This window comes from Sphingomonas sp. AP4-R1 (genome assembly GCF_013113735.1).
GTDB lineage: Bacteria > Pseudomonadota > Alphaproteobacteria > Sphingomonadales > Sphingomonadaceae > Sphingomonas_I.
In genome coordinates, this window is record NZ_CP053346.1 from 3,591,422 (window position 1) to 3,822,107 (window position 230,686).

At 63.7% G+C, this 230,686-nt stretch carries 179 protein-coding genes and 4 pseudogenes (2 of these 183 cut by a window edge); 88 read left to right on the top strand and 95 right to left on the bottom strand.

Annotated features, from left to right (window positions below; translation table 11 throughout):
• Together HL653_RS16525 and HL653_RS16530 are read left to right on the top strand one after the other, a co-directional pair.
• Positions 1 to 1,384, top strand: the 3' portion of a protein-coding gene (locus tag HL653_RS16525) for a TonB-dependent receptor (protein ID WP_253716978.1). The gene continues 704 nt to the left of window position 1, outside the view; 1,384 of the gene's 2,088 nt are visible here — the last part of the coding sequence; its start codon lies beyond the left edge, outside the window; the stop codon is at positions 1,382 to 1,384.
• On the top strand, positions 1,384 to 2,478 hold the full coding sequence (locus HL653_RS16530; RefSeq protein WP_171745488.1) for a PepSY domain-containing protein: 1,095 nt from the start codon (positions 1,384 to 1,386) through the stop codon (positions 2,476 to 2,478). The genes HL653_RS16525 and HL653_RS16530 overlap by 1 nt, the downstream gene beginning before the upstream one ends.
• A 47-nt stretch (positions 2,479 to 2,525) precedes the next feature.
• Here HL653_RS16530 and HL653_RS16535 read toward each other — a convergent pair whose 3' ends face one another.
• From HL653_RS16535 to HL653_RS16550, 4 genes are all read right to left on the bottom strand, one after another.
• Positions 2,526 to 3,965 carry an NAD-dependent succinate-semialdehyde dehydrogenase gene (locus HL653_RS16535; RefSeq protein ID WP_171745489.1) on the bottom strand — a complete coding sequence of 480 codons (1,440 nt, stop codon included), beginning with the start codon at positions 3,963 to 3,965 and terminating at the stop codon, positions 2,526 to 2,528.
• A gap of 127 nt (positions 3,966 to 4,092) precedes the next feature.
• The gene (locus HL653_RS16540; protein WP_171745490.1) at positions 4,093 to 4,572 is read right to left on the bottom strand and encodes a hypothetical protein; all 480 of its coding nucleotides are present in this window, start codon (positions 4,570 to 4,572) and stop codon (positions 4,093 to 4,095) included.
• Between the two features lie 24 nt (positions 4,573 to 4,596).
• Positions 4,597 to 6,672: a catalase gene (locus HL653_RS16545; protein WP_171745491.1), complete on the bottom strand. Its 2,076-nt coding sequence runs from the start codon at positions 6,670 to 6,672 to the stop codon at positions 4,597 to 4,599.
• A 107-nt stretch (positions 6,673 to 6,779) separates the two neighbouring features.
• Entirely contained in the window at positions 6,780 to 7,181 is a 402-nt protein-coding gene (locus HL653_RS16550) for a thioesterase family protein (RefSeq protein ID WP_253716980.1), read from the bottom strand.
• Between the two features lie 193 nt (positions 7,182 to 7,374).
• Here HL653_RS16550 and HL653_RS16555 point away from each other — a divergent pair, with 193 nt between their 5' ends.
• Both HL653_RS16555 and HL653_RS16560 read left to right on the top strand, forming a co-directional pair.
• Entirely contained in the window at positions 7,375 to 8,337 is a 963-nt protein-coding gene (locus tag HL653_RS16555) for a cation diffusion facilitator family transporter (RefSeq protein WP_171745493.1), read from the top strand.
• Between the two features lie 113 nt (positions 8,338 to 8,450).
• Complete coding sequence (locus HL653_RS16560; RefSeq protein ID WP_171745494.1) at positions 8,451 to 9,755, top strand: sodium:proton antiporter; 1,305 nt, start codon at positions 8,451 to 8,453, stop codon at positions 9,753 to 9,755.
• A gap of 21 nt (positions 9,756 to 9,776) precedes the next feature.
• On the opposite strand, the gene ligD (HL653_RS16565) is transcribed toward HL653_RS16560, so the two are convergent.
• A complete protein-coding gene (gene ligD, locus HL653_RS16565; protein WP_171747048.1) occupies positions 9,777 to 12,290 on the bottom strand; it encodes a DNA ligase D in 2,514 nt (837 codons plus the stop codon).
• Entirely contained in the window at positions 12,290 to 13,195 is a 906-nt protein-coding gene (locus HL653_RS16570; RefSeq protein WP_171747049.1) for a Ku protein, read from the bottom strand. The genes ligD (HL653_RS16565) and HL653_RS16570 overlap by 1 nt, the downstream gene beginning before the upstream one ends.
• Positions 13,196 to 13,428: 233 nt before the next feature.
• Here HL653_RS16570 and HL653_RS16575 point away from each other — a divergent pair, with 233 nt between their 5' ends.
• Positions 13,429 to 16,533 (top strand): glycoside hydrolase family 2 TIM barrel-domain containing protein, encoded by a 3,105-nt coding sequence (locus HL653_RS16575; RefSeq protein WP_171745495.1) that lies wholly within the window; start codon positions 13,429 to 13,431, stop codon positions 16,531 to 16,533.
• Between the two features lie 66 nt (positions 16,534 to 16,599).
• Here HL653_RS16575 and HL653_RS16580 read toward each other — a convergent pair whose 3' ends face one another.
• From HL653_RS16580 to HL653_RS16605, 6 genes are all read right to left on the bottom strand, one after another.
• Positions 16,600 to 17,193 carry an alpha/beta hydrolase gene (locus tag HL653_RS16580; protein ID WP_171745496.1) on the bottom strand — a complete coding sequence of 198 codons (594 nt, stop codon included), beginning with the start codon at positions 17,191 to 17,193 and terminating at the stop codon, positions 16,600 to 16,602.
• On the bottom strand, positions 17,190 to 18,173 hold the full coding sequence (locus HL653_RS16585; RefSeq protein WP_171745497.1) for a glutathione S-transferase family protein: 984 nt from the start codon (positions 18,171 to 18,173) through the stop codon (positions 17,190 to 17,192). Before HL653_RS16585 ends, HL653_RS16580 begins: the two co-directional genes overlap by 4 nt.
• A gap of 4 nt (positions 18,174 to 18,177) precedes the next feature.
• A complete protein-coding gene (locus HL653_RS16590) occupies positions 18,178 to 18,738 on the bottom strand; it encodes a YceI family protein (RefSeq protein WP_171745498.1) in 561 nt (186 codons plus the stop codon).
• 18 nt (positions 18,739 to 18,756) lie between these two features.
• On the bottom strand, positions 18,757 to 19,362 hold the full coding sequence (locus HL653_RS16595; protein WP_171745499.1) for a cytochrome b: 606 nt from the start codon (positions 19,360 to 19,362) through the stop codon (positions 18,757 to 18,759).
• A 56-nt stretch (positions 19,363 to 19,418) separates the two neighbouring features.
• Positions 19,419 to 20,021 carry a YceI family protein gene (locus HL653_RS16600; RefSeq protein WP_171745500.1) on the bottom strand — a complete coding sequence of 201 codons (603 nt, stop codon included), beginning with the start codon at positions 20,019 to 20,021 and terminating at the stop codon, positions 19,419 to 19,421.
• 154 nt (positions 20,022 to 20,175) lie between these two features.
• A complete protein-coding gene (locus HL653_RS16605; protein WP_171745501.1) occupies positions 20,176 to 21,084 on the bottom strand; it encodes a LysR family transcriptional regulator in 909 nt (302 codons plus the stop codon).
• A 93-nt stretch (positions 21,085 to 21,177) separates the two neighbouring features.
• Here HL653_RS16605 and HL653_RS16610 point away from each other — a divergent pair, with 93 nt between their 5' ends.
• Positions 21,178 to 21,966: a class III extradiol ring-cleavage dioxygenase gene (locus tag HL653_RS16610; protein WP_216599885.1), complete on the top strand. Its 789-nt coding sequence runs from the start codon at positions 21,178 to 21,180 to the stop codon at positions 21,964 to 21,966.
• Positions 21,967 to 21,984: 18 nt separating this feature from the next.
• Here HL653_RS16610 and HL653_RS16615 read toward each other — a convergent pair whose 3' ends face one another.
• Positions 21,985 to 23,601 (bottom strand): L-lactate permease, encoded by a 1,617-nt coding sequence (locus tag HL653_RS16615; RefSeq protein ID WP_171745503.1) that lies wholly within the window; start codon positions 23,599 to 23,601, stop codon positions 21,985 to 21,987.
• Between the two features lie 408 nt (positions 23,602 to 24,009).
• On the opposite strand from HL653_RS16615, the gene HL653_RS16620 reads away from it, so the two are divergent.
• Positions 24,010 to 24,969 carry a cupin domain-containing protein gene (locus HL653_RS16620; protein WP_171745504.1) on the top strand — a complete coding sequence of 320 codons (960 nt, stop codon included), beginning with the start codon at positions 24,010 to 24,012 and terminating at the stop codon, positions 24,967 to 24,969.
• 99 nt (positions 24,970 to 25,068) lie between these two features.
• Here HL653_RS16620 and HL653_RS16625 read toward each other — a convergent pair whose 3' ends face one another.
• On the bottom strand, positions 25,069 to 25,992 hold the full coding sequence (locus tag HL653_RS16625; RefSeq protein WP_171745505.1) for a LysR family transcriptional regulator: 924 nt from the start codon (positions 25,990 to 25,992) through the stop codon (positions 25,069 to 25,071).
• Positions 25,993 to 26,170: 178 nt separating this feature from the next.
• Here HL653_RS16625 and HL653_RS16630 point away from each other — a divergent pair, with 178 nt between their 5' ends.
• Positions 26,171 to 26,827, top strand: a complete 657-nt coding sequence (locus HL653_RS16630) for a YitT family protein (RefSeq protein ID WP_171745506.1) — start codon at positions 26,171 to 26,173, stop codon at positions 26,825 to 26,827.
• A gap of 17 nt (positions 26,828 to 26,844) precedes the next feature.
• Here HL653_RS16630 and HL653_RS16635 read toward each other — a convergent pair whose 3' ends face one another.
• Positions 26,845 to 27,747 (bottom strand): LysR family transcriptional regulator, encoded by a 903-nt coding sequence (locus HL653_RS16635; RefSeq protein ID WP_171745507.1) that lies wholly within the window; start codon positions 27,745 to 27,747, stop codon positions 26,845 to 26,847.
• 91 nt (positions 27,748 to 27,838) lie between these two features.
• Between HL653_RS16635 and HL653_RS16640 the strand changes: the two genes are divergently transcribed.
• From HL653_RS16640 to mmsB, 5 genes and pseudogenes are all read left to right on the top strand, one after another.
• Positions 27,839 to 29,335, top strand: coding sequence for a CoA-acylating methylmalonate-semialdehyde dehydrogenase (locus HL653_RS16640; RefSeq protein WP_171745508.1), 1,497 nt, complete (start codon positions 27,839 to 27,841; stop codon positions 29,333 to 29,335).
• Between the two features lie 25 nt (positions 29,336 to 29,360).
• A complete protein-coding gene (locus HL653_RS16645; RefSeq protein WP_171745509.1) occupies positions 29,361 to 30,503 on the top strand; it encodes an acyl-CoA dehydrogenase family protein in 1,143 nt (380 codons plus the stop codon).
• Complete coding sequence (locus HL653_RS16650) at positions 30,500 to 31,540, top strand: enoyl-CoA hydratase/isomerase family protein (protein WP_171745510.1); 1,041 nt, start codon at positions 30,500 to 30,502, stop codon at positions 31,538 to 31,540. The genes HL653_RS16645 and HL653_RS16650 overlap by 4 nt, the downstream gene beginning before the upstream one ends.
• 18 nt (positions 31,541 to 31,558) lie before the next feature.
• Positions 31,559 to 31,723 (top strand): annotated as a pseudogene (locus tag HL653_RS16655) (enoyl-CoA hydratase); the annotation flags it as partial.
• Between the two features lie 44 nt (positions 31,724 to 31,767).
• Entirely contained in the window at positions 31,768 to 32,655 is an 888-nt protein-coding gene (gene mmsB / locus HL653_RS16660; protein WP_171745511.1) for a 3-hydroxyisobutyrate dehydrogenase, read from the top strand.
• Between the two features lie 102 nt (positions 32,656 to 32,757).
• Here the strand turns inward: mmsB and HL653_RS16665 are convergent, their stop codons facing one another.
• Complete coding sequence (locus HL653_RS16665) at positions 32,758 to 35,307, bottom strand: HWE histidine kinase domain-containing protein (protein ID WP_171745512.1); 2,550 nt, start codon at positions 35,305 to 35,307, stop codon at positions 32,758 to 32,760.
• A gap of 447 nt (positions 35,308 to 35,754) precedes the next feature.
• On the opposite strand from HL653_RS16665, the gene HL653_RS16670 reads away from it, so the two are divergent.
• Both HL653_RS16670 and HL653_RS16675 read left to right on the top strand, forming a co-directional pair.
• A complete protein-coding gene (locus HL653_RS16670) occupies positions 35,755 to 41,046 on the top strand; it encodes an autotransporter domain-containing protein (protein ID WP_171745513.1) in 5,292 nt (1,763 codons plus the stop codon).
• Between the two features lie 446 nt (positions 41,047 to 41,492).
• A complete protein-coding gene (locus tag HL653_RS16675) occupies positions 41,493 to 41,951 on the top strand; it encodes a hypothetical protein (RefSeq protein WP_171745514.1) in 459 nt (152 codons plus the stop codon).
• Between the two features lie 474 nt (positions 41,952 to 42,425).
• Here HL653_RS16675 and HL653_RS16680 read toward each other — a convergent pair whose 3' ends face one another.
• The gene (locus HL653_RS16680; protein WP_171745515.1) at positions 42,426 to 42,692 is read right to left on the bottom strand and encodes a hypothetical protein; all 267 of its coding nucleotides are present in this window, start codon (positions 42,690 to 42,692) and stop codon (positions 42,426 to 42,428) included.
• 242 nt (positions 42,693 to 42,934) lie between these two features.
• Between HL653_RS16680 and HL653_RS16685 the strand changes: the two genes are divergently transcribed.
• The 3 genes from HL653_RS16685 (at position 42,935) to HL653_RS16690 (ending at position 45,728) form a co-directional block, all read left to right on the top strand.
• Positions 42,935 to 44,047 carry a diguanylate cyclase gene (locus HL653_RS16685; RefSeq protein WP_171745516.1) on the top strand — a complete coding sequence of 371 codons (1,113 nt, stop codon included), beginning with the start codon at positions 42,935 to 42,937 and terminating at the stop codon, positions 44,045 to 44,047.
• Between the two features lie 135 nt (positions 44,048 to 44,182).
• Complete coding sequence (locus HL653_RS24495; RefSeq protein WP_301337930.1) at positions 44,183 to 44,311, top strand: hypothetical protein; 129 nt, start codon at positions 44,183 to 44,185, stop codon at positions 44,309 to 44,311.
• 112 nt (positions 44,312 to 44,423) lie between these two features.
• On the top strand, positions 44,424 to 45,728 hold the full coding sequence (locus HL653_RS16690) for a sodium:proton antiporter (protein WP_171745517.1): 1,305 nt from the start codon (positions 44,424 to 44,426) through the stop codon (positions 45,726 to 45,728).
• Positions 45,729 to 45,749: 21 nt separating this feature from the next.
• Here HL653_RS16690 and ligD (HL653_RS16695) read toward each other — a convergent pair whose 3' ends face one another.
• Together ligD (HL653_RS16695) and HL653_RS16700 are read right to left on the bottom strand one after the other, a co-directional pair.
• Positions 45,750 to 48,263, bottom strand: a complete 2,514-nt coding sequence (ligD, locus tag HL653_RS16695; RefSeq protein WP_171747050.1) for a DNA ligase D — start codon at positions 48,261 to 48,263, stop codon at positions 45,750 to 45,752.
• On the bottom strand, positions 48,263 to 49,168 hold the full coding sequence (locus HL653_RS16700; RefSeq protein ID WP_171745518.1) for a Ku protein: 906 nt from the start codon (positions 49,166 to 49,168) through the stop codon (positions 48,263 to 48,265). The genes ligD (HL653_RS16695) and HL653_RS16700 overlap by 1 nt, the downstream gene beginning before the upstream one ends.
• 505 nt (positions 49,169 to 49,673) lie before the next feature.
• Here HL653_RS16700 and HL653_RS16705 point away from each other — a divergent pair.
• Positions 49,674 to 49,904, top strand: a complete 231-nt coding sequence (locus tag HL653_RS16705; protein ID WP_171745519.1) for a hypothetical protein — start codon at positions 49,674 to 49,676, stop codon at positions 49,902 to 49,904.
• A 74-nt stretch (positions 49,905 to 49,978) separates the two neighbouring features.
• On the opposite strand, the gene HL653_RS16710 is transcribed toward HL653_RS16705, so the two are convergent.
• From HL653_RS16710 to glgB, 6 genes are all read right to left on the bottom strand, one after another.
• A complete protein-coding gene (locus HL653_RS16710; protein WP_171745520.1) occupies positions 49,979 to 50,140 on the bottom strand; it encodes a hypothetical protein in 162 nt (53 codons plus the stop codon).
• Between the two features lie 216 nt (positions 50,141 to 50,356).
• Complete coding sequence (treY, locus tag HL653_RS16715) at positions 50,357 to 52,813, bottom strand: malto-oligosyltrehalose synthase (protein WP_171745521.1); 2,457 nt, start codon at positions 52,811 to 52,813, stop codon at positions 50,357 to 50,359.
• Complete coding sequence (gene malQ, locus HL653_RS16720; RefSeq protein ID WP_171745522.1) at positions 52,810 to 54,744, bottom strand: 4-alpha-glucanotransferase; 1,935 nt, start codon at positions 54,742 to 54,744, stop codon at positions 52,810 to 52,812. Before malQ ends, treY begins: the two co-directional genes overlap by 4 nt.
• Positions 54,741 to 56,450, bottom strand: a complete 1,710-nt coding sequence (gene treZ / locus HL653_RS16725; protein WP_171745523.1) for a malto-oligosyltrehalose trehalohydrolase — start codon at positions 56,448 to 56,450, stop codon at positions 54,741 to 54,743. The genes malQ and treZ overlap by 4 nt, the downstream gene beginning before the upstream one ends.
• On the bottom strand, positions 56,447 to 58,552 hold the full coding sequence (gene glgX, locus HL653_RS16730; RefSeq protein WP_171745524.1) for a glycogen debranching protein GlgX: 2,106 nt from the start codon (positions 58,550 to 58,552) through the stop codon (positions 56,447 to 56,449). Before glgX ends, treZ begins: the two co-directional genes overlap by 4 nt.
• Positions 58,549 to 60,702 (bottom strand): 1,4-alpha-glucan branching protein GlgB, encoded by a 2,154-nt coding sequence (gene glgB / locus HL653_RS16735; RefSeq protein WP_171745525.1) that lies wholly within the window; start codon positions 60,700 to 60,702, stop codon positions 58,549 to 58,551. Before glgB ends, glgX begins: the two co-directional genes overlap by 4 nt.
• A 177-nt stretch (positions 60,703 to 60,879) precedes the next feature.
• Here glgB and glgC point away from each other — a divergent pair, with 177 nt between their 5' ends.
• Both glgC and glgA read left to right on the top strand, forming a co-directional pair.
• A complete protein-coding gene (glgC, locus tag HL653_RS16740) occupies positions 60,880 to 62,103 on the top strand; it encodes a glucose-1-phosphate adenylyltransferase (RefSeq protein WP_216600041.1) in 1,224 nt (407 codons plus the stop codon).
• Positions 62,103 to 63,560: a glycogen synthase GlgA gene (gene glgA / locus HL653_RS16745; protein WP_216599886.1), complete on the top strand. Its 1,458-nt coding sequence runs from the start codon at positions 62,103 to 62,105 to the stop codon at positions 63,558 to 63,560. The genes glgC and glgA overlap by 1 nt, the downstream gene beginning before the upstream one ends.
• On the opposite strand, the gene HL653_RS24685 is transcribed toward glgA, so the two are convergent.
• Entirely contained in the window at positions 63,557 to 63,955 is a 399-nt protein-coding gene (locus tag HL653_RS24685) for a DUF2934 domain-containing protein (RefSeq protein ID WP_216599887.1), read from the bottom strand. The genes glgA and HL653_RS24685 overlap by 4 nt on opposite strands.
• 516 nt (positions 63,956 to 64,471) lie before the next feature.
• On the opposite strand from HL653_RS24685, the gene HL653_RS16755 reads away from it, so the two are divergent.
• The 3 genes from HL653_RS16755 (at position 64,472) to HL653_RS16765 (ending at position 65,823) form a co-directional block, all read left to right on the top strand.
• Positions 64,472 to 64,771 (top strand): hypothetical protein, encoded by a 300-nt coding sequence (locus tag HL653_RS16755; RefSeq protein ID WP_171745527.1) that lies wholly within the window; start codon positions 64,472 to 64,474, stop codon positions 64,769 to 64,771.
• A 241-nt stretch (positions 64,772 to 65,012) separates the two neighbouring features.
• Complete coding sequence (locus tag HL653_RS16760) at positions 65,013 to 65,192, top strand: hypothetical protein (protein WP_171745528.1); 180 nt, start codon at positions 65,013 to 65,015, stop codon at positions 65,190 to 65,192.
• Between the two features lie 160 nt (positions 65,193 to 65,352).
• On the top strand, positions 65,353 to 65,823 hold the full coding sequence (locus tag HL653_RS16765) for a hypothetical protein (RefSeq protein ID WP_171745529.1): 471 nt from the start codon (positions 65,353 to 65,355) through the stop codon (positions 65,821 to 65,823).
• Between the two features lie 86 nt (positions 65,824 to 65,909).
• On the opposite strand, the gene HL653_RS16770 is transcribed toward HL653_RS16765, so the two are convergent.
• Positions 65,910 to 66,050, bottom strand: coding sequence for a hypothetical protein (locus HL653_RS16770; RefSeq protein WP_171745530.1), 141 nt, complete (start codon positions 66,048 to 66,050; stop codon positions 65,910 to 65,912).
• Between the two features lie 354 nt (positions 66,051 to 66,404).
• On the opposite strand from HL653_RS16770, the gene HL653_RS16775 reads away from it, so the two are divergent.
• Complete coding sequence (locus HL653_RS16775) at positions 66,405 to 66,887, top strand: DUF3429 domain-containing protein (protein WP_171745531.1); 483 nt, start codon at positions 66,405 to 66,407, stop codon at positions 66,885 to 66,887.
• Positions 66,888 to 67,106: 219 nt separating this feature from the next.
• On the opposite strand, the gene HL653_RS16780 is transcribed toward HL653_RS16775, so the two are convergent.
• Positions 67,107 to 67,589 (bottom strand): DUF4142 domain-containing protein, encoded by a 483-nt coding sequence (locus HL653_RS16780; protein ID WP_171745532.1) that lies wholly within the window; start codon positions 67,587 to 67,589, stop codon positions 67,107 to 67,109.
• Positions 67,590 to 67,879: 290 nt separating this feature from the next.
• Positions 67,880 to 68,134, bottom strand: a complete 255-nt coding sequence (locus HL653_RS16785) for a hypothetical protein (protein ID WP_171745533.1) — start codon at positions 68,132 to 68,134, stop codon at positions 67,880 to 67,882.
• A 339-nt stretch (positions 68,135 to 68,473) separates the two neighbouring features.
• On the opposite strand from HL653_RS16785, the gene HL653_RS16790 reads away from it, so the two are divergent.
• The gene (locus HL653_RS16790; RefSeq protein ID WP_171745534.1) at positions 68,474 to 68,917 is read left to right on the top strand and encodes a DMT family transporter; all 444 of its coding nucleotides are present in this window, start codon (positions 68,474 to 68,476) and stop codon (positions 68,915 to 68,917) included.
• Positions 68,918 to 69,032: 115 nt separating this feature from the next.
• Here HL653_RS16790 and HL653_RS16795 read toward each other — a convergent pair whose 3' ends face one another.
• The gene (locus tag HL653_RS16795; protein ID WP_171745535.1) at positions 69,033 to 69,821 is read right to left on the bottom strand and encodes a hypothetical protein; all 789 of its coding nucleotides are present in this window, start codon (positions 69,819 to 69,821) and stop codon (positions 69,033 to 69,035) included.
• A 515-nt stretch (positions 69,822 to 70,336) separates the two neighbouring features.
• Between HL653_RS16795 and HL653_RS16800 the strand changes: the two genes are divergently transcribed.
• The 3 genes from HL653_RS16800 to HL653_RS16810 all read left to right on the top strand — a co-directional run bounded on the left by HL653_RS16800 (position 70,337) and on the right by HL653_RS16810 (position 73,884).
• On the top strand, positions 70,337 to 71,260 hold the full coding sequence (locus HL653_RS16800) for an arginase family protein (RefSeq protein WP_171745536.1): 924 nt from the start codon (positions 70,337 to 70,339) through the stop codon (positions 71,258 to 71,260).
• 297 nt (positions 71,261 to 71,557) lie between these two features.
• Positions 71,558 to 72,250, top strand: coding sequence for a CAP domain-containing protein (locus tag HL653_RS16805; protein WP_171745537.1), 693 nt, complete (start codon positions 71,558 to 71,560; stop codon positions 72,248 to 72,250).
• Between the two features lie 491 nt (positions 72,251 to 72,741).
• Positions 72,742 to 73,884, top strand: coding sequence for a PHB depolymerase family esterase (locus tag HL653_RS16810; protein ID WP_171745538.1), 1,143 nt, complete (start codon positions 72,742 to 72,744; stop codon positions 73,882 to 73,884).
• Between the two features lie 476 nt (positions 73,885 to 74,360).
• Here HL653_RS16810 and HL653_RS16815 read toward each other — a convergent pair whose 3' ends face one another.
• On the bottom strand, positions 74,361 to 75,572 hold the full coding sequence (locus tag HL653_RS16815) for a DUF2252 family protein (protein WP_367613564.1): 1,212 nt from the start codon (positions 75,570 to 75,572) through the stop codon (positions 74,361 to 74,363).
• 33 nt (positions 75,573 to 75,605) lie between these two features.
• On the bottom strand, positions 75,606 to 77,894 hold the full coding sequence (locus HL653_RS16820; protein WP_171745539.1) for an FdhF/YdeP family oxidoreductase: 2,289 nt from the start codon (positions 77,892 to 77,894) through the stop codon (positions 75,606 to 75,608).
• Between the two features lie 115 nt (positions 77,895 to 78,009).
• Between HL653_RS16820 and HL653_RS16825 the strand changes: the two genes are divergently transcribed.
• Positions 78,010 to 79,089: a catalase family protein gene (locus HL653_RS16825; protein WP_171745540.1), complete on the top strand. Its 1,080-nt coding sequence runs from the start codon at positions 78,010 to 78,012 to the stop codon at positions 79,087 to 79,089.
• A 405-nt stretch (positions 79,090 to 79,494) separates the two neighbouring features.
• Entirely contained in the window at positions 79,495 to 80,697 is a 1,203-nt protein-coding gene (locus HL653_RS16830) for an MFS transporter (RefSeq protein ID WP_171745541.1), read from the top strand.
• 7 nt (positions 80,698 to 80,704) lie between these two features.
• Here HL653_RS16830 and HL653_RS16835 read toward each other — a convergent pair whose 3' ends face one another.
• From HL653_RS16835 to HL653_RS16845, 3 genes are all read right to left on the bottom strand, one after another.
• Positions 80,705 to 81,409 carry a RibD family protein gene (locus HL653_RS16835; RefSeq protein ID WP_171745542.1) on the bottom strand — a complete coding sequence of 235 codons (705 nt, stop codon included), beginning with the start codon at positions 81,407 to 81,409 and terminating at the stop codon, positions 80,705 to 80,707.
• Between the two features lie 142 nt (positions 81,410 to 81,551).
• Positions 81,552 to 82,019, bottom strand: coding sequence for a BLUF domain-containing protein (locus HL653_RS16840; RefSeq protein ID WP_171745543.1), 468 nt, complete (start codon positions 82,017 to 82,019; stop codon positions 81,552 to 81,554).
• A 431-nt stretch (positions 82,020 to 82,450) separates the two neighbouring features.
• Positions 82,451 to 83,452 carry an aldo/keto reductase gene (locus HL653_RS16845; RefSeq protein WP_171745544.1) on the bottom strand — a complete coding sequence of 334 codons (1,002 nt, stop codon included), beginning with the start codon at positions 83,450 to 83,452 and terminating at the stop codon, positions 82,451 to 82,453.
• Between the two features lie 212 nt (positions 83,453 to 83,664).
• On the opposite strand from HL653_RS16845, the gene HL653_RS16850 reads away from it, so the two are divergent.
• From HL653_RS16850 to HL653_RS16870, 5 genes are all read left to right on the top strand, one after another.
• Complete coding sequence (locus HL653_RS16850) at positions 83,665 to 84,303, top strand: YbhB/YbcL family Raf kinase inhibitor-like protein (protein WP_171745545.1); 639 nt, start codon at positions 83,665 to 83,667, stop codon at positions 84,301 to 84,303.
• A 196-nt stretch (positions 84,304 to 84,499) separates the two neighbouring features.
• Complete coding sequence (locus HL653_RS16855) at positions 84,500 to 86,713, top strand: methyl-accepting chemotaxis protein (protein WP_171745546.1); 2,214 nt, start codon at positions 84,500 to 84,502, stop codon at positions 86,711 to 86,713.
• A 258-nt stretch (positions 86,714 to 86,971) separates the two neighbouring features.
• Positions 86,972 to 89,725: a type II toxin-antitoxin system ParD family antitoxin gene (locus HL653_RS16860; protein WP_171745547.1), complete on the top strand. Its 2,754-nt coding sequence runs from the start codon at positions 86,972 to 86,974 to the stop codon at positions 89,723 to 89,725.
• Between the two features lie 1,242 nt (positions 89,726 to 90,967).
• Positions 90,968 to 92,275, top strand: a complete 1,308-nt coding sequence (locus tag HL653_RS16865) for a Gfo/Idh/MocA family protein (protein ID WP_216599888.1) — start codon at positions 90,968 to 90,970, stop codon at positions 92,273 to 92,275.
• Positions 92,276 to 92,364: 89 nt separating this feature from the next.
• Positions 92,365 to 94,122, top strand: coding sequence for a glycoside hydrolase family 15 protein (locus HL653_RS16870; protein WP_171747054.1), 1,758 nt, complete (start codon positions 92,365 to 92,367; stop codon positions 94,120 to 94,122).
• 285 nt (positions 94,123 to 94,407) lie between these two features.
• On the opposite strand, the gene HL653_RS16875 is transcribed toward HL653_RS16870, so the two are convergent.
• The 4 genes from HL653_RS16875 to HL653_RS16890 are packed head-to-tail and all read right to left on the bottom strand — an operon-like array spanning position 94,408 to position 97,823.
• Positions 94,408 to 95,229, bottom strand: coding sequence for an alpha/beta fold hydrolase (locus tag HL653_RS16875; protein ID WP_367613565.1), 822 nt, complete (start codon positions 95,227 to 95,229; stop codon positions 94,408 to 94,410).
• Between the two features lie 32 nt (positions 95,230 to 95,261).
• A complete protein-coding gene (locus tag HL653_RS16880; protein WP_171745548.1) occupies positions 95,262 to 96,044 on the bottom strand; it encodes an SDR family oxidoreductase in 783 nt (260 codons plus the stop codon).
• A gap of 13 nt (positions 96,045 to 96,057) precedes the next feature.
• Positions 96,058 to 97,245, bottom strand: coding sequence for a zinc-dependent alcohol dehydrogenase (locus tag HL653_RS16885; protein ID WP_171745549.1), 1,188 nt, complete (start codon positions 97,243 to 97,245; stop codon positions 96,058 to 96,060).
• A complete protein-coding gene (locus tag HL653_RS16890; RefSeq protein ID WP_171747056.1) occupies positions 97,245 to 97,823 on the bottom strand; it encodes an SRPBCC family protein in 579 nt (192 codons plus the stop codon). Before HL653_RS16890 ends, HL653_RS16885 begins: the two co-directional genes overlap by 1 nt.
• 449 nt (positions 97,824 to 98,272) lie before the next feature.
• Between HL653_RS16890 and HL653_RS16895 the strand changes: the two genes are divergently transcribed.
• Positions 98,273 to 99,376 (top strand): NAD(P)-dependent alcohol dehydrogenase, encoded by a 1,104-nt coding sequence (locus HL653_RS16895; protein WP_171745550.1) that lies wholly within the window; start codon positions 98,273 to 98,275, stop codon positions 99,374 to 99,376.
• A 195-nt stretch (positions 99,377 to 99,571) separates the two neighbouring features.
• Here the strand turns inward: HL653_RS16895 and HL653_RS16900 are convergent, their stop codons facing one another.
• Together HL653_RS16900 and HL653_RS16905 are read right to left on the bottom strand one after the other, a co-directional pair.
• Positions 99,572 to 99,814, bottom strand: a complete 243-nt coding sequence (locus HL653_RS16900) for a hypothetical protein (protein ID WP_171745551.1) — start codon at positions 99,812 to 99,814, stop codon at positions 99,572 to 99,574.
• A 15-nt stretch (positions 99,815 to 99,829) separates the two neighbouring features.
• Positions 99,830 to 100,735, bottom strand: a complete 906-nt coding sequence (locus HL653_RS16905) for an exonuclease domain-containing protein (RefSeq protein ID WP_171745552.1) — start codon at positions 100,733 to 100,735, stop codon at positions 99,830 to 99,832.
• 388 nt (positions 100,736 to 101,123) lie between these two features.
• On the opposite strand from HL653_RS16905, the gene rpoD reads away from it, so the two are divergent.
• Positions 101,124 to 103,118 (top strand): RNA polymerase sigma factor RpoD, encoded by a 1,995-nt coding sequence (rpoD, locus tag HL653_RS16910; protein WP_253716982.1) that lies wholly within the window; start codon positions 101,124 to 101,126, stop codon positions 103,116 to 103,118.
• A gap of 91 nt (positions 103,119 to 103,209) precedes the next feature.
• Here the strand turns inward: rpoD and HL653_RS16915 are convergent, their stop codons facing one another.
• The 3 genes from HL653_RS16915 to HL653_RS16925 are packed head-to-tail and all read right to left on the bottom strand — an operon-like array spanning position 103,210 to position 107,368.
• Entirely contained in the window at positions 103,210 to 104,274 is a 1,065-nt protein-coding gene (locus tag HL653_RS16915) for a lipocalin-like domain-containing protein (protein WP_171745554.1), read from the bottom strand.
• A complete protein-coding gene (locus HL653_RS16920; RefSeq protein ID WP_171745555.1) occupies positions 104,274 to 106,772 on the bottom strand; it encodes an FtsX-like permease family protein in 2,499 nt (832 codons plus the stop codon). Before HL653_RS16920 ends, HL653_RS16915 begins: the two co-directional genes overlap by 1 nt.
• A gap of 2 nt (positions 106,773 to 106,774) precedes the next feature.
• Positions 106,775 to 107,368: an ABC transporter ATP-binding protein gene (locus HL653_RS16925; protein ID WP_253716984.1), complete on the bottom strand. Its 594-nt coding sequence runs from the start codon at positions 107,366 to 107,368 to the stop codon at positions 106,775 to 106,777.
• A 310-nt stretch (positions 107,369 to 107,678) separates the two neighbouring features.
• Between HL653_RS16925 and HL653_RS16930 the strand changes: the two genes are divergently transcribed.
• Both HL653_RS16930 and HL653_RS16935 read left to right on the top strand, forming a co-directional pair.
• Positions 107,679 to 107,864: a type II toxin-antitoxin system VapB family antitoxin gene (locus HL653_RS16930; RefSeq protein WP_171745557.1), complete on the top strand. Its 186-nt coding sequence runs from the start codon at positions 107,679 to 107,681 to the stop codon at positions 107,862 to 107,864.
• 2 nt (positions 107,865 to 107,866) lie between these two features.
• On the top strand, positions 107,867 to 108,238 hold the full coding sequence (locus tag HL653_RS16935) for a type II toxin-antitoxin system VapC family toxin (RefSeq protein WP_171745558.1): 372 nt from the start codon (positions 107,867 to 107,869) through the stop codon (positions 108,236 to 108,238).
• Here the strand turns inward: HL653_RS16935 and HL653_RS24500 are convergent.
• From HL653_RS24500 to treA, 16 genes are all read right to left on the bottom strand, one after another.
• Positions 108,205 to 108,315, bottom strand: coding sequence for a hypothetical protein (locus tag HL653_RS24500; RefSeq protein WP_216599889.1), 111 nt, complete (start codon positions 108,313 to 108,315; stop codon positions 108,205 to 108,207). The two genes, HL653_RS16935 and HL653_RS24500, sit on opposite strands and share 34 nt — an antisense overlap.
• A gap of 145 nt (positions 108,316 to 108,460) precedes the next feature.
• Entirely contained in the window at positions 108,461 to 109,456 is a 996-nt protein-coding gene (locus HL653_RS16945; RefSeq protein ID WP_171745559.1) for a LacI family DNA-binding transcriptional regulator, read from the bottom strand.
• 16 nt (positions 109,457 to 109,472) lie between these two features.
• Positions 109,473 to 110,606 (bottom strand): L-dopachrome tautomerase-related protein, encoded by a 1,134-nt coding sequence (locus HL653_RS16950; protein WP_171745560.1) that lies wholly within the window; start codon positions 110,604 to 110,606, stop codon positions 109,473 to 109,475.
• Positions 110,607 to 110,610: 4 nt separating this feature from the next.
• Positions 110,611 to 111,675, bottom strand: coding sequence for an aldo/keto reductase (locus HL653_RS16955; RefSeq protein ID WP_171745561.1), 1,065 nt, complete (start codon positions 111,673 to 111,675; stop codon positions 110,611 to 110,613).
• 44 nt (positions 111,676 to 111,719) lie between these two features.
• A complete protein-coding gene (locus tag HL653_RS16960) occupies positions 111,720 to 113,066 on the bottom strand; it encodes an amidohydrolase family protein (protein WP_171745562.1) in 1,347 nt (448 codons plus the stop codon).
• 181 nt (positions 113,067 to 113,247) lie between these two features.
• A complete protein-coding gene (locus tag HL653_RS16965; protein ID WP_171745563.1) occupies positions 113,248 to 114,498 on the bottom strand; it encodes an NRAMP family divalent metal transporter in 1,251 nt (416 codons plus the stop codon).
• 156 nt (positions 114,499 to 114,654) lie between these two features.
• Positions 114,655 to 117,012, bottom strand: coding sequence for a membrane-bound PQQ-dependent dehydrogenase, glucose/quinate/shikimate family (locus HL653_RS16970; protein ID WP_171745564.1), 2,358 nt, complete (start codon positions 117,010 to 117,012; stop codon positions 114,655 to 114,657).
• Positions 117,013 to 117,310: 298 nt separating this feature from the next.
• Positions 117,311 to 117,958: a YoaK family protein gene (locus HL653_RS16975; RefSeq protein ID WP_171745565.1), complete on the bottom strand. Its 648-nt coding sequence runs from the start codon at positions 117,956 to 117,958 to the stop codon at positions 117,311 to 117,313.
• Between the two features lie 199 nt (positions 117,959 to 118,157).
• Positions 118,158 to 119,333, bottom strand: a complete 1,176-nt coding sequence (locus tag HL653_RS16980; protein ID WP_171745566.1) for a serine hydrolase — start codon at positions 119,331 to 119,333, stop codon at positions 118,158 to 118,160.
• 20 nt (positions 119,334 to 119,353) lie between these two features.
• A complete protein-coding gene (locus tag HL653_RS16985) occupies positions 119,354 to 123,190 on the bottom strand; it encodes a LamG domain-containing protein (RefSeq protein ID WP_171745567.1) in 3,837 nt (1,278 codons plus the stop codon).
• A gap of 52 nt (positions 123,191 to 123,242) precedes the next feature.
• A complete protein-coding gene (locus HL653_RS16990; RefSeq protein ID WP_171745568.1) occupies positions 123,243 to 126,191 on the bottom strand; it encodes a TonB-dependent receptor in 2,949 nt (982 codons plus the stop codon).
• A gap of 479 nt (positions 126,192 to 126,670) precedes the next feature.
• Positions 126,671 to 128,074, bottom strand: coding sequence for a glycoside hydrolase family 28 protein (locus tag HL653_RS16995; RefSeq protein ID WP_171745569.1), 1,404 nt, complete (start codon positions 128,072 to 128,074; stop codon positions 126,671 to 126,673).
• 7 nt (positions 128,075 to 128,081) lie between these two features.
• A complete protein-coding gene (locus tag HL653_RS17000) occupies positions 128,082 to 130,157 on the bottom strand; it encodes an acetylxylan esterase (protein WP_171745570.1) in 2,076 nt (691 codons plus the stop codon).
• A 258-nt stretch (positions 130,158 to 130,415) separates the two neighbouring features.
• Positions 130,416 to 132,044: an alpha-D-glucose phosphate-specific phosphoglucomutase gene (locus HL653_RS17005; RefSeq protein ID WP_171745571.1), complete on the bottom strand. Its 1,629-nt coding sequence runs from the start codon at positions 132,042 to 132,044 to the stop codon at positions 130,416 to 130,418.
• Positions 132,045 to 132,260: 216 nt separating this feature from the next.
• A complete protein-coding gene (locus HL653_RS17010; protein WP_171745572.1) occupies positions 132,261 to 133,592 on the bottom strand; it encodes a M24 family metallopeptidase in 1,332 nt (443 codons plus the stop codon).
• 385 nt (positions 133,593 to 133,977) lie between these two features.
• Positions 133,978 to 135,687, bottom strand: a complete 1,710-nt coding sequence (gene treA / locus HL653_RS17015; RefSeq protein ID WP_253716986.1) for an alpha,alpha-trehalase TreA — start codon at positions 135,685 to 135,687, stop codon at positions 133,978 to 133,980.
• Between the two features lie 312 nt (positions 135,688 to 135,999).
• Here treA and HL653_RS17020 point away from each other — a divergent pair, with 312 nt between their 5' ends.
• Both HL653_RS17020 and HL653_RS17025 read left to right on the top strand, forming a co-directional pair.
• Positions 136,000 to 137,127, top strand: coding sequence for an epoxide hydrolase family protein (locus HL653_RS17020; protein ID WP_171745573.1), 1,128 nt, complete (start codon positions 136,000 to 136,002; stop codon positions 137,125 to 137,127).
• On the top strand, positions 137,124 to 138,026 hold the full coding sequence (locus HL653_RS17025) for an alpha/beta fold hydrolase (protein ID WP_171745574.1): 903 nt from the start codon (positions 137,124 to 137,126) through the stop codon (positions 138,024 to 138,026). Before HL653_RS17020 ends, HL653_RS17025 begins: the two co-directional genes overlap by 4 nt.
• Before the next feature lie 556 nt (positions 138,027 to 138,582).
• Here the strand turns inward: HL653_RS17025 and HL653_RS17030 are convergent.
• The 3 genes from HL653_RS17030 to HL653_RS17040 form a co-directional block, all read right to left on the bottom strand.
• On the bottom strand, positions 138,583 to 139,458 hold the full coding sequence (locus HL653_RS17030) for an SDR family oxidoreductase (protein ID WP_171745575.1): 876 nt from the start codon (positions 139,456 to 139,458) through the stop codon (positions 138,583 to 138,585).
• Between the two features lie 98 nt (positions 139,459 to 139,556).
• Entirely contained in the window at positions 139,557 to 139,841 is a 285-nt protein-coding gene (locus HL653_RS17035; protein ID WP_171745576.1) for a DUF3175 domain-containing protein, read from the bottom strand.
• 377 nt (positions 139,842 to 140,218) lie between these two features.
• On the bottom strand, positions 140,219 to 140,452 hold the full coding sequence (locus tag HL653_RS17040) for a hypothetical protein (protein WP_171745577.1): 234 nt from the start codon (positions 140,450 to 140,452) through the stop codon (positions 140,219 to 140,221).
• Between the two features lie 587 nt (positions 140,453 to 141,039).
• Here HL653_RS17040 and HL653_RS17045 point away from each other — a divergent pair.
• From HL653_RS17045 to HL653_RS17070, 6 genes are all read left to right on the top strand, one after another.
• Positions 141,040 to 143,115 (top strand): catalase, encoded by a 2,076-nt coding sequence (locus HL653_RS17045; protein WP_253716988.1) that lies wholly within the window; start codon positions 141,040 to 141,042, stop codon positions 143,113 to 143,115.
• 49 nt (positions 143,116 to 143,164) lie between these two features.
• On the top strand, positions 143,165 to 143,944 hold the full coding sequence (locus HL653_RS17050) for a transglutaminase family protein (RefSeq protein ID WP_171745579.1): 780 nt from the start codon (positions 143,165 to 143,167) through the stop codon (positions 143,942 to 143,944).
• Entirely contained in the window at positions 143,941 to 145,626 is a 1,686-nt protein-coding gene (locus tag HL653_RS17055; RefSeq protein WP_171745580.1) for an FAD/NAD(P)-binding protein, read from the top strand. The genes HL653_RS17050 and HL653_RS17055 overlap by 4 nt, the downstream gene beginning before the upstream one ends.
• Positions 145,623 to 146,123: a DUF1543 domain-containing protein gene (locus tag HL653_RS17060; RefSeq protein WP_171745581.1), complete on the top strand. Its 501-nt coding sequence runs from the start codon at positions 145,623 to 145,625 to the stop codon at positions 146,121 to 146,123. The genes HL653_RS17055 and HL653_RS17060 overlap by 4 nt, the downstream gene beginning before the upstream one ends.
• A 194-nt stretch (positions 146,124 to 146,317) precedes the next feature.
• Positions 146,318 to 147,268, top strand: a complete 951-nt coding sequence (locus HL653_RS17065) for an NADP-dependent oxidoreductase (RefSeq protein ID WP_171745582.1) — start codon at positions 146,318 to 146,320, stop codon at positions 147,266 to 147,268.
• Positions 147,269 to 147,280: 12 nt separating this feature from the next.
• Positions 147,281 to 147,868 (top strand): flavin reductase family protein, encoded by a 588-nt coding sequence (locus HL653_RS17070; protein WP_171745583.1) that lies wholly within the window; start codon positions 147,281 to 147,283, stop codon positions 147,866 to 147,868.
• 217 nt (positions 147,869 to 148,085) lie between these two features.
• Here the strand turns inward: HL653_RS17070 and HL653_RS17075 are convergent, their stop codons facing one another.
• From HL653_RS17075 to HL653_RS17085, 3 genes are read right to left on the bottom strand one after another with little or no spacing between them, the layout of a single operon-like run.
• Positions 148,086 to 150,413 (bottom strand): xanthine dehydrogenase family protein molybdopterin-binding subunit, encoded by a 2,328-nt coding sequence (locus HL653_RS17075; RefSeq protein WP_171745584.1) that lies wholly within the window; start codon positions 150,411 to 150,413, stop codon positions 148,086 to 148,088.
• Positions 150,410 to 151,396, bottom strand: a complete 987-nt coding sequence (locus HL653_RS17080; RefSeq protein ID WP_171745585.1) for a xanthine dehydrogenase family protein subunit M — start codon at positions 151,394 to 151,396, stop codon at positions 150,410 to 150,412. Before HL653_RS17080 ends, HL653_RS17075 begins: the two co-directional genes overlap by 4 nt.
• Entirely contained in the window at positions 151,393 to 151,938 is a 546-nt protein-coding gene (locus tag HL653_RS17085; protein ID WP_171745586.1) for a 2Fe-2S iron-sulfur cluster-binding protein, read from the bottom strand. Before HL653_RS17085 ends, HL653_RS17080 begins: the two co-directional genes overlap by 4 nt.
• Positions 151,939 to 152,145: 207 nt before the next feature.
• Here HL653_RS17085 and HL653_RS24315 point away from each other — a divergent pair, with 207 nt between their 5' ends.
• Complete coding sequence (locus tag HL653_RS24315) at positions 152,146 to 152,586, top strand: pyridoxamine 5'-phosphate oxidase family protein (RefSeq protein WP_253718122.1); 441 nt, start codon at positions 152,146 to 152,148, stop codon at positions 152,584 to 152,586.
• A 154-nt stretch (positions 152,587 to 152,740) separates the two neighbouring features.
• On the top strand, positions 152,741 to 153,730 hold the full coding sequence (locus HL653_RS17095) for a cation diffusion facilitator family transporter (protein WP_171745588.1): 990 nt from the start codon (positions 152,741 to 152,743) through the stop codon (positions 153,728 to 153,730).
• 324 nt (positions 153,731 to 154,054) lie between these two features.
• On the opposite strand, the gene HL653_RS17100 is transcribed toward HL653_RS17095, so the two are convergent.
• Together HL653_RS17100 and HL653_RS17105 are read right to left on the bottom strand one after the other, a co-directional pair.
• Entirely contained in the window at positions 154,055 to 155,458 is a 1,404-nt protein-coding gene (locus tag HL653_RS17100) for a S1 family peptidase (protein WP_216599890.1), read from the bottom strand.
• On the bottom strand, positions 155,428 to 156,258 hold the full coding sequence (locus HL653_RS17105; protein WP_171745589.1) for an aldo/keto reductase: 831 nt from the start codon (positions 156,256 to 156,258) through the stop codon (positions 155,428 to 155,430). Before HL653_RS17105 ends, HL653_RS17100 begins: the two co-directional genes overlap by 31 nt.
• Positions 156,259 to 156,385: 127 nt before the next feature.
• Between HL653_RS17105 and HL653_RS17110 the strand changes: the two genes are divergently transcribed.
• From HL653_RS17110 to HL653_RS17120, 3 genes are all read left to right on the top strand, one after another.
• The gene (locus HL653_RS17110) at positions 156,386 to 158,704 is read left to right on the top strand and encodes a GH92 family glycosyl hydrolase (protein ID WP_171745590.1); all 2,319 of its coding nucleotides are present in this window, start codon (positions 156,386 to 156,388) and stop codon (positions 158,702 to 158,704) included.
• Between the two features lie 446 nt (positions 158,705 to 159,150).
• Positions 159,151 to 159,717 (top strand): transcriptional regulator, encoded by a 567-nt coding sequence (locus HL653_RS17115; protein ID WP_253718123.1) that lies wholly within the window; start codon positions 159,151 to 159,153, stop codon positions 159,715 to 159,717.
• Positions 159,718 to 160,291: 574 nt separating this feature from the next.
• Entirely contained in the window at positions 160,292 to 160,522 is a 231-nt protein-coding gene (locus HL653_RS17120; protein WP_171745591.1) for a hypothetical protein, read from the top strand.
• 91 nt (positions 160,523 to 160,613) lie between these two features.
• Here the strand turns inward: HL653_RS17120 and HL653_RS17125 are convergent, their stop codons facing one another.
• The 3 genes from HL653_RS17125 to HL653_RS17135 form a co-directional block, all read right to left on the bottom strand.
• Complete coding sequence (locus tag HL653_RS17125) at positions 160,614 to 161,153, bottom strand: hypothetical protein (RefSeq protein WP_171745592.1); 540 nt, start codon at positions 161,151 to 161,153, stop codon at positions 160,614 to 160,616.
• A 446-nt stretch (positions 161,154 to 161,599) separates the two neighbouring features.
• The gene (locus HL653_RS17130; protein ID WP_253716990.1) at positions 161,600 to 161,974 is read right to left on the bottom strand and encodes a hypothetical protein; all 375 of its coding nucleotides are present in this window, start codon (positions 161,972 to 161,974) and stop codon (positions 161,600 to 161,602) included.
• 48 nt (positions 161,975 to 162,022) lie between these two features.
• The gene (locus HL653_RS17135) at positions 162,023 to 163,984 is read right to left on the bottom strand and encodes an AsmA family protein (protein WP_253716992.1); all 1,962 of its coding nucleotides are present in this window, start codon (positions 163,982 to 163,984) and stop codon (positions 162,023 to 162,025) included.
• 450 nt (positions 163,985 to 164,434) lie between these two features.
• Here HL653_RS17135 and HL653_RS17140 point away from each other — a divergent pair, with 450 nt between their 5' ends.
• Entirely contained in the window at positions 164,435 to 164,857 is a 423-nt protein-coding gene (locus HL653_RS17140) for a DUF1810 domain-containing protein (protein WP_171745594.1), read from the top strand.
• A 98-nt stretch (positions 164,858 to 164,955) separates the two neighbouring features.
• Here HL653_RS17140 and HL653_RS17145 read toward each other — a convergent pair whose 3' ends face one another.
• Positions 164,956 to 165,627 carry an alpha/beta hydrolase gene (locus tag HL653_RS17145; RefSeq protein ID WP_171745595.1) on the bottom strand — a complete coding sequence of 224 codons (672 nt, stop codon included), beginning with the start codon at positions 165,625 to 165,627 and terminating at the stop codon, positions 164,956 to 164,958.
• A gap of 11 nt (positions 165,628 to 165,638) precedes the next feature.
• Positions 165,639 to 166,718 carry an AI-2E family transporter gene (locus HL653_RS17150; protein ID WP_171745596.1) on the bottom strand — a complete coding sequence of 360 codons (1,080 nt, stop codon included), beginning with the start codon at positions 166,716 to 166,718 and terminating at the stop codon, positions 165,639 to 165,641.
• A gap of 552 nt (positions 166,719 to 167,270) precedes the next feature.
• Between HL653_RS17150 and HL653_RS17155 the strand changes: the two genes are divergently transcribed.
• Positions 167,271 to 168,722, top strand: a complete 1,452-nt coding sequence (locus HL653_RS17155) for a CHAD domain-containing protein (RefSeq protein WP_171745597.1) — start codon at positions 167,271 to 167,273, stop codon at positions 168,720 to 168,722.
• 64 nt (positions 168,723 to 168,786) lie between these two features.
• Here HL653_RS17155 and HL653_RS17160 read toward each other — a convergent pair whose 3' ends face one another.
• Both HL653_RS17160 and HL653_RS17165 read right to left on the bottom strand, forming a co-directional pair.
• On the bottom strand, positions 168,787 to 169,014 hold the full coding sequence (locus HL653_RS17160; protein WP_171747060.1) for a DUF3072 domain-containing protein: 228 nt from the start codon (positions 169,012 to 169,014) through the stop codon (positions 168,787 to 168,789).
• A 263-nt stretch (positions 169,015 to 169,277) separates the two neighbouring features.
• Positions 169,278 to 169,553 (bottom strand): HU family DNA-binding protein, encoded by a 276-nt coding sequence (locus tag HL653_RS17165; protein ID WP_171745598.1) that lies wholly within the window; start codon positions 169,551 to 169,553, stop codon positions 169,278 to 169,280.
• A gap of 532 nt (positions 169,554 to 170,085) precedes the next feature.
• On the opposite strand from HL653_RS17165, the gene HL653_RS17170 reads away from it, so the two are divergent.
• Positions 170,086 to 170,838, top strand: a complete 753-nt coding sequence (locus HL653_RS17170; RefSeq protein WP_171745599.1) for an autoinducer binding domain-containing protein — start codon at positions 170,086 to 170,088, stop codon at positions 170,836 to 170,838.
• Positions 170,839 to 170,858: 20 nt separating this feature from the next.
• On the opposite strand, the gene HL653_RS17175 is transcribed toward HL653_RS17170, so the two are convergent.
• Complete coding sequence (locus HL653_RS17175) at positions 170,859 to 171,299, bottom strand: hypothetical protein (RefSeq protein ID WP_171745600.1); 441 nt, start codon at positions 171,297 to 171,299, stop codon at positions 170,859 to 170,861.
• Positions 171,300 to 171,453: 154 nt separating this feature from the next.
• Here HL653_RS17175 and HL653_RS17180 point away from each other — a divergent pair, with 154 nt between their 5' ends.
• Entirely contained in the window at positions 171,454 to 171,879 is a 426-nt protein-coding gene (locus HL653_RS17180) for a hypothetical protein (RefSeq protein WP_171745601.1), read from the top strand.
• On the opposite strand, the gene HL653_RS17185 is transcribed toward HL653_RS17180, so the two are convergent.
• The 3 genes from HL653_RS17185 to HL653_RS17195 are packed head-to-tail and all read right to left on the bottom strand — an operon-like array spanning position 171,876 to position 177,631.
• A complete protein-coding gene (locus HL653_RS17185) occupies positions 171,876 to 175,601 on the bottom strand; it encodes a conjugal transfer protein TraG N-terminal domain-containing protein (RefSeq protein WP_171745602.1) in 3,726 nt (1,241 codons plus the stop codon). The two genes, HL653_RS17180 and HL653_RS17185, sit on opposite strands and share 4 nt — an antisense overlap.
• 1 nt (position 175,602) lies before the next feature.
• Positions 175,603 to 177,030 carry a conjugal transfer protein TraH gene (locus HL653_RS17190; protein ID WP_171745603.1) on the bottom strand — a complete coding sequence of 476 codons (1,428 nt, stop codon included), beginning with the start codon at positions 177,028 to 177,030 and terminating at the stop codon, positions 175,603 to 175,605.
• Between the two features lie 49 nt (positions 177,031 to 177,079).
• Positions 177,080 to 177,631, bottom strand: a complete 552-nt coding sequence (locus HL653_RS17195) for a hypothetical protein (RefSeq protein WP_171747061.1) — start codon at positions 177,629 to 177,631, stop codon at positions 177,080 to 177,082.
• Between the two features lie 546 nt (positions 177,632 to 178,177).
• On the opposite strand from HL653_RS17195, the gene HL653_RS17200 reads away from it, so the two are divergent.
• Complete coding sequence (locus HL653_RS17200; protein WP_171745604.1) at positions 178,178 to 178,429, top strand: AbrB/MazE/SpoVT family DNA-binding domain-containing protein; 252 nt, start codon at positions 178,178 to 178,180, stop codon at positions 178,427 to 178,429.
• On the top strand, positions 178,426 to 178,824 hold the full coding sequence (locus HL653_RS17205; protein WP_171745605.1) for a type II toxin-antitoxin system VapC family toxin: 399 nt from the start codon (positions 178,426 to 178,428) through the stop codon (positions 178,822 to 178,824). The genes HL653_RS17200 and HL653_RS17205 overlap by 4 nt, the downstream gene beginning before the upstream one ends.
• A 56-nt stretch (positions 178,825 to 178,880) precedes the next feature.
• Here HL653_RS17205 and traF read toward each other — a convergent pair.
• A pseudogene (gene traF / locus HL653_RS17210) lies at positions 178,881 to 179,252 on the bottom strand (conjugal transfer protein TraF); the annotation flags it as partial.
• Between traF and HL653_RS17215 the strand changes: the two are divergent.
• The 3 genes and pseudogenes from HL653_RS17215 to HL653_RS17225 all read left to right on the top strand — a co-directional run.
• Positions 179,247 to 179,846, top strand: a pseudogene (locus tag HL653_RS17215) (xanthine dehydrogenase family protein subunit M); the annotation flags it as partial. The pseudogenes traF and HL653_RS17215 sit on opposite strands and share 6 nt — an antisense overlap.
• Before the next feature lie 2 nt (positions 179,847 to 179,848).
• Positions 179,849 to 182,083 carry a xanthine dehydrogenase family protein molybdopterin-binding subunit gene (locus HL653_RS17220; RefSeq protein ID WP_171745606.1) on the top strand — a complete coding sequence of 745 codons (2,235 nt, stop codon included), beginning with the start codon at positions 179,849 to 179,851 and terminating at the stop codon, positions 182,081 to 182,083.
• Between the two features lie 165 nt (positions 182,084 to 182,248).
• Positions 182,249 to 182,512 (top strand): DksA/TraR family C4-type zinc finger protein, encoded by a 264-nt coding sequence (locus HL653_RS17225; protein ID WP_171745607.1) that lies wholly within the window; start codon positions 182,249 to 182,251, stop codon positions 182,510 to 182,512.
• Positions 182,513 to 182,838: 326 nt separating this feature from the next.
• On the opposite strand, the gene HL653_RS17230 is transcribed toward HL653_RS17225, so the two are convergent.
• The 3 genes from HL653_RS17230 to HL653_RS17240 form a co-directional block, all read right to left on the bottom strand.
• Entirely contained in the window at positions 182,839 to 183,987 is a 1,149-nt protein-coding gene (locus HL653_RS17230) for a PAS domain-containing sensor histidine kinase (protein ID WP_216599891.1), read from the bottom strand.
• Entirely contained in the window at positions 183,980 to 184,744 is a 765-nt protein-coding gene (locus tag HL653_RS17235) for an alpha/beta fold hydrolase (RefSeq protein ID WP_253716994.1), read from the bottom strand. The genes HL653_RS17230 and HL653_RS17235 overlap by 8 nt, the downstream gene beginning before the upstream one ends.
• A 187-nt stretch (positions 184,745 to 184,931) precedes the next feature.
• Positions 184,932 to 185,471, bottom strand: coding sequence for a hemerythrin domain-containing protein (locus HL653_RS17240; protein ID WP_171745609.1), 540 nt, complete (start codon positions 185,469 to 185,471; stop codon positions 184,932 to 184,934).
• A 509-nt stretch (positions 185,472 to 185,980) separates the two neighbouring features.
• On the opposite strand from HL653_RS17240, the gene HL653_RS17245 reads away from it, so the two are divergent.
• The 8 genes from HL653_RS17245 (at position 185,981) to HL653_RS17280 (ending at position 198,114) form a co-directional block, all read left to right on the top strand.
• On the top strand, positions 185,981 to 187,003 hold the full coding sequence (locus tag HL653_RS17245; protein WP_171745610.1) for an IS110 family transposase: 1,023 nt from the start codon (positions 185,981 to 185,983) through the stop codon (positions 187,001 to 187,003).
• Between the two features lie 560 nt (positions 187,004 to 187,563).
• Positions 187,564 to 189,810, top strand: coding sequence for a PQQ-binding-like beta-propeller repeat protein (locus tag HL653_RS17250; protein WP_171745611.1), 2,247 nt, complete (start codon positions 187,564 to 187,566; stop codon positions 189,808 to 189,810).
• Positions 189,811 to 189,833: 23 nt separating this feature from the next.
• The gene (locus HL653_RS17255; RefSeq protein WP_171745612.1) at positions 189,834 to 190,730 is read left to right on the top strand and encodes a ThuA domain-containing protein; all 897 of its coding nucleotides are present in this window, start codon (positions 189,834 to 189,836) and stop codon (positions 190,728 to 190,730) included.
• 188 nt (positions 190,731 to 190,918) lie between these two features.
• A complete protein-coding gene (locus HL653_RS17260; RefSeq protein ID WP_171745613.1) occupies positions 190,919 to 193,789 on the top strand; it encodes a TonB-dependent siderophore receptor in 2,871 nt (956 codons plus the stop codon).
• Between the two features lie 187 nt (positions 193,790 to 193,976).
• The gene (locus HL653_RS17265; protein WP_171745614.1) at positions 193,977 to 194,936 is read left to right on the top strand and encodes an AraC family transcriptional regulator; all 960 of its coding nucleotides are present in this window, start codon (positions 193,977 to 193,979) and stop codon (positions 194,934 to 194,936) included.
• Between the two features lie 123 nt (positions 194,937 to 195,059).
• The gene (locus HL653_RS17270) at positions 195,060 to 195,743 is read left to right on the top strand and encodes a hypothetical protein (RefSeq protein ID WP_171745615.1); all 684 of its coding nucleotides are present in this window, start codon (positions 195,060 to 195,062) and stop codon (positions 195,741 to 195,743) included.
• Entirely contained in the window at positions 195,740 to 197,041 is a 1,302-nt protein-coding gene (locus HL653_RS17275; RefSeq protein ID WP_216599892.1) for an MFS transporter, read from the top strand. Before HL653_RS17270 ends, HL653_RS17275 begins: the two co-directional genes overlap by 4 nt.
• A gap of 206 nt (positions 197,042 to 197,247) precedes the next feature.
• Positions 197,248 to 198,114 (top strand): S9 family peptidase, encoded by an 867-nt coding sequence (locus HL653_RS17280; protein ID WP_171745616.1) that lies wholly within the window; start codon positions 197,248 to 197,250, stop codon positions 198,112 to 198,114.
• A 297-nt stretch (positions 198,115 to 198,411) separates the two neighbouring features.
• Here HL653_RS17280 and HL653_RS17285 read toward each other — a convergent pair whose 3' ends face one another.
• Entirely contained in the window at positions 198,412 to 199,218 is an 807-nt protein-coding gene (locus HL653_RS17285) for a helix-turn-helix domain-containing protein (RefSeq protein WP_253718124.1), read from the bottom strand.
• A gap of 152 nt (positions 199,219 to 199,370) precedes the next feature.
• Here HL653_RS17285 and HL653_RS17290 point away from each other — a divergent pair, with 152 nt between their 5' ends.
• Together HL653_RS17290 and HL653_RS17295 are read left to right on the top strand one after the other, a co-directional pair.
• Positions 199,371 to 200,066, top strand: a complete 696-nt coding sequence (locus HL653_RS17290) for an O-methyltransferase (protein ID WP_171745618.1) — start codon at positions 199,371 to 199,373, stop codon at positions 200,064 to 200,066.
• Positions 200,066 to 200,812, top strand: a complete 747-nt coding sequence (locus tag HL653_RS17295) for a siderophore-interacting protein (protein WP_171745619.1) — start codon at positions 200,066 to 200,068, stop codon at positions 200,810 to 200,812. The genes HL653_RS17290 and HL653_RS17295 overlap by 1 nt, the downstream gene beginning before the upstream one ends.
• A gap of 341 nt (positions 200,813 to 201,153) precedes the next feature.
• Here the strand turns inward: HL653_RS17295 and HL653_RS17300 are convergent, their stop codons facing one another.
• Positions 201,154 to 202,068: an oxidoreductase gene (locus HL653_RS17300; RefSeq protein WP_171745620.1), complete on the bottom strand. Its 915-nt coding sequence runs from the start codon at positions 202,066 to 202,068 to the stop codon at positions 201,154 to 201,156.
• A gap of 72 nt (positions 202,069 to 202,140) precedes the next feature.
• Here HL653_RS17300 and HL653_RS24320 point away from each other — a divergent pair.
• Together HL653_RS24320 and HL653_RS24325 are read left to right on the top strand one after the other, a co-directional pair.
• Positions 202,141 to 202,290, top strand: a pseudogene (locus tag HL653_RS24320) (TetR family transcriptional regulator); the annotation flags it as partial.
• 81 nt (positions 202,291 to 202,371) lie between these two features.
• The gene (locus tag HL653_RS24325) at positions 202,372 to 202,740 is read left to right on the top strand and encodes a hypothetical protein (RefSeq protein WP_253718125.1); all 369 of its coding nucleotides are present in this window, start codon (positions 202,372 to 202,374) and stop codon (positions 202,738 to 202,740) included.
• A 300-nt stretch (positions 202,741 to 203,040) separates the two neighbouring features.
• Here the strand turns inward: HL653_RS24325 and HL653_RS17310 are convergent, their stop codons facing one another.
• From HL653_RS17310 to HL653_RS17325, 4 genes are all read right to left on the bottom strand, one after another.
• Positions 203,041 to 203,538, bottom strand: coding sequence for a class I SAM-dependent methyltransferase (locus HL653_RS17310; protein ID WP_253716996.1), 498 nt, complete (start codon positions 203,536 to 203,538; stop codon positions 203,041 to 203,043).
• Positions 203,539 to 203,650: 112 nt separating this feature from the next.
• On the bottom strand, positions 203,651 to 203,959 hold the full coding sequence (locus tag HL653_RS17315; RefSeq protein WP_253716997.1) for a nuclear transport factor 2 family protein: 309 nt from the start codon (positions 203,957 to 203,959) through the stop codon (positions 203,651 to 203,653).
• A 29-nt stretch (positions 203,960 to 203,988) separates the two neighbouring features.
• Positions 203,989 to 204,741 (bottom strand): SDR family NAD(P)-dependent oxidoreductase, encoded by a 753-nt coding sequence (locus HL653_RS17320; RefSeq protein WP_171745622.1) that lies wholly within the window; start codon positions 204,739 to 204,741, stop codon positions 203,989 to 203,991.
• A gap of 52 nt (positions 204,742 to 204,793) precedes the next feature.
• Positions 204,794 to 205,528 carry an SDR family NAD(P)-dependent oxidoreductase gene (locus tag HL653_RS17325; protein ID WP_171745623.1) on the bottom strand — a complete coding sequence of 245 codons (735 nt, stop codon included), beginning with the start codon at positions 205,526 to 205,528 and terminating at the stop codon, positions 204,794 to 204,796.
• Positions 205,529 to 205,759: 231 nt separating this feature from the next.
• On the opposite strand from HL653_RS17325, the gene HL653_RS17330 reads away from it, so the two are divergent.
• The 9 genes from HL653_RS17330 (at position 205,760) to HL653_RS17370 (ending at position 215,450) form a co-directional block, all read left to right on the top strand.
• The gene (locus HL653_RS17330; protein ID WP_171745624.1) at positions 205,760 to 206,656 is read left to right on the top strand and encodes a LysR family transcriptional regulator; all 897 of its coding nucleotides are present in this window, start codon (positions 205,760 to 205,762) and stop codon (positions 206,654 to 206,656) included.
• Positions 206,657 to 207,077: 421 nt separating this feature from the next.
• Positions 207,078 to 207,380, top strand: coding sequence for an enolase C-terminal domain-like protein (locus tag HL653_RS17335; protein ID WP_301337974.1), 303 nt, complete (start codon positions 207,078 to 207,080; stop codon positions 207,378 to 207,380).
• 101 nt (positions 207,381 to 207,481) lie between these two features.
• Entirely contained in the window at positions 207,482 to 209,098 is a 1,617-nt protein-coding gene (locus HL653_RS17340; RefSeq protein ID WP_253718127.1) for a glycoside hydrolase family 28 protein, read from the top strand.
• A gap of 625 nt (positions 209,099 to 209,723) precedes the next feature.
• Complete coding sequence (locus HL653_RS17345; RefSeq protein WP_253716998.1) at positions 209,724 to 210,695, top strand: DJ-1/PfpI family protein; 972 nt, start codon at positions 209,724 to 209,726, stop codon at positions 210,693 to 210,695.
• Positions 210,652 to 211,722 carry a GlxA family transcriptional regulator gene (locus tag HL653_RS17350; protein ID WP_253716999.1) on the top strand — a complete coding sequence of 357 codons (1,071 nt, stop codon included), beginning with the start codon at positions 210,652 to 210,654 and terminating at the stop codon, positions 211,720 to 211,722. Before HL653_RS17345 ends, HL653_RS17350 begins: the two co-directional genes overlap by 44 nt.
• Before the next feature lie 432 nt (positions 211,723 to 212,154).
• Positions 212,155 to 212,967 carry an alpha/beta fold hydrolase gene (locus HL653_RS17355; protein WP_216599893.1) on the top strand — a complete coding sequence of 271 codons (813 nt, stop codon included), beginning with the start codon at positions 212,155 to 212,157 and terminating at the stop codon, positions 212,965 to 212,967.
• A complete protein-coding gene (locus HL653_RS17360; RefSeq protein ID WP_253717000.1) occupies positions 212,964 to 213,953 on the top strand; it encodes an MBL fold metallo-hydrolase in 990 nt (329 codons plus the stop codon). The genes HL653_RS17355 and HL653_RS17360 overlap by 4 nt, the downstream gene beginning before the upstream one ends.
• 13 nt (positions 213,954 to 213,966) lie before the next feature.
• Positions 213,967 to 214,830: an alpha/beta fold hydrolase gene (locus HL653_RS17365; RefSeq protein WP_171745626.1), complete on the top strand. Its 864-nt coding sequence runs from the start codon at positions 213,967 to 213,969 to the stop codon at positions 214,828 to 214,830.
• A 56-nt stretch (positions 214,831 to 214,886) separates the two neighbouring features.
• Complete coding sequence (locus HL653_RS17370; RefSeq protein WP_171745627.1) at positions 214,887 to 215,450, top strand: carboxymuconolactone decarboxylase family protein; 564 nt, start codon at positions 214,887 to 214,889, stop codon at positions 215,448 to 215,450.
• Positions 215,451 to 216,003: 553 nt separating this feature from the next.
• Here HL653_RS17370 and HL653_RS17375 read toward each other — a convergent pair.
• Together HL653_RS17375 and HL653_RS17380 are read right to left on the bottom strand one after the other, a co-directional pair.
• The gene (locus HL653_RS17375; protein ID WP_171745628.1) at positions 216,004 to 220,245 is read right to left on the bottom strand and encodes a hypothetical protein; all 4,242 of its coding nucleotides are present in this window, start codon (positions 220,243 to 220,245) and stop codon (positions 216,004 to 216,006) included.
• Positions 220,246 to 220,255: 10 nt separating this feature from the next.
• On the bottom strand, positions 220,256 to 223,270 hold the full coding sequence (locus tag HL653_RS17380) for a hypothetical protein (protein ID WP_171745629.1): 3,015 nt from the start codon (positions 223,268 to 223,270) through the stop codon (positions 220,256 to 220,258).
• Positions 223,271 to 223,725: 455 nt separating this feature from the next.
• Between HL653_RS17380 and HL653_RS17385 the strand changes: the two genes are divergently transcribed.
• Positions 223,726 to 224,748, top strand: a complete 1,023-nt coding sequence (locus tag HL653_RS17385; protein WP_171745610.1) for an IS110 family transposase — start codon at positions 223,726 to 223,728, stop codon at positions 224,746 to 224,748.
• A 381-nt stretch (positions 224,749 to 225,129) separates the two neighbouring features.
• Here HL653_RS17385 and HL653_RS17390 read toward each other — a convergent pair whose 3' ends face one another.
• Positions 225,130 to 226,023, bottom strand: coding sequence for an AraC family transcriptional regulator (locus HL653_RS17390; RefSeq protein WP_171745630.1), 894 nt, complete (start codon positions 226,021 to 226,023; stop codon positions 225,130 to 225,132).
• Positions 226,024 to 226,158: 135 nt separating this feature from the next.
• Here HL653_RS17390 and HL653_RS17395 point away from each other — a divergent pair, with 135 nt between their 5' ends.
• Genes HL653_RS17395 through HL653_RS17410 form a run of 4 tightly spaced genes read left to right on the top strand, consistent with a single transcriptional unit; the run spans position 226,159 to position 228,893 of the window.
• Positions 226,159 to 226,902, top strand: coding sequence for an SDR family NAD(P)-dependent oxidoreductase (locus HL653_RS17395; protein ID WP_171745631.1), 744 nt, complete (start codon positions 226,159 to 226,161; stop codon positions 226,900 to 226,902).
• Between the two features lie 14 nt (positions 226,903 to 226,916).
• Positions 226,917 to 227,312, top strand: coding sequence for a VOC family protein (locus tag HL653_RS17400; RefSeq protein WP_171745632.1), 396 nt, complete (start codon positions 226,917 to 226,919; stop codon positions 227,310 to 227,312).
• Position 227,313: 1 nt separating this feature from the next.
• On the top strand, positions 227,314 to 228,303 hold the full coding sequence (locus HL653_RS17405) for a trans-acting enoyl reductase family protein (RefSeq protein WP_171745633.1): 990 nt from the start codon (positions 227,314 to 227,316) through the stop codon (positions 228,301 to 228,303).
• 20 nt (positions 228,304 to 228,323) lie between these two features.
• Complete coding sequence (locus HL653_RS17410; protein ID WP_171745634.1) at positions 228,324 to 228,893, top strand: DNA-3-methyladenine glycosylase I; 570 nt, start codon at positions 228,324 to 228,326, stop codon at positions 228,891 to 228,893.
• Here the strand turns inward: HL653_RS17410 and HL653_RS17415 are convergent.
• From HL653_RS17415 to HL653_RS17425, 3 genes are all read right to left on the bottom strand, one after another.
• Positions 228,890 to 229,618: an SDR family NAD(P)-dependent oxidoreductase gene (locus HL653_RS17415; RefSeq protein ID WP_253717001.1), complete on the bottom strand. Its 729-nt coding sequence runs from the start codon at positions 229,616 to 229,618 to the stop codon at positions 228,890 to 228,892. The genes HL653_RS17410 and HL653_RS17415 overlap by 4 nt on opposite strands.
• Positions 229,619 to 229,710: 92 nt before the next feature.
• On the bottom strand, positions 229,711 to 230,187 hold the full coding sequence (locus tag HL653_RS17420) for a nuclear transport factor 2 family protein (protein ID WP_171745636.1): 477 nt from the start codon (positions 230,185 to 230,187) through the stop codon (positions 229,711 to 229,713).
• A gap of 115 nt (positions 230,188 to 230,302) precedes the next feature.
• Positions 230,303 to 230,686, bottom strand: partial view of a LysR family transcriptional regulator gene (locus HL653_RS17425; protein WP_171745637.1) — the 3' end only. The gene runs 525 nt beyond the window's last position; 384 of the gene's 909 nt are visible here — the last part of the coding sequence; its start codon lies beyond the right edge, outside the window; its stop codon occupies positions 230,303 to 230,305.

Here is a 230,686-nt window from a genome sequence, read left to right on the forward strand (position 1 = left end):
CACGCGCTTCGAAGTGCTGGCGAGCCGCTACAAGATCGAGAGCAACGGCCATTATGTCGGCGTGAACGGCAACCGCACGCTCGGCATCCCGGCCAGCAGCCAGCGCGGCGAGACGCCGGGAACGCCCGCGTCCGGGCTGACGCAACTGGTCTCCGCCTCGCTGGTCGACAAGGATCTGGGCGGCGGCACCTTCTCGCTGATGGGCTTCTACAATCGCACGCGGAACATCTTCAGCGGCGGCATCCTGGCGACGTTCCAGGACGCGCGGATCGCGCCGGTCGGCACGTTGTTCGACCAATCGCAGAACAAGTCGCGCAAGCTGGGCGCCAAGATCAATTACGAGCGCAAGATCCCCGGCATTCCCGATCTGACCGGCACGGTCGGGTTCGACGCCTTGTTCGATCGCACCGCCCAGTCGCTGATCCAGACCCGGCGTTCGTGGGTGCCGCAGACCGACTTCCGCAGCCTGGCTCCGTTCGGCCAGCTGAACTGGGGGCTGTTTCACGGTCTCGTCCGCCTCGCCGGCGGGATGCGCTATGAGAATGTCCAGCTCGACGTGCCGGATTATACGACGCTGGCGACGTCCGGTTCGCGCGCCGTCACGGGCGGCAAGCCGTCCTTTCATCGCGCCTTGTGGAACGGGGGCGTCGTCCTCGAGCCGCTGCACGGCATCCGCGTCTATGGCAGCTATGCGGAAGGCTTCACGATCGCCGATATCGGCCGCGTGCTGCGCGGCATCTCGCAGGCGAACGTCCGCATCGACAGCTTCCTGAACCTCACGCCCGTCATCTCGAACAATCGCGAGGTGGGCGTCGAGATCAAGCGCGGGCCGATCGAGGCGAGCACCAGCTATTACTGGTCGTCGAGCGATTTCGGCGAGGTCCTCGTGCGGGGCGCCGACGGCTTCTACAGCACCACCCGCCAGCCGATCAGCCTGCAGGGCCTCGACATCGACGTGACGACGCAGACGCCCGTGAAGGGGCTGAAGCTGGGCATCGGCTACAACCACATCATCGGGCGCACCGACACCAACAGCGACGGGCGGCTGGATGCCGATCTGGACGGCGGCAACATCTCGCCCGATCGCGTCAACCTGACGGCCGATTACAAGAGCGGGCCCTTCACCGCGCAGCTGCGCGGGCGCTTCTATCTGTCGCGCGAATTCGTGGGCCAGCCCGTCGCCAACAATTTCGCGGGCTATGCGCTGCTGGACGCCTCTGTCGGTTACCAGCTTCCGGTCGGCCAGGTGAGCCTGAGCGTCCAGAACGTGACCAATGCCGACTACATCACCTACCTGACCGACACGCAGGGACCCGCGGACAATGCGCGCTTCTATTCGGGGCGCGGCCGGAATTTCACGCTGACCTGGGCCTATCGCTTCTGATGCGCTGGATCGATCTCGCGCATCGCTGGCTCGGCGGGCTGATCGGCCTGCTGCTCGCCGCGATCGGCCTTTCGGGCGCCGTGCTGCTCCACAAGGACGCGTGGACGGCGGTGAGCCACAAGGGCGATGCGGTCGTGCGCGATGCCGATCGCGTCGCGGCGATGGTCGCGCGGACGATGGCCGATCCGGTCGGGCGGCCGCGCATGATCACCTTCGCCGCGCCGGGCTTCGGGGTGGATCGGCTCGCCTATGAGAAAGGGGCGGGGGCCTATGCGGATCAGGATGGCGGCATCCTCTCGCGCTGGGATAACCAGTGGTCGCGGCCGGAAATGTGGCTGGTCGACTTCCACGAACATCTTCTGTCCGGCGAGAGCGGAGAGACGATCGTGGGCGTGGCGGGGCTGGCCGGGCTGGTCTTCGTGGTGACGGGGACGATCCTGTGGTGGCGCACGCGGCGGACGTTCGAGTTCCGGCTGCTGCCGAAGCGGCTCAGCCGCCCCGCCATCGTCCGCCATCATCGCGATCTCGGCATTCTGGTCGCGCCCCTGCTGCTGCTGTCGTTCGTGACGGGCACGATCCTCATCTTCCGTCCCCTGTCGTCGGTGCTGCTGGGGCCGGGGGCGACCGCCGCGATCGTGTCCGCCGCAAAGGGGCCGCCCGCGCCCTCGGGAGATGTCGGGCCGGATGTCGACTGGCGCGGGATGATCCGCACGGCGCATACGCGGTTTCCGGAGGCGGATTTCCGCAGCCTCTCTTTGCCGCGCAAGACGAACGGGCTGATCGTGATCCGCATGAAGCAGCCCTGGGAGTGGCTGCCGAACGGGCGGACGACCTTGTGGTTCGCGGCGGGCGACGGGCATCTCCTCGCGGCGCGCGATCCCGCCGATGCGCCGGCGCAGGTGGGCGCGTACAATAGGCTGTTTCCGCTTCACGCCGGGAAGGTCGGCGGTCTGGCCTATCGCCTGGTGATGACGCTGTCCGGGCTGGGCCTCGCGCTGCTGGGCAGCCTGACGGTCTGGTCGTTCTGGTTCAAGCGGAAGGCGCCGCCCAAGCGCGCGCAGCCCAACGCGCGGATGGTCGATCCGGTGCGGTGAGCCCGTGGCGTGCGGAGCTCCGGCGCGGGCCGAGGCTCCGCTTCCGGTTAGATGTTCGCGACCACCACGGCCCGCGTGTTGAGGTAGCTGTCGAGCGCCTCCGGTCCGCCTTCGGTGCCGTAGCCGGAATCCTTGATCCCGCCGAACGGCAGTTCGGCCGAACCGGCGGCGGGCGTGTTGATCCACATCATGCCGACCTCGACGCGGCGGGCCAGCAGATCGGCATTCGCCAGCGAGCGGGTGAAGGCATAGCCGGCGAGGCCGAAGGAGAGGCGATTGGCCTCGTCGATCGCCTCCTCCAGCCGATCGAAGCCGCGAATGCCGGCGACGGGGCCGAACGGCTCGTCGTTGAACAAGCGGGCCTCCAGCGGCACGTCCGCCAGCACCGTCGGCTGCCAGAAATTGCCGACCTCGCCGATGCGCTGCCCGCCGGCCAGCACGCGCGCGCCCTTGTCGACGGCGTCCCGCTGAAACTCCGCCATCGCGGCGAGGCGGCGCGGATTGGCGAGGGGGCCCATCTGCGTGCCCTCGGCCAGCCCGTCGCCCACCTTCAGGCCATTGGCCAGCTCCGCCATCGCCTGACCGAATTCCTGTTCCACGCTGCGGTGGACGAGGAAGCGGGTCGGCGAGATGCAGACCTGACCCGCATTGCGGAACTTCGACCCGCCGAGGCTGCGGACGGCGAGCGGAACGTCCGCATCCTCGCAGATGATGACGGGGGCATGGCCGCCCAATTCCATCGAGACGCGCTTCATATACTGGCCGGCGAGGCCGGCGAGCAGCTTGCCGACCGGCGTCGATCCGGTGAAGGTGATCTTCCGGATGATCGGGCTGCGGATCAGATAGTCCGAGATTTCGGCGGGATCGCCGAAGACCAGACCCAGCACGCCTTCCGGCAGCCCCGCATCCTGAAACGCGCGGATCAGCGCCGCCGGGCTGGCCGGCGTCTCCTCCGGCGCCTTGACGATCAGCGAGCAGCCGCTGGCGAGCCCGGCGGCGATCTTCCGGACCACCTGGTTGATCGGGAAATTCCACGGGGTGAACGCCGCCACCGGGCCGACCGGATCCTTCACCACCATCTGCCGCACCGCCAGATTGGCGCGATGCGGGACGAGCCGGCCATAGATGCGGAAGCCCTCTTCGGCGAACCATTCGATGATGTCGGCGGCGGCCATCGCCTCGCCCTTCGCCTCGGCGAGCGGCTTGCCCTGCTCCTGCGTCATCAGCGCCGCGATCGCCTCGGCCCGCTCGCGCATCAGCCCGGCGGCCTTGCGCATGATCCGGCTGCGCTGCGCCGCCGTCATGTCCCGCCAGATCGCGAAGCCGCTCTGCGCGGCGTCCAGCGCCCGATCCAGATCGGCGGGGCCGGCGTGGGCGACCCGGCCGATCTCCTGCCCGGTGGCGGGATTGCGGACGGGCAGCGAGCGCCCGTCCGCCGCATCCTCCCACGTGCCGGCGATGAACAGGCGGGTGTCGGGATAGGTCATGCGCGGATCTGCCTCTGCGGTCGGGGGATGGCGGATCGTCGCAGCAAAAGCGGAGGGACGCCAGCAGCGGGCACCGGGGAAGGGGCGGACTGTGGGCGGGATCCGGCGATCGTCGGCAACGCGAGGCTCATTGGCGTTTCGCCTTCGGTTTCGCGTGGCCGAGCCGCCGCGCATTGCCGGTCGCGGTGCGATGGATGGGGGCGAGCGCGCCCCGGCCGAGCTTGGCTCCGGCCGTCATGGCGCCGAGCGCATAGTCGGCCGTCTGGTTCGCCAGCACGGACGCCTCGGACAGGGTCGGCACCTTGCCCGACAGCATCATCAGCCCGACGCGCTGCATCTGGACGGTCCACGCGCCATGCATCGCCATCGCGTCGCGGGTGATCGCGCTGGCGCTGCGCCCGAACGCCTCCACCTTCTCCGGCACCATCCGCGCGAACTCGGCGAGATCGGCCTGCATCGGCGAGCCCATCGCATCGCGCATCTTGCCGCTCCGCGCACTGATCACGGCGCTGGACGCCTGCACGGTCTCCAGCCCGCGCAGCCAAGTGGACTGCATATCGAGGCCGGCCGCGACCATGCGCGACCAGCTTGTGAAGGGATCAAGCATGGGGATCTCCGATGATCGCGATGTTCAAGCGAGGGTCCGCAGCGAAGGCTCGCGCGCGTAGAAGCGTCGGCCGGCCGCCTTGACGAACGCGCCGTCCAGCCCCGTCACGCCGTCGTCCGGGACGATGCCGGCCTTGTCGAGCAGGGGGCGGGCCGCGTCGCTGGCGCCGATCGCCTTGAGGTGCGCGAAGGCGTTCATCGCGAACTCGATCGCGGCGCCTTCCTTCAGCAACGCCTCGCAGCCTTCGTCCGACAGGAGGATGGCGACCGCATCGAAGATCTGGCTGGGCGAACCCGCGAGTTGGCCGTCGGCCTTGTGCTGCGATCCATCGGACAGCTTCGCACCGCCCACCTTGGGCGCGACGACCACCGGCTTGCCCTTCGCCTTCTCGACGGACGAGACGAGCGAGGCCAGTTCGGCGGCGTCGGTGCCGTCGGCGATCAGGATGCCGACCGAGCGGCCTTCGAGCGTGGCCTTCATATTCTTGTGGATCGACAGCGCATCGGACGGCGCCATGTCGACGGGCTCCTTCGCGGGCGGCGCCTTCTTGGGCAGCGGGATACCGAGGCCGGCGGCGACGCGCGCGGCGAGATCCTCGTCCACATTGCGCAGGTTCGCCACCATGCGCGGCGGGACCTGATCGAGCAGGCCGACCTTCGACAGCTCGAATACGAAGGAGGAGGCGATATGCGCCTGTTCGCTCTCGGTCTGCGAGCGATAGAAGAGCCGCGCCTGGCTGTAATGATCGGCGAATGTCTCCGAGCGGATCCGCAGCTTTTCGCCCTGTTCGTCTGGACCGGAGGGGGCGTCGGTCGTGGCGAAGCCTTGCGCGGGGCTCTCGCGCGGGCCGCCTTCCTCGCCATGCGCGGCGAGGCTGTTGGGCTCGTAATTGGCGCGGCCCTTGGGCACCATCGTCTGCATCAAGCCGTCGCGCTGGAAGTTGCCGAACGGGCAGCGCGGCGTGTTGATCGGGATCTGGTGGAAGTTGGTCGTGCCGAGGCGCGACTTCTGCGTGTCGAGATAGCTGAACAGCCGCCCCTGCAGCAGCGGATCGTTCGAAAAGTCGATGCCGGGCACGATGTTGCTCGGCAGGAAGGCGACCTGCTCGGTCTCGGCGAAGAAATTGTCGACGTTGCGGTTGAGCGTCAGCGTGCCGATCAGGCGGACGGGCACGTCGTCTTCCGGGATCAGCTTGGTCGCGTCCAGCACGTCATAGGGTTGGGCGTCGGCGAAGGCCTGATCGAAGACCTGGATGCCGAGATCCCATTGCGGGAAGGCGCCGGTGTCGATCGCCTCGAACAGATCGCGGCGATGATAGTCATTGTCGGCGGCCTGGAGCTTCAGAGCCTCGTCCCAGATCGTGGACTGAATGCCGAGGCGCGGCTTCCAGTGAAACTTGACGAAGCTGGCCTTGCCCTTGGCGTTGACCAGCTTGAACGTGTGGACGCCGAACCCCTCCATCGTCCGCAGCGAGCGGGGCAGGGTGCGATCCGACATCGCCCACATCAGCATGTGGGTGGTCTCGGGCATCAGCGAGGCCCAGTCCCAGAAGGTGTCGTGCGCGCTGCCCGCCTGCGGATAGCCGCGATCCGCCTCCATCTTCACGGCATGGACCAGATCCGGAAACTTGATCGCATCCTGGATGAAGAAGACCGGGATATTGTTGCCGACCAGATCCCAATTGCCTTCGCGCGTATAGAATTTCACCGCGAAGCCACGCACGTCGCGCGGCGTATCGACCGAGCCCGCACCACCGGCGACGGTGGAGAAACGGACGAACACCTCGGTCTTCTCGCCCTTCGTGAAGACCGCCGCCTTCGACAGATCCGAGATGTCGTCGGTCGCCTCGAACACGCCGTGCGCGCCGGAGCCGCGCGCGTGGACGATGCGCTCGGGGATACGCTCATGATCGAAGTGGAAGATCTTCTCGCGAAGGACGAAGTCCTCCAGCAATGTCGGCCCACGCGCGCCGGCCCTGAGGCTGTTCTGATTGTCGCTGACCGGAACGCCGTGATTGGTGGTGAGGACGGGAGCCTCGCCTTCGGCGTGCTGGTGGGTTTCGCCGCCGTTTCCGGCGTTACGGATGTCGTTGCTGGCCAATGAAAATCCCCTCGTCGCCGCTCATTCGGCAAATCGGGGTGGATAACGCGCCAGCGGACCGGAATGTCCTGCCGACGGGCATGGGCCGCAAGATTATCCCGTGTCCGTCATCCCGACTGCGCCGCGAAATGGCTGACGATATCGTCGCCCACGCGCGCCGGGCGGAACGTCACCGCATCGAGGCAGCACCAGCGCGACTTGACCTCCGCCAGCACCTCGTCACCCCGGCTGATGACCGTTCCGTAGAAGGCGCTCTCGCGGCGGACCTGTTCGAGCGTGGCGGTGGCGACGATGGCATCGTTGAGGAAGGCGGGCCGGCGATAGGTGATCTCGTGCTTCAGCGCGATCCAGACATGCGCCATGACGGCGTCGGCCGGCGCGAAACGCTGCCAGTGGGCGATCACGGCGCCCTGCACCCACGTCAGATAGATGGCGTTGTTGACATGGCCCATGAAGTCGATGTCCGTGGGGACAACGGCGACGATATGGGCATGGCTGGGACCAATCATGGCACAGCTTACCATTGCAGGGCCGGTGGGAGATACCGCCAGGTCATAAATCGGTAAGATCGTGACGGCTTTCCGACGTCGCGGACGATGCGGTCCTGCCTGTCGGACCAGAATTGCGCATATTGTCCCGGGAAGGCGCCGCCCCTTCCTCACGGGAACACCCTGTCACCCCGGCGGTTCGAGTTCCCATTCCATGAGCAGTCGGACCGGCCACATCCGCGAGAATATCGTTCTCTACGGCGCGCTCTTCGCCAACGTGGCGATCGCGGTCGCGAAATTCATCGCTGCGGGATTTACCGGCTCGTCGTCCATGGTCAGCGAGGGCGTCCACTCGCTCGTCGACAGCGGCAACCAGATCCTTCTGCTCTACGGCCAGGCGCGCGCCAAACGGGCGCCCGATGCCAGCCACCCGTTCGGATATGGCCGCGAACTGTATTTCTGGGCGTTCGTCGTCGCGATCCTGATCTTCGCCGTGGGCGCGGGCGTCTCGATCTACGAGGGCTGGATCCACATTGCCGAGCCGGCGCCCCTGCGGGATCCGACCGCGAACTATATCGTCCTCGCGGTCGCCGCCTGTCTGGAAGGCACGTCCTGGGGGATCGCCGTCCGGGCGTTCAACCACGAGCGCGGCGCGAAGAGCTGGTGGCAGTCGATCCGACGATCCAAGGATCCGGCCGGCTTCATCGTGCTGTTCGAGGACAGCGCCGCGCTGATCGGGCTGGCCCTGGCCGGGGTTGGCGTGTGGGCGAGCCACAGGCTGGGCGATCCCCGGATCGACGGCGTGGCCTCGATCGCGATCGGGATCATTCTGGCCGCCGTCGCCGCGCTGCTGGCCCGCGAAGCCAAGGGGCTGCTGATCGGCGAAAGCGCGGATCCCGAGATCGTCGGCAAGATCTGGCGCATTCTCGACGGGCATCCGGCGATCACCGCCGTCAATCACGTCCGCACGATCCACACCGCGCCCGACGCGGTGTTCGTGGCCGTGAGCGCCGACTTCGCCGACGATCTCTCCATGGGCGATGCCGAGACGCTGATCGAGGAGATGGAGACGCGCATGAAGGCGGCCGTGCCGGAGCTGACCTCGATCTACATCCGCCCGGAGAAACGGGAGTTCGCGGTGCACCAGTCACGCCCCCACGATCTGGACGGGGGCTGAGCGGGGCCTTTTCGAGCCGCTCCTCCCGGCGCACAGCCGCACACCGCCCGCCTCGACGGTCCCGCAATCGGACGGGCCGATGAACGCACGGCGCGCTCGCTGGTTTGCCCTGCATGCCCCCATTGTTCGCCTGGCCACCCGAACCCTATATTCTGGCGCTGCTCGGCGTCGGTCTGCTGATCGCCCTCGTGGCCTGGCTGCCGCTGGCGCTCAGGAACCTGCCGCTGTCGCTGCCGATCGTCTGCATCGCCATCGGCGCGCTGCTCGGACGATATGCGCCGACGCCCGTGGTGCCGCTGCCCGGCGAATATCCCAGGTTCGTCGAACATTTCACCGAGTTCGTGGTGCTGGTCGCCCTGGTGGGGGCGGGCCTGAAGATCGATCGCATCTTCGGCTGGAAACGTTGGGCGGTGACGTGGCGGCTGCTGGGCCCCACGATGCTGCTGACGATCGCGTCGGTCACCGCCATCGGGGTCGGGCTGCTGGGGCTGCCTCTACCGCTCGCGTTGCTGCTCGGCGGCGCGATGGCCCCGACCGATCCCGTGCTGGCGGCCGAGGTGCAGGTGGGGCCGCCCACATCGGGCGAGGATGACGAGGTGCGCTTCGGCCTCACGTCCGAGGCCGGGCTGAATGACGGACTGGCCTTCCCGTTCGTGCATCTGGCGATCGCGCTGGCGGCGGCGGCCGCCAGCGGCGGGCCCTGGGTGACCGGATGGGTGCTGCACAGCGTGATCTGGGAAACGGCGGCGGGCATCGCGATCGGCTGGATCATCGGATGGCTGTTCGGATGGATCACCTTCCACATCCCGGCCGACAGCAAGCTCGCCCAGACGGGCGACGGCGTGATCGCCATTTCGGCGACGCTGATCGTTTACGCGCTCTGTGAGCTGGCGGGCTGTTACGGCTTTCTCGGCGTGTTCGTCGCCGCGCTCGCGATCCGGCATGCGCATCGGAGCCACGCATTCCAGCGCGAGATGCACGACTTCACCGAGCAGATCGAGCGCATCGCCATGATGGCGGGGCTGCTGCTGTTCGGTGGCGCGCTGGTGAACGGGCTGCTCGCGCCGCTCGGCTGGCGGGAGGTGCTGGCGGCGATCCTGATCCTGTTCGCGGTGCGCCCGATCGCCGCGATGATCGGTCTGCTGGGCTTCAAGGCGCATCGCAGCGAGAAGCTGATGCTGGCCTTCTTCGGTATCCGCGGGGTCGGCTCATTCTATTATCTCGCTTATGGCCTCAACCATATGGAGGCCGGCGACCAGAGCGGGCTCTGGGCGCTGCTGAGCCTGGTCGTGCTCATATCGATCCTTCTGCACGGCCTCACCGTCACGCCGGCGATGCGGTCGCTCGACAGGCGCCATGGCCGCGATCCGATCCCGGGCGACAGCGCGCATGGCGGGGCGTCGCGGCAGCCGTCCTGACCGATCGCCCTGACGGCGTCGTCAGAGGTCCGGCAGCGATTGCTCCGCGCGGTGCCAGTCTTTCAGAGCGGGCGATGCCGCCCTTTCCAGCAGGAGCTCGACATCGCGGATCGAATAGGGTCGCGCATCCTGGAGCGAGGCCAGTTCGTCCCAGCTGATCGGCGCTGCGACCGTCGGGCGCTCCCGCGCCCTGACCGAATAAGGCAGCACCGCCGTCGCGCCGCGCTCGTTCCGTAGCCAGTCGAGGAAGATCCGGCCCTTGCGATCGGCCTTGCGCATGTTGGCCGTGAAGATCGCCGGCTGCGCCTGCGCCAGCGCGCGCGAAAAGCGGCTGGCGAAATCCTTGACCTCCGGCCAGCCGGCCTTCCGATCCAGCGGCACGATCACATGGACGCCCTTGCCACCGGAGGCCATCGCGAAACTCCGCAGGCCCAACTCGGTGAGATGGTCGCGCAGCAGCAGCGCGGCATCGCGCACGGCGGCGAAATCCAGTCCCTCGTCGGGATCGAGATCGAACACCATGCGATCGGGATGCTCGACGTCGCTGGCGGGGGCGCCCCAGCCGTGAAATTCGATCGTGCCCATCTGAACGCAGGTGAGCATCGCCGCGCCGCTGTCGACGACCAGATATTCCTCCTCGCCGCCCTTCTTTTCGCGGATCGCGACGGTGGGAACCCTGCCACCGAAACTGCCGCTGTCATGCTTCTGGAAGAAGCAATGCTTGCCGCGCCCCTGCGGGCAGCGGACGAGGCTGACGGGGCGATCGGCCAGCCAATGCAGCATCGGCGGGGCGATGGCGGCATAATAAGCGGCGAGATCGCCCTTGGTGGCGCCGCTGTCGGGAAAGACGATGCGTTCGGGGTGCGAGATGGCGATGCCGAACTGTGCCGCGTCTTTCTTCGGCCTTTGGGCGGGAACGGGCCTGTCCCGCGTCACCTCCTCGGCCGGCTTGTCCTCGCGCAGGCCGAGAAAGCTGGCGTGGCGCAGCACCTTCTCCGCCGTATATTCGGCGAAGGCGACCTCCGCGACCAGCCTGGGCGTCACCCAATGCGCGCCGCGCGCGGCCGCTTTCGGCACGTCGGCGGGGGCCATCTTGCGGGCGAGCGGCTTCAGCCGGGCGAGCAGCCTGTCGCGGGTGGCGGCATCGAAGCCGGTGCCGACCTTGCCGGCATAACGCAGCCCGCCATCCTCCTGCACGCCGACCAGCAGCGATCGCAGGTCGCGCCCGGCCTTGCCGCTTTCCAGATAGCCGAGGATCACGAACTCCTGCCGGCGCGTGCATTTGACCTTGAGCCACTGGCGCGTGCGCCGGCCGCGATAGGGCGCGTCGGCCGCCTTGGAGACGATCCCCTCATAGCCGTCGCCGCACAGCCGATCGAACAGCGCCTCGCCGCCTTTCTCGACATGCTCGGTATAATGGATCGGAGGCGCGACGCCGTCGAGCAGCGCGGAGAGACGCGCCTTGCGCTCGATCTGGCCGAGATCCCGCAGATCCTCGCCGCCTTCCTCCAGAAGATCGAACGCGAAATAATGGAGGTCGCCACCGTCCTGCAGCGCGGCCTGCAGGACGGAGAAGCTCGGCCGGCCGTCCTTGTCGAGCGCGATCACCTCGCCGTCGATCAGCGCGCCGTGCGGGGCGAGTGTCGCGGCGGCGGCGACGATCGGGGCGAAGCGATCCGACCAGTCGAGGCCGGTGCGCGTATAGGCTTTGGCCGCGCCATCGCCGCAGGCCAGCAAGGTGCGATAGCCGTCGAGCTTCACCTCGTGGATCCAGCCGCTGCCGCCGGGAACCGTATCGGCGAGGGTGGCGAGCTGGACCGGCTGGAAGCCGGGGGGCTTGCGCGGGGTGGCGGAGCGGCGGGGGCGGGGCGCTTTGGGTGGCGGCTTGCCCGGCGCATTGGCGGCGCCCTTGTCCGCCTTCGCCTTGGCCGTGTCGGAATGCCAGACCGGATCGCCGCCCCGGGCGATCTCGGCCATGCTGCGTCCGCTCTCGACCGAGGTGAGCCCGGTTTCGACCAGATCGCCCGAGGCGCCGGCATGGGCATCCGCCACTTTGCGTAAGAGCCAGTTCTCGCGTTTCTCGCCCGGCCGGGGCTTCATCCGCACCAGCAGCCACTCGCCCTGCATCCGCCGCCCGTGGAGCAGGACGTGGACATGGCCCTGCTCGATCGTCTTCGCGGGATCCTTGCCGCCGACGGGTTCCCATGTGCCGACGTCCCACAGCATCACCGTGCCGCCGCCATATTCGCCTTTGGGGATCGTGCCCTCGAAGCCGGCATAGGACAAAGGGTGATCCTCGGTGCGGACGGCGAGCCTCTTGTCGTCGGGATCGAGGGAGGGGCCGCGCGTCACCGCCCAGCTTTTGAGCACGCCCTCCATCTCCAGCCGGAAATCCCAGTGGAGGCGGGTGGCGTCATGCTTCTGGACGATGAAGAGATGGCCGTCGCCCGCATCGGCGCGGGCGCCCTTCGGCTCGCGGGTGCGCTTGAAATCGCGCTTGGCATTGTAGGCGGCGAGCGGATCGGCGCGCGCCATCATGCGCTCTTGCGGGTGCGCGCGGCGGGCTTCTTCGCCGGTGGCTTCTTCGGGGCGGCCTTGGCAGGTGCGGACTTGGCGGGCGCGGCCTTCTTCGCGGCCGTGCCGGCGGCGGGCTTGTCGAGCGACTTCCTGAGCGCGGCCATCAGATCGATCACGTTCGATCCGCCTTTGGCCGGGCGATCATCGTCCGCATCGAGGCTGACCTTGCCCGATTTCGACTTGCGCTTGCGCGCGATCAGATCGCGCAGCGCATCGACATAGCGATCGTGAAATTCCGAGGCGTCGAACTTGCCCGATTTCTTCTCGATCAGCGTCGTGGCGAGATCGAGCAGATCCTCGTCCGGCTTCACATCGGGGATGTCGCGGAAATAGCTCGCCGCCTTGTTCACCTCGTCGGCGTAGCGCAAAGTCTCCAGCACCAGCCCGCGCCCGCACGGCTTCAGGCTGACCACATACTCCCGGCCGCGCAGCGCCAGTTGGCCGAGCCCCACCTTGCGCGTCTTGCGGAGCGCCTCGCGCAGCACGACGAACGCTTCCTCGGCCAGATCGTCGGCCGGCACGACATAATATGGCTTGTCATAATAGATGGCGTCGACCTCGTGGGCGTCGACGAACTGGGTCAGTTCCAGCGTCTTCTTGCTCTCCAGCTTGACGCCTTCGATCTCCTTCTCGTCGAGCAGGACGAACTCGCCCTTCTCATATTCGAAGCCCTTCATGATCTCTTCGGGATCGACCGGGCCGATGCCGTCCACCACCTTCTCGTAATGGATGCGCTTGCCGGACGGCTCGTGGATCTGGCGGAACGAGACGGTCGCGCCGCTCCGGGTGGCGGAATAGATCTCGACCGGGATCGAAACCAGCGCGAGCCGGATCTGGCCTTGCCAATAAGCGCGCGCGGGCATGTCGAGGTCTCCGGTTGGACCGCGCATCAAAGCGGGGAAGGCGGGCGTGGTTCCATCGGTGCCGCTGGCCTCCGCGAGCAGCGGCCGCCCCGAGGCGCCGTTCGACGACCCGCCCCGGCCGTCAGGCCGCCAGGCCGCCTCGCATCGCGATCCGCCCGCGATGCCAGCCGGGCCAAGACAATCCCGATATTGCGCGTTAGATGTCATACAAATCTGGGCGAGGGTTTGGCTTGATGCGGTATGGATTGCGTGCGGGGTTCGCGGTGGCTCTGTGCACGTCGGGGGCGGTCGCGGGGACGGTGCCGCAGACGCAGCGGATCATGCTCACGGGCCACGGCCCCGCCGATGCCGTGCCGTGGGACTTCCGGATCGATGGCGGCATGCAGGCCGGCAAGGCGACGCGCATCGCCGTGCCGTCCAACTGGCAGCAGCAGGGCTTCGGCCATTATCAATATGGCTATGACAAGGGGCCGCGCTCCGACGGTGACCACGGCGTCTACAGCCGCCGCATCGCGATCCCGGCCGACTGGAAGGGGCGGGTGATCCGGATCGTGTTCGATGCGGTGATGACCGACACGCTGGTCAGGATCAACGGAAAGAGCGCCGGCCCGGTCCATCAGGGCGGCTTCAACCGCTTCAGCTACGATATTTCCGACCTCGTCAAACCGGGCGAGGAGGCGCTGATCGAAGTCGACGTCAGCGAGGTTTCCGCAGCACGGGACACCGAGATCGCCGAGCGCCACGGCGATTATTGGGCGTTCAGCGGCATCTATCGGCCGGCGTGGCTGGAGGCGGCGCCGGCCCAGTCGATCGCCACCGCCGCCATCGATGCGCGCGCCGACGGCCATATCGCCGCCGATGTGGTGCTGGCCGCTCCGCAAGGGGGCCGGGTGGGCGAACAGACCGTCACCCGGATCGAGGGGCAGGTGGTGACGCTGGACGACAAGCCCGTCGGCGCGCCTTTTTCCACCACGATCCCGGCGGGCGGCACCGGCCGGCTGCGCGTGGAAGGACAGGTTGCCGATCCGGACTTGTGGACGGCGGAAACACCCCGTCTCTATGCGCTCGATCTCACGCTCTACAATGGCGAGACGGCGGTCCACCGGATGCGCCAGCGTTTCGGCTTTCGCACCTTCGAGGTGCGACCGGAGGGGTTGTTCCTGAACGGACGGCGCATCCTGCTGAAGGGCGTCAATCGCCACAGTTTCCGCGCGGAAACGGGCCGCGCGCTGGATCGCGCCGACGCCTATGCGGATGTGCGCGAGCTGAAATCGCTGAACATGAACGCCGTCCGGATGTCCCATTACTCGCCGGAAGACTCTTTCCTGAAGGCGGCGGACGAACTCGGCCTGTACGTGCTGGACGAACTCAGCGGCTGGCAGCACGCGCATGATCTGGAGGTCGGGCGCAAGCTGGTGCGCGAACTGGTCGAACGCGACGTCAACCACCCCTCGATCCTGTTCTGGGACAATGGCAACGAGGGCGGCTGGAACCGCGCACTGGATGGCGACTTCGCGCTCTACGATCCGCAGCGTCGCGTCGTGCTGCATCCGTGGGAATGGCATGGCGGCATCGATACCAAACATTATCCCCGCTACGACGATCTGGCCCACCGGCTGCAGGGGCCGGCCCTCGTCATGCCGACGGAGTTTCTCCACGGGCTATATGACGGCGGGGGAGGCGCGGGCCTGGACGATTACTGGCGCGCCATCTCGACCTCGCCGCGCGGCGCAGGCGGCTTCATCTGGAATTTCGCGGACGAAGGCGTCGCCCGGACGGACCAGGGCGGGCGGATCGATGTCGCCGCGACGCTGGCGCCGGACGGCATCGTCGGCCCCCGCCACGAATGGGAGCCCAGCGCCTTCACGGTCAAGGATGTCTGGTCGCCCGTCCAGATCGTCACCCCCCGGCTGGATCGCCGCTTCGCCGGAGCGCTCACCGTCGCCAACCATTATGATTTCACCGCGCTCGACACGGTGGGCTTCACCTATTCCTGGGTGCGTTTCGCAGGCCCCTATGATCGGGACACGACGCCGCGCACGATCGCCTCGGGCAGCGTGGAGAGCCCGGCCATCGCCCCCCACGCGGAGGGCGCGTTACGCGTGCCGCTCGCGGCGGGCTGGGCTAAGGCCGATGCGCTGACGATCACGGCGAAGCGCGGCGATGCGCCGCTCTGGCAATGGACCTGGCCCGTCGAAAAGGATGGGGAGGCGCCCAAGACCGCGACCGGTCCGGCGCCGCATCTGGAACGGCAGGGCGCCCTGATCCGCTTGACGGCCGGCGGCGTGACCGCCCGCTTCGATGCGACGACCGGGCTGCTGGCGGGGATGGGGCGCGGCGGGCGCGACCTGTCGTTCCGTAACGGGCCCCGCCTCGTCGCGATGAAGGCGGAGGATCCCGCGCAGAAGCCGCTCTGGAGCGAGGCGACGGCGGCGGGCGACGGCATTTATCGTCTGCCGAAGGCGGTCTTCGCCGACCGGGCGGAGATCGACATCGGCCTGACGCCCGACGACAGTTGGGGTGGCTTCGGGCTGGACATCTCCGCCGACGGGGAGAACTGGCGGACGGTCTATTCCGGCGAGCGGACCGACCGGGACGGCAAGCTCTACACCTTCCCGGCCCAGAACGTCGCCTTCGTGCGCCTGACGGGGATTCATGCCGTTCATCGCACCCCGACCATCGTCTCGGTTCGCATCGGCGCGGAGCCCGACCGGTTTCCCGCCGCGCCGGGGGCCGCGACGATCACGACCGGCGAGGGCATCGACCCCGTCACGAAGCAGGCGATCGCGTGGGTCGAGGCGCAGGGCGCGGGCGGATTGGATCGGGCGCGCTGGACGATGCGGCCCGACGGGACGGTGACGCTCGATTATTCCTATTCGCTGACCGGCTCCTATCTGTACCACGGGATCGGCTTCGATCAGCCGCCCGCGCAGGTGAGATCGGTCCGGGCGCTCGCCTCGGGGCCGAGGCCGGTGTGGAAAAACCGGGAGCGCGGCAATGAACTGGGTGTCGACGACATCGCGCTGGACCGTCCCGGATCCGCCCAGCGCCCCGCCGATGCCGGCTATTTCGCGGACCTGCACTGGGCGCGCTTCGATACGGCGTCCGGCCCCTGGGATGTCCGCACCGACGATGCGAACACGTTCCTCCAGATCGGTGCGCACATGGCGGACACGCCCGATACGTCGCCGGCCTTTCCGGCCAGCGATATCGGCTTTCTGAAAGCCATCCCGGCGATCGGCGCGAAATTCCAGCCGCCGGGCGCGACCGGACCAGCGGGACAGCCGACGGCGGCATCGGGGCACTATTCGGGACGCCTGCTGTTCCATCTCCGCTGACCGCGAGACGGTTTCGGCAGATGGGGATGCATGCGCACAAGGCGGACAGGGTCGTCCGCCGGGCGTTCAACCTGCGAGAAAGTCTCCGGCGATCCGGATTCCCTCGGCCGAGATCATGTGGCCGCCGCCTTGCTCGATGTGGAGCGAGACGGGGGCGCCGGCCGCGCGCAGCGCCGCCTCGGCAGCCCTGGCTTCCGCCACGGGCATGACCGGATCGGCGGTGCCGTGGATCAGGCAGATGCGGGCGGAGCCGGGCGCAATCGGCAGCGGCGAGGCGAGCCGACCGGAGAAGGCCACCACCGCGCCGACGGGCCATCTGCCGGAGGCGATGGCGTCCAGCGCCATGATGCTTCCCTGCGAGAAACCGACGAAGGCCACCTTGTCGAGCCGATCGGCGAACCCCTCGCGCTCCAGGATGTCCGACACCAAAGCATCGAAGGCGCCCCGTGCGGCGACGATCCGCGCCGCACGATTGTCCGGGGTGACGCCGGCCACGCTGAACCACTGGCGCCCGCCACTTCCCTGATCGAAGGGAAAGGGGGCGTCGGGCGCGACGAAGGCGGTGTCGGGCAGCCTCTCCCGCCACAGGCCGCCAAGGCCGGCGAGATCGCCGCCCCGGCTGCCGACGCCGTGAAGGAACAGGACGAGCCGGCGGCTCATGCGGCACCTCCCGTGAGGGAAACGGGATCGAGACCGGGCAGATCCGGGCCGATCGGCACGATCCCGGTAGGATTCAGCGCCTTGATCGAATAATAGCCGCGCTTGATGTGATCGATGCTCACCGTCTCGCGGATGCCGGGCACGGCGAGCATCCCGCCGAGATAGCGGCTGAGCGCGGGATAGTCCGCGATCCGGCGCAGATTGCATTTGAACAGGCCGTGATAGGCCGCATCGAACCGCACCAGCGTGACGAACAGGCGGATATCCGTTTCGGTCAGGCGATCGCCGAACAGGAATGCGCGGCCATCGGCCAGCCGGGCCTCCAGCGCATCGAGCATCGAGAACACGTCGCGGAAGGCTTCGTCATAGGCGATCTGCGTGGTCGCGAAGCCGGTGCGATAGACGCCGTTGTTGAGCCGGGGATAGATCGCATCGTTCAGCGCGTCGATCGCATCGCGCAGATCGGCGGGATAGAGGTCCACCGTGTCGTCCGCCAGCGGGCCGAAGCCGCTGTTCAGCATCCGCACGATATCGGCGGATTCGTTGCTGACGATCGTGTCGGTCTTCCTGTCCCACAGCACGGGCACGGTGGCGCGGCCGGTGTAAGCCGGATCCGCGCGCGTATAGAGCTGGTGCGCGTAGGCCAGGCCGTGGAGATGATCGGGCGTGGCGCCGCGATCATCGCCGAAGCGCCAGCCCTCGTCGGTCAGCGCCGGTTCGACCACGGACACCGAGATGGCGCCGTCCAGCCCCTTCAGGCGGCGGGCGATCAAAGTCCGCGATGCCCACGGGCAGATGAGCGCGACGTACAGATGATAGCGGCCTGCCTCCGCCGCGAAGCCGCCCGTGCCCGTCGGGCCGGGGCTGCCGTCCGGCGTCACCCAGTTGCGAAAGCCCGAAATCTGGCGGACGAAGCCGCCTTTCTCGTCCGTGGCTTGTACCGGCTGCCAGTCGGCGGTCCATTTTCCGTTCACCAGCATGGGATCACCGCGTCGCGTTGACGACGAGATCGACGCGCACGTTGGCGGCCACCGCCTCCGTGCCGGCGAACTGGCCCTGGCCGACGCCGAACCAGCGGCGATCGAGGGTGAGGCTGCCCCGCATCCGCGCCTGCCGGCCATCGACGGCGAGCTGGAAGGGCAGGCTGACCGGACGGGTGGTGTTGCGGATCGTCAGCGTGCCGTTGGCGACATAGCGATTGGGGCCGATGGCATTGAACTGGCTGGCCTTGAAGGTGGCGCGGGGGAAGGCCTTTGCGCTGAACCAGTCCTCCCCGGGCAGGGATTCGTCACGCGTGGCATCGCCGGTGGCGGCAGAACCGGTGTCGATCACCGCCACCACGCTCGATCCCGCGAGATTGGCGGGATCGAAGGCGATGCGGGTGTCGAACCGGCGGAACGATCCGGGGATCGCCTGCCCGTTCATCGATGCGACGAAGCCGATCTTCGACGTCGCCTTGTCGAGTGTCCAGTTGGGCGCCGGGGCGGCGACGGCCGGCGCGGAGAGCAGAGCCGTCGCGAACAGGACGGGCACGAGGGAGCGCATGAGGGGGAACTCCTGATGTCAGCGCGGATCGGCGGAGAGGAACGGGATCATCCGCCCGAGCACGCCATCGCGGGTGAGAAACTGGTGCTTGAGCGCGGCCAGCACATGCAGCGCGATCAGGGCCGCGCCGCCGAAAGCCAGAGCGAGGTGGATATTGGTCGCCGCCCTGTCGACGCCGGCCTTCGGCCCGGACGGCAGATCGTGCAGGACCGCGATGTGGGGCCAGGGGATGTGGTGCCACAGCAGGGTAGGGATGTTGAGCGGGCTGACCGAGACGAGCGCCCAGCCGGTGAGCGGCATCCCGATCATCATGAGATAGAAGATGCCGTGCGTGGCGTGCGCGGCGAACCGCTCGACACCGGACATGCCGGCCGGCAAAGGCGGCGAACGATGGGTCAGGCGCCAGCCCAGCCGCGCGAGGCTGAGGACCAGCACGGTGATGCCGATCGACTTGTGCAACTGGAACGCATCGAACTGGGCGAGGCCGGACAATGAGCCCATGCGCCAGCCCACGACCAGGTTCGCCAGGATGAAGCCCGCGATCAGCCAGTGGAGGAGGATGGCGACCGCCGAATAACGGCTGCGGCCGGGAGTGGGCGCGACGGGCGCCGGGGCAACGGGCATGGGGCCGGGGCTCCGTGAGGGCGCCGCACCCCGTTTGCGGGATGCGGCGGTTTCGCTCAGTTGGACTTTTCGAACGCCGCGCTGATCTTCAGGCGGACCTCGTCGCTGACGGCGGGCACATATTTGCTCACGCCGAACTCGGAGCGCTTCAGCGTGCCGGTGGCGGTGAAGCCGACGGTATAGGCCTTGCTCATCATGTTCACGCCGGCGCCGCCGAAGGTGGCGTCGAGCGTAAGCGGCTTCGTCACGCCGTGCAGGGTGATGGTGCCCGAGATGCGCGCGGTGCGCGGGCCGGTCTGCACCACCGTCTGCGAGACGAAGCGGATCGCCGGATATTGCGCGGCGTCGAACCAGTCGGCGCTCTTCAGTTCCCCGTCCAGCGTGGCGTTCGTGGTCGAGATGCCGGCGACGGGCAGCGACACGTCCAGCTTCGTGTTGGCGATCGCCTTCGGATCCAGCACGAGCGTGCCGGTCGCGCCGGGGATCACGCCGAAGAAATCATTGAAACCGAAGTGGTTGACGGTGAATTCGGCGAGCGTGTGGTGCGTCTCCACCTTGTAGGTGCCGGCCTCGACAGCCTGCGGCGCGACCGGGGCGGCGACGGCAAGCGCGGGGAGGGAGGCGGCCAGCATCAGGGCCGCGAGCGGAATCGACTTCATGGGAAAGCTCCTGGTTCGGGGAGGCGGCCATCGTGGATGGCGGCGCCGTGCGGACATGGCCGTCCGGCCCGTCGCACCCCGATGTAGCCTTGCGCCCGTCAGGCGATAATCCCATCCTTCGGCGAATGTCTTTCAACCAGAGGTAGGGAATATCCTACCAGCATCCTGAGATGGTCGGCATCTGCTCGGCCAGAAAATCGATCCACGCGCGCGTCTTGGCGGCGGGGCGGCGCGTGGGATGGGTGACGGCGTGGACAGCGCCAAGGCCGATCGGCGGCAGATCCAGCTCCAGTTCCACCAGTTCGCCGGCGGCGATGGCGGCCGCCGTCATGAAGCGGGGCGCGTAGGCGATGCCCAGCCCGGCACGCGCCGCCTGGACGAGCGCTTCGCCATTATTGGCGTTGAGCGTGCCGCGGATCGGCACCCGGGTGCCACCATCGACGCCGAAACCCCATATGCTGTCTCCCACGAGCGGCGCCAGCGTGTAGCCCAGGCAATTATGATGGCCGAGATCGTGGATCGAGACGGGCTTTCCCCGCCGCTCGAGATAATCGGGCGCGGCGCACAACGTCATCCGCACCTGCGCGAGCTTGCGCGCGATCAGCGTGGAATCGGGCAGCCGCCCGATCCGGATCGCGACGTCCCAGCGCTCCTCCAGCAGATCGACAAAGCGATCGTTCAGGCCCAGCTCGATCGAGACGCCGGGTTGCCGCCGCGCGAATTCGGCGATCAGCGGCGCCAGATGCATCACGCCGAACGTGACGGGCGCGTTCACCCGCAACAGCCCCTCGATCACCACGGATCGCGCCGACACCTCATTTTCCGCTTCGCGCAGATCGGCGAGGATGCGGCCGGCCTTCTCGAGATATTCGGTGCCCGCCTCGGTGAGGGACAGGCGGCGGGTGGTGCGATGGACGAGCGTGGCGCCCAGCCGCTCCTCCAGGTGCCCCAGATGCTTGGCGGCCATCGCCGGAGACATGCCCATGCTGCGCGCGGCGGCGGACAGGCTGCCGAGCCGCATCGAAAGGACGAACACCTCTATCCCGGTCAGACGATCCGACATCACTTCCTACCGTTGGTTGAAAAGCTTTGCACAAAATTGATGATTATCATTAAATCTGGCAGTGCGCATATGTCGTCGCGAAAGGATCATCCGATGCGCCAGCCAACCCTGTATATCCCCCATGGCGGCGGGCCATGCTTCTTCATGGAGGACCCGCAGGGCGTGTGGACCGGCATGGAGGCTTTCCTGCGCGGCATCGGCCCGACGCTGCCGGCGAGGCCGGAGGCCATTCTGATCGTGTCCGGCCATTGGGAGACGCGCGGGCGCTTCTCCTTCACTTCCGGCCCGCGGCCGGGGCTGATCTACGATTATGGGGGCTTCCCGGCGCACACCTATGCGTTGCGCTACGACGTGCCCGGATCGCCCGCGCTGGCACAGGACGCGGCCGCCCTGCTGAACGCGGCGGGGCTGACGGCGGATCTGGATGCCGATCGAGGGCTGGATCACGGCGTGTTCGTGCCGCTGAAGGTGGCATTTCCGGAGGCGGATATTCCGGTGGTGGAGATGTCGCTGGATCGCAGCCTCGATCCGAAGCTCCATCTCGCAGCCGGACGCGCGCTGGCATCGCTGCGCGATCGCGGCGTGCTGATCGTGGGCGCAGGCATGAGCTTCCACAACATGCGTGGCTATGGCGATCCGCGCTTCACGCGGCCGTCCGACGATTTCGACGCCTGGCTGGCCGAGACGGTGACCGACGCACCCGCCGCCCGCGAGGCGCGGCTGATCGAATGGGAGGCCGGGCCCGCCGCGCGCCTGTCCCACCCGCGCGAGGAGCATCTGCTGCCGCTGCTGGTCGCGGCGGGGGCGGCGGACGGCGCCGGCGAACGCATCTATGGCGAGCATGTGCTCGGCACCGCGATCTCCGGCTTCCGCTTCGACTGAGGGCGGCCCGGCGCTGCGTCAGCCGGGGATGATCCCCGGAAACCAATATTGCTGCGCCACGACGAGCAGCCCGAGGAGCGAGGTCAGGATGATGCTGTGCGGGAAGGTGCGGGCGAGGATCCGCCCTTCCTGCCCGCGCAGATCGGTGACGACGGTGCCGGTGGAGATGTTCTGCGGCGAAATCATCTTGCCCATCACGCCGCCGGACGAGTTGGTCGCCGCCATCAGGATCGGGTTCAGGCCCAGCTTGTGGGCGGCGACGACCTGGAGATTGCCGAACAGGGCGTTGCCGGACGTGTCGCTGCCCGACAGCGACACGGCCAGCCAGCCGAGGAAGGCGGAGAGGAACGGAAACAGAGCCCCGCTCGATGCGACGGCGACACCGAGCGTATAGGCCATGCCCGAATAGTTCATGAGATAGGCGAGGGCGATGATCAGTGTCGTCGTCAGAGCCGGTAGCCTGACCTGCCGGGCCGAACGGCCGACCGCGCCCAGAAACTCCGCCGGGCTCTGTCGGGAGATGATCGCCGTGAGGATCGCCGCCGCCAGGATCGCGGTGCCGGTCGCCAGCGGCTGGAAATCCCAGACCGCCGCATAGGGCTTGTCGTAAACGGTGATGAAGATCGCATTGTCGAGGCCCGGCCACTTCACCTTCATGCTGCCCAGCAGATTGAACTTTAGGTGGATCCACACCATCACGACCAGCGACAGGACGAGCCACGGCAGCCAGCCCTGAAGCGGTGCCCGACGATCCTGCGCGGAAAGCCGTGCGGACTCCTGCAATGCGGCCGGAATGACCAGCTTGAAGTGCGGATCGGGGGCGGGGCGCCAGACCTTGCTGAACGCCAGCGTGATGAGCAGCGACGCCAGCGAGGACAGCACATCCGTCAGCGCATAACCGAGATAGTTGGCGCTGAGGAACTGGACGAGGCCGAACGACAGCCCGGCGACGAGCAGGATCGGCCAGACGCCGCGCACCGCGCGCAGCCCGCCATAGACGCCGATCACGTAGAAGGGCAGCAGGACGGCGAGAAACGGCACCTGCCGCCCCATCATCGCGCCCAGCACATGATCGGGCAGTTGCGTCACAGCGGACAGCGTCGTGACCGGCGCGCCGAGGGCGCCGAAGGCCACTGGCGCGGTGTTGAACATCAGCGTGTAGACCAGCGCGTCCAGCGCGGGAAATCCGAGGCCGATCAGCAGGGCGCTGGTGATCGCGATGGGCGTCCCGAAACCCGCGACCCCTTCCAGCAGGCAGCCGAAGGAAAAGCCCACGACGACCAGCACGACGCGCCGGTCATCCGGCAGGTGGCGGATCAGCCAATGCCGCAGCGCCTCGAACTGGCCGGATGCGACGGACAGATTGTACAGGATCAGGGCGTTGAAGACGATCCACATCACCGGCCACAGCGCGAATGCGGCACCGGCGGCGGCGCTGTCCAGCGCCAGCCCGACCGGCAATCGCCAGATCGAGATGGCGAGGATCAGGCCCACCAGCAGGCCCACGCCCGACGCCTGCCATGCCGGCCGCCGCGCGACGCCGAGCAAGAGCAGAACGGCAACGATCGGAAGCGCCGCGACGGCGGACGATAGGCCGATATTGCCGCCGATCGGCGTCACGAGCTGATGAAACATGAAGGCGCGATCCCCGATATGGATACCGCCTTATAATGGTTTTAAAGGGTGGACTGTTGTCAACGTGCGCAGGGAATTCGCCGGAAATCCGCGAAGTCTGCGATCTGAGCGAACGATTGCGGATTCTTGCACGCGGTTTTGCGGGCAACCGTGACATTCCCGTCAACAATAAGCGGCGCGCACTCCACCGGAGTGCCGAATTTCCGAAATCCTTGAGAGTAATTCCACCGGATCCGCGAATATCGATCGCCCGATCTCACGCATGAAGGCGGTGTACAGGGATGGAATGTGCTTTCATGCCCCTTTGTGCAACATACCTTTGCCGAATGGGTGCTTAATCGAAGCTGCGCGAGTATCGATAATTCGCATTCCTTGTCGATATAAACGGCCTGAATACGGAGCGGTGTGATGACCATTTTGGAGATCGAGGCGCCGGAAATCCTGGACGATGCCGTCCCGGCCAGTTCGGACGACGGCGATCGGGCGCTGTTCTATGAATATAGCACGGCGGCCGATCCGATCCGGCCGAGCCTGACGCCGCGCATTCCCTATCATTTCTTTCCGCCGTCTCTTTATGCCGATGGACCGAGCCGGATCCTGCCGCTGGACATCAGCGCGGAACTGAAGACGGAGGGGCCCGCCACCGGCCCCGGCCTGTGCGCGAACTTCATCCGCATCGTGCAGGGAGATACCGTCCAGGCGGCGCCGCTCGCCACCTCGATGGTCTTCTATGTGCTGAAGGGCGCGGGCCGCGCGTTTCAGGGGGCGACCGAGCTGGCGTTCGGCGAAGGCGACTTCTTCACGCTGCCCGGTACGCAAGGCTTCGCGCTGACGGCGTCCGAGGATGCGGCGCTCTATTATGTGAACGATGCGCCGCTGCTGCGCTATCTGGGCGTCGCACCCTCGGCGGCGCGGTTCGAGCCGACGATCTACAAGGCGGCGCGCGCCAATGAAGAGCTCGCGAAGGCGGCGGCGGATCCGGGTGCGGCGCTTCGCAGCCGGATCAGCGTGCTGCTCGGCAACACCGCCTTCCCGCTCACGCGCACCGTGACCCATGTGCTGTGGGCGATGTATGGCATGATCGGGCCGGACACGATGCAGAAGCCGCATCGCCATCAGTCGATCGCGCTCGACCTGATCGTCGATTGCGCCCCCGGCTGCTACACGCTCGTCGGCCGCGACCTCGACGAGAATGGCGACATCCGCAATCCGGTGAAGGTGGATTGGGAGCCCGGCTGCGCGTTCATCACGCCGCCCGGTTACTGGCATGCCCATTTCAACAGCTCGGATCGACCGGCGCGCCTGATCCCGATCCAGGATGCGGGCCTGCAGACCTATCTGCGCTCGCTCGACATCCGCTTCGCCTGATCCCGTGCGCCCCCGCCTGGTCGTCGAGATCGGGCGGGGTGCGCGGCAGACGCGGGGCGACAGGGCTTTCCGGGCACGACGAGGCTTTCCGGATCGCCGTCAGCGCCAGCCATTTTCCTCTGCGAGATGCCGGGCGACGAAATCGAGAAACGCCCGCACTTTCGGAGAGACGACCTTCTTGGGCGGATAGACGCCCCAGATGGACGACGGCTCTCCCGCGGACAGATCCCAGAGCCATTCGGGAAGCAGCGCGACCAATTCGCCCCGACCGATCGCCTCCGCCACCGCCCAGCGCGGCAGCAGCGCGATGCCCATGCCGTCGATCGCCGCGCGCAGCAGGGCATCGCTCTCGTTGATGCGAAGCCGCCCGCTGACGGGCACCGCGCGCGGCTCGCCCTGAGGCGCATCCGCGCGGCGACAATACCAGCCCGTGCCGGGCTGGGATGCGGAGATCAGGCATTCCGCACGCACCAAATCGTCGGGCTCGCGGATCGCGCCCAGGCGATCGAGATAGGCCGGGCTCGCCACCGGCACGCGCTCATGCGGGGCCAGCCGCCTGCCGACGAGCGAGGAGTCGCCGAGAACGCCGATGCGGATCGCCACGTCGAGACCGGCTTCGATCAGATCCACGACACGATCCTCCAGCACCAGATCCATGCGAATGTCGGGATAGAGCGCGAGGAAGGCGGGCAGATGCGGGATGATGTGGTGCCGCCCGAAACCGGCCGGCATGGTCACGCGCAGAAGCCCCTGCGGGCGCGAATTCAGATCCTTGGTGAACTGCCGCGCATCGTCGAGATCGGCCAGGATGCTGACGGCGCGCCCGTAAAGCGCGGTCCCCGCCTCGGTGAGATGCAGCCGGCGTGTCGACCGATTGAGCAGGGCGGCGCCGACGTCGGCCTCCAGCGCGCTGACATAGCGGGATATGGTCGAGACCTTGGCCTCCTGCTCCTCGGCGGCGCGGGAAAAACTGCCGAGTTCGACCGCGCGAACGAACGCTTTCAGGGCCGTGAAATAATCCATCGGCCGATTTTGTCGGCCTGACGGGACGGGGATGTCAATGCGTGCGGACGGCTACGCCCCCTTTCCGGAACGGCGGCGGGCGGAGATGGCCGGCTGATCGGATCGGCCGGCCATCGTCGTTCGAGCCGGCACTCCCGCAGCCCGCGACGGCGCCTCATTTCCAAGGACGTATCCGGAAATGCCTATCCTCCCCTTCGCGAGGCCCGCCGGCGTGGACTGGCGCCTCGTGTTCGAAGACATTTATGGGCTGATCGTCGCGGCGATCATGCTGGCGACCGGGGCCTATCTTCTTTGCGTCGGCCATATCACGACGGGCGGAACCGTGGGGCTTTCGCTGCTGCTCGCGGGCCTGGCCGCCATCTCCTACGGCATGCTGTTCGCGGCGATGAACGTGCCGCTGTTCGTGCTGGGATGGCGCTGGATGGGAACGATGTTCACCGCCAAATCCCTGGCGGTGACGGCGATGACGGCCGGGCTGATGACGGCGATGCCGCAACTGCTGGTCGTCTCCAATCTGAATCCCATTCTCTCCGCGCTGGCCGGCGGCACGCTCGTCGGCATGGGGGCGCTGGCGGCCCCGCGCCACGGCGCGGGGGCAGGGGGGACGCTGGTCATCGTCCTCTGGCTGCAGAAGCATTATCGGGTGAACGCGGGGCTCGCGCAGCTTTGCTTCGATCTCCTGATCATCCTGTTGGGCGCGATCCTGCTCGATCCCGTCTCCGCCGCCTGGTCGGCGGCGGGCGTCATCGCGACGGATGCGATGATCATCACCTGGCACCGCACGCCCGCGCAGCACGCAGGATCAAAGGCGGTGGGACTGGATGCCACGCGTTAGCGGACCGGTCCGATGTCTCAGCGCTCCGAGCGCGGCGATCCGGCGGGTGTCACAGGCATCAGTTTCGCCCTGTTGATGCCGATCGTTTCCGCCAGCCAATCGGTGAAGATCCGCACATGCGGCCTTTGCCGCACATCGAGATGGATCGAGAGCCAGAACGATCGGTTGATCACGATCTCGGGCAGGACCGCGACGAGGGACGGATCCGCGTTACCGATGAAGCAGGGGAGGACGCCGATGCCGGCCCCGGCGGCGATGAACCGATATTGCGCGTTGATGCTGTTGGACCGCAAGGCCGCATGAAGGCCCGATCCGATCTCGTCCAGATAATCCAGTTCGGGCGCATAGATCAGATCCGGTATGTAGCCGATGAGGCTTTCCCGCTGCAGCGCCGCGATGTCCGCGATCCGGGTGCCGTCTCCGACGAGCGCGCGGCTGGCGAAGAGTTGCAGCGCATAATCCGTCAGTTTGCGCGTCGCGAGAGGGCCTCGGCGCGGCTTGGCGAGAAGGATCGCGATGTCCGTCTCGCGTCGCGACGGATTCAGGAAGCCGCTGGTCGCAACCAGTTCGACCTCGATCGTGGGATGCGTGCGCGCGAAATCCGCCAGATGATGCGCCATGAACCACGTTCCGAACCCTTCGGACACGCTGACGCGGACGAGACTGGGCTGATGTGTCTGGCCGAGGACCTCCGCCGAGGCGGCTTCCATGGCGGCGGCCTTGCGCGCGATCTGCCGTCCCGCAGCCGTGAGCCGGGGGCCGCTGCTGAGCCGCTCGACAAGCGTCTGGCCCATATCGCGTTCCAGCCTCTGGATACGCCGGCTGATCGTCGTGGGATCGGCTTTCAGCTCCGCCGCGGCCTTCGCGATGAGACCGTGCCGGGCGACCGCCAACAAAACCCGCAGGTCGTCCCATTGCATGAAGCTGCAATAATGCAGTCAGTGACTGCGTGTCCAGCAGTTGCGCACGCCCCGCACTGCTGCCACCTCCGGATGTGAGGAGAGCGAAGACATGCGCCAGATCGATCACCTTATCGCCAGCCCGAGCGGGGAAAGCGCGTTTCGCTTTTCCGATGTATTCGATCCCAATACCGGCAAGGTGCAGGCGCGCGTCGCACTCGGCGGGGCATCCGATCTCGAACGGGCGGTCGGTGCCGCGCTCAAGGCTCAGCCGGGCTGGGCGGCGACCAACCCGCAGCGTCGCGCCCGCGTGATGTTCAATTTCAAGCAGCTCATCGAGAAGAACATGGACGAGCTGGCGCTGCTGCTCTCGTCCGAGCATGGCAAGGTCGTCGCGGATGCCAAGGGCGACATCCAGCGCGGGCTCGAGGTGATCGAGTTCGCCTGCGGCATCCCGCATGTGCTGAAGGGCGAATATACGCAGGGGGCGGGGCCGGGCATCGATGTCTATTCGATGCGCCAGCCGCTCGGCATCGTCTCCGGCATCACTCCGTTCAACTTTCCGGGCATGATCCCGATGTGGATGTTCGGCATCGCCATCGCGGTCGGCAACGCCTTCATCCTCAAGCCGTCCGAGCGTGATCCTTCCGTCCCGGTGCGTCTGGCCGAACTGATGCTGGAGGCCGGCGCGCCCGAGGGCATCCTGCAGGTCGTCCACGGCGACAAGGAGATGGTGGACGCGATCCTCGACCATCCCGAGATCAAGGCGGTCAGCTTCGTCGGATCGTCCGATATCGCGCACTATGTCTATCAGCGCGGTGTCGCTGCCGGGAAGCGCGTGCAGGCGATGGGCGGCGCCAAGAATCACGGGATCGTGATGCCCGATGCGGATCTGGATCAGGTGGTCGCGGATCTTTCGGGTGCCGCCTTCGGCTCGGCCGGCGAACGCTGCATGGCGCTGCCGGTGGTGGTGCCGGTGGGCGAGAAGACGGCCGTCGCCCTGCGCGAGAAGCTGATCCCGGCGATCGCCGCGCTGCGCGTCGGCGTCTCCACCGATCCCGAGGCGCATTATGGCCCGGTCGTGACCGCCGCGCACAAGGCGAAGATCGAGAATTACATCCAGATGGGCGTCGATGAGGGCGCCGAACTCGTCATCGACGGGCGTGGCTTCACGCTGCAGGGCCACGAGGAGGGCTTCTTCGTCGGGCCCACCCTGTTCGACAAGGTCACGCCCGCGATGCGGACCTATCAGGAAGAGATATTCGGGCCGGTGCTGCAGATCGTCCGCGCCGAGAGCTTCGAGGATGCGGTTCGGCTGCCGAGCGAGCATCCATATGGCAATGGCGTCGCCATCTTCACGCGCAATGGCCACGCCGCGCGCGAATTCGCCGCGCGCGTGAATGTCGGCATGGTCGGCATCAACGTGCCGATCCCGGTGCCCGTGGCCTATCACACGTTCGGCGGATGGAAGCGTTCGGCGTTCGGCGACACCAACCAGCACGGCATGGAGGGCGTGAAATTCTTCACCAAGGTGAAGACGATCACGCAACGCTGGCCCGATGGCGGCGGAACCGGCGAAAGCGCGTTCATCATCCCGACGATGGGGTGACGAAGACGAAGGCAGGGTATCGATCATGAGCCAGTTCGATCTGACCGAGGATCAGAGCGCCATTCAGGAGATGGCGCGCCGTTTCACCGCGGAGGCCATCACGCCGTTCGCGGCGGAATGGGACGAGACACACCATTTCCCGCGCGAGGTGGTGAAGGCGTCGGCCGATCTCGGCTTTGGCGGCATCTACGTGTCCGAGGAATCGGGCGGGGTCGGGCTCGGACGGCTGGAGGCGGCCCTCATCATGGAAGCGATGGCCTATGGCTGTCCTTCCACCAGCGCCTTCATCTCGATCCACAATATGGGCGCGTGGATGATCGATCGCTTCGGCACCCAGGCGGTAAAGGACGCATATCTCCCAAGGCTCGTGGCCTGCGAGATGCTCGCCAGCTATTGCCTGACCGAACCCTCTTCCGGATCCGACGCCGCCGCGCTCAAGACGAAGGCGGTCCTCGACGGCGACCATTATGTCGTGACGGGATCCAAGCAGTTCATCTCGGGCGGCGGCGAGAATGAGCTGTACGTCACGATGGTCCGCACCGGCGAAGACGGCCCGAAGGGGATCACCTGTCTCGCGATCGAGAAGGATATGCCGGGCGTCTCGTTCGGAGCGCAGGAGCGCAAGCTCGGCTGGAATTCGCAACCGACCGCGCAACTGATCCTCGACGGGGTGCGGGTGCCGGTCGAGAACCGGATCGGCGGGGAAGGGGAAGGCTTCCGCATCGCGATGACCGGGCTGGACGGCGGGCGTCTCAATATAGGAGCCTGTTCGCTGGGGGGCGCGCAGCGCGCGCTGGACGAAGCGATCGCCTATACGAAGGATCGCAAGCAGTTCGGCCGGAGCATCGCCGAATTCCAGGCGACGCAATTCAAGCTCGCGGACATGGAGATCGATCTGCAGGCCGCGCGGATTCTCCTCTACGCAGCCGCGGTGAAGGTCACGGAGAATGCGCCCGACAAGACCAAATTCGCGGCGATGGCCAAGAAGCTGGCGACCGAAACCGGCTGGTCCGTCGTCGATCGGGCGCTGCAGATGTTCGGTGGCTACGGCTATCTGAAGGATTATCCGATCGAGAAATTGCTCCGCGATCTGCGCGTCCACCGCATCCTCGAAGGGACCAATGAAGTCATGCAGATGATCGTCGGCCGGGATCTGGTCCGCCCATGAGCGACGTCCTGATCGAGGTTGTGGGCCGGGTCGGACGCGTCCGGCTCAATCGCCCCAAGGCGATCCATGCGCTGAACACGGGGATGTGCGAGGCCATGCTCGCCGCGCTCGATGCGTGGGCCGTGGATCCGGCGATCGAGGCCGTGATGATCGATCACGCCGAAGGTCGCGGCTTCTGCGCGGGGGGCGACATTCGCGCGCTGGCCGAAAGCGGCGCCGGCGATGGCCGGGCCGCGCGGGACTTCTTCCATGTCGAATATCGGCTGAACCATCGACTGTTCACCTATGACAAGCCGATCGTGGCGTTCATGGACGGGATCACGATGGGCGGCGGCGTCGGCATCAGCCAGCCGGCCGCCTATCGCGTCGCGACCGAGCAGACGCGCTATGCCATGCCGGAGACCGGCATCGGCCTGTTTCCGGATGTCGGCGGCGGCTGGTATCTCTCGCGGCTGCCGGGACGGATCGGCCAGTATCTGGCGTTGACCGGCGCGCGGATCGACGGAGCCGACTGTGTCGCGCTGGGGCTGGCGACCCATTATCTGCCGGCGGCGGCGCTCGACCCGGTGAAGGCGCGGATCATCGCCGATCCGGGCGCGATCGAGGTGGCGCTGGTGGCGCATTCCGTGCCCGCGCCGCAAGCCGCCATCCTCGCGCTGCGCGAGCCGATCGACCGCCTGTTCGCCGCCGACGATCTGGAAGCGGTGCTGGCCGCGCTGGAGGCGGATGGTGGCGACTGGGCGACGGCGCAGCGTGCCGTGCTCGCCGCCAAATCGCCCCAGGCGATGAAGGTCAGCCTGCGACTTCTGCGCGAGGGCGCGGCCATGCCGGACTTCGCATCGGAGATGCGGCAGGAATATGCGGTCGCGTCGCGCGTCGTGCAGCGCCACGATTTCGTGGAGGGCGTGCGCGCGCTGATCGTGGACAAGGACAATGCGCCCCGCTGGGATCCGCCGACGGCGGAGCAGGTGGACGAGGCGCTGATCGCCGGGATCTTCGCACCTTTGCCCGTCGGCGAGGCCTGGACACCCGCCTGAAGCCGCCTGGGAGATGCCATGAGCTACGAAACCATCCTCGTCGAGCAGCGCGACGCCGTGACGTTGGTCTCGCTCGACCGGTCGCAGGCGGCCAATGCGTTGAACGCTCAGGTACTGCCGGACTTCACCGCCACCTTCGCCGCTTGTGATGCGGATCCGGGCCGGCGCTGCGCCGTGCCGACCAGCCGCTGAGCGTCGGCCCACATCATAAAAACACGGAGGATCTCATGGCGACAGTCGCTTTCATCGGGCTCGGCAATATGGGGGGCGGCATGGCCGCCAACCTCGCCAAGGCGGGACACGAGGTACGCGCGTTCGATCTCTCGGCCGATGCGCTGGAGCGCGCACGGGACGCCGGCTGCACGCCTTGCGCCGACGCGGCTTCGGCCGTGGCCGGCGCCGATGCGATCGTGACGATGTTGCCGGCCGGCCGGCATGTCGAACAGACCTATCGGGACAGCGTCTTCGGCGTGGCATCGCCGGGCGCGCTGCTGATCGATTGCTCCACCATCGACGTCGATACCGCGAAGCGCGTGGCTATCGCCGCCGAAGCGCAGGGGCTCGTTGCGGTGGATGCGCCGGTGTCCGGCGGGATCGCGGCCGCGGCGGCCAGCACGCTGACGTTCATGGTCGGCGGCAACGACGAGGGCTTCCGCCGCGCGGGGGCTTTCCTGTCGAGCATGGGCAAGGCCGTCATCCATGCCGGTGCGAGCGGGGCGGGGCAGGCCGCCAAGGTCTGCAACAACATGATCCTCGGCGCGACAATGGCGGTCACGTGCGAAGCCTTCGCGCTGGCGGAGAAGCTGGGGCTCGATGCGCAGGCCTTTTACGACATCGCGTCGGTCAGCTCGGGCCAGAGCTGGTCGATCACCAGCTATTGCCCGGTTCGCGGCGTGGGGCCCGTCACCCCGGCCGATCGGGAGTATCAGGGCGGGTTCGCGGCGGCGCTGATGCTCAAGGATCTGCGGCTGGCGAAGGAGGCGGCGGCCTCCGCCCATGCGGACATTCCCGTCGGCGCGCGCGCGGCGGAGATCTACGAGGCGTTCGTCGCCAGCAACGATGGCGCCTTGGATTTCTCGGCGATCATAAGGCCCCTCCTCGAGAGAAACGGATGATGCCCCGGTAAACGGGCCGCTGAATCGAACCGGTGCCGTACCGCGGCGCGGGGCGGCGACGTCGCCAACGTGCGTCTCAATCCAAGTGGCGGCCGGGATCGATCAGGGGAACATCTCGTCAATACCGCGTGCGAGATTATGTGTCGTGTAGGGCTTCTGCACGACGCTGGTCGATCGGTGATCCATCGGCAGATTGGCCTGCTCGCCATAGCCCGACGCGAAGAAATAGGGCGTCCCGAGCTCCTTCAGGCGATCGGCCACTCCGAAGCTCGTCTGGTCGCCAAGGTTGATGTCCAGGATCGCGTAATCGACACGCTGCTGGTCGAGGATCGCGTGTGCCGCCTCCGGGGTCGAAGCGGTGATCACCGAGGCACCGAACCGCTCCAGAATGTCCTCGGCGTCCAGAGCGATGATGAGGCTATCCTCGACGAGCAAGACCGACTTCCGTCCGAAATGGGAGGGATCGATCACTTGCTGGCTGGAGACGCCGGGGCGAGACATGCGGATTTCGGGGCCGGTGAAGGTTTTGGGCTCGGATACGTGCCGCGAGGGGATGCAGAACTCCGCCCGAACGCCATCGACGGCGTAATCGATCTTCGCCTTTCCCCCCAGATCATAGGGCACGGAGCGGTTGACGATCGTGGTGCCGAAACCCTTCCGCTTTGGCGGCGTGACCGGAGGGCCCCCGACCTCCTGCCATGTGATGATGAGATCGCCATTCGATGCGCGCGACCAATCGATATGGACCTCGCCATCGCCGGAAAGACTGCCATATTTCGTCGAGTTCGTGACCAGCTCGTGGATCACAAGTGCCATCGAGGAATAAGCCTGCGGGTTCAGCAGGACCGGATCGCCCCTCGATATGATCGCGCTCTCTCGCGATGCTGCGAATGCCGCCGCCTCGGCATCGATCAGCGCCTGCAGGGGGGCCGGGCCCCAATGATCGTCAGTGATCTGGTTGTGGGCGCGGGCGAGGGCATGGATGCGGCCGTCGACGAGCCTCACGAAATCCTTCACCTCGGGACTATCCGGCTGCGACTGGCGGATCAGGCCACGAATGACACCGAGAATATTGCGGACGCGATGGTTCAGTTCCGCGATCAGCATCTCCTGCCGCGCCGTCGATTGGCGTCGCTCGGCCGCAGCTTCGTCAGCCAACCGGAGCACCACTTCGATCAAGGTCGCTCTGAGCGTTTCCGCCACCCGGATCTCGGACATGGTGAACGGCTCCGCTCGACCGGTGACGTTCTCCTGCCATTCCGCGAAGCTCTCGCGCGGCGTCAACCGGGGCCCGTTAGGGCCGTATTCGAGAGTTTTGTGGGGATCGCCCGCCCAGCGCACCGATTGCTTGATCTCGGCCCGGAACAGGATCACGTAATCGCGCGGCGAGCGGGAAATCGGGATAGCCAGCATCCCTGCCGCCTTATCGGCGAAGCGACCCGCGTCTTCGATCAGCCCGCCGATATGATCGGTCGTGAATACCCGGCCCGCAGCCAGCCCGTTGAGTGCACGGACGATCCTTCGGAAATCCTCGGTCGGCGGCGTAACCCCGGAGAAGGCGTAATTGCCGTTGATCCATACGCCCACGCCGGTCGCCGGGATCGCGCCTGTGAGGATGTCTCCCAGCCAGTCGGGATCGTTGAGCAGGGTTTCGTCCGAAGCGACCGCGCCCAGAAGCTGATCGGAAATATCGCGCGCGCGGCGCTCGTAATCGACGATCTGACGGCGCTCGCGACTTTCGAGGCGCATCGAAAACATCTCCGCGAACTGCTCGCATACCGAGCGGCGCTCGAAGGTGGGCGATCGTGGCGAATAGTTATGGCAGGCGAACAGCCCCCACAATTCGCCATCAACGATGATCGAAATGGACAGCGACGCGGCGACGCCCATGTTCTTGAGATACTCGATATGGATCGGCGAAACGGATCTCAGGATCGAGAGCGAGAGATCGAGTTGATGGCCGGCGGCGTCGATCTGCGGGACGATCGCGATGGGCTCCGACGCCACATCCCGGATCACCCTCACAAGGTTCCGCTTGTAGAGTGCGCGTGCCTGCCGGGGTATGTCGCTGGCCGGATAGTGCAGCCCCATGAAGCTGCCGATTCCGGTCTTGCAGGCTTCGGCGACGACTTCGCCGTCTCCACTGGCTGCGAACTTATAGACCATCACCCGGTCGTAACCGAGCAGCGAGCGCACCTGACGGGCACCTTCACGATAGAAAGACGGAAGATCCTTGGCGCGATCGAGCCGCGACATCATCGCCCGAACGGAAATCGAGCCTTCGTCGCCGGGCGCTCCGGCTTCGGCCTCGATCACGATCTGACCACCGGAATAGTGGATTGCGACATCGTAAGGCTGGCCGGACGTGCCGATCTGTCGCCCGAACAACCGTTCCACCATGTCGGGTTCCGACAGGTATGAGAGCCGGTTCCTGAGATCGTGCAGCAGCTTGGCCGGCACGTAGTCCGCGAGCGGCGAGCCGATCAGGTCCTCCGGATCGAAGCCCAGCAGATTGCGGATGTTTTTGGAGACGCGCGCGATCAGCCAGTCGCGGGTGACTGCGATCAGATAACCGGCCGGCTGGATGGCCCCGAGGAGATGGATGGGTTCACGATCGCAGTTGGTAAGATCGACCTTATCAAAATCTGCCACGTCGTTCCCTGTCGTCAGTCGGCCCACGCTGGGTCGTTACACCGCTGGAGAACGTCGCGACCGCGATTGGGTTTCCAAAGCGCTAGCCTCCCGAAAATCGACCTGCGCTATACCTGCGATAAAAAGGGGAGGGTCAACCGCAGAAACGCAAAGTGGTTCTACGGACGGAAGCTACTATCGCAGACGGCGTCATCGACATCATCCATCGGAGCCTCTGTGGGAGTAGTCGAGCGGGAAATTACGGACCAGTTGCCGATCCATAGGCGTGAAGGGCTGTCCTATATGAGCCATGGGATCGTCAGCGGCATTCCGAAGCGACCAACTTGAAGATCGTTCGACACCCCGTTCGGCGCTCGTAATCGGGCCGCCGGGCTTGCCAATCTGGTTCATCGAAGGGAAAGGTGCGCTGCCGGGCTACGATCTACGTAGCACCGGATGGGGGCATAGATGGGTATCGCAGGTTACCGAATTTCTTTGAGATCGACGTCCGCTGTTTGTCTTTACCCCAGCATATTAGCCATCGCCACTGCACTAGCGATGCCGGCTGCCAGCCAATGCGTTCCGGATCCCGTCTCCGCCAATGCCACAGTGACGTGCAGCGGTGCGGACACAGACGGCATCGTCATCAGCGTTCCGGCGACCGTCGTTGTCGGGAGCGGCGCATCGGTAGCGAACGGCGTGAGCCGGGATGCCGCAATCTCACTCGCGTCCTCTACATCTGGCGCAACGGTCGTTACGCTTACGAACAACGGCAGCATCTCGTCTTCGGCCGGGGCCGCGATGGCGACGCAAGGCGACCCGACACGGATCGGCCTGGTCGCCCTCACAAATGCTGCGGGCGCAAGCATCATCGGTGTAAATGGCGCGATCAATACCGTGGTCGGTCGGCTAACCAATGCGGGCACGATTGACGGCGGCGCGGGCAGCGCCCTGACCTTCCCCTCATCCGCTGGGGCAATCATATTTCCGGCTTCGCTGAGCAATTCGGGTTCGATCCTGTCCCGCTCGACCGCCGCGACGATCGACTATCCGTTCTCGCCACCGCAATTGTTCACCAACAGCGGAACGATCGCCAACAGCGGCACCGGGCTGGCAATCGACGGCCACGATCAGTCGCTGAACGTCGTGAATGCGGCGGGAGGCGTGATCAGTTCGGCGGGGCCGACCGCGATCAGCGACAGCTTTCAACTGACCCTGACCAACGCGGGGACAATCAACGGCGGTATCGTTGCCACTGGGGCATTTCCGAACCGGATCGACACCACCGCCGGCGTGATCAACGGAGCGATCACCTTCGGCAACGGCAACGACAGGCTGATCGCCACGATCGGAACCTCATCACTGGTGGGCAACGTTTCCGGCCCGATCAACGGCGGCGGCGGGACGGACCTGCTGGAACTGATCGTCGCGACCGACCGGACGATTACCGACACAACTCTGCCTACCAATTTCGAGATACTCCAGCTGGATGTCACGAATGGCGCCAAGCTGACCTTGTCCGCACCGCCGCCATCCGGCGGATATTATGTGCGCGGCACCGGCACAGTCATCGTCGGCACGGACATGACGACGACAGGCCCGGCAATCAGTCCGAGCTATGTGCAGGAGAATCGGGGTCTCGAGACGCTCAATTTCGTGAACGACCGGACGATTATCGCGACATTGCCGACGTCGTACAGCGCAGCCGTCAGCGTGCAAAGTGCGGGAACGGTCACTAATACGGGTACGATCACCGGGCTGAACGGTGTCGGTTTGTCCGTCACGAACGCGACCTCAAATACGTTCACATCGAACAGCGGATCCATTACGGGATCGGCGACCGGCGTTACTGTAAGTGGCCGCTTCGAGAATACGGGGCTGGTGCAATCCACCGCGGGGGTTGCGGTGAGCAACGATCTGGGCGGTGGCGTGGTGCGTGGGCTGACGTCCACAAACAGCGGCACCGTGCAGGGCGTGACGACTGGCTGGTCCGCCAGCAGTATCGTCATAGTGAACAGCGGGACGATCTCCGCAAGTGCCGGGACCGGGGTCGCCCTGACGGGCACGACGCTCGACAATCGGTCGGGAGGCGTAATCTCCGGCAGCCAGGCTGCCATCCAGGGCGACAGCTTCTTCGGCAGCTATGTCGCCAACGCCGGGACGATCAACGGCAACGTGAACCTGGGAACGGTCGGTTCCTCGACAGGTGCGCAGAGCATCTTCATCGATCGCGGCGGTGTGGTGAACGGCAACGTGACGTTTGGCGGCGGCAACGATACGTTCGTCACCGATCTTGCGCGGGCAGCGGTCGGTGTCACCGGCACGATCGACGGCGGTGGCGGCTTCGATACGTTTCGATACCGAACCGCCGTCAACGCGCAGACGCAGATCACGCCCCGGGCCGGGTTCGAGGGAGTCGGCTACGAAGTCGCAAATGGCGCGACGCTGCAGCTTGGTGCCAGCAACACCGTCACCACGCCCATCACGCTTTCGGGCACCGGCAGCATCACCATCAATGCCGACCTGACGGGCAGCAGTCGTGCGCTGCTCGATGCCACAGTTACGAGTCTACCCAACTATTCGGGGCTCGGCGATGATGTGCAGGGCAACAACCTGATCGTGACGAGCAGGGGCAATCTGACCTTCACGGCACCGGCCTCCGGACAGACATCCGCTCTTGCCGTAGTCATGGGGCCGACCGCGCTGGGGTATGCCGCGCCAGCCGTCACTTCCAATTTCGAGAATGCGGGGACGATCGATACCGGCATCGCTGGAATGACGGCGATCCGCGGCTGGAACGTCGTCACAAATTCCGGCACGATCATCCTGCATGGCGGCGCGGCCGTGGCAAATGCCAACATGTTCGTGAACAGCGGAACGGTCCGTCAGGCAAGCGACGCGCCAGCGTCGGGCGGCGTCGGCTCGGTCACGCAGGTGGTCAATAGCGGCTCGATCACGACGGACCGCACGGCGATCGCTCTCTTGAGTGGCATCTACCTGGGAAACTCGCAGCTTAAGCCTGCTCTTACCAATTCGGGCATTGTTACGAGCAAGAATGATGTTGCGGTGACCGCGAGCGACACCCTCATGTTCGACAACCGCGCGGGTGGCATTATCACCGGGACCAGTGCCGTGCTTGCCAGAGGGACCAACAATACCCTCACCAACGCCGGCTCGATCACGGGCACGTCAGGCGCAGCGATCATCGCCAATGGTGGGACACATCTCGATAATAGCGGCACGATCGTGGGCACCGGCGGCGTTGCGGTTCAATTCACGTCAGCCAACAACACAGTAACGCTGCGTACCGGATCCACCGTCACAGGCGCGATCGTGGCCGGCGACCGTGCCGATTCCGCTATACTTGCGGGCACCACGGCGATCGCGACGAGCGACCAGACAGTCGCCGCTTTTTCCGGCTTCGGCTCGCTCTCCGTGCAAAGCGGTTACTGGACCGGGACCGCCGCCAGCACGTTCAACAGGATAACGATCGCAGGAGGCGCGACCCTGGACGATCGCAACGGCGCGACCGGCCTTGCGATCAGCGCGGGCTCGATCGTCGACAACGGCACGCTCGTCGTCCGCAGCGATGCGACGTCTGCGGGATCCACCTTCGGTGCGAGTGTCGTGACCGGCAGCGGCAACGTGCTGCTGACCGGCGCGGGCAAGGCGATGCTGGATGGAACGAACAGCATCCGGACGACCGGCATCACGACGATAGATGGCGGCACCACCGCGATCCTCACCGGGACGCAGGATGGCACGCTGGTAACAGGAACCACCGGCACGTTGCAGATTGGCACGGGCGGAACCGTGGGCAGCTTCACGGGCAACCTCGTCGATAACGGTATGCTCGTCGTCAATCGGTCCGATGATTACACCATGACCGGAGGGCTGAGCGGAACCGGGACGATCACCAAGCTGGGCGCCGGCACGCTGACCTTCGGCGACGGCTACACCTTTACCGGAACCACCAACATCCTGGGCGGATCGATCAGGCTGGCCGGCCTGGTGGCGCCGAGTACCGAACTCGACGTGCGTGGAAACGGCCGGCTGGATCTGTCCGGCACGCGCCAGATCGTCGCCGAGCTTGCGGGCGGCAGCGGTGCAGCGGTCGTGAACATTGCCGGCGGCTCGCTCACCGTGAACCAGGCCACGACCTCGACGTTCGCGGGCAGCATCACCGGGGACGGATCCTTCGCGAAGGCGGGCGGCGGGCGGCTGATACTATCCGGCGTCAACAGCTATACCGGACCGACCACTGTTTCGGGCGGAACACTCTCCGTGAACGGCAGCATCGTCTCGGCGGCGACCGTTGCCGGCGGCGGGACGCTCGGCGGCAACGGCACGGTCGGATCGGTGACGGTGGGAGCAGGGGGCATCATCGCACCCGGCAACTCGATCGGTACGCTCACCGTCGCTGGCAACATCGCTTTCGCTGCAGGCGGCATCTATCAAGTCGAAGCCAATGCAGCGGGACAAGCCGATCGTATCGCCGCGACGGGCACCGCAGCACTGGCGGGCGCCGTCCAGGTCCTGCCGACGGCCGGCAATTACGGCGTCCTCACCAACTATGTAATCCTCAGCGCCGCAGGGGGCATTTCGGGCACCTTCTCCAGCGTCACCAGCAGTCTCGCCTTCCTCACCCCCTTGCTGAGCTACGGCGCCAATGCGGTGACATTGACGCTGACGCGTAACGATATCCGCTTCGCCAGCATTGCGACCGATGCGAATACGGCAGCCGTCGGCGCGGCGATCGAGGCGCGCGGACTGAGCGATCCGCTCTACAATCAGGTACTCGGCCAGAGCGTGGCGGGGGCACAGGCGGCGTTCACATCGCTTTCCGGAGAGATTCACGCCAGCCTTCCGACAAGCCTGCTCGCCGAAGGGCTGGAAGTCGGCCGCCTGGTGCGCGGCCATGCCGCAACCAGCGGCGACGGCATCAGTATCTGGGGTGAGGGCATGTACGGCCTGGCCGAAAGCGCATCACGCCTCGGCGTTGCCGCGACCCGGACCGATCGACGTGGGGGCATGATGGGCATCGATGTCGGACGGGAGGGACTGCGAGCCGGCCTCGCCGCAGGCGCGCTGACGAGCGATCTCGGCGTGCAGGGACGCGCCAGCCATGCCGATATAGATAGCAAGATCGTTGCCGCCTATGCGGGTTTCGTTCGCGACGCGCTGACGATCGCCGGCGGCATCAGCTATAGCTGGCATGACGTCGACACGCGCCGCACGGCGAGCGCGGGCGCGGCGGGGGGGATGCAGAATGCGAAATACCACGCGAACACAACGCAGTTTTTTGGCGACGTTTCGTACGCGCTGACCCACGGCGCTGTGACGTTCGCCCCGTTTGTCGGCTATGCGCATCTGCGCACTCGCCGCAATGCCTTCGCGGAGACAGGTTCGGTAGCGGCGCTCGTCGTCTCCCGCTCGACGCGCAGTCTCGACGTCGTAGAGGGTGGCTTGCGGCTCGACGGCACCGCCCGGATCGGCCTTACGACAGTGTTGCCGCATCTGGCCGTGTCTTACCAGCACATCTGGGGCAATACGCTCGGTATTGAACATGCCGCCTTTGCTGGTGCTGGCCCCGGTTTCACGGTCGTCGGCGCGCGGACTGGCACGGATGCACTGCGCATCGAGGGCGGAGCCGATATTGTCGCCGGGCGACGCTTCCGGCTGGGTGGCGGCGCCTTTGGCCAGACCTCGGGCGCATTAGGCGAATACGGCGCAAAGATGAGGGCGAGCTTCACGTTCTGAACAACGGCTTGGCGAGCTCGAGTCAAATGGGCAAATTGTTCAAGCTTGAGAGAATCAGTCTCGGACCGATGATGTGTCTGATCCGCATCGTCCAAATGCCGTTAATCTGCTGAATGTCTATGCCGCGAAGTTGGCTAATTTCGTTCACTCGGGCCCCTGTGTAGGCACACAGCCAAGGTATCCAGCGTCGGGCAAGTATGTGCCCTTTAGCCATTCGGGCACTCGCCGGCTTCAACGTGGCCGCGAGTATTTTGAGGGCTTCCGCGTCGGTAAAGTCGAGGTTCCGCAGCTTTACCTTCGTTGGAACTTTGACGACCACGCGCGCCGCCACGTTCGCGTTTAGTCGCCTCTTCTGAACAGCCCATTTTAAGAGGGACTGAACGGGCCCGACCTACTTCCCTTTTACAGTCAAGGGATCGCCCAGAACGAAGAAACGCAACCCGATCGTGCCGGCGATTCCTGAATTGAAGCCCATGCTGGATCAGTGGGCCAAGGACGGCGCGGTGATCGTAAAGTCTCGGAAGACGGCTTGGCGAAACATCCGGCGCCTCCTGAACCTCCCACCCGAGGCTGAGGCGAAGACCTTCCGATACACCGTCGTAACGATCCTCAGGAACGAATATCGCATCGACGGCGAGCAAATCGAAACGTTGCTCGGGCACACCGTCCTAAAGTCGGTTTCGGCGCGCTACGCCAAGTACGATCCGAGCCATCTTGCTGACGCAACGGTCGCGCTGTCCAGCGTATTCCGCCGTGTCGCCCAAGCTGCGTATGGTTGGGGCGCTGTCCATCTGTTGGCCAGCGAGCCGAAGGGGCGGACGGTAGTTGTCCTGCGATCGCAGTTAAGTGACTGCAATCACTTAGGTTCTAATGGTGCCGCTTACAGGACTCGCATTCGTCTCTGATCACATTGAAACAGAACGCTATTCTTGAGGTGTGCCCCAGCGTGGCCCCAATCGTGGCCCCACCGAAATTTAGGACTCGCACCCGTTCCGAAATCACGAATCTTGACCCAAAAATCGGCGCGATTCGACTCGAAATTGCAGGGGTGGTCCTTGCCCCGTGAGGGGCTCATTCAAGGCCGATGATGGCATCTGAAAATCGCTCGGCGATGACTGGGCTTCGCGGACCATCTTTTACGCTGGGTTCTCGCGCAACTCGCCTCCATCTCTGATGGTGAAGCGCATCCTCGCGTCACAAGATCGCAATGTGGAGCAAAGATGCGATCGTCAGGGGGGATCGTTACAATCCGTAAGTCGTTCTTCTTTTAAGTTTGCCGGCAATGATCGGCGAATGTCGGAGAGACGATCGTGCCCGATGTCGAATATCGTATCATGCGACGGACTGACGGCTGGGCGGTTGATATGAACGGCAGGGTGCTAACCTTCGCAACGCTGCAGCTTGCTCTCGAAAATGTTGATATCGCCGCTCGAACCGAGCGCCTCTTGGGACGAAAGACGAATGTCCTCGTCGAAGAGGAGGATGGCACACTCGTTCGTCTTGCCCACACGCGATAATGGCCAGATCTGCCCTGTCTCGGTATCCGGTCGCCCGCGTGGTTCCCGGTTGGCATCAAGCAAGTCGTTCAGTTTGGCAAGAATGGCTTGCGCGTCGCGCTCTACGGCGAGGGGGATAAATACTGTCATCCGCCAAGGCCCAATCGCCGCCGTCCCGCGGCTGCAAGGGCATTTCCCTGCAATCTCCGGGCTGAAAAACGCTTGAAATATTCGATGCCTAGTTGAGCCACGCTCGTACTCGTAATGGGAGGACAGGGCGTGTTTGCGGGGCGGTATTTGCCCGGTCTCATCGGTGAACTATTTGTCAAACCGACGGTGATAGCGGCCTCACTATCATGATACCCGTACCTGGCATTGAGTAGATGATAGGAATGTTACCTGACCTGGCGACGCTGCGCCTGTGCAGCATGCTCAGCAGCATCGCATTTGCCGCGATGTTCTTTGCTTTCTGGGCTGTCGGTCGACGGCAATCTTTCCTGCTCCATTGGGCGGCGAGTTCGGCGCTTTACGCCCTCGTTTTGGAATTGTTCGCGCGGATCGCTCCTCACTCTGTCCTCATGCCCCTCATATTCGGTCTGCTGGCTGCCACGGACGTGCTGATCATGACAGGTGTCCGGTCATTCCACCGCAGCTTGTATGATCGCGGATACGAGATGGGCGTGATGGCAGTCGCGCTCATTGTTCCCATGCTGGCGGTGTTCCATCCCCTCACCAATCTTCTTCCCGTTGGTCTCGCTCCGGATCTGGCGCTTGCAGGGCTGGCGACATCCAAGGCGTTGGTTGGCTCTTGCCTTAGTTTCGCCCGGGGCAAGGACATGCTGCTGGGGCAGCGTTTCGCCGGCATCGCGATGTTGGGTTATGTCCCGACCTATATCATCGCAGCTGTAGCGGGGCATTATGGGCTCGGACATCTGCATCTGGCCGCCGTATTGCCGATGCTCGCTGATCAACTGCTGCTGGCAGCCCTCAACATCGCCCTCATGGCAATGCCGGCCGAGCGAGCGACGGCCAAATTGCGCGACAAGGCCTTGCGCGACCCGCTGACGGGTGTCCGAAATCGGGCATGGCTAGAGCATTACCGAGGCGAGCGTTCGGAGGTCGATGCCGCCGTGATCTTGGTCGATATCGACCATTTTAAACGGATCAACGATCATTTTGGACATGCGGCCGGCGACAAGGTGCTCACAAACTTTGCCACGCGTGCCAATGAAGTGCTCGAAGCCGAACGCGGAGTTCTTGCAAGGCTTGGAGGAGATGAGTTTATCGCGATCGTTCCCGATGCGGACGTGCAACGGGCAGCCAGGATCGCCGAGGATTTGTTGAATTCAATGAGGGTATGGTCTCCCGGCGTCCCCATGGCGACTGCGAGCCTGGGAGTAGCGGTTCCCAACGCTGGGGACGACCTGTCTGGCGTTATGGCACGCGCGGATCGCAACCTGTACAATGCCAAAGCAGCGGGCAGGGGCCGTGTTGCCGTTGACTGACACAGACGGGCGGAGGACAATCAAGCCGCCCCACCGCGAAGGCGTTTCCGAGGGCGGTATTTTAAGCGCTCAATGATCTCCACCCCGTAGTCTATTTCGTCCTCGTTTTCCTCACTCTCCATGGGCGGCGCGGAGATGCTGATCGAGGAGATGGAGACGCGCATGAAGGCGGCCGTGCCGGAGCTGACCTCGATCTACATCCGCCCGGAGAAACGGGAGTTCGCGGTGCACCAGTCACGCCCCCACGATCTGGACGGGGGCTGAGCGGGGCCCTTTCGAGCCGCTCCCACGGCGCAAAGCCGCACATCGCTCGCCTCGGCGGTCTCGCAATCGGACGGGCCGATGAACGCACGGCGCGCTCGCTGGTTTGCCCTGCATGCCCCCATTGTTCGTCTGGCCACCCGAACCCTATATTCTGGCGTTGCTCGGCGTCGGTCTGCTGATCGCCCTCGTGGCCTGGCTGCCGCTGGCGCTCAGGAACCTGCCGCTGTCGCTGCCGATCGTCTGCATCGCCATCGGCGCGCTGCTCGGACGATATGCGCCGACGCCCGTGGTGCCGCTGCCCGGCGAATATCCCAGGTTCGTCGAACATTTCACCGAGTTCGTGGTGCTGGTCGCCCTGGTGGGGGCGGGCCTGAAGATCGATCGCATCTTCGGCTGGAAACGTTGGGCGGTGACGTGGCGGCTGCTGGGCCCCACGATGCTGCTGACGATCGCGTCGGTCACCGCCATCGGGGTCGGGCTGCTGGGGCTGCCTCTACCGCTCGCGTTGCTGCTCGGCGGCGCGATGGCCCCGACCGATCCCGTGCTGGCGGCCGAGGTGCAGGTGGGGCCGCCCACATCGGGCGAGGATGACGAGGTGCGCTTCGGCCTCACGTCCGAGGCCGGGCTGAATGACGGACTGGCCTTCCCGTTCGTGCATCTGGCGATCGCGCTGGCGGCGGCGGCCGCCAGCGGCGGGCCGTGGGTGACCGAATGGGTACTGCACAGCGTGATCTGGGAAACGGCGGCGGGCATCGCGATCGGCTGGATCATCGGATGGCTGTTCGGATGGATCACCTTCCACATTCCGGCCGACAGCAAGCTCGCCCAGACGGGCGACGGCGTGATCGCCATTTCGGCGACTCTGATCGTTTACGCGCTCTGCGAACTGGCGGGCTGTTACGGCTTTCTCGGCGTGTTCGTCGCCGCGCTCGCGATCCGGCACGCGCATCGAAGCCACGCATTCCAGCGCGAGATGCACGACTTTACCGAGCAGATCGAGCGCATCGCCATGATGGCGGGGCTGCTGCTGTTCGGCGGCGCGCTGGTGAACGGGCTGCTTTCGCCGCTCGGCTGGCGGGAGGTGCTGGCGGCGATCCTGATCCTGTTCGCGGTGCGCCCGATCGCCGCGATGATCGGGCTGCTGGGCTTCAAGGCGCATCGCAGCGAGAAGCTGATGCTGGCCTTCTTCGGCATCCGCGGGGTCGGCTCATTCTATTATCTCGCTTATGGCCTCAACCACATGAAGGCCGGCGACCAGAGCGGGCTCTGGGCGCTGCTGAGCCTGGTCGTGCTGATATCGATCCTTCTGCACGGCCTCACCGTCACGCCGGCGATGCGGTCGCTCGACAGGCGCCATGGCCGCGATCCGGCTGCGGACGACGGGGCACATGACGGGGCCTCGCGGCATCCGTCCTGACCGATCGCCCTGACGGCGTCGTCAAAGGTCCGGCAGCGATTGCTCCGCGCGGTGCCAGTCTTCCAGAGCGGGCGATTTCGCCCTTTCCAGCAGGACATCGACATCGCGGATCGAATAGGGTTTCGCATCCTGCAGGGAGGCCAACTCCTCCCAGCTGATCGGCGCCGCGATCGTCGGACGCTCCCGTGCCCTGACCGAATAAGGCAGCACCGCCGTCGCTCCGCGCTCGTTCCGCAGCCAGTCGAGGAAGATCCGGCCCTTGCGATCGGCCTTGCGCATGTTGGCCGTGAAGATCGCCGGCTGCGCCTGCGCCAGCGCGCGCGAAAAGCGGCTGGCGAAATCCTTGACCTCCGGCCAGCCGGCCTTCCGATCCAGCGGCACGATCACATGGACGCCCTTGCCACCGGAAGCCATCGCGAAACTCCGCAGCCCCAGCTCGGTGAGATGATCGCGCAGCAGCAGCGCGGCATCGCGCACGGCGGCGAAATCCAGCCCCTCGTCGGGATCGAGATCGAACACCATGCGATCGGGATGCTCGACGTCGCTGGCGGGGGCGCCCCAGCCGTGAAATTCGATCGTGCCCATCTGGACGCAGGTGAGCATCGCCGCGCCACTGTCGACGACCAGATACTCCTCCTCGCCGCCCTTCTTTTCGCGGATCGCGACGGTGGAAACCTTGCCGCCGAAACTGCCGCTGTCATGCTTCTGGAAGAAGCAATGCTTGCCGCGCCCCTGCGGGCAGCGGACGAGGCTGACGGGGCGATCGGCCAGCCAGCGCAGCATCGGCGGGGCGATGGCGGCATAATAAGCGGCGAGATCGCCCTTGGTGGCGCCGCTGTCGGGAAAGACGATGCGTTCGGGATGCGAGATGGCGATGCCGAACGGTTTGTTGTCCCTCGCAGCGCTTTTGGTGGGGACGGGAGTTTCCAGCGTCACATCGTTCGCGGGCTTGTCCTCGCGCAGGCCCAAGAAGCTGGCGTGGCGCAGCACCTTCTCCGCCGTAAATTCGGCGAAGGCGACCTCTGCGACCAGCCTGGGCGCCACCCAATGCGCGCCGCGCGCGGCCGCCTTGGGCACGTCTGCGGGGGCCGTCTTGCGGGCGAGCGGCTTCAGCCGGGCGAGCAGCCTGTCACGGGTGGCGGCATCGAAGCCGGTGCCGACCTTGCCGGCATAACGCAGCGCGCCATTCTCCTGCACGCCGACCAGCAGCGATCGCAGGTCGCGCCCGGCCTTGCCGCTTTCCAGATAGCCGAGGATCACGAACTCCTGCCGGCGCGTGCATTTGATCTTGAGCCACTGGCGCGTGCGCCGGCCGCGATAGGCCGCGTCGGCCGCCTTGGAGACGATCCCCTCATAGCCGTCTCGGCACAGCCGATCGAACAGCGCCTCGCCGCCTTTCTCGACATGCTCGGTATAGTGGATCGGGGGCGCGACACCCTCCAGCAGCGCGGAGAGACGCGCCTTGCGCTCGATCTGGCCGAGATCGCGCAGATCCTCGCCGCCTTCCTCCAGGAGGTCGAACGCGAAATAATGGAGGTCACCGCCGTCCTGCAACGCGGCCTGCAGGGCGGAGAAGCTCGGCCGCCCGTCCTCGTCGAGCGCGATCACCTCGCCGTCGATCAGCGCGCCTTGCGGGGCTAGCGTCGCGGCGGCAGCGACGATCGGGGCGAAGCGATCCGACCAGTCGAGGCCGGTGCGCGTATAGGCTTTGGCCGCGCCATCGCCGCAGGCCAGCAAGGTGCGATAGCCGTCGAGCTTCACCTCGTGGATCCAGCCGCTACCGCCGGGAACCGTATCGGTGAGGGTGGCGAGCTGGACCGGCTGGAAGCGGGGGGGCTTGCGCGGGGTGGCGGAGCGGCGGGGGCGGGGTACCTTGAGCGGAGCCTTACCCGGCGCATTGGCGGCGCCCTTGTCCGCCTTCGCCTTGGCCGTGTCGGAATGCCAGACCGGATCACCGCCCCGGGCGATCTCGGCCATGCTGCGTCCGCTCTCGACCGAGGTGAGCCCGGTTTCGACCAGATCGCCCGAGGCGCCGGCATGGGCATCCGCCACTTTGCGCAGCAGCCAGTTCTCGCGTTTCTCGCCCGGCCGGGGCTTCATCCGCACTAGCAGCCACTCGCCTTGCATCCGCCGCCCATGGAGCAGGACGTGGACATGGCCCTTCTCGATCGTCTTCGCGGGATCCTTGCCGCCGACTGGTTCCCATGTGCCGACGTCCCACAGCATCACCGTGCCGCCGCCATATTCGCCTTTGGGGATCGTGCCCTCGAAGCCGGCATAGGACAAAGGATGATCCTCGGTGCGGACGGCGAGCCTCTTGTCGTCGGGATCGGGGGAGGGGCCGCGCGTCACCGCCCAGCTTTTGAGCACGCCCTCCATCTCCAGCCGGAAATCCCAGTGTAGGCGGGTGGCGTCATGCTTCTGGACGATGAAGAGATGGCCGTCGCCCGCATCGGCGGGGGCGCCCTTCGGCTCCTTGGTGCGCTTGAAATCGCGCTTGGCATTGTAGGCGGCGAGCGGATCGGCGCGCGCCATCATGCGCTCTTGCGGGTGCGGGGGGCGGGCTTCTTCACCGGAGGCTTCTTCGGCGCGGCCTTGGCGGGTGCGGATTTGGCGGACGCGGGCTTCTTCGCGGCCGTGCCGGCGGCGGGCTTGTCGAGCGACTTCCTGAGCGCGGCCATCAGATCGATCACGTTCGATCCGCCTTTGGCTGGGCGATCATCGTCCGTATCGAGGCTGACCTTGCCCGATTTCGACTTACGCTTGCGCGCGATCAGATCGCGCAGCGCATCGACATAGCGATCGTGAAATTCCGAGGCGTCGAACTTGCCCGATTTCTTCTCGATCAGCGTCGTGGCGAGATCGAGCAGATCCTCGTCCGGCTTCACATCGGGGATGTCGCGGAAATAGCTCGCCGCCTTGTTCACCTCGTCGGCGTAGCGCAGCGTCTCCAGCACCAGCCCACGCCCGCACGGCTTCAGGCTCACCACATATTCGCGGCCGCGCAGCGCCAGCTGGCCCAGCCCCACCTTGCGCGTCTTGCGGAGCGCCTCGCGCAGCACGACGAACGCTTCCTCGGCCAGATCGTCGGCCGGAACGACATAATAAGGCTTGTCGTAATAGATGGCGTCGACCTCGTGGGCGTCGACGAACTGAGTCAGCTCCAGCGTCTTCTTGCTCTCCAGCTTGACGCCTTCGATCTCCTTCTCGTCGAGCAGGACAAACTCGCCCTTCTCATATTCGAAGCCCTTCATGATCTCTTCGGGATCGACCGGGCCGATCCCGTCCACCACCTTCTCGTAATGAATGCGCTTGCCGGAGGGCTCGTGGATCTGGCGGAACGAGACGGTCGCGCCGCTCCTTGTGGCGGAATAGATCTCGACCGGGATCGAAACCAGCGCGAGCCGGATCTGGCCTTGCCAATAAGCGCGCGCGGGCATGGGAAGTCTCCAAAAGCGATGCCTATCAATTCGGAGCCGAACGGCCGGTTCCACGCGGATTACCTATGGGATTTTTTGAGATTGCTCGCCTTGGCCGTCGGCACGGAGGTCAAGATCAGACACTGCGCTGTCAGTCGCTTCTTGCAGGGAGACGCCGCAAATCCGTGATCTGGCGAGGATAGAGTAAAATCGTCCCCATACCGTTCGGGCGCTTCGCGATCGAACGGCGCAATGTGGTGGAAAGCGAAGTGTCACGCGAACGGAGGCTGCTCGCAAAGGTCTTGGGCGATGGAGCGATCGAAGAAGCACAGCTCATTAGAAAAGATTTAACCGCTACATCTCGCGCGCTTGAAGAGAGGCTGCAGCACAGCTCGAATGAACGACATCGGGAGCCTCCGTGCGGGTCAACGGGCCTTCGGGCGCTGATAGGGGGGATGGATGAGACGATCACCCGAGCTGACGATCTAGTAGCTTTCCAGATCTTGGAAATGTATAATCATTCCCGATGCTTACTGCCGCCGAGATACATGCCCTGCTGGTCGAGACCCTCGTGGCGGGTTCAGGCGGATGCGCGCGCGAATGGCAGCGTGCCATTGGGAAGGTCCGCGTCCGCCCCATCGCGTTCAACGTTATCACAAACTGGCGCATCTGGCCGGCTGGCAATCCAGCGCAAAATCGGGCGATCAGGGCCGCTGCAGCAGTGATCAGGCAGCATCATCCCTATGCGTCGATCTGAACGCAGCGCCATATCTGTCCAAATCGGATCTCGTGCACAGGACGTTGGACAGACCAGGGGCTGCCCCTTGCCGGTTATTGCCGACTGACCTTTTCCGCATCCCGTTCCGCCGGACTGTTCAGGTGGCCCGGGCTACGTGCAGTGTAGGCCAGGATGGCAACCGCAATCGCCGCTGCGACAGTGAGAAAAATGATCATGTTCCGCAAAGGTCGTTTCTCGGTCTTCTTATCTGGCATGGTTGCTCCTTCTCGAACGTTTAACAACGTCCGAACCGCAGCGTCTGTGCCATCGTTCCATCACTAATCTGTTCGGCTAGGGCGCGGACCGTAAGCTCGTTCTGTGTGGCAGGATTTACGTCGTTTCGGTTCATGACAAATCCCACTCGACCACCGAGCTTGGCTCCAACAAAATTGTGCTACCGCGTCGCTGAACCGGTCCGAGGATCTCGCAGCTCATGGGTGATCGACGAAAAAGGCAACGGGGGACGATCGCAACAGGGGGGCTACACGAACCCATTGAGCCGCGTCCTCGTCTTTGCCGTCGGACAGGGAAATCTCTGTCGCACCCAACCACTCGGACGAGATGGACAGGTTGTTTTCGTCGCCGATACCGGAAGCGCATTGCAAGGGAGCCAGAGCAAAGAGCGTTGCAGTTCCGCTTCTACGCCTGACCGCGATGATATTGTCTTTTCGGTCACCTCTAACTTCAAGCAGTTCGGCCGGCGCCGAAAACACATCCGGCACTGCGCGCCGGAGCGCGGCCAGGCCGGAGATGAGAGCCTGTTTGATATGCCCGTCTCGCCAGTGAGCCGCCAGATTAAGGCGATCGTCCCACTTGGCGACATCACGACGCGCTAGGTAATCGACCGGACGACGATTATCGGGATCGACAAGACTGAGATCCCAGTAATCACATCCTTGATAACAGTCGGGAACGCCGGGAAGCACGTATTTCAGGAGGGTCTGTGTCAACCCATTGATGGCTCCTGCTGCCTCGATGCCCGCGACAAAAGTCTGAATAGAGTTGCGCGGACCATCATGAGCCAGGAGCGCTCGGACATACGTCGCACAATGTTCTTCATATACCTCGTCGGGCGCCGTCCATGAGGACCGGAGTTTGGCTTCCCTTACCGATTTCCGTGACCATGCCGCGACACGATCGGAAAGTGCATGAACCTCATCTGGATCATAAGGAAACGCCCCCACGATGGTCTGGAGGATCATAAGCCGATCGCCGGGATCGACCGATCGACCGAGGTCGCGTTCCTCCATATGCGCGACAAAGCTTTCCCATTGTTTCGGGATCTCGCTGAGAACTGCGAGACGAGCACGCACATCCTCACCGCGCTTATGGTCGTGGGTCGCCGTCGTCAGCATCGCAAATGGGAAATCCTTCGCACGCCCGGTGACGCGCCCCACGAAGGTCGCTGCATCTTGCGAGAAGCGCGCGGGATCAAATCCGACGTCATTGCGCGACAAAAGGCGTCCGTAACGATAGAAAGCGGTATCCTCGATGGCTTTCGCTGCAAGCGGAGCGCTTAGCTGTTCAAAGCGACGCGCTGCATCGGCAAAAAGGGGGCCCCTTTTTGCGTCTAGGATCCAGTTTACCAAGAGATCGATCATCTCGGCTTCCCCCGACGCGGCGGTGTGCCGGGCGAGGGCCGCGGCTCGCTGCAGCCGTTCGCACCCGTCTTGAGAGGTCCCCGCATAGGTTCGGTACGCGTCGAAGTTGAGCAGCAGGCCTCGCAAGGCCCGTCTGATCATGCCTTCGCTGATATCGCGGCATTGAATGTCCGCGCGGGCGATCTGATGAAATGCCGCGACGACTGCCGACAATTGCGCCGGAAAGGTGCGTTCGAGTGTTTCTGCGCGCGCGAGCTGTTCTTCGTCGTGGAACGAGGCCGACCGTCCTGTCTGACGGGACCAATAGCCTGTGAGCGCTGGTTCTCCGGTCGGATCGTGCAGAAGCGCCGAAACCTCATTCATGAAGTCATAGCCACTGGTGCCATCCGTGCCCCAGCATTTCGGCAAACGTTCGTCCGACGCGAGGATCTTTTCCACCACGAGATAGCCAGGCTTGGAGCGACCATCGCACAGGGCTGAACTCAAGCGGCGGAGATAGGACGCGGGATCAGCCAGACCATCGACGTGGTCGACGCGGACGCCATCGATCAGGCCCTCGCGAAAGAGACGAAATGGCAATTCGTGGAGCGTGTCGAAGACGACAGGATCCTCAACCCGCAGGCCGGCCAGTTCGGTGATGTCGAAAAATCGTCGCCAGTTGATCTCGTCGGCCGCTGTGCGCCACCAAGCCAGGCGATAATGCTGGCGTTCCAGCAGCGCGTGCAGGCCCGCAGTCGTGCCGCACTCCAAGGCAGCCCCAATACGATCCTCCGCCCGGATCGGAAATCGGTGGGTGTCGTGGACAACGATCGCACTGCTGTCGTCTGCAAGCGCAAGCGCGCCAGACGTGAGTGCTTCGCCATAAGGAACTCCCAGAAAAGGAGCTAGAAGCTTACCGTGAAGAGCGGGATCAGATGCCGCCCAGTTGATGTCAAAGTAGCGCGCAAAGGCGCTCGCCGAGCCTTTCTCAAGGACATCCATCCACCATGTATTGTCGGCTCCACCGACCGCCATGTGATTGGGCACGATATCGAGGATGATCCCGATGCCGCGGGCCCGCAAAGCCGCCGCCATCGCTCGGAAACCGTCTTCCCCGCCAAGCTCGGGATTGATCGCAGTGGGGTCCACCACATCATATCCATGGGTCGAGCCCTTGCGCGCTTTGGCGATCGGCGATGCATACAGGTGGCTGATGCCAAGATCCGCCAGATATCCGCTCAGGGCGGCCGCCTGATCGAAGCGGAAGCCCGCATGGAATTGGATGCGATAGGTCGCGCGCGGGATCATGTTTCCCTTTCCTCGGCGATACGGGCAACACGGCCGGCAACATCCTGGCGTGCGAATAGCGCCTCGGCGGAAGCCGGAAGGCGACGTCGCCAGTTGGGATGCTCGTTCACAGTGCCGGGTAGGTTCGGCGCCTCGTCGAGACCGACAAGGTCTTCGATGGGGACGATCGCGAGTGCGCTGGCCGCCTTGGCGACCAGTCCGATTGCCGCGTCTACCGCCGGGGCGGGGGTCTCGGCCGCGGGTTCAGGGCCCTGGGCGACGCCCGCGGCGCAACAGGCTTGCCAGAGGCGCGTGCGATCCAAGGCGCGGTCCGAACGCTCCGCGATCCGTTCGCCGGCAGCGCCGAGCGTTTCCCGCCACATAATATCCCGACCCTTCCACCAGCCGGCGACAGGCGGCAGGTCATGGGTGCTCGTCATGGCGACCGACGCGACGTCCCAGTTGCGAGGAGGACGAAAGTCCCCACCTTTGTCGCGTTCAAACGGCAGCACACGCATTCCAAGAAGGCCGCGTTCCGCCTGCATTTCTCGCAGGCCAGGCGGGACGACCCCCAAATCTTCACCAATGACGATCGTGGCATTGCGCTCGGATTCCAGCGCGATCAGGCGCAAAAGGTCGGCTTCGGGCTGGCAGAGATAAGCGCCGTCCAAAGGCGAGGCGCCGTTCGGCACGAGCCATAGTCGCCGCAAACCCAGCGCATGATCTATTCGTACACCACCAGCGTACCGCATCGCGCCACGCAACAGATCGAGAAAAGGACGATATGCTTTGGCGCGAAGGGCCGCGGGGGAGAAACTGGTGATGCCCCAGTTCTGGCCGGCCGCCTGAAAGGCATCGGGCGGGGCGCCGATGCTGATACCCAGCATAAGTTCGTCACCGCGTGCCCATGCATGACTGCCACCGGCATCAATGCCGACCGCAATATCGCCGACGAGGCCAATACGCATGCCGGCCGCAGCCTGAGCTGCTTCGGCCATCCCTGCTTCGGCGCGCCATTGCAGGAACATGTGAAAGTCGATGGCCTCAGCCTGTTCTCTGGCAAAGGCCGCGACGGCGGAAGAACCCGGCTGGCGAAATTCCGCGGGCCATGCCTGCCAACCTCGCGCCCCGATACTGGTGAAGAAATGGGCGTAGAGCGCATCGAACAAGGCGTGCTGCGTCAGAGCGTTGTCAGCATGAGCAACATAATCGAGAAAGGCAGGATCCGAGCCGGCGCGCGCATAAGCCTGACGAAATGCGGTGAGTTTGGCAGCCACTGCGGCGGGCCAGTCGATGAGGTCTCCAGTCGAAGGCAGCGGCGGGACGCCGCCGGGATCTCCATACCAGGGATTAAGAAACGACCGGCTGGAGGGAGAATAAGGGCTATAGCGACCTGGGTCGGTGGTGAAGAGCGCATGAACCGGGCTCAGCATGACCGCGTCCGCGCCGACGCGCGTCGCATGGACGGCGAAGTCGGCAAGTGCACGAAAGTCTCCGAACGCTCCGTCGCCCACCAGAGAATAAATCTGGACGGACAGGCCCCAGGGGCGCGGGCCTGCGGTGGGAACCGACTGGCCGCGCTGCGGAGCGACGATGACGGGCAGCACACCACCTGCCCAATCCAGCTCGTGATATCCCGTTTCGGTAACAACCGGAGCATCATCCAGATCGAGATCCAGGGTCCTACCATCTTCAAAATGGAGCAGACCCCGACCTGAAAGGCCGACGAGCCGCGCTCCGGCGTCGATTATCCGACAATGATCGGACGCCTCGGTCTCAAGCCGGATAATGCTGTCGTCGCATTGACCGGCGCTTTCACAGCCGAAGCCGAGGCCCGACAGGATCGCACGCAAATTCCCGATCGAGACGCGCCGGGCCCCGCCCGTCGCATCCTCCCAATCGACCAGAATGCCGGCAGCCTTTGCCAGACGGAGGACGGCAGCGTCGCTCATTCCGCGATCCAGGCGCCGCAGCTTGCCGGTGCGAGCATTGCTCCTGCGACCGGGGAGCCGATCATTTCCAGCAACATGCCTTCGATTGGCGGCGCTGCGACCGCCACATCGTCCAGATTGATTGCCACGGTCAGGATGATTTGACCCAGCCGCCAACGCGCGAGTACCGCCTTCCTGCCGATCGCCTCGGCGCCGAGGGCATGGGCGTCATCAAGATGGGGCACGATCCGGTCCCGGCGGATCTTGAGCAGCCGCGCATAGAGACCTCGCCATTCGTCTGCATCCGGGCCGGGCAGGGGACGGGACAATTCGAAGGTCGCGAGCGCGTTGGGATCAGGGATGCGGTCGCGGGCATCCGGATCAGCGAAGGCGGGAAATGTCGCGAACTCGCCGCGCCGTCCCTCGCGCACCGCATCGGCCAGGGCGTCATGGAAGTCGGTAAAAAACAGGAACGGCGAGCGCGATCCCGTCTCATCGCCCATGAAGGTCAAAGGTATCTGCGGGCAGAGCAAAAGCAGACCGGTGGCCGCTCTCAGTTTCTCCGGCGCGGCCAGTACCGTCAATCTCTCACCAAGCGCGCGATTGCCGACCTGATCGTGGTTCTGAAGGAACGTGACGAAACAGGCCGGCGGCAGATGGCCGCTCGGAGTGCCGCGTGCCTTGCCCTGTTGGTCGGGCTGCCCTTGATGCACGAAACCTTCTGCCAGGCACCGCGCCAGTTTCTCCGCTGGCTGATCGGCGAACCCGCCATAATAGCCATGATGTTCATCGGTCAGCAGAACATGGACGACATTGTGAAAGTCATCGTTCCACTGCGCGTCATAGTTGCGCTCCAGCCTTGCAGCGTCGTTATTTTCATTCTCGAGAACCAGATGAATGTGGCGATCTGGAAAAGTCGATCGGATCTCGCTCGACAGGCGATCCAGAAAAACATTGTCGGCAATCGCGTGAACGGCATCGAGCCGCAGCCCGTCAAATCGATAGTCCTCCAGCCACATCAGAGCATTGTCGATGAAGAAGCGGGCGACCGGCTCCTTTTGGAAATCAATCGCGCCGCCCCACGGCGTATGAACATCGGGCTTGAAGAAGCCGGGTGCGTAAAGGGAGATGTAATTCCCATCCGGTCCGAAATGGTTGTAGACCACATCGAGCAGCACGCTCAGGCCCGAGCCATGAGCTTTGTCAATGAACTCGCGCAGATCGTCCGGGGTACCATAGGCCGGCGCCGGTGCGTAGGGCAGCACGCCATCATAGCCCCAGTTGCGGGCACCCGCGGTCGCCGCCAAAGGCATCAATTCAAGTGTCGTGAAACCCGTCGCGGCGAGGTGGGGAAGACCCGCAGCCAGATCTGCATATCCGCCCGCCGCCCCGACATGGACCTCCTGGATGACGCTTTCACGCCATGGGCGCCCTCGCCAGCCCTTATGCTTCCAGTCATAGGCAGAGCTTGTGACAATGCTCCAGCCATGAACGTCATTGGCCTGGGCGCGCGAGGCGGGATCGGGCACAATCTGTCCGTCGGGTAGCCGGAAGCGATACCGGATACCGGCGCCGACCTGTGCCTCGATCACGAACCAGCCGTCGGGCAGACGCGCCATGTCGCGTTCGGTTTGCCCGTCTATCTCCAGCGTAAGACGATCTAGCGCGGGGGCCCAGATCGCGAAGCGCGTGCGATCCGGCGCGATGGGTTCGGCCCCCCATTTCATTCCTCGATCGGTCCGCTTGAATAGATCAGAATGGCCGTGCGATCGCGAACCTCGATGGTCTTGTCCGTCAGATCCCGCTCGCCGATCCCAGTGTCGGAACTGTCGACCAGCAGGCGGCGATGTTCGTGCGGTTCCGGCAAGGAAAACTCGATTGTCGCCTGGCTGCCATTCATCAGCATGGTGATCGCTTCGAATGTGCCATCGGCGGCGAGGCAGGCTCGGCGCATGACGAGCGCCTTGCCCTCAGGATTCTGCCAGTCTTCGGGTGAGAGGCGCTGACCGCGTTCGTCGAACCAGTCGATATTTTTGATGCCGGGTGCAAGTTCCTCGCCGTAAAGAAACGCGCTGGATCGCACGAGTGGATAATGCTTCCGGATCAGGATCAGTCGCCGGACGAAATGTATCAGGCTGTTTCCCTCTTCGCTTTCTGCCTGTTGCCAGTCGAGCCAGCTGATTTCGTTGTCCTGTGCATAAGCATTGTTATTGCCGTGCTGGGTCCGACCGAATTCGTCGCCAGCCAGCAACATCGGTGTACCGAGAGAACCCAGGACGGTGATGAGCATCGATCGGCGAACGCGCTCGCGGACCGCATTGATTTCTGGATCTTCGGTCGGTCCCTCATGACCCCAGTTGCATGAAAGATTGTCTGAATGACCGTCGCGATTATCCTCTCCATTGGCCTCGTTGTGGCGCTGTTCATATTGCACGATGTCTGTCAGCGTCTGGCCGTCGTGACTGGCAACGTAGTTCACGCTAGCCCACGGGCGGCGGGCGCGGCGATCGAAAAGGTCGCCGGAGCCGGAGATACGCGCTGCAAATTCCGGCCGTATGCCGGCATCGCCACGCCAGAACCGTCGGGTGCTGTCGCGGAATTTGTCGTTCCATTCGGCAAATCCCGGCGGGTGATTGCCGAGTTGATAGCCGCCAGGACCGATATCCCAAGGCTCTGAGATCAGCTTCAGGCGACCCAGCACGGGATCCTGGCGCAAGACATCAAAAAACGAGGCGCCAGGGTCGAATGCGCCATCGCCGGTCCGCCCGAGCGTGGCTCCAAGATCGAAGCGGAAGCCGTCGATGCGGTAGCTTTCGGCCCAGTACCGAAGCGAGTCCGTGACCATCTGGAGTACGCGCGGCTGATCGAGATTGAACGTGTTGCCGGTGCCCGTGTCGTTGACGCAGTAGCGCGGATTGTCTTTCTGCAACCGGTAATAGGTGGCGTTATCAAGGCCGCGGAACGACATGGTCTGGCCAAGTTCGCTGCCTTCGGCCGTGTGATTGTAGACGACATCCAGGATGACCTCGATGCCGGCTGCGTGAAGACGACGAACTGCCAGGCGGAGGTCGTTTGCGTGTCCGGCGTGCATGTACCGCATCTCCGGGGCAAAGAAGGCCAGAGTGTTGTAGCCCCAATAATTGACGAGGTTTTTCTCCTTCAGGAACCGATCCTGCACGAAGCCATGAACCGGCATCAGTTCGATCGCGGTAATGCCGAGACGCTGGAGATGCGCGATCACGGCTGGGTGACTAAGCGCGCGGTAGGTTCCCCGCTCGGCTTGTGGAACCGCGTCCATCAACTGGGTCAGGCCCTTTACATGAGCCTCATAGATGATCGTCTCGGACCAGGGCGTGTTCGGTCGGCGATCATTGTCCCAGTCGAACGCGTTGGAGATAACGACTGATTTCGGCATGTACGGCGCGCTGTCGCGCCGGTCGAAGCTCAGGTCGGCCCGGCCGGAATTGACGCGATAGCCGTGAAGCGCGTCGTGCCAGCGCACGTGACCGAAGGTGCGGCGCGTATAGGGGTCGAGCAGCAGCTTGTTAGGATTGAAACGATGACCTTCCTCGGGGGAATAGCGGCCGTGGGCTCGGAAGCCGTAGAGTAAACCGGGCCGCGCATCCGGAAGATAGCCGTGCCAGATCTCGTCGGTCCATTCCGGCAATTCGAGACGCGCGACCTCATGCCGGCCATTCTCGTCAAAGAGGCAGAGCTCGATCTTTTCTGCGTGGGCAGAAAAGACAGCGAAGTTGACACCGAGACCATCGAACGTGGCGCCGAGAGGATAGGGGGCGCCACTCTCAAGGCGATCGGGGATACGGCTCAAATGACGGATCCTTCGTGGGCGAAAATGATGGTGGAGAGCGGAGGCAGGGCCAGTTCCAGGGAATGGCCCCGTCCGTGGCTTGAGATGCCTGCTGCGACGAGGGACGTGTCATGGGGCAGGCCGCTGCCTGCATAACGCGCGTCGTCGGAGTTGAAGATTTCGGTCCATCGCCCGGGTTCATCCACGCCTACTCGGTAATGGTGGCGCGGCACCGGCGTCATGTTGATCACGCAAAGCAGTGGCCGGTCACCGTGCGCTGTGCTCCGGCGGAAAACGAATACGCTGTTATCGGCGTCGTCGCCCACGACCCAGGCGAAGCCGTGCGCATCAGCATCACCCTGATGAAGAGAAGGTTCAGCGCGATACAGGGTATTGAGATCGCGCACCAAAGCCTGCACGCCGGCATGATCGGCTTGCACCAGCGCTTCCCAGTCTAGCTGGCCATCATGGTTCCACTCAGCCCACTGGGCGATCTCACCACCCATAAACATCAGCTTTTTGCCCGGATGCGCCCACATGAAAGCCAGATAAGCGCGCAGGTTCGCGAACTTCTGCCAGCGGTCACCCGGCATCTTGGCGATCAACGACTTCTTGCCGTGGACGACCTCGTCATGGCTGAGCGGCAGTATGAAGCGCTCGGAGAAGGCGTAAACAAGTCCGAACGTCATGTCGTTATGGTGCCAGCGGCGATGAACGGCCTCATGCTCCACATAGCGGAGCGTGTCGTTCATCCAGCCCATATTCCATTTGTAGGTAAAGCCGAGCCCACCATCTGTCGGGCGGGCCGTCACACCAGGGAAGGCCGTCGATTCCTCGGCGATCGTGATAGCGCCCGGCGCTCGCTCGGCCACCACCATGTTCATGCGTCGCAGGAAATCGATCGCTTCAAGATTTTCGCGGCCGCCCTGACGATTGGGCACCCATTCACCCGCTTTTCGGCTGTAGTCACGGTACAGCATCGAGGCGACGGCATCGACGCGCAGTCCATCGATATGAAAGTGTTCGAGCCACCAGCAGGCCGAGGCGATCAGCATCCCCGCCACCTCCCGCCGCCCGAGATTGTAGATGAGTGTATTCCAGTCGGGGTGGTAGCCCTCGCGGGGATCCTGATGCTCGTAAAGTGCGGTGCCGTCGAACATGGCGAGACCATGAGCGTCCGACGGAAAATGTGCGGGAACCCAGTCGAGGATCACGCCAATCCCGGCAGAATGGCAGCGATCCACGAAACGCGCGAACTGCTTGGCCGAACCGTATCGGGCCGACGGCGCGAACTGCGAGAGCGGCTGATAGCCCCATGACCCGCCAAAGGGATGTTCCATGATCGGCATCAGCTCGACATGAGTGAAGCCCATATCGACCAGATAAGGGATGAGCTGGTCGCCGAGTTGATCCCAATCGTGATCGCCTCCGTCCCATGGCCGCCGCCAGGAGGAAGCATGGACCTCATAGATCGAGATCGGTGCCTCGGCATGCTGACGATCACCGCGCGTGCGCATCCACTCGGTATCGGTCCAGTCGAAGGCGGGGGAGGGGGCAACGATTGAAGCCGTCGCTGGCGGGCATTCGGTCGCGCGAGCGAGTGGATCGGCCTTTTCTCGCGTCACGCCGTCGGCACCCACCACGGCAAATTTATAGCGTGTGCCCGCATCGATGCCGGGCACGAACAATTCCCAGATGCCGCCTTCATGTCTTAGGCGCATCGGCAACCGCCGGGCGTCCCAGCTCACAAAGTCGCCGATCAGGCTAACTTGGCGGGCATTTGGCGCCCAGACGCTGAAAGCCGTTCCGGTCACGCCTTCGTGCGTGCAAGGATTGGCCCCCAGGCGCAGCGGCAGATCCCAGTGAGCGCCTTCTTGCATCAGGTGGAGGTCAAGTTCGCCCAATACGGCGCCATAGGCGTAAGGATCACTCGCCTCGGTCAGGATGTCGCCCGGCCATCGAATGCGAAGACGATAGGGGGCAGCACCTGCGTATTCGCCGACGAAAAGGCCAGCCGGCTCCGCCGCCGCCAATTCGAATGTGTCGTCGTCCGCGACCAGAGTGACACCGAGCGCGCCCGGCTGAAAGGTCCGGACGACGCCCTCATGAAGGCCGAGAAAGGAAAAAGGATCGTGCAGCCAGTCGATCGATCGAGACTTCGTCCGCCGCACCCCATTCCCCTTTCAGTTGCTGTCTCCGAACGCCGGATAACCCTCTAAGTGCCAAGGCGGCTCACCTTATTTTGTCAGGGAACCGGAAGCCCGCAAAGTCATTCAGAAAAAAACGAATTTTAAGGATGTTGGATGCCGCCGAGTGCGACGTTGCGGGGCCTGATCACGCGTCAGGCGATGGCTCTTGTCCTGGCCGGTGGCCGAGGCAGCCGCCTGATGGAGTTAACCGATGCACGCGCGAAGCCCGCGGTCTTTTTTGGCGGAAAGACGCGCATCATAGATTTTGCGTTGTCCAACGCGCTCAATTCCGGCATCCCGCGTATCGGCGTTGCCACGCAATACAAAGCCCATAGCTTAATTCGGCATCTGCAGCACGGGTGGAGCTTCTTTCGCCCTGAGCGCAACGAGAGTTTTGACATATTACCGGCCAGCCAGCGTGTCTCCGAGCATAGCTGGTACGTAGGAACGGCTGATGCCGTCTATCAAAATCTCGATATCATCGAGAGTTATGCTCCGAAGTATATTCTTATATTGGCTGGAGACCATGTCTATAAGCAGGACTACGGGGTTATGTTGGAGGAGCATTGCGACAGCGGTGCCAGCGTAACAGTGGGTTGTGTCGAGGTGCCGCGCAGCGAGGCCAGTGGTTTTGGCGTCATGCACGTCGACGCGGAAGATCGCATCCTCCATTTTCTCGAAAAACCTGCAGATCCTCCGTCGATGCCGGGCAACCCCGACGTGGCTTTAGCGAGCATGGGCATCTATGTTTTTGAAACGGCGTTTCTGGCCGATATCCTGCGAGAGGATGCGGCCGATCCCAATTCATCCCATGATTTCGGCAAGGACATCGTCCCAAAGCTGGTCAACGACGGTAATGCCCGTGCTCATCACCTGAGCAAATCGGGGCTTCGGTCAGGGCCGCACTCCGAGCCATATTGGCGCGACGTTGGGACACTTGATGCCTTCTTCAATGCCAATATCGACCTAACGACGACTGTCCCCGATCTCGATCTGTTCGACCGCGAATGGCCGATATGGACGTATTCGGAGATGACGGCGCCGGCCAAGTTTGTGCACGATGAAGATGGGCGGCGAGGGGAAGCGGTCTCTTCTTTGGTATCGGGAGACTGCATCGTGTCGGGAGCGTCGCTCCGAAGCTCGCTTCTGTTTACCGGCGTGCGGGTGAACAGTTATTCCGCCATCGAGAACGCGGTCCTGATGCCTCGTGTGAAAGTCGGGCGATCCGTCAGGTTGACGAACGTCATCGTCGATAGTCGTGTTGAGATTCCGGCCGGCCTTGTGGTGGGCGAGGATCCGGACGAAGATGCCCGCCGCTTTCGCCGAACCGAGAATGGGATCTGCTTGATTACCGAAAAAATGATCGCGGCACTGCGCGACTGATGCCGCTGTCCCTGCTGTCGATCGCATCCGAAGTCTTTCCGCTGGTAAAAACCGGCGGCCTTGCCGATGTGGCCGGCGCACTCCCAGCCGCTCTCGCGGCGGAGGGCGTGCAGGTTCTGACCTTCATACCCGGTTACCCTGCAGTCTTGTCAGCTGTGGGCGAAGCCGCGATCGTGGCAGAATATCCGGCTCTCATGGGGGGGGCGGCAGTGGTCCGACGGGCCCACGCTTATGGCCTCGACCTTCTCGTCCTCGACGCCCCGCATCTGTTTGCTCGCGACGGAAATCCTTACCTTGGGCCGGATGGCAAGGACTGGCCGGACAATGCGTTGCGGTTCGGTGCTTTTTCGCGGGTCGCTGCCGACCTTGCCGGAGGACGACGCGGCAATCTTGCTGTCGACGTCGTTCAAGCGCACGATTGGCAAGCGGCGTTGACTGGCGCCTACCTGCACTATGACCCTCCCGAGCGTCGCCCGGCGGTTGTCACCACGATCCACAATCTCGCGTTTCAAGGGATCTTTCCTGCCTATTTACTGGGGCCGCTCGGCTTGCCGGCAGATGCGTTCTCAGTCGACGCGTTGGAATATTATGGCTCGATCAGTTTTTTGAAAGCGGGCGTGGTTTTTGCGGATAGGATTACGACAGTGTCGCCATCCTATGCGGCTGAGATCATGACACCCGAAGGCGGGATGGGCTTCGAAGGTTTGTTGGCCGGGCGCTCGAGCGACGTTTCGGGTATTCTTAACGGCATCGATCCCGACATTTGGGATCCTGCTCGCGACCCGCATCTTGCCGTTCCTTATTCCGCTGCGGATCTGGCCATGCGCGCAGGGAATAAGCGTGCCTTGCAATCCGATCTCGGGCTTGATCCAGTGCCCAATGCTTTTCTGATCGGCTCCGTGGGAAGACTTACAGAGCAAAAAGGCATGGATATGCTGGCAGCCGTGCTCCCAAATCTGATCGCACGAGGCGCACAATTGGCTTTGTTGGGAAGCGGCGATCTTCTTCTCGAAAAGGCCTTCGGGGCGCTCGCAGACCATTATCCGGGCCGCGTTGGAGCTCGCATCGGCTATGACGAAAGCCTGGCGCACAGGATCGAGGCCGGCTGCGACGCTTTCGTCATGCCATCGCGTTTCGAGCCCTGCGGTCTTACGCAAATGTATGCGCTTCGCTATGGCGCTGTCCCGATTGTTTCGCGCGTAGGCGGGCTCGCCGATACTGTCATCGACGCCAATCCTTACGCTCTTGAGCAGGGGGTAGCGACAGGATTTCAGTTTGCGGCCGGATCACAAGGCGCCCTGGCCGGTGCGCTCGAACGGGCCATGTCTCTTCATGCAGAAGAGCCTGAGAACTGGGCGCAGCTCCAACGAAATGGAATGGCGACCGACAGCTCCTGGAGCGTGGCCGCCAAACAATATGCGAACCTGTTCCGCGCGCTCGTGGCGAAGCGAGCCTAGGACGTCTTCGTAGACGCCCTGGGCTTTCTCGTCTGCGAGCGTTGCGTCTTCTCTTTGCTGGACGCAAGGACGGTCGGCGCTGTTGTTCCAACAGCCGCCGGGGAGGCCTTTGGCTGTCGCTTACGTGTTCCCTTCGCGGTCGGCGTCTGCTTTTTCGGGGCTGGAGCGACCGAGGCGGCCGGGGTCTCTCTGGCGTCGGAGACCGTATCCGCCACTTTCTTGACCGCGCGCCGGACCTTTCTTGTTACCGATGCGACTGCGTCGCCAGCCGTGGTCGCAATCTCGCGGAGCGCGTCCTGCCAATGCTGTTCATGCCGACCGTGAGGTCGGCCCTCTGCCTCCCAGATCTGATAGGCGCGCTCGCGTATTTTTTGATCCTGTTTGCTATCGCTCATATGTCTCGTCCAATTCCTTGGCTGCACAGATGCACCGCGTTTTCCCGCTCGCACAGCAACATCGCTACTTCTGCCCGGATGTCAAAGGATTGGACGTGTCGGAGGTTCCGAACTGCTGTTTGGGAGACCATGTTTCGTCATTCGCGATAAGCGTGAGAGGTCGTGCCGACCATTGTTCCGAGCCGACTATGCTGTCGCCATTTCCCGGTTGCTCCCGTCCACGCCGGTACCACCGATTTCGAGAAGGCCATGGCACGATCGATAGCATGGCTCGGAGAGGCAGGTCCGGTGCGTGAGGTCCTAAGGGCGGCCAATAGCTGTTTGCACCCGTACGATCGTGGCCACGTTTCGGGTCGTCAGACCGAGATCGCGTAGGTGGGTCCCGCCGACAAGAACGATCGGGAACGTGACGCGTTTGAGAGAGCCGGGTGCGGCCGGCACGTCAGTTTCAATGACAAAATCTGGTCGTCGGGGCGCGGACCCCGCACGCAATCCACCCGGCTAATGGAGGCAGATATGAGCAACGAATATCTGAAAGACCCGCAGTTGAAGACGGCGGCGCCCGGCAATCCGAAATTGGTTCCACCGCAATCGGAAGAAAAGCGTTTCGTATCCGAGAGTCCGGATGCCGGAGAGGATAATCGCGGCCGGCGACCGGGGATGACGGAGGCGGGTGATGTCACTGGAAGCGGATCCGGCGCGGGCGGTGGAGGCTCGCCAGAAGACATTGATAGCGACAGCACGGGTGGAGGCGGGAAGTTTGAGATGCCAAAATCTTCTTCGGCTGGGAGCGACGCAGAGAATAGCAATTCGTGATCTCGCGAGTAGGTTGACGCAGACTGCTGTGATTCTCGCTGAACAGATTTGGTTTCAGGCCGTCCGGCTCTGTGCCTATTCAGGCAAGAGACCATATCAGCCAACCGTGAGCGTTATGGGATGGCAGATCTATGCCACCGAATACAAGGCGCATAAGCCGACGCCTTTCATCTTTTAGGACAGGATGGGAACAGGCATCGGGCATGCACGTTGAGTAATGATTAGATAAGAGGAGCTCGTTATGAGTGTTGATGGCAAGATCAAGGAGGCAGCTGGCTTCGTCAAGGAAGAGGCTTTCGAACATGGCAAATCGCCCGAGAGCAAGGCTAAGGCTCAAGAGGGGCGTGATTTGCGCAACGAGGGGCGTGTCGAAGACGGCAAGGCTCCCAAGACAACCGAGCCGGGCACCGGGGCCAAATAACAAGGCTCGCAATGGAACAAGGCGCCGCCCTGATGGGGCGGCGTTTTTGCATGTGTCAGTGCTTTCAACTTTGCATCATGCCGCGTCATCAACGGTGCCGGGTCGAAACAGGCGGTAGGCGCGATCCCGCGAAACGCGTCGATTGCTGTCGAAGATGATCGTGGCAGGTTTGCTGGCGTCACGCGATCCGCGTCAGCAGATCGGCGAGTCTGGTGTGAGCCGGCGCGTGTCCCTCCGCGCTGTAGGCAGCGCGAAGCGCGAGACTGACGGGATGGGTAAGCGTGTGGGTGCCAGCGGCACCTTCCTCCCGACGCAAAATCGGGGACTCCGTTCCGTGAGCGCAAATTTCCTCATCATCATGGTCGATCCGCGACTGTGCGGCATGAAAGCCGTCGAGCCAGAACATGTGAAGATCTCGCTCAGAACTCCCGAAATCATCGGCCGGATCGATCTTCAGGGAACAGCCGGCCCGCCAGCCCTTGTCAAACGCAGCGATGACCCGTTCCATTCCGGCATCATGATCCACGGCCAAACCTCAACGCCAACCAACTGGCCTTATTATAACACTCACGGTGAAGCGGTCTATTTCCGAGATGTAATACGGCCTTTCCATGCAGGCGATGCACGATGAAGCAGACAGTCGCGCGCTAGCGCGTCCGCGCAATTGCGAAGGACGGCACTGACCAGTTTTCCCGCGGATGAGAGGCTCGCGAGCAATCAGCTCCAGACCTTCAAGATGATCGCGAAGGCGACGATTACCAGCAGAAGTCCTATCGAAAGAACGTAACGGGTGACATGGTTGGTCGAGCCGGCCCGCGCTTCGGTCTTTGACAGGTGGATCGGATCTTGATCGCTCATGCGACCTCCGGGGGGTTTCAGGTGCCAGCGTTCAACGGGCGCTCCCGCGCGATGTTCCTGAGGTTCACGCGGTGGCAGCGGCTTGTTGTTCCGCGGCGGCAGCGCGCCGGCCTGTTGGGTTGAACATTAAGGCGTCCGAAAAATCGGAAAGGTGTCCGTTTGGCATGGCCAGCGGAAGCGAGGCGCCGCAGCTGCCAGCCGGTCGTACGTCCGGCGTGGCGGAGCTCGACATTATAACGATATGGGCCAGTAAAGGATTTCAGACGCGAAGCGCATGAGCGGGCTGATCCGGCGTACATTCCGCATCTCGCGATGGTACGGAAACACGATGGAGAGCGAACCGTTGATCAGGCGATGAGCTCCTCCGACACCCACCGGGACCACCCCGTACCGCGCGATGCGCTGCTTTTCGGCTATGGTTCGATGATACCTTTTCTAGCAGCCGCTACAGCAGCCTGGACGCTTCCGGCGCCATGGCCCGCTTATTTCGTCGTCATGTCCATCATATGGGGGGCACTCCTCCTGAGTTTCGTGGCCGGTGTGAGGCGAGGCTATGGGTTCGGGAATCCCGGCGCGTGGGCGAAGACCGAAATCGTCTCGGTGGTCGCCTATGTCTTGCCGGCACTGACTGCTTTGACGCTGGTCAGTCTCGGATCGATTGCCTCCGCTTTGTTCACGCTCATCATTGGCTTTGCGCTGGTGATAGCGTGTGACCGCCGCGCGGCCCGATGCGGCAATGCGCCCGCTTACTTTTTAAGATTACGCGGTCCGCAAATGTCGTTGGCGATCGTGTCCCTAATCGCATTGGTCGTGCGTGTATTAGAGGTAGCGCGCTGAGGCGCTATGATCTTCAAGGAAGCTGGTACCCGGACGACAGGCTGATGTTCCGCAAGCCGGAAACACGCGGTCCGGCGGCGCGCAGCCGTCGATTGCGCTCCCACTCTCCAGCAAAGATGCTTGCAACCGGATAAGCCGTTCGGGCGACGTTGACGAGCTGCAGGCGGAACTGCACTGTTTGTCGCCGGCGGCCCGGCAGGTCCGCCGGCGAACAATGCGTCACATTTTGCTGACCGCAGACAAGTGCATCTGGACGATCGGCGTGATCTCCACCGCGGCTGCCTTGAGATGGGCGGCAGAACCACCGGCCGCATAGGCCTTCATCAGAGCCAAAGCGTCCTCGTGCGCCGCTTTCTGTTGCTTGACGTACAGATCATCCTTGGTCTTGCCGGCAGGCACGGCCTTGAGGGCCGTGATATCGGCGCGCTGCTTGAGCGTCAGCGCGGGCGTTTTGGGCGCGAGTCCGTCGGCTTTTGCGGCCGCCACGACCAGCTTGGTACTCTTGGTATGAGCGGTCACCATCGATGCCGCAAATTTCGCAATGGCCGGGTTTTTCGACCCGGTCATCAGCTTGGCGGAATCGATTTCGAATGCATCGGACGCCCCCGCGGTCTCCACGAATTCGGCGGGAGCGGGGGTGGCCGCATACAATGCAGGTGCCATGGTGGTCAGTGCAGCGGCGGTGAACAGGAAAGCTTTCATAACCATCCTCTGATTTGGGTGTGGTGAAAACGCGGCCGCGGGGCCAAAGGTTCATCTCAACAGATGTCGAGAAAGACATCGGAGACTTGCCCACATCGTGCATGCGTCATCGGTTTGTGGACGTCTGGCAGTACTGAATTTGCTCGCCAGGTCTGTGAGCTCGAAGCAGTTATGCTTCGGCTCCGGCATCTATTTTCCAGTTTCGGTGATCCGACGTCGCGAGTAGCGCGGTAGTAGAGTTGCGACACAATCCTCTCGTGAGATTGCCAGGCTGGCCGGGGGGGGGGCGGCTAACGAGGAATTCGCAGGCGAGGCGGCGCAACGCCGCTGTCGGCTTCCATGAGCTCGCTTTCGATCCGCGCTGCAACGCGTTCGACTTCGAGGGCTTCCAATCGCGCCGCGGTCGCGTCGTCCGGGCGAAGGCCAAGCGCCATCTCCCGATATCTTTCGGCCATGCGGCGCAGGCGCTCGATCTCTCGTCGTCGGATTGCTCGTTCCGGCATGATACGAAACTCCCACCTCTGGGGCGAGATCGCATTAACCATGTGTTAGTTCCGAGCGACTTGCAATTTTGTGAGCAATCGCAGCAACATAGGGGGCAAATCGGGGCGCGTCACAGTCGCAAATTTGGCCAAAATCTTAGATTTTTTCGCGATGAACCTCATGCGCCCTTTTTTTCGCGTCGCCGTTGATGACCGCGCCTACCGGGTGGATAGTCATCTCGCCCGGGGGGTGCTGCCGGGTCGCCGAGACAAATTGGGGGAGTTGACCTTTGATCGCAGTCGGACGTGCCCAATAGTGTCGGGTGCCCGCCGATCGTGCGGCGCCTGACGCGCAATCCAGGATAGAGCGGACCTCTCCGCATAGTCTGGCGTTCGGCGTCGATGCGGATCATCTTCATCATCATTGCTCTGAGCGCTGGCATCGCCAGCGCTCTTCAGTCCGGGGCGAACCAAACATTGAAGAAGGCGCTGGATGCGCCATTATGGGCTGCGGCGCTTGTCGCGCTCGTGACGGCCGCGACGTCAATCACGGTCGTTCTGGCGTCCGGGGAACGACTTCCGGCCGCAGGCGCAGCGGCGGCCGCACCCTGGTGGGCATGGGCTGGCGGATTTCTGGGAGTCGGCTTCGTCCTTGGGACGGTTTTTGCGGCACCCAAGCTCGGGGCAGGCCTGTTCATGGCGTCGATCGTGACCGCCGAGTTGATCACAGGTCTTCTGCTCGACCATTTCGGCCTGTTGGGCTTCGACATGCATCCGATCGGGTGGGGCAGGATCATCGGCGCCGCGCTAATGATCATCGGCCTGTCGCTGATAGCGATCTTTTAGCCACCCACATCCTCACACGGGAGACAGGCTGTATGCTTGCAGCAAAACTGTCCCATCGCCCGGTCGGTGCCCTGGCAAGCTTGCTCTGGCGGCCCCGACGTCCCACTTTTCCTGCTCAACCGGACTGCAGGCGGTCTTCCGCCTCGTCCCGCAGTTTCCCGGCATATCCTGCGGTTGCAGCGGCGATAAAAGCGCCGATTATCATCGACAATGCCGTGAAGAAGCTCACTGTCGAGGACAGTTTGCGCACCTTGTCCGCCGTCGTTCGAAGGGAGACGATCGCATCGTCGACCCGACGTGTGGCCTCTGATTGGGAAACTCCGGTCTGCCGAGCCACCACCTGAACCACATAAGCTTTGTCGATCTGCGTCGGCGCGTCTTCGCGTCCAAGGATGCGAGCAAGTTCGGCCGAGACAGCGTTATTTATGGGAGCAGACCCGTTCGTTCGAAGCATGGTGTCGGCGACATAGCTTGCGGTGTTCACTGACGAAGCGCTTCCTGCGGCAGAAGCCGTCGCTCCCATGGCCACTGCCACAAGGAGCAAGGTCGCGACCGCCCAGGCAATCAGGCCATGTGCGGTGTCGCGAAAGAAGACTTCGCTCGTGTGCAGCCCAACCCAACGCGTGCGCAGGCGGCCGGTGATGTAGCCGCCCAATGCGGACGACAGCCACTGCATCACAATCATCCAGATGCCGATGCCAATGGCGAAGCTCGTCGCAGAAGGCCCTGCTCCGGGCCAAGGAGATGCTGTCGCGAAGCCCAGGCCAGATCCCAGCGCGAAAAGGATCAGGGTCGTCGCGATTGCGACTGCGGTCCCCGCAAATATCGCTCCCCACGATACAACAGAGGCCGATGGCGCGTTGCTGTGTTCGACCGGACCAGCGCGGTCAATGATGGTAGCCATGCGACCTCCTGTCAGTGCCAGAGCAGAAGCAGGAGCAGGATAACCGGAATAGGTACGCCAAGCAGCCAAAGGAGAATGGGCATCGATCCCTCCTGATACGGGTCCGTTTTTAGATTCTTGTGAGAACGAGCATGGTTAGTGCCAGTTCCTGAGCATCGGGATGAGCGACGAGCGCGATGGGCACGCATTCTGGCGGGGCACCGAGGATCCTCGAATTGGCGCCGTACCGAATGATCGTCGAAGACAGAGAGTGTGTCAGGTCGGTCGATCGGCCGCTCCGGGCGAATTCCGTCGCAGCCGGCACGATTTTCAATGGATGCGGGGGCATCGAGGGCTGCTCTCCGGCGCAAATGGCGCATCTCCTGTGACAGGACGCCGGAACCGATCGCGAGGTGATCGCCTCGGAGGTTTGGGCGAAATGGTCGTCTGTGAGAACCCTGATTTCGCGGAGCGATACGTGTCGCGGTGATCTTTTTGCGAAGTGGGGAATTTCTTGCCCACGGGAGAACTATCCGATGCCCAGCCCCACTATGTTTGCGTCCTTTGCGGAAGCGCGCCTCGACGATCTCGCCCAAGCCAAAGTGGTCGTCTTCGGAGCGTCGGAGGCCTCGCCTTACAGACAGGGCGTGCGGAGCCATTCTGCCGACGCTCCCGCCGCGCTGCGCAAAGCGGCAGGACGATTTGCGGGTTCACTCGGCCAGTTCGATTTTGACCTTGGCGCGACGATGTTTCCCAACAAGGACGATCGTCGGGGTTGTCTTGATATTGGTGATGTTCCGACCAATCCATGGGATTCCGAAGGAAACCGGCAACGGATCACGTCGGCCACGCGAACGATCTTGCAGGCCGGCGCAGTCCCTGTCGTTCTTGGCGGTGACGATTCCGTTCCCATTCCTGTCTTAGCCGGATTCGAAGGCCGGAAGATCACCGTCCTGCAGGTCGATGCACATGTCGATTGGGCCGACGAGATACTCGGCAATCCGCTCGGCTATGGATCCACCATGCGGCGCGCAGCTGAATATCCGTGGGTCGAGCATATGGTTCAGGTGGGCATTCGCGGACTTGGTTCGGGCGAATCCTGGCAGCACGACGACGCACGTCGCTGGGGGTCCCGAATAATCTCCAGCTACGAATATCACGACGCCGGGCCAGATGCGGTTCTGAGCGGCATCGAGCCGGGTGCCGACGTGTTTCTCTCGATCGACTGTGACGGTATCGATCCCGCTGTGCTTCCTGCCGTCAACATGCCGACGCCAGGCGGCCTGACCTATGAGGACATGATCAGGATCCTGCGCGGTGTAAGCGCAAAGGCACGCATTTGCGGACTGGCGCTTGTGGAATATGTCCCAGACCGTGACGACCATCATCAATCGTCCGGGGTGGTGGCGGCCCGAATAGCAACGGTAGCAGCGGGACTGGTGTTGGCCCAGAGCGCATGAGCGTACCCGCAGCGCTTCGGGAAACGGGCGCAAATATCGTCGAGAATAAGGGGGCGGCGCCTCCAGCGTGTGTCGTGCGCTTTTCCTCAGCACGCCCCAAATCTCTCCTGCCCCGGGGCAGAGCCCCCCGAGGCTCCCTGAGCCGCCGTCAGCGATGTAACAATGGGGCGAAGTGGTAGGAACCAGCGGTCAGGCCGAAGGGGGCGGCTGAGCATCCGCTTAAGCACCTGATAATGGTCCCGCTTTATAAGAGGCTCAGGCGTGCTCTCCCGTCTGCGTGCAACCTCGAGGCAAAACATGGCGTCTGTTCGTCAGCTGGTCAGCGTAACGAGTGGGGTGCTTGGCGCTATCCTCGTCACGACTTCGGCGCCCGCCGCGCCGGTCGCAAATGAGCCGACCCTGATGGAAACACGCGTGCTCGCCGCGCTGAACGATGCCCGGTTGAACCCCCAGGCCTATATCGCCGACCTCGCAGCCTATCGAAAGCGCTTCAAGAACAAGCTGGTGACCATGCCAGGAAGTCGGGTGAAATACCTGACTCGGGAGGGTACGGTGCCGATCGACGAGGCGGTCGAGTTCCTCAATTCAGAAGAGAGCCGCTCACAACTTCGGGCGGGTTCGATACTGGCGGCCGCTGCGGCAGATCACGTCGCTGAGCAGGGCCGCTCCGGGCACACGGGTCATATCGGCTCCAATGGATCAGGGCCGGCTGATCGCACATCGCGTCGGGGTGGCGGCAGGTTGGTCGCCGAAGTCATCACGTACGGGGCCTTCGATGCCGCGGACGTTGTTCGACAACTCATCGTCGACGACGGTGTGCCGGATCGGGGACATCGATCCGCAATCTTCGCCGATCGCTTGCGCTATGCTGGCGTCGCATGCGGCTATCATCCGAAATTTCGGACGATGTGCGTGATAGACATGGCGGAGACGCCGGACGGGACCTCCCGCTCGCTGCGCCCGAGCCGCCTGGCCTCGATCGCAGGATAGATTTCTAGCAGATCATTCGACTACCGACCCGACTACAGGGCAGAGGTTTCGTCCAGTCCGGCAACGGCTCGCCGCCCGGCGCTGACGTGTCCCGCTTATGCCGCATCGAAGCCGCACAGCCGGCCAGCGCTGCCATGAGGGCTGCGGACAGGATGAAACGCCACATGGTCAGGTAACGCGGGGGCGCGACAATGTGCCTCCGCTGGCTTCAATTTTCGGTAAGCAGGAACCTCATCTCGCTTCAATGTCACGTGTCGGGAAGGCGCGCTACTCCAGCAGAGAGCCGGGCCCGAATCCTCAAGCACAGGCTGTCCCATGTCGGTTTTGAGGATGGCGGGTAAGTAGAGAGCACGATCGCTCACCCGCGCCGCGCCCTGGCCGTGGCCCATCGACCAAAAGCGATCGCCGAAGCTTGCAGACGGGAGAGGTAGGTCCATATTGTGCAGTGCAGCATGTTCGCTGCAGGTGTTGGTAAGAGACGGAGAACGCAAATGCTGCCGTTCGACGAAGCACTCGCAAAAATGCCCACCGGGCGACGAGCGGTCAAAGATCGCTTGGTCGACATGACCGTCTTTGGGAGGAACCCTGGCAATCTGCATGGGCGCATCTATCGCCCGGCTGACGTCACCGGCCCCTTACCGCTTGTCGTTGTTCTCCATGGATGCACGCAGACAGCCGCAGGCTATGATTATGGGGCGGGTTGGTCCGCCCTGGCGGACGAATTGGGTTTCATGGTGCTGTTCCCGGAGCAGAAGCGCGCGAACAACCCCAATCTTTGCTTCAACTGGTTCCAGCCTGCCGACATACGCCGGGACGAGGGCGAGGCCCTTTCGATCAACCAGATGATCAGCAGCCTTGTGGATGGACAACAGGTCGACCCGAGCCGCGTGTTCATTACGGGACTGTCAGCCGGCGGGGCGATGGCCTCGGTTATGCTGGCTACTTATCCGGAGCTGTTCGCCGGCGGCGCCATCATCGCAGGCTTGCCTTACGGTGCGGCGAGCGGCGTGCCGCAGGCGCTGGAGCGGATGAACGGCAAAGGGCTTCCCGGTGCGGAGCAATTGGGAGAGCTGGTTCGAGGCGCGTCGACGTACGCCGGCGTCTGGCCGGCTATTTCGGTCTGGCACGGTGACGGGGATAGAACAGTCAGTAAAAAGAACGCGGACGCGATCGTCGACCAATGGCTCGCCGTCCACCGGCTGACGGGGCAATCCGCGTCTGAGCACCGCCATCCGGGGTTTGTCCATCGCGTCTGGCGAGATGGGGAGCGGGTGGCCGTCGAGCAGCATATGGTGATCGGGATGGGGCACGGAACGCCACTTGCGACGAGCGGTGCCGAGGCGTGCGGGGCTGCTGGCCCGTTCATGTTGAATGTCGGGATTTCGTCCACCCGGCGCATCGCGGACGCGTGGGGGCTTGGTCAGCCTCATTCGGCCAAGCAGTCGGACGCGGGGGATCAGTCGCGGCAGCCCCTTAAAAGCGAACCGGCCGTCCTTCCGGAGCCGCCGGTGCCCGCTCTTCGGATCGTGCGTCCCAGTCGATTGTCTCCGGATTATGCCCGACCCACCGGCCGCGGCCACAATGTCGGGCGCATGATCGAGGATGCTTTGCGCGCAGCGGGACTGTTGCGCTAACCAACCAGTCGTTTGGATCGTCCATGCCAGATGTCGTTTTCGAAACCCACTGGGGCGCGGCCAGCGACCTATGAGGCCGGGATCTGCCAAAGTCCGGTCTGCCGTACCTGGACCGAGAGGGAGCGTTCGCAGACAGAAACGTCTTGCGCATCCAGGCGCCATTTCCGCGTTGGAGGCCGCGCATCTCGTTCGTTCGCGAACCGTGAGCCAAGGTCGGCGTCGCCCACCGCATTCTGTCAGCCGAGGGTGTCGGGGTCTCGGCATTGTGCCGCCGCGCGACGTCGACTGCACAGGGCGCAACACTTTTTGATCAAAGAGCATTTGCGCCGTGTCATGTTGCGGTGCAAAAAGGACGTGCCTTTCAGGCATCCTCTCCTAGACTTCAGGGCCGCTCCTTCGGAATGTGGCCCTTTTTTTCGTGTTGGACGGTCCGTGTTTCATTCAATCGGGCACAGCTGAGCGACAGGAAGAGATGCTCAGGCAGCGTCAGACAACGCGAACTTCCGACAATGCTCTAGATATGCTGCTTCATGGAGCCCAATCTGTTCTACCACCGAGTGCCAGAGCCAGGACGGTGCCTCGATCGTGCCGCCGCGCCGTTCCGTCAGGGCGTCCAGCCAGAACTCTCGGGTCTGGACGTTCATTTGGCGGGCATGGGCATGGCCGACGATATAGGCCAGATGACGCGCCGCTTTCTTCGCTTCACTGCTCGAAAATTGCTCTAGCTCGATTTTCAGGTCCTGGGGAAGCAATTCGCGGACAAAAACCGGCCTGCCGAGCAAATGGTCCGCGATCATGCGCGAGCCAAGATTGGGCGCCAGCGCCTCGGCTCCGGTCACCACACGCAGGCCGTTGTCCGTCGGCATGCACACCTTCGCAGCGGTGGGCGCGACCGAGCGGACGGCTTCCTTGATGTCGAATAACGCATATTCCTCGGGTTTGCGCTTCGTCCCGCCAATGGCCACCAACACAGCGTAGCGAAGATTGCCGAGCGAGCTGCATCCCTTCACCCAATAAGCGGCATCGATCACCGTTACGCGATCTCGCGCCCGACGACCATCCAACTGTCGAACCAAAGCCTGGATTGGCCCGCTTTCGAACAACGCCTCGATCGTCTTTCGCTCTTCGGGATCCAGCGGCCAGAATTTCTTGCCCAGAGGAATGGCTGGCTTTTCATCTGCGATCCGCTCCTGGGCAAGGTGCTTCCAGCGCCGACCGAGAGCGCGCCGTTTCACCGCGCGGACGACGTTCGGTTCAATATCTTCGCTGTCTTCATGCCGTCCAAGGGCATGCTCATAACCCTCGACCATTTGTTCGATCATCTGCGCTGTCGTGACGCCGGGGAGCGCCGCACCTCTCGCAGCCGTCGCCAGGCTCAGTCCTAGCCGGATTAGATCGAACGCGGGGTTGCTGATCACCGTTTGGTCCAGATCACGGATCTGGATCTCGATATTTCCATCGCAGTCCGCAATGGGTCCCAGATTGCCGATATGGCAGTCGCCGCAGATCCAGACCGGAGGCACTTTCGGCAATTTCCCGGCCAGCTTCGAGCCGGCAAGCCATCGATAGAATTGCTCTGTATTGCCTCGGACATAGGCGTGGGTGGACGCAGCCATCTTGAGTGCGCGGATGCCAAGCAGGCGGGTTTGACGATCGTAAATCTCGTGCACTCTGTCCAATCCGGTCACCCGAGGAATTCATGAGGAGGAACGATGTGCAGTTCAGAAGGCAATCCGTACAGGTACTGACTTGGCTGCGGGAACGTGGCTCTGCTCAGCGTGATGCTCGACGGGAATCAACACGTTGCATTCGGGATAATAGGCACCGAGACAGCCGCGCGGGATGTCGTAGCACGTCACGATCAGGCCCTCCTTCCGGCGAACCCGTCCGTCTCCCGCATCGCTCTCGAGCGCAACGTGTTGTCCCTCGGAGAGCCCGGCCTGTGCCATGTCTTCCGCATTCATGAACAGAACGTCGCGCGTTCCCTTCACGCCGCGAAAGCGATCATGATAGCCATAAATCGTGGTGTTGAACTGATCGTTCGATCGCAAGGTGACGAGCCGATACCGGCCGGGCAAGTCTGCGAACCCGGTTGCCGATAGCCCGCTGGGCACCAGGAATTCGGCCTTCTTCGTTGGCGTCTGCCAGATCCGTTCGCTCGCCTTGTTTCCCTTCCAAAATCCACCCGGCGTGAACAGACGTTCGTTGAAGTCCTGGAAGACCTCAGGATAGGTCTGCTCGATCGCATCGCGGATGCGCGAATAATCTGCGACCCACACGTCCCAGTCGACCTTAGGGTTGAGGGGCAGGATCTGCTTGGCAAGCTCCGCGACGATCGCGGGCTCCGAGAGCAAGTGCGGACTGGCCGGTGTCGCCTTGCCACGAGATCCGTGGATGCAGCTGGTGGAATCCTCGACCGAAACGGCCTGCGGCCCCGTGGCTTGCACGTCCTCCTCGATGCGGCCGAGACAGGGCAGCAGATAAGTCGCTTTGCCGGGAAACAGGTGGTTGCGATTGAGCTTGGTGGCAATTTGAACCGAAAGGTCGAGGTTCGTCCACGATGCCTCCATCGGGCCGGTCTCTGGAACCGCGCGCAGGAAATTGCCGCCAAGTGCCACAAACGCCTTTACCGACCCGTCAATCACGCCCCGGCAGCTTTCCACGGTGTCGAGACCCTTCGCACGGGGCGCGGTAAAGCCATATTGTGCTTCCAGCTTCTCGACGGGCACCAGTTCGGTCTTTTCGGTGATGCCGACTGTGCGTTGACCCTGAACGTTGCTGTGGCCCCGCACCGGTGTGGGGCCGGCGCCGGCCTTGCCGATATTCCCGCGCATGAGCAGCAGATTGACGACCATGCGGACGTTCTCGACGCCTTTGACATGCTGCGTCAGCCCCATGCCATAGACGATCATAACGGCCTTCGATCGGGCATAGACGCGGGCAGCGTCTTCGAGATCACGCTTCGCAAGGCCGGACTGGTGCTCGATATCCTCCCAAGACGCCGAGCGGATCGCTGCCGCCAGCTCAGGGAAACCCGTCGTATGCTGACCAATGAAGTCGTGATCGAGCACCGGCGGTTCGCGTGCATCGCGCGCGGCATCGTCCCATTCAACCAGATATTTGGCGATCCCCATCATTGCGGCGAGATCGCCGCCCGCCTTGACCTGATGATATTGGGTCGAAATTGCAGTCTCCCCGAGCGTCGTCATCTCGATGGGATTCTGAGGATCGGTAAAGCGTTCCAGCCCGCGTTCCTTCAGCGGATTGAATGTTATGATTTCGACACCGCGCTTTCGGCATGCGCGCAGATCATGGAGCATGCGGGGGGCGTTGGATCCGACATTCTGCCCGAAGAACAAGATAGCGTCGCAGTGCTGGAAGTCTTCCAGCCGGGTTGTGCCGACCGGCACACCAATCGCGGCCTTCAGTCCGACCGACGTCGATTCATGGCACATGTTCGAGCTGTCCGGCAGATTCTGATTGCCGAACATGCGCGCCATCAGGGCGTACATGTACGATGCCTCCAGGCTCGCGCGTCCCGACGAATAGAAGACGACTGATTTGGGATCCAGCGACCTCAGCACAGCGCCAATGCCTTCGAACGCCTCCTCCCAGCTGCATGCCTGGTAGCGGTCGCTTGCCTCGTCGTACCGAAGAGGATGGGTGAGCCGACCATGCTGCTCCAGCTCATAGTCGCTCCAGCGGCGCAGATCCGAAAGACTGTGCTCGGCGAAGAAGTCCGGAGTGCTACGAAGCGTCGTCAGTTCCCACGCCGTGGCCTTCGCGCCTTCCTCGCAAAATTCAAACGGATGGTGATCGGCAGGCTTGGGCCAGGCGCAACTCACGCACATGAACCCGTCGGGTTTGTTCTGCCGCCCAAGTTCGCGCAGCGTCTCCGGTTTGATCTTCTCGCGCGGCAGGATCTCGGCCAGTGAACGGACGGATCCCCATCCTCCCGCCGGGCCGGTGAAGGGCGCGATCACAGGTTTGTCAGAGTCCTGCTTTGACATCGCCTTCTCCAGCTAACCTACATCAATTACACGATTATTCTAACGCTGATCGTGCCATGCCGGAACGGCGCAGCAGGGCGATGGTTCATCACGAAACCGTCAATGGAGTCTTGTCATGTCGATCCCCGTCCGCTTCGCACCCGATGTAGAGAAACCGGCTCCCGACGAGGCTGAGACGATTGCAGGACTGAACGAGCAGTTTCGGATCATTCTGGACAAGACGTCCCAGGACTATGGTCACGCGGTGCGCTCCGTTCATGCAAAGGGGCATGGGCTCGCCCGCGGCCGCATCCGTGTTCATGACGGATTGCCGAGAGAACTGGCACAGGGTCTGTTTGCGGACGCCGGCGAATATGACGCCATTCTGCGGTTTTCGACGAATGCCGGCGACATACTCGATGACTCGATTACGCTTCCACGCGGCGTGGCCCTCAAGGTCATGGGCGTGCGCGGTGAACGTCTCCCCGACGCCGAGGGAGAAACACAGGACTTCATCCTTGTGAACGGGCCCGCCTTCGCCGCTCCTGATCCCAAGGCGTTTCTTGCCAATCTCAAGATGTTGGCAAGGACGACCGATAAGGCCGAGGGCGCAAAAAAAATGCTCTCGGCTTTTCTCAGGACGGCAGAGGCTGCGCTCGAAGCCGTCGGCGGCAGTTCGACCCTGCTCAACACGCTCGGGGGTGCCAAACCTTATCACCCGCTCGGTCAGACCTATTTCAGCCAGACTCCGTTTCGCTACGGAGAGTATATCGCGAAGTTTCAGCTGGTGCCGGTGTCCGGCATACGAGATTTCAAGGACGAGACCATCAATGCGTCGGGTCGACCCGACGCGATCCGGGAAGCGATGAACGAACTGCTCGTCGAGCAGGGCGGTACCTGGGATTTGCGGGTGCAGCTTAACACCGATCTCAAAGCCATGCCCATTGAGGATGCGTCCGTCGTCTGGAGCGAGGAGGATAGCCCTTTCGTGACGGTAGCGACCATTTCCGTGCCGGCCCAGATTGCGTGGGAACATCCCGAGAGCGAGCGGACCGAAGATGCCTTGGCGTTCAGTCCTTGGCATGGCCTGGCCGCGCACCAGCCACTCGGCGGGGTCAATCGTGCACGCAAGACCGCCTACGAGTTCTCTGCGAGCTATCGGGGCAGTTTCAACGGCTGCCCGGTGCATGAACCCGCAGGCCTGTCCGACCTTTGATTAGGTTTGGTCCGCCGATCTGCCGCGGTGGCAACTGATCCCGATCGCAGCGGTTGGGGGCAGCGCCGTTCCCGGGCACGCACCCGAGCTGTTCCCGGGCACTGCAATCCCCGACAGCGGATGTGGTGCCGATGATGCGATCCAAATCTGGTCCGCTCGCGCAGATTGAATGCGGGAGCGGGCTGGCCGCGGCGCCCGCTCACATCGCTGATACTTGCCCGCTCAACCTCCAGCGTCGACCATCGGGGGGCGTGCTGAGCCAAGCGGTTGACGTTCGGCCGAGCCCATCGTAGTCGGCGGCACAGACGAGAGGGTGCTTCGCGCCTCTTGCGTAAGCGTTAACGTCAACCAACGCACGATATCGCGGCTGTCTCGAATGAGCAGCCGCGCGTGCAGGATCCTGACGTGGACTCTCTTTCCCAATATGATCGGCCTTCGATCCGGCTTCTTATCGGTATAGTCCTGATCGGAGCGAACCTTCGCGCGCCGATTACGAGCGTGGGCCCGGTCCTGGCGGACATCCAGAGCGACCTCGGCCTCGGCGGGACGACCGCAGGCGTGCTGAATGCGCTGCCGCTGCTGATCTTTGCCCTGCTCTCGCTTATCGCGCCCGCGCTCGGCCGGCGGTATGGGCTCGAGCGGGTACTCGGTGGGTCGGTCCTCGCCATTTTCGTCGGCACCGTTCTTCGTTCTGCCCAGATAGCAGGCGCAATCTGGGCAGGCACGGCGTTGCTCAGCGCTGGTATCGCCTTCGGTAACGTCTTGCTGCCGGCTCTGGTCAAGCGCGATCATTCAACACGAGCGGCGGGGCTCATCGGCCTCTACGCAGCGGCGATGGCGGCCTTTGCGGGTCTCGCGGCGGGGCTGGCAGTTCCGATCGCGAGGATCCCCGGGGCGGACTGGCGCTGGTCTATCGGCGCTTGGGGGGGACTGGCGCTCGGGACGCTCTTGGTCTGGGCGCCGCAATTGCGGCGCCGGCAGACTCATCTCCATCCCGTCGCAGCCGGCGATCCCTTAGCGGTATCACCTTGGCGCCATCCGATCGGTTGGCAGGTGTCGTTGTTCTTCGCGTTCCACTCGCTCATTTTTTACGCGATCGTCGACTGGTTCGCCTCCTATGCGACCAGCCGGGGAGTAGCGGCGACATCTGCCGGCATCATGCTCCTGGTCTACCAGGTCGTCGCGGTTTCGACGAACCTGGGCACGGCCTCTCTCATTCGCCGTTTCCGCGATCAGGCCGGGATCGGATTCTGCTGCGGACTGATGCTTTTGATCGGCACCAGTGGGTTATTGCTCGCGCCGCGCGGTTCGCTGCTTTGGCTGGCGATCGCCGGCCTCGGAGCTGGCGTCGCAATGGTGACCAGCCTGTCGCTGTTCGGGTTACGCACCCATGACCATCATCAGGCAGCGGCGCTGTCCTCCATGGCTCAGTTCATTGGTTATATAGGCGCGGCCACGGGACCTCTGCTGATCGGCGTGCTGCACGACGCAACCGGCGGCTGGACCAGCCCCCTGGCGCTCCTGATCGGAGCAGCCGGATGCGTCATGATTTTTGCCACACGCGCCGGGCGGAACGGCAGAATCCCGGGAGACCGGTCCACGGCATGACCGAGCGCTACTCTTCGGCGGAGGTCACCCTGTAGCGCAGCCACACCGCACCTGAATCGAGACGGTCGCATGCAAGCAGAGACAGCTGCACCTTGCCTTTTAGCCCTTCGCCGCCTGTTTCAATGACCGAACGGCTCGACGAGCCGTCCACCGCGGGAGTGAGAAGGAGATAGATTTCATCAACCACCCCGGCGGCAAGGAAGGAACCGTTGATGCCACCGCCACCTTCGAGAAGCAGGGTTTCGATACCCATTTCCCGTTTGAGGATCTGCAGCAGCGGCGCAAGTGTCATGCCGGCATGCTCGGCGACGATGTACGAGATTCCATCATCGATGAGCTCGGCAAGATGAGCGTCGGCGACGTCCGGGCCCAGCAGAACGATGATCGGATCGCCACCCACGTCTGGCGCGGCGAAATGCAGTTTGCCGGACCGGTCGAGCGCGATAGCGAATGGACCCTTGGCTCCGACCAGATGGCAGGGACGCGGCGGCGGAGATCCGGCAGCCCTCGGATGCGGCATGCCTTTGGCTATCTCCGCCATGGTGGTCCGACCGACGATCCACGCGTCGGCGCCCAATTCATCGTGCAATGCTTCATACGCCGCGCTCCAGTCTTCGGGCGTCCCGTCTGGGCTATGGGTGTAGCGACTGGGGTGCAGCCGCCCGTCCAGCGACGAGGTCATCAGGCAAATGATACGCGGGCGATCGGTCACGCCATCCGTCTCCAAGGTGATTGAGCAGGGCAGCGAGAACGCGCGAATTCGCTGTTAGGCGCCTGGCGGCGGCGGACTCGTGCATTCGAGGGCCAATACGCGCATGGTGTCTGCCGTCGATTATAAAGGAGCGGCCAGGCTGCTACCGGCCCAGCGCGGCGAATCCCACGAGGAGGGCTTTGACGCTGACGTCTTGGATGTCGCGGGCGGCCTCTGCGACCTCACGCACGAAGTCCTTGGAATAATATCCGTCGCCAACCCTTCGGAACTGCATCGACCAGGTGCCGAAGCAGCGTCGATCGGTCGCAACATTCTCCGCCACCTTTATGTCCACGTGGCGCGGGTCATGCACGATGCGCTTCATCGTTGCTTCGACATGAAACGGGCTGCCCTCCAAAACCTGTATGAAGCGGCGACCATCCGACAGAAGTATTCCGCTGATGGCAGTGATCCGATTCCGGGTACCCGCCTGCATGGCGATCGAACTCACCACGTCGTCAGAGAGCGACTTGGCAGCCGTACTAAGATAGACAATGCGGCGCAGATTTAAGGTCATGTCGACGTAACCGTCGACATGTCGACGCGCTTCCTCACTTTTGGCATTCTCCATAAAAATCTGAGGCTGTGGCCCGACCATCACAACGCAGATTAAGTCTGAACATGTCCATGCTCGGCAAAGGAGCGGCGGTCGTCCATGCTACCAGTCGCAAGGGCATGAAGACACGTCTGTAGTGCCCCGGGAACAAGTGATCTTTATGCCCATTGGCTCACTGGAGAGCCCGTTTATTCGGTTGAGCCGAGATAACCCGTGATCGGCGGGCGCTGCGTGCTTCACTTTCGCTTCCTTCGCCTCTGAATTTTGGGTTTCTTCTCCAAGACGTGACACCCGCTCTCTTTCAGACGCGCGACGCCGATCACGCCACGCCACCAAGCGCTTCCCCGACGTAGAGCCAGACGGTGTTCATGGTGAATGACGCGAGCATGTCAAACCTCGCAGAAGATCGCGCCTCGCTCGGAAAGATTGCACTCGATCCCCGCTCGTCAAGACGGCAGCGCCGCATCTGGATGGACCAAATCCTGAGCGCGTAAATTCTCCCAAAATTCGACCGGGATATTCGCGCTGAGTGCGGCATGGTCAGCAAGAACATGATCTGCGTTCGCCGTGCCGACGATCAGAGATGACACAACGTCCGGCGCCCGACTGAATTGAAGCGCAGCCGCGACGAGGTCGACGCCATGCTGGTCGGCGATCGCGCGCAGCTTGGCGAGCTTCTCACGCTTGTCATATGGTATCAGCGTGTTCCCCTCACCATAGTTGAAGCGGTGTGCGCCGCCGATAAACCCGGCATTGAGCGCGGAGCCGACCACGAAACTCACACCTTTCGCCCGGGCAGCGGGGAAAATCTCTTCAACAGCATTGTCGTGATCGATCAACGAATATTGGCTGGCGAGAAGATGGACATCGCTATCAGCTGTCTTCAGGCACCTCATGATGGGCTGCGGACAATTCACGCCCATGCCCCACGCGTCGATCACACCTTCCTCGCGCAGGCGTGTCAGCGTCGGAAACGCCCCTTTCTCGGCAGTGGGCCACAGCGCGTCCCAGTTGTCCGGCAGGAAGCCATTGTCAGGAGACAGGTCGTGCACGAAGACAATGTCCAGGCGATCGAGGCCGAGCCGCTGTAAGCTGTCCTCGATGGAGCGCAGGACGCCGTCAGCACTGTAATCGAAATGCGGTGTGTTGGGAGATGTCGTGAACGGGAAGTATTTCTTGGCGTCGTTGTCACGGCTGGCGTGTAGCAGTTTACCGACCTTGGACGAGATGATGAACTCGCCGCGGGGTTTGCGCGACAGGAATCGGCCGAAGCGCCGCTCAGCGAGGCCGAGCCCATACCAAGGCGACACGTCGAAATAGCGGACGCCCGCGTCCCAGGCGGCGGCGAGCGTCGCTTCGGCCTGCTCGTCGGTCGCGAAGCGAAATTCATTGCCGTGGGCGACCCCGCCGAGGCCGAAATCATGGGCGGGTCGATAACGCGTCGTCATGGGCAGGCCTTTCGAGTGGGAACAGAAAGAACCCCGCAGGTCGCGATGGGCTGCATCCGAAACTGTGGAGCCTCAACCCAGCGGCTAATTATACGAACAGGCATGGGGACGCTTTGTGCTCGCGCCCTTGGCGGGGCCCGCAGGCGGTGACCGGCGTCATTTCGCTTTGAACGATCCGGGACTTTGCGCGCTTTGCAGGTGAGGAGACGACGATGCTCGAACATGTTCCGGCATGGCTCGGCCACATTTTGCGCAACCGGCGGGCCGGTCACGAAAAGCTGGTCGCGGCAGATCCCCACATTCGACTTGGAGCCGATACGTTCGAGCTTTCCAGCCCGGCCTTCGGGGACGGTGCGCGCCTGCCTGTCCGGTTCACTGCCGATGGGGAGGGCGTTTCCCCGCCTCTCGTTTGGACAGGTGTACCGGAGGGCGCGGCTTCGCTGGCGCTGATCGTCGAGGATCCCGACGCGCCGACGTCGCAGCCGCTGGTGCACGCGATAATATGGAACATTCCTGCGAGCGAGCGACGCTTGTCCGAAGGCGCGATTGTGGCAGATGGGGAGGGTGGTCGGCGACGCGACGTCGGTCGCAACAGCTTTCTGCGCGAAGGGTGGCTTCCACCGGACCCGCCGACGGGGCACGGCGAGCACGACTATGTTTTCCAGCTCTTCGCGCTCCGCGACATTCCGCTCCTCGGCCCAAGCCCGGGTAGGGGTGAATTTGTGGAGGCAATTGCTGGTCGTGTACTGGCTGCGGCCATCTTTGTCGGCACTTATTCCCGCAATGAACCGACTGAGATCGAGACAGCAGACGCCTCAGCGATGGTGTCCGGTCGGATCGTCGCCCCCTGAGACTACGGATCTGGCAAAAGTTCCGCGTCCGGTACAAAGGTCTACGCGACCCTCAGGTCGTCGATGATCAGCGTTAACCGTCCTCCACCGATATTCTCTTTTACTTAGATTGGTTTACCCATTTCACGGCCGCGCCCTTAAGAGCTAATTTACGATATGTGAATATCGCGCCCGGTCTGGGTTTGGGGGCTGTGCGATGGCGCGTGCAATCAATTTTTCGGCGGTTCCGCGTGGCATTGCCGGACGCATCGTCATTGCGATGGGTGCGATCGGCAGCCTGATCTTCGCGACCGCCGCGACTTTCTCCTATCACAGCACGAACGAAGCCATTCGTGGCGAAATCGCGGTCTCGCTCGTGACGGCTGCACGAGCTCAGGCGCGGGCGGCGAGCCTGTGGTTCGAGGGGCGACGGCAGCTTGTCGAAAGCGCGAACGAAGACGTTCTTCTTCAACCGTCCGGACAATCCCCGGAAGATGTGTTCAAACATCAGACCCTGCTGAACAGCTTCACGGGCGTCTATTATGGAGATGCCCTCACCGGCGCGTTTCACAATTATCCTCATCTCCGACCGCTGTCTCCAGGCTACGACCCGCGCAACCGTCCATGGTTCAGGAAGGCGGTTTCGGAGCATCGAACAGTCCTGACCGAACCGTATCGCGACGATTCGCTCGAAGAGGACGTGGTTACGATTGCCACCCCGCTGATCCGAGGCCGGACGATCGTTGGCGTGACCGGTGCGGACTTCTCGATCAAAAGTCTGGTCGCGATGCTCGAGGCCGATAAGCCACATGGTTCCCAAGTTTTCCTTGTCGACCGCTCCGGTAAGATCATGGTTCACAGTGACAAGCGGGTCGTTGGACATCCGGTCGCCGACCTGTTCGATGGTGACAAACCCGTGCTTTCTGAGCACCTCACGGAAGTGACCCAATCCGGCCACCGGAGGTTCGTCACTTTCGCGTCGATCCCCGGAAAAGCAGGGGAGGGCTGGCGGATCGGACTTTCGCTCGACGAGAATGTGGCGATGGCGGGATTAAACCGGTCGGTTCGTTTCAACGCCGGTTTCAGCGCGATCGAGATACTCGCCTCGCTGCTTCTGATCTGGCTCATGCTCGCGCGCTATCTCCTGCGCCCGCTCAACACGATCATCGCGGCTATGAACGGACTTGTGGAAGGATCGAATGCCTCCCTCGCTCCGGAACTGAAGGCGCGCGCCGACGAGGTGGGCGAGCTTGCTCGCGCATTCACGGTGTTCCGTGCCGATCGCGCGCGCGTCGAAGAGCTTACCGGAGCAGAAGTAGCCCGGCTTGGCAAAGAGGCCCTTGCCAGGAAGGTGATGATGGCCAACCTGCAGCATTCGTTCGGCCGGGTCGTGAATGCAGCGGTCGCTGGCGACTTCAGCGCGCGCGTGGGACGAACGTTTCCCGACCCCGAAATGAATGAATTGGCGCGCTCCATCGATGATCTTGTCGAGACGATGGACACCGGCCTGCGAGAGACCGGCGAGGTCCTTGGGGCCATCGCCAGCACGGACCTCAGCCGGCGTGTGAAGGGTGACTATCAGGGCGCCTTTGCCAAGCTGCAATCCGCCACGAACACCGTGGCTGACCGCTTGGGAGAAATATTGGGTGAACTTCATCGTACGTCGCGCCAGTTGAAGGAGGCTACCGGCTCCCTTCGGACAGAGGCCAGCGAGCTTTCGCGCAGAACGGTGGAGGAGACAGCCTCGCTTCGGACGGCGTCCGACGCCATTGACCGCCTGTCGAAGGTGGTGGCCGAGAATGCCAGTCATGCCGAGGTCGCAAGCGAGCGCGGACGGCAGGCGGCAACCTCCGTGATCTCGGGTCAGCATGTGATCGCCGAGGCGCGGGTAGCCATGGAGAAAATGGAGGCATCCTCCTCCTCCATTTCGAGCGTGATGAATACGATCGACGGAATCGCGTCGCGCACATCTCTGCTGGCTCTCAATGCATCCATTGAGGCCGCGCGGGCGGGCCAGGCCGGACTCGGATTCGCCGTGGTCGCGTCCGAAGTGAAAGCACTTGCCAATCGCGCTGCTGACGCCTCTCGGGAAGCCCGGATGCTTATTGAGCAGACGCGCAGCGAGCTTGCCAATGGCTCTGTGATGATGACCGAGGTCACTGAAAATCTGGAATCGATGCACGCTGCGGTTGAAGACAATGCCGCACGACTGGACGTGATCGCGCGGGCAAACCGCGAGCAGGCGGCAAGCATCGGGGAATTGAACGATCGCCTTCACCGGATCGAAAGATCAACTGCCGACAATAACTCTCTCGCGGGGCAGCTTCAGAATACTGTGGATGAAACCACAATCAGGGCGGGCGAGCTCGATCGTATCGTTGAAACCTTTACTCTGAACGACGTGACGGGAAAAATGCGCGCGGCCGCATGAGCGCACGGCGACGACGGGAGGCGGCGGGCTGACCTCTGTCTCCACGTTTATTGTTCATGCCGAAGGCCGGAAGGGGGGCTGCGCGTGATCGGGGCCACGTCGCGTTGACCCGCTGCAAGAGGGGGCTGCAGCACTGCTCAAACATCAACGCCAGGCAGGTGGAGGGAGCCGATCTGCACATAACTTCGTTTTGACAATAAGCGAAGTTGTTGCATCTGCCATTTGTTGACACAGGCGCCTCATCGCCTAAAATTCCGCATGCCCATTCGCCAGTCGCGCAACGTGTCGCTCACGCCCGAGCTCGATCAGTTTATCGAGAGCAGGCTCGCCGCTGGCGAGTATGGCAATGCCAGTGAGGTCGTCCGCACCGCGATCAAGCTGCTGCGAGATCGGGAAGCGCCTGCCGTGCCGGATGGCCCCTGGCTGCATGGCAACGGAGAATGCGCCGATCTGATCCGAGCTTATGAATGGGCCCGTTCCCCGCTCGGCGATCCCGCCCGCTGGTCTCCAGAGCTGCGCGCGACCGTCACCAACATCGTCAACTCGCCCGTGCCCAAAGTGCTCATGTGGGGCCCCGAGCACGTCATGATCTACAATGATAGCTACAGCGTTATCGCGGGCGGTTATCATCCGAAAGCGCTGGGAGGCACCGTATCCGGAATCTGGCCTGAGATCTGGGACTTCAATCGCGTCATCCTCGAGGCCGGTTTCAGGGGCGAGGTGTTTTCGCATCGGGACCAGCCCATGGTGGTTCGGCGCAATGGCCTGGACGAAGCGGTTACCTTCGACTTGTTTTATTCGCCCATCCGAGAAGCCGGCGGCCGGGTCGGCGGCGTGATGTGCACGGTCATCGAGAATACCGAGAAGGTGGAGGCCCAGCGCATGCTGGCGCGGAGCGAAGCCGAACTGCGCAGCATTACGGACGCCTTGCCCGTCCTCATCGCATTCATAGACCGGGACCATGTCTATCGGTTCGCGAACAGCTTCTATGAGGACTGGCTCGGCCTGAAGCCTGCCGATGTCGTCGATCGCCATGTGCGGGACGTTTTCGGCGAAGCTTTCTTCGAAAGCCGTCAGCCAATGATGACGCGCGCGCTGGCCGGAGAAACGATCCACTCAGACACGGTGCTGCCTTACCGGGACGGTGACGAGCGGGCAGCCGACGTCCGTTATATTCCGCGGATCGAAGCCGATGGATCGGTCAGCGGCTTCCACGTTCTCGCCTTCGACGTCTCGGAGCGTGTCGAACGGGAAAAGGCGCTCAATCGCCATATAGAGCATCGGGAGCGGGCCGAAGCACAGTTGCGCGTACTGAACGAGACGCTCGAAGCGCGCGTGATCCAGGAGATCGGCGATCGTCGGCAGGCCGAGGCAGAACTCGCCCAGGCGCAAAAAATGGAGACGATCGGCAAGCTCACGGGCGGTGTCGCCCATGACTTCAACAATCTGCTGCAGGTCGTCTCGGGCAACCTCCAGATGCTGGTCAAGGACGTGTCTGGCAACGACCGCGCCGAGCGCCGGATCGCCAATGCGATGGCGGGCGTTTCCAGAGGCGCCAAGCTTGCCGCCCAGCTGCTGGCGTTCGGCCGCCGACAGGCGCTGGAGCCCAAGGTGGTCAACGCGACCCGCTTCGTCCGCGACATGGACGACATGTTGCGCCGGGCGATCGGAGAAGGAATCGAAGTCGAGACGGTCGTCGGCGGTGGCCTCTGGAACACCTTCATCGATCCGATCCAGATCGAGAATGCGCTGCTCAACCTCGCGATCAACGCGCGCGACGCCATGGAGGGCCAGGGCAAGCTCACGATCGAACTCGGCAATGCGAGCCTCGATGACGATTATGCGCGCCAGCATTCCGAGGTGGCTGCGGGCCAATATGTGATGCTCGCCGTGACCGATACCGGCTGCGGAATGCCGCCTGAGATTATCGAGAAAGTGTTCGAACCGTTCTTTTCGACCAAAGGCGAGGGCAAGGGATCGGGGCTTGGCCTTTCGATGGTCTACGGCTTCGTCAAGCAGTCCGGCGGGCACGTCAAAATCTATTCGGAAGTCGGCGAGGGGACGACGATCAAGCTCTATCTGCCGCGTGCCGATGCGCCGGAAGATATCGAGATCGATGTCGAGAGTGGTCCTACGGCCGGTGGCAGCGAAACCGTTCTCGTCGTCGAGGATGATGACGAGGTCCGGGCGACCGTGGTCGAGATGCTGAGCGAGCTCGGCTACCGCGTCCTCAAGGCGGTCGACGCCAGCAGTGCGCTGAGTGTGATCGAAAGCGGTATCCCGATCGACATCCTGTTCACGGACGTCGTGATGCCCGGTCGCCTCAAGAGCCCCGAACTCGCCCGGATGGCGCGCGAACGGCTGCCCGATCTCACCGTGCTCTTCACGTCCGGTTATACGGAGAATTCGATCGTGCATGGGGGCAAGCTGGATGCCGGAGTCGAACTGCTCTCAAAGCCCTATTCGCGCGAGGCTCTCGCCCGCAAATTTCGGCATGTCCTGGCCAACCAGCAGCAGTGCAACAAGGCTCGTCGTGAGCAGGGGAAGCTAGGAACAGAGCCGCAGACACTTTGTGCCGAAACGCAGAAGCTCAATGTGCTGGTGGTCGAGGATGATGAGCTGATCCGTTCGGTGACCTCCGAAATGCTGGCGGAGATGATGACGGTAGTGACGGCGCCGAGTGCTGAAGACGCCGTGACCGCGTTGCAGACTGTACCGATCGACGTGCTCATTACAGACGTAAATTTGCCCGGACAGTCCGGGCCCGAGCTTGCCGAGCGTGCCCGAACCCTCCGGCCCGGGATTGGCATCGTCTTCGCAACAGGCGATAACGACGTCATGTTCGGAAGGGACGATCCGACCGTCGTAATTCTTCACAAACCCTTCGATGCGACCGCCCTCGTCAGGGCGATCAGTCTCTCAGCCATGAAGAAGGTCTCGACCGTCACGGATCAAGCCAACGGTGGTCAGGGAGAGCCGGCAATCGACAAAGATTGCGTTAAGGGTGAATGAGGCTAGCCGGAGCGCAGCAACTGAATTTCGGGCAACGGAGCGCAAGGATCGGATGTCGCACGAACGTTGATCGCCTGAACGATTATGCGATCGTTATGTCAGACGACACGCCCCCCCCCTGAGAGTGTTCAGACTATCTCAGTCGAATCCTGAATCGTATTGGCACGAACACGAGAGCTGTTTCGTTCATTCGCTTTAACCGAGGAGCGATGATGTCGGACAATAAATCTTCAAAGCGCCCCACTCGCAATCTTATCATTTATCTCGTTTTCGCTGCGATCCTCGCAATCGGCCTCCTCGCGCTGGCGACCCGCGGCCCGGGGAGCATAGCTGTTCCTCATCAAGACGACACTCCAAAGTCGGAAACGGATTAACTGACGGCTCGCTGGGAAGGGCGGGGGCGGCCGGAGGGCTCACAAAGGCAAACCAATCGACCGCCAACACCCTGAACCCGCTGGGTACGAACTGGCGCCGGACGGCTGCCTCGCTCACCCAAGAGGACACGGACATACGTCGGTTGCATCAACCACACACATTGTCATGTCTTCGCAGGGTCATGTCTCCGCGAGATCTTAGTGTCGAGAGCGGATCGGTCCCGTTCCGTGCGCCCCGCTGAAAAGCCCTCCATCCACGACAATTGTTGAAGGTCATCGCAAATATCAAATGGGCAATGCCACCATTGCCCGGTAGGCGCACGCCCGCATGCGTAGCCAGCTTTATAGGCTGTCGCCGCCTGCTGTTCGTTCCATCTCGGCATCACGCCTAAGCGGATCAGCCAATTTTCAGTTCATCGCTTCGTCGTTTTTATATGGCAATTGATCTATTATGATGAATAGATTCGACTGTTTCATTCATATGATGAGTTGGTATCATTTAATGTTATATCATTGGTCTTAATTGAAATATAATGTAGATAGATCAAGTAATGGTCATAAAATATATATTAGTGCATTTCACGTTTGTAATGTTTATACATGTTGTAATTGATTTGGCTGTAACTAATTTCGTGTATAAAATGATATGGAAAATACGGTGACATCGTTATCGAGGTGTTGACCAATATATGGTCTGACATGATATTCATGGACAACCTGCCGTCGAATGATGGCGCCTGGCCGGCAAGCGCGTGGGCAGACGCTGCGTTCGAGACCTCTGTCATTAGGCCATCGCATATCGAGGTGAATGCGCCGGGAGAGGCCGTTGGGCATCCCGGCGGGCCCTGAGCACAATCGGACCTCATCGATGGTGCAGTGTGATGTTCAAGCGGGGCAAAGCTCAGCTTGGATTGCCTTCGGCGCGGCATCGAAAAGTGGGAGGGGAGAGCTGTTCATCAGTTTGACGGGGCTGCCCGCCGGGCTTCTCAGGCCGGCCGTGAAACCGGACTACTGGCTGCGTCGTTCCCCTTACATCCCCTTCGAAAAAACAGGAGCTTGCATGTTCGGACGCAAGAACAAGGTGCGCTATGCCGTGGTCGGCGGCGGCCAGATTTCGCAGCAGGCGTTCATGCCCGGCATATCCCGGACCGACAATTCTGAACTGGCCGCTCTTGTGACCGGCGATCCTGTCAAGGCGGACGAGCTTGCGAGCAAGTACAAGATCAAGGCCTGGTCTTACGACGAATATGCTACCCTTCTGCGTTCCGGCGAGATTGATGCAGTGTACGTGGCAACGCCAAACGCGCTGCATACGCCCTATGTCCTCGCTGCCTTGGAGGCTGGCATTCACGTATTGCTGGAGAAGCCGGCCACGGCCAGCCTCGCGGATGCTGAGCAGATCATGGACATGCAGAAGACCTCGGGCGCGAAGCTGATGATCGCGTATCGGCTGCATCACGAGCCGGGTACGGTAGAGATGGTCACGCGCGCGCAAAAAGGTGACTTCGGAGACCTGCGTTTCTTCACCGCCACCTTTGCCCAGAACGTCGCCGAAGAGAATTCGCGCGGTCATAATGGCTATTGGGGCGGGCCGGTCCCAGACATGGGGACCTATCCGCTGAACGCCGTCCGCAATCTGTTCGGCCTGGAGCCGACCGCCGTCCACGCGATTGGCACGACGACATCTGGTCGCAGTTTCAATTTCCATGACACGGTCGCGGTCACGCTCCAATTCCCGGGTGAACGGATTGCGCAGTTCACCGTAAGCTATGCGACGGCGCCTGCGGAGCGTTTCACGCTTGTCGGCACGAAGGCGACGATAGACGCATCGCCGTGCTTCATGTTCGGCCCCGCGATCGGCATTTCCTACGTCGAGACGACCGCCGACGGCAGCGAAACGCATACATTCGATCCGGTCGAGCAATTCGGCAACGAAACCCAGTATTTCTCCGACTGCATCCTCCATGATCGCCAGCCGGAGGCCGATGCGGAAGAGGGCTTTCTCGATATGCGCGTCCTGGCAGCCGTCGAGCAGTCGCTGGACACGGGCAGGGTCGTGGCGCTGGAGCCCAGGCACCGCAGCCGCGGTATCGAGGCTGACCAGGCTCTCCATCTGAAACCTGCGAAGGAGCCAGGCGAGAACCAGCTGATCAGCGTCGTGCCGCAGTCCGCCTGATCGTGCCTTCCTTGTTGGACAAAGCGCGCGCGGTCATCTCCGACCGCGTGACGGCTCCCCTGTCATCGAACAGGCATACCGATGGATGCCTGCCTCTTGAGGATTACGGCGCGCTCGGTGACGGGCGGACCGTCGCTCTGTCCGGCTCGGACGGCTCGATCGATTGGCTGTGCGTGCCCAATCTGGACTCACCGCCGTTGTTCGACCGGCTTCTCGACCCCGACGACGGGGGCCGCTTCTCGATGACGCCCTCGGAGCCGTTTGACGTCGAGCGACGGTATCGACCCGACAGTAACGTGCTCGAGACGGTTTTCACGACGGCCTCAGGGCGAGCCAAGATCACCGAGTCGATCAACAGCGGTACGGCGGGTCGGCTTCCCTGGGTGGAGCTCGCGCGCCGTGTCGATGGTCTCGACGGAACCGTTCGGTTCAGACTCGAGATGCGCCCCGGCCGGCGGGCGCACACGGCGAGCCCCTATCAGTCGCGCATTGGTGGACATTCGATCTTCCACGTCGGCGACGTGCTAGGGCTGTTTCTTCATTCGGCCGGCGTCGATGTTGAGCGGCGTGACGATGGCGTGTTCGGCGCTGTGAGCATCAGGCAGGGCCAGCGCGAGGTGGTCGCGATTATCGCGGGGCAGGGAGAGCCCCTCGTCGTCCCAGGCATCGATGAGATCGATGAGCGGATTGATCTCTCCGACGACGAGTGGCGTGCTTGGGCCGAGCGGGTTTCATATCGCGGGGACAGGAGATCGGAATTCATCCGCAGCGTGCTTGCCCTGAAGCTGTTGCTCTACTCACCTTCCGGCGCGATCGCGGCCGCGGCGACAACTTCGCTGCCGGAACACATCGGCGAGGCGAAAAATTACGACTATCGCTACGCCTGGGTCCGAGACGCCGGCTACACGATCAAGGCATTTCTTGCCGCCGGAGCCCAGCCGGAGGCGAAGGCCGCCTTCACATGGCTGCTGAAGCGTCTCGATCAGCACGGTTCCAGGGTCTGCTACACGCTCGGCGGCGATCTCGTGCCCGGCGTCACCGAGATCGACGTATCCGGCTACCGAGGGTCTCGGCCGGTTCGCCGCGGCAATTCCGCCACCGCGCAGCGCCAGCACGGTGTCTACGGCGACATTTTCGAAACCGCAGCGCGCTTCGTCGACTGCGGCAACATCCTTGATCCCTCGAGCGCCGAGACGCTCTCACACCTTGCGGATGAATGCGCTGATAGCTGGCGCCAGAAGGATTCCGGTATCTGGGAGCTTGCGGAAGAACAGCATTACACCATGTCGAAGGTAAGCTGCTGGCAGGCCCTCGCCCGGGCTGTCGATCTCGCCGACCAGGGACAGCTTCCGACGACATGTCGGGAGCGTTGGGCGCGTGAACGCGACCGGATCGCCAACTGGATCGGCGACAATTGCTGGTCCGTAGAGCGCAATTCCTTCGTGCTCCACCCTGGCACCGATCGCCTCGATGCGTCGCTGGCGCTCATGGTCCGCTTCGGGTTCGACGGGCGAGACCGCTTGCAAAGCACGATCGACGCGATCGACCAAGAGCTTGGCGTCGGCTCGTGGCACTACCGCTATAGCGGTTCGGCCGACGAGGAAGGGTGCTTCCTGGCCTGCACCTTTTGGATGATCGAGGCACGCCTGCTCCTCGGACAGCGGGGGCAGGCGGAGGCGATGCTCGCTGCGCTGGACGACACGCTCCGGCGCGGAGTCGGTATCCTGTCCGAAATGGTCGATCCGCGAACCGGTGCCTTTCTCGGCAACTTGCCACAAGGCCTGTCGCATCTCGCGCATGTCATGGCGCTCGATAGCCTCGCGACCCGTGACGAATGCTCAAATTGATAGCGGCACTTAACCTTGGTCACTCTCGGCGAAGAGCGACTTCAACGCGAGTTCAGCGCGTCCGCGAACCCGTGCGAGCTGACGTCAGGAGTGCATGCATCGCCATTGCGTCGCCTGGACCGGCAGGTTCGCCATGTTCGAGCAGAGTGACGAGCCAGAAGAGGTGCGGTGGATGCCGCCGGTGTCATGTCCGAGCAGGCACTCCGAGCACCAAAATATCCGCTGGGTGGCGGGTTCATCGTCGACGCAGAGAACTCGCTCCCGGCGCCGACGGCCCGCGTTCGACTAGGCGATGAACTGTATCAGATTCTGGATCAGGCGTTCGGGGGCGGTGGCGAATAAGCCATGCGGTTCGCCGTCATATTCGACGAGTGTTGCGCCCGGAATCGCTTCGGCGGCTGCACGACCGGATGCGTCGATGGGAACGACCTTGTCAGACGTTCCATGAATGATGAGTGTCGGAACAGTAAAAGCGGAAAGATCGGGACGGAAGTCGGTCTTGCCAAAGGCATCAATACAGTTGAGCGTTGCCTTCGGGCTTGCCATAACAGCGAGAATGAATGTCCAGTCCATCAATTCCTTGCTGACCGGACTGGATACCAACCCGACGCCGTAAAACTGTTTGGCAAAACTTCCCAGAAAGGCAAACCTGTCCTTGCGGATCTGTGCCTTCATGTCATCTAAGACGCTCTGGTCGACGCCGTTGGGATTGTCGTCGCTTTTCAGGAGGTAAGGGACCACGGAAGATACGAGCGCGACCTTGGCGATGCGGGCTGCACCATGACGAGAGAGGTAGCGCGCGATCTCGCCGCCTCCCATGGAAAAACCGACGAGCGTCACTCCCGAAACGTCCAGAGCTTCGAGAACGGCGGCCAGATCGTCGGCGAACGTATCATAGTCATAGCCGAGCAGCGGGTGACCGGACTGTCCAAACCCGCGACGATCATAGGTGATCACGCGGTAGCCGGATTCCAGCAACGCCAGCGTCTGATATTCGAACATGTCGCCGGTCAGGGGCCAGCCGTGGATGAGCACGACCGGACGGCCGGTCCCGGCATCCTTGACGTGCAGCTTCGTCCCATCTCTCGCGTCGATAAACGCCATCATCCGTCTCCTGTGGGTTTGCGAACTGAATAGGATCAGCCGTCGGCCGAACCCGGCTCCGCCATTTTGCGGTGCTGTTCCGCCAGGATCGCGCCTGGCGTGACGTTGGCGAGAACGCCTTGCACCTTGGTCTTCCATCCGGAAAAGATCGACGCCTTGCCGGCCATGACCGCCTCCCAACCATCGCGCGCAACGTCTGCGGGATCACTCTTGTCGGGATCGATGCCCACCGATGTATCGAGCATGTCGCCGCGCGCGAAGAATTCGGTGTCGACCGGGCCGGGCATCAGTGTCGTCAGGGTGACGCCCTCGCTGTCCTTGATCTCGTTGCGGAGAGCCTCGGTGAAGCTGTCCACGAACGCCTTCGTGCCATTGTAGACGGCCTGGAACGCGCCGGGGATATAGCCCGCGACCGAGCCAGTCACGAGCACTTTGCCCTCGTTGCGCGCCACCATCGCCGGCAGCACCTTCTGGATCAGATAGAGCGTGCCAGTGATGTTCGTGTCGATCACGTGCCGCCAGTCGGAGACCTGCTGCTCGAGAAACGCATGACCGAGGCCGTGACCGGCATTGGCGCACAGCAGATCGATCTGGCGCGTGCCGACCGCTTCGAGGAGCGCGTCGACACCATCGGTCGTCGCAAGGTCGGCTTCGATCGACACGACCGTGGTCCCAAACTGCTCGAAATCCTGAGCCGCCGCATTGATCAGCGGTTCGTCGGCGACAACCAGAATGTCATAGCCGTCCTTCGCCGCCAACGTTGCCAGCTCGAAGCCAATGCCGGTCGAGGCACCGGTAATGATTGCGAATTTGCTCAAGGGATCTCTCCGTTCAGGCAGCGGCCCCGAGGCCGGGCTTCAGCACGACCTTGGTCACCTCGTTCTGATTGTCGTGGAACATCTGGTAGCCCTTCGGGGCCTCCTCGAGATCCATGCGGTGCGAGATCAGGAAGGTCGTGTCGATCTTGCCTTCCAGGATCGCGTTGAGCAGCGCCGGCATATAATGCTGGACATGCGTCTGGCCGGTCTTGAGCGTCAGCCCCTTCTCCATGAAGGCACCGAGCGGGAACTTGTCGACAAAGCCGCCATACACGGCCGGCATCGAGACGCGGCCGCCCTTGCGGCATGCGATGATGGCCTGACGGATCGAGTGCGGGCGATCCGTGCCTAGCATCAGCGTCTTCTTGACCTGATCCAGCACGTTATCGACGAAGAAGCCGTGTGCTTCGAGGCCGACCGCGTCGATCACCGCATCGGGACCGATCCCGCCGGACATCAGCATCAGCGCCTCGTAGGTCGCGGTCTCCTCAAAGTTGATCGTCTCCGCGCCGAACTTCTTGGCCAGCTCCAGCCGGTGAGGGAAATGGTCGATCGCGATGACGCGTTCGGCACCCATCAGGAAGGCGGACTGGACCGCGAACAGTCCGACCGGCCCACAGCCCCAGACCGCGACCGTGTCGCCGGGCTCGATCTGCGCGTTCTCCGCCGCCATCCAGCCGGTGGGGAGGATGTCGGACAGGAACAGCACCTTTTCGTCCTCGATCCCGTCCGGGATCACGATCGGGCCCGTGTCGCTGAAGGGCACCCGGACATATTCCGCCTGGCCGCCGGCATAGCCGCCGGTCATGTGGCTGTAGCCGAACAGCCCACTCATCGGCTGGCCGTAAAGCTCCTGCGCGATGTCCTGATTGTCGGCGGGGAGCGCATTGTCGCAGGCCGAATATTGATGCTTGCCGCAATGGTAACAGCTGCCGCACGCCATCGTGAACGGCACGACAACACGCTGCCCCTTCTCGAGCGTGGATTTGGGGCCGACCTCGACGACCTCGCCCATGAACTCGTGGCCGAGGATATCGCCGGCCTGCATCGTCGGAATGTAGCCGTCATACAGGTGGAGGTCGGAGCCGCAGATCGCGGTCGCTGTGATCTTGATGATCGCGTCGCGCGGGTTGAGGATCTCGGGATCATCGACGGTGTCGACGCGGACATCGTGCTTCCCGTGCCAGGTGAGCGCACGCATCAGGCCTTCTCCTTCTCGAGCTGCGCCTTGGTGCGCGACGAGGTGGCGATCTCGCCAGTCTCCATCAGCTGCTTGAAGCGTCGCAGATCGCGACGCGCCTGGATGGCGGGCTCGCGCTGGAACATCTTGGCGATCAGCTTGCCAATCGTGCCAGCCGGCGGATCATAGGCGATCGTCGCTGTAACGACGGTGCCGCGTGTTCCGGCATCGCGGAATTCGATCCGGCCGCTGTTGGCGATGTCGGCGCCGTCCTCGGATGCCCACGCCAGCAGTTCGTTGGGCCGATCCTCTGTGATCCGAGTATCCCACTCGACGGTTTTGCCGCCGGGCGCCTTGACCACCCAATGCGAGCGATCGCCGTCCGAGGTGATCGAAACCACATTGTCCATGAAGGTAGGCAGGTTCGAAAGGTCCCGCCAGTAAGAATAGAGTTCGTCGGCTGGACGGTTGATCGTCACGGCGCGCGCACTAAGCGCATTGCCCTTTCCTTCGATCACGCTGTCAGTGAAGTCGGCGGCGGCGCCGGACTGCTTCGAAGTCGCTAGAGGGGCATCGTCGGTGTGGGCTGTCCCGGCCATCATTCTCTCCGATCGGTCGAGTTTTGCCCAATCCCCAGACGCCCCAACGGTTCCGATCGTTACTCCGCCGAAATGCTGCTTTTTCCAATACTTAACGTCGATCATGCTGGAACAGAGTTGGCCCGCTGCGGTTTTGAAGCGAGATCCAAAATCGCGCCCCGGAGCCCGCAATGTCCGTATTCGCACCGGCCGCCCTGAGCATAATGTCGGATGTGCAGTCGGGATCAGACCTGGCGGTAGCACCCAGCCGCACGAATGGTTCTGATGCATCCACGGACCGATATTCCAATGATAACCCCGTAGCGCTTGCAGTGATCCTGCCGATGGGAAGCGCATCCTTTGCAAGCGCGTGACCAACGCCATCTGTAGCCGTCTCGACCGGTGCGTCGAGCGGCTGTCCGGACCCGCATGATCGGGTCGTTCCATCATCTCAAGCGAGGAGCATCATCATGACGATCAAAGCGATGGGCTATGCCGCGCAGCATAGCTTCAGCAGGCTGAAGCCGATGGCATTCGAGCGGGAAGAGGCCGGTCCCGGAGAAGTCGAGATCGAGGTGCTCTATTGCGGGGTCTGCCACTCCGACATCCACCAATGTGAGAATGACTGGGCGAACACCGTTTATCCCTGCATGCCAGGTCACGAGGTTATCGGTCGCGTCACCCGCATCGGCGCGGGCGTCACGGCGCATGCGATCGGCGATCTCGTCGGCGTAGGCTGCATGATCGACAGTTGCCGGTCATGCGAGCCATGCCATGCGCATGAGGAGCAATATTGCGAAGGCCCGAACAGCTGGCTTGCGACGTATAACGGCCCCATGGTGCCTGCCGCGCAGGCGCCCGACGGGGGCAACATGTATGGCCGTGATAACACGTTCGGAGGATATTCGAACGTGGTGGTGGTCAAACAGGATTTCGTCCTGAAGATTCCGACATCGTTACCGATCGAAGCCGCGGCCCCGATCCTCTGCGCAGGAGTCACCACCTTTTCGCCCATGAAATATTGGGGTGTGAAGGCGGGCGACACGGTCGGTGTCGTCGGTTTTGGCGGACTGGGCGACATGGCGCTGAAGATCGCAAAGGCGCTCGGAGCCGAGGTTACCATCTTTACCACGACTGAGGAGAAGGTTGGCGAAGCCCAGAAGCTTGGCGCAATAGGCGTTCTGGAGAGCGATTCCGATACCCTGAAGTCGCTGGAGCGGAAATTCGACTTCATCCTCTCGACCGTCCCCGAAAAGCACAAGTCGGACCCCTTCATCCCGCTGCTTAAGCGGGACGGTACGTTCGTTGCGGTCGGAGAGATTGGGCCAATGCCGGGCTACAACAATCAGGAGGTGGTGATGCACCGCCGCGTGCTGTCCGGATCGCTGATCGGAAGCATCGCGGAAACGCAGGAAATTTTGGACTTCTGCGCTGAAAAGGGAATTTTCCCCGACGTCGAGGTGATCGCGATCCAGGACGTCAATAAGGCCTACAAAAAAGTGAAAAGCGGCGACGTGCGCTTCCGCTACGTCATCGACATGGCCAGTCTCAAGCAGGAAATGGCGGACGCCTGAGCCAGCCTATTCCTGCACCACCGATTAAGAGCAGGAGGCAGGATGGCGACCGTCGAGACGGACGACCTGTCGATACGTTGTGAGGAGACGGGCCTGGAGACAGGCGACGTCGCCCTGCTCCTGCATGGTTGGCCTGAGGATGCATCGACGTGGGATGGTATGGCGAACTTTTTTTTGGGGGGGGCGGTTGCAGGGTCATCGTCCTTCGCTGCGTGGGTTCGGGCAGTCGGTCGTCCGGGCATTGCATGAGGCCTGCGGATCCGTCTTGTGCAGGCGGGTCCGTGCCGCCTTCTCACGCCTGAGCGCTTTCCGGATATGACACAGTTGGCCGGAGCTCAATCCGAGCCGCTTGCCGATCTCCCGGTAGTCGCGCCCCTCCGCACGCATGGATCGGGCCTGTTCAAGGTTCAGCGTGGCCTGTGCTACGATGCTCAGCATCAGCACTCGACCGGCTCAGCGCGGTTCGGCGTCGAGCGGCGTTGAATATCCGCCTAGGCGGTGGGCCAGTTCGTCTTCGAGGATGATGTCGATCACCGAACCGGACCGACGCAGTTCTTCTGCGCGCCTGTAGGCCGGACTCGCATGATAGAAGCGGCCGAAAGGCTGCTCATTACTGACGACAAGCAAGGTCGTCGTAATGCCGACCGAGGCAACCACCCGGGCACCGGCTTTCGCCAAGCGGTATGCCAACGGCCCATCTCGCCTGCTCCCCAGGATCGCGATACGGTGTCCGCTAAGCGGCCCATCCGCAGCAGGCTTCGGCGCGGGCGCGGAGCGTGGGGTGGCGGGGGCCAGCCAGCCGACGAGGTCGATGCCGGTATGCTCCATTGCGCGCACGATCACCATTCCCGCGGCGCGCGCATCGCTCAGCGCGTCATGATGCCTGTGTCGGACGCCCAGATATTTGCTGAGCACGTTGAGCCGGTGGCTGGGGAGGTCGGGCCACGCTCGTTTGGCGACCCGGACGCTGTCGAGCCATGTCGTCTCAATCGAAGAGCGATCGTGGACGCGGCAGGCTGCCGCAAGCGCGCCCTTGTCGAAATAGGAATGTGCTACCGTGATCCGCCGCGTGAGGTGCTCGCTTACGGTCGCGTGGATCTGCGCAAAGCTCGGCTGCCCGACGACATGATCGCAGCTGATGCCATGGATCCGGGTATTGAATGACGAGAATTCGTCGAGTGGATCGACCAGCGTCTCATATTCGAAAATCTCGACGCCATTCCTGAAGCCCACGATTCCGATCTGGCAGATGCTGCTCACGCGCGAGCAGGCGGTCTCGACGTCCACCACGACGAAATCGGGTTGTGTGGCGTCAGCCAGCGGATCGGATGAGGGGGGCGGTGCAAGAGCCGGGCGCATCGTCATTGCTTCGGAACATAACACGACCATCGGATCTTTGCGATGATAGCGCTTCGGTGGGCCTCACCAAGCGTGGCCATGCAGTGACGCCGCTCTCTTCTCTCTTCGGCGACACCAAACGACGGAACAGGATCGTGGCGGGGCAATCTCGTCGCATGTCCGGCTCAAAGCCAGACGATGTCATTGAAATGGCTTTGCCAAAGCCATAACTGGACGATGCGCCGGCAGGCGCTCTCCCCTTCGTCATCGAAAGGCCCGAAATCGCGCGCGGAGGCTATCCGCGATCGCGGATTTTGCGTCTTCCGACGGGATGATTTCTTAAGTTGATTCCGCCAGGGGGCGTTCCCCGGCACCCAGATCAGGATGTGAATACCATATGGCGAGGACGATGGCGGTGGTGATGACGCGCGACACGGTGGCAGATGACGCCCCGGTGATCGACCTCAACGAAGCCAGTGTCAGGTCCCTGATCATGCGTGCCAAGGCGCGGGGTTATGTCACCCATGACGAACTGGCTAAGGCACTCCCTCAAGATGAGATGTCCTCTGGCCAGATCGAGGATGTGATGGCGGCGCTCAGCGAAATGGGCGTGACCGTGGTCGAGGGCGAGGATCGTAGCGACGAGGGCGACGTCCAGGAGCCCGAGATCGATGGCGAGGCTGTCGGGCCTTCGTCAGATGGATCTGCGCTATTTGCGCAGACGCCGGCGAAGGAAGTGGCCGATCGCACGAGCGATCCCGTGCGGATGTACCTGCGCGAGATGGGCGCGGCCGAACATCTGACCCGCGAGGGCGAGGCTGCCGTCGCCAAGCGGATCGAAGCCGGCCAGGACATGATGATCCGGGGCCTATGCGAGAGTGCGCTGACGTTCACCCAGATCATCGACTGGTCGACCCGGATCAACGACGGCACGGCCCGACTGCGCGATATTCTCGATCTCGATGCGATGATCTCGAAGACCACCGCGGTTGGTCAGGGCGACGATGACGATGCGATCGCTTTCGACGAGCCGGACGCCGGGCGGATGCCGCGCGACGAGGACAAAAGCGAGGAGGCGTCGTCCGACGGTCCACAACCCGAAGGTGATGCATCGCAGTCGACCGATGATGACGAAGACAACACGCTCAATCTTGCCGAGATGGAAGAGCAGTTGACGCCGCGCGCGCTGGAGCGGTTCGCGGCAATCACCGAGCTTTACCGGGGTTTCGCGCCGCTCCAGGCCGACCGTGCGGTCGCGATGGGGCGGGGGGCGAGGCTCTCCGACGAGCAGGAGGCAAGCTACCAGCAGCTGCGCGAGAATCTCACGGCAGAGATCGAGAGCGTCAAACTCCACGGCGCGAAGATCGCCGAGCTGATTGACCAGCTGTACGCTTTCAATCGCCGGCTAACGGCGCTGGGAGGCCAGATGTTGCGTATGGCCGAACGCCACAAGATCTCCCGCGCCGACTTTCTCGACCGTTATATCGGTCACGAAGCGGAGGCTGGCTGGCTGGAACGCGTCGCTCCGACCGACAAGAAGTGGGCCGCTTTCGCCGCTGCCGAAGCGATCGGCGTCGAACGTACGCGCGTCGAGATTAGCGAGATCGTGCAGGCAAGTGGTATGGCGCTCGGCGAGTTTCGCCGGATCGTGAACATAGTTCAGAAAGGCGAGCGAGAGGCGCGCATCGCCAAGAAGGAAATGGTCGAGGCGAATCTCCGCCTGGTTATCTCGATCGCAAAAAAATATGCGAACCGTGGGCTGCAATTCCTTGATCTTATTCAGGAAGGCAATATCGGCCTGATGAAGGCGGTCGACAAGTTCGAGTATCGCCGCGGCTACAAGTTCTCGACCTACGCCACCTGGTGGATCCGACAGGCGATCACGCGCTCGATCGCGGACCAGGCGCGCACGATCCGTGTGCCCGTGCACATGATCGAGACCATCAACAAGGTCGTCCGCACCTCCCGGCAATTTCTTCACGAACGGGGCAGGGAGGCGACGCCAGAGGAACTGGCGGAGCGCCTCTCAATGCCGCTCGCCAAGATCCGTAGCGTGATGAAGATCGCCAAGGAGCCTGTGTCCCTCGATTCCCCCGTCGGCGAGGAGGAAGACAGCAAGCTCGGTGACTTCATCGAGGACAAGGATGCGGTCATCCCGGTGAATGCCGCCATCCGGTCGAACATGCGAGAAACCGTCACTCAGGCGCTCGCCGCGCTCAGTCCGCGCGAGGAGCGCGTGCTGCGCATGCGGTTCGGGATCGGCATGGACACCGATCACACTCTGGAAGAGGTCGGACAGCAGTTTGGCGTGACCCGCGAGCGTATCCGTCAGATCGAGGCCAAAGCGCTCCGGAAACTGAGTCATCCTGCGCGGGCGAGGAAGATCCGGAGCTTCCTGGACTGATCTTGGCTGCGGGCCGTCCAAGACGGATGCATGTCGCATCATTATGCCGTCGTCATGAGCCGTGGGATGCCGACCTTCGAACGGTGCGTCATCACAGATGGAGGCGGCCGGCATATCCTGTCAGCTCGAGATAGCCCCGCCCACCGGGCACTGTCACGGCGCCTTCCCAGTAGACGGGACTGCCGGCTTTGCGTCCATCGAGTTCCTGATCGGGGAAGAGCGGCCGGAGCGGCAGGGGGCGGACCCCGCTAGGGAGCTTGATGCGGAGTATCGGATCGACCGGGTAGGTGGTGCCGGTGCGCGGCGACCACCAGCGATGGCGCGGCACGAACACCACGTCTGCTGGGGTGAGCATCGTCACTCTGCCATCAGGAGCGCGCCACGAGCCTCCGGCCCAAAGGGACGAGCCGTCAGCGCGGCGGATGCTAAACGCCATGAGCGCGGCTCCGTCGTCGAAATTGAGCCCGGTCCAGTCCCAGCCGACGCCACCGACGGGAATATAGCTTGATGACCATTCCCGATCGAGCCACGCCGTACCCGTCACGGCTTCGGTCCGGCCGCCCTGGCTCGCTGATCCCGAGACGGCGAGGTGGGGCAAACTGTAGTAACGGCTCGCCGAACGAGGATCCGGTCCCTTGCGGCTGTATCCATCTTCGCCTTCGAGAAGGGCGGGCTGGTCGGGACGGAAGACGACATCCAGTGCGAAGCCGTCGCCGACGACATGCGCCGAGAAGCGTCCATCCGGCAGGCGGCGCATGGTCCAGTCGTCGATCCTGACATCCATGTCCTTTACCGAGGCACTGGCGAGACCCAGCCCCTCGCGGGCGATCCGTTCGCCGATGAGAAGGTGGCCGATCGCCGGATCGGACAAAGCAGCATGGGCAAACAGGATTTGGCGGGGCGCAAACGCGCTCCGGCTGTCCGTGCCGAGGCCGGTGGCCGTGCGGAAGAACGTGATCTGGAAGCCGCGATGCCTGCCGCCTTTCCCGTCGAGCCAGCCGGTCACGTACCACCATTCCGTACGGAAATCGGGATGCGCGCCATGATCGCGCGGAAAGGTCATCGCGACCCCCGGCCGCACTTCGGCGAATTGCGGCCCCGCCGGCGAAGCCGCGAGCAGGGGGATCGCGGAAAGAAGCGCGAGAGCACGGCGCATCACCAATCCTCCCGGACCGCACGCACCGCATCCGCCGAGGCCGCCCGGCGGCCGGCGAGCATCGCGGTGAGAGCCGAGGATATCACCAGCGCCAAGCCGACCCCGGCAAGTAATCCGAACGGCAACCGCGTCGCCATCGTCCAGTTGAACGACTGCGGGTTCACGACATGGATGAGGATCTGGGCGAGCCCGCAGCCCAGCACGATACCGGCGACGCCACCGACCAGCCCGAGCAGCGCTCCCTCCAGTCCAAGCATTGCGGTGATCTGCTGCCGGGTGACACCGAGATGGCGCAGCATGCCGAACTCGCGGGTTCGCGCGATCGTCTGCGCAGAGGTTGTCGCCGCGACCCCGGCAAGACCGACCAGCACCGCGATCAACTCGAGACCGTAGGTGATCAAAAAGCTGCGGTCGAAGATGGCCAGCGCGCGCGTCTTGAGCGCGTGGGTGGGCACGATCTGCACAATATCAGCGACGGTTGAGGGGAGCGCCCGGCGAAGCGCCGCCATGGTGTTCATGACGTTCGCTCCTGGCGCAAGATCGATCGCGGCTTCCCCACGCGCTTTGTCTCCGGTCAGTCGATCGTAAGCGGACCCATTGATGGTGATCGCACCTGACTGCCTGGCGTAATCGCGATAGACCGCCGTCACGAAGGCGGGCACCGCGCGCCTCCCCAGCGGCAGCATGATGGTCGATCCCGGTGACAGGCCGTAGAGCCGTGCTGCCGGCTCCGAGACACGGACCGCAAGAGCGCCGGGCGGCAGCGCGACCACATGTCCGATGGCGGGCGGCATCGCGCCGTCTCGGATGAACAGCAGGATCGGCGGCTTGTTCGGCGCGAGTGCGATGCCATGCTGGGCCCCGAAGTCGATGCGTCGGACGCCGGGCACATGGGCCAGCCGCTGCTGCGCCGCGCGGTCGAAGGGCACGCCGCCATCCGCGCTGAGGTAGAGGTCCGCCGAGAGGATCTGATCGAGCCAGTCATCGACTGAGCCCCGAAAGCTCGCCACCATGACCGCCATCGCGATCATCAGTCCTACGCTCGCGACGATACCCGACAGGGCAACTGCTGCCTGCGAAGGTGCGCCCCACAAGCGCCCGAGTGCGAGCTGCACGACCGGAGATTTCGAACTTTTGCGCGCAAGCGGGGCGAGGAGGGCGCGCGCGAGCCAGGGCATGGCGGCGATCCCCGCCGCCAGAAGAAGACCCACCGCACCGTAGCCGAACAGCGACACACCCCGCACAGCCGGCAGAAGCGCGAACATGATGCCAATAACCGCAAGCACGATGGCCGGGAGGATTGCGGGGCGTCGACGCGGGTCGACGGCATCGCCGACCATCTTGAGCGACACCGTTGGCGTGATCCGGGCCGCTTGTATCGCGGGCAGCAGGCTGCCGATCAAGGCGGCGGCCAGACCGAGCCCGGCGAAGGTCAGCGCAGCGGTAGGCGAGAACAGGAGTGGTGGTTGTCCTTCCCCACCGAAATAGCCGCTGCCGAGATCGCCGCCGACCAGCCGAAGCACTGCCGCTGCAAGGCCGTAGCCGAGGAGGATGCCGGCGATGGCCCCGGCCGCGCCAAGAATGATGCCCTCGACCATTACCTGTTTCAGGATCAGCCGGCGCGGGGCGCCCAGCACCCGCAGCAGCGCGAAATGCGGCCTGCGCCGGGCGATCGACAGCGCTTGCGCCGAATAGACCAGAAACGCGCCGGTCAGCAGCGCGACCAGCGCGAGCATGTCCAGATTGACCCGGTAGGCGCGCGACAGTGCATCGGTGCGGTCGCCGTCCTCCGTTGCTCCGGCGAGTACCGCGTCGGCGGGCAGGATGGCGGCGAGGCTGCCATGGACACGGGCTGCATCCATGCCGTGGGCGAGTTTGACATCGATCCGGTCGATCCGCCCCAGCCGTCCGAAACGATCCTGAGCGGCTGCGATGTCGATGACGCCGAGCGCGCGGTCGCCCGCGCCGGGAACGGCGCCGGCAATACGAAAGCGCTGCGCTTCGCCATTGATGACGATCCATGCGGTGTCACCGACATGGTGGCCCATCATTGCCGCACGGGAGAGAAACATCGAGTTCGGGTCGAAGACGGCGACCGGATCACCCCGATTTGGTCGGGGCAGAAGGACAGGGGTCACGATGCCGGCGCGCAGCACATCGATGCCCAGCAGGTCGATCGCCTTCTTGCCCATGCGTGCATGCCGTCTCACGATCGGACTTGCGGCTGCTATGCCAGCGGTCTTGGCGACGATGGGATAGAGGCGTTCGTCGAACCCGCGTTCACTGGCGGCCTCGATCCGCAGGTCGGCGCCGCCGTTGACCGTGGCGAGGCCGCGCGTGAAACGGTCGAGTGCCGAGGCGTTGACCAGATGGACGGCGAAGCCGAGCGCGACGCCCACCGCGATGGCGACCATGGCGGTGACGATACGTATCGGATGGGCGCGCCATTCCCCGACGATCATCCAGCGCGGCACGGTCGCCCACCGGTCGAACGCCATGATCACGCGTCCACGAGGCCGGCGGCGGTGAGGCGCAGGATCCGATCGGCGCTGGCGGCCGCGATGTCCGAGTGGGTGACCAGCAATCCGGCGGCACCCGCCTCGCGCAGTTGACCGATGAGAAGGGCCAGAACCCGCGCCGCCGTCTCCGGGTCGAGATTGCCCGTCGGCTCGTCCGCAAGGATCAGCGCGGGGCGATGGACAAGCGCGCGGGCGATCGCGACCCGCTGTAGTTCGCCGCCCGAGAGCTCGCTCGGATAGGCATCCTCCCGCCCGGAGAGACCCACGGCCCCCAGGATGTTGGTGGCGCGCGCGCGGGTCTCGGATTGTGTCGTCCTCAGCAGCGCGAGCGGCAGTCCGACATTCTGGGCGAGCGTGAGATGGGGCAGAATGTGGAAGGCCTGGAAGACGAAACCGATCCGTTCCCGACGCAAGGCGGCGCGCGCATCTTCGTCCAGCGTCGCGAGATCGGTCCCCTCCAGCAGCACGGACCCCATTTCGGGCATATCGAGCCCCGCGATCAGATTGAGCAAGGTTGATTTGCCAGCCCCTGATTCGCCCATGATGGCGACAAGTTCGCCCGCTTTCAGGCGCATCGTGAGGTCATCGAAGAGGATCCGACCACCCGGAACGGACTTGCGCAGACCGCGTATCTCAAGGAGGGGCGTTGAAGGCATGGGCTCAATTAGGCCCAAGCCCTATCAGCAGGAAGCGTTCCTTCTCTTCCTGTGCCTTGACCCCGCGCTATTGATGCAGATCTGTTCAGATTCCGAACTATCTATCCCGCTTCCGGCGTCTGGACGGCATTTCGGCGGATCTGTCGGTAGAGGATAGGGACATTCGGTCAGCATTGAAAATCGCACCGTTTGATGCGATATTTCGTGCCGTGATAAGGAGGGCAGTGTTTTGCGAACGACCATCGCGCTTGATGACGAACTCGTTTCCAAAGCGCAGGCTTTTACCGGTCTCATGGAAAAGAGCTCTCTGGTTCGGGAGGCATTGAAGGCGTTGATCGAGCGCGAAAGCGCGCTGCGCCTTGCTCGCCTTGGAGGCTCAGAACCTGAGGTCACTGCTCCTCCGCGCCGACGCTAAGCATGATATTAGTCGATACGTCGGTCTGGGTTGATCACCTCCGTCACGGCGATCAAACACTATCGAATCTGCTTCAGGCTCGTCAGATTATGGTGCATCCCTTTGTTATCGGCGAACTGGCGCTGGGTAGCCTGCGCCAGCGGGAGGTGGTTCTTGGGGCGCTTCGGAACCTTCCTCACTCGCTCGTTGCAAGTGACGGGGAAGCTCAAATCGTCATCGAACGGCATAAACTCTATGGCTCAGGTATTGGTTATGTCGATGTGCACCTTATCGCGGCAACGTTCCTGACTGCCGACGTGAAATTGTGGACGCGGGACAAACGCCTGCGTGAGATTTCTATTCAGCTCGAAAGAGACGCCAGCCTTGATAATTGAGACGGCGAGGTGCTGTCGCTGTTGATGTACTGGTCGATCAGATACTCGTTGGCGGCGTGGATCTCGACCCCGTCCATGCCCGCTGCAATGGCGTGGCGCGCGGCCTAGGCACAATCGGGGACGATCTGCCGAATGCCCTCGACCGACAACGCCTGCGGCGCGGAATGTCGGCCCAAGTGTCATTTGCGGGCTGCTCAATGATGAAGGTTTTGCCGGGCCTCGTCATGAATGCCGGGGATGTCGCGTGGTACCGCCTTCGATCAGCCGGAAAGCCGTGCGTTGTGGCGTGATGGGCGCCGCGGGGCGATCCAATAGCCGCACGGCTTCTTCCGCCATATCGTCAACATCCTGATCGATCGTCGTCAGCCTGTAAGCCGGCCACCGGGCGGCGGGGATATTGTCGAAGCCGATCACCTGCAGATCGCCGGGTATGTCGCATCCGCCCTCGATCCGGAGCGCGTCGATCAGCCCTATCGCGGTGAGATCGTTCACGCAGAACAGCGCGTCGGGCAGTTCTGGCTCGGTGAGCAGCGCACGGCCGGCGGCATATCCGCCATCATGATCGAGATTGCCGGTAAAGCATCGGATCGTGCCAGATCCTATCTGGGCCACTGCCGATGCGAAGCCGGCCTGCCGCGCGCGCGACGCGACGCTGTCTGCCCCAACATAGGCAAATCGCCGTGCGCCGCCCTTGGCCATCGTTTCCGCAGCCAGGCGGCCGGCGCCTTCATTGTCGATCTCGACCACCCGGACATAGTCCGTCGTGATGCCGGAATTAAGGGTAACGACGGGGATGCGGTGTGCGGAAATCGCGTCCGCGGCCTCCTGCGAGAGGATCGACAGCGCGCTGACCACGCCGTCGATGCGATAGCCGACCAGTTCGCCGATGACCGCGTCCAGCGCTCGATCGCTTTCGGCCTGCACCAACATGATACGCTTGCCCGCTGCCGTCAGTGCCCGGCCGAACGCCTCCAGCGTGGCGGCATGATGCGGATTGTAGCCACCGCCTACCACCAGCGCGACGATGCCCGATCGCCCTTGCACCATCATGCGTGGAAGCAGATTGGGCTGATAGCCGAGCGCGGCGGCCGCCTCGGCAACCTTGCGGCGCATATCGGGCGAGATGCTCGCGCCCGCGGTGAACGCACGCGATACGGCCGATTGCGAGACGCCGGCCAGTCGGGCCACGTCATGCGATGTCACCGGCCGGTCGTTCATATCCTCTCCGATATCCTCAACCCGGCGGCCTTATGGCCATCCGCGCGACGAGGAAGGGCGGCTTGCGCAGATCCTGCCCACCGTTGAGGCGTGGCAGCCGGGTCCATTGGCCCAGCGTCACATAGACATAGCGATCGTCCGCGAAGATGCCATCCGGCCAGACGAAGCGCGGATCGCGCGCGACGAGATCGAAGCTGCCGTCGAGATTGCGGCGGAAAATCGCGTCCTGCTCGCCGGCTGTGGTGTAGAGGCGCCCCCATGCGTCGGTCGCCAGTCCGTCGGCCGAACCTTTTTCGCCCTCGTCCGTCACGGCTCCGGCCAACGCGGCGTCATCCGCCGAGAAATCGGCCAGCAGTGCGGTCGGCAGGCTGTAGAGCCGGTGGCTGCTGAGAGGCGCATAATAGAGCCGGCTGTTGTCCTTGCTCAGCGCCACCCCGTCCACCCCGCCGCCGGGAAATGAAGGGCGATGCGGATCGGCACGCAATGGCCGGCCGCCGAGGAAGGTGAGGAAGCCAGGATCGGCCTTTACCGAGCGATCCTCGCTTAGCACGCGCCGCTGTCGCCCGGTTGCGACATCGACCACGACGAGCGCGGGATGCCCGTCGAACGAGGAATCGGAGATGAAGGCGGTGCCCTGCGCGCCGTGAGTGAGGTCGATCCGCAGATCGTTGAGATGGCTGCCCGGCAACAGGGCATCGTTCACGATGATGCGCGCGAAGACGCGGTTCGTCACCGGATCGATCCCGATGAGCTTCGCGCCGCCGGGCGGGATCGGCTGGCCCTGCACCTTGCCGTCGTCGATCACCCACAGGCGCCCGTGACTGTCGACGGTAAGGCCATGCGGAGAGATCAGGCGTTTGGCCGGATCTCCCGACATGGCTTCCGCCCAGTCGGCGGACGGGTAGGGACGCAGTCGTCCGTCTTTCCACTCGGCCAGGACCGGGCCGGGATGATCCCCGTCATGCTTGGGGAAGCCCAGGAACATCCGGCCCGCCACCACGGCGATACCCGAGGGATCGGGTGACGGGATGCTGGCCACGATCTCGATATCGCCCGCCGCAGCGAAGCCGGGATCGCGATTGTCCACGACCGGCGCTGCCGCCGCAACGGGAATGGCGGCCAGCGCGAGCAGAACGGCGGCGATCCGCATCCGGTCAGCCCTTGTGCGGCCCGATGAGCGCGAGATCGGCCGGCGACAGCCGATCCGAGGCGCTGTCGAGCTGGTGCCAATATGGGTAGAGCAAAGGCGGGCGGCTGACCTGCTCCAGTTTCGCGAACTCTTCGTCGCTCAGCACCAGTTCGGCGGCCTTCAGATTGTCCGTAAGCTGTGCGTCGGTGCGGGCACCGATCACGAGGCTCGTCACGCTCGGCCGTGCGAGCAGCCAGGCAAGCGCAAGCTGAGCGGGCGTCGTCCCGTCGTCGCGCGCTTCGGCCAGCGACACCAGCACCTCGACGATATCGTACAGCGCCTCGACATCGCGCACCGGCGGCTCGTTCCACTGGGCGGCCTTGCGCGTGCCCTCCGGCTCGGGCTTGCCGCGCCGATATTTGCCCGAGAGCAGCCCGCCCGCCATCGGCGACCAGATCACCGTGCCGACGCCCTGATCCACGCCGATCGGCAGCAGCTCGTATTCGGCCTCGCGCGCCTGCAGCGTATAATGAATCTGCTGGGCGATCGGCCGGATCAACCCCTCGCGCTCGGCGGTGGCGATCATCTTCATCACGTGCCAGCCGGAGAAGTTGGAGACTCCGAGATAACCGATCTTGCCGGATCGGGTGAGCATGTCGAAGGCCGACAGCATCTCTTCGACCGGCGTCAGGCCGTCCCATTCGTGGCACCAGTAGATATCGATATGATCGGTCTGCAGGCGGCGCAGGCTGTCCTCGCAGGCGCGGACGATGTGATGACGCGAGAGGCCGCGCTCATTCGGGCCCTTCGTGCCGGTCGGGAAGCGGACCTTGGTGCCGAGGATCAGCTTCTCGCGACGGCCATCGGTCAGCGCCTCGCCGATAATCTCCTCGGACATGCCCGCCGAATAGATGTCGGCGGTGTCGATGCTGTTCACGCCCGCCTCGATGCACATGTCGATCTGGCGCTGCGCGCCGGCCATGTCGGTATCGCCGGTCTTGGCGAAGGCGCCCTGGCCACCGAACGTCATCGTGCCGAGCGTGAGCGTGGAGATTTTGAGCCCGGAGCGGCCGAGCAGGCGATAGTCCATGACGTATCCTTGGATTTAGGGGAGGAGAAAGATCGTGCCGTGGCTCAGCGCGCGGGCGCCAGGGGCAGGGACCCTGGCACGGCGCTGCCATTGGCCCAGGTCTCGACGATCCGGTCCATCGCGCCAATGTCACGCGACGGATCGCCCTGCACAATCAGCAGATCGGCACGCTTGCCGGGGGCGATCGTGCCACGATCGCTGAGATTCATCAGCGCGGCCGCATCGCGTGTCGCCATGGTGATCGCGCGCATCGGGGTGAGGCCGGCCTGAACGCTCAACATCAGTTCGCGATGCTCGGCCAGCCCGGCGACACGCACCGGCGTGGCGCCGCTGTCCGTCCCGAAGCCGACCTTCACGCCGGCATCGACCAGCGTCTTCAGATTGGCTTCGTTCATCGTCAGCGACGCGCGGGCCGGCGCCATCTGGGGCGTCGCGAGCGTCTTCTCGCGCCAGGCGGCATCGTCGATCTGGGCGGCCAGTTCGGGCGAGAGGGCGGCGCGGGTGAAGGGCGTTTTCGTCCAGGGCTGCTGCTCGGCCCAGGCGACCGTCGCATCGTCTAAAGCCAGCGTAGCGATATACCAAACGCCCTTTTGCTTCAGCGTCGCGACGAATTCGGGCGGCACCGGCGTGTCGCGCACGCCATGCGCGATGATGTCGGCGCCGGCGGCGACCACGCCCTCCGCATCGGACAGATCGTGGATGTGCGCGGCGACCCGCAGGCCGAGCTTGTGGCTCTCGTCGATCACGGTGCGATAGATATCGGGGCTCATCTTGACGGGCACCGAACCGCCGAAATCGTCCACCCAGATCTTCACCAGATCGGTGCCGGCAGCCGCCATCTTGCGAACGTCGGCGCGTGCCTCGTCGGGCGTGGCCAGACGATAAAGCTGGTCGGGGCCGACCTTCACCATCGTCTGCGGCGGCGCGCCGTTGGCGACACCGATCCCCTGGTCCACGCCGAACAAGTCTGCGGGCAGCTTGCCCTGATGCGCCTCCTTCCGGAGCGGATCGAACAACGGGCCGTTGTTGCCGAGTGCCACGACCGTGGTGATGCCGTAGCGCCGATACTGGCTCAGTTCCCGCGTGATCGTCTCGCGCGTGTAGTTGGCGGCGCCGGCCGTCTTGCCCCTGATCTGGCCGACATGGCTGTGATCAGAGATGAGGCCTGGCAGGATCGTGTCTCCGCTGCGGTCGAGGATGCGGGCGCCTTTGGTCGAGATCTGTCGCCCGGCAGCGACGATCCTTCCCTGATTGATCAGCACCGTGCCGTCCTCGATCGGGGCAGCGCCCGTTCCGTCGATAATGCGGACATGGCTCAGTGCGATCGGCTGCGCAGCTACAGGGCTGGTTGCGGCCGCCAGCAGCAACAGGCTCGAGATTCGGATCATCATTTTTCCTCCGCCAATGCCCGAATGATCGGACACGTTAGGAGTTGCATCGCGATGCAAAAAAATGGGGGTGGAGGTCGGGATGACTGGAGAAACGGGACGGATATTTGGTCGACAGTGCAAGGTAGTGAGTCAGCGCTGCGGCGACCGATATGTCGGTTCGCAGCCTAGGCCATCACGGCGCTCAATCCGGGAAAACGATCGTCGCAATTGCGGCAACCGTCATGACCGCTGTCGCGATCCAGCCAAAGATCTTGAGCATAGGCGACGCGACGAACTCACCCATGATCTTGCGGCGCGATACAACCAGCATGAGCCCGGCCAGAACCGGGACGGCCGCGACTCCGTTCGCGACCGCACTCCAGAACAGCGCTTTCATCGGGCTGATCGGCAGCCAGTCGACGACAATCCCGACCAGTATTCCGAAGGCGATCACGGCATAGAAGAGCTTGGCTTGGTGCGGTTTGCATTCGAGGCTCGCCGGATAGCCGCCAACGCCACACACCGCATAAGCGGAGGATCCGGCAAGCACCGGCACCGCGAGCAACCCGGTGCCGATGATGCCGAGGCTAAAGATGCCGAAGGCGAGATTGCCCGCGACCGGTTGCAGCGCTTTGGCGGCATCGGCGGCGCTTTGGATGTCCTGCTTTCCGGCAGCGTGAAGCGTCGCTGCCGTCCCGAGCATGATCGCCAAGGCGACAATATTCGAGACCGCCATGCCGCCGAACGTGTCCCAGCGCATGCGCTGAAGAGCGTCCTCGGCCTGATCGCGCGCTTTTCGGAGCGGTTTGCGCGCGACGACCTGATCGAGCTCCTCGACCTCCTGAGCGGCCTGCCAGAAAAAGAGGAAAGGGCTGATCGTCGTGCCAAGGATGGCCACGACGGTGATGATTTCCTGCTGTCGGGTGATGCGGGGAATGAAAAGACCCGTGGCGGCGGCGGTCCAGTCGACCTTCACGAGAAAGACGAGCGCGACATAGGCCAGCAGGACCAGGGTTAGCCATTTGAGAATATTCGCGTACCGGCGATAGGGAATAGTCAGTTGCAGGCCGAGCGTTACGAGCGCGAACCCGATCGTGAAGACATGATGGCCCCGCCCGACGACGAGGGCGGAGGCCTCACCCATCGCAGCGAGATCGGCGCCGATGTTGATCGTGTTCGCGAGCAGCAGAAGCAATACAAGCCCGTAGACCAGCCAGCGCGGCATGACCTCCTTGAGATGCCCGGCGAGATCGTTGCCCGTGACGCGCCCGATCCGTGCGCTCGCGAGCTGGACCGCCACCATCAACGGGTAGGCGAACAGCATCGTCCACAGCAGGCCGGTCCCGAACTGGGCGCCGGCTTGGGAATAGGTGGCGATACCACTTGGATCGTCATCCGCGGCACCCGTGACGAGACCCGGCCCAAGCCGTTTCAATTCGTCGAGCCAACCCATCGCCACGGGTCTCAGCGGTCCTGCGCAAGAAGCATCATATCGACCTCTTGGTGGCGATAAGCGCTTGAGAACCCAGCGCGTTCCATTGCGTGCAAGCGGTCCTGACCATCATGCGGAAACGCAGCGTCGACATGCCAGCGGGCACGTCGCTTGCGATCAGCTTGATCGAGGGAGTGCAAAGGCGAGCGTATAGTCTCCATAACGGGTCCCGAGTGCGCCGTGGCCGCCGGCCGTGATGACCACATATTGCCGACCGTCTGCACCACGATATGTCATCGGGGTCGCCTGCGCGCCTGCGGGCAGGCGGGCCTTCCAGACGATCCTGCCGGTGTGCAGATCGAAAGCACGCAGATATTGATCGGTCGTGGCGCCGATGAAGGCCAGACCGCCGGCGGTGATGATCGAGCCGCCGAGATTGGGCACGCCCGTCTTCAGCGGCAGGCCGAGGTGCGAGCCGAACAGGCCGGTGTCGCGCGCCGTGCCCAGTGTCTCGCGCCACAGCACTTTGCGCGTCTTCAGGTCGATCGCGGTGATATGACCCCACGGCGGCGCGACGCAGGGTGCGCCGAAAATGCCGACCCAGGCCTTCACCACGGCGGTGTAGGGCGTGTTATACTGGGTCTGGAGCTGGGCCTGTTTGGCATTCTCGCCGCCCTGCTTCTGCTTCATCAGCGCCGCCTCGCGCGGGTCGCCACGCGGCATCAGATACAGCTTGAACGGCATCTCCATCGTATTGACGGTCATGATGCCGCGCACAGGATCGATCGCGGCGCCGCCCCAGTCGGTGACGCCATCGAAGGCGGGGTGGCCGATGATCGGCTTCAGGCCCATCGGCTGATAGATGCCGGTGCCCTGCGCGCGGCGGATATCGATGCGGCACATCAGTTGATCGATCGGCGTGGCGCCCCACGTCGCGACCTCAGTGGGGGCGGGCGGGGTCATCGAGGGCATGCCGACCGAGAATGGCTGGGTCGGCGAGACGCGAAGGCCTGGAGTCGCTCCGTCCGTGCGCACGCGACGCTCCTCGATCGCGGCAAGCGGGGCGCCGGTGAGGCGGTTCAGGAAATAGACCTGTCCCATCTTGGTTGTCTGGATCAGCGCGGGGATCGTGCGGCCGTCGACATGATAGTCGAACAAGGAGGGGCCGATCGGGAGATCCATGTCCCACATGTCGCGATGGACGAGCTGGCGCATCCAGCGCAGCTTGCCGGTGGCGATCTCCAGCGCCACGATCGCCGTGCCGAAGCGATCGTCGAATGGACGACGCAGGCCGATATAATAATCGGGGGAGGCATTGCCGGTGCCCAGATAGACGAGACCGTTTGCGGGATCGGCGGTAATCGCGCCCCACACGTTGGGCGTGCCGCGAGTGTAGGTCTGGCCCGGCGGCAGGGGCGCGATCGCATCCTGCGAGCGGCCCACGTCCCATGCCCAGATCGGCGTGCCAGAGACGGGATCATAAGCGCGCACCACGCCGCTCGGTATGTCGCGGTTGACGTTGTCGGTGATGCGCTCGCCCAGAATCAGGCGGCCATTGGCGACGACCGGCGGCGACGTGCCGATCTGGTCCGCCGCGCGGCTAACGCCCATGTTTGCGCGCAGATCGATTGCGCCGTTCGTACCGAAGCTCGGGCAGATCCGGCCAGTATCGGCATCGAGCGCGACCAGGCGAGCGTTGAACGTGGAGGCGAAGATGCGGTGCGGGCATGGCGTACCGGCCGGCGCCTCGTAATACGCGACACCTCGGCAGACGAGATAGGCCTGGCCTTCGCGGCTGGCGGTCTCGCGCCAGCTCCAGCGCGTCTTGCCGGTGGTGGCGTCGATGGCCTGGACAACCGAGTGCGGCGTGCAGGTGTAGAGCGTGTCGCCAATGTGGATCGGCGTGGATTCAGAATGATATTCGCGTTTGTGCTCGGTCGCCTCGGCAGGATCCGGCAGGTCGCCGGTGCGCTGTGTCCAGGCCAATTGCAGCTTGCCGACATTGGCGGGGGTGATGTCGGTCAGCGCCGAATAGCGGCGGCCGGCGAGCGTGCCGCCATAGTCTTGCCAGTCTCCGTCTGTGTCGGCGGCCGGCGGTGCGGGGATAGGGGCTGCGGCGGGCTGCGCCACAAGGCTGTGATCGCGAAACAGCATTCCTCCGCCGAGCAGCACGGCGATGCCTACCGCCGCGGCCGGAGCGAACCGCGCTCCGCGGCGTGAAGACCTTCTGTTGCCGGCGAAGATCAGAACGAGAAGCAGCAGCACGGTGGGCGCAACGACGCGAGGGATGAGCTGGAGGCCATCCGTGCCGACCTCCCACAAGGCCCACAGGACGGTGCCGATCCAGATCGCGACGAACAGCGCGCGGCCTCGGGAATCACCTCGACCGATCAGCGCGCCGCTGCCAACCATCGCGACGCCAGTGATCACATAATAAAGAGACCCACCAAGCGCGGCGAGAACGCCGCCCGCAACCGCGAAATACCCTCCCAGAACTGCTATCGACCAACCCAGGATGATCTGTGCGACGCGCATGCTGCTATTCTCTTTCTGATATGTAGCGTGCAACGCGCAAAGGGCAGGATCGCTGCCATGAAAGCGATGGATTGTGTCCGCGGAGATCCAACGCCCTATCGGCTTCTCTGCGAAGATGTCTCAGAGTCGGCAGCCGGACCTTACCGCCGACCCACCGACGGACGATGCGTTCGGGGCGCTTGGCATGAACCGTCTCACCGCGCAGCATATCGGTATGAAGGGACGGTTTCAGCGCCCCTGCCACCCACTAAGGTCTCGATAACGGGTCTTGCAGAGGGGGGGATGTGCCTAGGGAAGGTCAATCCTCGAGCGTGGGCCCGAGCGCCGTCGCGCCTATCAGCAACAAAGCAGCCGCAGCTGCAGCCACCCACAACGCCTGCATATCGAGGAGATGGAAGCACCCAGCACCGGTCGCTGCCCCGACGACCAGCCCGAGCCATAGCAGCAGATAAGGTATCCAGGCGAAGCGAGGACCGCCGGCAAGCGCAGCTGCGAGATGCTGGCCAAACTTGACGAGCGTTCCTGTCATGTACGTGACCCCGACGCTCACTTCACCGTCCCGCTGAAACACCCCATTTGCCGAGCCCATTGCACAGGCCATCAGCAATGTCGCAAAAAGTAGGCCGTTTCCGAATGTGATCGCAGCTGCAGCCAGCGCGAGCTTTAGCGTCACAAGCCCTAAAACGCCCTGCTTGCGCCACCGACCCGATAGCCGTCCCACCGTCGTGCCCGTCATCACTCCGGCAACGAACGCGACGATCAGCGCACACGCGAGGAGGCTGCCTGGCACATCGCTCGCGATGTCTACCGCCAGCCGGGTCGAGTTCCCGCTCATGAAAGATACGAAGAAACCGCCCAGTTTCAGAAAGCCGAGGGCATCGACGAAGCCGGCCAGCATGGCGAGACCATATGCCAGGAGACGGTGATGCTTTTCGTAACGGCGCATGCACCCTTCATAGGGCGGCGTTCCAGAAAGAGGAGCTCATCCATCAAGCCCGCTTAAGGTGCGGCTGCATGGTAAGAAAAGACAAATCTGAGGTCCGGTTCAGCTCGCGCCGAACAATGGGATAGGACGACACTGTTTCTGATGCACCGGGTGGAGGCGCGCTCATCGTGACATAACGGCGGAACGCACATCTGCCGCTCTATCGTCTGGCCCTGGCACCCGTCGCGATCGCGGCGGCCGCCGCCTGGTAGGCGATGCGCATGCCCGAATTGTCGGGATTGGGCAGTTCGGCCCGTTGCAACATCAGAACATACACCGCGCCGACCCGGGGATCGTCCCAACTGGCCGTGCCGAAGGCGCCGCCATGGCCGAAGGTCCCGGGCGAAAGGCTTGCGTTCGCCTCCAGTCTTGCCGGATCCTCGACGATGCTGAATGTGAGGCCCCACGGCATGCCAGGTCGCGCCTCCAACGTGCCAGTCTGCTTGCGGGTCAGCTCGGCGATCGTCTCCGGCTTGAGGATGTGCACGCCGCCGGCGGCACCACCGTTCAGCAGCATCTGGTACAAGCGGGCAATGTCGCCGGCGGTGGAGAACAGGCCGGCGCCGATCAGGGGCGGGCGCGCGTGATCGGTCGGCTGCGTGCCGTAGAGATAGGGAATGGTGATCGGCTGGAGGCTGCCGTCCTCGGCCTTGCGATAGCTGCGAGCGTAGCGCCGCAGCTGAGCATCGGTCAGCCAGAAGCTGGTGTCCTTCATTCCCAGTGGCACGAAGATCTCCTTCGCCAGGAACCGGTCGAGCGGCATGCCGCCCGCAATCTCGATGATCCGCCCGAGTACGTCGATGCCGAGGGTCGAGTAGGACCAGCGTTCGCCTACCGCGAAGCGCAGCGGCGTGCGGGCGGCCATCACCGCCGTGTCGGCCAGCGTCTGGTGCGGCGGACGTTGCATCTGCTCGCCGAGCCCTCCGGTGTGGGTCATCAGTTCGCGTATCGTCAGCGGTGCGCCTGCAGGATTGCGGATCGCCTCGAACTCGGGGATGTATTTCGCGACGGGATCGTCGAAGCCGATCAGATCGCGATCGCGGAGGATCCCGAGGGCAATGCCGGCGACCGGCTTCGTCATGGACGCGATCCAGAAGATGTCGTCGGTCTGCATCGGCCGGCGGGTCGCGAGATCGGATTTTCCGACGGCGGTGAGAGCCAGAACCCGATCCTTCGTCGCTACCAGCGCCACCGCACCAGCTATCTGGCGATCGTCGACGAACGGTTGGAGCGCATGGTCAAGCGAGACATCGGCGGGCGTCAGTCCTTTTGCGGCGAGCGGGCCGGCGAGCGCCAGCACCGCCGTCGCGAGGATCGGGAACAGGCGGGTGATCATGAGCTGGTTACTCCGCGACATCAGGGCATGCCTTTGGCGATCGTCTGGCCAAGCGTGGCCCGATCATTGTCGCTCGAAGTCTGGGTCGGCGTGCCATCGAGCGCCAGTGATACCGTCAACCGCCCGTGTGACGCGGCGCGCGGCACGGCGAAGCTGATGCGGGCGACCTTGGGGATCAGGTCGTCCGGTGCTGCGAGGGCGGGGAAGCGGGCGGTGGCGATCACCGCACCGTCGTCGCCGGTCAGCGTCGCGGTCCCGGCCGGCGTTGGCTTCGCGCCGAGGCTGTGAACCGTCGCCGTCAGCCGGTTGCCGGACAGGACCAGATCATCGCCCGAAAGGCCGATGTCGGGGCGAGTGCGCGGTTCCTCGCCGACCTTGGCCAGCCGGAAGTCTAACACCATCGTTTGGCGGGAAGGCAGCGTAAGCGGGATCGCGGCGCCTTCTTCCAGTCGGATCGAGGTCGGAGCCGTTGGAGCTTCGGCGTTATCGTCGCCATCGACATCGGTGCCGGTTGTCATCGTCCAGTCGCCGGCCACGAGCTGATCGCCGATCATCGTCGCCGAGACCGGCCGATCGGTGAGATTGTAGGCGATCACCTTGAACTGGTGAGGATCGCCCGATGGAATGAGGATGGCGACATCCTCTGCGGCGACGTCCTGCCCGAACCGCCAGCGGACGAGGTTGCCGGGATAATAAGCGTTGCGGCGATGGGCGACGCCGCCGAGGCGGGTCCGCTGGAGCATCTCGTTCGGCACGCTGACCCGGTCCGACCACAGATGGCCCTCGGTCAGCAAATGCATGCGCTGGCTGTCGAACTCGATCTCGGACCCGAACAGATCGGCCAGGATCGCTTTGTCGCCGGTCTGCTGCCAGCGAACGAAGCGAGCGAAATCGGCGTCGGTGCTGCCGCCCAGATTGCGGTCGTTGTCGGCGCCAGCGGGTTTTGCCGAGCCGTCTGCGATCGCGCGCGCCAGCGGCGGCCCTTCAGGCAGGCGGGCGAGTAGGTCGGCATTGAGGCGGGAAAGGCCGGCGAGATTCTTCTGGATACGATCGGCATCGATCGGGCGGAGATATTTCGCGTCACCGGTCCACCCATAGGCTGCCCAGAAGACATTCGCGGCGCTCACCACACCCTTGCCACGAGCGATGTCGGTCGCCCATTCGATGTCGGCCGGGAAGCTCCAGCTGCCGTCTTGCTTTTTTGTGCCATGTGCCAGCCAGTCGTCCAGCACCGGCAGGAGTGCCGCCTTGACTGCCGGTGCGCCGTTATAGTCGGCAAGCAGCAGGCCGGGATGAGTGATGAGCAGGCTGTAGGGATGCTGCCAGCCCCAGACGCCTTCGCGCACGGTATCGGTGCCGCTATAGTAACTGGACACGATGTGGTGGTGCCCGGCCGGATTCACGGCGATCAGGCGCGGATAGTTGCGCCCGACTTCCATCGCACGCTCCAACGCGGTTGGGTCACCCCGGCTGATCTGCACCGACTGGGCGACCGAGTTGATCCCTTCTTCATAACTGTGCAGTTCGTCGGCGCGGATGCGGCTGAGCCCGTTCGACCACATGCCGTTCGCGTAGGTGGCGTCCAGCACGCGGCGCTGGGAGGCGGCGAGGCGCTTGGGCTCCACGCCCATCAGCGCCAGCGGCACCCACTGGTTGACGAGATCGGTATCGTCGGAGAGGCCACCGCCGAATTCACCGTCGGCGATCTGGCGGTTGTCGATCCACCAGTCGACGAACTTCCGATAGAGCTTCAGATCTTCGCTTTGCCGGAATGCCCAGAGAGGGATGCCGGACGGTGGCGCCGGCTGGACAAACGGAGCGTAAGGCTGGTTGGGATTCTTCTCGACCCAGTATGAGCGCGCGATGGCATTGCCGGGGGCGACGCGCAGCACGTCGGATATGTCGCGTTCGAACCGATCCCAGACCGGATAAGCGCGCGTATTCGGCTGCTCTTCGACGAGAAAAGCCAAATTGTCGCGGGCCTGTTCGAAGCGGTCGGCGATATGCTCGACCTTTGCGGCCGCAGTCGGCTTGTAGAGCGCGCGCACGCGCATCCCGTTGAGACTGGCCGCATCAAAGTCGCCGCCAGCCGCCGCGACGTCGATCCGCAAAGACGCATTCGGTGGCAGGATGCGATCGCGCGTATCGAGCCACACCGTGCGCGCTTCCCCGGGCTTCACGGACACGTTGATGTCGATCAGGTCGCGGTCTGGCCAGGTCGGATCCTTGACGCGGATGTTGAGTGGCAGGAGGCCGGCATGCGTCGGCTTTATGGCGAGTGCTGGCAGTTGGAGGGCGATGCCGTCGAGGCCGACGTCCATATTCTCGGCGCCATAGGCGAAGCGGCCGGCGGTGCCGCCGTCGTGCGCGTCGCGGAAATCGCCGGGTATGAGGAGATGGACCAGCGGCAGCGCCGTCTCATTGGCAGATGCGATACGCGTGCGCGGAGCTCCGGTCGGCAGGGCAACGGCGACCGTCCGTTCGTCCGCGGGATAGCGGCCGGCGATACCCGCCCGGAGTGTATCGAGGGCGGGGTAAGCCGCGGGATCAGCGCTGGCATCGACCACATAATCGAGGATGAACGGATCGTCCGGAACGGCGCCCGGCGTCACCCAATAGGCGCCGATCTCTTCGATCGGAGTTTCCTGCGCGACATTGTCGAAGCGGAGCATTCCGCCCCGTCGCTGTCGCGGCAGTGGATTTGACGTGCGCTCCTGCCCGGCCGGGCGTCGGAACAGTAAGTCGCCCCCATTGCTCAGCGTGCCAGAGGCCGGGCCGTTGATCTCGATCCGGTTCCAAGGCTCGTCCGGCAGGGTCAGCCGGTAACTTTTACCGCCGGTCGCATAGACGTTCCAGTCAGGCAGTTCGAAATAATCATGGCGGCCGGGTAGGCGGGACCGGTTGTAGACGCCTGGCCAGGTCGTTTCGCGGATACCGTCCGCCCCTCGGAACATCCGTTCCTTCTCGTCGCGCGTGTCGGTGAATTCGACGCGGCGGATCCGCGTGACCGGATCGGCGAGATAAGCGGGCGCGGTCAGGTTCCACCCGTAGCGCAGCCACCACTCGTCGCGGGTCGCGGCATCGACCGTAGAGCGGGTGACGGCACCGGACACCGCGACTTCCTGCGCTGTGGCAAGCGATGCGACCTGCGCATCGTCGAGCATATGATCGTGGATGCGGATCTCGTCGATATCGCCCGACCGCCGGTAATTATACTGGCTCTGCACCTGATGCGGCGAGATGATGCGCTGGAACGGGCCGAATGCGAACAAGCCGCCGTCATAGACGGCCTTACGCTCGGCATGAGCGACCAGCTTGCCGTCGAGCCACAGCTTCACGCCGGTAGTTTCGTCCCACGCAAAGGCGACATGGACCCAGGTCTTGGGCGAAGGGATGGCCGTCAGCTTGGCTGAAACGCGGGTGCGGGCAAGGCCGGTGTCGGTGACGAAGGCGTCGAAGCCGTGGCCGTTCCAGTCGATCCGGGCCCAGGCCATGTCCCAGCTCGTCCCGTCGCTGGCACCAATGCGGAAGACGGGGAAGGGCGTCGTGCCCAGCGGCGTGCGCGGGCGGAAAAAGAAGGAAAGGGTGCCGCGTTGGGCAAAGACATTGCCCGGAGCGGGCCAGGCGAGGGTCAGATCGTCTGCGAGCGACAGAGCGGCGCCTTGCCATCCGTCGGGAACGGTCTTCGCTCCCTCTGCGAAAATCGGCGCCGCCCTGCCACCAGCATGTTCGGCGACGAGGCCGTGGTCGCCGGAGAGCGAGAAAAGAAGACCGTCAGGGCGCGCGGTCTGAGCGGTGGCCGCCGCCGCGAGGCAGGTCGATGCGATCAGGGCCAGGCGGCGAACGACAATGCTCATGCAATCCTCACGGTGAGGGAGGCCGGGGAGGCGCGCGGTCTCCCCGGCCGGATCAGAATTTCACGCCGGCGCCGAAATAGAATTGGCGACCGGTATGCGTGTTGATGAAGGGACTGTTGCGGCTGGAATCCTGATATTGATCTACCGCCGCATCGGTGAGGTTCAGGCCCTGAACGGTCAGCTTCAGCCACTTGTTGACCTGATAACTGGCATTCGCGTCGATCGTGGTGATCTTGCTCTGCCCGTTCACGTCGTTGCCGGTGTTGCCGCCGGGCACGCTGACCAGGAACCCGCCGCGATAAGCGATCGAGCCGCGGATCGAGAATTTGCCGTCGTCGAAATAGACGGTGGCGTTAGCGGCATTCTTCGACAGGCCGACGAGTGCGGCTGTCGTCGTCGTGACGGGCACGCCGCCGGCGCTGGTCAGGATATAGGTGATCTTCGATGTCACGTGCGTGTAGTTGGCGAGCACGCCGAAATGGTTGAGCCAGTCGGGCAGAAAGTTCAGCGGCAAGGCCGTCTGGCCGTTGATCTCGAAACCCTTGAGTGGGCCGCCCGGCGTGTTGAACGGCCGGCGCGAGGTGAAGATGTCTGTCACCACGGTGGTCGAATTGTTCAGCAGTGCCGGATCGAGGCCCAGTTGGTTGAACGGCAGATCCTGCTGCAGGGTTTGAATGTAGGTGCTGATCTTCTTGTAGAAATAGGCGACGGACAACAGTGAATCCCGGGTCGGATACCATTCGACCGCAAGATCCAGCGTCTTGGCCTTAATCGGATCGAGCTCGGTATTGCCGACCGTCACGCTGCGGGCGCCGGTGACCGTGATCGAACCACCGGGCGTCAGATTGCCCAGATCCGGCCGCGCGATCACCTTGGAGGCGCCGAGACGGAAGATCAGCGAATTGATCGGCGAATAGGCCAGATTCAGGGATGGCAGCCAGTTATGATATTTGCGATCCGCATCGACGAGGACCGGTGCGGTTCCCACTAGCTGATAGCCGTTCGAGGACTGGTTGGTTTCGACATAGCGGACGCCGATGTCGCCGCGCAGCGGGAAGTTGATCAGCTTGTCTCCGTCGAACTCGACCTGACCGTAAGCAGCCTTGTCCTTTTCGGTAACGGCGCGGATGTTGCCGCGCGCGCTGGCATTGTCGACGCTGTTCTGCGCGAACGTGCCCGTATTCGAGAAGATGTCGAACACCTGGATGAATTTGTTCACGTCCGGTGTGACCCAGGAAGTGGGCGTCGGCGAGGGGACGTCATAGCCTTTACCAAAGCCGGTCAGGACTCGCGTCAGATCGGCCACCGTCTTGCCTGCGGGCAAAGCGGGTACGATCAGCGTGTTGACGGCGCGACTGGTCCCGAAGCTGTCGAACGAGAACTTCTTGTAGGACCCTCCGACCTTCAGGTGGAGGCCCTCAACCAGCTTCATGTCGCTTGAAAGCGTAGCGGTCTTGAACGTGTTCGATGTGCGGTTGGTGCTGAGGCGGACCTCCGACGTGCCGTTGATAAACCCGAAATTGGCAGGGTTCGTCACGTCGAACCCGTAATCCAGGATCGGATGACGGCTGTCGGCACGGTAATCCCAGCTGTAATTCTGGCTGTTGGGCCGATCGACCGTCAGCGTCGTGTCGACGGGCACGTTCAGGACCGACTTCGAATAGCCGACCGAACCATTTACGGTCCACCAGCTGGCGATATCCTGTTTGCCGCTCAGCGTGTACTGTTGGAACTTGGTCGTGAAGTCCGTGTAGCGCGTCTCCGAGCGGATATCGACATTGTCGAACACGCCGTAGACGAGATCGCCCGCGCCGTTGACTTCGGCCTGGCGAACCGCCGTCTGTGGCTTGCCGTTATTGGACAGGGCGCGGCTGAACGAGAAGGCCTCGATGAAATTCTCTTCCCGCGTCGCATGATAGTTGGAGTAAAGTGCATCGAAGGTGATCAGCGTGTGACTGGTCGGCTGCCACTGGATCGAGCCGGTCAGGCCCAGGCGTTTTTGGTCGTGGGTCAGGCGTCCATAGCGGGGCAGGCGCGGAGCATGGACATTATTGCCGTTCCCAGCCGTGACCGTGTTGTACGCGGCAACATTTTCCGGCGTATTGGCCGGGCGCGGCACGCCGGTGGAGCAAGCCGTCGCGGTCGTCCCGGTCGAGGCGGACAGCGGCGGATTGGCGGTCGCATAGCCCACGGGCGAGCAATAGCCGCCGTTCGTCGCGGTGGTGTCGAAGCCGACCGAACCCGCGCCATCCTCATATTTGCGGCTGCGCGAATAAGCACCTGAAACAAGGATGCCGACCGTATCGTTGAACAATTTGGTGGTGAACAGTCCGGCGAGACGCGGATCGACGGCACCGCGCAGATCGTTGTAATTGCCCTGCGCGGAGGCGGCGACGGTCGTCTTCTTATAATCCAGCGGGTGCGCGGTCTGAAGATCGACCGTTGCTCCGAGTGACCCCTCGTCGACTTCGGCCGACTGGGTTTTGCGAACCGTAATGGCACTGAACAGTTCGGACGCGAAGACATTGAAGTCGAAGCCGCGACCACGGTTGGCGCCGCCCGAACTGTCTGTGGACGTTGTCGTGCTCAAGGCCTCCATGCCATTGATGCGGATGCGGGTGAACTGGGCGCCAAGGCCGCGCACGGTGATGTTGCGGCCTTCGCCGGCGTCGCGGCCGATCGAGACACCGGGAACGCGCTGGATCGATTCTGCGAGATTATTATCCGGGAATTTGGCGATATCCTCCGCCTTGATAACGTCGATCGCACCAAGCGACTCTCTCTTGGCGTTGATGGCGGAGGCGAGGCTGGCGCGGAAACCCGTCACCACGATATCGGCAACATTATCGGCGGTCTGTCCGCCGCTCAGCGTCGCTCCCGTCGGGTTGCTCGTCCCACCGCCAGCCGATGTCGGTGCGGCCGGTGGCGCGGTCTGTGCCGCGGCGATGCTGGCGATGCCGGTCGAGCAGCACAGTGCCAATTTGACAATGATCGAACGCATAAACCCCTCCTGTTCATGTTTTCTGGCATGTTGGTTCGTTTGGATCTGGTGGAAGGCCGGGACACGGCACATGTTGTCGAGATCGATCGCGCTTCGTCGGCGCGGGAGCATGGGTCGTGTTGGGCGGATGCGTCGCCCGGCAGTCGATTTCTTATGGATGAGTTGACGTTTCGACCAAGAGTCCGGACTCGTTCACCGGTCTGACAAGGGCGTCATGTCCGGCGCTGCCAAACTGCGTCGCTTTGAACGGCCTGTCGTTGCCGAGCCGTGCTGTGTGACACTGATCGTCTGGCGGCATGGCCCGCGCTGTCGATAAAGCCCCATGGCCATCGCTCTCCCAGTCTACAGACCCGGCTCATCTTTTTAGACGCGAGCACGATCTCTGCTTGGCGACGGTGCTACCGGTGTCATCTTGCCCGTGCAAGAAATTTGGAACGATGTGATACAATGTGGAAATCATGCGGCAAAAATGCATCGCTTCAGTTCAGCGGGGAAGTCACGCCCAGCCGATAGGGTTGGACTGACGCCGGGACCGGGACCGGGGCAGGCGCGGGCGGTGCGGGCAGTGCGGTTGCGTCCCCGAGGCCGCGGCCGGTGACATTCACGATAGCAAGCCGCGGGCCCGTGGCGATCGCCACGTCGATGCCCCCCAATATCGCCCCCCGGATATTGGCGAGCCGAATACCTTGACCAGCGGTGCCGTGTACGTCGCGCAGGACGAAGCCATCGAGCGGCTTGTCGGGGTGGATGTGGGTTCCCTCGACAAGGACCGGTACGTCCGTGACGCGTATCCGCTCGAACGCAAGATTGCGGACGGTGGGAATGCCTTCGACGCCGGGCACGGGGAACGGATCCTGCTTCCCGCTGTCGAGAAAATTGAGGCGCAGAAAGCCGTCTCGGGTGCCGGCCACGTCGATGTCGCGAACCGCGATGTCCTCGATGAAGGCGCCGCGCCCGGGTCTGCTCTTGATATAGATTGCGAACGTGTAGGCGGCGAGAAAATGGCACCGTTCGACCAGCACGCGCCGGACGCCGGCCGAGGTCTCGCTCCCGATGCCGATACAGGCCCAGCGCCGGTCCCGGAAGGTGCAGTCGGTAATCGACACGTCCTCGGTGGGTCGCGCGATCATATTGCCTTCGAGACCGCGGCCGGATTTCAAAGAGATGCAGTCATCGGCTGTGTCGAAATCGCAATGGTCGATCACAACGCGGCGGCATGAATCGACGTCGATCCCGTCCGCGCCGCCGTGTACGGTCAAATTGCGGAACTGGACATCCTCGCAATAGACCGGGTGAATTGACCACATGTCATTTTGCTGCGTGGCGAGATCGCTCACGACAAGGCCGCTCACCGAGATGAACTCGAGCAAGGCCGGATGGCGCAGGCCCGATGGAGCGACGCGACCGGGAATGGCCGGGGATCCCTGGATGCGGCCTTTGCCGGTGAGGCATATGTTGCGCGCCTCCTGGGCCCAGACCAATGCCGTATGGCCGGGCACCCAGCGTCCCTCCCAGCGAACCTGCACCACCGGATAGTCGGCTACATCCGGGGAGCCTTGCAGGACGGCGCCGTCCTCGACCCGCAATGTCGTGTGCGAGCCGACCCGGATCGCGCCGGTGAGGAAGGTCCCGCCAGCAAGAACGACTTCGCCGCCGCCGAGCACCGCGCAGCGGTCCAGCGCCCGCTGGATCGCGACTGTATCCTTGGTGGTGCCATCGACCTTTGCGCCGAAGTCGCGTGGATCGAGGCGAACGCCGGTCGTGGGGGCAGGAAACAGGGCAGGCATCGCGGGACGACCCGGAGGGCGTCGTGTTTCGGCGAGGGCTGCGCCCGCTGCGAGCAGAGCGGGCGCGGCGAGCACAGCGCGGCGATCGATGGGCATCGGCTTCCTATCGGACGGGTGATGAAGCGGGCGGTGGGGACGGGTCGCGATCGGCTCGCAGGATGACGTGGACGTCGGCCGGAACGATTGCCCGCCAGTCGCCGCTCTTCAGCGGTTCACCCACGACGTTGATCGGGTTGACCAGCGTCAGCCGATTGCCGAGCACAGCCATCAGGTCCGGCAGGTCATAACGGGCAAGGACGCCAGGCAGATTGATCTCGGCAGCGTCGCGGCTGATCGGGTGTTCGGCGATGTCGCGGTAGCGCACCTGGCTGCGCTCGGCGATCACCCGGGCGACGCGATCGTCCAGCACGCCGACATGCAATGCCACCGGGCCCAGCGCGCCAGTACCTTGCACGCTGAGCGCCGTGCGATCGACTTCGGGCCGCGTCGCCAGCCAGTTGAGCGCGGCCAGGGCATCGTCGGCGCGCATGCCAACCGGCGTCTTGCCGACCAGGAGCGCGCGCAGTGAGAGCAAGGTCCAGTCGCCGGTCAGGGGTGATTTCTGTTCTTCGCTGCCACCGGTGCCGCGGGCTTCGATCGCCAGCACGTTCCAGCCGGCACGCGCCCAGACATCGATGCCTCCGCCGGCCGCCGCGATGGTCGCCAGCGGTGCTGCGGAGAGCAGCAGCACCGTCGGTCGTGGCCCCGCTCGATCGGTGCGCGCATACCATCCGTCGACACGAAGACCTCTTCCAGCATCGAAATGGATCGCCGCGAGGGTATAGCCTTCCCGCTGCGTTGCCTCTCCCAGCACCATCTCCGGCGGCGGCGCGGCCGCTGTGACCGTCGTGCGGGCGACGTCACGGATCGCACTGCGCAGCCGGGTCAGCCGTACGGTTTCGGTTTCGCCAGCGATGGCGACGGGACGGGGCGCTTCGGCGGCGATCAGCTCGGCAAGCGGACGGCCGCCGGCCGCGGTACCGGGCGTCACGGCGGGATAGACGAGCAGCGTCGTCGGGTCGCCGATCGGCTCCTCCACAAATGCGCGCTCGGCGGGATCGTTCTTCAGCCAGCGGGTGAAGAAGGCGACGATCCGCGCGGAGACGGGCCGCAATGCGCCGTGACGGCCCGGCCCCTCAATCATCGCGATGTGGTCCGCCGCATCCATGGCCGCGTAGAAATGGCGCGCCTCGGCGAACGCGGCGCGAGCGCCTGCGATCGGGAACATGTCCTCCGTGGTGGACACGATCGCGAGTGGCCGCGGCGCGATCGCCTCGATCCAGTCGGGCAGGTCGAGCCCGCGCTCAAGAAAGAAAGGTATCGACTGCTCGGCATCTTGTACGCCAGGGCCGCCCCGCGCCAGCAAATGCGTCATGTCATTGACGTAACAGGCGATCGCCGCCGCCTGGATCCGCGGATCCAGGGCCGCGACATAGGCGGTCGCAGTGCCGCCGCCCGAACAGCCGAAGGCACCGATCCGGCCCTTGTCCACATCCCGACGGGCGGAGAGATAGTCGATGCCGCGCATCGCATCGGCTAGGAAAAAGCGCGAGACATGGCCGCCGGTCGGCAAGGCCTGGGCAAAGGCCATCGAGTGCTCGCCGGTCGGACGGCCGACCTTTGACGCGCCGATCGCAGGATCATAGAACTGGATGCGTTCCCCCTCGCCGACGATGTCGATCGACAGAACCATAAAGCCCGCGCGGGCAAGGTTCACCGCGAGATCATGATCTCCCACCTTGCCATCCAGACCATGGCCGGGTTGGATCAGAATTGCGGGGAATGGCCCGTTGCCGTTGGGGCGGTACAGGTCGGCGGTGACGCGGTAGCCGGGCAGACTCTCATACCAAACGGCCTGGACGGTATAGCCATCACGGCGCTCGCTGTGCGTGATCCGGGCGCGAACAGGGCCGCCGACCGGCTCGGGGCGGATCAGTTCGGCGAGCGTCGTCCGCACATCGGTTTGACGGGCCCGTGCTTGTTCGGGCGAGGTTATGGCAGCCATCGTCGCTGCACGTTCGGTCGTGCGCTCTTGGGCCAATGCTGTCAGATAGGTAATGAGCCTGTCCCGAGCGGCAGGCTGCGCTTCGGTCGGAAGAGCGAGAAAGGCTGCCAGCGCGGTGCCTGCGATCGTCCGCATCGGGAACTGCTTTGGCACAAATCTCTCCCGACGGGTGTCCGCCTATCGACCGGACTCTGCGTGCCGGTTCTGACAGAGAAGGTGCTACCGGTGTCATTCGCGGCCGGCAAGCCCGGTCGCGCGCCCGATGGTTCGCCAAGTGGGATCGATAGTGAGCAAGCCGCGTGGGCGGTAGATTCAACCGGCAAGCAGCGCGGCGCTCCGGCAAATCTGATGATTCATCCGGACCCGATCAGCCGAGCATATGGCGCTATCTGATCAGGTGATGACGGTGGGCGCCGCGCGGCCAGTATGGCGGGTGATGCCTGCCAGTTCGTCCGCCGCCGCGACCAGAGCGCCAAGCGCCTCTGCGGTGTCGGCATCGAGAATGCCATCCGTCCTCTCATAGCGCTCGAGATAGACGCGCAGGGTAGCACCGCTTGTTCCCGTTCCGGACAGGCGAAACACGATCCGGGCCCCGCCCTCGAACCGGAGCCGTAGGCCCTGGCCCCGGCTGAGCGAGCCGTCGACCGGATCCGAATATTCGAACTCATCTGCGGACTCGACTGCCAGCCCGCTGGCGACGCGACCGGGAAGGGCGGACATCGCGACGCGCAGCTCCGCCATCAGCGTCTCTGCAGCGGCGCTGTCGAGTCCCTCATAATCGTGCCGCGCATAATAATTCCGGCCGAAACGCGCCCAATGATCGGCCATGATCGCAGCGACGCTTTCGCGGCGGACAGCGAGGATATTGAGCCACAGCAGCACAGCCCACAGTCCGTCCTTCTCGCGGACGTGATCGGAGCCGGTGCCAGCGCTCTCCTCACCACAGATGGTGGCCATGCCGGCATCCAACAGGTTGCCAAAGAATTTCCAGCCGGTCGGCGTTTCATGGAGCGGTAGGCCCAGAGCATGGGCGACCTGATCGGCGGCACCGCTCGTCGGCATCGAGCGGGCGATGCCCTTCAGGCCCCGCGCATAGGCGGGGGCAAGATGGGCATTGGCGGCGAGCGCGGCGAGCGAATCCGAGGGAGTCACGAAGATCGCACGGCCGAGGATCAGGTTGCGATCGCCGTCCCCATCGGAGGCGGCACCGAAATCGGGCGCGTCCGCGCCGAACATCCGCGCGAACAGCTCATGGGCGTGGACCATGTTGGGATCGGGATGATGGCCGCCGAAATCGGGCAACGGCGCGCCGTTCACCACCGTGCCGCCTGGTGCGCCAAGGCGTCGCTCCAGGATTTCGTGCGCATAGGGTCCGGTGACGGCGTGCATCGCATCGAAGCTGAGCCGGAAGCCGCCTGCGATCAGCGCGCGGATCGCGTCGAAATCGAACAGGTCTTCCATCAGCTCCGCATAATCGGCGACCGGGTCGATGACCTCGACGACCATGTCGGCCACCTGCGTTTCGCCAAGCCGGTCGAGATCGACGTCGGGCGCCTCGACGATGTGATAGCGGTCGATCTGCGTTGATCGGGCATAGATGGCGTCGGTGATCTTCTCGGGCGCCGGGCCGCCATTGGCGATATTATATTTGATGCCGAAATCCTCGTCCGGCCCGCCTGGATTGTGGCTGGCAGAGAGGATCAGGCCGCCGAACGCCTGATATTTGCGGATCACGTGACTGGCCGCCGGCGTCGAGAGGATGCCGCCGAGCCCGACCAGCACCCGACCGAAGCCGTTGGCCGCCGCCATCCGGATCGTGATCTGGATCACCTCCCGATTGAGGTAGCGTCCGTCGCCGCCTAGCACCAACGTCTGCCCGGCAAAGCCATCGAGCACGTCGAACACCGACTGCACGAAGTTCTCGGTATAATTCGGTTGCTGGAAGATCCGTACCTTCTTGCGCAGGCCGGAGGTGCCGGGCTTCTGGTCTGCAAAGGGGGTGGTGGCAATGGTGAGGGTCATGAGCACCATAGTGGCAGACCGGGATGACAGGTAAAGTCGCCCCAGAGATGGAGCGAGCAATTCAGCCGCTGCTTCGAACCGTTTCAAAGCACCTCATGGAGCGATGCGTGAACGGCGAAAACCGGCAGCTTCGGTTGCGCGAGCCGTGGCCAGGCTCCGTCGACCGTCTGCTCTTGGATCTTCTTTTCAGCGCATTTCGCGGCCCCGGGAGCGCGGTTACTGTTTCCCGATGAGATAGAAATCGACTTGGCGGCCGTCGATATAGTGCACGCGGTTGCCGTCGAAGACGGCGTTTTCCTCCGTCTTGAAGGCGATCTCCTGGCCGTCCCATTCGGGCACCTTCCGTGTCGCGCTCAGCTCGATCGACCAGGCCGTGTTTGGGTGGATGGGCATTGCTCCGCGCGGGTCTGCGGATTGATTGTCCCAGAAGCCGATGGACGGTCCCGCGCCGTGGCCGTGATAGCCGATCGGATGCGAGTAGATGGTTGGGCGCAGGCCGTCGGCGGTCGCCCTTGCTCTGGCCGCTGCCAATACGTCGTTGCCTGTCGCGCCCGTTTGGAAGCTTGTGGTGACCGCATCCTGGACACGGTTGCTGGCATTCAGCCCCGTGCGCAGCCCCACGGGTGCCTCGGTTTCACCATCGTTGAGCACATAGGCGTTCTCCTGCGTGTCGGTGTTGAGCCGAAGATAGGTGATGCCGAAGTCCGTCCAAAGGAGATCGCCCTTCCGGATCACGCTATCGCCCGCCAGTGGCGCGGCATTGCCCCGGCGGCTGATGGCGACGGAAGGATGGAACCACGTCTGCAATCCGAGGTCGGTTATTTTCTGACGCATCCACCAGACGACGTCGTCCGTGGTCGTCTTGCCCGGCGTGATCACCGCTGACGACAGCGCCTCGCTGATGATCGCATGAGCCAGTTGCTCGATCGTCGGATAGAGCGCCATCTCCTCCGGTGTGCGTGTCTCCAGCCAGCGGATTGGCAGCACCTCGTCGCGAACGAGCGTCTTCGAAAGCTCCGGTCCCAGCGCCTCGGTGAGTTCTTCCCAGGCCGAAAGGGTCGTACCGTCGGCATAAGCGGAGAGACGGGACGAGTTGATTGCGATCCTGCGCGGGGCGCGTTCGCGGATGATCTCGGCCAAACGAGCCCACTGGTCGGGCTGGCGGGCGGGATCCCAGACGGGGACGAAGAGGCCGCCCAGACCGTAGCGGCTGACAGTCAATCGCTCGACGCCGCGGCCTGGCCCGCGATCGTGGAAAATCAGGATCGTGCGACGGCGCGCCGCAAGGCTTTCGGCGTCGAGCATCGTCCGGACGACCGGGTCCTCGAAATTCTCGCGTGCGACCAGCACCCACATATCGATGCCGCGCTCGCGCATGATAGCTGGCACCACAGTGTCGAGCCGTGCCTTCAGAATGCGGTTTTCGACCACCGCGCGTTCCCGCATGCCGAGGACCGGCGGGTAGGCCGCGCGCGCCATGCCCTGCGCCGCGGCCGGCTGGGGGAGCGCAAGGAGGCAGGCGAGGAGATAGCGAGACCAGTCCGGCATGCGTCACCGTCGCAGTTACTGTGATCGGCTGCAACATGCCGACATCGCTGCGGCGGTATTCGTGAGATCTCGACCGTCTCGCTGACCACAGGTGGCTCAATCAGCGCCGTCGGATGCAGAAGGCGCCTGGCGACCTGAGCATCAAATCGCCGGTGACGGGGCTGGCCGTACTGACGGCAGCCCTGCCGCCGCCGCCGGCCGTGCGGTCGCCGAGAGAATGGGTTGTGGTGCGTTCAGGCCAAACAGGAGGTTCCTGGTCGCTGGACGTGGTGTGGACATCGATCGGCTGATGCCCTTGTGCATTCCAGCCACTCCCGACGGGCCCAATATTATTCTCGAGCACGCTGACACGGCGGGAAAAGATCGGGCCCCGGCGTCCATGAATTCAGTGCAACAAGGCTGGATATCGATCGAGGAGTGCGCTTGTTACGCCGTTGGTCCATCCAAATCCGTCCTGTGTGGGATATTCGCCGCCGCCGCCCGGCGTTTGCTCTTCGATATTGTATTTCTCCAACATCTTGCCGGTATTGCCATAGGTGATCGCGACGGTCCCGATCCACCTCCGGGCGATATCATGTGCCAACGAGGCCTGGCCTGATCTTTCGAGCCCGTCGATGGCGATCCACTGCAGGGGAGCCCATCCGTTGGGGGCATCCCATTGCTGCCCAGTGTGCAGTGGCGTGGTGCGAAGGCCACCAGGTGCGAGCAATATCCTACGCACCGTAGCGCTCACCGCCTCGGCTTGGATGGCCGAGGCTGCTCCCACGAAGAGCGGGTATAGGGTCGCGGCGGAGACGCGGGAGGTTGGCTTGCCCGCATTGCGGTCCCAGTCGGCGAAGCGGCCCTCGGTTTTGACCCAAAGATAGCGATCAATCGCCTTGTGCCGCATCTCGGCGAGCTTCGTGAAACGGGCCGCGTCAGCCATGTCCCCGGCAGCAGCGCTCCGCCGGGCGATCGCGTTTTCCATGAGGAGCATAAGACTGTTCAGGTCCACAGGGACAATGTCCGTGGTCCGGATGGAGGAAAGATTTTGCGGATCGGTCAACCAGCGGCTGCTGAAATCCCAACCGCTCTCAGCGCCTGCGCGTAGGTCACGATAAAGCGTTTCAGGGGCTCTGGATGCATCTGCTGCGGCGGTCGCAAGATCCTCAGCATAAGATTCCTCACGGGGCAGGGGGCGATCATCCCAATAGCGGTTCAACAGGCTTCCATCGGGCATGCGGACGACGCGGTCGCAGACCCCGCTCGCATCGAGACAGGCCGCACCTTTCATCCAATAGGCATGTTCGCGCTTCAGAGCGGCCAAGCGCCGGGCAGCGAGCACCGGGTCATCAATTTTTGAAAGGTCCAGCATCGCCGCATAGAAGGGAGGCTGTGCGCGACCGAGATAATAGGTCCGCATGCCGTTGGGAATGTGGCCGTAGCGTTCGATCGCGTCCGTAAAATCGGCGAGCATCGATTCCACGAGCGACTGCTGCCCATCGACGGCGAGACCCAGCATCGTGAAATAGCTGTCCCAGTAATAGATTTCACGGAAGCGCCCGCCAGGGATCACATAAGGCGCGCTCATCGGCAGCGCGGAGCTTCCGACCGGGATCACGTCGGGTTGCCGCACGAGGCTCGGCCACAGCGCTCGGATGTGACGACGCAGGTCAGCCGGGCTTCGGTCGTTTATGCCTGGCACGGAAAAATTGGCGAGCACGAAGGCCCGCAGTGCGTCGGCCGACGGTGGGGGCGAACGTCGATAGTCGGCCAAAATCGCGTCGGGCGCGCGCTTGGGCTCCGCATCCACAAATGTCTTGCCGTCCGGAAAGATGCGCCCGGTTTGTACAGCGACGAACAACGGCCCGTAGAGATCCTGCGGCGACGGCTGCTGTGCTGCAATCGGAACGACGAGTGCCGACGCGGCAGCGAGCGCTGCGAGCAAAGAGCGATGCATCCTCATGTCGTTACCCTTTTTCTCGGCTTCGGCAGTGTCATTCCCCGATGCCGCTCGAAAAAGCCGGCGACAAGCTGATATGCCTTCGTCAGAGCATTCATGCGCTTGGACATGAGCTGCGCTCACCGACGAACCGATGGCCGGAACGAGCGTCATGTGGCGGCGGCCGAACGACGGCGGTGGATGTCCGCTTCGGGCCTTGGCGGTCGAAACCGCTGTCCGTCACCCGCCGTCAATCTCTGACAATATCCCGGGACAACATTTGAGGCTGCGTTCCGGTGAGCACTCCTAAACCCATATCCGCAGGCGCTGAGCGAGGCGATGTCAAAGCTCTCTCCAAGAGCCTGGCTGAAAGATCCGCACCAGCTTTGGTGCGCATGCGCGTCTCCGATAGCGAACCGATCGTCTGGGTGGGTCGTTAAGGCCAGGGGCCGGAGCGGCGGCTGATCAACGAGGAAAGAGAACGGGATGGCGGAGCGGTTCCAGATATCTGTGCCCGAAACACGCCTTGTGGAAATCCGGGACAGGGTCCGCACCTACGACTGGAGCCGTCTGCCCGACGTCGGCGGGTGGCAGGCAGGCGTCGGCAAGGCCGATCTGAGGCGACTAGCGGACTATTGGGCCGAGCGTTTCGACTGGCGGGCGATAGAGAGCCGCTTGAACGCGCTGCCGCATTACCTGACTGATGTGGAGGGCGAGCGCATCCACTTCATCCATGCCCGCGGAGACGGATCGAAGCCGCCGCTGCTGCTGCTTCACGGCTGGCCCGGTTCCTTCATCGAGTTCGAAGCCCTGATCGGACCGTTGACGGAAGACGGGCACGACGTGGTCGTGCCGTCATTGCCCGGCTTTGCATTCTCCAGACCGATCACGGGTATCATCGGACCTCGCAGGGCTGGGCAGATCATGCATTCGCTGATGGGCCAGTTGTTTGGCGATGCGCGCTTCATCGTGCAAGGCGGCGACTGGGGAGCCCATATCGCGAGTTGGATGGCGCACATGTTCCCCGATGCGCTGCTCGGCTTCCACAGCAACATGGTCAGCATCTTCGCAGAGGACGCCGAGCCTTCGACGCCGGACCATATCGACCTCCTATCGCGCCGTGACGTGATCGTCGAACGGGAGACGGGTTACAACCATGAGCAGGAAACGCGACCGCAGACGCTGGGCGTGGCGATGGCGGACAGTCCTGTGGGCGCTGCGGGCTGGATTCTGGAAAAATTTGGCATGTGGGCGGATCTCCCACAGCGTGCCGACGGCAGCCCGGACCTCTGGGCGCGCTTCACCGAAGAGCAACTCCTGACCAACATCATGCTCTACGTCGGCCCGTCGTCCGAGGTGACCGCGACATGGATCTATCGCGGCAAGCGGCTGGAGAAATCCAGCGTCTTCCCGGCCGGTACGCGAGTCACCGTGCCAATGGGGATAGCAGCCTTTCCCGATCCCGTGTTCCTCCCGACGCCGCTCTCGTTCGCCGAACAGACCTACAATGTCGTCCATTATACCGTGATGCCTGCGGGCGGCCATTTCGCAGCCTTCGAGGAACCGGAGCTCATGCTTGCGGATCTTCGGGCATTCATCACGACCGTGACGTGAGGTTCGCGAATACCAGATCGCTGCGGATCGCCTATCTGGAGGATGGACCGGCAGACGGATGGCCTGTCATCCTTTCGCATGGCTTTCCCTATGACGTGCATGCCTTCGGGCAGGTCGTGCCGACCCTGATAGATGCTGGCGCCCGCGTCATCCGTCCTTATTGCCGCGGCTTCGGCCCGACATGCTTCCTGTCCGGCGACGTGCCGCGAAGCGGACAGCAGGCCGCAAGGGGCCTCGATATCCTCCAACTGACAGATGCGCTCGCGCTCGATCGCCCGATCCTGGGCGGGTTCGACTGGGGCGGCAACGCATCCTGTGTAGCCGCCGCGCTCTGGCCTGAACGCTTTTCCGGACTCGTTTCCTATGCCGGCTACGACGTCATCGACGTGGCTGGCCAGCGTGCGCCCATCGATCCCGGTCTTGAGCGCATATGCTGGTATCAACACCTCTTCCAGACGGAACGTGGACGCGCCGGTCTGGCGGCTGACAGACGTGGGATCGCTGCCTTGCTCTGGCGCGAATGGTCGCCGTCATGGAGTTTTGACGACACCGCCTTCGAACGGTCTGCCAAGGCGTTCGACAACCCCGATTTCGTCGATGTCGTCATCCACTGCTATCGCTGGATGCTCGCCACCATAGAAGGCGATCCATCGCTGCAGGAAGTCGAGGATAGGCTCGCCGGGCGGCCAGCTATTGTCATTCCTGCCGTCACGCTCGACGGCATGCGCGATCCGCTCAAACCTGGCGGGACGGCCGAACAGTCCACGATGTTCGTGGGCCCCCACGAACACCGGACGGTGGATTGCGGTCACGCTCTGCCACAAGAGGCTCCTCAGGCATTCGCCAATGCGCTCCTGCGCGTAAGAGCGCTCTCGGGCGGCAAGTCGTTCAGCTGTTAGCCGTTTTATTTCAGGAAGCCGACAGCCTTCGTGTCGCAGAAATTCGGTCGCCCGGCTCTCAGCCGGGTCGCCAAAACCGGACCCGCACCCTTTCTCGATATAAGGACCCCCCGCCTGAAGACCCACCACCCGACAGCCGCCGCCTGACCACTTGCCGCGCCCCTGCTGGCGCAAAGCCCGCTGAGCACGTTCATGGGCGTACAGGCCCATCCGCCTATTCGTTCGAGATCGCCGAAGCCGACACGGAACGCGATCTGATCACGCGTTGAGTTTGAACGTGCGATGCGCCGCACGGTCGCCGCCGCACTTCCTTCGTGTCGGCGGCGACGCGGACCTTCACAGCGTTCGCGATTTCTGATCCTCGTGAAGATGGCTGTCGTCACCATCCTTTTCCGTGCTGCTCTCATCCTCGCCGCCTGTCGTTTTCGGCGGGACCGGCGACTGATCCGACACGTTCGCCTCGTCGGTTCGTTCGCCGTTTTTCTCTCGTTGCATCATTGCTCGTCTCCTGAATGATCCGCTCTGAGCGCCGCGGCGCTGACAAACTCTTCCGAGGTCAGATCACGCCGGTCCCGCCATTCGCGCCGAATACGCTGCCGGTCGTGAAGCTCGTGCCACTTTCTGCCAGTGCGACATAAAGAGATGCGAGTTCGGCAGGCTGGCCGGCACGGCCGAGCGGGGTATCCTGGCCGAACTCGCCGAGCTTGCCGGGTAGCTGGCCGCCCGCGACCTGCAGCGGCGTCCAGACCGGACCCGGTGCCACCGCATTCACACGGATGCCCTTGGAGCCGAGCTGCTTGGCAAGGCCTTTCGTGAAGATCAGGATCGCGCCCTTGGTCGTTGCGTAATCCAGCAGTTCCTCGCCGGGATCGACCGAGTTCACCGACGCTGTGTTGATGAAGCAGCTCCCCGCCTTCATCCGAGGAATGGCGGCCTTCGAGATGTGGAACATCGCATACACGTTGGTCTTCATCGTGCGATCGAACTGCTCTGCACTGATCTCGGCGATCGAGGCCTTCGACTGCTGGTAGGCGGCATTGTTGACGACAAGATCAAGTCCGCCCAGCGCCGTGTCGGCCTTCGCGACAAGCTCGCCGCAGAACGCGGCATCGGTCAGGTCGCCCGGGATCAGTTCGATCTTGTGCCCCTCTGCCCGCAGTAGCCTGGCCACATCCTGCGCATCCGGTTCTTCGGTGGGATAATAGTTGATCGCGATCGCGGCGCCCTCGCGCGCGAACGCAATGACAGCCGCACGTCCGATCCCGGAATCGCCGCCAGTGACGAGCGCCTTGCGCCCGGCCAGTCGGCCCGATCCGCGATAGCTCCTCTCGCCGCAGTCCGGCACTGGCTTCATGTCGCGTTGGAGCGCCGGCCAGGGCTGTTTCTGCTCGGAGAAGGGTTTGGTTGGATAACGCGTCGTCGGATCGGCCATCGGATGTGTTCCTTGCGCAAAGGCCGGGGCGGCGAGGCCGACACCAGCAATGGCAGCTCCCTGCAGGACGGCGCGACGGGTCGTTGCCTCCGGCCCGCTCACGCCACCTGCTCCCTGCCGAACACGCGGCGTAACTCGTTCTTCGCGCGCTCCAGCTTGTGCTGTTCCGTCTTCGACAGACTGTCGCCGGCGCGGTTGATGTAGAAAGTGAGCATGCCCATCGCCGATTGCAGTGGGGTTCCCTTGCGCCGCTTGCTGCGTTCTGCGGATCGCTTCAGCGACAGTGCGATCTCGTGCGGATCGTCATTCGTGAACACGTCTCGTTCCAGATCGAGCGCGTCAGAATGATCGGTGACCTCTTGGGACCATTTGCGATCGGGCATCTCAGATCCTCCTTTTTCAACAGGTGGGCATGATAGCGTTCGAGGCAGCGGGCTGGGCAGGTCGGCGGATCGGTTAGCCACCGCGACCCAGCGCCCGACTGTCACGGATGTTCCGTTCGTTTCCGTCACGAAACCGAATGAATTCAGAACGATCACGTGGATCTAATGTTGCAGCCTCGGTGGCGATCGCGCGACCTGGGGCGACGTCGGATGAATCTCGACTGGGCTGAGGGAGGCCGCGTGCCACGGCCAGACTGACCACAGGCTGGTTTGGGTCTTCGCTCCGACCTGTATGGCCGCCGAAGCCCTCAATCAGAGGAGGCGGACTGAACCAGCGTTTGCCTTGCCCCCCATGCCCGCGTGAAAATACTCAGGTTTCACTCATCAGACGTTTTAAAGCCAGTTTTCAGCCAGTCTGACGCTGAGATAAATGCACCGCTGGTGGGTAGAACAATTCCAACCGGTCGTTCTCGATCCCAGATCTCGATCTTGAAAGCATGGTCCAGTCTTGCCGCCTCGTCTGCAGCTGACTGATCATCTGGGCCGTGAAAATGTTCGGATCGTTTGATACGTCCTTCTGCGTCGAGGAAGTAGAGTCGATACGCCGCCACGCCTATCACCTTTCCGCAGGATCGCAGGCATGGGTAGCGCGCAACAGAGTGTTAAGTTCCGAGAGGGCAAGCCTCACCCGTCGGTCGCCAAAACCTCTCTAATATTGAAACGGTTACTCGTCAGGCTCGAACCCACTCGCCAGTAGAACCGGCTGACCCTCATCATCATCGTCTCGCCTGCTGGCAGTCGGGAGGATGGGGCCTCGAAAACATTCAGGCGATCTCACCCGTCGTAGCCGGAATGCGCGGGGAGCCCAGACGAGCACTCCAGGGGCTGGAATGGCGCGAGCGGCGCATGAATGGCCGATGTGGGTTTGACAGCCACAAGCCGCACCACCTGAGTTGCCGGCCGACACATGCCGAGGCATTGCCGCTGATCTGCGGCATTCAGCAGCGTTCTGGCTCTCGGGGGCACGGCCACACAAACGCACCCGTAGAGAAGGCACGCGTGGACACCGTCCCATATCCAAATGCGAGACGCGCGGAGGACGAAGAATCTCGTTCTACGCACATCTCTTCCGGACATTCTGGTTAAATGGAGCGTTATCCCTCCATCTGCCGCACCATCGGCGACGAGGGGATTTTCATTGGCTAGCAAGGACATCCGGAGCGCCGGCAACGGCGGCGAGACCCACCAGCACGCCGAGGGTGAGGCACCGATCCTGACCACGAACCACGGCGTTCCGGTCAGCGACAACCAGAACAGTCTGAAGGCCGGCGCACGCGGGCCGACCCTGCTGGAGGATTTCGTCCTCCGCGAGAAGATCTTCCACTTTGACCATGAGCGCATCCCCGAGCGGATTGTCCATGCGCGCGGCTCCGGCGCCCACGGCGTGTTCGAGGCGACCGACGACATCTCCGATCTGTCGAAGGCGGCGGTTTTCGCCAAGGGCGAGAAGACTGAGGTGTTCGTCCGCTTCTCCACTGTCGCCGGAGGAGCAGGCTCCGTGGACACACCGCGCGATGTCCGCGGCTTTGCGGTCAAATTCTACACCCGCGAAGGCAATTGGGATCTGGTCGGCAACAACATCCCGGTCTTCTTCATCCAGGACGCGATCAAGTTCCCCGATCTCGTCCACGCCGTGAAGATGGAGGCCGATCGCGGCTATCCGCAGGCGGGCAGCGCGCACGACACTTTCTGGGACTGGGCTTCGCTGATGCCCGAGACCACCCACATGCTGATGTGGGCGATGTCGGACCGGACCCTGCCGCGCTCGCTGCGCATGATGGAAGGCTTCGGCGTCCATACCTTCAAGCTGGTCAACACCAAGGGCAAAGCCAGCTTCGTCAAATTCCACTGGAAGCCGCGCCTCGGCATCCAGTCGACGATCTGGGACGAGGCGCTCAAGCTGCAGGCCGCCGACAACGACTATCACCGCCGCGACCTGTTCGAGGCGATCGACACCGGCGCTTTCCCGCAGTGGGATCTGGGCATCCAGGTCTTCGATCAGGCGTTCGCCGACGCGCAGCCCTATGATGTGCTGGACGCGACCAAACTGATCCCCGAGGACGACGTGCCCGTCCGCCTGATCGGCACGTTGACGCTGAACCGCAACGTCGACAATTTCTTTGCCGAAACCGAGCAGGTCGCCTTCCTGCCAAGTAACATCGTGCCCGGCATCGACTTCTCGAACGACCCGCTGCTGCAAGGCCGGCTGTTCAGCTATCTCGACACCCAGAAGTCGCGCCTCGGCTCGACCAACTTCCACCAGATCCCGATCAACACGCCCCGTTGCCCGTTCGGCAATTTCCAGCGCGACGGGATGATGCAGACGATGGTCCCCAAAGGCCGCGCCAATTACGAGCCCAACAGCCTCGCTGCGCATGGCGAGGAAGGCGGTCCGCGTGAGAGCCCCACGCAGGGCTTCGCCACGACCGACGCTCCCTCCGGTCCCGACGAACAGGGCGAGAAGTTGCGGATCCGCGCGGAAACGTTTGCCGATCATTATAGTCAGGCACGGCTCTTCTATCGCTCGCAGAGCGAGAGCGAGCAGGCGCATATCGCCTCCTCCTTCGTGTTCGAACTGTCGAAGGTCGGCCTGCTCGATCAGGTGCCGCCGCGTATGGTGGCGAACCTACGTAACGTCGATGAGGATCTCGCTGCGCGTGTCGCCGCTGGTCTCGGCATCCCGCTGCCGAAGAAGGCGCCGCCCGCCAAGGAGCCGGTCGACATGGCGCCTTCGGACGCGCTGTCGATCCACAAGAACATGAAGGCGACGCTGGAAGGCCGTTCGGTCGGCATCCTGATCGCGGACGGCACCGATGCCGCCGAACTGGCGTCGCTCGTCTCCTCCGTCGAGAAAGCGAAGGGCAAGCCGGTGATCGTGGCGCCCAAGGTCGGTGGCACGAAGCTGTCCGACGGGTCGCAGATGAAGGCAGACGGACAGCTGGCAGGTTCGCCGAGCCAGATCTTTGATGCTGTCGCGATCATTCTGTCCGAGGAAGGATGCGAGGCCATGCTGAAGGAAGGCGCCGCTGCCGAATTCGTGATGAACGCCTTCGGACATCTCAAGGCGATCGGCGCGAGCGAAGCTGCCCAGCCCTTGCTCGAGAAAGCGGGAGTGGTTCCGGACGCCGGCGTCACCATGCTCGACGGCGCATTCCTGAAGGCGGCCGGGCAGCGCTTCTACGAGCGTGAGCCTTCGCTGCGGACCCTCGCATGAAGATCGTCTGCCCAGGTGCGGACGGCGCAAGACCGAGGACGCGGCGCCGATGACGCTCGAGATCGATGTCCGTCTCGATTACTGGTTCGAGCATCCGACAGACGTGTTGCTCCAGATCGAGGCGGCGGTCATCCCAGAGCAGGTGATCGAGGCGGCACATCTCGATATCTCCCCGACCGCGCATTTTGCGCGGGTGGCGTCCCAGGATATGATCGGGGAGCGTATCTGGCTGCGCGTAGAGGGGCAGCTGCTGGTCGAGTATCGCGCGACGGTTCGTATCGAGCGCGATCTTGAAGACTGTCTTCATCTGCCGATGGTCCCGCCGCATCAGCTTCCGGGCGAGACCGTCCAATATCTGATGGCGTCGCGTTATTGCCCGTCCGACCAGTTTCAGCCCTTCGTCGACGCGGAATTCGGCGGGATCGCCGGTGGCGCTAAGGTGATCGCGATGCGGAACTGGATCGCAGGGCATGTCTCCTACGTGCCGGGTGCCAGCGACGCCGACACGACCGCGCTCGATACGTTCGTAAAGCGCCAGGGCATCTGCCGCGATTACGCGCACCTCATGATCGTGCTCGCACGCGCCGCCGGTATTCCCGCGCGGATCGCCAGCGTCTATGCGCTTGGCGTCGAACCGCCTGACTTCCATGCGGTGGCCGAGGTGTTTCTGGGTGGGGCATGGCATCTGGTCGATGCGACTGGCATGGCCAAGGAGCGCGACATGGCGAAAATCGGCATCGGCCGGGATGCGGCCGACATAGCCTTCCTCACCGCCTTCGGAAGCGCCGAAATGAAGAGCCAGTCGGTCCTGGTCCAGCCGGCCCGATGAGTTCGCGGACCCTGCGACCGCCTTGCCCGTCGATCGCGTTCGTGGGGGCAGGGCCGACCACGATCTACACGCTGTGCGCGCTCCTCAACGCACTGGCCAAGCCCCTCGAGATCGTGATCTACGAGGATCAGCCGCGCGCCGGTCTCGGCACGCCCTATCGGCCGGGCTGGAACGACCCGGCGATGCTGTCGAACATCGCCAGCGTCGAGATCCCACCCATCGAGGAGACGCTGATCGCTTGGCTCGAGCGCCAGCCCCGCGCCCGGCTCGTCAGGCTCGGCATCGATCCCGACGAGATCGACGACCATGCTTTCTATCCGCGCGTCGCGTTGGGCGAATATTTTCTCGACCAGTTCAACGGGCTGATCGCCCGCGCGCGTGAGCAGGGCGCACGCGTAGAAATCGCCACCTACTGCCGCGTTACCGATATCGCGGCGGAGGCGCGGGGATTGCGGCTGAGCGTCACCCCGAAGATCGGGTCGCCGTCTGAACGCCTGTTCGATCAGGTGGTGATCGCGACCGGCCACCAATGGCCCGAGGAGCCCGAAGTGCGGCCCGGCTATTTCCTGAGCCCGTGGCCCGCCACCGCCCTGCAACGCATCCCCGCGACCCGGATCGGCATTCGCGGCAGTTCGCTCACCGCCATAGATGCGGCCGTCGCGATCGCCGTCGCACATGGATCCTTCCTCGAGACGGATAGCGAGACGGTCGACTATCGCATCAATCCTGGCAACGAGGCGCTGTCGATCACGATGATGTCGCGCAAAGGCCTGCTTCCCGAAGCCGATTTCTATCATCCCGTACCCTACGAGCCGCTGGCGATCTGCACGCCCGAGGCCATGACGCGCCTGATCGGGGGGGCGTGCCCGACCTTGCTCGATACCGCCTACGATCTGTTCAGACAGGAGCTGGCTCGGGCCGACCCGGACTATGCTGCACATATCGGCCTCGCCGACTTGCCTCTGGAGAATTTCGCCGAACGCTACTTCGCGGATCGGGCTGCGGTCGATGCCTTTGACTGGGCGGTCAGCAATCTCGCCGAGGCCCGCGCGAACCACCAAAGCGAGACGACCGTGCCATGGCGCTATGCGATTCTGCGCATGCATGAGGTCATCGCGTTGATCGTCCCGCATCTCGATGTGGATGCGCTCGACAGGTTCAACCGCTATCTGAAACCCATCTTCATCGACGAATATGCGACCGTCCCGCATCTTTCGATCGAGCGATTGCTCGCGCTCCATCGGGCAGGCCGGCTCAGCGTCATGGCGCTGGGGCAAAACCATCGGGTCAACACGCATGGCGAGGCGCCAGGCGCCATCGTCACGATCGACGACAAGACGCAGCACTTCCCCGTTTTCGTCGACGCGACTGGACAACGCCCCCTCGCGGCAGAGAAGTTTCCGTTCCAGACGCTCCTCGATCAGGCGGTCGTCTGTGACGCCGATCAGGGCGATTCCAAGGGGCCGAGGGGCATCACGGTGGATGCACAATTCCATCCGGTTTCGGACAATCCCGCCGCCGTGCGTCTATTCTGTCTCAGCATTCCTTTCATCCTCGATCGCCATCCTTTCATTCAGGGGATTACGAGCTCGCATGAGATGGGAGGGATCGTCGGTACGGCTCTGGCGCAGGCCGTCGCGGACGGTGCGGATGCGCGAACAGCGGGGGGAGCGGCGTCATGAAGCTGTTCGCAATCTACATCGGCGGCGAGCATCCGAGCGCCAACATAGAGATACACGACGTGCGCTTCGTCGTGGCGTCGTCGATCAAGGAAACCCATGATCGATTGCGCGATGACTGGTGGGGAACGCCGGGCACGCTTCATATCGATTGCTGGGCCGAAATCGATCATGTCGACGGCTATGATGTGGCGTTAAAGCCCGAGCGATCGACGGGGCGAGAGAAACTTTGGTTCGTCAATCTCGGCGGGTATGACGGCAAGGGTTTCGCGGAGCAGCACAAGAACATGTTCGTGGTCGCAGCATCGGCGGCGGAGGCGAAGGCGGCGGCCTTGCGAACAATCGAGGGCTGGACCGACGCGCATCGGGATGATCTGTTCGAGGCCGAGAAGGCATTCGCGCTCGACGGAATGTTGGGCGAGCGCCTGCACATCCATCTGACGCCCCGCCAGGACGCTCGGCCACCGCGGTTCACCTGCCGCTACACCCCGCTCAAATGATCACTGGCTGCAGATAAGGCCAAAAGCGTCCTCCATCGGTGACGCCGTCCCGGGCAATGGTGTGGCGTCAGCTGAGATGCGCGTGAGGCGAACGAACCGGCGATCGCGGCCAGTCCCGGATCGTCGCGGCTACCCGTCCGTTCGAGCATCTTGGGCGTGCGGCCATCGCACCTCCTGGCGCGAGGACAAGGGTAATGGCAACGAATAAGGCGGTTCGATTGAGCTGGTTCGGCGGGCTGGAAGCACTGCAGATTGACCCAGTTGCTATCCCCCAGGTCCAGGATGACGAAGTCCTCGTCAGGGTTGCCGCTGCCAGTATCAATCCGGTCGATTACAAGACCCGGGACGGAAAATTCCCGCCGGTCACCGAAGACAAGCTTCCCCTCATCCTTGGTCGTGATCTCGCTGGCACGATCGAGGCACTTGGCACGCGCGCCCATTCCATGCTGAGCAAAGGCGACCCGATTTTCGCGCATATCGGCTTCGACCGAGGCGCGCAGAGCGAATTCGTGATCGTGAAGGCCGTCGAACTCGTGGCTGCACCGACGTCGATCGACCTTGTTCATGCGGGAGCGGTGCCGCTGGCCGGCATGACGGCGTGGCAGGGGCTGTTCGATCATGGCGGCCTCGTCGAAGGGCAGCGCGTCCTGATCCACGGCGGCGCCGGCGGCGTCGGACATCTGGCGATCCAGTTTGCAAAGGCAAAAGGGGCGACGGTGTTCGCCACCGCGGGCGTCGCCGATCTCGACTTCGTGCGCGACCTGGGTGCGGATACGGCGATCGATTATAAGAACGAACGGTTCGAGGAGGTGGCGACCCAGATAGACGTCGTCTTCGATCTGGTCGGCGGCGCTGTGCAGGATCGCTCCTGGTCGGTTCTACGAGAAGGTGGCATTCAGGTCTCGACCCTTGCGCCGCCAGACCCAGACCGGGCTGCCGAGCATAAGGTGCGAGCCGCGCCGCACTGGATGGCCGAACCTAACGCTGCCCAGCTCGGCGAGATCGCCGCCTTGATCGATGCCGGGAAAGTGAAGGTCGTGGTGTCCGACACATTTGCCCTGGATCGTGTCCGGGACGCCTATGAACGGGCCGAAAGCGGTCACGTGCGCGGAAAGGTCGTACTGACGTTCGAGGCAGCCGGCTAGCCGAGGCGATCCATGTCGAAGGCCATGAAAAATCTACCGGTTCGACAGGCGCGCGCCTATCTCGAGCCCGGGCCGATCGTCCTTGTCAGCAGCGCCTTTGACGGTGTTCGCAACGTCATGACCATGGGCTGGCACACGATCATGGAATTCTCGCCGTCGTTATTGGGATGCGTGATCTCCCGCAGCAATTTCAGCTTCGATCTCATCCGCAGAAGCGGCGAATGCGTGATCAATCTGCCTACCGCGGAGATGATCGATCTCGTGGTCTCCGTCGGCAATTCCTCCGGTCGGGACGTCGACAAGTTCGAGCATCTTGAGATTGCTGTCGGCGAGGCCAATTTGGTGGGCGCGCCGGTCCTCAGCGCTTGTTTCGGGCAGTTCGAGTGCAGGGTCGCGGATGACGCTCTGGTCGATCGCTATAACTTCTTCGTGATGGAAATCGTGGCGGCCCGCATTGCCGTTCGACCGAGACATCCGACGACGCTCCATTACACTGGCGATGGCGTGTTCTTGTGGTCCGGCAAGGTCGTCAGCCGGCGGGCTGATTTCCGCCCGGCACTGCTCGGCAACGGTCGCGGTGTTGATGGCACCAGGCAATGAAGGAGGGTTTGCACGCGATGCGCGTCGAAGCCGTCCGCATCGTTCCGCAAAGGCGCGTCGGCGGTGATTAGGTTTGCAGGCTCATGTCCACGACGATAGCCGGAGCTTCTGTCTGGAGCACCTTCGTTCGTCGAAGGGCGACGAGCAGCAGGGTGTTGCGCACAGTGCGACGCAGCCACTGATCATCAATATCGCAGAGCCGCTTCGGCGCGGCGTTTCACAATAGTTTGTCGAGCGTGATAGGCAGATCGCGTATGCGCTTGCCGGTCGCGTTGTAGATCGCGTTCGCTACCGCAGCGCCGACACCTGTAATCCCTATTTCCCCGATCCCGCGCGCACCCATCGGAGCATGCGGATCCGGGATATCGGTCCACATGACCTCGATTTCCGGCACGTCCATGTGCACCGGCACATGATAGTCGGCGAGACTGGGGTTCATGATCCGGCCGTTGCGCTCGTCGAATTGGGTCTCCTCCATGAGTGCGAGGCCGAGGCCCATGATCATGCCGCCCTTGAACTGGCTGGCCGCCGTCTTGGGATTCAGGATCCTGCCGCAATCGAACGAGCCGAGCAGTCGACGAACCCTCAATTCCGCCGTCACGGCGTTCACCGCAACCTCGCAGAAAATCGCACCGTGCGAGTGCATCGACCAGTGTTGGGTCTCGATCGGGGCAGGGGCCTCGCCGACGACTGCCACCTCGTCCCGCCGTCCTCTTGCCAGGATCGAGGCGTAGCTCTCGTGTCGGTTCGGGTCGTCGAGCTTGGCAAGACCGCCGTTCACGCCGCCAACCTCGTCCACCGAAAGCCCCGCCAACGGTGAATCGTTTCCGGCAAGCTGAAGCAGCTTTTCGACCAGCTTGCGCTGGGCGGCGATGATCGAGATACCGATGGAGGCCGTCTGCTGCGACCCGCCGGCCAATACGACGCCGGGTTGGAAGCTGTCCCCGTAGCGGAAGTCCACCTGATCGAGCGGCAGGCCGAACCGGTCGGCGACGACCTGGGTATGGGCGGTCATCGTCCCCATGCCCATCTCATGCGCGGCGATCTCGACGGTCACGCCGTTGGACCTCAGCGTGATCCGCGCCGCCCCGCCCGGCATGCGGTGATAGGGATAGGTGGCGGTCGCCGTGCCCATGCCGATCAGCCATTCGCCGTCACGGCGCGTTCCAGGCGCCTGCCGCGCGGACCAGCCGAAGCGGTCCGCACCATCACGGTACGATGTCTCCACATCGCGCTGTGACGCGGGAGCTCCAGTCACCGGATCCTTCTCCGGCTCATTTTTCAGGCGAAGCTCGATCGGGTCCATGTCCATCGCCACGGCCAGCTCATCGATCGCGCTTTCCAGCGCAAACGTGCCCACCGCCTCTCCGGGCGCCCGCATGAAGGTGTTGGCCAGCATGTTGAGGCGTACCGTCTCGACGTCGAGCTTCAGCGTGTCGCTGGCATAGACGCTCATCGTCGGCAGGATGAAGGGCTCGGGAAATTCGTTGTGCGGCGTCATCGCGGTGGTGCCCGTATGAATGATGGCCGCGAAACCCCCATCATTCCTCGCGCCGATGGCGACGCGTTGCTCGGTCAGCGACCGGCCACCAACGACACGGTAGACGCCTTCGCGCGACAGCGTGAGGCGGACAGGTCTCTGGACCATTCGCGCGGCTGCGGCTGCAAGAACCTGGTGCCACCACAGGCCCTTGCTGCCGAAGCCACCACCCACGAACGGCGATGTGACGTGAACTTGGCTTTCCGTCATGCCGAACACCTGCGCCAGGCTCCACGCGGTGTTGCTGACCATCTGTGTCGCATCGTGCAGCCGTAGCGCATCGCCGTCCCACGCCACCGTACAGGCATGCAGCTCGATCGGATTGTGGTTGTGCCGCGGCGTCGTGTAGGTCGCGTCGACCCGGTGCGCCGCCTCCGCCAGCGCCTTGCCCGTATCGCCGAATTCGAGCTTCAGCGGCTGGCCCATGAAAAGCCCTGTTTCGGTACCCGCCGCCTTTGCCGCCATGAAATCCGTCACCGGCTTTTCTTCGACATAATCAACGCGGATCAGCGACTTGGCATGGTCGGCCTGCTCTTGCGTTTCAGCCAGCACCAGAGCTACCGGCTCGCCGTTCCAGCTGATGCGATCGTCCTGCATCACAGGCAGATCGATGCCACCGGCAGCCTTGGGGGCCGACATGAACAGCGGCACCGGCGCCATGCGCGGTGCATTGCGGTGGCTCATCACCAGCGCCACGCCGGGCGCTCCCTCCGCCTCGGCGGTATCGATCGCAGCAATGCGTCCCTTGGCGATCGTGCTGAACAGGACGGCTGCGTAGAGCATACCGTCCATGGGAAATTCCGCCGCGAACGGCGCTGCCCCACGTACCTTCAGTGGGCCATCCAGCCGCGAGAGCGGGCGACCAATATGGCCGTGCTGCTCGCGGATCAGAGGATCAGGCCTGCCGCCGGGAATGAAGGCGTCCGGCGCAAGCTGGATCGCTTTGCCGACAACTGCGCCGACAAGTCCTTGGACCGCCTCCTTGGCGCTATCGACAATGCTCATGCGCTTGCTCCGGCCAGTTCGGACAGGACGGCCGTCGCCGTTCTCGACGCCAGTGCGACCTTGAACCCGTTGTCCTTCAAAGGCCGGGCGTCCGAAAGCTCGACCTCGACCGCGGCCGTGAAGGCGGCTTGCGTCGCAGGTCTCCCCCTCAGCGCTTCCTCGGCTTTCAGGGCCCGCCATGGCTTGTGCGCCATGCCTCCGAAGGCCAGCCGCACGTCTTTCACCTGGCCGTCAGCCACGTCGAGTGCCGCAGCTACAGAGACCAGCGCAAAAGCATAGCTCGAACGATCCCGGACCTTGCGATAGGTCGACCTGGCTGCCAGGGGCAGGGGAGGGATCTCGATCGCGGTGATCAGCCACCCTGGCTCGAGCGCGGTTTCAACGTCGGGTCGATCGCCGGGAAGACGGTGGAATTCCCCGAACGGAATTGTCCTGTCGCCCGTCGGCGTCACGACATGCACGATCGCATCCAAGGCCGCGAGTGCTACGCACATATCCGAAGGATGGGTGGCGACGCAGGTATCGGAGGCGCCCAGGACCGCATGCATGCGATTGAAGCCGTCGATGGCGTCGCATCCCTGTCCCGGACTACGCTTGTTGCAGCGCGATCCTTCGTTGTCGTAGAAATAGGCGCAGCGGGTCCGCTGGAGGAGATTGCCGCCGCTTGTGGCCATGTTGCGGATCTGCGCGCTGGCGCCGGCGAGGACGGCGCGTGCGAGCACCGGATAATGCTCCCGCACTCCCCTATGGGCAGCCACCGCACTGTTGCGCGTGGCCGCGCCGATCATCAGGCCGCCGCCAGGAAGATTCTCGATGGTATTCGACAGTCCCGTCACGTCGACCAGTGCGGAAGGATTCTCGACGGTTTCGCGCATGAGGTCGACGAGGTTGGTGCCGCCGCCCAAAAACCGCGATCCGCCCGAAGCGGCGAGGCTCAAGGCCTCTTCGGGGCGAATGGCTCTCGCATAGGTGAACGGGGTCATGCCGCCGTCTCCTCGCTCACAAGAACGGGGGTCACGTCTGCGCCGCCCTGCCCAAACACCTCGGTGATGGCTGCCACGATGCCGTTATGCGCTCCGCAGCGGCACAGATTGCCGCTCATCCGTTCGCGCAGCTCATCATGCGTCAGATCCATCGTTGTCGCGAGCAGATCGCCGGTGACGTGGCTCGGGATCCCCCGTGCGATCTCCGCTGCCATGCCGATCGCCGAGCAGATCTGTCCGGGCGTGCAATAGCCGCATTGGAAGCCGTCATGTTCGATGAACGCCGCCTGCAATGGATGCAGTTCGCCGCCCTGCGCCAGCCCCTCGATCGAGACGATCTCCCGCCCGTCATATTGGGCCGCCAGCGCGAGGCACGAAAGGATGCGCTCGCCATCGACCAGCACCGTGCAGGCGCCGCATGCGCCCTGGTTGCAACCCTTCTTGGTGCCGGACAGATGCAGATGCTCGCGCAACAGATCGAGGAGCGAAACCCTTGGGTCGGCGGGCACGTCGATCGGCGAGCCATTGATCGTGATGGACATGGAGCCTCCCGCAGCGCTGTCGGTATAGGCAGCATCAACGATCGTCCTCCGTGCCAGTTGCGCGCCGTCGATGCCGGGCTTTCAAACGGCTGGGACCAGATCAACCGGCGCCGCGGAAACCTTACAAGCCTGCGTTGTTATGGTGTCCAAACTACGGAGGTCGTGACGGTGGATCAGCAGCAGTTGAAAAAGGATCTCTGGAAGCGGATGTCGGGCAGCCCGTTCCTGATGATCGGTCTCACCGCTGGCGGTCAGCATAGCGAACCGCTTACCGCGCAGCTGGACGAAGATCAGGTCGACACGCTCCATTTCTTTGTCGGCCGGGGCAATCGGCTCGCGTCCGGCGGGAAGGCGATGGCTCAGTTCGTGTCCAAAGGACATGATTACTTCGCCTGCCTCTCGGGCACGATATCCATATCCAATGACCCGGCCATGATCGACAAGCTGTGGTCGAAGCAGGTCGAAGCCTGGTTCCCGGGTGGAAAGTCAGATCCCGATCTTGCCCTGCTGAAATTCGACATTGAAAGTGCCGAACTGTGGGAGGCCGATATGAGCCTGGCGGGCAAGCTGAAGATGATTTTCGGTGGCCGGATTGACCCCGAGGACGAAGGGAGCCATGCGGTCGTCAGGACGACGGCGCCGGATTGACGGGCGTTCTAACGTCACGGTGCGACACGCCCCGTTAGCGGCGCAGACGGGGCCCATTATCGTATCGGCGACGGGTCCCTTTGCGAAAAGGCGACGGTTCCGCGGAGAAAGTGGCTCGCTCGACGGAGGCGAGCGATCCAGAAGGAGTCAGGTGATGAGCGATAAGGTTTCGCACATCCGCGAAAACATCGTTCTCTATGGCGCCTTGCTCGCGAACGTCGGGATCGCGATCGCCAAGTTCGTCGCTGCAGCGCTGACCGGCTCCTCCTCGATGCTGAGCGAAGGTGTTCACTCGCTCGTCGACAGCGGAAACCAGATCCTGCTCCTCTACGGACAGGCCAAGGCGGCACGTCCATCCGATGCAGCGCACCCGTTCGGTTATGGACGCGAGCTCTACTTCTGGGCTTTCGTCGTTGCGATACTCATCTTCGCAGTCGGCGCCGGTGTTTCGATCTACGAGGGGTGGATCCACATTGCCCGTCCCGAGCCGCTGCGCGATCCGACCGCCAATTATATCGTCCTGGGAATCGCGGTCGCGCTGGAGGGCACGTCCTGGGCAATCGCGGTGCGTGCGTTCAACGGGAAGCGGGGCTCGAGCAGCTGGTGGCAGTCCATCCGCCGCTCGAAGGATCCGGCGGGGTTCATTGTGTTGTTCGAAGACAGCGCCGCGCTCGTCGGGCTTGTCTTCGCCGGCCTCGGCGTATGGAGCAGCCACAGGCTCGGTGACGCTCGAATAGACGGGATCGCGTCGATCGCGATCGGCTTGGTCCTGGCAACGGTCGCCGTCCTGCTCGCGAGGGAAGCGAAGGGGCTTCTCATTGGCGAAAGCGCGGAGCCCGATCTCGTCGAGAGGGTGTGGCACATTCTCGACGCGCAACCCGGAGTTACTGCGGTCAACCACGTTCGGACCATTCACACTGCGCCAGACGCCGTTTTCGTCGCCATCAGCGCCGAGTTCGAGGATGCGCTTCCGATGGGGCAGGCGGAGATGCTGATCGAGGGCATCGAGGCGCAGATGAAGGCCGCAATGCCCGAGTTGACCTCGATCTACATTCGGCCGGAAAAGAAAGAGCACGCCGTATGTCAACTCCGGCCAAGCGGCCGGAACGCGGCAGTTCCCGCACCTGATCTATCCTCGGCATGATCGCGCCTACGCCGGCTCTGCGCCCTGAGGATGACGTCGAGACGACATGAATCGAGGCGGGTGACGCAGCGCCCGTTCGAGCGACCGGTCAGGTGTGCAGGTTGAAGGCTGACGGACACGGCGTGCTGAACGTCCTCATGCACTTGTCGACACCGCGTGAGGGATGGATCAACAACAGGAGGCGACCGCCACGATCGAGAGGGTCAGCATGGATGCGGCATGGTGGCCCAAACCTGTCTGGCAGATACGCATGATCCTTTCCGACTGGCGCGCAGCATCGGGCTCCCGAAATCCACGTCCGTGCTGCCCAATCATGCGTATCGGCTAGCGCGCTGTTCCGGTCCCTGGAACGGCGCGTCCGTCGACGGAGGCGCGCGCGGCCGCGAGAGCGGCATGGAGCAACGACCAGCCTTCCGGCAGGTAGTCTGTCGACATGTAATAATAGAGCCGGCAGATTCCGTTCGTGGCGCTGTCACCTTTGACCAGCCCGAAGGCGACGGTCCCGAGGAAGACCGGGCCGCCGCTGTCGCCACCTCCGCATTTCGGCCCGGTGACGGCGACCCAGGTTGCCGGGCAGGGGCCGGCGCAAAGGTCGCCGGGCGGCGCATAATCGACGAGTTGGACGAGCGCGCAGCTGTAGCCGGTCCGCTCTCCCCGATGACAGACGAAATCGCCGGCCCGCATACTCGATCGGTTGCGCCAGGTGATGAGGGGACGCGTGCGCGCAGCCGTGTCTGCGTGGAAAACAGGAGCCAGTGATAGTCCGGCGGAATGGATCTGGACGTCCTGATAGCGCGCGCCCCACGCGCCGATCATCGTCAGCGGGGTTTGGGTGCCGTCAGGGGCAATGAAGCTGAGTTGATCGGGGCAATGGGCCGCCGTGGAAAGGGCGGTCTGCGTCCCGTCGGTTACGACAAAGCCTGCGGTGCAGAGGAATTGCCGTGTCTCGGGCGCCTGGCGACCGACGAGACGACCGCCGCCCTCGACCGACAGATCGGTGTCAAAGTCTCCCCAGGTCCGCACCTCGACCGGCACGCCAGCGATTGCGCCTAGACGCTCCGACGTCGCCGTCCGATCGTCATCGCCATCGAGAGCACCGGAGCGGGCCACGACCAGAAGCCGACCGGACTGGGGATCGACGCCCATTCCCGGCGGAGATGGGAGCGCCGCACGAAGGTCGGCCTGATGCGCCTCGATCGCGGCAAGGATCGCGGCGCGGGTCGCCAATGCCCCGCTGCGCAGGATGATCGGTACGCCAAACGGGGCGAGCGAGACCTGCGTGTCGGGTGCAGCTTCGCCGGTCACCACGATCACGATCTGGAAAGTAGGGCGATGCTCGATGACGATACCAGCCAGCCGATCACGATAACCGTCGGCAAGGCGATCGATGAGCGGAACGCTCGCTTCTTGTGCTTCCAGCCTTCGCAGTGCTTCTGACAGGGGCACATTGAACATGCGGGCATATTCGGCCGCGTCCGCCACCATCGCCTCGGATGACGTCTCGACGGGCGCAGTCGTGGATTCAAAGTGCTCCGGCGACGATTCGACCGCCGGGGCTGGCGGCGACTGCGCGCCAGCGCGTGATGTGAAGCCAGGCCACGCGACGAGAAACACGATGATCCCGAAAAGGATCGCAAAGCGGGAAACGGCTCTGACAAAGCCGGCTTTGGTGGGCGTTTGCTGAATATGCACGTCGCTCAGAGAATTTCGAGCGCCACGGGTCCCCAAGGACGCGGAAAGAGGTCATCCAAGAGACGCAGATCGTCGTCCGACAGGATGAGCTCTGCTGCGGCGTGGTTTTCGCGGACATGCTCACTGGTGGACGCTTTGGGGATCGCGATCACATTGTCCTGGGCAAGCAACCAGGCGAGCGCGATCTGCGCCGGGGTCGCGTCCCGGGATGCTGCCAATCTTGCAAGCTCTCGATGGGCCAGCAGACGCCCCTGTTCGATCGGGCTGTAGGCCATGACAGGCTGATTTTGCTCTCGCAGCCACGGTATCAGATCATGTTCCGACCCTCGACGGGTGAGATTGTAGAGGATCTGATCGGTCTGGCATTGCGTGCCGCCGGCAGCGGCGAGCTCCTCCATGTCATCCGTGTCGAGATTGCTCACGCCCCAGCGGAGAATCTTGCCAGCCTTGACGAGGTGCTCCATCGCATCGACCGTTTCCGCCAACGGCACGCGGCCGCGCCAATGGAGCAGATAGAGGTCGAGGCGATCCGTCCCGAGGCGCCGTAGGCTTGCTTCGCAGGCCAGCGGCAGGGTTTGAGCAGATGCGTTCTGAGGATAGGCCTTGCTGACAAGGAAGACCTGGTCGCGCCGCTGCCGGATGGCTTCTCCGACAAGCTCCTCCGAGGCGCCATCAGCATACATCTCGGCGGTGTCGATCAGCGTGAGGCCAAGGTCTATGCCTTCCTGCAGCGCTGCTATTTCCTGGGCCCGTCTTTTGGCACGCTCCGCCATCATCCAGGTGCCCTGTCCAAGCGCGGGCACCTTGGCGCCATCGGGAAATCGGATCATCTTCATTTCGGGGAAACGCTCAGTTGCGCTGTCCGGCCCAATCTCCGAGTGCTTCTCTCTCGCAGCCTAGTGTCCACGACCTTTTCCATTCAACAGGCTCACATCCTCGCGATCAGGCGTCTAAGCTTAGAGGATGCATAAGCTTTTTCTCTCCCTGGTTTTTCTCTCCGCCCCGGCCACCGGGCAGGGATCGACGGCTCCGATAGATGTTGTCGATCCGCGCATCGGGACGGGGGGGGAAGGGCATACCTTCCCGGGCGCAACCGCGCCGTTCGGCATGGTCCAGTTGTCTCCCGACACCGACACGGGCTGCGAGATACGGTCCTGTTACGGGCATACGGCAGGCTATCGTTATGACGATCCGACCATCCAGGGGTTCAGTCACACGCATTTCTCAGGTGCCGGCCATTCCGACCTGGGCGACGTGCTGCTCATGCCGCAGGCGGGGCCACACGTCCGGCTCGATCCTGGTGACCCGAAGCAGCCCGGCTCCGGCTATCGATCGCGCTTCGATCACGAGCAGGAAACGGCACGCCCAGGCTATTATGCGGTCAATCTGCTGGACAGCGGCATCCGGGCGGAACTGACGGCGGGTAACCGGATCGGTGTCCATCGCTACACATTTCCTGCGGGACAAGCGGCACATCTCATACTCGACCTGCGCTCCTCGCTCTACAATTATCCAGGCAAGATCCTCTGGTCCGGGCTGCACCTTCGATCCGGCGGCGTCCTGACAGGCTTCCGTGAGACGCGTGGTTGGGCGCCCGGACGCAAGCTCTACTTCGCGATGCGTTTCTCCGCGCCGATGACCACTCATGCGTTCGTCGATCGCGACACGGCTGTCACCTACAAGGGCTTCCAGGGTCCCGGCCGCGGCAGCGATGATGTGGCAGAGAAGCTCGGTCGCGCGCTCGAGGCGACATTGGACTTTGGCACGTTGGCGAGCCCACTGGAGGTGAAGGTGGCGCTGTCCGGGGTGGACGAGGCAGGCGCGGTCGCTAACCTCGATGCGGAGCCCGGCGATTTCGATGCGATCCGCGCACGGACGGCAGAGGCTTGGTCGAAAGCGCTCGGTGCGGTGGAGATCAAGGCGCCCGCGCCGATGCGGACCAACGTCTACACAGCTCTCTATCACGCCCTTCTCGCGCCCACCGTGTGGAGTGATGCGGACGGCCGCTATCGCGGGCCGGATGATCAGGTTCATGAAGCGAAGGGCTTCACATTCCGCTCGACCTTTTCGCTCTGGGATACGTTCCGTGCAGAGCATCCGCTCCTGACTCTGATCCAGCCCGAACAGACGACGGTCGATGTCGTCCGCTCGCTTGTCGAAAGCCGGCAGTACAGTCCTTATGGCATCCTTCCGGTGTGGCAGTTTGCTGGCCGGGAGACGTGGACGATGATCGGCTATCATGCCGCCCCGGTCATCGCGGATGCGTGGCTCAAGGGTATCCGGGACTTCGATGCCGATGCTGCACTCGATGCGATGGTCGCGAGCGCGACCTACGCACCCTATGGCGGCCTCGGCGACTATATGAAGCTTGGCTATGTCCCGATCGATCGCGAGCCGGAAGCGGCCTCGAAGACCGTCGAATATGCCTATGACGACTGGGCGATCGCGCGGATGGCGCGGGCCATGGGCAAGCAGGAGATTGCCGACCGTTTTGAGAAGCGGGCCCGAAACTGGCGGAACAGTTTCGATCCCAAGACCGGCTGGTTGCGTGCGCGGCTCTCAACCGGTGCTTTTCGCACCCCGTTCGATCCCACCGCCATCAATTACGGCTCGGATTATACCGAGGGCAATGCCTGGCAATATAGCTGGTTCGTACCGCAGGATCAGGCGGGGCTGTTCACGGTGCTCGGCGGCGATGCGAAGGTCGTGGCCAAGCTGGACGCGATGTTCGAGTTCGACACGTCAAAGCTCGATTACAGCCATGCCGAGGACATTGCGGGCCTGATTGGACAATATATCCATGGCAATGAGCCGAGCCATCACGTCGCTTACCTCTACGTCTTTGCCGGCGCGCCGTGGCGGACGCAGGAGCGGCTCGCGCAGATCGTCTCGTCCCAATATAAACCGACGCCGGACGGCCTGGCCGGTAATGACGACCTCGGTCAGATGTCGGCCTGGCTCGTTTTCACAGCGCTGGGTTTTTACCCCGTGGCGCCGGGGTCGAACGAATATGTGATCGGGCGCCCCTTCGTGGATCGAGCTGTGCTGAACCTTCCGAACGGCCAGCACTTCTCGATCTTGGCCGACGGACTCTCTGATACGAACCGCTATGTGCGTGCGGTCACATTGAACGGCGTGACGCTGGATCGAGCCTTCCTGAAAGACGTCGACATCAGGGCCGGCGGCGAGCTTCGGTTCACAATGAGCACCGTCCCCAACAAGTTGTGGGCGACTAGCAAGGCGGCACGGCCCTTCTCCATGACAAAAACGGGCAGGCGCTGATCGGAAGACTGAGCCGGAAGAAACCGGACACGATCCCATCCCGGGCGCGCGCAGGGCTGATACGCGCGGTCATCTTGATCGGCCGGTTTTCCACCCACCGCCAATCCCCCGGTGATCCTCTCGGTCCCGCCACACGCCTTGCAATCATGGCGGGCCAGTTTGCTCGACCCGCCGCGGACGCGACATACGTCTCCCCGGTTCCCGGGGTGCGAGGTGCTGCATCATCTCCGGTGCGCGTATTGTCCGTCATAGTCGATCACCTGCCCTGGTCGCGGTTCGTTCCGCCGATGCTGGCCGTGCCACCCGGTGCGACGGAATTCTCGAGCAGCGACATTTCGGAGCGTATCGTCGATCCATCCATCGCCAGACAGACTGGTTAAGCGGCAGCATGATGCGAGCGAGAAACTGTTGGGGGGATGTTCGCGGATGACGGATATCCTCCTTTGGTGCAGACGGTTCGAATGAAAGTCTTTCTTGATTTCGAAGCGTCCTCGCTCGCCGATCGCAGCCATCCTATTGAAGTTGCGTGGGTGTTCCAGAACGGCCGACAGGAGGCTCACCTTATCGCGCCCGCACCTCATTGGACCGACTGGGATGATCAGGCCGAGGCAATTCACGGGATCAGCCGCGAGATGCTCGCCGCACAGGGCGATCCCCACGACGAGGTCGCGCGCCGCATGGTGGAGGTGCTGGACGGGCACCAACTGTTCGCCAGCGCGCCTTCGTGGGATGGCAAGTGGCTGAGCGCGCTGCTCCGGTCCGCCGGCATCCCGCGCCATGCATTGCGGTTGCGCGACACGGACGAGGCGCTGCGCGAGGCAGCCAGTGAAATCCTGTCACCGGCCTTCAGCGGTCCGCGTCTCGCCACCGAGGTTCACAATATCGTCACCAGGGCCGCTGCCGTCAAAGCCGGGGCATCCTCTCACCGCGCGCTGCCCGATGCACTCGACGAATATCAGAAGTGGCTGCGGACACGGGAGGCGGCGCGGGCGGTTTTCAGCGCGTTGTCGTGAGAAGAACAACAACTAGGTCGATAGCCCCAGCGGCTTAGCGTCATGAGCCTGATCTTCTCTGAACGAGTGAGCCGACCGGCCTAAAGGCTTCAATCATAACGGTTGTTGCCCGTTGGGAGGGATCTCTCGCGGGGCGCGGGCGCGTGAAGGCGGCGGCGCCGGCACATTGTCGATCAAGGTCGATATCTGGGCCGGATACGGTCGGCCGCCATCCGGGCTTCGGATTGAAATCCAGTCCGCGCGACATTCTGCGAACTGGGAGACTTTCGGGAAAACGAAGGCGGGCGTCCCTTGGTCCCGCCTTCGATCCAACAGGGGGTTGAATTCGAAAACAATATCCGAAACGGACCATAATGGTCAATGTCGCATCGGGCCTGTGGACGGCGGTCGAGACGTCTACCTCTTGATGGGTTGAAGGTCCGTCGCGGAAAAAACCTCGCCGCCATCTATATGAGGGCGCGATTCATGGGGCACGGGGGCGGTTATGAGATGATCGCAAAGGAAGCGATCCTGATCCCTCGCGTTCGGAACATGCCCTATGTTAGCGCGGTTTATGAACGACAGGAGATCCATCATGACGGAAATCACACCTGTCGCAAAGAAGCCCGGCAAGATCTTGAAGGACCACCACGCCGAGGATGAAAAGGCTCTCGAGCGCCATCCGTCCAGTGCCGATGACAAGCTCGATCTCGAACTCGACGAGAGTTTTCCCGCCTCGGATCCGCCTTCCAGCACCGAACCGAAAAAGGGCTCCGATCGAGTTGAGAGGCCAAACGCGTCGAATGCCGACGATCTTGAGCGATAGTCGCGGTGTGCGAGGAGCCCAGACCGGGAGTTGTCAAATTGCCATCGCTCTTCGCGACCATTGCATGAAAAAAGCCCTGTGAGCGTCCGGGTCAGGCGATGTGAACGAGGGTCCATAATATCGCCAGCATCACGATCGGACCGACCAGTTGATAGACAATTGCCTTCGTCCTGCTGCCATAAATTTGCTCGCCGCAGCTAACAGAGATCCGTGATTTGCGATTGTAGCCGAGCAGAAGAGCGGCAGTCACGCTCGCGACCAGCGAGGCCTGAAGAAAACCGGTCCGACCGATCCAGTGCCAGACCGGATCGTTGAGCGGCCTCACCGAAAACAATAGTCCAGAGGTCAACACAGCCACCCCGGCCATGGCACCCGCAGACTTGATCGCCACATACCCAAAAGGGGGTGGGGAGATCGTGCGGCTGCCGATCACAGCATCGATCCCGCAGGCCGCCCAGATCAGCGCCCATTCGAGCGACGCGATGAGCACCAGCAGGAGGAGCAGGGTCGCGGTCAGAAAGGTCGCGATGAGCGGGGTGCCAAACTGGTCGTCCCAATAACCCAGTGCCCGACCCAGCTGCGCCAACGGCGCCTGAAGTAGCGTCGTGAACGGCAGGCCCATGAGCGTCATCGTTCCCAGCCAAAGGCCGGCGGCTGCCCACATCGCGCTTCGGCCCGAGCGCGACCCGCCATTTCGCAGATGTGCCTCGTAGAGATCGGGTGTCAACCAGAGCGGGACCGTCAATAATGCGAGCCCCTGCCGGGCGCCGGAGCCTGCGAGCCCATCCGCGAGCCACGGGTAAGGCTCACGGAAGAAGGCGGCGGTCCACCTAAACCAGGTCGCGCTGCTGTTGCTTGCCACTCGCCAGATATTGTTGAGGAGGGTGGCTTCGTCAAACCGTCGGTTGGCGGACGGCCCGTTCAGTTGCCTCTCGCGTGCGGTGAAGCGCCGACAGCCTCAGCCCACGCCTCAGCATCCTGCACATCCCAAAGATGGGCGAGATGGACGATCCAACACTCTGCCAAATCCTCTGTTAGGGCGATCAGAGCCGTTCGTCCTGCACGTCGCCGTCGCCCTTACGCGGTCTGCACCTCGAAAGAAAACCAGGTACCCTCGGCATGATCATAGAGCTGTACCCGTTGCTCGCTCACCGTCGCGGAGAAATGGCCTGCAGACCCTCTGTCATACCCGCGCGCCGCATCGCCGTCGATCTCGATATGCACGGAGGTTCCCTCGCGCGCGTCATGGAGATCGGGAAGGCTGCCCCCGAACCTGGCATCACGATCGCCGTCATACCCTTGCAGATGCTCACCCAACGCCTCCGCCGCAATCCGGAGGTGGCGCGCTGCCGTATGATCATAAAGGCCGGCCACCTTTTTGCGTATCACGAAGGCGTGGGCAGAGGCTACGACGATGGCGCGAATATGGGGCTGCATGCTGCCGCCTGACATCCCCGTCGCCAGGGATCAAGCCCCGTATTCGACGCGATCGCCAGCAGCTCATCTTCCCTTTGCGCCTTTGACCGTGCGCTGCGCGCCGGAGCGCGCACCCGCCAGAACAGGGCCGCAGGATATCGATTTCGCATCGCCCGGATCCACGAATGCCAGCAAGGCAGCGGGTGGCGCCAGAGCTGCAAGGCCAAGGCCGATGCCGACCCGACCGAACAATTGAGGGCTGAGCGGCCGGATGGTCGGGGCTGCGAAATAGCCGCCGATACCGACGGGAGACTGACCGGAGAACAGACTGAATTTCTTCGCATCCGCGCGGATGCCGATGTCGATCTTTTCATTCCGGAATGACAGGCTGCCACGACCGGCAATCACATTCTTGCTCGTGTCGATCAGGATCGGATCGGCGGTCGCGATGCCGTCTTGCACCGTGAAGGCAATCAGGCCGCAGTTGATGGACACGGGCTTCTTCAGCTCGTTCTGCAGCATGCGCTGGACGAACACGCCCAGATCCAGCTCGACCAGCTGGACATTGCGCATCCAGAAGGTGCCTCCAGGCACGATGAAGGCGATGCGTCCTTGCGCGGTGGCGAGACTGTCCCGCACGCTATCACCAATCCCGACCAGCTTCGCGCGGCCCTTCACCGTGCCCGTCGTGCCCGCCTCGATCGCCCCGAAGCCCGCGAGCAATTGGCCGACCGGGGTCGGCAGAAGCCGGATGTCATAGGTCGTGCGTGCCGGTCTGGCGCGGGCGTCGATCGTCACGTCCGAAGTCACCCGGCCTCGCGCCATCGTGAACGTCAGCGGATTCATCTTCAGCAGCCGATCGTCGAGGGACAGAGTGAGATCGATGTCCGACAGCGGCACGTTGCGGGACCGCACCGCATCGACATGCCATCGCAGCTTGGCATCGAAGGCTCGCAAGGCTTCAATCCGAAGCTGTGCATCCGGGAGCAGTCGAGGCGTACCCTTCACGCGGGTGACAGCGCCCGCCGCGCCTTTGGCGGCAATCACGTCCGGATTGTAGCCGATGAACGGTGCGGCATCGACAATATCGAGTCTGCGGGTGGTGAGCGCTGCCTCCACGCGAACGCGCGGCTCGATGTTATGGACCGTGAAGGCGCCGGCGAGGTCGCTGTCTCCGAAGCGACCCTGCATTCCCGTGAAACGATATTGATCCTCATGCAGGACCAGCCGGGAGGCCAGGGCGTAGCCGCGCGTATCCGGTACCACGACGCCGATGATCTCGAGCAGACGGGCAAGATTGTGACCGCGGGCAGACAGCTGCAACGGCACATCCTCCAGTTCGGCAAGGCTCGGCAGCGTACCACGCATATCGACGACATTGCCCGCCGCCGTGGCGTGCAGGATCAATCGGTTGCGCCCGCGCTGCACGGTGCGATTGGGAGACAGAAGCGCCCCCGAAACCATGAAAGGTGTGGCCCGGATCGTTCCATTCCCTGCGAACCGGATCGCCGATCCGATCCGCGCGCCTTCCGACCTGATGGTCTCAAATCGCAGATCGGTCAGTAGCCTCAGCCTCGGATCGCGGTAACGCAACGTCGTCTCGGTCAGCCGGGCCTCGTCGATGACGGGCAATGTCAGCGGTCGGCCGTTTTTCTTGTCGCTGAAACTCCAACTGTTTCGACGATGCGCTTTGTCCCATTCGAGATCGATCGCCGCACCCGTCAGATCGAGCGAGTGAAAGCTCCATTTCTTGCGAAGGAGGCTGAACGGAGCTGCACGGGCCTCGATCCGCCGGGCGCTGAAGAGAAAGGGCTTCGTCGCATAGTTCGGATTCGCGATCGTAAGCCCGTCAACAACCAGTTTCAGCGCGAACGGGTCGAAGTAGAGCTGGAAGTCACCGCGCACCCGCACCTGGCGGTGGAGCTGCGATCCCGCGATACGCTCGAACGGGCCGCGCAGGAAACGCCCCTTCGTCACGAACAGGATCATCCATAAGGTCGCCAGGATCAAAAGAAGCCCGGCCACCATCCACAAGAGCCGACGCAACCATAACGTCCTGCGCATGCGTGACGGATGAGCGATCGATTGCGTAATATCCAAAAGGCCCTTCCAAATCCGCCGGCGGGACAATGAACGGGGGGTGGCCCTGTTTGTGCCGTGAGCCACACGTCAATCCGCTCCGAGCGCCGCGCTGCACATGTCCGTCCGGAATTCCGGCCGAGACGCCAGAACGGCCCGTTTCGAGCAGCGCACGGGCTTCGTGCACGCTGATGGGTCGAAACCGCGCAAACCAGCCCGACCTCAGAGTGACCAACGACAAGCGCGGCACCCCGGCCCCCAAGAGAGAGGCGCTTCTCTCTGCATGGGCTCCGACGCTGCGCCGCCCTCCCTCTGGCCTTACTCTAAACCGGGACGCCGGCCGAAAGGCCCGCGCGAGCTGCCCGCTGCCCGCGCCCGATATTTGCTGACGCGCCGCTCTGCGCTTATTCCTGCTGCATGTCCGATACCTTCGATCTGGACCGCTACGTCGTCGCCCAGAAGTCTGTCTATCCGGAGGTCCTCGCGGAAATTCGGGCGGGCAGGAAGCGTACGCACTGGATGTGGTTTATCTTCCCGCAGATCGCCGGACTGGGGTCCAGTGAGATGGCGCGCCATTACGCAATCGCGTCGTTGGAGGAGGCCCGCGCCTATCTCATCCATCCGCTTCTGGGGCCTCGGCTCATCGAATGCGTGGGCGCCCTTCAGGGCCTGGCCACAGCGGATGCGGCTTCGGTTTTTGGGCCGATAGATGCGATGAAGCTGCGATCCTCTCTCAGTCTGTTCACGGCGGCAGGCGGGCCACCCATCTTCCAAGCCGCCTTGGTTCGCTGGTTCGGCACCCCAGATCCGGCGACCCTTGAGAGACTGCGTGTGGTGTAGTCGGCGGCGGGCCAGGAATAAGCGGACCGCTCTTGATGACGGTCGCGGCCGCCTCATCCGATCGGGACATGTCCAGCAGACGATGCTCTTCCAACGTCTCAGGAAATGGCAGGCGTCGCTCCCGACGAGGCGAGCACGCGGCGCGCAAAGTCCGCTGCGGCCGAGAGGCCGTCCTGGGCCACCGAGTGGCCGAGACCGGGCGAGACATGCGTTTCGACCCTGACGTCGACCGCCGCCAGAGTGCGTGACGCCATCTCCATCGACCGGAACGGCACGACCTGATCCTCCGTCCCGTGCACGAGCAGAACCGGCGGCCGGCTGCGCATGTCAGCGGCCAACCGCTCCGGCGCCACGAGCATACCGGAAATTCCGATGATGCCTGCGATCGGCTGCTCCCTGCGCAGACCGACGTGAAGCGCCATCATCGAGCCCTGACTGAAACCGATGAGCAAAAGCCGATCGTCGGGAAGCTGCGCCTGTGCGAGTTCGTGCGTGATGAACATGTCCAGCCCGGAGGCTGCTGCGTCCGCCCCGGACGCACGCTCCACGGGCGAGAAACTCTCGATCGGCCACCACTGACGGGCGTTTGCCATGTGCGGGATCTGCGATGGCGCCTCAGGCGCCACGAAGCCGGCGTCGGGCAGAAACGGCTGGACCAGAGCGGCCAACGAGATGAGGTCGTCGCCATTCGAGCCATATCCATGCAGGAGGATAACCAGCGCATTCGGTTTCCCTCCGGAAGCAGGGGAGAGGCGAGGGCCGTCCAGCAAGCGATGTCCTTTCACGGTTGGTCGTGGAGCGACATAGGCTTTGCGCGTTGCTCGGCCAGAATCTGCCAGCCCGTGATGAACAGAGCGGCTGTCAGCGGGCCGACCACGATTCCGCTCAGGCCCACGAGTTCGATGCCGCCAAGTGTCGTCACGAGGACGAGCCAATCGGGGATCCCCGTGTCGCGACCGACAAGGATCGGCCGAAGAATGTTATCGGCCAGACCGATGATCATCACGCCGGAGCCGATCACGATCGCCGCCTGCCAGATTGCGCCGGTTGCAAACAAATAGACCGCGACCGGGGCCCAGATGATCGCCGGACCGACCGCCGGAAGAAGGGCTGCGATCGTCATCAACATGCCCCACAGTAGAGCGGCCGGAAGCCCGACGATCCAGAAGGTCGCTGCGCCAAGCGCCCCCTGGACGAGTGCCACGACACCCGATCCCTTGACCGTGGCGCGCGTGACGGAAACAAATCGCTCCGTCAGGCGCCGCGAAACATCGTGTTCGAGCGGTAGCGCCTTTTCCAGAGCGGGGCCGATGCGATCGCCATCCCGCAGGAGGAAAAAGGCCACGTACAGACCGACACCAAAGGCGAGGAGAAATCCCGCCGCATTGGCTCCGATCAGGAACGCGCGGCGGGCAAGCATGCTCGCGCTCTCGCTCAGCGCCTGCGAGATCCTGGTCTGCGCGCGCTCAAGGCTTCCGAAGCCGGTACTGTCGAGCAACGCTTGCAGACGGACGGGAAGAGCGCCGTGGACGCGTTCGAAATAAAGCGAGAAATCGATCTGGCCGCTCCGGAGCTGCGTGTAGACGCCTGCCGCCTGATCCACCACGAGGCTCCCGATCACAACAGCCGGTATGACCACGGCCACGGAGATAATGAGCAAGGTTACGGCAGCCGCGATGTTGCGGCGGGTCGGCCATCTGCGCAGGAGCCGCTGAAAGAGTGGCTGGAACAGGAGGGCAGCCAAGGCCGCCCAGAGCAGCGCGCCTGCAAAACTCGACACAATCATGGCCAGCGCGACGGTGATGAGCGTCAGGAAAACGATCAGGCCGCCGCTCTCAATCCTCCCCGAACGGATAGCCATATCGTCTCGATCTCCCTTGTTCGCCGAAGATGCGCCAACGTCCGAGCATGACGGGCCGCCTCACGAAAGGCCCACGCCCTGTTTGCCGTGGCAGCGCCAGCAGCAATGGTACAGCCCCTCGGGCCGGCGATCCGATTGTCTCTTGCCCTTCGGCTCGATGATCAATGTCGTCATCGACGGGGCCTGCCGATGCCGCCATGCTGGCTCGGGGAGGGACAAGACGGTCGCAATGCGAGACGGCGGAGAGGGGACCAGGCCCGCGCCATAAAAGGAGCGGGTCCTTGAACCACCCGAACCTGGACTGGCCGGGCGCGGGGGTCACGTGGCCGGGAGATCCGCGGACCGGCGCGCCATTACCAACCGGCAGTTCCGGGGCGGACACGAAGCCCGGACCCGCACACGCTGCTGCACTGTCACGTCACCGGACTCTTCCGGCGTCTACAAGGCCCGTCTGGTCTCCTGTCAGGGCGATGTCCGTGCCGGTCTTTGCCGAGGGGTGCAGCCGATCCGTCTCAGACGGGTTGTCATCGAGCACTGTCGAGCGAGGCGCGAATGCCGATTGAAATTGAATTGAAGCTGGAGGTGACCTCCGAGGCCGCCACGGCGATTGGAGCATCGGATCTTCTTCGGGACGAACCTTCCTTGCGTTCGCAGCGCGCGCTCTATTTCGACACGCCGGCTCGCGACCTGGCGAAAGCCGGTATGTCGCTCCGGATCCGCCAGGAAAATGACACACGCATCCAGACCGTCAAGGCGAGCGGCGGCACGACGGCCGGGCTGTTCGCTCGTTCCGAATGGGAGCAGGAAGTCGACACCGATGTTCCCATCCTGGATGACACGACCCCGATACGGTCCGTGCTCGGCCGCGAAGCCGACGATATCGCTCCGATCTTTCAGGTAGCGATCGAGCGCCGGTCCTGGACCGTGGAAGAAGGGGGCTCCGTCGTCGAGCTTGTGATCGATCGCGGCCGGGTGGAAGCGGGCGATCGTACCGCCCGCATCGTCGAGATCGAACTTGAGCTCAAATCGGGCACGCCGGCAGCGCTCTTCGCGGTGGCGCACCGCTTGGATGCGATCGCACCGGTTCGTCTGGGCGTGTTGACCAAATCGGAACGCGGCTATCGATTGTCGGACGCCCCACGTGCCGCCATCAAGGCCGGGCATCTGACGCTCAGACACGACATGACGTCGGCCGAGGCCTTCCAGACCATCGTCCACGCTTGCATCCGGCATTTCCGATTGAATGAGGCGCTGCTGGTCCAGTCGCGCGAGGCGGATGCATTGCATCAGTCGCGGGTCGCGCTTCGCAGGCTGCGATCGGGCTTTTCGATCTTCAAGCCGATCCTGGCAGACCCAGAGGGCCGCCGGCTCCAGGAAGAGCTTCGATGGCTCGCCGGGGAACTAGGGAGTGCGCGCAATCTCGACGTCTTGCTCGAGCGCACCGAGCCAGGCGAACTGCGCGACCGGATCGCCGGCGCGCGCGAGCGTAGCTACGATCATGTGCAGGCTACGCTGGCCCACCGCCGCGCGCGCGCTGTGATGCTGGACCTGGCGGAGTGGACCGCCGACGGTGCGTGGCTGGACGTGGCCGACACCGCTTCCGATCGCACACGGCCCGTCCAGGATTTCGCATCGCGCGCGCTCGATCGTTTCCGCAAGAAGGTGAAGAAAGACGGACGTGACCTGAGCTACGCCGACGACCATGCACGGCATGAGGTGAGAAAGGACTCGAAGAAGCTACGCTATGCTGCTGAGTTTTTTCGATCTCTTTTCGATCGGAAAAACGAACGACGGCGCTACAAGGCTTTCATCGCTGCGCTTGAGAATCTTCAAGAACAGCTCGGCGCGCTCAACGACCTGGCAACAGCGCCAGAGGTGTTGAACGGCCTCGGCCTGACTGACCACATCGACGTCGTGTCCGCGGCCGCGCGACAAAAATCGGCCATGATCGAGGCGGCCGCGGAGGCCTATGAAAATCTGGTCGATACCAAGCGCTTCTGGTGATGGGGAGCAGACCCCGGCGCGCGAGCCCGGGGGCGCGCAGGGGTTTGTCGCTGGCGTTCGGACATCAGGTGCGCCCAAGCTGTTCCTTGAGGGCATCGATCCGGATGGAGGCGTCAGCCTTGCTAAGATCTTCCGGCGGCAATTCTGTTCCTGCTTCCTCGCTGAGCGTCGTAAGATAGGAAGCCTGCGCGCCGGTCATCGGCTCATCTCCCGAGACCCACTCCACCGGATCCTTCTCGGTATTCGATCCGGGATGCTCGTCGAGTTTGGGATTGTGCATCGGATTTGACATCATCTCTTCCTCGTTCTTCATTTGTTCTGAACGAAGAAGCGACGGCCATGGTTCCCGGACACGTCGGCGGTCTCGCATCGTCACACCGGGCATCATCTCGGGCCGACGCAAGAAGGCAGAAGATGCCAACGACGCCGTTGCCGCTGGGCCAAGGGCGACGGATGCTCCGGTGGCGAGGCTGAAGAAGAGACGGCCGATCACGACCGTGAACAGCGTGTCATTGTCGGCGCCGCGCTTTCGACACGACGCCGACGGGCATCCGATCAGCCGTTCAGACGGTCCTTGATCGCCTTGGCTGGTGTGAAGCCCAGCTTTTTCGACGCTGCGATGGTGATCGCAGCACCGGTCGCCGGATTACGACCCTGCCGCTCGGGCTGGTCCTTGACCTTGAACTTGCCGAAACCGGCGAGCGAAACCTCGTCGCCCTTGGCGGCCGCTTCGCCAATCGCTGCAAATATGGCGTCGACGATCTTCTTCGCATCCGTCTTCGGAATGCCCTGGCTGGCTGCCACGGCGTCTGCGATGTCGGCGTTGTTCATTCCTGCTACCTTCTTTCTTTAAAGCCATCAGCCAAACGGGGCGGAAGAGGCGGGTTGTGCCTCACTGCCCCGTTCATCCAGCCATAGTCGTTCCGCCGGCAGAGCAAAGCCCCCGATCCGGTCATAGCTGCCCCGCGCGGCGGTTCGGGCGAAGCGGATGCGGCGCCCGGCAGCCGACGCGAGCCGGGCCCCGCGCTGACAACCTTTGGGGCAGCGTTCCATTATTCAAATGGGCGGTGGAAGACAAAATGCCATGACGGGCGGCATGGATCTCCGTCGCCGCGTTTCGGAAAGCGTGGCTCTATCCTTGATCTTTGGTCGATCTCTCCGGCCCACCGTCATGTCTCTCACGTGCAACCCGGAGGTGAGTGCGCGAAAATTGCCGAGAATGTTACAGAAATATTGCAATTTTCAGCAAAGGACGCTCTACGTTGCGTAGATCAAGCGTAACCGCCGTCCGGCGTGAGAGGATTGTCGGCTCCCAGCGTGGAGAAAGGCACTGAGCGCCGTCGCGCTCGCCGAGGACACGCCAATGATCTATTTGGCCAAGTTGGAGCGGCTCCTCGCGGCATTCCGAGATGCCGTCACCGAGCATGCGCTGTACGAAGCGCTTCTTGCCGCGACGTCGGAGCTGGGCTTCTCCCAGTTCGCGATGGGACATCATGTCGACCTGTCTCGACCCGCGGCCGACGCCATCCGTTTGACATCCTACGATGCGGACTGGATCGAGCATGTTGTCGAACGGGGATACTTTGTCGACGACCCGATTCATCTTGCGAGCACGAGAATGCCGCACGGCTTCATGTGGAGCGATGTGAAGGACATTGTCGAGCTGACCGCGCGGCATAAGCAGATACTGGCGGAGGCACTGGGTTTCGGGCTCGTCAGCGGCTTTACCATCCCGGTGCATATTCCCGGCGAATATCATGGCACATGCACATTTGCGGCATCCTCCGACGATCGTCCCAGCGACACCGCCTTATGGGCAGCGCAGCTTTGCGGCACCTTCGCGTTCGATGCAGCCCGGCGGATCATGCGATTGCGGGGGAATTCGGAAAACATGCCGGTTCCCGGGCTCACTCCCCGTCAAATGGATGCGCTCGTCCTGGTGGGGCGTGGAAAGAATGATGGCGAAATAGCTGAATTGCTGGGTGTTAGCCGATCTACCGCGCACGAGCATGTCGAGGGGGTGAGACGGGCGTACGGCAATGCACAGCGACCGCATCTCATCGCGCGCGCATTGTTCGACGGGCAGGTCAGCTTCACCGATCTGCTGCGGCGATGATCGCATGAAGCTGCGCTTCGCTACCCGGATTGCGGCACCTCGCCGCCGGACCGAAACGCCCGGGTCAGTACCACTCGCGCGGCAGCCGGGTAATCCGCAGGATGCACGCCGTCACGGGAGGCAAGTGCCGCCAGATCAATGGTGCGGTCGCCATGCCGGCTGGCAGCGCGATAGACGCTCCAGGCGCGAGGGCGGGAGCGGGGGTAGATCCAGCTTATCTGGCCGGCACGCAGCCTTTGCCTCAGCCGCACAATGTCGCGATCGAAAGCAGGGCCTGTCGCGTCATTCGAGCCGGCGGACACGATGACAAGATCATAGTGCTTCGCCGGCACGAGGGCGCTGATGTCGCTCGTCGTCGCCCCCACCCGAGCCCGGACATCGCAACCGCTCGGCCACAGGATGGTGATCGCAGCCGCGATCCCAAGAGCGATGCTATCTCCGAGGATCAGACACGATGACATAGGCGGACCGCGCGGAGCGGAAGAGGAAAGAGGGTGGGAAAAGGGGGTAGCCAATAGGGTGGGTGGTCGGCGACGAATGTGCGGGGCGGTGTGCGAGGGGCAGTGCCGTTGCGCCGCCTGATCTTATAGGATCGCAAAGGGAAGGGCCCCGGCAATGGACACGGTTGATGGAGCACCCGACGCGGCGACCGAGGCCAATAGTCTGGCCGGCGAGCGACCCCGCATATCCCGATCGATCTGGCATCCCTGGTACGCCAAGGCCTGGTGGATCGGTGTAGCCCTCTATTGGGCCGGCAAGCTCGGATCGTGGTTCAGTCCCGGTCTCGACACTTTTTATGCCAGTGCTGCAGCGGGCTATCTGAACGTCGTCTTTCTTCCATTCACGCCGTTGATCGTCCTTGGGCTCGGCTATGTGGGCGCCTGGATGGACCACTATCGATGGAAATGGGTGAGCGAGCCACGCGAGGAATTGGCTCCCAGGCGATCGGTTGGTGGTTATATTGACCCATTGGCAGATCCGCTGGATCCTAGATCGCCAAAATATTGGCACCGGCACAACCACAATCGAGCTCGGCACTAGCGCCGCTCCTTAAATTCGCTGTCGCCATCGAATGGGCCGTTCGCGAGGTCGTTAGAAAACCTGCCGGAAGCCAATACTGACCTTTGCTCAATCGAAGTAATGGGGCTGGTGACGTCGGCAGTTCCACGTCCAGAATCCGCGTCATTGAGGTAGCGGTTACGCAGTCCTCGAGTACCAATAATTTGTTCTGCAAGTTCTTTTGTAAAAATGGAGGTCGGATTGCTCGATCGGGCAGCAGCGCGTTCGGCATTGGAGATAACTGCACGAACGTCGTAATTGACGATATCTAGAGCGCTGGAGGTGCTTTCACTGGTCGCCCCACGATCAGACGTAACGATACTAAACGAGCCGCCAGCGCCGCCCCTAGCTCCGAACTGGCCTTGGCTTGCCCCTTTGGAAAAACCCCCGCGCCGAGCGTCTGCCGAGACAGTCGCCGAAATATCCGTTCCAACTGAGTTGGTGTCGTCAGCGCTGCGAGTGAGTGTCCTCGACCAGCCCGTCTGAACCATGATCGCCTGTACATCACGCTGAAGCGTGTCCGCGACCTGCGGTTTCAAGCGCCAACGACCCTTGCGGTCCATTTCAAAACCGCCCCTGAGCCAGTTTGCCATCTCGGCCTGTCCATCGGCCCCGCCACCAAGAAAATGCTCGATCGTGTCCGGACCAGCTTGTTTGCCGGCCTCGAACCTCGTGCTCGTGTCGCTGCGCGCCGACCGCTCGAAGCCGGTGCTGCTCGAGACGAGCAGGTCGTCATGTGCGAAGCTGAAGCGGGCCGTGCCGCCGTTCGCAATCGCTCCAAGCTGGCTCTCGTTGATCAGACCCGCCCGCCACATCTGTGCAGCGCTCCGCGGGTTCAAATTGAGATGGAAGTCGCCGTCCTGGTCCATCGCGATCTGGCGCTTTGACAATGTGACGCCCGCATTTCGCAACAGGCCCTGTGCCCGGGTCAGCCGCTCGCTTCCCACGACCTGCGACAGGCGATCATTCCGGGCACGATCGGCGATCCCGGTCGCACCACCCTCGGCGATGTCCACCTGGTTTCCGGCGGTGGACCGCAGCGCGCCGATAAACGCATCAAGGTGTGCGGCCTCGCGAACCGACGTTCCCGCCGCGCGCGCACCGTGCGCAAAACCGGCTTCGTTCGACTCCTGTCGCTGCTCGCGGATCCGCGCCGCTTGACGCACGCCGTCGTGCTCGATTTCGCGCTGTGCATCGAGCTTTCCGGCCCGGTCCGCGAGATCATAGCCTGCGGTCTCGCGCGTGCGGCCGTAGATGGTCGTCCGTTCGCGCGCTGCTTCTGCCGTAACTCCGTCGGCGGTCCCGATCTGAGTTGCGGCGTTAAACGTTTCGAGCGCTCGCATGACGCGCGCCTCATCGCGGCCCGTCGCGCGGCCAAGCTGAGAGATGGCGGTGGATCGGGCTTCTCCGGAAAGCGCGTTGATGAAGGCGATCCGGCGGCTGGTTTCGCCGACAGATAGACCCAGCATCGCGGCAGCATCGCGCTGACCCGCATTGCCGCCGGTTCGATGGGCCTGTTCCGTGGCGACATTCCCGCGCTCGACAGAAGCGATCGCATCGCCCGCATGATCCCGGCGCCCGGCCATCGCACCCGCCTGAACCTGTGCCGCAGTCAGGTCGTTTGCGAGCATGCCATTCTGGTCGAAGGCGTTGGCGATGAGCTTGGCAAATGTGGGATCGGCAGACGCATCCGCGATGACACCACTGGCCTTCAGCTGGGCATCGTCCTCGCTATAGCCGGCGCGTTCGAAATAGCGCGCTACCCCGTCCATCATCATGCCGTAAGCCCGAGTGTCGCCGAAGGCGCGCCACTGTATCAGGTTCTGCGAGAAGGACGCGAAGGCGCGCTCGCCGGACGGGCCGTTCCCGAAATAGCGGGTGCCAAGCGACCGCAATGCGTCCTTCTCCGCAAATTGGTGAAGGGCGGACGTCGTCGCATTCGCCCGGATCGCATCGCGCGTCGCGGGATGCGAGAGATCGCCATTGGTCAGCGCCGGCGCCAGGCCGCCCAGTTCGCGCGCAGCGTCTATACCGCCCATGCCAAAGGCAGGGACGCCGGGAACGGCGCTCGCGCGCTCGGACAGATAGCCGTCGGCAGCTCCAAAGCCCCGGTTACGCGCGAAGCTGCTGCGCTCACCGAAATCGCCGAAACTGCTGGCCGCGGCTCTGCGCGCGAACGTCCCGACAGCGGACCCTTGGGCCTCCAGTGCCGAGGCATATCCCTCACCGGTGGCAAGAGGGGCTGCGGCCTCGCTTGCCTGGCCGCTGACGCCGAGTGCGCCGCCCGTGACTGCGGAAAAGATGTTGCCGGAAAAGCGGAAGACGGTGAACACGAATGCACCGGCGAGACCGGCTGCAGCCGTTCGGAAGCTACCGAAAATGGCGAGCGCTTTCTGGGCAGAAGAGGGGGCCAGAAGCCAGGCATTGGCCGCAACCGCGTTCGCCCGCATCTCGCTCAGCGCGCCCATCGCCCGGCCAAGCGTCAGTTGATAGATGCCCGCGTCGATCACGCCCCAGAGCGCCACGAACACGAACAGGCCCAGCGCAAAGCCCGCGACCCGCAGATTGATGGGCGTCAGGATGAACAGCAACGCCACTGGCACCATGAAGAGCATGATCCCGAAGACGACTGCCCGAATGGTCGGAAGCCATTCGTTGGCGACCGACATCGTTGCCAGACCCGAGGAGAGGACTGCCCGATTGGCCATGACGCGCGCTGCGGATGCCGGACTGTCCTCGAACAGGACATCGCCGACACTGTTGCCAAGCAGGATGTTGCCCATGAGCGCTTGTAGCGACAGGGGCGTGCCCATCATCGTCTGGCCGATCTCGCCGATCTGCGCCCGGCAGCGCGTCAGTTGAACGGCCTGTGTCACGTCGAACCCGGACCGTCGGCAAACCTGGCTGCTATATGCATCGAACAAGACCGGGTCGGACAGACGCTCGGAGATGTGCGACCATGCGTCCGCGCAACTGACGGTCGTGCCGCCTTTGTCGGCTGCAGTGTAGACCGTCGAGAAAGTGGCGGGGCCGGACATCGCGGCGAATGCCGCCGGCAGGTCGGTCGCCGTGCGAAACAGGCGGTCGTCATCGACGCCATAAGCCGCGGATACGCGTGCGACCGGATAACATTGCCGGACATAGTCCTTGATCGTCGCATCCAGGAACGTGTCGGTCATGGGGCCGCGCGGCGCGACCGCATTGAAGAAGAGGTCGAACATGTGGCCGCCCGCGCCAAACTCGACCTTGGACGTCGGATCGAGCAAATTGTCGTCGATCGTTTCGACCAACGCACGCTCGACCAGATTGGTCGTGCCCGCGACAAGCACGAGGAGGTTCGGAACGTCGCCAACGGCCTGATAGGCATTCCGGACCTTGTCGTAGACATGGACGGTGCCGGTGGTGGTGATCATGCCGACGAACAGTCCGACGCCGACGAGCATCTGGAAGCCGAACGCGACCAATCCCATGGCCTGGCCACGGATGCTGGCGAGCAAGGCACCCAGCGAGATGCCGACGACCGCGATGATGACGACCAATGTCTCGTAGCGCGGATCTGCAAAGATCATCGCGACGAGCCGAAACGCGTCCACCGTCTCGGAAAAGCCATTGTAGGTATAAAAGCTCGCGTCGATGGCGGAAGCCGGGCGCGCCAGGGCAAAGCCAAATATCGGAACGACAGCACGGAGCAGGCGCGACGTCATCTCAATGTTCCCGGTTCGCGGCAGCCCCCGCGGCGTCGCGGGCGTCCCGGTCACGCTGGCGGAGCAACCCCGAATAGCTGGCCGACAGGTTGGCCGAGCCGAGTGCTGCCAGATACGATTGACGCATCTGGGCGCGCTGACGCAGCACTTCCTCGCGCAGAATGCGAAGTTGCTCGATGCCCTTCGTCAGAATTCGGGTCTGGCAGATATTCGCATTGGCAGCGTCGCTGGCTCCCGCCGTGGTCGCCCCGCGCTCGGCATTGCTCAGCGCGAAGTCGATCGACCGGTTGAGGTCGTCCAGCATCTGATAGGCCAGCGTCAGCGCGACCAGCTCATCCGTATCCGCAATGACCGAAGACGAAACGCCCTCGCGTACGCCCCATTCGAGCATCCGATAGACGGGCAGGGTACCCACATTGGCGACGAACTGCTTTTCGTCCCCCGTCAGCGCAACCCGTGTCCGGATCTTCGTGGCGATCGTCTCCATGCGGGCGCGCGCGAGCGCCAGCGCGCCGCTGCCCCCGTCATTCGTGCAGTCCGACCCGCTGCCGGGGACGGAGAGCGCGCGCCGCTGAACGCGCCCGCTCAGAAAGTCGTCGGCTGACTCCGTATCCTGGCGGGGGCAGGCGGGAATAGCGGAGAAGAGGGGCACCCTGTCGGCCTCGTTCCACCGCATGTAGACATCGCCGACCCTGGCCCGCATCACATCGGCCCAGTCGCCCGCACCGACGCGCGAGGCGGCATGCGCGAGCAGCGACCCGGTCCGGAAGATATCCGTCACCTCGGACGGGCAGTTGGCGAGCGCGTCCTTCAGATCCTCTGTCGGATTGTTGTTGTTCGCCTGGATCCGCTCGCGGCTCTGCTGAAAGCTCTTCGAGAAGCCGGCGCGCACCGATTTATATCCGGTCATCTCCTCGATGATGCCCGACATATTGTCGTCACCCTTGGCGATCTGGACCATTCTATTAGCGAGACGACAGTCATTGACCTGAATGGAGTTCAGGAAGTTGGTGGCGGCCTCCATCTTCGAGACGATGTTTCCCATTTTTTCGTCGAGGGTTTCGAGCAGATATTGGAAGGCGACGGCAGGAGCCGCCTGAAGGATGCTTTCCAGCTTCTGGACGAGATAGTCCGGGTCGAGAAACGACATGCCACCCAGAAACATGTCGATGCCGCCGCAGCCGGCTTTCACCTTCGGTAGCGTCAGGCTCATCAGATAGTCGTTATGGACGTCCACCCGACCGGACATTCCTCCGGCGGTGAGATAACCCCTTGTCTGGTCTTCGAAGCTGCCCGGTGATGTGTAGGTCGCGCTGTCGAACCAGCTTTCCGCCCAGCCTTGCGACCAGGCCGGCGCGCTGCCGGCGATGCTCAGAGCGAGCGTAAGTCCGCCTTGGAGGAACGTCAGGCGTGGCGATCGAAAAACCATGGCGGATACCCTTGGAGCAGGAGAAGCCAGGAAGGAGAGCCCGCCATGCTCACCTCCGGGATGACGGCGGCGGTGGGGCGGACACGCCCACGATGCCGGTATATTTCGCCATGGCGCGGACGCCGACGGCGGCGCGCACGCCGGTCATCATCTTGAACGCCAGGTAGATGTTCCGCGCCACGTTGGCCGCATGATCGGTGCCGATCGCGACCGGGACCGCGCGGTTCGGGTCTTCGATCGCGCGTGCCCATGCAAGTGGGTGGCCAACCCAGGGAAGGCCAAACCGGCCCGACCGGAGCATCGCTTCGTCCGGCGTGATCAGAGCGATGCGCAGTCCATATGTCGTCCGCATCATCTGTAATCGTGACCACAGGTCTCCGCAGGGAACACAGCCCGGAGCGGTGCTCATTTCGACGATGAAGATGGGGGCACTCTTGCGCAGTGTGTCCGCAAAGTCCGGCGGAAAGTCACGCGTGACGGGGACGCGGCCGAGCGAAGCCCGCAGTTCGCTTCCATCGCTTACGGGGTGCATGGCGGATCGGGGGACTGCGCCGGTCGAAGGGACGGCGCTTCGATCCTTTGCGCTCGCAGACGTCGCCATGATCGGGAGGATCGCCGCCCACGACAAGAGGCGCGTGTGTTTCAGCACGAGGAAACGCCCCACATGCGCGCTTTCGCCGTCTCAGGGGATTGAGGGAAACGCGGGGAGGAAAATCTGATGCTGACTATCGGTGCGGACGGCTCGGTGATCTTGCCTGCTCTGGCGCTCCGACACCTCGGCACCAGCCCGGGCAGTCGCCTCGACATCGTCGCTTCGCCGCTCGGAGAATTGCGGCTGCGTCCGTCGCCTGGTGCCTCGCTGACGCCGTGGTCACCGCCATGTTGTGCAGATGGTGGCCAGCCCTCGGTGAGCGGACCCGCGGCGGGTCCTGTGCGACCCATATTCATGGGTGTAGCCCCATGTACGGGGCGGAGCATTGCGCGGATGCCTGGACCACAGCGAACAGCCGTGGATGGTGGCACCGCCGGGATCCAGGCTGCGTGGTTCCATCGCCTGCCCACCTCACCCTTGTTCCGATCTGGCCAAATCGGCTTGAACGTAAGGATGATCTGCCTTACTTTGTGGGGGTATAGAAGGACCTCTCCGATGACGACCCTGACGGTGACCGCGAAAGGCCAGATCACGCTCCGAAAGGATTTGCTGCGCCATCTCGGCGTCCATCCGGGATCGAAGATCGCGATTGAGAAGCTGCCCGACGGGCGGATCGAAGTACGCGCAGAAGAGCCGCGCGGTGCCATCTCGGCTGTCTTCGGCGCCCTGAAGCGGGAGGGCCAGGCGCCTATCTCGATCGAAGACATGAATGAGGCGATCTCCAGGGGGTGGGCGGGCGAGTTGTGAAGATCACCGTCGACACCAACATCCTCGTTCGCGCGATCATCGCAGATGACGCGGAGCAGGCGCGACTGGCGCAGGATGCCCTGGAACGTGCGACGCTGATCGCCCTGCCGGTCACGTGCCTGGTGGAGTTCTGCTGGGTCACGCAGCGCGTCTATAAGCTCGGCAGATCCGAGACCGCCGCCGCGATCCGCTCTCTGATCGCGGCGGACAAAGTCGCCGCCGACAGAGGCGCGGTCGAGGCCGGGCTCGCGCTGTTCGAGGCAGGCGGCGACTTTGCCGACGGTGTCATCGCTCATTCCGGGAAATGGCTCGGCGGCGAGACCTTCATGAGCTTTGACCGGCAAGCGGTCCGATTGCTGGCCCTGCAGGGGGAAAGCACTATCATCCCGAGCTGACCCAGTTCGTGCCATGGGGCCGGCCCCGGCAGACCCGATGCGTTGGGAGGCTGTCGTCATTGCCCCGGCCCGTCCATCGCCGGCTGGCTCAGGTCGGTGACGCCCTCGGCGTAGTTGCCTGGACCGGTGGCGGCAACGGGGCCCAAGCCCAGGGCGTCGAAGAAGCCGCCATCCTCCCCGGCGCCCGTCATGAACTGTTCGGGTCGAATGTCTCCGCGCAGGAGCCGAACAGCCTGATAGGTTGTCTGGGCGAGGTTGGGATAGGCCTCGACCCCGCTGGCGACGATCATATGCTGCGGGCTGCCGCGTCGGATGATCATGGTCGTCGGCGTGACATGGATTCCGTAGCGGTCGCCGAGGCCTGAGCGCTGGTCGAGATCGATCAGCGTGACCTGCCAGCCCATTTCCTCCTGGAACCGCTGTGCAACAAGCGCGCGCCGGGAAGCGGCTGCGACGCGATCGGCGGCATCAACCGTATCCTCGCCGTGCTCGGCACCAGCGATCACTGCATCGCCACCCATCCCAGTGACATGGCGGTGGCGATGCGGGCGCTCAACGCGACGATCGTAACCCTCAAGGCGGATGGTGACCGACGGCGCATCTCGATTCACGACTTCTACAGATTGCCCGGCGACACGCCTCACATCGAGACCGTGCTCGAGCGCGGCGAGCTGATCACGCACATATCCCTGCCGAAGCCGCCCGTCGGCAGGCAGGCGTACCGCAAGGTGCGTGATCGCGCGTCCTACGCCTTCGCCCTCGTCTCCGTCGCCGCCGTCATCGGTCTGGAGGATGGCAGGATCGCCAGTACCTCGCTTGCCTTTGGCGGGCTGGGTCCGATGCCGTGGAGGGATCCCGGCGTTGAGGCAGTGCTGGTCGGACAGGTCCCGAGTAGGGACGTCTTCGCTGCCGCCGCCGACGCGCTGCTCGCCGAAGCTAAAGGCCACGGCTCCAACGATTTCAAGATACCTCTGGCACGCCGCACGCTGATCGCGGTTCTGCGCGATCTGACGGGAGCATGAGCATGTTCGGTTTCGGCAACACCAAGAGTCTGACGATGGACAAGCCCCATCCGTTCAGCCTGCTCGACACAGGAGTTCAGGGCGCCATCAGCCAACCCTTCGACCGCGTCGACGGCCCGAAAAAGGTCTCCGGCGCTGCGACTTACGCGGCAGAGTTTGCCTTCGATAGTCTCGCCTACGGCTTTCTCGTGAGCGCAAGGATCGGGGCTGGCAAGGTCGTTTCCATCGACGCGGACGTGGTTCGATCCCTTCCTGGCGTGATCGACGTGGTCTGGGACTTCGATCGCTTCATTCGCGTCGCGGGACAGGGCGGAGACACCAAAGCGCCAACCCAGCGCGTCCAGGAGATCGCCTTCACCGGCGAAATCATCGCAATCGTAATCGCGGAGAGCTACGAGGCGGCGCGAGACGCAGCGCTCCAGCTTCCCGTCACTTACGAGCGTGGTGAGGGCGTCTTCGACAGCGAGGTCAACCGGGGGGAGGCCTACACGCCCCCCGACGCCGTGACGCCGGGTCATTTCTCGCAGGGCGACGTCGACAAGGCCATGACCCAGGCGCCGATCACGATCGACGTGACTTACACGACGCCAAGTCAGAACTCTGCTGCGATGGAACCGCATGCTTCGACGGCGGTCTGGGATGGGGACGGCTCGCTGACGCTGTACGGCGCTTACCAGATGCCCACATCGGATGCGTCGCAGCTTGCGAAGGCCCTCGGACTGTCGGTGAAGAAGGTTCGCATCATCTCGCGATATATCGGTGGCGGCTTCGGTTCGAAGCTCGGCATCGCGCCGGAGAGCGTTGCGGCAGCGATCGCAGCCAGGCAAATCGGGCGACCGGTAAAGGCGGTGATGGCGCGCCAGCAGGTATTCGAGGCGACCGTGCGGCGCTCCAATACGGAGCAGCGACTGCGCCTCGCAGCGAACAGCAATGGCCGGCTGACCGCGATCGGGCAGGAGAGCTTCGTATCGAACCTGCCCGGCGAGGACTATTTTGAGCCCGTCGGCATCGGCACTCACATGATCTATGCGGGCGAGAACCGACTGATCAGCCATCTACAGATCCCGCTCAATCTCGTCCTGTCGGGATCGATGCGCGCGCCGGGCGAGGCGGTGGGCATGATCGGTCTCGAATGCGCGATGGACGAGCTGGCCGAAAAGCTCGGCATGGACCCAATCGAGCTTCGCAAGGTGAACGACACGTCGGTCGATCCGGAGAAGGGCGTCCCATTCTCTTCGCGTAGCCTGACAACAGCCCTCGACGATGGCGCAAAGCGCTTTGGGTGGAGCGACCGCGCCAGGCCCGGCGAACGGCGCGACGGCGAGTGGCTCATCGGGCTTGGCATGGCCTCGGCGGTTCGCGGCAACATGCTGATGGAGTCCGCAGCGAAGGTCGAGATCCACTCGGACGGTTCTGCCACCGTAGCCTCGGCGATGACCGACATTGGCACCGGCAGCTATACGATCCTCGCGCAGATCGCCTCGGAGATTCTGGGCATCCCCGTCGATCGCATCAAGGTGAAACTCGGCGACACCAATGCGCCACCGGCGGCGGGCTCGGGAGGCTCGTGGGGAGCCGGCTCGTCGGGCTCCGCCGTCTACCTTGCCTGCGAGATGCTCAAGGACAAGCTCGCCAAGGCAATGGGCGTGGATGTCGAGATTTTGACCTTGAAGGACGGCGTCGCGATCGGTGCCAACAGGTCGGTACCGATCAGCGAACTGGTCGGCGAAGGACTTGACGCGATCGGGCACATCAAGCCGGGCAAGCAGGAGAAGGAGACAACCCAAGCCTCCTTCGGAGCCCACTTTGTCGAGGTCGGCGTGAACGTCGTCACCGGTGAGATCCGGGTCCGCCGGATGCTCGGCGTGTTCGCCGCCGGACGTGTCCTCAACGCGAAGACGGCTCGCTCGCAATGCCTTGGCGGGATGACGTTCGGGATCGGCGCGGCCCTCACCGAGGAACTCTACCACGACACCCGGAACGGTAAGCTCGTGAATCGGGATCTCGCGGAGTATCATGTCCCGGCAAACGCCGACGTGCCCCAGCTCGAGGTGCATTTCCTCGCTGAGCGCGACGTCCACGCGAACCCGATCCACGCGAAGGGCATTGGCGAGCTTGGTATCTCAGGTGCGGCGGCCGCTGTCGCGAACGCCGTCTACAACGCGACGGGCATCCGTGTGCGGGAGTTCCCGATCACGCTCGACAAGCTCTTGCCCGGCTTGCCTGACATTCAATGACGGTTGGCCGCGTCCAGATCACACCGCGAGGTGGGAGCCGGCGACATCGCGAGCCGACATGCTTTTGTCCCTGCATACGTCGCGGGCTGCCCCTTTGAGCATGATCATGCTTCATACGTGAACCACTCGCTCTCGACGCGGCGCCTCTCTTGAATAGTTGGAACTATGGCAAACGGATGGGCACCTGATGGGGCCGTGCAGGATCAGATCGACGACACCGTCAGGGATGCGGTCTCGGCAGCGCGTGCCCGGATGCCGGTCGGCGAAGGGACGGAAGGGTGCGATGATTGTGGTGAGCCGATATCGTCCGCGAGGCGAGATGCAGTGCCCAGTGTTCGCACCTGCATCGCGTGCCAGAGCGAGCGGGACCGGACGCGCACCGTCTCAGGTATCAATCGTCGCGGGAGTAAGGACAGTCAGCTTCGTTGATCGCGCCGGCAGGGATAGGATGGCAGCCTCGCATATCGAACGGTATCACTCCGTCCGGCGGGCTCTTCCAGGGAGCTATCCGAGGGCTCCCGGCCACTTGATGAGTGATCGCTCCGCCGTGCATCGAGTGTCGGCCCTCATACTCTTGGCCATGATCTCCGATGCCCGGCGGTGGTGCTTAGGGGCCTCGCTGGCACCGGAGTCAGCCGGAACCCATAGCTCGTACTCGCGTATGCCTGTTCGCCGTGCGACCCTCCTGGCCGAGTGTTTCGAAAGCCGCTCGACAGGCCTGCATTCGCCGCCGACTTCGAGGCGACGATCGCGGTCTAGATCTCGATTTGCGGCGATGTTGTCATCGGCATTGAAAAGGTGAAGCGCGTCTCTTGAGCGTTTGATTGTGCCCGCAATATGCCGCCATGCGCTTTAGCGATCTCAGAGGCGATGTGCAGCCCAAGGCCCAAGCCGACGTTATGCATATGGCCATTTCCACGGAAAAATGGCTGGAACAGCCGCGCCATCACTGCGTCCTCGATAGGTTGCCCACCATTGGCGACCGAGATTTCGAGAAGGTCTTCGCGGGTTGCCGCATCGACGCGGATCGGTTCCGACTTGGCGCCATGCGTCAACGCGTTGCCCAGCAGGTTCGACAGCAGTTGGCCCAGACGCACACGGTCGCAATCGACCGGCTCGGCAATGGCGAAGCGGACCTCGATCGCGCGATCGGGATTAACCGACGTGAGTTCCGCGACCACTTGTTCCAGCACTGGTGTGAGCGGCGCCTGCTGGTCACGAGACAACGCAATGCCACCGCCCAGCCGCCCGCGCGCGAAGTCTAGGACATTGTCGACGAGTTCGGACGCACGGATCACGCTGCCCTGCATCAGAGTCAGGATCCGCTGTCCACGCGTGCTGATCGTCTCGCGCTCCGTCAATAACCGCACGCCGCTACTGATCGACGCCAGCGGATTGCGCAGATCGTGGCCCAGAACCGCGATAAACTGCTCGCGTAGTTCTGACGCTTGGCGCTCAATCGCGGCGGCGCGCTGCGACGCGTCGTTTGCGTCGACGAGTGCGCGCTCATATCGCCGGCGCTCGATCGCGCGAAAAATCGTCAGCCGTGTGAAGATCAGGTCGCCGGCAGCATCGCGGCGCTCGGCGGCATTGACGAGGCATTGCACCTTCGACCCGTCGCGCGCGCGAAAATCCATTGCGACCTCATCTATGAAGCCCTGCAGCCGCAGCAACGGCGAGACGTTAGTTTCATAGAAGATCCGCGCCGGTACGCTGATGACGTCCTGAAGCCGCCGCCCGATCAGTGCGCCATGATCGTAACCCGTCCAGCTCGAAATCCGCTGGTTGGCAAGCGCGATCGTTCCGTCGGCCGCGACCGACAGATAGCCGCATGGCGCGGTGTCGTAGAGATCCTTAAAATCCTCCTGCGGTGCACAGGAACCGGAATGCGGCGGTTCAGACAAAGGCGCGCATCGCGGCGATGACGTCTTTCGGCGCGCTGAGGTTGGGGCAGTGGCCGGTCGCATCGAGAACGACCAGTTCACTGCCGGCGATATGATCTCGGACGTAGTTGCCGACTTCCTGCGGCGCGATCGCGTCCTCGCGGCATTGCAGGATCAGCGTCGGAACAGAGACCTTCGCAAGGTCGGCACGATTGTCGGAAGTGAAGGTCACCCGCGCAAACTGCTTCGCGATTGCAGGGTCCGTGCGGCAAAAACTGTTCGTCAGTTCTTCACCGAGTTCCGGGCGATCAGGGTTGGCCATGATGACCGGGGCCATCATCGCCGACCAGCCGAGATGATTGTCGGCCAGTGCCTCCAGAAGCTCCTCGATATCGCCGGGCGCGAACCCGCCGCGATAGGCGCCGTCGTCGATATAGCGGGGCGACGGACTGACCAGCACGAGCTTCGAGAACAGCGCCTGATCGGCGATCGAGGCAAGCAGGCCGATCATCGCACTGACCGAATGGCCAACAAACACGGCGCCGTTCAGATCGAGAGCGCGGCCGATCTCGACAAGGTCGTCGGCATACCCCTGCAGGGTATCATATTTGACGACGTCATAGGCCGAGAGGTCGGAGCCACCGGCCCCTACATGATCGAACAGGACGGTTCGGAATTCTGGCTCGAAGGCGGGCTGAACGAGCCGCCACATATTCTGGTCGCATCCGAAGCCATGCGCGAAAACAATCGTCTGGGCGCCGTGCCCGGTCACCTTCACATTGTTCCGCTGCACTACCGACACGCCGACATCTCCGTGCCGCCCGTCGGCATAGTCATGCCTGCGTAGGCCGATTGCGTCTGTAGCGCGACGCAATTTTTAGCGGAAAGCAGTCTAGCGCCCGAACGTAAAGGCCGCCCCTCGCGGCACGGCCTTATGTCAGCGGTTCGAAAGCTTATCGCCTATGTCAGGCGTCCGCGCCAACATAGCGCGACCATTCCTCCTGATAGCGCTGCGTGATCTTTGCTTGATCCGCTGCCGGCGCCTTTTCCGATAGCTCGATGAACCACGTTCCCTCTTCCTGGTACATGTGATGCGCGACCGCGCCGCGGATATGCTCGAGTTTGTCGTCGAAATCCTGGCTCATGGGTTCGAGTTTCTCGAGCATGGCCATCTGCATCTTAACCATCACCTGCTCGTTATAACCCATCGTGGCATGGCCCTTTTCGCCTGCCTCGCCGAGCCCGGGATAGATCACGGCTTCCTCGGCGATCGCATGACCTGTCAGAATCACGCCAAGATGTTTGAGCGCGGCGGTGCGCGACGCTGCATCTCGCGCCGCCCTGGTCGTGGCAAATGCGTCCTCGAGCAGCAGATGGTGATCGAGGATCATGGCGAACCATCCGCCCGGCTCCGCCACCGCCTGCGCGTTGGCACGTGCTTCCAGCCGTGCCTCATCGCTTTCCGGCGGGGTGACGGCAGCGATCACTTGGTCGAACACGGACATGAGGTTCTCCTGTTTGCGAAAAACTATTGTTTTTCAAACATTAGAACCGACGCCCTCAATGCAATGTTCCGCTCTTCAGACCGCTGTGTCAGGTATATCTTGCTAACTTGCGGCAAGATTCTCCCTGCATAGGCTCGGGCGGGCATTTGAAGGGTGGGCAACCACGCCGAGCTTCGATCCAATGGCGATCCGGTGAAGATTAGCTCAGTGCGTGTCGGGCATCTCCTTGCTTTGGCGCGCCTGAAGGCGTCGCGCGGCAAAGATCGCGAATTTTGGATTCTTGTTGGAAGTTGCCGTTTAGCCTTTGTAGCAGGAACGATGGGCAAGTCCCTCTCCAAGCCGTTTCGAGCGGTCGGCTTGAAGCCTCGTTAGCGGGCGCCCGATCACCTTAACGGATGACCGGTTTCGGGAAGCGGAATGGGCGGCATGAATGGCCGGGATTGATGACGTGGACGGCTCTCCAACCCTCCCGCAGAATGATCTGCGGAGAGCCGGAAGGGAGAGCCACGATGGGGAACGTCACGACGATAGGTCTCGATCTCGCGAAGAACGTATTCCAGGTGCACGGGGTCGACGCGGAGGGTGTTGCGGTGGTTCGCCAGCGCCTGACCCGTGGCCGCATGCTAAAGTTCTTCGCCAAGCTGCCGCCGTGCCTGGTTGGCATCGAGGCCTGCGCAACCTCGCATTACTGGGCACGCGAGCTGGTGGCGCTCGGGCATGACGTGAAACTCATGCCGGCGCAGTACGTGAAGCCGTACGTCAAGCGCAGCAAGAACGATGCAGCCGATGCCGAGGCGATCTGCGAGGCGGTGACCCGGCCGACGATGCGCTTTGTCGGCATCAAGTCGCCTGAGCAGCAGAGCGCGATGATGCTCCATCGTGTCCGCCTGATCCTGAACCGCCAACGGACGCAGCTGTCGAACGCGATGCGGGCGCATCTGGCCGAGTTCGGGGTTGCGGCGCCGATCGGCAGGAACGGCATCGAGCAGCTCCTCGACGTGATCGCCGATCCTGCCGACGAGCGGGTGCCGTCCGATGCGCGGTTTTGCCTGGAGATGCTGGCGGCTCAGCTGCGCATTGTGAAAGAGCAGATCCTGGAAAACGACCGCCGCATCTTGGCGAGCGCACGCGAGACCGAGCTTGGCCGTCGGCTGATGGAGATACCCGGCGTGGGGCCGCTGCTCGCCAGCGCCATCGTCGCCACCGTTCCCGATCCTGCGATCTTCCGCTCAGGCCGCAACCTCGCCGCGTGGATCGGCCTGGTGCCGCGGCAGAATTCCAGCGGCGGCAAGGAGCGGCTCGGCGGCATCACCAAGGCCGGCCATCAGTACCTGCGCCAGATGCTGATCGTCGGCGCCATGGCGGTGGTGCGCTTTGCCGAACGTAACGGCGCCAAGCGGCCGTGGCTTGTTCAGCTGCTCGCCCGCCGCAAGACCAAGGTCGCCGCGGTTGCGCTCGCCAACAAGAACGCGCGCATGATCTGGGCGATGATGGCCAGCGGTGAGCGGTATCGTGAGCCGCTGGTGGCATAAGGAACACGGCGCGGGCGACCGCGCCTGACGAGGTTGGAAAGGGCGATCAGGAGCTAATGCAACAAGCCGGTTGAACCGCCGGATCGGGAAAACCCACTATGACCCAAGCACCTCGAGTGCGCGGGATTGATCGGGACCCGAGACGCGCGAATGGCATTACGGCCAGCGGCACTATGCGCCGCACCAACAGGTCGGACACATGGCCGCACCAACCAGCAACGCTAGGCGAATGCTCGTACTTGCCAACGGAGGGCCGTCCACACATGGGTCATCGCGAGACCTACGGCTGACCGACCAGCAATGCCGCCGCTGGCAGTGCAGTTGTTACGCGGCGAGTAGTGAGATTTTGCAGCGCTAGCTTCGTCTAACCGGTTGGGCTGGACACCGACTGATAGAACGGCCCCGACGCACTCGTGCACGGACAGCATAGCTTTTCGTGCAATCGTGGCACTGCCGCCTCCAGCCCGCCGGGTTTAGGGTCGTGCTAATCGAGCGGGGCTGCAATCACCCGCCGGAAGGGGAGCGGAATGGCGGGGCACGGGGAAAAAGGGCGTCGATGGGTGCGGTGGGCCGTCGCGTCCGCATTGTCTACCGTCGCGACCGCGTGGGCCGTCATCGCGCAGCCAGCGGATCCGCTTCCTGCGGGCCCTGGCCATGATCTGGTCACCACCACCTGCGCGCAATGCCATGCGATCGGAACCGCGATCGCCAAGCGCCGCTCGCCCGAGGATTGGGCGGGGATCATTCAGCGTATGATCGGACTGGGGGCGCCGCTGGATGCAGACCAGGCCAAGGTGGCGCAAACCTATCTGGTCGCCCATTTTGCTCCACAGGCCCGTTCTTCCGACGCTGTTTCCGCGCCGCGTTCGGCCGCGACACAGCAGGCGGCGATAACCTATCCGCGCCCGTCCGGCCCGAGCCAGTGGCCGGCTTATGGCGGCGGGGACGCGAATATGAATTTCTCGCCACTGGCGCAGATCGCCCCGAAGAATGTCGCTCGCCTCAAGCAGGCGTGGGTTTTCCATTATGGCGCCGGCCAGCATGATCAGGGCGATCAGGGGTTGGATGCCCGCTTCGAGGTGACGCCGCTCCTGATCGGCGGGGTCATGTATATCTCGACGCCGACCAATCCGCTGAAACCCGACCTGAAATCCACGATCACTGCGTTGGAACCGGAGACGGGCAAGGTCATCTGGAAATATGAGGCGCCGGCCAACATCCACGGGCGTGGCATCGCTTATTGGCCGGGCGATGCGAAGACTGCGCCGCGCATCCTGTTCGGCACGGATGGGGGCTATGTGATGGCGGTCGACGTTACCACCGGCCGGCCGGCGCGCGGCTTCGGTCGGGGCGGAAGGATCGACGCCTATATCGGCGTCGCGTCCGAAATGGTGGGCGAGACGCGGCGGGATACCTACACGATCCCCAACCCCGTATCGATCTACAAGGACCTTTTCATCACGGCGGCTCGCCCCGGCGAGGCTGGTCCGCCCGGTCCGCTGGGCGATATCCGCGCATGGGATGTCCATACGGGCCGGCTCGTCTGGACCTTCCACGTCGTGCCGCAGCCAGGCGAGCCCGGGCACGAGACCTATACGGGGGACGAATGGCGCAACGTGAGCGGCGCCAATGTCTGGTCGACCATGTCGCTGGATGCCGAGAACGGCATTCTTTACGCGCCGACGGGCGATCTCAACGCCGACGCGCGCGGCCCCAATCTCTATGCCAATACGCTGCTCGCGCTGGACGCGGCGACGGGCAAGCTGCGCTGGCATCGCCAGATCACGCATCACGACATCTGGGACTGGGATTCGCCCACGCCCGCGATGCTGTTCGATCTGGATCGCGAGGGCAAAAAGATCCCGGCCGTGGCGATCACTGGCAAGCACGGCCTGTTCTTCATGTTCGAGCGGCTGACTGGCGCGCCGCTCAACGGCTTCGAGGAGAAGCCGACGCCGCAACCGTCGGCTCCCTCCGACGAAGTGTGGCCCACCCAGCCTTTCCCGACCGCGCCCGGCCCGGTCGCGCGCACGCAGATGACGCGCGACGAGGTGGCCGATCTCCTCCCCGGCATGAAGAATTTCTGCCAATCCTATTGGGACGAGAACAAGGTTGTCAGCGCGCCGCTCTATGCGCCGCGCCAGAGCCCCGATCACGCCACCATCACCTATCCAGGGCCCACTGGCGGGCCGAACTGGGGAGGGGGATCGTACAATCCCGATCTGGGCCTTTACTTCATCAACGTGCAGAATCGCGCCGTCTATCGGCCTAAGGCGGAGGCGGGTTCGGGGCTGGGGATGAGCATGCATGCGGCCGTGCCCGACGCGGGGCAGGAGGCCGGCCCCGCCGCGCCATACGCGCCCCGCCCGCCACGTGGCCGCGGCACGCCCGCCTTCAGCTTCAAGGCGCCCGACGGCACCTATCTCTCCTGCGGCGCGACGCCATGGGGAGAGCTGGTCGCGGTCGATGTCGTCCACCAGCGCATCGCGTGGCGAAGCCCGCTCGGCACCACGCCCTCGCTGGGGGCGAAGGGGCTCATGACGGGCGCGGCCAATCTGGGCGGCAGCATGGCCACCAAATCCGGACTGGTCTTCATCGGCGCGTCGAACGACCGGAAATTTCACGCTTATGACGGCCGCACCGGGAAATTGCTGTGGCAGGCCGATCTGGAGGCGAGCGCACATGCGACGCCGATCAGCTTCATGGGCAAGGACGGCAGGCAATATGTCGTCGTAGCGGCTGCCGGCGGCACGGCGGTCGGTGGGCGGGAAATGTCCGATACGCTCGTCGCCTATCGCCTGCCATGATTCGCACGAACAGGAGGAAGGCGATGCGCCCGCTGACGATCTTCGCATGGGCGGCCGTGGCCGCTTTCCCGGCCATCGCGCAGACGCCTCCCGCGCCGCCACCGTCGGGCGGGACGCCACCGCCGGGCATGGGCGATCCCTGGGTGGGCAGGAAGAAGCTGCTCGTGATCGCGGACGTGCAAACCGGCTTCCAGCACGACAGCATCAATCATGCGATGGGTGTGATCGAGCAGCTGGGGCGCGAAAGCGGCGCCTATATCAGCGTGCTGCGCACGGACAGCCAGCTCATCACCGACCTGCCGATCAAGGGGCAGGGGACGCGTTATTCCGGGCGGCCGATCAACGCGCATTCGCTGAGCTATTTCGATGCCGTCTTCTTCCTCGGGTCCGGCGTGGGATCGCTCACGGATCAGCAGAAGGCAGATCTTTTGAACTTCGTGAAGCAGGGCAAAGGCTTCATCGCCGGTCACGCCGCGACGGTCGCTTATTATGAATGGCCGGCTTTCACCGATCTGATCGGCGGCTTCATGGACAGTGAATATCGTGTCGAGACGATGAAGCTGCTGAACGACGATCCAAAATTTCCGGGAGCCTCCGCTTTCCCGAAGGCATTCACGCTGCGCGACCAGTTTCCGGTCATGAAAGCGCCCTTTTCCAGCAAGGACGTACATGTGATCCTGCGGCTCGATCCGCGCGCGCTGACCCCGGACCAATTATCGCGCCGTCCCGACGGGGACATACCGCTGATGTGGGCCAAGCCTTACGGGCAGGGTCGGGTGGTGAACCTCACCATCGGCCATCAGGAGGAGGTATGGGATGATCCCCGCTTCCGCAAACTGGCTCTGGGGGCGATCCGCTGGGCGCTGGGTGGCGTTCCCGCTGATGTTGCGCTCGCGAACAGTTCTGCCCCTGCCAAATAAAGATCGACCCGGTTTGCCAAAGGACGTGCATTTTCAGCACATGCTATTGATCCTGTTCAGCTAGCGGAAAGGATTGGAAGCTCCGTTAGACATTCTTCCAGCTTCACATGATCCAAGATCGACCCGTTCCGCACTGCGGAATTTCCCCGTTCAACGATCCGAAAGTGAAGCAAAGGGGAGCCTGAATCATGATCGACATGGCCAAGGTCGCGCGTGCGCGCGGCATTCTGTTCGCCACATTGGCCGTCACCTGCTCGACGGCTGCGCTGGCCCAGGCGGCACAATATCCCGTTACCGGCGCCGCCAGCGCAGAGACGGCAGCGGGAGACGCGGCCGCCGCCGCCTCTCCGTTGCCGGCGGCTACTCCTGCACCGGACGAGGCCGCCGGAGCGCCGGGCCAGAAGCAGATCGAGGAGATCATCGTCACCGGCACCGCGATCCGTGGTGTCGCGCCAGTCGGCTCCGCGACGCTCAATATCGGCCGTGCCGCCATATTGGAGACGGGTGCGCGATCCGCTGGCGATATCATCGCCCAGCTGCCGCAAGGATCGAATATCGGCACCAGCCAGAACAGCACCGGCGGCCGCCAGCAAGGCGTGAACCTCCGCGGCCTGGGCAATAACGCGACGTTGCTGTTGTTCGACGGCCATCGCTGGGTGCCGCAGGGGGTGATCAACCAAGTCTCGGACCCCTCGGTCATCCCCTTCGCTGCGATCGATCGGGTCGAGGTCGTGACGGACGGCGCCTCCGCTATTTACGGATCGGACGCCGTCGCGGGCGTGGTGAACTATATCCTGCGTCGCGACTATGAAGGCGCGGAACTGACCGGGCGCTTCACACACACGCTTTACGACCAGTATCAGGCGGAGGGCGTCGCCGGACACAAATGGTCGACCGGCGGCTTCATGGTCGGCTTCTCTTTCTCCCGCCAGAACCGGGTGAAGCAGAATGCGCGCGATTATCTGCGCTATGATCTGCGGCCTTATGGCGGCAACGATAATCGCTTCATCGGCACCACCGTCTATCCCGGCCAGACGCCGGCACTGATTATCGGATCGACCGTCTACGGTCTGCCCGCGACCAATGGTGCGGTGCCGACGGCCGCGCAGGTGTTGCCGCTCGCGAACCAGCCGACCCTGTACGATCCGGCCGATCTCTACGATTATTTCGCCCAGCGCCTGCAATATTCGGGGCTGCTGCGTTTCCACCAAGACATTGGCGACCATATCGAGCTGCTCTATACCGCGAGCTATAATCGCCGCGAAAACACCGCCCGCGCGCAAGAAGCGCTGCAGAATCTTTCGATCACCGTGGCGCCTTCTAGCCCTTATTATATCCGCGGCCTGCCCAATCCGACGGCGAACCAGACGCTCGTATATAATATTGGCCTGAATTTTCCGGGCGTTCCGCTCGACCAGAAGAATTATGAGGAGACGTTCAACAACACGCTGGATCTGCGTGCGGATCTGGGCCGCAATTTCCAGTTGAAAAGCTATGCCAGCTGGGGCGTTTCCACCGGCTGCAACGTCTGCCAGCCACAGGCGAACACGACGATCGCGGCCATCATTACGCGGGATCGGGTCGCATCCTTCAATCCTTATCTGACCGGGCCCCAGGATGGCGCTCTGCCGCTGATCGCCGCCTTCCTGCAGGAAGGGCGCATCCGCCAGTTCGATACCGTGTCCAAGATCGACGGTCCGCTGTTCGATCTGCCGGCAGGATCGGTCCGCATCGCGGCGGGCGGCGAATACACCAGCTACGCCTTCAGCCTGACCGCGCAGAACAAGCTGAACCTCAACAACGCCTATCAGATCTCGCGCCAGACGAGCAGCAAGCGCGGCGTATGGTCGGGCTTCGGCGAAGTGTTCGTTCCTGTCTTCGGGCCGGAGAATGCGATACCGTTCGTCCAGCGCTTCGATATCAGCGCTGCGGTGCGCTATGATCGCTATTCCGACGCGGGCAGCACCACCAACCCGAAGTTCGGCATCACCTGGAAGCCGATCCCCGATCTCACGCTGCGGGGCAGCTGGGGCACATCCTTCCGCGCGCCGACCCTGATCGAATCCAACCCCGCCACCGTCGGCCAGACCAACCGTGCCTACGTGGCGAACGGTGCGGGCGATCCCGCCATTGCGGTGACGCTCCCGGCGACCGGACAGAGCGCCGTACTCTCGCGTACGGGCAATACGGCGGGGCTGCGGCCGGAATCGGCGCATGTCTGGTCGCTCGGCGCCGATCTGACACCGCGCTTCGCGCCGACGCTGAAGCTCGGCATCACCTATTACAACGTCAATTATAAGGATCGGATCGAGAATCTGCCGAACCAGACGCTCGCCATATCCAGCGCGGCCAACCGCGATCTCTATCGCGACTATTTCATCGTCGCGCCGCAGCCGACGACCTGCGTGAACGGCAATTACGCCACCTATAATCCGGCCTATCTGCCCTTCCTCAACGATCGCAATGCCGTCTTCACGCCCAGCACGATCAACGATTGCACGCTGACCGGGATCATCAACGGCGGCCGCCAGAATCTGGGCAACGTCAAGCAGAGCGGGCTCGATTTCACGGCGAACTACACGCTGCAGACCGATCTCGGAAAGTTCACGATCGGCGGAAATTACTCGAAGATCCTAAACCTCAAGAAGAATCTGACCTCGACCGGCCCGCTGTTCGACGCGCTGGATACCTATGGCTTCCAGGTCAGCAATCGCGGGCGTGGCAATATCGGCTATTCGCGCGGCGGCTTCACCGCCAACGTCTACGCCAATTACATCGGCTCCTATCTCAACAATGCGACGATCACGGTGGCCGGCGTGAAGCTGCCGGATAGCAAGGTGCCGGCTTGGACGACCTTCGACCTGAGCCTTTCCTATCGGATGCCAGATGATGCGTCGGGCGTGCTGGAGGGCACGCGCTTCAGCCTCAACGTCCAGAATTTCACCGACAAGGCGCCGCCGATCGTGCTGGTCGGGACGGTGGGCACGACCGGTGTGGATACCAACAACCACAACATATTCGGTCGGATCTGGACGTTCGAGATCACCAAGAAATTCTGACCCGATCCTCTCCCGGATCGATCACTTCCCCGGCCGTCGTGCCGGGGATTTTTTTGCGTGTCGCGCGGCCGCGTTGCAATTGGCGATGGCTGTCGTAAACATGAACCAGACGGTACATCGAGCGGCCCGCAACGACGGGACCGGCGCCAGCCACGGCGCCCCGCCGGAGCCGTGGCGAGGAGGATGTATGCTAGAGGCGCGGTTCTGGTCCACCGAGGGCGCGCAGGGTGATCGGGTCGATTACTGGCGCAACGCCATCTGCGAGGCGATCTTCGAACTCGATTTCGATTCCACCGCGAGCGCGATGGACGCGCGGCTCAGTCAGTTCGAAATCGGGGCGGTCAAGCTCAGTACCGTTTCGATCAGTGCGGCCCATGAAGTGATCCGGTCGCGCGAAGCGATCGCGCGCAACAATCTGCCGCGCTTCAACCTCAATTATATCCGTCGCGGCAGTTGGACGGTCGAGCATTGCGGGCATGATATCGCGCTGTCGCCCGGCGAACTGGTCCTGCTCGACAATCGTCAGCCCTATCGCGTGCGATCCAGCGAGGGGGCGGATCATGTCTGCGTTCACCTGCCGATCGAATGGCTGCGCTGCTGGATTCCGCAGCCTGAAGATGCGGTGGCCCGCCCGATCCGGATCGGCACGCCCTGGCGCGCGGTGCTGGCGGCGGCACTGGACGATGCGCCGCTGATCGCGGACGCAGCGCCGGGCAACGATAATCTTTGCGCGGACCAGATTGCGGGCGCGCTGGCGCTGGCCGTCGGCCCGGCGCGCAGCATGAACACGACGCATACGCGGCTCATCTATCTGCGGATCCAGCGCGCCATGTGCGACATGTTCCACGATCATGATCTGGATGCGGGCCGGGTCGCGGCCGCGCTCGGCATCTCGCCGCGCTATCTGCACAAGATCCTGGCGCGGGAGCAAACGACCTACGGGCGGGAGCTGATCCGCATCCGGCTGGAGCGGGCCTCGACGATGCTGCGCGATCGGCGCTTCGATGCGCTGTCGGTCGCGGATGTCGGCTGGCGCTGCGGCTTCTGCGACGCGAGCCATTTTTCGAAGCGTTTCCGCGATGCCTATGGCGTTACACCGGGCGCGTTTCGTGCGGCGCTTCAGGGGATGCCCGCCTCGGCCCACTGATCGTGCGGAAGGGCACTCCCATGAAAATGTGCACGCAGGACCAGCGGCGTGCGGGCGGTCCCTCCTTATTGTTCATCCCGGAAGCTGCCGTCCGCGCGGCTCGAAAAGGGAAGGATGGGGTGCATGGCGCTCGCTGGGGAGGCATTCGTCATCATGTGGCATGATATTAGCGAGGAAGGTGATGCCGAATATAATCAATGGCATACACGCCAGCACATGCCCGAACGGATCGATCTGCCGGGTTTCCTGCGTTCGCGTCGCGGCGTGAACCGCGCGCTCGATCGGCAACGCTATTTCACGCTTTATGAGGGAGATTCCCTCGAAACCTTCCTTTCGCCCGAATATGCGCGAAGCCTGAATTTTCCCACGGAATGGACGACGCGGGTGGCGCCGAGCTTCCGCAACTTCCTCCGGACCGCCTGCAGCGTGACGAATACGGGCGGGCAGGGCATTGGTGGCGGGATCGCCACGCTGCGGGCGTCATTGCCCGAGGGCGTGACCGAGGCGGAAACGCTGGAGCGGCTGGCGCCGATCATCGAGGAGATCGCCGCGCTGCCCTCGGTTACCGCCGTCCATGTAGGCTGCGACCGCACGGCGTTCGCGGGCGGAGCGACCAGAGAGACGGAACTGCGCCCGGCGATGAGCGAGCCACGGTTCGACCTTGTGGTGGTGGTAGAGGGGATTGGTCTGGCAGAGCTGGCGGCGGACGAGCCCGCGATGATGGCGGCCGTTACGCGCAGCCGGTGCCGTGACGTCATCGCCCAGAGCTACGACGTCGCCTATATTCTCGCCCGGCCCGGCCTGTGACCGCGCGAGCCGCCCCGGCTGTCTCGGCCGATCCGCGCCGCGCGACGAAGGCGCGTTACGGTGTGCTCGCGCTGATCGCGATCGCGACGATGATCAACTATCTGGACCGGACCTTGCTGAGCGTCGCGGCGCCGCAGATGGCGAAGGATCTCGCGCTGGCGCCGGCTACGCTTGGCATCGTCTTCTCGGCTTTCTCCTGGAGCTATGCCGCCGCCCAGATTCCGGGCGGGCTGGTGCTGGACAGGCTGGGGACGCGCGTCACCTATTTCCTGTCGGTCACGATCTGGTCGACGCTCACGGCGCTGCAGGGGGCGGTGACGGGCCTCGGTACTCTGCTCGCCACGCGGCTTGGCCTCGGCATTGCAGAGGCGCCGTGCTTCCCGGCCAACAGCCGCGTGCTGGTGACCTGGTTCCCCCGCGCCGAGCGGGCACGCGCCAACAGTGTCTATTCGGTCGGCATGTATTTCGGCATCGCTTTCATGAGCCCACTCCTGTTCTGGATCACGGCCACGTTTGGCTGGCGCGTGCTGTTCGTGAGCGTGGGGGCGATCGGCGTGCTGTTCGGCTTCGCCTGGTGGCGGCTCTATCGCGAACCGGGCGAGCATCCGACCGTTAACGCCGCCGAGCTGGATCTGATCGAGCGGGATGGGGGCATGACGGCACCGCCTGCCAAGGTGGCGTTCAGCTGGGCGAACATCTCTGCGTTGATGGGGCGTCGGCAGATCCTCGGCGCCTCGATCGGCCAGTTTGCCACCAATTCGACGCTTGTCTTCTTCCTCACCTGGTTTCCCACCTATCTCGCTGTGGAGCGCAAGATGGCGTGGATCAGCGTGGGCTTCTATGCAGTGCTACCCTTCATCGCCGCATCGGTTGGCGTGCTGATCGGCGGCCAACTTTCGGACTGGCTCGTGCGGCGGACAGGATCTCTCACGATCGGACGGAAGCTGCCTGTCGTCGCCGGGCTTTTTCTGTCCTCGACGATCGTGTCGGCCATCTTTCTGAAGAGCGATGCCGCCGTGATCTTCGTGATGTCGGTAGCCTTCTTCGGGCAGGGAATCTCCAATCTCGGCTGGACGCTCATTTCCGAAGTCGCGCCCGTGAACATGATCGGGCTCACCGGCGGTCTCTTCAATCTGTGCACCAATCTGGCGGGGATCGTGACGCCGATCGTGATCGGAATCGCGGTGCAGCAGACGGGCTCCTTCTTCGGGGGGCTCGTCTATATCGGTGCGATGGCTGCGCTGGGCGTGCTGTCCTACATCTTTATCGTTGGCCCGATCGAGAGGCTCGAACTGTGATGAGCGAAACCGGGAACTCGGCTGTGGGAATATGCGCGCGTGGCCTTGCAGCGGCGCTGGCCTTGTCGCTGCTCACGCCAGCATTTGCCGAGCCACCGCCTGTTCTGGGGCAGGACAAGGACGAGACCGGAAAACCTCTGCCGTTCGGGCGCCCGGCATATCGGCCTCCCTCCACCCCTCTCGGCACCGGCCCGTTCAGGGCCGTGATGACCGAGGATCCGGGGCTGCCGGATCACACGCTTTATTATCCGAAGGATCTGGCAAAGGCTGGTAAGTTGCCGATCGTCACATGGGGCAACGGCGCCTGCATCAACGCCGGCAATCGCTTCCGTATCTTTCTCACGGAAATGGCGAGCCACGGATATCTGATCATCTCGGGTGGCCCGATCGCAGCGGCGAAATATGAAGTGGGGCCTCAGGAGAATCCGCCAGTGCCGGCTCCCGGATCGCCGCCGGCCCCGCCGCCATCGCCCCCGCTGCCCGCAGATCCGAAGCCAGGCGACGCAATAGGGCGCAACACGGTGCCGCAGCTGATCGCCGCGATCGATTGGGCAGTGGCTGAGAACGAGCGGCCCGGGTCGAAATTATATCATCGGCTGGATGTGCAGGCGATCGGCGTCGCGGGCCAATCCTGCGGTGGCTCCCTGGCCGCACAGGTGTCAGCCGATCCCCGGATCAAGGCGACCATCCTCTTTTCGGGGACTCCACGCCTTGGCCCCACCGCGCCTGCTCCGGGTCGACTGCCCGCACCCGACCCGAAAGCGGTGCTGGATGCCATTCACGCGCCCACGCTGATCCTGGCAGGCGATGCGGAGCATGACATCGCCCATGCCCCAAGTTTGGAGGCGGCCGCCTATCTGAAGCGCGTGCCGGTCTTCGCAGCATGGCAGAGCGGTCTTACGCACATCGGCACTTACGGTGCGGCCCATGGCGGGCAGCTCGCCCGGTTGGGCTGGCAGTGGTTCGATTGGCGCTTGAAGGGGGATGGAAGAGCCGCCGCCGTGTTCCGTGGGCAAAATTGCGTGCTCTGCGTTGAGAGCGGCTGGCACATAACCAAAGGTAGGATTGACTGAAGCGCTGGCTGGCATTCGCGAAGACGTCGTGCCGCTCAAGATTATCGGAATGTTTTCGGCTACGGAGTACGCCGCGACGATGTCTTTTCTCATACCGGGGCGGGCCACGCCATCATCGATGTGAATTCGGCTTGGACTGTGCCGAACGTATGCTCGCATCTCAGCTAATAGCGGTAACCGCCCCCTGACCGTGTTCGCAATGCGCCGTCAAACCTGCGGCCGGATAGACATTAACTAACGTCCGGTTTCGGGAAATGGTCGAGAGGCGTTGAGAGTCTGCTTCTGGGTCTTTTCGGGTCAATGCCGTCCAAGATGCCGCTCCGACATGTAGCGGCCGGGGGACGTTCCCAGCACCTTCCGAAACATGGTCACAAAACTCGGCACGCTCTCGTAGCCGAGTGAAGCGGCGACCCGCTGAATGGAAGCACCTTCAGCCAGCGCCTGCACGGCCAGCATAACCGCAAATTGCTGTCGCCATCGCCCGAAGCTGAGCCCGGTCTCGCGCGCGATCAGGCGCACCATGGTTCGACTGCTCATGCCGATGCGCCGGGCCCACTCCTCCAGTGAGCCCCGATCAGCCGGCGAGGCCGTCATCAGTTCGGCCATTCGGCGCAGCCGCGGATCGGCAGGCATCGGCAGATGCAGATCCTCGATCTTAGCTGCAGAAAGCTCATCGAGCAGAACTGCGACGAGGTTCGAAGTGCGATCGTCCGGTTCATAGAACGCGGGCAGCTCCGCCAGGCGCGCGATGACCTCGCAAAGAAGAGGGGTAACCGACACGGCGCAACAGGTGGAAGGCAGGCCTCTGCCGACTGTCGGATCAATGAAGGAGTTCAGTCCGTCGAGTATCCCGACGGCCCGGATCGCGTGTCGCGCTTCTCCGGGTATCCAGATGGCGCTGCGTGGCGGGACGATCCACAGCCCATTCTCCACTTCGCAGGAAAGCGCGCCGCGTCGCACCACAATGATCTGCCCCTTGGCATGGCTGTGTGGCTGTAGCTCGATCTGGCCGAAGTCGTTCGAGATGAAGCCATAGGTGACCACAGGGCGAGGCACCTCGTCTGGATCGATCCACTCCGTCTCATGCGACACGTCGGTCAGCATCGGCACAGCGGGCTTCCTCTCTAATGCCAGAGTTTGGCGAGAATGAATAACATGATGTCCATCCTTCGGAATGACGCCATGGCTGCCGCCGACTATCCGATTGGGATCGACCGGTCGAGGCTCTGATGGCCTCAGCGATAGGGAGACGAATCTTGAACAGTTTGCACAGTGATCGCGTAGCCGCGCTTCTCGAAAAACTGCACCGCGATGCAGATGCTGCAGACCACGAGCATATCACAGCCATGATGGAGCGGATTGATGCGCCGGGTGTCACCGTGGAAGCGGTTGCAGGTGATCTCATAGCGGAAGAGCGGAGAGATTATCGGGCGATCTATCGGGGCTATGCCAACAATTTTCTCGCCGTGTCGCCGGATTATGGTCGCTTCCTCTATATGACCACACGCGCGTGTCGCGCCAGGAGCATCGTGGAATTCGGCACGTCGATGGGCGTTTCGGCGATCTACCTTGCGGCGGCTTTGCGGGACAATGGCGGCGGCCTGTTGATTGGCACAGAAATCGAATCCGCCAAAGCCGACCGCGCTCGTGCCAACCTGGTCGAGGCTGGTCTTGCCGACTTGGTGGAGATCCGCGAAGGCGATGCCTTGGAGACGTTGAAGGATGTCGAAGGGGAGGTGGATATGCTCCATCTCGACGGTGCCTTTTCACTCTATCTAGCGGTCTTCCGCCTGCTTGAGCCCCGTCTTCGGCCCGGCACGGTGATCCTTGGCGAAAACGCGTTCGAGCCCGAATATCTCGACTATGTCCGGTCCCCGGCGAACGGCTATCTGTCGCAATCGCTCCCGTTCGAGGAGGGACGCGGCAACGAACTGACCGTGAGGACCGCCTGATGCTCGACGCAGGGTCGCCCGAACGCCCGACCACGAAGGCTTCCGGCCGGTTGAGCCAGGTTTTGATGCGGCTGTTGATGCGGCGCGCGACGATCGCCGCCGCTGAGCCTCTGCCCGGCCGGTTTCATCTGATCACTCTCGAAGGGGAGGGGCTTCGGGACATTGCGTGGACCCCTGGCCAGAAGGTGCAGGTGGCGATGGGCTCGGCATTCGTCGCCCGGACCTACACGCCAATGACATGGAACGCAGACGCCGGACGGACCTGCATTCTCGGCTACGCTCATGGTTCGGGGCCTGGCAGCGACTGGATCCGCACTGTTCGGCCGGGAGATGAATGCGATCTGTTCAGTCCTCGCAAATCTCTTGATATCAGCCTGATCACCGCCCCGCTCATGGTCTTCGGCGACGAAACCTCACTCGCGTTGGCTTACGCGCTGGCTCAGCCGGATCCCGATCGCGCGGTCACCTGCCACTTCGAGGTCGCCGACGCGCGGGCGACCCAAGAGGTCCTCCAGCAACTCGGGCTCGTCAGCGCATACCTGTATCCGCGGGCTCATGACGATCGTCATCTGGCGGAATTGGAAGCAGCCATCTCCCGCCAGTTAGCCGGTGATCCCGTGTTCGTGCTCACCGGTCGGGCCGCGGCGGTGCAGCGCCTTCACCGGCATCTGAGGCTGGCCGGGGTCGCAGCGGCCAGGATACACACCAAGGCCTATTGGGCACCTGGAAAGACCGGAATGGACTGATCTATGGCGCACTTGCCAATACGGCAGAGGCCGAGGAGCGGGCGTCAAGAATCGCTGTTGGCGCCAACACTCGCTGAAGCCTCGCGATATCACGCACGATCGCGCGCGTCCGAGCGGAAGCTATGGTCTGCGTGAGGGCTGGCACGGTAGCCCCGCCCTGATCAGCGACAGCTTCCTGGGAGCGGGCAGGGCGCACTATAAATCTGGAAATCTGGGAATGGATTTTGGCGCCGTCCCAAGCGTCGACGTCGCCAGCCTTCAGGCTGGCGTTGTTGATGAGGTTCGCGCTGAATCGACGCCCGCCCGCTTTGGGCGCTACCCGCACGCCGTCACCGCCGGCCTCAACCGAAGCGCACTCCGGTCAAATTCTCAGAGACATTCCAGAGCCTCGTTGCGACCGCGACGTCGAGCGCCTGTGGCGGTATCCGTGCCACGGCGGGCGGGCCGCGCGTCTCGCCGAGGTTCCTCGGGCCGTAATATCCGCCAGGCACAGCCTCCGGGGAGGTCGCCGCGAAAAGGGTCGGCAGGGCGCCCTGCGCCACCGGCTGGAAAAGGAACCACAGCAGCGATCGGGCCAGCCCCACCGCGCTCCAGCGACCCGGAGCATTGTGCAACAGATCGGTCCGGGCGACCCCCGGATGCGCGCCGATGCTGGTCAAACCCCATCGGCTGCTATCGCTGCGCCGTTGCAACTCCAGACTGAACATCAGACACAGGAGCTTGGACTGGCTGTAGCTCACCATGGGCCGATAGCTCGCGCTAGCATTAAGGTCGTCGAAGTCGATCGCGCCGTTTCGGGCCGCGACGCTCGACAGCGTGACCACCCGGGATCCTGCGGTACTACGGAGAAGCGGGAGCAGCCGGCCGGTCAGTGCAAAATGGCCAAGATAGTTGGTGCCGAGCTGCAATTCGAACCCATCGTCGGTCTGCTGCCGCTGTGGCGGCACCATGACGCCGGCATTGTTGATGAGCAGATCGAGCCGGTCATATCGCTCGACGAACCGGTCGGCGAAGGCAGCCACCGAGGCGAGACTGGACAGATCGAGCCGTTCGAACCGGATCTTCGCGCCCGGCACCGCCATATTTATCCGCGCAATCGCATCGGCCCCCTTGGCGGAATTGCGCCCCGCAACGATCACCTCCGCCCCCGCGCGTGTCAGCGCCAAGGCGTCTTCATAGCCCAAGCCGCCGGTGCCGGTGATGACGGCGACGCGACCCGCCTGCGGTGGAATATCGGATGCCGTCCAATTCGCCACGATCCGCCTTTCAAGAAATCTGCACTCGGTGTAAGATATTCATATTTACACTGAGTGCAAGTTTAAAGGCGAATGACGAAAAGCAGCACCATCGCAGCATCGGAGGGCGTGCGGGCGCGCAAGCGTCGCGAGACGCGCGCGCGGATCACTGAGGCAGGCATCTGTCTGTTCCTGCAAAAGGGCTATGACGCGACCACGCTTGACGACATAGCGACGCAAGCCGGCATTTCCCGGCGCAATTTCTTTCATTATTTCAAATCGAAGGACGAGATCCTCCTCTCGCTCCAGAGTGGAATGGGCGATATGATCGTCGACGCGCTCGGCGATCAGTCTTCCGCGCAACGCCCACTTGAGGCGGTGCGAAACGCGGTGATCAAGGTCTGTGCGACCATCCCCGCCGACGAGATGATCGCGATCGACGAATTGATGCGAACCAATCCGGTCGTGCAGGCGCGCAAACGGGCGAGCATGATCGAGCACGAAGCGACGCTCTATGCGGCGCTGCGCGAGAAATGGCCGACGCCCGATCAGGCAATCCGGTTGCGGATGGTGGCGATGATGGCGCTTGGGGCGATCCGCCTCGCCACCGACGCGCTTCATCGCGAAGGCGGCAAGCGTCCGTTTACCGACCTGCTTGCAGAGAATTTTTCCGCCCTGCTCGACGAGGTCTGACCGATTGCCGGAAAGACTTTCCGAAGCCCGATGCCGAGATCACATCCGTTTCGCATCGCCCACGCCGGCAATTGCCTGGACTGGAAAATGATCTTTCGTCGGGCACGGCGCGGCAAACGATCGCTAAGCGTCCACACATGGATCGTTGTTGCCGCGGCCAAGCCCGTCAGGGCTTCACGAACCGGAGGGCGAAGCGGTCTGTGTTGCCCTTGATAGAAGGATCGAACACCTTGAGCGAGTGCGCGTCGGCATCGTTCGCAAGGATCGCCGTTTCGGCGTCGAGGACAAAGCCGGCTGCCTCTACCTCCTCGCGAACGGCGGCAGGGTCGATCCGATGAAGTGATTGTGTGTCGTTCGTTCCCGCTCCATCCGTCGCAGCGTGGTCAACGATGATATAAGTGCCCCGGACTTGAGCCTCTCGAAGACGGCGCGATTGAAAGCGGCCGCTGTCGCACCCTTCGCCTGGATCAGCTTGGTGTGCAGGTCGTGATAGAAGAGGTGTAGCCACAGGATGTCGGCGGACTGCGTCACGTCGGGCATCGCGACAAGGTCCGCCGAAACGGCCTCGACATTCTCGCGGCCCGGCTCTTTCGACAGCGCCTGCATTTTCCCGAACGGATCGCTTTCGAAGTGGGCAACTTCGGCCGGCACGAAGCTGTAAACGCGCCCATCTGGCCCGATGATGTCCGAAAAGCGGCGGGTCCAGTCGCCGCCGCCCGGATAGACGTCGATAACTGTCGAGCCCGTTCCGACGCGTGCGAAGCGGATCAACTCTGCGATCTTGGATTGGTCGTCCATTGGACCCTCCTTACGATTGGATGTCTGCCCGCGAGGCGCGCGCCAACGCCTGCGTGTCGATATATTCCTGAATGCGTGCCACTTTGCCGTTCCGCACAGTGATGTCGAACACCTACTCATCCTCGAACGATCTGCCCGTGGCCTTGATCTTCCCCGTCGCGACACCGACGACGATCACGCGCTCGCCCTGCGCGATGAATTCCGGCGGCTTCGGATAGGTCGTCTCGACTTCCTGGGACGCCTTGCGAAGCGCTTCCGCCACGCCCACATGCCCGCGATGCGTGCCTGCCAGCGGCCAACCGTCGCCGGGTATGATCCACTCGATGTCCTCGGCCACCAGCGCCATCAGGCTATCCTCGTCGCCGCGACCGATCGCGGCGAAGAAGTCCTTCACGATCGGAATGGCGTGCTCGGTGCTCATGAGTCTCTCCGATCCTGCATGATGTTGGGTCAGACCTGGGCCATCCCACCGTCAACGGCGAGATCGATGCCCGTGATGAACGAACTCTCGTCGGACGCGAGGAATGTGACGGCGGCCGCAATCTCCTCCGGCTCCCCCCGGCGACCCATGGGGATCTGTGAGGAAAACTGGGCTGCCGCTTGCTCAGCCTGCTGTAGGGTAAGGCCCGTCGTCGTCGCGAGAGCCGGGGTATCGATGGGGCCGGGGCTCATGGAATTCACGCGGATGTTGCGATCCTTCAATTCCAGCGTCCAGGCGCGCGCGAAGCTCCGCACCGCAGCCTTGCTCGCGGCATAAGCGCTGAAGGCGGGTAGTCCCATGATGTTGGAGACCGACGAGGTCAGGATGATCGAGCCGCCGTCTTTAAAGAGCGGGAGCGCCTTCTGAACGGTGAAGAATAGCCCCTTCACGTTCACATCGAAGGTCCGGTCGAAATGTGCTTCGGACGCGGCCTCGAGCGGCGCGACCGTTCCCGCGCCTGCATTCGCGAAGAGGATATCGACGTGGCCGTGCTTCTCTTTGACGACAGCATAGAGCCGGTCCAGATCGTCTAGGCGCGACACGTCTCCCGTGACCGTGGTGACGTTTTCGCCGATGGCGACAGCGGCTTCCCGCAATTCCATCTCACGGCGTCCGGTGATCACGACGTGCGCGCCTTCTTCTACGAAGCGTTTGGCCGTGGCCAAGCCGATTCCGCTGCTGCCACCGGTGATGACGGCGACTTTGCCTTGAAGCTTTTTCATAGCGTTCGATCCTTCGAGATGTTTGGGTCAGGCGCGGGGGCCGCGCCGGATGTCAGAGCTGTGCCAGGCCGCCATCGACGGCGACTTCGCTGGCTGTCATGAAGCTGCTGTCCGACGACGCGAGAAAAGCGGCCACCGCACCGATCTCCGACGGATCGGCCATGCGCTGGAGTGGGGTCACCGCGCCGTAAGCCTTCTGCCCCTCCTCGCCGAGCGCCTCTTTCGCGAGTTCGGTCGCGGTCGCGCCGGGCGACAGCACGTTGACCCGGATGCCGGTGCCCTTCAGGTCTTCCGCCCAGGTCCTCGCAAGATTGCGCACGGCGGCCTTGCTCGCGCTGTAGGCGGTGAAGCCCGGCGCGCCGGTCGTGCCCGCACTCGATCCGGTGAGGATGATCGAGCCGCCTTCGCCCATCAGCGGCAAGGCCTTCTGGACCGTGAAGATGGTGCCCTTCACATTGGTATCAAAAGTCTCGTCGATATGGTTGGCGGTGATCTGACCGAGCGGGAGCGGGCTTCCTGTGCCCGCGTTGGCGAAGACGATGTCGAGGCGCCCGCGCTCTGCCTTTACCGCCGCGTAGAGGCGGTCGAGATCTGCTTCGTCGGAAACCGAGCCCTTTACCGCGCGGGCATTCGACCCGAGATCGGCTATGGCCGCGTCGAGGGCCTCCTGCCGTCGGCCGTAGATGAAGACGGTGGCGCCTTCCTCAATGAAGCGCTTCGCTGCGGCAAGGCCGATGCCGGTCGCACCGCCCGTGATGACGGCAGTCTTTCCATTCAATCTGGTCATTTCGTGGATCTTTCGTTTCGCTGTTTGCGGATATTCGGTTCGTGCGGAGCGGCTCGGTCGAGCTCGAAGATGGGACCAGCGATGTCGGGCGGCGAGTGCGGAAACATGCACATCCGTGGTGCGAAATCGATCCGACGTGGCCTTCGAGAACTGCGGCGTTAGGTGCATATAGGAGGAGGGCTCGCTATACCGAGCAAGGGACGAGCACTGCTGACGGCGCGGGATTGCACCATGACCGACTGGGATGACGTTCGCTATTTCCTGGCGGCCGCGCGCGAAGGATCCGTGCGGGCTGCCGCCAAGCGGCTCGGAGTGAATCATGCGACCGTCCTGCGCCGCATCGCCCAACTCGAAGAGCATCTCGCTGCGCAGATGTTCGAAAAGTTACCGTCGGGCTATCGTTTGACGGAAGCTGGCGAGGAAGTTCTCGAACTCGCGAAACAGATGGAAGTATCGTCCCACCAGTTGGAGACCCGTGTGCTCGGCCGCGACCAGAGCGTGCGCGGTCTGCTGCGGGTCACGCTGACGCCAATCCTCGCGACACATCTGCTCATGCCGGACTTCGCCGATTTTGCGCGGCTGCATCCCGACATCGAAATGGACATCCTGACGTCGGGCGAACTGGCCAACCTGACGAACCGGGAGGCCGACGTAGCGATCCGCGTCGTCTATGATCGCAAGACCCTGCCGCTCAACCTTCATGGCATGAAGGGACCGGACCTGTTCGGCGGCATCTACATGTCCCGAGATCGCCTTGATGCGTGGCGCGCTGGGGCGCCGGATCCCATGCGGTGGATCGTCATCAGCATGCATGGCATTCCGGATTGGGCGGCCGAAGGGGATGTGCGGACCACGGCCATTCCCTTCAGGACCACAGACGCCGTAGCGCAGATCGTTGCCATACGGCAAGGGCTCGGAATCGGTGCGCTGCCGTGTTTCATCGGAGATGCCGACCCGATGCTGGCCAGAGTGCCCGGCACCGATCTGCACATGTATGGGACGCTGTGGCTTCTTACCCAAGGCGAGACACGCAAAACGGCTCGCGTGCGTCTCTTCACGGAGTTCGTGTTTCGTAGGCTCACCGCCTACGGTCCACTTCTCATGGGGCTACCCATTTCGCGCGATTGATGCGCAGAGTTCTCGCTGGGTGATTGGCCGGCTTCTGCCACACACGCTCACGACCGGACCGACTGCAAAGTCCCAATCCAAGCCGTTCGAGCTATTGGCTCGATGCGCCGAAACGGCCAGGCCACTCGCATGAACGGACGGCAGGTTTCGGGGATTGCCTGAGTTGGCATGAACGGCCGGAATTGAGTCAAGCTAAGGTCTGCAAAACTCGACGAGCCATGCCGGCTATTTCAACGACCTGTCCCGGCCGGGTTTGATCAGCAGCCAGGGGAAGATTATCTCGCGCGGCATGCGGCCGCGAAACCGGTGACCCGTGTTAGCGATATGCCAAGCTCCGCCCCCATTCGTCAGCCATTTTTGAGAGTATCTTCAGCGCGGAGGCTGTTCGATCGTACAGGTAGACGTCGGGCGGATCGGCGGGATCACTCCGTGGCTGAAAGTCGCCCACATGGCCGAATGCTTCAACGTGGTCGTTTGTCCGCACTTCCTGATGGAACTGCATGTCGGATTGTGCGCGGCCGTCCCCAACGCGCCGTGGGTGGAATATATTCCGCAACTCGATGACATCAAAACGCGCGGCATGGTGATCGACGATGGTCATGCAGTGGCGAGTAAAGAGCCGGGCCTCGGAATCTCTTGGGACGAAGACGAACTCGAAAGGCGCCAGCTGCATAGCGGTTTCGTGTCGGATAAGAATGTGCACCGGCTGGAGCCCGTTCGGTAGATTCTGGCTCGCGCTTGGGTAAAACGGGGTCGGGCCGCAACCGTCATCGGCACCTGATACATAATGACGGCAGATGACCGAGGAGAGGTGTCTTGGATCCCATGCTCAGGCGGCGCAGCATGCTGGCTCTATCAGGCTCTGGGCTCTTGATGGCAGGCGCGTCTGCGGCGGCAGCCGCCGATCCACGGCCCGGGCATTCCGGCAAATCTCCCATCTTTTATAATGTGCGAGATTATGGCGCCCGAGGAGACGGAAAGGCGGTCGATACGCCCGCCATCAATCAGGCGATAGATGCCTGTGCGGATGCCGGGGGCGGCACAGTTTTTATTCCCGCAGGCGACTATCTGTGCTTCACGATTCGCCTGCGCAGCCATGTGAACATCCATCTCTCACAGGGCTGCCGGATCATTGCCGCCGACTCCCCTAAGCCCGGTGAAACCAACGGCTATATGGGCGGGCGCTATGATCTTGCCGAACCGCAGGATCCCGCGATCGAACCGTTTCAAGATTATGGCCACAATCATTGGCGCAACTCGCTCTTCTGGGGCGAGGGACTTCAGGATCTATCGATCACAGGACCGGGTCTTATCTGGGGGCGGGGCCTGAGCCACGGTCGAGGGGATGTTAAGTCCATGGGCAACCGCTTTACGGCAGCCCAGCCGGGTGTCGGCAACAAGGCCATTGCGCTCAAGAATTGTCGGAACGTCGCGTTTTCCGATTTTTCGATCCTGAAGGGTGGCCATTTTGGTCTGCTGCTCACGGGCGTCGACAATCTGACAATTGATAATCTTACCATCGATACCGATCGCGACGGCATGGATATCGACTGCTGCCGCAACGTTCGCGTTTCGAACTGCTTCGTGAACTCGCCTTGGGACGACGGCATCTGTCCTAAATCGTCATTCGCGCTGGGTTATGCCCGGGCTACCGAGAACGTGACCATTACCAACTGCTACGTATCCGGATGCTGGGAGCTGGGAACGATGCTCGACGGCTCGTTCAAGCGCAACCTGGATCCGTCTTATTCCTTCCGCACCGGACGCATCAAGCTGGGCACGGAATCCAACGGTGGCTTCAAAAATATCGCAATCTCGAACTGCGTGTTCGAAGGCTGCGGCGGCCTTGCATTGGAGACTGTGGATGGCGCCTTGCTGGAGGATGTCGCCATTTCGAACGTCACCATGCGAGACATTTCGAATTGTCCGATCTTCATCCGGCTTGGCGCGCGGATGCGAGGGCCGGCTGGCGCGCAGGTGGGAGCGTTGCGCCGCGTCTCAATCAACAATCTCGTTTCTCACAATTCGGAGTCCGAGCTGTGCGCGCTCATCAGCGGTATCCCCGGCCATGCGATCGAGGATCTGCACATGTCGAACATCTTCCTGGACCATCGGGGAGGCGCGAGGGCAACGCAGATCCGGGTGCCTGAGCTCGAAACCATGTATCCGGATCCCGAGCGGTTTGGTCCCATGCCGGCGCATGGGTTTTTCGTGCGCCACGTGAGAAATCTGGAGATGAATCACATCGAGGTGCGACCAAGCGCACCGGATGCCCGCCCAGCCTTCTACCTCGAAGACGTCTCACGCGCAGATTTTTTCGCGATAACGGCTCCGCGCAAGCCTGCTTTCGAACTGAGGGACGTGACCGACTTCCGGCTGGGTTGGAGCCGTATCGCCGAAGATGCTGTAATTAAGTCCGTCGCGCAGCAGGTCATCGGATGAGGTCATGCCCGCGCGCTTTTTTGGTATACTGATTTGATGGAGTGAGCCACGCGGGCTCTGCCGGAGGCCATCGGTCGCGCTGTCATATCGATGGTGTCTGTGGCAGCATATATTGCCCTTTTGGTCTATGTGGGTGGGCGCACGTTCGTTCTGTCGGCGGAAATCGCAGGCGGTGGCGATGCCGAGATTGACGACGTGGCGCTCGTCCGGGCGGATTAAGTCGCAATTCTCGTCGCTCTGCCGGTGCTATCAAAATCGCAGAAGGCAGCCGTTCGACCAAATGAACGAATGGCAGATTTTGGGAAGCGTCTATGGCGGCCTGAATGTCGGATCGTGGGTCTTAGCGAACGCTTGGCAGGAAATGACGCAAAGTCGGCCTAGGTGCTAGGCGCGGTCCGGCCGATCAGGAGACATACTCCTCATCTAGGTGCACCTCATGTTCTTTCTTCCAAATATCTATTGTCGCTTCGCTCTCGCGGCCGCCGTCGGCCTCGTCATGGGTTGCGGATCCGGCGCTACTGGGCTGTCCTCGGCGGCTTCGCCGCAGCGGTCCGCCAATCGTATGGCTCCGTCACCGCTTGAGCGTGTCGAGCCCTACCACGCGCGCTTCGGGCGGATACGCCCGGTGATCGCCATCGTCGGCGTAAACAGCGGTACCGAGTTGACCGATTACGTCATTCCGTACGGCATCCTTCAGCAGGCCGCCGTCGGCGAGGTCATTGCCATCGCGACCCGCTCCGGTCCGATGACTATGCGCCCCGCGCTTCGGGTCCAGCCCCAGGACACGATTGCAGGGTTCGATACGCGATTTCCGGAAGGAGCTGATTACGTCATCGTGCCCGCCGTCGTGCAGCGCGACGATCCCGCCTTGCTGGGCTGGATCAGGCAACAAGCGGCGAAGGGCGGCACGCTCGTCAGCATCTGCGATGGCGCACTCGTGCTGGCCAACAGTGGCGTGCTGGATGGCCATCGCGCGACGGCGCATTGGGCGACGGCGGGCTATCGTCGCAAGACCTATCCTCGGGTCGCTTGGACCGACGATCGACGTTACGTAGCAGATGGCAAGATCGTCTCTAGCGCTGGGATCAGCGCGGCCATCCCGACTTCGCTGGCGCTCGTCGAGGCAATCGCCGGCAACGCGCGCGCCGTTACGGTCGCAGCCGAGGTCGGCGCACCTGACTGGGGATCCGTCCACGACAGCCACCAATTCACGCCGACGCTTGGCCGCAACCTGTCCGCCTTCGCCACTACCCAATATCTGAACGGCTGGTTCCATCGGCCTCAGTCGATCGGCGTCACGGTCGGCACCGGCGTAGATGAAGTTGCGCTTGCGCTCGCGGCCGATGCTTATACGCGAACAGGCCGGGCGCAGGCTTATGCGGTGGCGGCCAGTGCGACCCCTGTCGCGACCCTGCGTGGATTGACCCTATTGCCTGATCCCACGGACGGCCGGTCCCTTTCTCATACCGTGACCCTCGCACCGGACAAACCCGCACTCACGCTGGATCGCGTACTCGTCGAAATTACACGCTTGTATGGCAGGCAGACCGCCTATGGCGTGGCACTCGACTTCGAGTATCCCAACTTCCATGACTGACGGCGTCATCTATCAGGCGGCCACCATCCCCCAGCGGCCGGTTCGCGTGGTGCTGCTGGCCTATGACGGGATGAACCTGCTCGATCTGGCCGGCCCACTGCAGGCACTGTCCACGGCGAACCGTAGCGCTCCGTCGGGAGGTGCCGCGCGGTACGAAACTATCGTGGCCTCCGGCGAAGGCGGCCCGATCGTTACCAGCTCAGGCCTGCCCGTCGTCACGGTCGCAACGGCTACGCTTGCCGATGTGCCCATTGATACGCTGATCGCGCCGGGTGGCTGCGTCGGCGAGGAATATGAGGTTACACCGGCGCTGCGCGACTTCATCGCGCAACGGGCAAGTTCGGTGCGACGGCTCTGCTCGGTCTGCACGGGCGCGTTTCTGCTGGCGGCGGCAGGGCAGCTCGATGGTCGGCGGGTGGCGACCCACTGGGCGTGGCTCGAGAAGCTCAAAGGCAGGCATCCCGCTCTCGATGTGGACGCGGACAGCATCTTCGTCCGCGACGGCAATCTGTGGACGTCGGCCGGCGTCAGCTCGGGCATCGATCTGACACTGGCGCTTATCGAACAGGATTATGGTCCGCGCGTCGCGATCGACGCAGCCCGACAGATGGTCGTGTTCATGAAGCGCGCGGGGGGGCAATCGCAGTTCAGTGTGCCGCTAGCGGCGCAGACGCGCGATGACGGCTTCGTGGAACTTCACGCCTGGATGGCGGCCAATCTCGCTGCCGACATGTCGGTCGATCGACTGGCCGAACGGGCTTGCATGGCGCCGCGCACCTTCGCCCGGACATATGCTGCCAAGGTCGGGCGCACACCCGCAAAGACGGTCGAACTAATGCGGCTCGAGGCCGCCTGTCGGTGGCTAGAGGATACCGATCTGCCACTGAAAAACATCGCGCTCCAGGCAGGCTATGGGGACGAGCAGGCCCTGCGTCGTGCGTTTCATCGCCAGTTCGGCGCCAATCCGGCAAGCCACCGCGCCCGCTTTTCAGGCCACCAAGTCGCAGCCGGTCCGCCTTCTGAGTAACATATTCGGCGTATGACGCGCGCGCTATCCTCGTCGGCCCTCACGCCCCGCTGACGACGGATTTAGCATCTGAATGAACGACAGTTTCTAGGCCGCCGAGAATAGCATTTGAATGGCGGCGAGCGGGTCTAGCGGAACGCAACTGTCGACCGACCGAAGGCCGGCTCCTTAAGAGCAGCAATCCGAAAGCGGGAAAGTGCAAACGGGCCGTTTCCTCTCGCCGCAGCGCGTTAGGGGCGCGCCTGAGTTGCACGACCCAAACGTCAAAGCGGATCTAGGGATGCTGATCGCAACACCCGAGTGGAACCGCGCGGTCTTTTCTATTTTATCGAATAAACCGTCGATAGATTTATCGGATGTTCCAGAAATCCGGCCTTGGTTAGCTTCGGTCTCACACCAGAGGCACCGTTCCAGCAACCGAAGGATCTCCCGATGTCCCGTTCTGTTCGCACCCTGATGCTCGCTGCTGCCGCCGTCGTGATGCCGATTGCCGGTGCCCACGCGGCGCAGAATCCTGTGCCCGTCGCTGCTGCAACCAAGTCCAAAACGGCGGTCACCGTTGTCCTGGTTCATGGTGCCTGGGCGGACGGATCGAGCTGGGAAAAGGTCATTCCCCTGCTGCAGGCACAGGGCATCCGAGTGATGGGCGTGCAGAACCCGCTGACCTCGCTGGCCGACGACGTCGCCGCCACGAAGCGCGTGCTGGCGGACGTGAACGGCCCGATCGTGCTGGTCGGTCACAGTTGGGCTGGAACGGTCATCACCGAGGCGGGGACCGATCCCAAGGTGAAGGCGCTGGTCTATGTCGCCGCGTTCGCCAACAAGGAGGGCCAGTCCGGCGGCGATCTGGTCAATGCCTATCCCAAGACGCCCGCGCTCGGCTCCGTATGGGACGATGGCCACGGTTTCCTGCGTCAGACCGAGCAGGGCATGATCGACAATATCGCGCCAGACCTGCCCGAGGCCGAAGCCCGGACGCTATTCGTCACCCAGGGGCCGCTTGCCGCCAGCACGTTCGGTGACAAGGTAACGGTGCCGGCCTGGCGCACCGTGCCCTCCTGGTATGTGGTTTCCGCCGACGATCGCGTAGTCTCGCCGCAGATGGAACGCGATCTGGCCGCGCAGATGAAGGCCAGGACGACCGTTCTGCGTTCGGGCCATATGTCCCTCCTGTCCCATCCGCAGGAAATCGCGGCGGTGATCGAAGATGCGGTCGCCACCGTGACGAAGGCGTCGGCGAAGTGAGCGGCGGCATTCCCCACCGGCTGATGGGGGCGGCGGCGATCGTCGCCGTGGTGGCCGGCTCTGCCGCGACGATCGCAATTCCGTCGCCCGCGACCGCTGCGGCACCGGCTGTCGGCGGGCAGGCGCCGGGCTATTACCGGATGCACGTCGGCAAATTCGAGGTGACAGCGCTCCTCGACGGCACGCACCCGTTCCAGGCCGAGAAATTCGCGATCGGTGCCAAGCCTGGTCAGGTGAATGCGCTGCTGGCCGACCAGGCCCTCCCTTCGCCCTTCGAGGGCATGATCAATGCCTTTCTCGTCAACATGGGCGACAAGCTGGTGCTGATCGATACTGGCGCCGGCAATCTCTACGGCAAGGATGGCGGCGGATTGGTCAGCGCGATCAAGGCGGCCGGGTATTCCCCCGATCAGGTCGACGACATCTTCATCACGCATCTGCACGAGGATCATGCCGGTGGGCTGATGCTGGACGGCAAGCCCGTCTTCGCCAATGCCATCGTTCATGTGTCGAAGCGCGATGCTGATTTCTGGCTGGACGACCGCAACCAGTCGAAGGTTGGCCCGCTGCTCAAGCCATTCTTCCCGGCGATCCAGAAGGTTGTCGCGCCCTATGTCGCGGCCGGACGTTTCCGGCCGTTCGTCGGCGACTCCCCGCTACTCCCGGGCATAATCCCGATCCCCGCGCCAGGGCACACGCCGGGACATACCTATTATCTTCTGCAGGACGGCGGCCAATCGATCCTGTTCTGGGGAGATACCGTCCATATGTTGCCGGTTCAGCTGCCTGATCCGAAGATCGCGATCGAATATGACTGGAATGTGCCGATGGCGATCGCCGCACGCGAAAAGGCGCTGGCGCTCGCGACACGAAACGGCTGGTGGGTCGCTGGCGCCCATATCTCGTTTCCAGGCATCGGCCATGTTCGCGCAGCAGGCGTCGGCTCCTATCGCTGGGTGCCCGCTAATTACTCCCTGAACCGCTGAAAGGGCCGCTCCGATGATCGCCCAGACCAACCACACCGTTCGCGCCAATGGCATCCGTCAGAATTATATCGATGCCGGCGCGGGTGCTCCCATCGTGCTGCTCCATGGCTTTCCCGAAACCAATTATGCATGGCGACATCAGATCCCCGTGCTGGGGGAGCTTTATCGCATCATCGCGCCGGACCTGCGCGGCTATGGCGAGACCGAGAAGCCGGCGGCCGGCTATGACAAGAGGACGATGGCGAAGGATCTCGCCGCGCTGCTGGATACGCTCGGCATCGAGAAGATCGCCCTGGTCGGGCACGATCGCGGCGCGCGTGTCGCAACGCGCTTCGCCAAGGATTTTCCTGACCGGGTGGATCGGCTGGTCGTGATGGACAATGTGCCGACGCGGATCGTCGCGCGCGATTTGGATGCGCGCATCGCCAAGGCCTATTGGTTCTTCCTGTTCCATCTGATCCCCGATCTTCCCGAAACGTTGATCGCCGGGAAGGAAGAGCCGTGGCTGCGCTGGTTCTTTTCCGACTGGACCTATGACCCGGCCGCGATCACCGGCGAGGCGTTCGACACTTATGTGCGCGCCTACCGCGCGCCCGGGGCCGTGCGGGGAGCGATGGCCGATTATCGCGCCAATGCAGAGGATGTCGCGCAGGATCTGGCCGATGCCGACGTGAAGATCGCCTGCCCGACGCTCGCGCTGTGGGGCGAGAATTTCGGCGCGGTCGGCGAGATGTTCGACATGCCCAAGGTCTGGGCGGAAATGGCCGACACGCTGCGTGCGGTGCCGATTGCGCGCTGTGGCCATCTTCCGCACGAGGAGCGGCCGGAGGCGGTCAACGCCTTGCTGCTGGAGTTCCTCAGCGGCTGGGCTGGATGACCGGACACATCCGGCCTGCTCGTCTTTTCCCTCTTACTTGAAACTGGAGATGCGCGATGCGCCTTGCCCCCATTTCCCCTGCCGATCTGCGCAATGACCAGAAGCCATTGTTCGATGCCATGACGGAGGGCGTCGCCGCCAAATATTCGGACTTCATCACGTCGCGCGACGATGGAGCGCTGCTTGGCCCCTGGAATGCGTGGCTGCACGATCCCGAACTGGGCACCGCTTTCTGGGGCGCGACGCAGGCGATGACCAAGGCCAAGCGCATTCCGGACGATGCGCGCCAGGTGGCGATCCTCGTGACAGGCGCGCATTTTGGGGCGGCTTACGAAATCTACGCGCACGGCCGGGTCGCGCAGGCCAGGCATGCCATGAGCGATCGAACGCTGTCCGCCCTTGTTGCCGGCCAGCGTCCTGACGATCTGAACGATGACCAAGCGGCCGCGCATGATCTTGCGGCCGCCTTGCTGCGCGGAGGCGTGCTGCCGGCACCCATTTATGATCAGGCCATCCGACGCTTCGGCCAGGCCGGCACGAATGAACTTATCTATCTCGTCGGCCATTATTGTTTTGTGTCGATGACCCTCAACGGCTTCGCGATACCGGTGCCCGAATGAGCAGGCAGCGCCTGGCTCGCGCGGCTCGGAAATGAGGATCTGCTCATGCTGAACGGGCGTCCGCTTCCGAAGGGCGTCGATCAGGTCGCCAATGTCGCCTTTTGGGTCCTGCCGGTCGCGTCAACGAACGACCGGCGTCGGCCATGATTCGATCTGGTCGTATTTCCCGATCCGCATCATACGCGCGGCTTATGATCGAGGCGTGAGGTGAACTTGTCACCGGAGGAAGTCGTGGAACTGAACGCGGCGGTTCGCGCAATTGAGGTGCAGGGCGCACGGCTGCCCCCGCCCATCCTGTCCCTCTCGGATGAATGATCGCATCCGTGGGCTTCAGGATTGCGGGCTCGGGGCGCTCCTCGAAGCGGACATCGCCTTTGCGTACATCATCGTTCCCAGCACGTCTTCGCTCCCGGTTTCCGGAAAGGCGCCGCACAGGAACGGGCACATTCTTCATGCCGGCGATCTGGGCCTGTCGGGTCACGGACATTAGCCATTCAATCGGGCTTGAGCTTATGCGTTTCGCTCATGAATGCGGGGTGAGGGCGCCGCCCCCTCAAAGGTCGATCGTCTCCACGAACACCACCCGGTCGGTCTGCTGCGTGCTGGCGGGGGATTGAAGCGGGGGTTGGGAGAGGAAGGATTCGACCTCCTCGATGCGGATTCGGACGCTGCCCGGCACGTGGTCGGCCGGAAGCGTGACGACGCCGTTGTAGATCAGATCGCCCGAGAGCGTATCGTTCGATGTCGCGCCGTAGCCGGGGCCGGCGGGGACCCAACCGGCCTCGTCGGTCGTGCCGGGGAGGCGTTGCCAGAAGCTCACGCGCACCGTCGTGCCGTGGCGCGCGCCGTTCGGATCGCTCGGGCTGGTGGGCGAGGCGTGGCTGGTGCCGGTGACGGAGAGCGCATAGCCCTGATCCCATGCGTGCAGCGAGATGGCGCGATCGGGAGCGACCTGGATGAAATCGGTGCGGTTGGCGGTCGACAGTTCGAAGCCGGGGATCGCGCTCGGCTGATAGCGCGCGAGCGACAGGCGGACGAACGGCATGTAGCTGGCCCCCAGGTCCAGCGCGATGTCGCAATAGCAGCGGCCCTGATCGTCGAAGGCCACCGGATAGGCAACGATGCCCATCCCGTTAGGAGCCTGCGCGTCCTGCGGGCGCAGGCCCGTCGCAGTGGCGGCGGACGCGCGGAAATGGCTGGCGTCGAGCGTGAGCGGCGGGGCCGACGACGCCCAGATCGGATCGCGGCCCGCGCGCGAGACGAACGGCTCGATCGCGGCGAAGCCCGGCGTGTCGGGCGAGGGGCCGAGCAGCACGGCGAGCATCTCGCCGTCGCCCGACGAGAACCATGGCCGCTCCAGATAGACGCGCATGCCCCCGCCCTCGCGCGCATTCTCATGCCCGCCTGGGAGTTCTGCGCGCGTCCAGCGATAGGTGGGGACGATGTAGCTGACGATCGGGGGCTCGGGCGGGGCGGAGCTGGGAATGTCGATCACCACCGGCTCGCTCGCGCGGACGAGATTGTTGACGTCGCTCGTCACCGCCTCGGGAAAGAAGCCGGCGAAGCGGGTGGTGCCGATCGCCTGATAGGTGACGCGGCGGTGGCGCGTGTCGCCGAAGTTCTGGCGGCCGTGCCGCGCGACCAGATCGGCGACCGCCTGATCGGCGAAGGCCTGCAGCCCCTGCGTGGTATCCGCCACCCGCGCGCCCAGGACCATCAGCGGATCGCCCGGATTGCCGAGCGTCTGAACGAGGATGTTGATCACACCCTGGCGGATCGGCATCGCCGCCGCGATCGCCTCCGGCCAATGGGCGAGCAGGGGCACGCGCACGGCGGCGGCGCGGAAGACGGGGAGCAGGGGGCGGATCGCGGCGAGTTCGCGCCCGTAATTGGCGGGCGTGTAGGGCGGGTTCGACAGGAGCGTGTCGAGCTGGGTGTAGGTCTGGTCGATCACCGTGAGCTGCGCGCGCAGCGACGCCTCCAGCGCGGCGGTGTCGGCGGCGGCGTAGAGCACCGCGTCGGCATCGAAATCGAAGCTGGCATTGGGCAAGGTGCCGGGGGCGAGCGGGGTGTTGCCGTCGGCGGGCACCGCGAAGGGGGGCATCACCTGCGCGACCGTCTCGGGCGGCTGGGGCAACGGATCGTCGATCCGGTCGGTCCAGCGCGCGGTGAGGCTGAGTTCGGCCGTGCTTTTCATGTGGACCGGGATGGTCGCGGTGAGAAACGCCTCGGTCGCGTAGGGCAGGCGCGTCGCGGTGAGCGTGGCGATGACGGGCGGGGTCAGCGGCTGCTGGATCGCGTGGACCAGCGTCACCTGTCGCGCGGGCGTCAGCATCGCGTGGCCGCCGGCGATGGCGAGGTGGCGGAAGCCGGCCAGCGCGGTATCGCGATCGGGCGGTGCCACGCCTTCCTGCTCCAGCGCCGCTTCTAGCTGCTGCGCCATCCAGTCATATTGGCCGAGCAGATCGGGCGTGGCTTGGTCCAGCGAGCAGGAGAGGGTGATCGTGCGCGTCTCGGCCTTGGCGAGCGCGACGGTCAGCGTGCGCGACGCTGCATCCCACACGGGTGCCGCATCGCCCTCGATCAGGCGGACGCGGATGCCGGGAAGATCGGGCCACGCGCTTTTGTCGGCGAAGTCGATCAGCGTCGGCGCGTCGGCGCCCGGCAGATCGCGCAGCGCCGCGCCCGCCGCGAGCGGATCGGGGAGATAGGCGGTCTTGGTCGTGGCGTCGGCGATGATCGCCTGATCGGGGAGCGCGACGTCGGTGCGCGCGGCGAGCTGGTAGCTCTTGGCCGGATCCGCGCCGGGGGCGATCGTGGCGTCCAGCATCCCGCAGGTTTCGACCATTTGCAGCCAGCTTTTAGGCGCCAGCAGGTGGCGTTCGGGCGAGAGCGCATATTGCGGGTAGGTCGCGCCATAGGCGTCGGGCGCGACATCGAAGTTCGAGCGCAGCACGATCCGGTCGGCCGCCTCGCCCTCCTGCAGCGGCGCGCGCGTGGCGATGGCGGGCGAGGTGATCGGCTCGAACCGGCGGAACGTGTAGCCCGCCGCGTCCGCCGGGATGAAGGGCGCGTTTTGCGTCAGCCCCAGCGCCTCGAAATTGGCGAGCACGGCATCGGCCTCGTCGGTCGAAAGGCCGTTGCCGGCGAGATCCACCAGCCGCGCGCGCAGATGATAGGTCTCGCCGAAGCGCAGCCGGGGCAAAGTGCCGCGCGTGGCGGAGAAGGTGGCGGTGAGCGCGGGCCCGGTCTCGTCAGCGGGGGCAAGGCCCTCGGGCGCGGCGCTGGTCGGATCGGCGAGGCGGTTGCCGGGGCGCGGCGCGGAGAGGCTCCAGCCCTGCCACAGGAACAGGGATTCGGAGACGTGGTTGGTCGCCGCCGCGTCGAGCGCGTTGCCGGCGGCGGCGTCGGGATGCGTCATCGCCGGCTGGATCGCGCCCTCGTCGCTGGTGAAGAAGGCGGCCGCGCCATCGCCGATCGCATAGGCGCCGTCGCGCTGGTGGAGCGAGCGCCAGTGGCCGCTGCTCGTCGGGCGGATGTCGATCCGGTAGCCGCGTACCAGATCCTCGGCGAAGAAGGTCACGTCCTTGCCCGCCGCCAGATCGCCCATCGCGGTGATGCCGGCGGTGAGCGCGTCGTCCAGCCGCTCAGCCTGATCGGCGCGGACGATCGAGAGACCGCTGGTGCGGATCGGGTGCGGCGCCTGATCGTTCGCCGCCTGCTCGTCCTGCAGCACCTTGATCGCGGCGCTGCCGGCATCCTCGATATCGATCTGGACGATGTCAAACTGCGGCGTCGGATCGTCGTCGGCGGTCGGCGCGCGCAGGTTGAGCAGGCCGGCGACCGTCTCGCTGGTCACGCCTGACGAGGTGTGCGGCGCGGCGACAAAGGTCTGGCCGATGACGGCGTGATAGGCGGTCGCCGGCGTCAGCATCACCGTCTGCGTCGCGAACGGCGCCGAAAAGGCCACCTGGATGCGGAGCGAGGCGGGCGCGGACAAGGCCGAATCCGGGATCGCCGTGGGCGGCACCTCCAGATCGATCAGCAGCCCCAGCCGGCGCAAGGCGGCCGGATATTCGGCGAGCGTCGTCAGCCGCTGGTGGAAATCCAGCCTTTCGTCCGCCTCGACATCGGCGGCGGCGATGCGCCGCGCGGGCTGGGCGGCATTCTGGTGGAAGGCCGCGAACTGGGCGAGATCGCCGATCAGCTCGCCCGTCTTCGGCATCAGCCGGCTGAAGCCGCGCCGGCCGCGCGCGCTGTCCGAAAGCGAGCGCAATGCGTCCGCCGCCACCGCCGGATCGGGGGCCAGCACGCGGGCGGCGACATCGTCGTCGGAAAGCCCGCGCGCCGCGTCCGCTACCATCTCGCCGAAGCGATCGGCGAAGGTGCGCGCGTCGGGCGGCGCATCCGTCGCGACGGCAAGGCCGGTGCGGCCATAAGCGGTGCGCAGATGATCTTGCATCCGCGCCGCCGGATAGCTCGCGAACATCCGGCTCGCCGCATCGGCCACATAGGGGCGGACGAGCATGTCGGCGGGGAACAGAGCGCGCCAGAAATCCGAATCCGCTGCCCCCACCCGCGTCGCCGCAATCGTCTTCGCCCCGATCGCGATCGTGAACTGCGCGCGGGCGAGCGCCGCCGGCCAGTCCGCGAAATCGAAGCCGGCGAGCGTGCCATCCCCCTCCGGCGACAGGCGCGGCGACAGATAGACCGACAGCCGCGCGGCCGCCGCGACGCCGTTGTCGCGGCGGATGCCGTTGGGCAAGCAGATCAAGACGAGGGATTGGGTCGCCACGATTGCTCCTTCAGGCGAACGCGTCGCAGTAAAGCTGCCAGTCGGCCGTCGTCATCATGTCGACGAAGCGGCTCTGCGGCCCCGCGATTGATCGGCTGAGCCCGCCGCCCGAACTGAACGAGCGCGTCACCGAGAAGGACACGCTCTTCGAGAAGACGAGCAGCCGCACCATGATCGTCAGCCGCGCGGTGCCGCTCGCCACGCCGTCGGTGAGCGTCAGCGTCAGCGTGAAATCGATCGAGATGGTGACGATGCCGAGGATCTCGAGCGAGCCGAAGATCCGCACGAAGCCGGTAAACACCGCCACCTTGTTCGGATTGGCGAAGCTGAAGCCCACCATCACTTGCGCCGCGCCCTTCAGCACGACGAGGTTCAACTCGGCCATCGCCCCGAACTGGAAGCCCGCCGCGATCGTCACGTCGCCGCTGGTGGTGCTGGTCAGCGCGAAGAAGCCGCCGCCACCGAAGATCGTATAGGCGACGAGAAAGGGATTGGCCTGGCTGGAGAGGCCGAACGTCACCTCCGCCGGCCGTTCCGCGAAATAGAGCTTCACCGAACTGGAGACCGCGATGTTGGAGAGCGTCAGCACGCCCATCGTCGCATCGGGCAATGTGATCGTCATGCCGACGCTGACGTTGTCGCCGCCGAGCGCGATCGTCGGCCGCACGCTATCGCCGAGGCCGATCGATTCAAGGATCTTCGTCAGCTCCTGCACGAACGACAGGTCGCCGGTGAAGATGATGCCCGCCACCTTCACGTTGAACTTGAGGCGCGATCCGGTCTTCGAATGGAAACCGATCTCGCTGAACGTGACGCCCAGCACGTCGGCGAACACGAGCGAGACGTTGGTGATCGTGCCGTCGATCGCCTGATGCGGCGAGCCGGCGCCGTCCGCGATCGGCACGAAGATCGATCCGGTCATCGTCAGCGTCGGCGCATCGCCGCCGCTGCCGTCCAGCACCTTGAGAGGCGCGGGCAGATCGTTGCCGACATGGCATTTCGGCGTCCAGCGGAACGAAAGCTCGCGCCCCCCCGCCACAGCGCGCGTGTCTAGCTTGGGCAGGTGATCGACCAGTTCGGCGGGCGCGACGATCCCTGCGAGATCGACTACGCCCAGCAACTTGCCGCCCAGCCCCTCAATGATCGTCTTTTCGGCCAACGCCAGCTCGGCGGCGGGGTTGATGTTGGCGCTGACCACCGCATCGACGTTCGAGATCGCGCCGATCGCACGCGAGAGGCCGGTAATCGCGAACTTTGGCGCGGCCAGGCCGCCGCCGCTTTCCGCCGGCAGGCCGATGTCGAAGCGGTCGACGGTAGCGAACACCTCCTGCGCCGCGCGCTGGAAGCCGCCGAGCGCGAAATCGCTGTGATAGCGGATCGTCGCCCCCGATCCCGACACCGATCCGCTGAGCTCGCCGACGACGGGCAGCTTCACCGATGCACTCGCCATCTTCGGCAGGACGGGCGGGATCAGCCCGGCGGCCTGCGGGAACAGGCTGAGCGCAGTCGTCTCCAGCCGGGTGAACACCGGATCGCCGGTGAACGCGTCGCGCGCGGCGGAGGCGGTGGCGGCGATCCGCGCGCCGCCCGTATCCGTGCCGGGCGCGAACGCCACCGCGCTCCCGCCCAGCGGCACGCGGCCCAGCGTCGGATCGTCCTGGTAGGCCGCGATCCCCGCCGAGAGCGCGCGATCGTCGCCATCCGCCACGAAGATCGCGGGCATCGCGAACGGGTGGCGGTTGCCGTCATGGTCGATCGCCGCCATCGGTATCAGGTAGCGCGCGCCGCCGATCGTCAGCGGCTGACCCGACGACGTCGTGTCCAGGGGCGGCGAGGTTGGCGAAAGGATCGCCACCTCGGTGAACGGCAGATCGTGGTGCGTATAGGTGCGCACCGGATCGTGGACGATGATGATCTCGTGCTGCGCGAGATAAGCGGGCTGCTCGCCCGCCGGGCCGGGCGCGAACTTCCGCTCGGTGATCACCGCCTTGTCGGCGCGGTGGCCGAACGGCAGCAGCATGCCGTGATGGAGGATGCGGACGTGATGATCGCGGCCGAGCGTGGCGCGGTGCGACCATTCGCCGATCGAGAACAGGTCGTCGCCCGGATTCCCGTCCATGTCATGGCCCAGCAGGCGGCCGATCAGGTCGGCGCCGAGCCGCGGGAAATCGAACGTCGTCGTCGCGTCGAGATACCCCCCTTGCGAGGTGAGCATGCAGCTCTTTGCCCAGATCGGCGCACCGAGCGCGGCGCGCGCCGCATACAGCCGGCCGAGCTGATCCTGCGTCAGCTGCTGCTCGTCCTGGATCGAGAGGAAGCGATCGAGATCCAGCAGATTGCGATCCCCCGAAATCTGCACGATCTGGGAGCGATCGTCCGAGGTCATCGCCATCGGGAACGGGTTGGGGAGCGGATTGAACTCGGGATGGTCGGGCGACCAGATCGCCCACATCGCCGCCGTCCGCCCGCCCGGCCACGTGAGTCGTGTATGCCATAATTCGGTCGCGCCGCCGGGGCTGGCATAAGCATCGGTGCGATGCTCCCAGCGTTCGGTGACGTCGGGCGAGAGGGTCAGGCGATAGGGCAGTTCGATCGCGGTGTGGAAATCCTGGGGCATCTGCACGCCGAAATCCGGATCCTCCTCCACCGCGCTGCCGTCCGCCAGATCGCGCCACAGGAAAGGGGTGAGGCCGCTCCAGTCGAGCAGGCTTGCCAGTGTGAGGTCCAGCCCCGGCTGGTCGGGCGGCAGGCGGAAGACAAGGCGGCTCTCGCCCGAGAGACGCGCGCCGATGCGGCGGCCATCGGTCGGGGTGCCGGCGAGCGGCCCGGCACTGTCCTGAAAGCATTGCTCGGCCACATGCTGCGGCGGGAAGCTGACGATCAGGATCGCCGGCTGATCGGGATCGACGCGGACGAGGCGCCGAGGCTGCAGGCTCGCATCCGGATCCAGCGCCAGATTGCGGCAGGCGATGCGCAGCAGCAGCATGTCGTCCGCGCGCGCGATATCGAGGACGAAGTCGCTCATCGCGCCGCGCACCGGCGATCGGATGTCTGGTTCACCGCGCTTTCCTCCCGCCCCACCCGGGTTGATCGATCGCTCGTGCTGAAGCCTTGGTGCCGGGTTTCGCGGGCCGGGTCCAGTGCGAACGAGCGATCAGGGTGCGTCCTGACAGTCGCAATTGTCGCACTGGCGGGCCGGGCTGCAATAGCAGACCTTGCGCGTCCCGTCTGGATAATTGACCACCGAGCAGGGGCCGGGCGGGGTGGGGATCGCAGCGCGCCTGCGACCGGCCGAAATGTCCCAACCCAAGCTATTTCGAGCGGCAGGCGTAATTCTCCAATGCAACCCTTCGCTCACATGAATGAACGGCCGGTTTCGGGAAGTGGGAGAGGCCGCTTGAATGGCGGGGATTGATGACGTGGACGGCTCTCCAACCCTCCCGCAGAATGATCTGCGGAGAGCCGGAAGGGAGAGCCACGATGGGGAACGTCACGACGATAGGTCTCGATCTCGCGAAGAACGTATTCCAGGTGCACGGGGTCGACGCGGAGGGTGTTGCGGTGGTTCGCCAGCGCCTGACCCGTGGCCGCATGCTAAAGTTCTTCGCCAAGCTGCCGCCGTGCCTGGTTGGCATCGAGGCCTGCGCAACCTCGCATTACTGGGCACGCGAGCTGGTGGCGCTCGGGCATGACGTGAAACTCATGCCGGCGCAGTACGTGAAGCCGTACGTCAAGCGCAGCAAGAACGATGCAGCCGATGCCGAGGCGATCTGCGAGGCGGTGACCCGGCCGACGATGCGCTTTGTCGGCATCAAGTCGCCTGAGCAGCAGAGCGCGATGATGCTCCATCGTGTCCGCCTGATCCTGAACCGCCAACGGACGCAGCTGTCGAACGCGATGCGGGCGCATCTGGCCGAGTTCGGGGTTGCGGCGCCGATCGGCAGGAACGGCATCGAGCAGCTCCTCGACGTGATCGCCGATCCTGCCGACGAGCGGGTGCCGTCCGATGCGCGGTTTTGCCTGGAGATGCTGGCGGCTCAGCTGCGCATTGTGAAAGAGCAGATCCTGGAAAACGACCGCCGCATCTTGGCGAGCGCACGCGAGACCGAGCTTGGCCGTCGGCTGATGGAGATACCCGGCGTGGGGCCGCTGCTCGCCAGCGCCATCGTCGCCACCGTTCCCGATCCTGCGATCTTCCGCTCAGGCCGCAACCTCGCCGCGTGGATCGGCCTGGTGCCGCGGCAGAATTCCAGCGGCGGCAAGGAGCGGCTCGGCGGCATCACCAAGGCCGGCCATCAGTACCTGCGCCAGATGCTGATCGTCGGCGCCATGGCGGTGGTGCGCTTTGCCGAACGTAACGGCGCCAAGCGGCCGTGGCTTGTTCAGCTGCTCGCCCGCCGCAAGACCAAGGTCGCCGCGGTTGCGCTCGCCAACAAGAACGCGCGCATGATCTGGGCGATGATGGCCAGCGGTGAGCGGTATCGTGAGCCGCTGGTGGCATAAGGAACACGGCGCGGGCGACCGCGCCTGACGAGGTTGGAAAGGGCGATCAGGAGCTAATGCAACAAGCCGGTTGAACCGCCGGATCGGGAAAACCCACTATGACCCAAGCACCTCGAGTGCGCGGGATTGATCGGGACCCGAGACGCGCGAATGGCATTACGGCCAGCGGCACTATGCGCCGCACCAACAGGTCGGACACATGGCCGCACCAACCAGCAACGCTAGGCGAATGCTCGTACTTGCCAACGGAGGGCCGTCCACACATGGGTCGTACCGGTCGCGGCAGCTTCCGACCACTCCAAGCCGTTCAGCGTCCAATCGCGCGATCCCGAAAGCAGTCCTTCATTCATCTCGGTGTCCGGACCTGCGCCCTTCGGAGACCTAAGCGGGCACGGAGGGCCTAGCACGGACTAGCTGGAGCGCGTCCTTGGAAGGAGGCATTCCAAAGAAGCGGGAATATTCCCGACTGAACTGCGTGGCGCTCTCGTAGCCGACGCCGAACGCGACCGAGGTAGCGTTTCCTTCCCCGGCGATCAGCAGAGACCGCGCGCGGAGTAACCGGATCCGCTTCTGGTACTGGAGCGGGCTCAACGCCGTCACCGCCTTGAAGTGGCGATGGAAGGCGGAAACGCTCAATGCCGCCATCGCGGCGAGCGCCTCGACCCGGAGCGGCCGGGTGAAATTCTCCCGGATCCACTGAATTGCGACGCCGACACGCGACAGTGCGGTGCCAGGCGACGCGATGTCCCGCAGCATCCAGCCGTGCGGGCCTTGCAGGACGCGGTAGAGGATTTCGCGCTCATAGGCGGGCGCGAGCGCGGCGATGTCGGCGGGCCGCTCCATGAGGCGAAGCATCCGCACCCAGGCATCGAGCAACTCGTCCGTCACGGGCGCGATCGAGAAGCCCGGGCTGTAGAGATCGCCCCCGGCAGGTTTGGGCAGGTCGGCGAGCAGATTGGCAACGATCGCCGGCTCGAGGGTGAGACTGACCGCCAGATAGGGCTCGCCGGTCTCGGCCGGATGGACCGATCCCACGGCGGGCAGATCGACAGACATCACGAAATAGGTCGCTGGATCGTAGCGCAGCGTACGATCGCCGACGGTCATCGTCTTTGATCCCGTCAGAATCAGGTTGATCATCGGATCATAGACGGCTGCCAACTGATGCTCCGGGATCTCGCCCTGCACCATCGCCACCCGGGGGATGCCCGTGTCGGTGCGCCGGTTCTCGGCGTGCGCGGCCAGACGCCGCAGCTCGATCAGGTTTGGGTTCATGGCAATGCCCATCTCATGCGCGAGGCACCCGGCCAAGCCAAAAGCAGGAATAGGCATGGATCGAAGAGGATCCGATGAGCGGCGCCTGCGGCGCTGCCCTACCCAGGATGGCGACAGCAACGCGAGGAGGTTCGCATGAAGATCATCATCATCACCGGCGGAAGCCGAGGCATCGGGGCCAGCGCCGCCCGGCTTTGCGCCAGGGACGGCATGGGCGTCATCCTCACCTATAACAGCAATCCAGCTTCAGCCGATGCGGTCGTGACCGAGATCGAAGCACAGGGTGGCAAGGCCGTTGCCCTCAAGCTGGACGTTGCCGACAAGTCGTCCTTCCCGGCCTTCCGCGATGCCGTCAGCGTCGCGCTGAAGGATCGGTGGGGTCGCACAGACTTCGACGGTCTCGTCAACAACGCCGGCTACGGCCTGTTCAATCCCATCGCGACCGTGACGGAAGCCGAGTTCGACGGCCTGTTCGCGGTGCATCTGAAAGGCCCGTTCTTCCTCACCCAGGCGCTTCTGCCGATCATGGCGGACGGTGGGCACATCTTGAACGTGGCGAGCGCCACCACCCGCGTCGCGACCGCCGGTGTCGCCCCCTATGCCAGCTTCAAGGGCGGGCTCGAGGTGCTGACCCGCTATATGGCGAAGGAGTTCGGCGATCGGCGCATCCGCGCCAATTCGATCGCGCCGGGCGCCATCCGCACTGACTTGGGCGGCGGTCTCAACGACGAGTTCGAAGCCATGCTGGCCGGACAGACGGCGCTGGGCCGGGTCGGCGAGCCGGACGATGTCGGTGGCGCGATCGCGGGGCTGTTCTCGGATCACAGCCGTTGGGTCAATGCGCAGTCGATCGAAATCGCCGGCGGCTACATCATCTGAACGGGAGAGCGCCCATGCTCGATCACGTCTTCCTGTCGGTCAGCGACCTCGATCGCTCGATCGCCTTCTACACCGCCGCCCTGACACCGCTCGGGATCACCCAGCGGGTCGATTATGATGGAAAGGATGGTCCTCCCGGACATCCCGACCTGAAAGGCTTCGGCAAGAACAACCGCATCTTCTTCTGGCTGCGGCCGGGCATCGTCGAGGGCCGTGCCGCCCATGTCGGCTTCGTCGCCGCTTCGCAGGCCGAGGTGGATGCGGCCTATGCCGCTGCCATCGCCGCCGGAGCGACCGATCAGGGGCCGCCTGGCGCCCGGCTCCACTACGACCCCCGCTACTATGCCGCGAGCGTGCTGGATCCCGACGGATACAGCCTCGAATTCACCTACAAGAGTTGGCAGCACTGATATGACGAAACTGATGATCTATGGCGCTGCCGGCTACACCGGCCGCATGGCCGCCGCCAACGCCCGGAGCCATGGCCTGGACCTCGTCCTTGCCGGCCGGGTGAAGGACGAGACCAGGCTCGTCATTCTCGCCGAGGAACTGGGTGCGGAATATCGTCTGTTCTCCGTCGATGATCGCGCGGTCGCCATGGCCGCACTGAATGATGTTGGCGTCCTCCTGAACTGCGCGGGGCCCTTCATGCGCACCGCCGAACCGTTGATGCGGGCGTGCCTGGCGACGGGCGTCCATTATCTCGACATCGCCGCCGAGATGGACAGCTACCGGCTCGCCGAAACGCTTGATGATGAGGCGCGCGCGGCAGGCGTCATGCTGCTGCCCGGTAGCGGGGGAAGCGTTGCGATGCTCGGTTCGCTGGCTGGGCATGCCGCCACACGCGTGGCGGCGCCCGCCAAGCTCAGCATCGCGCTGCATGTCACTGGCGGCTTCTCCCGTGGGTCGGCCATCAGCGCCAGCGAGAATGTGACGACCGAGACCCTTCACCGCGTCGATGGAAAGCTGGTCAGCCGGAGCGCCGAGGAGGTCCGTGCATTCGATTTCGGCAAGGGGCCGATGCCGTCCTTCCCGGTGACATTACCGGATCTCATCACGATCTGGCGCGCCACCGACATTCCGAACATCGAGACCTTCCTGCATGTGTCGGAGGGGGCCTTTCCTGAGGGAGATCTGGCTGCGATGCCCGATGGCCCGACGCCCGAGCAACGCGAAGCCAATCGCTATCAGGCGGTCGTCGAAGTGACGGCGGAGGATGGCACCGTCGTTCGTTCGATCCTCGATACGGTGAATGGCTACACCTTCACGACGATCGCAGCGGCAGAGGCAGCGCGGCGTGTCCTAGGCGGCGAGGCGCGTCCGGGCTTCCAGACCCCGGCGATGCTGTTCGGCAACGGCTTTGCCGAGACAATCGCCGACACCAGCATCATCGATCTGTGACGTCACGGGAGGGCCTGGCCATGGATGACAAGCATCGCTGCGGATGGGCGGGGTCGAACCCACTCATGCAACAGTATCACGATACCGAATGGGGCGTGCCCGTGCACGACTCCCGGATGTTGTGGGAAACGCTGATGCTCGAAGGTTTCCAGGCTGGGCTCTCCTGGGAGATTATCCTGCGCAAGCGGGAGGGGTTTCGCGCGGCGTTCGTCGGTTTTGATCCGAAGAAGGTCGCCCGGTTCGGTGAGCAGGACATCGAGCGCCTGATGGCCGATCCGGGCATCGTGCGTGCCAGAGCCAAGATCTTGGCCACGATCAGGGGCGCGCAGATCTTCAACGAAATGGCCGATCGGGGTGAGGATTTCGCGGCCTATTGCTGGTCGTTCACGGGCAAACCGATCGAGGGCAGCATCAACGATGCGCAGACCCCGCTATCGGCGGCCATCTCCAAGGATCTGAAGGCACGAGGTTTCAAGTTTGTCGGCCCGACGATTGTCTATGCTTGGATGCAGGCCGTGGGCATCACCAATGACCATGTCCCGGCCTGCTTCCGGAAGGCAGAGATCGCGGACCAAGCGAACTCTCGTTAGACGCCGCGCGCGCCGCCAGTTGCCCTGATCGATTCCCCGCTGATCCAGTGCGCATCGTCAGACGCCAAGAACACGGCGGTCGGCGCGATGTCCTCCGGTTCGCCGAAGCGCCCGAGAGGTGTTTCGGCCAGGAGCCGGTCGCCGAGTTCGCCCGCGAAATTGCCTTCGGTCGCGCGCGTGTTGGTATAGCCCGGCATGATCGCGTTGACCCGGATGCCGCGCGGCCCGAGTTCGCGCGCCAACGCATAGGTCATGGTGTCGACCGCGCCCTTGGTCGCGGCATAGATGCTGGTGCCGGGCGACGGATGGGTGCTGAGGATCGAGCTGATATTGACGATGCTGCCGCCCCCATCGCCAAAATGCCGGACGGCCTCGCGGATCGCGAGGAAATAGCCGAGCACATTCACGTTGAACTGCCTGTGAAAGGCGTCTTCGGTGAGGCCGTCGGCCATCTCGAACTGGGCAACGCCAGCGTTGTTGACGAGGATGTCCAGCCGCCCATGGTCGGCGACGACCGTCTCGAACAGCCGAATGACATCCGCCGAACTGGCCATGTCCGCCTGTACGGCAACAGCCGTGCCGCCGTTCGCCGTAATCGATGCGACGACGGCGTCGGCGCCGTCCTTGCTGGCAGCGTAATTCACGATCACGCTCGCGCCTTCGGCGCCGAACGCCTTGGCGATGCCGGCGCCGATGCCGCTCGACGCACCGGTGACGATCGCCACCTTGCCCTTCAATCTCATAGCATATCCTTTGTTCTGACGGTCGAGATGCCGTCGGAAGGTCGCAGCCCGACCGGGGCGACCTTCGTTCGGTTTCAGATGACGGCGAGCACGGTCGGGTCGCCGGACCGCCACACATTGTCGATGGTCACCCGTTGGATCACCCACGCGCCATTCAGGCGCACCAACTCGACGTCGTAGCGGTTCTTCATGAGATAGCGCCGCGACGGGTCGCCCGTCGGCACGTGTTGCGCTTCCACCAGCGCGTCGAGACGGGCGGTCTCGCCATCGATGATCACGCGGGGATTGCTGACCGAATGGGTCGTGTCGAGCGACTTGAGCGAGCCGCTCAACGCCTCGACGATGGTGTCCCGCCCGTGAAGCACCGGGTATTCGAAACCCGCCTTGGCGGCCGCCGGCCTGAAGTCGGACACTGCATCAGGTGCGAAGGCTGATGCGAGCAGGTCATAGTCTCGCAGATCGATGCCGGCTGCGAAGCGGTACAGGGTTTCAATCGCGGCCAGTTTGTCCGCCGGATCACTGGAATGGTTTGTCTCGTGGGTCTTCAACATGCTGCTGTCCTGATCTGACTGGAGGCGCCGTTGCGCCATCCGCCGGAATCTATGGGCAGCGGCTCGCCTGCTGTAGGCCGCCCCAGATCATAGCAACCATTCCCTCTGGGAATGCTCAGAGCATCTGCAGGCCGGGCTCTGTTGCGAACGTCGCTGCCAGGAAGTCCATGAAAACGCGGACACGGTGTGGCAGCTTGTGGCCACCTGAACTGACCAGATGGATGGGCGAGACGTCGGCCGTATAGTGATCGAGAATCCGGACGACCCTGCCTTGCTCGAGATCGTCATGAAACAGGGCGCCAGGTCCGTGAAGGATGCCGAGACCGGCTAAGACCGATGCCCGCAGATCCTCACCGTCGTTCGATCGGAGTGCGCTTGAGGGCATGATGGAGATCGTGCCTTCATTACCCTTGAAGCGCCATTCGACGATCCGGCCGTCCGTCTGCGCTGCAATCAACTTGTGCTGGAAGAGATCTCGAAGGCTCGTTGGGGTGCCGTG

Coding starts and splice junctions, on each gene's coding strand:
- HL653_RS16535 (WP_171745489.1), bottom strand. CDS start 3,965: ATGACCTATCCCGACACCCGCCTGTTCATCGCCGGCACGTGGGAGGAT.
- HL653_RS16615 (WP_171745503.1), bottom strand. CDS start 23,601: ATGTTTCATCAGCTCGTGACGCCGATCGGCGGCAATATCGGCCTATCG.
- HL653_RS16530 (WP_171745488.1), top strand. CDS start 1,384: ATGCGCTGGATCGATCTCGCGCATCGCTGGCTCGGCGGGCTGATCGGC.
- HL653_RS17405 (WP_171745633.1), top strand. CDS start 227,314: ATGACGAAACTGATGATCTATGGCGCTGCCGGCTACACCGGCCGCATG.
- HL653_RS17270 (WP_171745615.1), top strand. CDS start 195,060: ATGGCGCTCGCTGGGGAGGCATTCGTCATCATGTGGCATGATATTAGC.
- HL653_RS16855 (WP_171745546.1), top strand. CDS start 84,500: ATGGCGCGTGCAATCAATTTTTCGGCGGTTCCGCGTGGCATTGCCGGA.
- HL653_RS24495 (WP_301337930.1), top strand. CDS start 44,183: ATGCTGATCGAGGAGATGGAGACGCGCATGAAGGCGGCCGTGCCGGAG.
- HL653_RS17395 (WP_171745631.1), top strand. CDS start 226,159: ATGAAGATCATCATCATCACCGGCGGAAGCCGAGGCATCGGGGCCAGC.
- HL653_RS17150 (WP_171745596.1), bottom strand. CDS start 166,718: ATGGCTATCCGTTCGGGGAGGATTGAGAGCGGCGGCCTGATCGTTTTC.
- HL653_RS16600 (WP_171745500.1), bottom strand. CDS start 20,021: ATGAAGTCGATTCCGCTCGCGGCCCTGATGCTGGCCGCCTCCCTCCCC.
- HL653_RS17355 (WP_216599893.1), top strand. CDS start 212,155: ATGTCCCGTTCTGTTCGCACCCTGATGCTCGCTGCTGCCGCCGTCGTG.
- HL653_RS16650 (WP_171745510.1), top strand. CDS start 30,500: ATGAGCGACGTCCTGATCGAGGTTGTGGGCCGGGTCGGACGCGTCCGG.
- glgC (WP_216600041.1), top strand. CDS start 60,880: ATGGCTCTTGTCCTGGCCGGTGGCCGAGGCAGCCGCCTGATGGAGTTA.
- HL653_RS17030 (WP_171745575.1), bottom strand. CDS start 139,458: ATGGCCGATCCGACGACGCGTTATCCAACCAAACCCTTCTCCGAGCAG.
- HL653_RS17065 (WP_171745582.1), top strand. CDS start 146,318: ATGGCAACGAATAAGGCGGTTCGATTGAGCTGGTTCGGCGGGCTGGAA.
- HL653_RS17380 (WP_171745629.1), bottom strand. CDS start 223,270: ATGAGCGACTTCGTCCTCGATATCGCGCGCGCGGACGACATGCTGCTG.
- HL653_RS16625 (WP_171745505.1), bottom strand. CDS start 25,992: ATGGATTATTTCACGGCCCTGAAAGCGTTCGTTCGCGCGGTCGAACTC.
- HL653_RS17200 (WP_171745604.1), top strand. CDS start 178,178: ATGACGACCCTGACGGTGACCGCGAAAGGCCAGATCACGCTCCGAAAG.
- HL653_RS16555 (WP_171745493.1), top strand. CDS start 7,375: ATGAGCAGTCGGACCGGCCACATCCGCGAGAATATCGTTCTCTACGGC.
- HL653_RS16550 (WP_253716980.1), bottom strand. CDS start 7,181: ATGATTGGTCCCAGCCATGCCCATATCGTCGCCGTTGTCCCCACGGAC.
- HL653_RS17325 (WP_171745623.1), bottom strand. CDS start 205,528: ATGACCAGATTGAATGGAAAGACTGCCGTCATCACGGGCGGTGCGACC.
- HL653_RS17060 (WP_171745581.1), top strand. CDS start 145,623: ATGAAGCTGTTCGCAATCTACATCGGCGGCGAGCATCCGAGCGCCAAC.
- HL653_RS16775 (WP_171745531.1), top strand. CDS start 66,405: ATGAGCTCCTCCGACACCCACCGGGACCACCCCGTACCGCGCGATGCG.
- HL653_RS16925 (WP_253716984.1), bottom strand. CDS start 107,368: ATGCGCCTGAAAGCGGGCGAACTTGTCGCCATCATGGGCGAATCAGGG.
- HL653_RS16700 (WP_171745518.1), bottom strand. CDS start 49,168: ATGCCCGCGCGCGCTTATTGGCAAGGCCAGATCCGGCTCGCGCTGGTT.
- HL653_RS16990 (WP_171745568.1), bottom strand. CDS start 126,191: ATGCGTTCGATCATTGTCAAATTGGCACTGTGCTGCTCGACCGGCATC.
- HL653_RS16905 (WP_171745552.1), bottom strand. CDS start 100,735: ATGCGCCCGGCTCTTGCACCGCCCCCCTCATCCGATCCGCTGGCTGAC.
- HL653_RS17070 (WP_171745583.1), top strand. CDS start 147,281: ATGTCGAAGGCCATGAAAAATCTACCGGTTCGACAGGCGCGCGCCTAT.
- HL653_RS16845 (WP_171745544.1), bottom strand. CDS start 83,452: ATGACGACGCGTTATCGACCCGCCCATGATTTCGGCCTCGGCGGGGTC.
- HL653_RS17165 (WP_171745598.1), bottom strand. CDS start 169,553: ATGAACAACGCCGACATCGCAGACGCCGTGGCAGCCAGCCAGGGCATT.
- HL653_RS16705 (WP_171745519.1), top strand. CDS start 49,674: ATGCTTACTGCCGCCGAGATACATGCCCTGCTGGTCGAGACCCTCGTG.
- HL653_RS17265 (WP_171745614.1), top strand. CDS start 193,977: ATGCTAGAGGCGCGGTTCTGGTCCACCGAGGGCGCGCAGGGTGATCGG.
- HL653_RS24685 (WP_216599887.1), bottom strand. CDS start 63,955: ATGAGCGATAGCAAACAGGATCAAAAAATACGCGAGCGCGCCTATCAG.
- HL653_RS16800 (WP_171745536.1), top strand. CDS start 70,337: ATGCCCAGCCCCACTATGTTTGCGTCCTTTGCGGAAGCGCGCCTCGAC.
- HL653_RS16965 (WP_171745563.1), bottom strand. CDS start 114,498: ATGGGTTGGCTCGACGAATTGAAACGGCTTGGGCCGGGTCTCGTCACG.
- HL653_RS17050 (WP_171745579.1), top strand. CDS start 143,165: ATGACGCTCGAGATCGATGTCCGTCTCGATTACTGGTTCGAGCATCCG.
- HL653_RS16985 (WP_171745567.1), bottom strand. CDS start 123,190: ATGAGCATTGTCGTTCGCCGCCTGGCCCTGATCGCATCGACCTGCCTC.
- HL653_RS16935 (WP_171745558.1), top strand. CDS start 107,867: ATGATATTAGTCGATACGTCGGTCTGGGTTGATCACCTCCGTCACGGC.
- HL653_RS17340 (WP_253718127.1), top strand. CDS start 207,482: ATGCTCAGGCGGCGCAGCATGCTGGCTCTATCAGGCTCTGGGCTCTTG.
- HL653_RS17055 (WP_171745580.1), top strand. CDS start 143,941: ATGAGTTCGCGGACCCTGCGACCGCCTTGCCCGTCGATCGCGTTCGTG.
- HL653_RS16885 (WP_171745549.1), bottom strand. CDS start 97,245: ATGCGTGCGCTCACCTGGCACGGGAAGCACGATGTCCGCGTCGACACC.
- rpoD (WP_253716982.1), top strand. CDS start 101,124: ATGGCGGTGGTGATGACGCGCGACACGGTGGCAGATGACGCCCCGGTG.
- HL653_RS16975 (WP_171745565.1), bottom strand. CDS start 117,958: ATGCGCCGTTACGAAAAGCATCACCGTCTCCTGGCATATGGTCTCGCC.
- HL653_RS17190 (WP_171745603.1), bottom strand. CDS start 177,030: ATGGTTTTTCGATCGCCACGCCTGACGTTCCTCCAAGGCGGACTTACG.
- HL653_RS16680 (WP_171745515.1), bottom strand. CDS start 42,692: ATGACAGTATTTATCCCCCTCGCCGTAGAGCGCGACGCGCAAGCCATT.
- HL653_RS17010 (WP_171745572.1), bottom strand. CDS start 133,592: ATGCCGGACTGGTCTCGCTATCTCCTCGCCTGCCTCCTTGCGCTCCCC.
- HL653_RS16790 (WP_171745534.1), top strand. CDS start 68,474: ATGCGGATCATCTTCATCATCATTGCTCTGAGCGCTGGCATCGCCAGC.
- mmsB (WP_171745511.1), top strand. CDS start 31,768: ATGGCGACAGTCGCTTTCATCGGGCTCGGCAATATGGGGGGCGGCATG.
- HL653_RS16645 (WP_171745509.1), top strand. CDS start 29,361: ATGAGCCAGTTCGATCTGACCGAGGATCAGAGCGCCATTCAGGAGATG.
- HL653_RS16970 (WP_171745564.1), bottom strand. CDS start 117,012: ATGCGCGTCGCACAGATCATCCTGGGTTGGTCGATAGCAGTTCTGGGA.
- HL653_RS16540 (WP_171745490.1), bottom strand. CDS start 4,572: ATGCTTGATCCCTTCACAAGCTGGTCGCGCATGGTCGCGGCCGGCCTC.
- HL653_RS24500 (WP_216599889.1), bottom strand. CDS start 108,315: ATGGACGGGGTCGAGATCCACGCCGCCAACGAGTATCTGATCGACCAG.
- HL653_RS16915 (WP_171745554.1), bottom strand. CDS start 104,274: ATGCGCCGTGCTCTCGCGCTTCTTTCCGCGATCCCCCTGCTCGCGGCT.
- HL653_RS16865 (WP_216599888.1), top strand. CDS start 90,968: ATGGTGCAGTGTGATGTTCAAGCGGGGCAAAGCTCAGCTTGGATTGCC.
- HL653_RS17240 (WP_171745609.1), bottom strand. CDS start 185,471: ATGTCCGTGTTCGACCAAGTGATCGCTGCCGTCACCCCGCCGGAAAGC.
- HL653_RS17220 (WP_171745606.1), top strand. CDS start 179,849: ATGTTCGGTTTCGGCAACACCAAGAGTCTGACGATGGACAAGCCCCAT.
- HL653_RS17160 (WP_171747060.1), bottom strand. CDS start 169,014: ATGTCAAATCCGATGCACAATCCCAAACTCGACGAGCATCCCGGATCG.
- HL653_RS16630 (WP_171745506.1), top strand. CDS start 26,171: ATGCCTATCCTCCCCTTCGCGAGGCCCGCCGGCGTGGACTGGCGCCTC.
- HL653_RS17120 (WP_171745591.1), top strand. CDS start 160,292: ATGACGGAAATCACACCTGTCGCAAAGAAGCCCGGCAAGATCTTGAAG.
- HL653_RS17330 (WP_171745624.1), top strand. CDS start 205,760: ATGACCGACTGGGATGACGTTCGCTATTTCCTGGCGGCCGCGCGCGAA.
- HL653_RS16945 (WP_171745559.1), bottom strand. CDS start 109,456: ATGAACGACCGGCCGGTGACATCGCATGACGTGGCCCGACTGGCCGGC.
- HL653_RS16900 (WP_171745551.1), bottom strand. CDS start 99,814: ATGCTGAGCATCGTAGCACAGGCCACGCTGAACCTTGAACAGGCCCGA.
- HL653_RS16635 (WP_171745507.1), bottom strand. CDS start 27,747: ATGCAATGGGACGACCTGCGGGTTTTGTTGGCGGTCGCCCGGCACGGT.
- HL653_RS17175 (WP_171745600.1), bottom strand. CDS start 171,299: ATGTCATCGTGTCTGATCCTCGGAGATAGCATCGCTCTTGGGATCGCG.
- ligD (WP_171747050.1), bottom strand. CDS start 48,263: ATGGCGCGCGCCGATCCGCTCGCCGCCTACAATGCCAAGCGCGATTTC.
- HL653_RS16770 (WP_171745530.1), bottom strand. CDS start 66,050: ATGAGCGATCAAGATCCGATCCACCTGTCAAAGACCGAAGCGCGGGCC.
- HL653_RS16580 (WP_171745496.1), bottom strand. CDS start 17,193: ATGAGCCGCCGGCTCGTCCTGTTCCTTCACGGCGTCGGCAGCCGGGGC.
- HL653_RS17000 (WP_171745570.1), bottom strand. CDS start 130,157: ATGCGGACGATCGCAGGCACCGCGCTGGCAGCCTTTCTCGCTCTTCCG.
- HL653_RS16605 (WP_171745501.1), bottom strand. CDS start 21,084: ATGTCGGATCGTCTGACCGGGATAGAGGTGTTCGTCCTTTCGATGCGG.
- HL653_RS17285 (WP_253718124.1), bottom strand. CDS start 199,218: ATGCTGACCGACGTGTCGCATGAGACGGAGTGGATCGATCCAGACGAG.
- HL653_RS17125 (WP_171745592.1), bottom strand. CDS start 161,153: ATGACGCTCATGGGCCTGCCGTTCACGACGCTACTTCAGGCGCCGTTG.
- HL653_RS16685 (WP_171745516.1), top strand. CDS start 42,935: ATGTTACCTGACCTGGCGACGCTGCGCCTGTGCAGCATGCTCAGCAGC.
- HL653_RS17075 (WP_171745584.1), bottom strand. CDS start 150,413: ATGAGCATTGTCGATAGCGCCAAGGAGGCGGTCCAAGGACTTGTCGGC.
- HL653_RS16825 (WP_171745540.1), top strand. CDS start 78,010: ATGTCGATCCCCGTCCGCTTCGCACCCGATGTAGAGAAACCGGCTCCC.
- HL653_RS17180 (WP_171745601.1), top strand. CDS start 171,454: ATGGACACGGTTGATGGAGCACCCGACGCGGCGACCGAGGCCAATAGT.
- HL653_RS16840 (WP_171745543.1), bottom strand. CDS start 82,019: ATGGAGAATGCCAAAAGTGAGGAAGCGCGTCGACATGTCGACGGTTAC.
- HL653_RS17095 (WP_171745588.1), top strand. CDS start 152,741: ATGAGCGATAAGGTTTCGCACATCCGCGAAAACATCGTTCTCTATGGC.
- HL653_RS17255 (WP_171745612.1), top strand. CDS start 189,834: ATGCGCCCGCTGACGATCTTCGCATGGGCGGCCGTGGCCGCTTTCCCG.
- HL653_RS17310 (WP_253716996.1), bottom strand. CDS start 203,538: ATGGACGACCAATCCAAGATCGCAGAGTTGATCCGCTTCGCACGCGTC.
- HL653_RS16595 (WP_171745499.1), bottom strand. CDS start 19,362: ATGCCCGTTGCCCCGGCGCCCGTCGCGCCCACTCCCGGCCGCAGCCGT.
- HL653_RS16570 (WP_171747049.1), bottom strand. CDS start 13,195: ATGCCCGCGCGCGCTTATTGGCAAGGCCAGATCCGGCTCGCGCTGGTT.
- HL653_RS16785 (WP_171745533.1), bottom strand. CDS start 68,134: ATGGTTAATGCGATCTCGCCCCAGAGGTGGGAGTTTCGTATCATGCCG.
- HL653_RS16610 (WP_216599885.1), top strand. CDS start 21,178: ATGCGCCAGCCAACCCTGTATATCCCCCATGGCGGCGGGCCATGCTTC.
- HL653_RS17410 (WP_171745634.1), top strand. CDS start 228,324: ATGGATGACAAGCATCGCTGCGGATGGGCGGGGTCGAACCCACTCATG.
- HL653_RS16950 (WP_171745560.1), bottom strand. CDS start 110,606: ATGCGGATCGCCGCCGTTCTGCTCGCGCTGGCCGCCATTCCCGTTGCG.
- HL653_RS24315 (WP_253718122.1), top strand. CDS start 152,146: ATGTCGGGCAGCCCGTTCCTGATGATCGGTCTCACCGCTGGCGGTCAG.
- HL653_RS17365 (WP_171745626.1), top strand. CDS start 213,967: ATGATCGCCCAGACCAACCACACCGTTCGCGCCAATGGCATCCGTCAG.
- HL653_RS16710 (WP_171745520.1), bottom strand. CDS start 50,140: ATGCCAGATAAGAAGACCGAGAAACGACCTTTGCGGAACATGATCATT.
- HL653_RS17370 (WP_171745627.1), top strand. CDS start 214,887: ATGCGCCTTGCCCCCATTTCCCCTGCCGATCTGCGCAATGACCAGAAG.
- HL653_RS17245 (WP_171745610.1), top strand. CDS start 185,981: ATGGGGAACGTCACGACGATAGGTCTCGATCTCGCGAAGAACGTATTC.
- HL653_RS16760 (WP_171745528.1), top strand. CDS start 65,013: ATGAGTGTTGATGGCAAGATCAAGGAGGCAGCTGGCTTCGTCAAGGAA.
- HL653_RS16585 (WP_171745497.1), bottom strand. CDS start 18,173: ATGCTGGTGAACGGAAAATGGACCGCCGACTGGCAGCCGGTACAAGCC.
- HL653_RS16575 (WP_171745495.1), top strand. CDS start 13,429: ATGCGGTATGGATTGCGTGCGGGGTTCGCGGTGGCTCTGTGCACGTCG.
- HL653_RS16810 (WP_171745538.1), top strand. CDS start 72,742: ATGCTGCCGTTCGACGAAGCACTCGCAAAAATGCCCACCGGGCGACGA.
- HL653_RS16795 (WP_171745535.1), bottom strand. CDS start 69,821: ATGGCTACCATCATTGACCGCGCTGGTCCGGTCGAACACAGCAACGCG.
- glgA (WP_216599886.1), top strand. CDS start 62,103: ATGCCGCTGTCCCTGCTGTCGATCGCATCCGAAGTCTTTCCGCTGGTA.
- HL653_RS16860 (WP_171745547.1), top strand. CDS start 86,972: ATGCCCATTCGCCAGTCGCGCAACGTGTCGCTCACGCCCGAGCTCGAT.
- HL653_RS16895 (WP_171745550.1), top strand. CDS start 98,273: ATGACGATCAAAGCGATGGGCTATGCCGCGCAGCATAGCTTCAGCAGG.
- HL653_RS17110 (WP_171745590.1), top strand. CDS start 156,386: ATGCATAAGCTTTTTCTCTCCCTGGTTTTTCTCTCCGCCCCGGCCACC.
- HL653_RS17420 (WP_171745636.1), bottom strand. CDS start 230,187: ATGTTGAAGACCCACGAGACAAACCATTCCAGTGATCCGGCGGACAAA.
- HL653_RS17195 (WP_171747061.1), bottom strand. CDS start 177,631: ATGGCGACGTCTGCGAGCGCAAAGGATCGAAGCGCCGTCCCTTCGACC.
- treA (WP_253716986.1), bottom strand. CDS start 135,687: ATGACGCTCGTTCCGGCCATCGGTTCGTCGGTGAGCGCAGCTCATGTC.
- HL653_RS16690 (WP_171745517.1), top strand. CDS start 44,424: ATGCCCCCATTGTTCGTCTGGCCACCCGAACCCTATATTCTGGCGTTG.
- HL653_RS16980 (WP_171745566.1), bottom strand. CDS start 119,333: ATGATCACCCGCCTGTTCCCGATCCTCGCGACGGCGGTGCTGGCGCTC.
- HL653_RS17020 (WP_171745573.1), top strand. CDS start 136,000: ATGGCGGAGCGGTTCCAGATATCTGTGCCCGAAACACGCCTTGTGGAA.
- HL653_RS17170 (WP_171745599.1), top strand. CDS start 170,086: ATGATCTATTTGGCCAAGTTGGAGCGGCTCCTCGCGGCATTCCGAGAT.
- treZ (WP_171745523.1), bottom strand. CDS start 56,450: ATGAAATGGGGGGCCGAACCCATCGCGCCGGATCGCACGCGCTTCGCG.
- HL653_RS17140 (WP_171745594.1), top strand. CDS start 164,435: ATGTCCGATACCTTCGATCTGGACCGCTACGTCGTCGCCCAGAAGTCT.
- HL653_RS16620 (WP_171745504.1), top strand. CDS start 24,010: ATGACCATTTTGGAGATCGAGGCGCCGGAAATCCTGGACGATGCCGTC.
- HL653_RS16960 (WP_171745562.1), bottom strand. CDS start 113,066: ATGATGATCCGAATCTCGAGCCTGTTGCTGCTGGCGGCCGCAACCAGC.
- HL653_RS17350 (WP_253716999.1), top strand. CDS start 210,652: ATGGCGTGGCACTCGACTTCGAGTATCCCAACTTCCATGACTGACGGC.
- HL653_RS16995 (WP_171745569.1), bottom strand. CDS start 128,074: ATGCCCATCGATCGCCGCGCTGTGCTCGCCGCGCCCGCTCTGCTCGCA.
- ligD (WP_171747048.1), bottom strand. CDS start 12,290: ATGGCGCGCGCCGATCCGCTCGCCGCCTACAATGCCAAGCGCGATTTC.
- HL653_RS16820 (WP_171745539.1), bottom strand. CDS start 77,894: ATGTCAAAGCAGGACTCTGACAAACCTGTGATCGCGCCCTTCACCGGC.
- HL653_RS17315 (WP_253716997.1), bottom strand. CDS start 203,959: ATGAGCACCGAGCACGCCATTCCGATCGTGAAGGACTTCTTCGCCGCG.
- HL653_RS17400 (WP_171745632.1), top strand. CDS start 226,917: ATGCTCGATCACGTCTTCCTGTCGGTCAGCGACCTCGATCGCTCGATC.
- HL653_RS17320 (WP_171745622.1), bottom strand. CDS start 204,741: ATGAAAAAGCTTCAAGGCAAAGTCGCCGTCATCACCGGTGGCAGCAGC.
- HL653_RS17085 (WP_171745586.1), bottom strand. CDS start 151,938: ATGTCCATCACGATCAATGGCTCGCCGATCGACGTGCCCGCCGACCCA.
- HL653_RS17390 (WP_171745630.1), bottom strand. CDS start 226,023: ATGAACCCAAACCTGATCGAGCTGCGGCGTCTGGCCGCGCACGCCGAG.
- HL653_RS17185 (WP_171745602.1), bottom strand. CDS start 175,601: ATGACGTCGCGCCTGCTCCGTGCTGTCGTTCCGATATTTGGCTTTGCC.
- HL653_RS16955 (WP_171745561.1), bottom strand. CDS start 111,675: ATGGACTATCGCCTGCTCGGCCGCTCCGGGCTCAAAATCTCCACGCTC.
- HL653_RS17280 (WP_171745616.1), top strand. CDS start 197,248: ATGACCGAGGATCCGGGGCTGCCGGATCACACGCTTTATTATCCGAAG.
- HL653_RS16670 (WP_171745513.1), top strand. CDS start 35,755: ATGGGTATCGCAGGTTACCGAATTTCTTTGAGATCGACGTCCGCTGTT.
- HL653_RS16875 (WP_367613565.1), bottom strand. CDS start 95,229: ATGATGGCGTTTATCGACGCGAGAGATGGGACGAAGCTGCACGTCAAG.
- HL653_RS17080 (WP_171745585.1), bottom strand. CDS start 151,396: ATGACCCCGTTCACCTATGCGAGAGCCATTCGCCCCGAAGAGGCCTTG.
- treY (WP_171745521.1), bottom strand. CDS start 52,813: ATGATCCCGCGCGCGACCTATCGCATCCAATTCCATGCGGGCTTCCGC.
- HL653_RS16590 (WP_171745498.1), bottom strand. CDS start 18,738: ATGCGCTCCCTCGTGCCCGTCCTGTTCGCGACGGCTCTGCTCTCCGCG.
- HL653_RS16560 (WP_171745494.1), top strand. CDS start 8,451: ATGCCCCCATTGTTCGCCTGGCCACCCGAACCCTATATTCTGGCGCTG.
- HL653_RS17105 (WP_171745589.1), bottom strand. CDS start 156,258: ATGAAGATGATCCGATTTCCCGATGGCGCCAAGGTGCCCGCGCTTGGA.
- HL653_RS24325 (WP_253718125.1), top strand. CDS start 202,372: ATGATCGTCGACGCGCTCGGCGATCAGTCTTCCGCGCAACGCCCACTT.
- HL653_RS17035 (WP_171745576.1), bottom strand. CDS start 139,841: ATGCCCGATCGCAAATGGTCCCAAGAGGTCACCGATCATTCTGACGCG.
- HL653_RS17385 (WP_171745610.1), top strand. CDS start 223,726: ATGGGGAACGTCACGACGATAGGTCTCGATCTCGCGAAGAACGTATTC.
- HL653_RS16805 (WP_171745537.1), top strand. CDS start 71,558: ATGGCGTCTGTTCGTCAGCTGGTCAGCGTAACGAGTGGGGTGCTTGGC.
- malQ (WP_171745522.1), bottom strand. CDS start 54,744: ATGAGCGACGCTGCCGTCCTCCGTCTGGCAAAGGCTGCCGGCATTCTG.
- HL653_RS17130 (WP_253716990.1), bottom strand. CDS start 161,974: ATGTCAGGCGGCAGCATGCAGCCCCATATTCGCGCCATCGTCGTAGCC.
- HL653_RS17295 (WP_171745619.1), top strand. CDS start 200,066: ATGCTCGACGCAGGGTCGCCCGAACGCCCGACCACGAAGGCTTCCGGC.
- HL653_RS16640 (WP_171745508.1), top strand. CDS start 27,839: ATGCGCCAGATCGATCACCTTATCGCCAGCCCGAGCGGGGAAAGCGCG.
- HL653_RS17155 (WP_171745597.1), top strand. CDS start 167,271: ATGCCGATTGAAATTGAATTGAAGCTGGAGGTGACCTCCGAGGCCGCC.
- HL653_RS16920 (WP_171745555.1), bottom strand. CDS start 106,772: ATGGCGTTCGACCGGTGGGCGACCGTGCCGCGCTGGATGATCGTCGGG.
- HL653_RS16890 (WP_171747056.1), bottom strand. CDS start 97,823: ATGGCCGGGACAGCCCACACCGACGATGCCCCTCTAGCGACTTCGAAG.
- HL653_RS17005 (WP_171745571.1), bottom strand. CDS start 132,044: ATGACCCTCACCATTGCCACCACCCCCTTTGCAGACCAGAAGCCCGGC.
- HL653_RS17225 (WP_171745607.1), top strand. CDS start 182,249: ATGGCAAACGGATGGGCACCTGATGGGGCCGTGCAGGATCAGATCGAC.
- HL653_RS16755 (WP_171745527.1), top strand. CDS start 64,472: ATGAGCAACGAATATCTGAAAGACCCGCAGTTGAAGACGGCGGCGCCC.
- HL653_RS16780 (WP_171745532.1), bottom strand. CDS start 67,589: ATGAAAGCTTTCCTGTTCACCGCCGCTGCACTGACCACCATGGCACCT.
- HL653_RS17260 (WP_171745613.1), top strand. CDS start 190,919: ATGATCGACATGGCCAAGGTCGCGCGTGCGCGCGGCATTCTGTTCGCC.
- HL653_RS16850 (WP_171745545.1), top strand. CDS start 83,665: ATGCTCGAACATGTTCCGGCATGGCTCGGCCACATTTTGCGCAACCGG.